Annotated in this window: 202 protein-coding genes and 1 pseudogene (1 of these 203 running past the window's edge); 124 read left to right on the top strand and 79 right to left on the bottom strand. The window is 41.6% G+C overall.

Annotation, left to right across the window (positions count from 1 at the left end):
• Nucleotides 1-1,722, top strand: partial view of a bifunctional 2',3'-cyclic-nucleotide 2'-phosphodiesterase/3'-nucleotidase gene (locus GDK41_RS19605; RefSeq protein ID WP_152088159.1) — the 3' portion only. 321 nt of this gene lie to the left of the window's left edge; only the last 1,722 of its 2,043 coding nucleotides appear in the window; the start codon falls outside the window, past its left edge; its stop codon occupies nucleotides 1,720-1,722.
• 118 nt (nucleotides 1,723-1,840) lie between these two features.
• Complete coding sequence (locus GDK41_RS19600) at nucleotides 1,841-4,030, top strand: DUF6359 domain-containing protein (RefSeq protein ID WP_152088158.1); 2,190 nt, start codon at nucleotides 1,841-1,843, stop codon at nucleotides 4,028-4,030.
• Nucleotides 4,031-4,070: 40 nt separating this feature from the next.
• On the opposite strand, the gene GDK41_RS19595 is transcribed toward GDK41_RS19600, so the two are convergent.
• Complete coding sequence (locus GDK41_RS19595) at nucleotides 4,071-4,817, bottom strand: alpha/beta hydrolase (RefSeq protein WP_232056592.1); 747 nt, start codon at nucleotides 4,815-4,817, stop codon at nucleotides 4,071-4,073.
• A gap of 240 nt (nucleotides 4,818-5,057) precedes the next feature.
• On the opposite strand from GDK41_RS19595, the gene GDK41_RS19590 reads away from it, so the two are divergent.
• The 7 genes from GDK41_RS19590 (at nucleotide 5,058) to GDK41_RS19560 (ending at nucleotide 11,996) form a co-directional block, all read left to right on the top strand.
• Nucleotides 5,058-5,684, top strand: a complete 627-nt coding sequence (locus GDK41_RS19590) for a LysE family translocator (RefSeq protein WP_152088157.1) — start codon at nucleotides 5,058-5,060, stop codon at nucleotides 5,682-5,684.
• A 153-nt stretch (nucleotides 5,685-5,837) separates the two neighbouring features.
• Nucleotides 5,838-6,884 carry a glutathione synthase gene (gene gshB / locus GDK41_RS19585; RefSeq protein ID WP_152088156.1) on the top strand — a complete coding sequence of 349 codons (1,047 nt, stop codon included), beginning with the start codon at nucleotides 5,838-5,840 and terminating at the stop codon, nucleotides 6,882-6,884.
• Nucleotides 6,868-8,856 (top strand): flavohemoglobin expression-modulating QEGLA motif protein, encoded by a 1,989-nt coding sequence (locus GDK41_RS19580; protein ID WP_152088155.1) that lies wholly within the window; start codon nucleotides 6,868-6,870, stop codon nucleotides 8,854-8,856. The genes gshB and GDK41_RS19580 overlap by 17 nt, the downstream gene beginning before the upstream one ends.
• 105 nt (nucleotides 8,857-8,961) lie before the next feature.
• Nucleotides 8,962-9,444: a cupin domain-containing protein gene (locus GDK41_RS19575; protein WP_152088154.1), complete on the top strand. Its 483-nt coding sequence runs from the start codon at nucleotides 8,962-8,964 to the stop codon at nucleotides 9,442-9,444.
• 47 nt (nucleotides 9,445-9,491) lie between these two features.
• Nucleotides 9,492-10,073 carry a nucleoside deaminase gene (locus GDK41_RS19570; protein WP_152088153.1) on the top strand — a complete coding sequence of 194 codons (582 nt, stop codon included), beginning with the start codon at nucleotides 9,492-9,494 and terminating at the stop codon, nucleotides 10,071-10,073.
• Nucleotides 10,074-10,166: 93 nt separating this feature from the next.
• Nucleotides 10,167-10,595 carry a hypothetical protein gene (locus GDK41_RS19565; protein WP_152088152.1) on the top strand — a complete coding sequence of 143 codons (429 nt, stop codon included), beginning with the start codon at nucleotides 10,167-10,169 and terminating at the stop codon, nucleotides 10,593-10,595.
• Nucleotides 10,596-10,922: 327 nt separating this feature from the next.
• Nucleotides 10,923-11,996, top strand: coding sequence for a hypothetical protein (locus GDK41_RS19560; RefSeq protein ID WP_152088151.1), 1,074 nt, complete (start codon nucleotides 10,923-10,925; stop codon nucleotides 11,994-11,996).
• A 210-nt stretch (nucleotides 11,997-12,206) separates the two neighbouring features.
• On the opposite strand, the gene GDK41_RS19555 is transcribed toward GDK41_RS19560, so the two are convergent.
• A complete protein-coding gene (locus GDK41_RS19555) occupies nucleotides 12,207-13,235 on the bottom strand; it encodes a glycoside hydrolase family 18 protein (RefSeq protein ID WP_152088150.1) in 1,029 nt (342 codons plus the stop codon).
• Nucleotides 13,236-13,627: 392 nt separating this feature from the next.
• Here GDK41_RS19555 and GDK41_RS20300 point away from each other — a divergent pair, with 392 nt between their 5' ends.
• Complete coding sequence (locus tag GDK41_RS20300; protein WP_172971689.1) at nucleotides 13,628-13,780, top strand: hypothetical protein; 153 nt, start codon at nucleotides 13,628-13,630, stop codon at nucleotides 13,778-13,780.
• A gap of 798 nt (nucleotides 13,781-14,578) precedes the next feature.
• Here GDK41_RS20300 and GDK41_RS19545 read toward each other — a convergent pair.
• The 3 genes from GDK41_RS19545 to GDK41_RS19535 form a co-directional block, all read right to left on the bottom strand.
• Nucleotides 14,579-17,431: a TonB-dependent receptor plug domain-containing protein gene (locus GDK41_RS19545; RefSeq protein ID WP_152088148.1), complete on the bottom strand. Its 2,853-nt coding sequence runs from the start codon at nucleotides 17,429-17,431 to the stop codon at nucleotides 14,579-14,581.
• Between the two features lie 924 nt (nucleotides 17,432-18,355).
• The gene (locus GDK41_RS19540; protein ID WP_232056591.1) at nucleotides 18,356-19,591 is read right to left on the bottom strand and encodes an FG-GAP repeat protein; all 1,236 of its coding nucleotides are present in this window, start codon (nucleotides 19,589-19,591) and stop codon (nucleotides 18,356-18,358) included.
• Nucleotides 19,592-19,666: 75 nt separating this feature from the next.
• A complete protein-coding gene (locus GDK41_RS19535; protein ID WP_152088147.1) occupies nucleotides 19,667-20,578 on the bottom strand; it encodes an MBL fold metallo-hydrolase in 912 nt (303 codons plus the stop codon).
• A 255-nt stretch (nucleotides 20,579-20,833) separates the two neighbouring features.
• On the opposite strand from GDK41_RS19535, the gene GDK41_RS19530 reads away from it, so the two are divergent.
• The 3 genes from GDK41_RS19530 to GDK41_RS19520 all read left to right on the top strand — a co-directional run bounded on the left by GDK41_RS19530 (nucleotide 20,834) and on the right by GDK41_RS19520 (nucleotide 23,117).
• Entirely contained in the window at nucleotides 20,834-21,772 is a 939-nt protein-coding gene (locus GDK41_RS19530; RefSeq protein WP_152088146.1) for a LysR family transcriptional regulator, read from the top strand.
• A 130-nt stretch (nucleotides 21,773-21,902) separates the two neighbouring features.
• Entirely contained in the window at nucleotides 21,903-22,346 is a 444-nt protein-coding gene (locus tag GDK41_RS19525; RefSeq protein ID WP_152088145.1) for a GNAT family N-acetyltransferase, read from the top strand.
• A 297-nt stretch (nucleotides 22,347-22,643) separates the two neighbouring features.
• Complete coding sequence (locus tag GDK41_RS19520) at nucleotides 22,644-23,117, top strand: VOC family protein (RefSeq protein WP_152088144.1); 474 nt, start codon at nucleotides 22,644-22,646, stop codon at nucleotides 23,115-23,117.
• Between the two features lie 329 nt (nucleotides 23,118-23,446).
• Here the strand turns inward: GDK41_RS19520 and GDK41_RS19515 are convergent, their stop codons facing one another.
• A complete protein-coding gene (locus GDK41_RS19515) occupies nucleotides 23,447-25,327 on the bottom strand; it encodes a S8 family peptidase (RefSeq protein ID WP_152088143.1) in 1,881 nt (626 codons plus the stop codon).
• 306 nt (nucleotides 25,328-25,633) lie between these two features.
• Between GDK41_RS19515 and GDK41_RS19510 the strand changes: the two genes are divergently transcribed.
• A complete protein-coding gene (locus GDK41_RS19510; RefSeq protein WP_152088142.1) occupies nucleotides 25,634-27,913 on the top strand; it encodes an aminotransferase class V-fold PLP-dependent enzyme in 2,280 nt (759 codons plus the stop codon).
• 50 nt (nucleotides 27,914-27,963) lie between these two features.
• Here GDK41_RS19510 and GDK41_RS19505 read toward each other — a convergent pair whose 3' ends face one another.
• Nucleotides 27,964-30,462 carry an ABC transporter permease gene (locus GDK41_RS19505; RefSeq protein WP_172971688.1) on the bottom strand — a complete coding sequence of 833 codons (2,499 nt, stop codon included), beginning with the start codon at nucleotides 30,460-30,462 and terminating at the stop codon, nucleotides 27,964-27,966.
• On the bottom strand, nucleotides 30,452-31,126 hold the full coding sequence (locus GDK41_RS19500) for an ABC transporter ATP-binding protein (protein WP_152088140.1): 675 nt from the start codon (nucleotides 31,124-31,126) through the stop codon (nucleotides 30,452-30,454). Before GDK41_RS19500 ends, GDK41_RS19505 begins: the two co-directional genes overlap by 11 nt.
• Before the next feature lie 137 nt (nucleotides 31,127-31,263).
• Here GDK41_RS19500 and GDK41_RS19495 point away from each other — a divergent pair, with 137 nt between their 5' ends.
• The 3 genes from GDK41_RS19495 to GDK41_RS19485 all read left to right on the top strand — a co-directional run bounded on the left by GDK41_RS19495 (nucleotide 31,264) and on the right by GDK41_RS19485 (nucleotide 35,310).
• Nucleotides 31,264-31,968, top strand: coding sequence for a response regulator transcription factor (locus GDK41_RS19495; RefSeq protein WP_152088139.1), 705 nt, complete (start codon nucleotides 31,264-31,266; stop codon nucleotides 31,966-31,968).
• A 6-nt stretch (nucleotides 31,969-31,974) separates the two neighbouring features.
• On the top strand, nucleotides 31,975-33,225 hold the full coding sequence (locus GDK41_RS19490) for a sensor histidine kinase (RefSeq protein WP_152088138.1): 1,251 nt from the start codon (nucleotides 31,975-31,977) through the stop codon (nucleotides 33,223-33,225).
• A gap of 276 nt (nucleotides 33,226-33,501) precedes the next feature.
• Nucleotides 33,502-35,310 (top strand): ABC transporter transmembrane domain-containing protein, encoded by a 1,809-nt coding sequence (locus tag GDK41_RS19485; protein ID WP_152088137.1) that lies wholly within the window; start codon nucleotides 33,502-33,504, stop codon nucleotides 35,308-35,310.
• A gap of 103 nt (nucleotides 35,311-35,413) precedes the next feature.
• Here the strand turns inward: GDK41_RS19485 and GDK41_RS19480 are convergent, their stop codons facing one another.
• From GDK41_RS19480 to GDK41_RS19465, 4 genes are all read right to left on the bottom strand, one after another.
• Nucleotides 35,414-38,482: a PAS domain-containing hybrid sensor histidine kinase/response regulator gene (locus tag GDK41_RS19480; protein WP_152088136.1), complete on the bottom strand. Its 3,069-nt coding sequence runs from the start codon at nucleotides 38,480-38,482 to the stop codon at nucleotides 35,414-35,416.
• 35 nt (nucleotides 38,483-38,517) lie between these two features.
• Entirely contained in the window at nucleotides 38,518-41,196 is a 2,679-nt protein-coding gene (locus GDK41_RS19475; RefSeq protein ID WP_152088135.1) for an ATP-binding protein, read from the bottom strand.
• A gap of 64 nt (nucleotides 41,197-41,260) precedes the next feature.
• Nucleotides 41,261-42,316: an HD domain-containing phosphohydrolase gene (locus GDK41_RS19470; protein ID WP_232056590.1), complete on the bottom strand. Its 1,056-nt coding sequence runs from the start codon at nucleotides 42,314-42,316 to the stop codon at nucleotides 41,261-41,263.
• Nucleotides 42,317-42,404: 88 nt separating this feature from the next.
• Complete coding sequence (locus tag GDK41_RS19465) at nucleotides 42,405-43,517, bottom strand: response regulator (RefSeq protein WP_232056589.1); 1,113 nt, start codon at nucleotides 43,515-43,517, stop codon at nucleotides 42,405-42,407.
• A 202-nt stretch (nucleotides 43,518-43,719) separates the two neighbouring features.
• On the opposite strand from GDK41_RS19465, the gene GDK41_RS19460 reads away from it, so the two are divergent.
• Nucleotides 43,720-43,878: an ATP-binding protein gene (locus GDK41_RS19460; RefSeq protein WP_197739505.1), complete on the top strand. Its 159-nt coding sequence runs from the start codon at nucleotides 43,720-43,722 to the stop codon at nucleotides 43,876-43,878.
• Nucleotides 43,879-43,902: 24 nt separating this feature from the next.
• Here GDK41_RS19460 and GDK41_RS19455 read toward each other — a convergent pair whose 3' ends face one another.
• On the bottom strand, nucleotides 43,903-45,009 hold the full coding sequence (locus GDK41_RS19455) for a porin (protein ID WP_152088132.1): 1,107 nt from the start codon (nucleotides 45,007-45,009) through the stop codon (nucleotides 43,903-43,905).
• Between the two features lie 123 nt (nucleotides 45,010-45,132).
• Nucleotides 45,133-46,212 (bottom strand): porin, encoded by a 1,080-nt coding sequence (locus GDK41_RS19450; protein WP_232056588.1) that lies wholly within the window; start codon nucleotides 46,210-46,212, stop codon nucleotides 45,133-45,135.
• A 176-nt stretch (nucleotides 46,213-46,388) separates the two neighbouring features.
• Between GDK41_RS19450 and GDK41_RS19445 the strand changes: the two genes are divergently transcribed.
• Together GDK41_RS19445 and GDK41_RS19440 are read left to right on the top strand one after the other, a co-directional pair.
• Nucleotides 46,389-48,272 carry a methyl-accepting chemotaxis protein gene (locus GDK41_RS19445; RefSeq protein WP_152088130.1) on the top strand — a complete coding sequence of 628 codons (1,884 nt, stop codon included), beginning with the start codon at nucleotides 46,389-46,391 and terminating at the stop codon, nucleotides 48,270-48,272.
• Between the two features lie 98 nt (nucleotides 48,273-48,370).
• Nucleotides 48,371-49,174 (top strand): substrate-binding periplasmic protein, encoded by an 804-nt coding sequence (locus tag GDK41_RS19440; protein ID WP_232056587.1) that lies wholly within the window; start codon nucleotides 48,371-48,373, stop codon nucleotides 49,172-49,174.
• Nucleotides 49,175-49,214: 40 nt separating this feature from the next.
• Here the strand turns inward: GDK41_RS19440 and GDK41_RS19435 are convergent, their stop codons facing one another.
• The 3 genes from GDK41_RS19435 to GDK41_RS19425 form a co-directional block, all read right to left on the bottom strand.
• Entirely contained in the window at nucleotides 49,215-49,754 is a 540-nt protein-coding gene (locus tag GDK41_RS19435) for an isochorismatase family protein (protein ID WP_152088129.1), read from the bottom strand.
• A 220-nt stretch (nucleotides 49,755-49,974) separates the two neighbouring features.
• Nucleotides 49,975-50,466 (bottom strand): winged helix-turn-helix domain-containing protein, encoded by a 492-nt coding sequence (locus tag GDK41_RS19430; RefSeq protein WP_152088128.1) that lies wholly within the window; start codon nucleotides 50,464-50,466, stop codon nucleotides 49,975-49,977.
• 172 nt (nucleotides 50,467-50,638) lie between these two features.
• Nucleotides 50,639-50,914, bottom strand: a complete 276-nt coding sequence (locus tag GDK41_RS19425; protein ID WP_152088127.1) for a SelT/SelW/SelH family protein — start codon at nucleotides 50,912-50,914, stop codon at nucleotides 50,639-50,641.
• A gap of 145 nt (nucleotides 50,915-51,059) precedes the next feature.
• Here GDK41_RS19425 and GDK41_RS19420 point away from each other — a divergent pair, with 145 nt between their 5' ends.
• Together GDK41_RS19420 and GDK41_RS20295 are read left to right on the top strand one after the other, a co-directional pair.
• Entirely contained in the window at nucleotides 51,060-51,572 is a 513-nt protein-coding gene (locus GDK41_RS19420) for a DUF2141 domain-containing protein (RefSeq protein WP_152088126.1), read from the top strand.
• Between the two features lie 327 nt (nucleotides 51,573-51,899).
• Entirely contained in the window at nucleotides 51,900-52,073 is a 174-nt protein-coding gene (locus GDK41_RS20295) for a hypothetical protein (protein WP_172971687.1), read from the top strand.
• Nucleotides 52,074-52,163: 90 nt separating this feature from the next.
• On the opposite strand, the gene GDK41_RS19415 is transcribed toward GDK41_RS20295, so the two are convergent.
• Nucleotides 52,164-52,796: an arylesterase gene (locus GDK41_RS19415; RefSeq protein ID WP_152088125.1), complete on the bottom strand. Its 633-nt coding sequence runs from the start codon at nucleotides 52,794-52,796 to the stop codon at nucleotides 52,164-52,166.
• Here GDK41_RS19415 and GDK41_RS19410 point away from each other — a divergent pair.
• From GDK41_RS19410 to GDK41_RS19395, 4 genes are all read left to right on the top strand, one after another.
• The gene (locus GDK41_RS19410) at nucleotides 52,795-53,508 is read left to right on the top strand and encodes an ABC transporter ATP-binding protein (RefSeq protein ID WP_152088124.1); all 714 of its coding nucleotides are present in this window, start codon (nucleotides 52,795-52,797) and stop codon (nucleotides 53,506-53,508) included. The genes GDK41_RS19415 and GDK41_RS19410 overlap by 2 nt on opposite strands.
• The gene (locus tag GDK41_RS19405; protein ID WP_152088123.1) at nucleotides 53,498-56,008 is read left to right on the top strand and encodes an ABC transporter permease; all 2,511 of its coding nucleotides are present in this window, start codon (nucleotides 53,498-53,500) and stop codon (nucleotides 56,006-56,008) included. The genes GDK41_RS19410 and GDK41_RS19405 overlap by 11 nt, the downstream gene beginning before the upstream one ends.
• A 217-nt stretch (nucleotides 56,009-56,225) precedes the next feature.
• Nucleotides 56,226-57,419: a porin gene (locus tag GDK41_RS19400; RefSeq protein WP_152088122.1), complete on the top strand. Its 1,194-nt coding sequence runs from the start codon at nucleotides 56,226-56,228 to the stop codon at nucleotides 57,417-57,419.
• A gap of 9 nt (nucleotides 57,420-57,428) precedes the next feature.
• The gene (locus GDK41_RS19395) at nucleotides 57,429-57,836 is read left to right on the top strand and encodes a phosphate ABC transporter substrate-binding protein (RefSeq protein ID WP_152088121.1); all 408 of its coding nucleotides are present in this window, start codon (nucleotides 57,429-57,431) and stop codon (nucleotides 57,834-57,836) included.
• Between the two features lie 79 nt (nucleotides 57,837-57,915).
• Here the strand turns inward: GDK41_RS19395 and GDK41_RS19390 are convergent, their stop codons facing one another.
• On the bottom strand, nucleotides 57,916-59,109 hold the full coding sequence (locus tag GDK41_RS19390; protein ID WP_232056586.1) for a cellulase family glycosylhydrolase: 1,194 nt from the start codon (nucleotides 59,107-59,109) through the stop codon (nucleotides 57,916-57,918).
• Nucleotides 59,110-59,227: 118 nt separating this feature from the next.
• On the opposite strand from GDK41_RS19390, the gene GDK41_RS19385 reads away from it, so the two are divergent.
• Nucleotides 59,228-59,575 (top strand): VOC family protein, encoded by a 348-nt coding sequence (locus tag GDK41_RS19385; RefSeq protein ID WP_152088119.1) that lies wholly within the window; start codon nucleotides 59,228-59,230, stop codon nucleotides 59,573-59,575.
• Nucleotides 59,576-59,748: 173 nt separating this feature from the next.
• On the opposite strand, the gene GDK41_RS19380 is transcribed toward GDK41_RS19385, so the two are convergent.
• On the bottom strand, nucleotides 59,749-60,483 hold the full coding sequence (locus tag GDK41_RS19380) for an MBL fold metallo-hydrolase (RefSeq protein WP_152088118.1): 735 nt from the start codon (nucleotides 60,481-60,483) through the stop codon (nucleotides 59,749-59,751).
• A complete protein-coding gene (locus tag GDK41_RS19375; RefSeq protein WP_152088117.1) occupies nucleotides 60,480-61,097 on the bottom strand; it encodes a chemotaxis protein in 618 nt (205 codons plus the stop codon). The genes GDK41_RS19380 and GDK41_RS19375 overlap by 4 nt, the downstream gene beginning before the upstream one ends.
• 385 nt (nucleotides 61,098-61,482) lie before the next feature.
• On the opposite strand from GDK41_RS19375, the gene GDK41_RS19370 reads away from it, so the two are divergent.
• The 10 genes and pseudogenes from GDK41_RS19370 to GDK41_RS19330 all read left to right on the top strand — a co-directional run bounded on the left by GDK41_RS19370 (nucleotide 61,483) and on the right by GDK41_RS19330 (nucleotide 69,502).
• Entirely contained in the window at nucleotides 61,483-62,124 is a 642-nt protein-coding gene (locus tag GDK41_RS19370) for a thermostable hemolysin (protein ID WP_152088116.1), read from the top strand.
• A pseudogene (locus tag GDK41_RS20425) lies at nucleotides 62,121-63,560 on the top strand (AMP-binding protein); the annotation flags it as partial. The gene GDK41_RS19370 and the pseudogene GDK41_RS20425, both read left to right, overlap by 4 nt.
• Nucleotides 63,561-63,590: 30 nt before the next feature.
• A complete protein-coding gene (locus tag GDK41_RS20420) occupies nucleotides 63,591-64,274 on the top strand; it encodes a TenA family transcriptional regulator (protein ID WP_232056613.1) in 684 nt (227 codons plus the stop codon).
• A complete protein-coding gene (locus tag GDK41_RS19360; RefSeq protein ID WP_152088114.1) occupies nucleotides 64,274-65,077 on the top strand; it encodes an SDR family oxidoreductase in 804 nt (267 codons plus the stop codon). Before GDK41_RS20420 ends, GDK41_RS19360 begins: the two co-directional genes overlap by 1 nt.
• Nucleotides 65,074-65,727, top strand: a complete 654-nt coding sequence (locus tag GDK41_RS19355; RefSeq protein ID WP_152088113.1) for a tetratricopeptide repeat protein — start codon at nucleotides 65,074-65,076, stop codon at nucleotides 65,725-65,727. The genes GDK41_RS19360 and GDK41_RS19355 overlap by 4 nt, the downstream gene beginning before the upstream one ends.
• Nucleotides 65,724-66,380: a response regulator gene (locus GDK41_RS19350; protein ID WP_152088112.1), complete on the top strand. Its 657-nt coding sequence runs from the start codon at nucleotides 65,724-65,726 to the stop codon at nucleotides 66,378-66,380. Before GDK41_RS19355 ends, GDK41_RS19350 begins: the two co-directional genes overlap by 4 nt.
• Nucleotides 66,370-67,698: an ATP-binding protein gene (locus GDK41_RS19345; RefSeq protein ID WP_232056585.1), complete on the top strand. Its 1,329-nt coding sequence runs from the start codon at nucleotides 66,370-66,372 to the stop codon at nucleotides 67,696-67,698. The genes GDK41_RS19350 and GDK41_RS19345 overlap by 11 nt, the downstream gene beginning before the upstream one ends.
• An 11-nt stretch (nucleotides 67,699-67,709) precedes the next feature.
• Complete coding sequence (locus GDK41_RS19340; RefSeq protein WP_442960219.1) at nucleotides 67,710-68,045, top strand: cupredoxin domain-containing protein; 336 nt, start codon at nucleotides 67,710-67,712, stop codon at nucleotides 68,043-68,045.
• Nucleotides 68,032-68,799: a hypothetical protein gene (locus GDK41_RS19335; RefSeq protein WP_152088110.1), complete on the top strand. Its 768-nt coding sequence runs from the start codon at nucleotides 68,032-68,034 to the stop codon at nucleotides 68,797-68,799. Before GDK41_RS19340 ends, GDK41_RS19335 begins: the two co-directional genes overlap by 14 nt.
• The gene (locus GDK41_RS19330; protein WP_232056584.1) at nucleotides 68,789-69,502 is read left to right on the top strand and encodes a hypothetical protein; all 714 of its coding nucleotides are present in this window, start codon (nucleotides 68,789-68,791) and stop codon (nucleotides 69,500-69,502) included. Before GDK41_RS19335 ends, GDK41_RS19330 begins: the two co-directional genes overlap by 11 nt.
• Nucleotides 69,503-69,555: 53 nt before the next feature.
• Here GDK41_RS19330 and GDK41_RS19325 read toward each other — a convergent pair whose 3' ends face one another.
• On the bottom strand, nucleotides 69,556-69,972 hold the full coding sequence (locus GDK41_RS19325) for a hypothetical protein (RefSeq protein WP_152088109.1): 417 nt from the start codon (nucleotides 69,970-69,972) through the stop codon (nucleotides 69,556-69,558).
• 388 nt (nucleotides 69,973-70,360) lie between these two features.
• On the opposite strand from GDK41_RS19325, the gene GDK41_RS19320 reads away from it, so the two are divergent.
• The 3 genes from GDK41_RS19320 to GDK41_RS19310 all read left to right on the top strand — a co-directional run bounded on the left by GDK41_RS19320 (nucleotide 70,361) and on the right by GDK41_RS19310 (nucleotide 72,146).
• Nucleotides 70,361-70,519, top strand: a complete 159-nt coding sequence (locus GDK41_RS19320) for a YqaE/Pmp3 family membrane protein (RefSeq protein ID WP_152088108.1) — start codon at nucleotides 70,361-70,363, stop codon at nucleotides 70,517-70,519.
• 98 nt (nucleotides 70,520-70,617) lie between these two features.
• Entirely contained in the window at nucleotides 70,618-71,187 is a 570-nt protein-coding gene (gene efpL, locus GDK41_RS19315) for an elongation factor P-like protein EfpL (protein WP_152088107.1), read from the top strand.
• A 131-nt stretch (nucleotides 71,188-71,318) separates the two neighbouring features.
• Nucleotides 71,319-72,146 carry an ATP-grasp domain-containing protein gene (locus tag GDK41_RS19310; protein WP_152088106.1) on the top strand — a complete coding sequence of 276 codons (828 nt, stop codon included), beginning with the start codon at nucleotides 71,319-71,321 and terminating at the stop codon, nucleotides 72,144-72,146.
• Nucleotides 72,147-72,376: 230 nt separating this feature from the next.
• Here the strand turns inward: GDK41_RS19310 and GDK41_RS19305 are convergent, their stop codons facing one another.
• On the bottom strand, nucleotides 72,377-73,456 hold the full coding sequence (locus tag GDK41_RS19305) for a PAS domain-containing protein (RefSeq protein ID WP_152088105.1): 1,080 nt from the start codon (nucleotides 73,454-73,456) through the stop codon (nucleotides 72,377-72,379).
• Between the two features lie 498 nt (nucleotides 73,457-73,954).
• Between GDK41_RS19305 and GDK41_RS19300 the strand changes: the two genes are divergently transcribed.
• Nucleotides 73,955-74,164: a cold-shock protein gene (locus GDK41_RS19300; RefSeq protein ID WP_070986022.1), complete on the top strand. Its 210-nt coding sequence runs from the start codon at nucleotides 73,955-73,957 to the stop codon at nucleotides 74,162-74,164.
• 51 nt (nucleotides 74,165-74,215) lie between these two features.
• Here the strand turns inward: GDK41_RS19300 and GDK41_RS19295 are convergent, their stop codons facing one another.
• Nucleotides 74,216-74,977, bottom strand: coding sequence for a substrate-binding periplasmic protein (locus tag GDK41_RS19295; RefSeq protein ID WP_232056583.1), 762 nt, complete (start codon nucleotides 74,975-74,977; stop codon nucleotides 74,216-74,218).
• A 312-nt stretch (nucleotides 74,978-75,289) separates the two neighbouring features.
• On the opposite strand from GDK41_RS19295, the gene GDK41_RS19290 reads away from it, so the two are divergent.
• A complete protein-coding gene (locus tag GDK41_RS19290) occupies nucleotides 75,290-75,796 on the top strand; it encodes a hypothetical protein (protein ID WP_152088104.1) in 507 nt (168 codons plus the stop codon).
• Nucleotide 75,797: 1 nt separating this feature from the next.
• On the opposite strand, the gene GDK41_RS19285 is transcribed toward GDK41_RS19290, so the two are convergent.
• On the bottom strand, nucleotides 75,798-76,658 hold the full coding sequence (locus tag GDK41_RS19285) for a LysR family transcriptional regulator (RefSeq protein ID WP_152088103.1): 861 nt from the start codon (nucleotides 76,656-76,658) through the stop codon (nucleotides 75,798-75,800).
• Nucleotides 76,659-76,989: 331 nt separating this feature from the next.
• Here GDK41_RS19285 and GDK41_RS19280 point away from each other — a divergent pair, with 331 nt between their 5' ends.
• From GDK41_RS19280 to GDK41_RS19240, 10 genes are all read left to right on the top strand, one after another.
• Nucleotides 76,990-77,655: a GntR family transcriptional regulator gene (locus GDK41_RS19280; RefSeq protein WP_152088102.1), complete on the top strand. Its 666-nt coding sequence runs from the start codon at nucleotides 76,990-76,992 to the stop codon at nucleotides 77,653-77,655.
• An 11-nt stretch (nucleotides 77,656-77,666) separates the two neighbouring features.
• Nucleotides 77,667-78,557, top strand: a complete 891-nt coding sequence (gene prpB / locus GDK41_RS19275; protein WP_152088101.1) for a methylisocitrate lyase — start codon at nucleotides 77,667-77,669, stop codon at nucleotides 78,555-78,557.
• 87 nt (nucleotides 78,558-78,644) lie between these two features.
• Nucleotides 78,645-79,766 (top strand): bifunctional 2-methylcitrate synthase/citrate synthase, encoded by a 1,122-nt coding sequence (prpC, locus tag GDK41_RS19270; RefSeq protein ID WP_152088100.1) that lies wholly within the window; start codon nucleotides 78,645-78,647, stop codon nucleotides 79,764-79,766.
• 76 nt (nucleotides 79,767-79,842) lie between these two features.
• Nucleotides 79,843-82,434: a Fe/S-dependent 2-methylisocitrate dehydratase AcnD gene (gene acnD, locus GDK41_RS19265; protein ID WP_152088099.1), complete on the top strand. Its 2,592-nt coding sequence runs from the start codon at nucleotides 79,843-79,845 to the stop codon at nucleotides 82,432-82,434.
• Nucleotides 82,435-82,497: 63 nt separating this feature from the next.
• The gene (gene prpF, locus GDK41_RS19260) at nucleotides 82,498-83,670 is read left to right on the top strand and encodes a 2-methylaconitate cis-trans isomerase PrpF (RefSeq protein ID WP_152088098.1); all 1,173 of its coding nucleotides are present in this window, start codon (nucleotides 82,498-82,500) and stop codon (nucleotides 83,668-83,670) included.
• Nucleotides 83,671-83,755: 85 nt separating this feature from the next.
• Nucleotides 83,756-84,346 carry a LysE family translocator gene (locus tag GDK41_RS19255; protein ID WP_152088097.1) on the top strand — a complete coding sequence of 197 codons (591 nt, stop codon included), beginning with the start codon at nucleotides 83,756-83,758 and terminating at the stop codon, nucleotides 84,344-84,346.
• Nucleotides 84,347-84,385: 39 nt separating this feature from the next.
• Complete coding sequence (locus GDK41_RS19250; protein ID WP_152088096.1) at nucleotides 84,386-84,847, top strand: GNAT family N-acetyltransferase; 462 nt, start codon at nucleotides 84,386-84,388, stop codon at nucleotides 84,845-84,847.
• 40 nt (nucleotides 84,848-84,887) lie between these two features.
• The gene (locus GDK41_RS19245) at nucleotides 84,888-85,403 is read left to right on the top strand and encodes a GNAT family N-acetyltransferase (protein WP_152088095.1); all 516 of its coding nucleotides are present in this window, start codon (nucleotides 84,888-84,890) and stop codon (nucleotides 85,401-85,403) included.
• Between the two features lie 588 nt (nucleotides 85,404-85,991).
• Complete coding sequence (locus tag GDK41_RS20290; RefSeq protein WP_172971686.1) at nucleotides 85,992-86,153, top strand: hypothetical protein; 162 nt, start codon at nucleotides 85,992-85,994, stop codon at nucleotides 86,151-86,153.
• Between the two features lie 305 nt (nucleotides 86,154-86,458).
• Nucleotides 86,459-86,707, top strand: a complete 249-nt coding sequence (locus GDK41_RS19240; protein WP_152088094.1) for a TIGR03643 family protein — start codon at nucleotides 86,459-86,461, stop codon at nucleotides 86,705-86,707.
• Between the two features lie 7 nt (nucleotides 86,708-86,714).
• Here GDK41_RS19240 and GDK41_RS19235 read toward each other — a convergent pair whose 3' ends face one another.
• Entirely contained in the window at nucleotides 86,715-87,608 is an 894-nt protein-coding gene (locus tag GDK41_RS19235) for a LysR family transcriptional regulator (RefSeq protein ID WP_152088093.1), read from the bottom strand.
• A gap of 165 nt (nucleotides 87,609-87,773) precedes the next feature.
• Between GDK41_RS19235 and GDK41_RS19230 the strand changes: the two genes are divergently transcribed.
• The 4 genes from GDK41_RS19230 (at nucleotide 87,774) to GDK41_RS19215 (ending at nucleotide 89,335) form a co-directional block, all read left to right on the top strand.
• Nucleotides 87,774-88,388: a glutathione S-transferase family protein gene (locus GDK41_RS19230; RefSeq protein WP_152088092.1), complete on the top strand. Its 615-nt coding sequence runs from the start codon at nucleotides 87,774-87,776 to the stop codon at nucleotides 88,386-88,388.
• A 31-nt stretch (nucleotides 88,389-88,419) separates the two neighbouring features.
• Complete coding sequence (locus GDK41_RS19225) at nucleotides 88,420-88,794, top strand: nuclear transport factor 2 family protein (RefSeq protein ID WP_152088091.1); 375 nt, start codon at nucleotides 88,420-88,422, stop codon at nucleotides 88,792-88,794.
• A 38-nt stretch (nucleotides 88,795-88,832) separates the two neighbouring features.
• Nucleotides 88,833-89,036 carry a 2-hydroxymuconate tautomerase family protein gene (locus tag GDK41_RS19220; protein ID WP_152088090.1) on the top strand — a complete coding sequence of 68 codons (204 nt, stop codon included), beginning with the start codon at nucleotides 88,833-88,835 and terminating at the stop codon, nucleotides 89,034-89,036.
• A gap of 83 nt (nucleotides 89,037-89,119) precedes the next feature.
• Nucleotides 89,120-89,335: a DUF7661 family protein gene (locus GDK41_RS19215; RefSeq protein ID WP_152088089.1), complete on the top strand. Its 216-nt coding sequence runs from the start codon at nucleotides 89,120-89,122 to the stop codon at nucleotides 89,333-89,335.
• Between the two features lie 110 nt (nucleotides 89,336-89,445).
• On the opposite strand, the gene GDK41_RS19210 is transcribed toward GDK41_RS19215, so the two are convergent.
• The 4 genes from GDK41_RS19210 to GDK41_RS19195 all read right to left on the bottom strand — a co-directional run bounded on the left by GDK41_RS19210 (nucleotide 89,446) and on the right by GDK41_RS19195 (nucleotide 93,452).
• Entirely contained in the window at nucleotides 89,446-90,075 is a 630-nt protein-coding gene (locus GDK41_RS19210; protein ID WP_172971685.1) for an NAD(P)H-dependent oxidoreductase, read from the bottom strand.
• Between the two features lie 41 nt (nucleotides 90,076-90,116).
• Entirely contained in the window at nucleotides 90,117-90,965 is an 849-nt protein-coding gene (locus GDK41_RS19205; protein WP_152088087.1) for a helix-turn-helix domain-containing protein, read from the bottom strand.
• A gap of 16 nt (nucleotides 90,966-90,981) precedes the next feature.
• Nucleotides 90,982-91,425, bottom strand: coding sequence for a carboxymuconolactone decarboxylase family protein (locus GDK41_RS19200; protein WP_152088086.1), 444 nt, complete (start codon nucleotides 91,423-91,425; stop codon nucleotides 90,982-90,984).
• 326 nt (nucleotides 91,426-91,751) lie between these two features.
• Complete coding sequence (locus GDK41_RS19195) at nucleotides 91,752-93,452, bottom strand: alkaline phosphatase D family protein (protein ID WP_152088085.1); 1,701 nt, start codon at nucleotides 93,450-93,452, stop codon at nucleotides 91,752-91,754.
• A gap of 212 nt (nucleotides 93,453-93,664) precedes the next feature.
• Between GDK41_RS19195 and GDK41_RS19190 the strand changes: the two genes are divergently transcribed.
• Nucleotides 93,665-94,552: a hypothetical protein gene (locus tag GDK41_RS19190; RefSeq protein ID WP_152088084.1), complete on the top strand. Its 888-nt coding sequence runs from the start codon at nucleotides 93,665-93,667 to the stop codon at nucleotides 94,550-94,552.
• Nucleotides 94,553-94,554: 2 nt separating this feature from the next.
• On the opposite strand, the gene GDK41_RS19185 is transcribed toward GDK41_RS19190, so the two are convergent.
• Nucleotides 94,555-94,728: a DUF2986 domain-containing protein gene (locus GDK41_RS19185; RefSeq protein WP_152088083.1), complete on the bottom strand. Its 174-nt coding sequence runs from the start codon at nucleotides 94,726-94,728 to the stop codon at nucleotides 94,555-94,557.
• Nucleotides 94,729-94,988: 260 nt separating this feature from the next.
• Between GDK41_RS19185 and GDK41_RS19180 the strand changes: the two genes are divergently transcribed.
• The 7 genes from GDK41_RS19180 (at nucleotide 94,989) to GDK41_RS20285 (ending at nucleotide 103,022) form a co-directional block, all read left to right on the top strand.
• Nucleotides 94,989-96,794 carry a S8 family peptidase gene (locus tag GDK41_RS19180; protein ID WP_152088082.1) on the top strand — a complete coding sequence of 602 codons (1,806 nt, stop codon included), beginning with the start codon at nucleotides 94,989-94,991 and terminating at the stop codon, nucleotides 96,792-96,794.
• 11 nt (nucleotides 96,795-96,805) lie between these two features.
• Nucleotides 96,806-97,234: a hypothetical protein gene (locus GDK41_RS19175; RefSeq protein WP_152088081.1), complete on the top strand. Its 429-nt coding sequence runs from the start codon at nucleotides 96,806-96,808 to the stop codon at nucleotides 97,232-97,234.
• A 229-nt stretch (nucleotides 97,235-97,463) separates the two neighbouring features.
• Nucleotides 97,464-97,694, top strand: coding sequence for a hypothetical protein (locus GDK41_RS19170; RefSeq protein ID WP_152088080.1), 231 nt, complete (start codon nucleotides 97,464-97,466; stop codon nucleotides 97,692-97,694).
• A 256-nt stretch (nucleotides 97,695-97,950) separates the two neighbouring features.
• Nucleotides 97,951-99,066, top strand: a complete 1,116-nt coding sequence (locus GDK41_RS19165; protein WP_152088079.1) for a lactonase family protein — start codon at nucleotides 97,951-97,953, stop codon at nucleotides 99,064-99,066.
• Between the two features lie 348 nt (nucleotides 99,067-99,414).
• On the top strand, nucleotides 99,415-101,289 hold the full coding sequence (locus GDK41_RS19160) for a DUF885 domain-containing protein (RefSeq protein ID WP_152088078.1): 1,875 nt from the start codon (nucleotides 99,415-99,417) through the stop codon (nucleotides 101,287-101,289).
• Between the two features lie 75 nt (nucleotides 101,290-101,364).
• On the top strand, nucleotides 101,365-102,852 hold the full coding sequence (locus GDK41_RS19155) for a dipeptidase (RefSeq protein ID WP_152088077.1): 1,488 nt from the start codon (nucleotides 101,365-101,367) through the stop codon (nucleotides 102,850-102,852).
• Entirely contained in the window at nucleotides 102,849-103,022 is a 174-nt protein-coding gene (locus tag GDK41_RS20285; protein WP_172971684.1) for a hypothetical protein, read from the top strand. The genes GDK41_RS19155 and GDK41_RS20285 overlap by 4 nt, the downstream gene beginning before the upstream one ends.
• 53 nt (nucleotides 103,023-103,075) lie before the next feature.
• Here the strand turns inward: GDK41_RS20285 and GDK41_RS19150 are convergent, their stop codons facing one another.
• The 3 genes from GDK41_RS19150 to GDK41_RS19140 form a co-directional block, all read right to left on the bottom strand.
• Nucleotides 103,076-104,263, bottom strand: coding sequence for an aminotransferase class V-fold PLP-dependent enzyme (locus GDK41_RS19150; RefSeq protein ID WP_152088076.1), 1,188 nt, complete (start codon nucleotides 104,261-104,263; stop codon nucleotides 103,076-103,078).
• A 17-nt stretch (nucleotides 104,264-104,280) separates the two neighbouring features.
• On the bottom strand, nucleotides 104,281-105,144 hold the full coding sequence (gene kynA / locus GDK41_RS19145) for a tryptophan 2,3-dioxygenase (protein ID WP_152088075.1): 864 nt from the start codon (nucleotides 105,142-105,144) through the stop codon (nucleotides 104,281-104,283).
• 273 nt (nucleotides 105,145-105,417) lie between these two features.
• Nucleotides 105,418-105,891 carry a malate synthase gene (locus GDK41_RS19140; protein WP_152088074.1) on the bottom strand — a complete coding sequence of 158 codons (474 nt, stop codon included), beginning with the start codon at nucleotides 105,889-105,891 and terminating at the stop codon, nucleotides 105,418-105,420.
• A gap of 166 nt (nucleotides 105,892-106,057) precedes the next feature.
• Between GDK41_RS19140 and GDK41_RS19135 the strand changes: the two genes are divergently transcribed.
• The 3 genes from GDK41_RS19135 to GDK41_RS19125 all read left to right on the top strand — a co-directional run bounded on the left by GDK41_RS19135 (nucleotide 106,058) and on the right by GDK41_RS19125 (nucleotide 109,569).
• On the top strand, nucleotides 106,058-107,551 hold the full coding sequence (locus GDK41_RS19135) for a DUF3612 domain-containing protein (RefSeq protein WP_152088073.1): 1,494 nt from the start codon (nucleotides 106,058-106,060) through the stop codon (nucleotides 107,549-107,551).
• A gap of 744 nt (nucleotides 107,552-108,295) precedes the next feature.
• Nucleotides 108,296-109,120: a hypothetical protein gene (locus GDK41_RS19130; protein WP_152088072.1), complete on the top strand. Its 825-nt coding sequence runs from the start codon at nucleotides 108,296-108,298 to the stop codon at nucleotides 109,118-109,120.
• Nucleotides 109,121-109,164: 44 nt separating this feature from the next.
• Nucleotides 109,165-109,569 carry a hypothetical protein gene (locus GDK41_RS19125; protein ID WP_152088071.1) on the top strand — a complete coding sequence of 135 codons (405 nt, stop codon included), beginning with the start codon at nucleotides 109,165-109,167 and terminating at the stop codon, nucleotides 109,567-109,569.
• Between the two features lie 45 nt (nucleotides 109,570-109,614).
• Here the strand turns inward: GDK41_RS19125 and GDK41_RS19120 are convergent, their stop codons facing one another.
• The 3 genes from GDK41_RS19120 to GDK41_RS19110 form a co-directional block, all read right to left on the bottom strand.
• Nucleotides 109,615-110,808 carry a right-handed parallel beta-helix repeat-containing protein gene (locus GDK41_RS19120; protein WP_152088070.1) on the bottom strand — a complete coding sequence of 398 codons (1,194 nt, stop codon included), beginning with the start codon at nucleotides 110,806-110,808 and terminating at the stop codon, nucleotides 109,615-109,617.
• A 232-nt stretch (nucleotides 110,809-111,040) separates the two neighbouring features.
• Nucleotides 111,041-112,381 (bottom strand): NAD(P)/FAD-dependent oxidoreductase, encoded by a 1,341-nt coding sequence (locus GDK41_RS19115; RefSeq protein ID WP_152088069.1) that lies wholly within the window; start codon nucleotides 112,379-112,381, stop codon nucleotides 111,041-111,043.
• A gap of 19 nt (nucleotides 112,382-112,400) precedes the next feature.
• The gene (locus GDK41_RS19110) at nucleotides 112,401-112,958 is read right to left on the bottom strand and encodes a GNAT family N-acetyltransferase (protein ID WP_152088068.1); all 558 of its coding nucleotides are present in this window, start codon (nucleotides 112,956-112,958) and stop codon (nucleotides 112,401-112,403) included.
• A gap of 280 nt (nucleotides 112,959-113,238) precedes the next feature.
• Between GDK41_RS19110 and GDK41_RS19105 the strand changes: the two genes are divergently transcribed.
• Both GDK41_RS19105 and GDK41_RS19100 read left to right on the top strand, forming a co-directional pair.
• Nucleotides 113,239-114,681, top strand: coding sequence for a chitinase (locus GDK41_RS19105; RefSeq protein ID WP_152088067.1), 1,443 nt, complete (start codon nucleotides 113,239-113,241; stop codon nucleotides 114,679-114,681).
• 554 nt (nucleotides 114,682-115,235) lie between these two features.
• A complete protein-coding gene (locus GDK41_RS19100; protein ID WP_232056582.1) occupies nucleotides 115,236-116,435 on the top strand; it encodes an RsmB/NOP family class I SAM-dependent RNA methyltransferase in 1,200 nt (399 codons plus the stop codon).
• Here GDK41_RS19100 and GDK41_RS19095 read toward each other — a convergent pair.
• Entirely contained in the window at nucleotides 116,425-117,015 is a 591-nt protein-coding gene (locus tag GDK41_RS19095) for a LysE family translocator (RefSeq protein ID WP_152088066.1), read from the bottom strand. The genes GDK41_RS19100 and GDK41_RS19095 overlap by 11 nt on opposite strands.
• Nucleotides 117,016-117,273: 258 nt before the next feature.
• Entirely contained in the window at nucleotides 117,274-117,756 is a 483-nt protein-coding gene (locus tag GDK41_RS19090) for a GNAT family N-acetyltransferase (protein WP_152088065.1), read from the bottom strand.
• Nucleotides 117,757-117,970: 214 nt separating this feature from the next.
• On the opposite strand from GDK41_RS19090, the gene GDK41_RS19085 reads away from it, so the two are divergent.
• Complete coding sequence (locus GDK41_RS19085) at nucleotides 117,971-120,583, top strand: hypothetical protein (RefSeq protein WP_152088064.1); 2,613 nt, start codon at nucleotides 117,971-117,973, stop codon at nucleotides 120,581-120,583.
• A 118-nt stretch (nucleotides 120,584-120,701) separates the two neighbouring features.
• Here the strand turns inward: GDK41_RS19085 and GDK41_RS19080 are convergent, their stop codons facing one another.
• Nucleotides 120,702-121,925 carry a NupC/NupG family nucleoside CNT transporter gene (locus tag GDK41_RS19080; protein ID WP_152088063.1) on the bottom strand — a complete coding sequence of 408 codons (1,224 nt, stop codon included), beginning with the start codon at nucleotides 121,923-121,925 and terminating at the stop codon, nucleotides 120,702-120,704.
• Between the two features lie 17 nt (nucleotides 121,926-121,942).
• Nucleotides 121,943-122,572, bottom strand: a complete 630-nt coding sequence (udk, locus tag GDK41_RS19075; RefSeq protein ID WP_152088062.1) for a uridine kinase — start codon at nucleotides 122,570-122,572, stop codon at nucleotides 121,943-121,945.
• Between the two features lie 303 nt (nucleotides 122,573-122,875).
• On the opposite strand from udk, the gene GDK41_RS19070 reads away from it, so the two are divergent.
• From GDK41_RS19070 to GDK41_RS19050, 5 genes are all read left to right on the top strand, one after another.
• On the top strand, nucleotides 122,876-124,090 hold the full coding sequence (locus GDK41_RS19070) for a phosphopentomutase (protein ID WP_152088061.1): 1,215 nt from the start codon (nucleotides 122,876-122,878) through the stop codon (nucleotides 124,088-124,090).
• A 16-nt stretch (nucleotides 124,091-124,106) separates the two neighbouring features.
• Nucleotides 124,107-124,808: a purine-nucleoside phosphorylase gene (deoD, locus tag GDK41_RS19065; protein ID WP_152088060.1), complete on the top strand. Its 702-nt coding sequence runs from the start codon at nucleotides 124,107-124,109 to the stop codon at nucleotides 124,806-124,808.
• Between the two features lie 206 nt (nucleotides 124,809-125,014).
• Nucleotides 125,015-126,004 (top strand): hypothetical protein, encoded by a 990-nt coding sequence (locus GDK41_RS19060; protein ID WP_152088059.1) that lies wholly within the window; start codon nucleotides 125,015-125,017, stop codon nucleotides 126,002-126,004.
• Between the two features lie 149 nt (nucleotides 126,005-126,153).
• A complete protein-coding gene (locus tag GDK41_RS19055) occupies nucleotides 126,154-126,894 on the top strand; it encodes a ferredoxin--NADP reductase (RefSeq protein WP_152088058.1) in 741 nt (246 codons plus the stop codon).
• Between the two features lie 70 nt (nucleotides 126,895-126,964).
• Entirely contained in the window at nucleotides 126,965-127,282 is a 318-nt protein-coding gene (locus GDK41_RS19050; RefSeq protein WP_152088057.1) for a hypothetical protein, read from the top strand.
• Nucleotides 127,283-127,435: 153 nt separating this feature from the next.
• Here GDK41_RS19050 and GDK41_RS19045 read toward each other — a convergent pair whose 3' ends face one another.
• Nucleotides 127,436-128,308 (bottom strand): tetratricopeptide repeat protein, encoded by an 873-nt coding sequence (locus GDK41_RS19045; RefSeq protein WP_152088056.1) that lies wholly within the window; start codon nucleotides 128,306-128,308, stop codon nucleotides 127,436-127,438.
• A gap of 148 nt (nucleotides 128,309-128,456) precedes the next feature.
• Here GDK41_RS19045 and GDK41_RS19040 point away from each other — a divergent pair, with 148 nt between their 5' ends.
• Nucleotides 128,457-129,176: a substrate-binding periplasmic protein gene (locus GDK41_RS19040; protein ID WP_152088055.1), complete on the top strand. Its 720-nt coding sequence runs from the start codon at nucleotides 128,457-128,459 to the stop codon at nucleotides 129,174-129,176.
• Nucleotides 129,177-129,297: 121 nt separating this feature from the next.
• On the opposite strand, the gene GDK41_RS19035 is transcribed toward GDK41_RS19040, so the two are convergent.
• A complete protein-coding gene (locus tag GDK41_RS19035; RefSeq protein ID WP_152088289.1) occupies nucleotides 129,298-130,206 on the bottom strand; it encodes a histone deacetylase family protein in 909 nt (302 codons plus the stop codon).
• 110 nt (nucleotides 130,207-130,316) lie between these two features.
• On the opposite strand from GDK41_RS19035, the gene GDK41_RS19030 reads away from it, so the two are divergent.
• A complete protein-coding gene (locus GDK41_RS19030; protein WP_152088054.1) occupies nucleotides 130,317-131,321 on the top strand; it encodes an L-threonylcarbamoyladenylate synthase in 1,005 nt (334 codons plus the stop codon).
• 139 nt (nucleotides 131,322-131,460) lie between these two features.
• On the opposite strand, the gene GDK41_RS19025 is transcribed toward GDK41_RS19030, so the two are convergent.
• Entirely contained in the window at nucleotides 131,461-132,225 is a 765-nt protein-coding gene (locus GDK41_RS19025) for an SDR family NAD(P)-dependent oxidoreductase (RefSeq protein ID WP_152088053.1), read from the bottom strand.
• Between the two features lie 119 nt (nucleotides 132,226-132,344).
• Between GDK41_RS19025 and GDK41_RS19020 the strand changes: the two genes are divergently transcribed.
• Nucleotides 132,345-132,686 carry a winged helix-turn-helix transcriptional regulator gene (locus GDK41_RS19020; protein WP_152088052.1) on the top strand — a complete coding sequence of 114 codons (342 nt, stop codon included), beginning with the start codon at nucleotides 132,345-132,347 and terminating at the stop codon, nucleotides 132,684-132,686.
• Nucleotides 132,687-132,777: 91 nt separating this feature from the next.
• Entirely contained in the window at nucleotides 132,778-134,781 is a 2,004-nt protein-coding gene (locus GDK41_RS19015; protein WP_152088051.1) for an alpha-amylase, read from the top strand.
• A 14-nt stretch (nucleotides 134,782-134,795) separates the two neighbouring features.
• On the opposite strand, the gene GDK41_RS19010 is transcribed toward GDK41_RS19015, so the two are convergent.
• Nucleotides 134,796-135,830 (bottom strand): tetratricopeptide repeat protein, encoded by a 1,035-nt coding sequence (locus tag GDK41_RS19010; protein ID WP_152088050.1) that lies wholly within the window; start codon nucleotides 135,828-135,830, stop codon nucleotides 134,796-134,798.
• A 125-nt stretch (nucleotides 135,831-135,955) separates the two neighbouring features.
• Here GDK41_RS19010 and GDK41_RS19005 point away from each other — a divergent pair, with 125 nt between their 5' ends.
• From GDK41_RS19005 to feoB, 5 genes are all read left to right on the top strand, one after another.
• On the top strand, nucleotides 135,956-136,531 hold the full coding sequence (locus GDK41_RS19005) for a GNAT family N-acetyltransferase (RefSeq protein WP_152088049.1): 576 nt from the start codon (nucleotides 135,956-135,958) through the stop codon (nucleotides 136,529-136,531).
• A gap of 104 nt (nucleotides 136,532-136,635) precedes the next feature.
• Nucleotides 136,636-137,265 (top strand): LysE family translocator, encoded by a 630-nt coding sequence (locus GDK41_RS19000; RefSeq protein ID WP_152088048.1) that lies wholly within the window; start codon nucleotides 136,636-136,638, stop codon nucleotides 137,263-137,265.
• A 102-nt stretch (nucleotides 137,266-137,367) separates the two neighbouring features.
• Nucleotides 137,368-137,625, top strand: coding sequence for a DUF2999 family protein (locus GDK41_RS18995; RefSeq protein WP_152088047.1), 258 nt, complete (start codon nucleotides 137,368-137,370; stop codon nucleotides 137,623-137,625).
• Nucleotides 137,626-137,832: 207 nt separating this feature from the next.
• On the top strand, nucleotides 137,833-138,063 hold the full coding sequence (locus GDK41_RS18990; RefSeq protein WP_152088046.1) for a FeoA family protein: 231 nt from the start codon (nucleotides 137,833-137,835) through the stop codon (nucleotides 138,061-138,063).
• Between the two features lie 9 nt (nucleotides 138,064-138,072).
• Complete coding sequence (gene feoB, locus GDK41_RS18985) at nucleotides 138,073-140,166, top strand: ferrous iron transport protein B (protein ID WP_152088045.1); 2,094 nt, start codon at nucleotides 138,073-138,075, stop codon at nucleotides 140,164-140,166.
• A 55-nt stretch (nucleotides 140,167-140,221) separates the two neighbouring features.
• Here feoB and GDK41_RS18980 read toward each other — a convergent pair whose 3' ends face one another.
• Nucleotides 140,222-141,061 (bottom strand): trypsin-like serine protease, encoded by an 840-nt coding sequence (locus GDK41_RS18980; RefSeq protein WP_152088044.1) that lies wholly within the window; start codon nucleotides 141,059-141,061, stop codon nucleotides 140,222-140,224.
• A 188-nt stretch (nucleotides 141,062-141,249) separates the two neighbouring features.
• On the opposite strand from GDK41_RS18980, the gene GDK41_RS18975 reads away from it, so the two are divergent.
• Nucleotides 141,250-142,089, top strand: coding sequence for a DUF417 family protein (locus tag GDK41_RS18975; RefSeq protein WP_152088043.1), 840 nt, complete (start codon nucleotides 141,250-141,252; stop codon nucleotides 142,087-142,089).
• Between the two features lie 85 nt (nucleotides 142,090-142,174).
• Nucleotides 142,175-142,903 carry a substrate-binding periplasmic protein gene (locus GDK41_RS18970; protein ID WP_152088042.1) on the top strand — a complete coding sequence of 243 codons (729 nt, stop codon included), beginning with the start codon at nucleotides 142,175-142,177 and terminating at the stop codon, nucleotides 142,901-142,903.
• On the opposite strand, the gene GDK41_RS18965 is transcribed toward GDK41_RS18970, so the two are convergent.
• Entirely contained in the window at nucleotides 142,900-143,331 is a 432-nt protein-coding gene (locus tag GDK41_RS18965; RefSeq protein ID WP_152088041.1) for an Lrp/AsnC family transcriptional regulator, read from the bottom strand. The two genes, GDK41_RS18970 and GDK41_RS18965, sit on opposite strands and share 4 nt — an antisense overlap.
• A 262-nt stretch (nucleotides 143,332-143,593) precedes the next feature.
• On the opposite strand from GDK41_RS18965, the gene ctlX reads away from it, so the two are divergent.
• From ctlX to GDK41_RS18950, 3 genes are all read left to right on the top strand, one after another.
• Nucleotides 143,594-144,502, top strand: coding sequence for a citrulline utilization hydrolase CtlX (gene ctlX, locus GDK41_RS18960; RefSeq protein ID WP_152088040.1), 909 nt, complete (start codon nucleotides 143,594-143,596; stop codon nucleotides 144,500-144,502).
• 32 nt (nucleotides 144,503-144,534) lie between these two features.
• Entirely contained in the window at nucleotides 144,535-145,950 is a 1,416-nt protein-coding gene (locus tag GDK41_RS18955; protein WP_152088039.1) for an alanine/glycine:cation symporter family protein, read from the top strand.
• A gap of 173 nt (nucleotides 145,951-146,123) precedes the next feature.
• Complete coding sequence (locus tag GDK41_RS18950; RefSeq protein WP_152088038.1) at nucleotides 146,124-147,170, top strand: acyltransferase family protein; 1,047 nt, start codon at nucleotides 146,124-146,126, stop codon at nucleotides 147,168-147,170.
• Between the two features lie 74 nt (nucleotides 147,171-147,244).
• On the opposite strand, the gene GDK41_RS18945 is transcribed toward GDK41_RS18950, so the two are convergent.
• Nucleotides 147,245-147,661: a VOC family protein gene (locus tag GDK41_RS18945; RefSeq protein ID WP_152088037.1), complete on the bottom strand. Its 417-nt coding sequence runs from the start codon at nucleotides 147,659-147,661 to the stop codon at nucleotides 147,245-147,247.
• A gap of 271 nt (nucleotides 147,662-147,932) precedes the next feature.
• On the opposite strand from GDK41_RS18945, the gene GDK41_RS18940 reads away from it, so the two are divergent.
• Nucleotides 147,933-148,358, top strand: coding sequence for a cupin domain-containing protein (locus GDK41_RS18940; protein WP_152088036.1), 426 nt, complete (start codon nucleotides 147,933-147,935; stop codon nucleotides 148,356-148,358).
• Here GDK41_RS18940 and GDK41_RS18935 read toward each other — a convergent pair.
• Nucleotides 148,355-148,942: a DUF6151 family protein gene (locus tag GDK41_RS18935; protein WP_152088035.1), complete on the bottom strand. Its 588-nt coding sequence runs from the start codon at nucleotides 148,940-148,942 to the stop codon at nucleotides 148,355-148,357. The two genes, GDK41_RS18940 and GDK41_RS18935, sit on opposite strands and share 4 nt — an antisense overlap.
• A gap of 146 nt (nucleotides 148,943-149,088) precedes the next feature.
• Here GDK41_RS18935 and GDK41_RS18930 point away from each other — a divergent pair, with 146 nt between their 5' ends.
• Nucleotides 149,089-149,730: a DUF6058 family natural product biosynthesis protein gene (locus tag GDK41_RS18930; RefSeq protein WP_152088034.1), complete on the top strand. Its 642-nt coding sequence runs from the start codon at nucleotides 149,089-149,091 to the stop codon at nucleotides 149,728-149,730.
• A 188-nt stretch (nucleotides 149,731-149,918) separates the two neighbouring features.
• Here GDK41_RS18930 and GDK41_RS18925 read toward each other — a convergent pair whose 3' ends face one another.
• Nucleotides 149,919-150,443 carry a flavodoxin family protein gene (locus GDK41_RS18925; RefSeq protein WP_152088033.1) on the bottom strand — a complete coding sequence of 175 codons (525 nt, stop codon included), beginning with the start codon at nucleotides 150,441-150,443 and terminating at the stop codon, nucleotides 149,919-149,921.
• Between the two features lie 191 nt (nucleotides 150,444-150,634).
• Between GDK41_RS18925 and GDK41_RS18920 the strand changes: the two genes are divergently transcribed.
• The 4 genes from GDK41_RS18920 (at nucleotide 150,635) to GDK41_RS18905 (ending at nucleotide 155,323) form a co-directional block, all read left to right on the top strand.
• Complete coding sequence (locus GDK41_RS18920; protein WP_152088032.1) at nucleotides 150,635-151,528, top strand: LysR family transcriptional regulator; 894 nt, start codon at nucleotides 150,635-150,637, stop codon at nucleotides 151,526-151,528.
• Between the two features lie 77 nt (nucleotides 151,529-151,605).
• Nucleotides 151,606-152,916 carry a metal-dependent hydrolase family protein gene (locus GDK41_RS18915; RefSeq protein WP_152088031.1) on the top strand — a complete coding sequence of 437 codons (1,311 nt, stop codon included), beginning with the start codon at nucleotides 151,606-151,608 and terminating at the stop codon, nucleotides 152,914-152,916.
• Nucleotides 152,917-152,926: 10 nt separating this feature from the next.
• On the top strand, nucleotides 152,927-153,940 hold the full coding sequence (ltaE, locus tag GDK41_RS18910) for a low-specificity L-threonine aldolase (RefSeq protein ID WP_152088030.1): 1,014 nt from the start codon (nucleotides 152,927-152,929) through the stop codon (nucleotides 153,938-153,940).
• 63 nt (nucleotides 153,941-154,003) lie between these two features.
• Nucleotides 154,004-155,323: a serine hydrolase domain-containing protein gene (locus GDK41_RS18905; protein WP_152088029.1), complete on the top strand. Its 1,320-nt coding sequence runs from the start codon at nucleotides 154,004-154,006 to the stop codon at nucleotides 155,321-155,323.
• A gap of 207 nt (nucleotides 155,324-155,530) precedes the next feature.
• Here the strand turns inward: GDK41_RS18905 and GDK41_RS18900 are convergent, their stop codons facing one another.
• Nucleotides 155,531-155,920, bottom strand: coding sequence for a hypothetical protein (locus GDK41_RS18900; RefSeq protein ID WP_152088028.1), 390 nt, complete (start codon nucleotides 155,918-155,920; stop codon nucleotides 155,531-155,533).
• 54 nt (nucleotides 155,921-155,974) lie between these two features.
• Here GDK41_RS18900 and GDK41_RS18895 point away from each other — a divergent pair, with 54 nt between their 5' ends.
• Complete coding sequence (locus GDK41_RS18895) at nucleotides 155,975-156,454, top strand: MarR family transcriptional regulator (protein WP_197739504.1); 480 nt, start codon at nucleotides 155,975-155,977, stop codon at nucleotides 156,452-156,454.
• Between the two features lie 32 nt (nucleotides 156,455-156,486).
• On the opposite strand, the gene GDK41_RS18890 is transcribed toward GDK41_RS18895, so the two are convergent.
• The 17 genes from GDK41_RS18890 to GDK41_RS18810 form a co-directional block, all read right to left on the bottom strand.
• On the bottom strand, nucleotides 156,487-157,599 hold the full coding sequence (locus tag GDK41_RS18890) for a linear amide C-N hydrolase (protein ID WP_152088027.1): 1,113 nt from the start codon (nucleotides 157,597-157,599) through the stop codon (nucleotides 156,487-156,489).
• A 218-nt stretch (nucleotides 157,600-157,817) separates the two neighbouring features.
• On the bottom strand, nucleotides 157,818-159,881 hold the full coding sequence (locus tag GDK41_RS18885) for a tetratricopeptide repeat protein (protein ID WP_152088026.1): 2,064 nt from the start codon (nucleotides 159,879-159,881) through the stop codon (nucleotides 157,818-157,820).
• A 113-nt stretch (nucleotides 159,882-159,994) separates the two neighbouring features.
• Nucleotides 159,995-162,514, bottom strand: a complete 2,520-nt coding sequence (rdrB, locus tag GDK41_RS18880; protein WP_152088025.1) for an antiviral RADAR system adenosine deaminase RdrB — start codon at nucleotides 162,512-162,514, stop codon at nucleotides 159,995-159,997.
• Complete coding sequence (gene rdrA, locus GDK41_RS18875) at nucleotides 162,511-165,252, bottom strand: antiviral RADAR system adenosine triphosphatase RdrA (RefSeq protein ID WP_152088024.1); 2,742 nt, start codon at nucleotides 165,250-165,252, stop codon at nucleotides 162,511-162,513. Before rdrA ends, rdrB begins: the two co-directional genes overlap by 4 nt.
• Nucleotides 165,253-165,255: 3 nt before the next feature.
• Complete coding sequence (locus GDK41_RS18870) at nucleotides 165,256-166,071, bottom strand: hypothetical protein (RefSeq protein ID WP_152088023.1); 816 nt, start codon at nucleotides 166,069-166,071, stop codon at nucleotides 165,256-165,258.
• 773 nt (nucleotides 166,072-166,844) lie between these two features.
• On the bottom strand, nucleotides 166,845-167,321 hold the full coding sequence (locus GDK41_RS18865) for a helix-turn-helix domain-containing protein (RefSeq protein ID WP_152088022.1): 477 nt from the start codon (nucleotides 167,319-167,321) through the stop codon (nucleotides 166,845-166,847).
• A 558-nt stretch (nucleotides 167,322-167,879) separates the two neighbouring features.
• Nucleotides 167,880-168,578: a TorF family putative porin gene (locus GDK41_RS18860; protein WP_152088021.1), complete on the bottom strand. Its 699-nt coding sequence runs from the start codon at nucleotides 168,576-168,578 to the stop codon at nucleotides 167,880-167,882.
• Nucleotides 168,579-168,591: 13 nt separating this feature from the next.
• Entirely contained in the window at nucleotides 168,592-169,809 is a 1,218-nt protein-coding gene (locus GDK41_RS18855; protein WP_152088020.1) for a BCCT family transporter, read from the bottom strand.
• Between the two features lie 174 nt (nucleotides 169,810-169,983).
• Complete coding sequence (gene betA, locus GDK41_RS18850; protein WP_152088019.1) at nucleotides 169,984-171,651, bottom strand: choline dehydrogenase; 1,668 nt, start codon at nucleotides 171,649-171,651, stop codon at nucleotides 169,984-169,986.
• Between the two features lie 11 nt (nucleotides 171,652-171,662).
• Nucleotides 171,663-173,153 carry a betaine-aldehyde dehydrogenase gene (gene betB / locus GDK41_RS18845; RefSeq protein WP_152088018.1) on the bottom strand — a complete coding sequence of 497 codons (1,491 nt, stop codon included), beginning with the start codon at nucleotides 173,151-173,153 and terminating at the stop codon, nucleotides 171,663-171,665.
• The gene (gene betI, locus GDK41_RS18840) at nucleotides 173,143-173,718 is read right to left on the bottom strand and encodes a transcriptional regulator BetI (protein ID WP_172971694.1); all 576 of its coding nucleotides are present in this window, start codon (nucleotides 173,716-173,718) and stop codon (nucleotides 173,143-173,145) included. The genes betB and betI overlap by 11 nt, the downstream gene beginning before the upstream one ends.
• Before the next feature lie 362 nt (nucleotides 173,719-174,080).
• Nucleotides 174,081-174,497, bottom strand: a complete 417-nt coding sequence (locus tag GDK41_RS18835) for a BLUF domain-containing protein (RefSeq protein ID WP_172971683.1) — start codon at nucleotides 174,495-174,497, stop codon at nucleotides 174,081-174,083.
• Between the two features lie 451 nt (nucleotides 174,498-174,948).
• On the bottom strand, nucleotides 174,949-176,331 hold the full coding sequence (locus tag GDK41_RS18830; protein ID WP_152088015.1) for an amidohydrolase family protein: 1,383 nt from the start codon (nucleotides 176,329-176,331) through the stop codon (nucleotides 174,949-174,951).
• 91 nt (nucleotides 176,332-176,422) lie between these two features.
• Nucleotides 176,423-177,460 (bottom strand): helix-turn-helix domain-containing protein, encoded by a 1,038-nt coding sequence (locus GDK41_RS18825; protein ID WP_152088014.1) that lies wholly within the window; start codon nucleotides 177,458-177,460, stop codon nucleotides 176,423-176,425.
• A 39-nt stretch (nucleotides 177,461-177,499) separates the two neighbouring features.
• Entirely contained in the window at nucleotides 177,500-179,071 is a 1,572-nt protein-coding gene (locus GDK41_RS18820; protein WP_152088013.1) for a tetratricopeptide repeat-containing sulfotransferase family protein, read from the bottom strand.
• A gap of 71 nt (nucleotides 179,072-179,142) precedes the next feature.
• Nucleotides 179,143-181,557 carry a TonB-dependent receptor gene (locus GDK41_RS18815; RefSeq protein ID WP_152088012.1) on the bottom strand — a complete coding sequence of 805 codons (2,415 nt, stop codon included), beginning with the start codon at nucleotides 181,555-181,557 and terminating at the stop codon, nucleotides 179,143-179,145.
• A 614-nt stretch (nucleotides 181,558-182,171) separates the two neighbouring features.
• Nucleotides 182,172-182,771: a carboxymuconolactone decarboxylase family protein gene (locus GDK41_RS18810; protein ID WP_152088011.1), complete on the bottom strand. Its 600-nt coding sequence runs from the start codon at nucleotides 182,769-182,771 to the stop codon at nucleotides 182,172-182,174.
• A 109-nt stretch (nucleotides 182,772-182,880) separates the two neighbouring features.
• Here GDK41_RS18810 and GDK41_RS18805 point away from each other — a divergent pair, with 109 nt between their 5' ends.
• Complete coding sequence (locus GDK41_RS18805; protein ID WP_152088010.1) at nucleotides 182,881-183,459, top strand: MarR family winged helix-turn-helix transcriptional regulator; 579 nt, start codon at nucleotides 182,881-182,883, stop codon at nucleotides 183,457-183,459.
• Nucleotides 183,460-183,461: 2 nt separating this feature from the next.
• On the opposite strand, the gene GDK41_RS18800 is transcribed toward GDK41_RS18805, so the two are convergent.
• Nucleotides 183,462-183,950 (bottom strand): nuclear transport factor 2 family protein, encoded by a 489-nt coding sequence (locus GDK41_RS18800; RefSeq protein WP_152088009.1) that lies wholly within the window; start codon nucleotides 183,948-183,950, stop codon nucleotides 183,462-183,464.
• Nucleotides 183,951-184,093: 143 nt separating this feature from the next.
• Between GDK41_RS18800 and GDK41_RS18795 the strand changes: the two genes are divergently transcribed.
• Nucleotides 184,094-186,262 (top strand): S9 family peptidase, encoded by a 2,169-nt coding sequence (locus GDK41_RS18795; protein WP_152088008.1) that lies wholly within the window; start codon nucleotides 184,094-184,096, stop codon nucleotides 186,260-186,262.
• A gap of 39 nt (nucleotides 186,263-186,301) precedes the next feature.
• On the opposite strand, the gene GDK41_RS18790 is transcribed toward GDK41_RS18795, so the two are convergent.
• Both GDK41_RS18790 and GDK41_RS18785 read right to left on the bottom strand, forming a co-directional pair.
• Nucleotides 186,302-186,487, bottom strand: a complete 186-nt coding sequence (locus tag GDK41_RS18790) for a hypothetical protein (protein ID WP_152088007.1) — start codon at nucleotides 186,485-186,487, stop codon at nucleotides 186,302-186,304.
• 140 nt (nucleotides 186,488-186,627) lie between these two features.
• Nucleotides 186,628-187,308, bottom strand: a complete 681-nt coding sequence (locus tag GDK41_RS18785) for an ArsR/SmtB family transcription factor (RefSeq protein ID WP_152088006.1) — start codon at nucleotides 187,306-187,308, stop codon at nucleotides 186,628-186,630.
• Between the two features lie 86 nt (nucleotides 187,309-187,394).
• Here GDK41_RS18785 and GDK41_RS18780 point away from each other — a divergent pair, with 86 nt between their 5' ends.
• From GDK41_RS18780 to GDK41_RS18770, 3 genes are read left to right on the top strand one after another with little or no spacing between them, the layout of a single operon-like run.
• A complete protein-coding gene (locus GDK41_RS18780) occupies nucleotides 187,395-187,736 on the top strand; it encodes an NIPSNAP family protein (protein WP_232056581.1) in 342 nt (113 codons plus the stop codon).
• The gene (locus GDK41_RS18775; RefSeq protein WP_152088004.1) at nucleotides 187,733-188,068 is read left to right on the top strand and encodes an antibiotic biosynthesis monooxygenase family protein; all 336 of its coding nucleotides are present in this window, start codon (nucleotides 187,733-187,735) and stop codon (nucleotides 188,066-188,068) included. The genes GDK41_RS18780 and GDK41_RS18775 overlap by 4 nt, the downstream gene beginning before the upstream one ends.
• On the top strand, nucleotides 188,058-188,690 hold the full coding sequence (locus tag GDK41_RS18770; RefSeq protein ID WP_152088003.1) for a LysE family translocator: 633 nt from the start codon (nucleotides 188,058-188,060) through the stop codon (nucleotides 188,688-188,690). Before GDK41_RS18775 ends, GDK41_RS18770 begins: the two co-directional genes overlap by 11 nt.
• A gap of 68 nt (nucleotides 188,691-188,758) precedes the next feature.
• Here GDK41_RS18770 and GDK41_RS18765 read toward each other — a convergent pair whose 3' ends face one another.
• Entirely contained in the window at nucleotides 188,759-189,166 is a 408-nt protein-coding gene (locus GDK41_RS18765; RefSeq protein WP_152088002.1) for a hypothetical protein, read from the bottom strand.
• A 266-nt stretch (nucleotides 189,167-189,432) separates the two neighbouring features.
• Here GDK41_RS18765 and GDK41_RS18760 point away from each other — a divergent pair, with 266 nt between their 5' ends.
• From GDK41_RS18760 to GDK41_RS18740, 5 genes are all read left to right on the top strand, one after another.
• Nucleotides 189,433-191,970, top strand: coding sequence for a putative bifunctional diguanylate cyclase/phosphodiesterase (locus GDK41_RS18760; protein ID WP_152088001.1), 2,538 nt, complete (start codon nucleotides 189,433-189,435; stop codon nucleotides 191,968-191,970).
• A gap of 256 nt (nucleotides 191,971-192,226) precedes the next feature.
• Nucleotides 192,227-194,350, top strand: coding sequence for a winged helix-turn-helix domain-containing protein (locus GDK41_RS18755; RefSeq protein WP_152088000.1), 2,124 nt, complete (start codon nucleotides 192,227-192,229; stop codon nucleotides 194,348-194,350).
• Between the two features lie 45 nt (nucleotides 194,351-194,395).
• Nucleotides 194,396-194,812 (top strand): MAPEG family protein, encoded by a 417-nt coding sequence (locus GDK41_RS18750; protein ID WP_152087999.1) that lies wholly within the window; start codon nucleotides 194,396-194,398, stop codon nucleotides 194,810-194,812.
• A gap of 74 nt (nucleotides 194,813-194,886) precedes the next feature.
• Nucleotides 194,887-195,357 carry a GNAT family N-acetyltransferase gene (locus GDK41_RS18745; protein WP_232056580.1) on the top strand — a complete coding sequence of 157 codons (471 nt, stop codon included), beginning with the start codon at nucleotides 194,887-194,889 and terminating at the stop codon, nucleotides 195,355-195,357.
• A 254-nt stretch (nucleotides 195,358-195,611) separates the two neighbouring features.
• Nucleotides 195,612-196,235, top strand: coding sequence for a LysE family translocator (locus tag GDK41_RS18740; RefSeq protein ID WP_152087997.1), 624 nt, complete (start codon nucleotides 195,612-195,614; stop codon nucleotides 196,233-196,235).
• A 210-nt stretch (nucleotides 196,236-196,445) separates the two neighbouring features.
• Here the strand turns inward: GDK41_RS18740 and GDK41_RS18735 are convergent, their stop codons facing one another.
• Nucleotides 196,446-197,090, bottom strand: coding sequence for a response regulator (locus GDK41_RS18735; protein WP_152087996.1), 645 nt, complete (start codon nucleotides 197,088-197,090; stop codon nucleotides 196,446-196,448).
• Nucleotides 197,083-198,189 carry a sensor histidine kinase gene (locus tag GDK41_RS18730; protein ID WP_152087995.1) on the bottom strand — a complete coding sequence of 369 codons (1,107 nt, stop codon included), beginning with the start codon at nucleotides 198,187-198,189 and terminating at the stop codon, nucleotides 197,083-197,085. The genes GDK41_RS18735 and GDK41_RS18730 overlap by 8 nt, the downstream gene beginning before the upstream one ends.
• 167 nt (nucleotides 198,190-198,356) lie before the next feature.
• Between GDK41_RS18730 and GDK41_RS18725 the strand changes: the two genes are divergently transcribed.
• Entirely contained in the window at nucleotides 198,357-199,097 is a 741-nt protein-coding gene (locus tag GDK41_RS18725; RefSeq protein ID WP_152087994.1) for a hypothetical protein, read from the top strand.
• Between the two features lie 45 nt (nucleotides 199,098-199,142).
• Here GDK41_RS18725 and hemH read toward each other — a convergent pair whose 3' ends face one another.
• On the bottom strand, nucleotides 199,143-200,162 hold the full coding sequence (hemH, locus tag GDK41_RS18720; protein WP_152087993.1) for a ferrochelatase: 1,020 nt from the start codon (nucleotides 200,160-200,162) through the stop codon (nucleotides 199,143-199,145).
• Between the two features lie 351 nt (nucleotides 200,163-200,513).
• Between hemH and GDK41_RS18715 the strand changes: the two genes are divergently transcribed.
• The 4 genes from GDK41_RS18715 (at nucleotide 200,514) to GDK41_RS18700 (ending at nucleotide 207,337) form a co-directional block, all read left to right on the top strand.
• Entirely contained in the window at nucleotides 200,514-202,064 is a 1,551-nt protein-coding gene (locus tag GDK41_RS18715) for a methyl-accepting chemotaxis protein (protein ID WP_152087992.1), read from the top strand.
• Nucleotides 202,065-202,174: 110 nt separating this feature from the next.
• Nucleotides 202,175-202,825 (top strand): TetR/AcrR family transcriptional regulator, encoded by a 651-nt coding sequence (locus GDK41_RS18710; protein ID WP_152087991.1) that lies wholly within the window; start codon nucleotides 202,175-202,177, stop codon nucleotides 202,823-202,825.
• 1 nt (nucleotide 202,826) lies between these two features.
• The gene (locus GDK41_RS18705; protein ID WP_152087990.1) at nucleotides 202,827-204,164 is read left to right on the top strand and encodes an efflux RND transporter periplasmic adaptor subunit; all 1,338 of its coding nucleotides are present in this window, start codon (nucleotides 202,827-202,829) and stop codon (nucleotides 204,162-204,164) included.
• Nucleotides 204,161-207,337 carry an efflux RND transporter permease subunit gene (locus tag GDK41_RS18700; protein WP_152087989.1) on the top strand — a complete coding sequence of 1,059 codons (3,177 nt, stop codon included), beginning with the start codon at nucleotides 204,161-204,163 and terminating at the stop codon, nucleotides 207,335-207,337. Before GDK41_RS18705 ends, GDK41_RS18700 begins: the two co-directional genes overlap by 4 nt.
• Here GDK41_RS18700 and GDK41_RS18695 read toward each other — a convergent pair.
• Complete coding sequence (locus GDK41_RS18695) at nucleotides 207,300-208,640, bottom strand: HD domain-containing phosphohydrolase (protein WP_152087988.1); 1,341 nt, start codon at nucleotides 208,638-208,640, stop codon at nucleotides 207,300-207,302. The genes GDK41_RS18700 and GDK41_RS18695 overlap by 38 nt on opposite strands.
• A gap of 87 nt (nucleotides 208,641-208,727) precedes the next feature.
• On the opposite strand from GDK41_RS18695, the gene GDK41_RS18690 reads away from it, so the two are divergent.
• The 8 genes from GDK41_RS18690 (at nucleotide 208,728) to GDK41_RS18655 (ending at nucleotide 220,649) form a co-directional block, all read left to right on the top strand.
• Nucleotides 208,728-209,840 carry an HDOD domain-containing protein gene (locus GDK41_RS18690; protein WP_152087987.1) on the top strand — a complete coding sequence of 371 codons (1,113 nt, stop codon included), beginning with the start codon at nucleotides 208,728-208,730 and terminating at the stop codon, nucleotides 209,838-209,840.
• Between the two features lie 15 nt (nucleotides 209,841-209,855).
• Entirely contained in the window at nucleotides 209,856-210,401 is a 546-nt protein-coding gene (locus GDK41_RS18685; protein ID WP_152087986.1) for a heme NO-binding domain-containing protein, read from the top strand.
• A complete protein-coding gene (locus GDK41_RS18680) occupies nucleotides 210,402-211,361 on the top strand; it encodes a sensor histidine kinase (protein WP_152087985.1) in 960 nt (319 codons plus the stop codon).
• 577 nt (nucleotides 211,362-211,938) lie between these two features.
• Nucleotides 211,939-215,064, top strand: coding sequence for a glycosyl hydrolase family 18 protein (locus tag GDK41_RS18675; protein ID WP_152087984.1), 3,126 nt, complete (start codon nucleotides 211,939-211,941; stop codon nucleotides 215,062-215,064).
• Nucleotides 215,065-215,108: 44 nt separating this feature from the next.
• Entirely contained in the window at nucleotides 215,109-216,545 is a 1,437-nt protein-coding gene (locus tag GDK41_RS18670) for a lytic polysaccharide monooxygenase (protein ID WP_152087983.1), read from the top strand.
• A gap of 117 nt (nucleotides 216,546-216,662) precedes the next feature.
• On the top strand, nucleotides 216,663-219,122 hold the full coding sequence (locus GDK41_RS18665) for a glycosyl hydrolase family 18 protein (protein WP_152087982.1): 2,460 nt from the start codon (nucleotides 216,663-216,665) through the stop codon (nucleotides 219,120-219,122).
• A gap of 192 nt (nucleotides 219,123-219,314) precedes the next feature.
• Entirely contained in the window at nucleotides 219,315-219,533 is a 219-nt protein-coding gene (locus GDK41_RS18660; RefSeq protein WP_152087981.1) for a DUF2798 domain-containing protein, read from the top strand.
• A gap of 336 nt (nucleotides 219,534-219,869) precedes the next feature.
• Nucleotides 219,870-220,649 (top strand): substrate-binding periplasmic protein, encoded by a 780-nt coding sequence (locus tag GDK41_RS18655; RefSeq protein WP_232056579.1) that lies wholly within the window; start codon nucleotides 219,870-219,872, stop codon nucleotides 220,647-220,649.
• On the opposite strand, the gene GDK41_RS18650 is transcribed toward GDK41_RS18655, so the two are convergent.
• Nucleotides 220,626-222,143 carry a phospholipase effector Tle1 domain-containing protein gene (locus GDK41_RS18650; RefSeq protein WP_152087980.1) on the bottom strand — a complete coding sequence of 506 codons (1,518 nt, stop codon included), beginning with the start codon at nucleotides 222,141-222,143 and terminating at the stop codon, nucleotides 220,626-220,628. The genes GDK41_RS18655 and GDK41_RS18650 overlap by 24 nt on opposite strands.
• A gap of 126 nt (nucleotides 222,144-222,269) precedes the next feature.
• On the opposite strand from GDK41_RS18650, the gene GDK41_RS18645 reads away from it, so the two are divergent.
• From GDK41_RS18645 to GDK41_RS18635, 3 genes are all read left to right on the top strand, one after another.
• Complete coding sequence (locus GDK41_RS18645) at nucleotides 222,270-224,225, top strand: RecQ family ATP-dependent DNA helicase (RefSeq protein ID WP_232056578.1); 1,956 nt, start codon at nucleotides 222,270-222,272, stop codon at nucleotides 224,223-224,225.
• 62 nt (nucleotides 224,226-224,287) lie between these two features.
• Complete coding sequence (locus GDK41_RS18640; RefSeq protein WP_152087978.1) at nucleotides 224,288-224,695, top strand: hypothetical protein; 408 nt, start codon at nucleotides 224,288-224,290, stop codon at nucleotides 224,693-224,695.
• Between the two features lie 23 nt (nucleotides 224,696-224,718).
• Nucleotides 224,719-225,909 (top strand): anhydro-N-acetylmuramic acid kinase, encoded by a 1,191-nt coding sequence (locus tag GDK41_RS18635; protein ID WP_152087977.1) that lies wholly within the window; start codon nucleotides 224,719-224,721, stop codon nucleotides 225,907-225,909.
• Between the two features lie 124 nt (nucleotides 225,910-226,033).
• Here GDK41_RS18635 and GDK41_RS18630 read toward each other — a convergent pair whose 3' ends face one another.
• On the bottom strand, nucleotides 226,034-226,528 hold the full coding sequence (locus tag GDK41_RS18630; RefSeq protein WP_152087976.1) for a hypothetical protein: 495 nt from the start codon (nucleotides 226,526-226,528) through the stop codon (nucleotides 226,034-226,036).
• A 262-nt stretch (nucleotides 226,529-226,790) separates the two neighbouring features.
• On the opposite strand from GDK41_RS18630, the gene GDK41_RS18625 reads away from it, so the two are divergent.
• Both GDK41_RS18625 and GDK41_RS18620 read left to right on the top strand, forming a co-directional pair.
• Complete coding sequence (locus GDK41_RS18625) at nucleotides 226,791-227,639, top strand: alpha/beta fold hydrolase (RefSeq protein WP_152087975.1); 849 nt, start codon at nucleotides 226,791-226,793, stop codon at nucleotides 227,637-227,639.
• Nucleotides 227,640-228,032: 393 nt separating this feature from the next.
• Nucleotides 228,033-229,145: a hypothetical protein gene (locus GDK41_RS18620; protein ID WP_152087974.1), complete on the top strand. Its 1,113-nt coding sequence runs from the start codon at nucleotides 228,033-228,035 to the stop codon at nucleotides 229,143-229,145.
• A 21-nt stretch (nucleotides 229,146-229,166) separates the two neighbouring features.
• Here the strand turns inward: GDK41_RS18620 and GDK41_RS18615 are convergent, their stop codons facing one another.
• Nucleotides 229,167-230,489: a dicarboxylate/amino acid:cation symporter gene (locus GDK41_RS18615; RefSeq protein ID WP_232056577.1), complete on the bottom strand. Its 1,323-nt coding sequence runs from the start codon at nucleotides 230,487-230,489 to the stop codon at nucleotides 229,167-229,169.
• Nucleotides 230,490-230,686: the final 197 nt, after the last annotated feature.

The following is a 230,686-nucleotide window of genomic DNA, read 5'->3' as shown; positions in this document are numbered from 1 at the left end:
TTGGGTGATTACATGGCCAAAATTAAAAATTTGGCACAAGGGGATGTACACCCTGTTTACGCGGCTATGAATACGCTTAATTATGATGTGGCGAACATTGGTAATCATGAGTTCAACTTTGGTTTAGAGTTTTTAAACGAAGCGATTAATGATGCCAATTTCCCATATATCTCTGCCAACGTATTTAAAGACGATGGTGATAATGATGCCAGCAATGATGAACCACTTTTCTCACCTTTTGTGATCCAAGAAAAAATGTTTAAAGACACGCAAGGAAAAGAGCACACGATTAAAGTAGGGTTCATTGGTTTTGTACCACCGCAAATCATGCAATGGGATAAAGCTAACCTAGAAGGTAAAGTGATCGCAAAAGACATAGTTGAAATGGCGAATCAATATGTACCTAAAATGAAGGAAGAAGGTGCCGATTTAATCGTTGCTATTCCACACTCGGGCTTAGAAGTGAGTGCTAAAAAGCCATTAGCTGAAAATGCCAGTTACTACTTATCTAAGGTTGAGGGTATTGATGCCATTATGTTTGGCCATGCGCATGCTAACTTTCCAGGCTCACGATATGAAGGTCTAGCTGAGCATGGTATCGACACTGAAAAAGGCACGATAAACGGTGTTGCGGCGGTAATGCCTGGCTTTTGGGGTAACAACCTAGGTGTGATCGATTTAACGCTGGAATATAAAGCTGGAGAGTGGCAGGTAAGTGAGTCTCAGTCTTCGCTTCAGCCTATTTATAAAACAGATGAAAACAGAGTAACCACGGCATTGGTTGAAAATGACGCGCAGGTAGAGTCCGCGGTAACGCAAGCGCATCAAGAAACACGAGAGTGGGTCAATGCGCCTTTTGCAAAAATTACTGCACCAGTTAATAGCTATTTTGCACTTGTGAATGACGACCCATCTATTCAAATCGTCACCGATGCGCAAACTTGGTACACCAAGAAGATAGTGCAAGGCACAGAGTTGGATGGTTTACCTATTTTATCTGCAGGTGCCCCTTTTAGAGCTGGTCGTGGTGGTGCTGATGATTACACCTCAATTGCGACGGGAGATATCGCTTATCGCAACGTGGCTGACTTATACATTTACCCAAATGTCTTAAAAGTATTAAAGCTAACTGGTGCGCAAGTAAAAGAGTGGCTCGAAATGTCGGCAGGGCAATTTCAGCAAATTGATGCCAATAACACAGATGTGCAGATGCTAGTTAATCCAAAGTTCCCGTCATATAACTTTGATGTAATAGATGGCGTGACTTATCAAATAGATGTGACTCAGCCAGCGCGTTATAGTGCCAAAGGCGAAAAGGTATCTGAAGGCCAGCGTATCATCGAGCTTAAATACCAAGGTAAGCCTGTTAGCGCAACGCAAGAGTTTTTGGTTGCAACAAATAACTATCGCGCATCGGGCGGCGGTAACTTCCCCGCTATTACCGCGGATAAAATTGTGGTTGACTCTCCAGATGAAAACCGTCAAGTGGTAGCTGACTTTATTGCTTATCAAAGTGGTAAAAACAATGGTCAAGGCCTAAACCCATCAGCAGACATGAACTGGTCATTTGCGCCAGTTGCCAATGTACACATTCAATTTACCAGCTCAAATAGTGATAATGCAAAGGCTTACGCTGAGCAATTTAGCCACATTATCCCAACCACTGAAGTTAACGAAGATGGTTTTGCAGTTTACCAACTTGATTTAACTCAACCTCAGTAACTTGTACTGATTGACACAAAATGAGCAGCCTAATCGTTAGGCTGTTCACCTTTATCCCTAGCTGTAGTCTTTGCCATGCAAAGTGATAGGAATCTTAAACACTAACGGGAACTTAAGAATGAAAGCTATGTATAGAAAGAGTGCATTAGCGTTGCTATTGGGCGCTAGCATTATCAGCGGAACGGTTGCAGCAGCCGATGCATATAGTTGGAACAATGTTGCGCCAGTAAAAACGCCATCTGCGAGTAATAACAACGGTAAAACCGTTTACTTTGATGTGTCGCATGGCGGGGTTGAAGGCAACGCAGATTGGGTAATTGACGGTGCCTTTTCAGACTTTGCCGATGCGCTAGTGCAAGAGGGTTACACCGTAAAAGAATATCGCGGAGTAGACTTAAACAACGACGGTCGCATTCGCTTTTTTGACGACCGTGTAAATGGTACAGCTCAAAACGAAGCAATTATTACCTATGATGCGATAAAAAACGCTGATGTGTTGGTATTAGCTGAAACTAATCGCCCTTTTACACTCAATGAACAGGCTGCCCTTGAGCAATTTGTTGCTGCTGGAAAGGGGATCTTTTTTGTTGCTGATCACTATGATGCAGACCGCAACTTAAACACTTGGGATGCAACAGAGGTGTTTAATGGTTACAACCGTTCAGATTTGAGCAAATATAACATGGGTGGCGCGTACGGCGACTGGCGTAATCCCAAAAATGCCAATGCGGGGTGGTTGGTTGAGCACTTTGGCATTCGTTTTCGTTTTAATGCAGTTGACTATAAACAAGGTGTGAGCGGCGTTGTATCAAGTAATAAAACGGAAGGGATCACCCAAGGTGTGCAGCCAATCTTAATGGCAGCAGGGGCAACGCTTGCGATTGTTGACCCGCAAAAAGCCAAGGGATTAGTATATTTTTCTGAATCAGACAGTCCTGTTAAATGGCGACATGCAAAAGACCAAGGATTGTATTTTGGCGGTGCCGCAGAAGGCCCTTATGCTGCCATTGCTAAATCAGGTGCAGGAAAAGCGGCATTTATTGGCGACTCTTCGCCAATTGAAGATGCAACACCTAAATATCGCCGCCAAGATAACGGTAATACCAAAAAAACTTATCCAGGTTGGACTGACTCTGGTAATGCAGCGGTACTTGCGGTAAATATTATCAACTGGCTAGCAACTCCTGAAAGCTATCCGTATTTTGACGGTACAAATGGCCGCGTAAGCGGTGTTGCAACACCAACACCCATGGCAGTGCAAGAGTTTAGTGATCCTAATAACGGCCAGCCTTGGGGTACACCAGCAAACGGTTTTAATGCTTGGAACACTGATACTTACAAAAACAATTCATTTAACGCCCCTTATGGTGATGGACAAACTAACCCAGATCCCGACCCGGATCCAACCCCAACGCCTGGTAATACAATCTCTGTAGAGCAGGCGCTTGCTACAGAGCAGGGGACTGAGTTGGTCGTTATTGGTAAAGTAACGGCGGCTGTTAACGGTATTTATGGTTTGAACCTGAGCGATTTAAATAATCCTGCAAGCAGTATTTATGTGAAGCTTGAAAGTGGCCAACGTAACGACTTTAACCCGCAGCTAAACCCAAACATTTTAAATCAAAATATCATTGTAAGTGGTAAGCGTAATAGCTATATGGGCAAGCCGGGGATCCGTTATGTTAGCGACATTCAACTTGCTCCTACGGCATTGTCTGTTGAACAAGCATTAGCCACTGCGCAAGGTGAAAGCATTGAGTTAACGGGCCGCGTAAAGTCAGCACTAAACGATATCTATGCATTGGTTTTAGAAGATGTTAACAATCCTAGTTTTACTATCAATATTAAACTTGAAAAATCGCAACGCAGTCAATTTAGCCCACAGCTAAACCCATCGATTTTAGATGCGCAACTATTGATAAAAGGTGTGCGTGATAGTTATATGAGCCAACCTGGCGTGCGTCAGGTAAGCACAATTGAAGTGTTTGATGGCAGTGGCACAACACAGCCAGACCCAAGTGGCGATTTGTCGGTGTCGGATGTATTGGCGATGAATAATGGCCAAGCTGTGGTTGTCGCTGGGGTTATTACCGCTGCGGTTAATGGTAAGTATGCGTTGGAGTTAAGCGATGAGAGTAGCAGTGCTAACAAGCTTTATATCAAGCTTGAATCTGCTCAGCGCAGTACATTCAGCCCGCAACTAAACCCTAGCTTAATAGGTAAGCGCTTGCGTGTTGAAGGTATTAAAAATGACTATATGAGCCATGCGGGTGTGCGTAGTGTAAGCAAATTAACATTGCTTGATTAATGATTTGACCTAATCTTCAAAGGGCCTTTAAGGCCCTTTTTTATAGCTTTTGCAACGTATCACAATTGCTATAGGGTAAGTATTTTACGATGATTTTGTTAATGCGCTCTTTAAGCCAAAACGGCCCATAATCGCTCATATCATTATGTCGAGACTTATCTATCTTAACGATACAGCTGCCATAGTTTTGTTGCTCAGTGTCGCTAGGTAGTACATCTGGATCTGCAGGGAAATCACTCGCACGAATAGATAAGATATTAATTTTGTCGGTTCTAGGCAGAGGAACTCGGCGATGATCTAGCGTAATGATAGTATTAACGTACTTTTCACCTGACTGACCTAACAAAGCTGAAATATCTCCGCCGTTGGAGTGCCCAACTAGCAATAGGTGGTCAAAGTCGTAATTTGAAAGTTCAGGCGCAAGATGCGATCTAACTAGGTCAACGGTTGTGGCGCCGCGTTGCCAGTTTTCCATACGTGTTTTGTAAAAAGGCTGCTCTAAAGACAATGGTGGATCACTGGGTAACTCATGACCAATCGCCACAGTCAAATAGCCTAGTTGATTTAGTTGTGAAGAAATAAACTGATATTTTGTATGCTCAACTCCGTAACCTGCACTAATAAATGCCACTTTACAAGGTTGAGTTTGAGTGCAATTTTGTACGCTTTTTGGCGTGCTGACTTCAACTGGGATATGGCGATCACGTTGGGTGTCATGGATTGATGTAAGCTCGGTTTGTGTACTTATTGCGCTTAGTAAAGCGAATGCACTTAAAAAATGATGCATTTTAATCCTTTGTTTTTATTGGTGTTTTAGTTGGATTTTCCATAACGCTTTGTACCAGAAAAAACGTGTTTTTGCTATGCTATTGGTGATATGTTACTTAATGAGATACAAAAACTGCTTCTGAGCTGTGTAAAAGTTTTTGCTAAAAAACGCAAATTTACAGATACATAGTGTTGTTTTGTCATTATTGCTTAGGCTGCACTAGTTAAAGCCACTATATCGTTTTATAAAGGGAATGACATGAGTCTTACAACCTTACTTTTATTTATACCCGCGTGCTTTGCTTTGAATATGGCACCAGGCCCTAACAATTTGTTAGCACTTAATAACGCGCAGCGCTATGGCTTAGCGAACGCCATTTTTGGTGGGGTGGGCAGACTTGTGGCGTTTGTGGTCATGATTGCCCTAGCAGCCAGTGGTTTAGCCGTGGTATTGCTAACGTCGCAGTGGTTATTTTTTGCGATTAAGATACTCGGTGCGGGTTATTTATTTTGGCTTGCTATCAAACTATGGCGTGCACCAGTGAGCAATACACGCAGCGAAAGCAAAGAATCGAACGTGTCGGCTTTTAAGCTTGCCAAGCAAGAGTGTTTATTGGCGTTGGGTAATCCCAAGGCGATATTGATTTTTACGGCGTTCTTACCGCAATTCATTGACCCAAAAGCTGCTATAGGTGGACAGTTTATGCAATTAGGTGGCTTGTTTTTATTACTCGAGTTAATGGCTATTAGTATTTATGCTGCGATGGGGACTTGGTTGCGAACTTGGTTCAGTCGCTCATCTATTCAGCGTGTATTTAATCGAGGCTGTGCCGCACTCATAGCTACTCTTGGAGTGGCAATGCTACTAGATACAAAAGCGCGTTAATGGTTGATGAATAAAACGAATTTTATCAGCTAAGTTTTTTATCGTAACGATAAAAATATTTCTCTGCACCTTTGGGCACTATTTTGTACTCTACGCTTCTTTAATGTACCGCCAATATTGGCATTACTAATTAGCTACTAGAGACTAAAGCCTGTGAAAATTTGTTTTATTATGTACCCTTGGAATAAAGTTGAGCCAGAAAACGACTCAACGCTACGATTAATCCATGAGTGCGTAAAGCGCGGCCATACTGTGGCACTCGCAACGGTTAACAACTTAACGATTCGTGACAGTGTTGCCAGTGCATTTTGCGATGTATTCACAAAGGCTAACAAGTGCCCAGATAATATCCCTAGTTTTTACAAAAATGCTCAATTTAAGCGTGTACAACTGCCTATGGCGGGTTTTGACGCTATCATCATGCGTGCCAACCCACCACTTGATACCTTGGCACTGAACTTTTTAGACTCTGTACGTGGTGATACTTTCATCATGAACGACTTAGATGGTTTACGTATTGCCAACAACAAGATATACACTGCGTCATTCCAAGATACCGCTAGTGAATTTATCCCAGCAACGCATGTGTCGAAAAACCGTGAATATCTTGAGCGAATTTTTGAAGAATCGCCAAGTAACCGTATGATCTTAAAGCCGCTTGATGGCTACGGTGGTCGCGGTGTGATTGTACTTGAGAAAAACGCGCGTCAAAGTTTTCGCTCATTGCTCGATTTTTACATCGGCGGAGATGAGCATGGCAAGGGCAGTAACTATGTGATTTTACAAGATTACGTAGAAGGCGCTGAAGAAGGTGACGTGCGCATTTTGATGTTAAACGGCGAGCCGATCGGTGCTATGAAGCGTATTCCTGATGCAAACGATGTGCGTGCTAACGTGCATGCTGGCGGTCGTGTGGTAAAACACAAGCTCACAGCGCAAGAGAAAAAGCTGTGTAAGTACATTGGCCCTAAGCTGGTGCGTGATGGCTTGTACTTTACTGGGATTGACGTAATTGGCGGTAAACTGATCGAAGTTAACGTATTAAGCCCTGGTGGTATTGTGCGTATCAACAAGCTAAACCGTGTACGCTTACAATCTCAAGTGATTGACTTTGTAGAAAGCGTTGTACATGCCAAAGAGCTAGTACGTAGTCGTAAATCTGAGTTTAGACAGGTGATCGAAGATGCTAACGCTGTCTGAGCAAGAGTGTATAGCGCTCATTAAAAAAGGCGAATGTTTTCACGCTGAAGTGGAGTCAGGCGCGTTTATTATTAAAATCGACGAGTACTCACCAGTGATCTGTGCGGCCATTCATAATGGCCATAACTTGCGCAGCGAGCTCGAAAAGTCGTTCTTGTTAAGTAAAGAAGAGCGTTTTTTTGAGGAAGACCCTTATACCGATGAGCTTATATCGTCATTTCCAATTCAATTAATTGGCAACGACTCGCGGTTTGAATATGACTTAAACCGCGCTAAAACGTTATCTACGTATTTTAAAACCGCGTGGGATAAACAGGTTTGGAAAAAGCCGCTGAGCAGTGCCCAGCGTGCTAAAAGCCACAAGAAGCATCAAGCGTTTTATAATGTGCTAGAAGCCATTGTAGGCGAAGTTGAACACCGTTTTAAAAACGCCATCATTTTTGATATTCACTCATACAATTACAAGCGCATTGAAAAAGACACACCCACCTTTAACATTGGCTCTGGGCAAATTGATGTGGAGCGTTGGGGTAAGGTCGTTGATCAGTTTGAGAAGCAACTGAATAAAATTGCGTTGCCTAACATTGATGTGCGTGCCGCAACCGATGAAGTGTTTCAAGGACGAGGCTATTTGATCTCGCACGTTAATGCGCATTTTGATAACACGCTGGTGCTGCCAACAGAAGTCAAAAAAGTATTTATGGATGAAACGTCAGGTGAAGCGTATCCGTTGGTGCTTGAGGAGCTTAAAGCGGGCTTTAAGAATGCAGTCAGTGAGACTGCCGCTTATTTTGCGCGCCGCTACGGTAAGCGAACCTCTACGCAAAAGGCCGATGTATTGTCTTCGTCAATTAGCTCTGACGTATTAAAAATAGACAAAGCTTTATTTGCACTGTGTAAAAATGTAGAAACTTTAAACTACATTAACCCAGTCAATATCGCGTCTGAGCGCAGTCGCTTTTTGAAAAACCCCAATGTGAATCCTAACTTCACGTATAAACAGTTAAATATCAACCCGTACAAGTTTAGAGAGCATTTATATCAGTTGCCTGTAGACGAAATTATGGATGCGGATATTCAGCAACTTTATCGCCATGTTATTGATAATTTGGCGAATAAGATTGATTTGCTGAGCACCATAGGTGGCGAAAACTTTTTATATAACTCATTAAAGTACTACGGTGCACCACAAGCGTCTGATGTAGAGAACGCGAAGTTTATTTTGCATTTGAACAACAGTGAGCTTGAGCAGCACAAAGCGGTGCACAGCGCAGATGATGCGGTTGAATATTTTAAACAAATGGCGCAGCAGTGGGGCTTGGTTTGTCGTATTGAAAAATCCAACAAGGTGGTTGCCAAAGCTATGGTGAACAGCGAAAAGTCGCTGTTGATGGTAAATAAAGACGCTAAGTTTAGCCAGCCTGAGCTGCACGCCTATGCGTACCATGAGTTGGGTATTCATATGTTAACCACGCTCATTGCTAAAAAGCTGCCGTTGAAGATATTTGCTCTTGGATTAGCAGGAAATACGCATTCGCAAGAAGGATTAGCAATTTATAGTGAATATTGCTCAGGTAGTTTGACTATAGGCCGCTTGAAAACTTTAGCTTTACGCGTATTAGCGGTACAACACATGCTTGATCACAATAACTTCAAAAAAACCTACCATATGTTGGTTGAAGAATATGGGTCGAGCCGTGAATCGGCATTTACGCTCACAACTCGCGTCTACCGAGGAGGCGGTTTTACAAAGGATCACCTGTATTTGAAAGGCTTTAGGGATGTATTACATTTTGCCAAGCAAAACTCATTAGATAACTTGTTAATGGGTAAGGCTGGCTTGCTGGACTTAAATGTGATCTCAGAAATCGTTGAGCGTGGGATGTTACCCAAACCACAGTCGCTATTTGATCTAACCTACCGTTCGTCAGGTAACCCTGTACTTGATTTTGTGATTGCTTCGATTAAGTGATCTTCTGCAAACCAAGTGAGTTAGTACTCGCTTGGTTTTTCAAATATTACGCAAAATTAAATCTATGATACTCTGTACCTACAGGACTAGACCTCAGGGAAAATTATGGATAAGTATCTAATAACGCGAGAAGAAATCGACACATTAACTGGCATATCTAAAACCCATTTCTTAAACGATAACGCCAAGCGCAGCAATAAATCGCTGGGTGATTTAACAGGCCTTACCGGTTTTGGCTTTCATATTATTGAAGTGGAACCCGGCCGCGAATCGAGTGAATTTCATAAACATTACCATGAAGACGAATGTGTATATGTGCTTGAAGGTGAAGCAACTGCTAAAATTGGTGCACATAGCTACTCAATCAAAGCTGGTGATTTTATTGGTTATCGCGCTGGTGGACAGGCGCACTCAATCGAAAATACCGGCGATACCACGCTGAAATGCATTGTGGTTGGCCAGCGCTTAGATCACGATGTAGGAGACTATCCTAATCTGCAAAAACGTATATATCGCCAGCAAGGTTTGCCATGGAACTTGGTAGATATAGCCGCAATAAGTGAGCCAAAGGCGGGCAAAAAAGTATGAGAGCGCTATGCTTTTAATACTCAATATTACGTAACAAGGAGTTAAAGATGGCAATACTCACCAAACAAACACAAATCGATGATGCAGCGCTTGAAGTTATTGCACATATGCCCACACGCAGTCTGGGGGTGTTAATGAATGGAGAGTTTAGTAGTGGGTTAGGTGATGCTGATTTTATGCGAATAGCGGTACTGCTTGCACAAAAAAGCTATCACGAAGGAGGCTGTCCGATTGGCGCGGTGATAGTAGACAATTTAACGAAGAGAATTGTGGGTAAAGGTCACAATACCTTAGTACAAGAAGACCACCCCTATAATCATGGTGAAACCTCAGCCATTAGAGACGCAGGGCGTATCGATTTTAGTAAAACTACTTTATACACGAGTTTGAGCCCGTGTGATGTGTGTGCGACTTTGCTCTATATGCGTGGTTTTAACAAAGTGGTGGTGGGAGATGTTACAAATGCTTCGGGTAATGAGCAGCTATTGCAAGACAAAGGCATTGATGTGCAGATACTTGAAGATCCTGTGGGCGTTGCTTTATACGCCAAATTTAAAGAAGAAAAACCAGAGCAAGATTTAGAAGACTGGCAAGGGGTAAGCGCGCTCAACAACCCCAGAGTGTTATGATTTTAAATTTAAAGCTAGCGTTTTTATTATGGTTAAGCTGTTGAGATAAGTTTTTAAAAGGGTATATAAGGGATGAGGATCTCAGGAAGACTTTTGGGCAACTTTAAAAAGTTAATGGCGGTTATGGCGTTGATAGGCGGTATATTCCTACTTGACATGACATCTTCGCTGGTTGGTAGTAAAGACAGTGTTGGCTTTTCAATTTTTGTACTGATTTTAGCTGGTATACCCGGCGGTATCATGTTGTATACCAGTGTTAAGCTATACCGCTCAGCGCGCCGTAGTGAGGATATATGGCTTTCTGAGAATGAAAATGATGTCTCGGATGAGTTGGCGCGCGAAGCTGTGATCCAAGAAAAAATTCGCGAAGCGGTGTTTGCTGCAGAGGCGAAGAAGCAAGCTGAACTGACGAAGAAAGAATCGGATCAGGCTAATTTAGATGCTTTGCAGCTAATGACTGACTTATCGCGCGAGGAAATTGAACAAATAGCCAAAAAAGTACGAGAGTCTCAAGTCGATTAGACTACGCGGCATAGGATAAAAGTTATATAACGAACTTAAGGTGTAGTAGCCTTATCTGTAGCAGCTTAAATCCTTAAACGAACAGGTTTAGACTTCGCCTGACAGGCGGCTTTGAGCATTCTAGAGACGGTCGTCATTATATGGCTATGTTGCTTCATTTACCAAAGCGGTTGTTCATCAAACTCACTTCTGCCCCTAAGTGAGTTACAATTCAAATTTTACTAATTAAGAGTTCACTGTAAGTTTTGCATTCAAAACAAATGTGTTGTTTGTATTAACTAAAATAAAGCGGTAGCTCACTCATGATTCAGCAAGGAGCATAATTTCATGAACGGTTTGAAAGATTTATCTCAAATTGAGCAGTTAAAGATCCTCAAATCAATAAGGCTTGGTTGTTCGAGTGAGGCCGAGTTTAAATTGTATGTAAAAACACATTTAGTCGAGCAGAATATTGAAGAAGTTATCCGAAGGGTTGACGGTCTTCTCTTGGAGGACGAGTTTCTGCTTCTTTGTAAATTGATGAAAGCCTGCCTTGCAATAAATGGGTTAGAACAGGGGTTTGTGATAAATAATGATTTAAAAGTGCCAGACTACTTAGCAGTATTTGACCTTAGCCATAGCGTTTATGATACAAATTGTAATTCAACCAAAACGTCTGCTCTTGTTGAGGTTAAAACAACTCAAAATGATAAAATTAAACTAGGAAAAAACTTTTTAGATAAATATGCAAAATATACCGACTTATACGATTTACCATTGATTATAGCTTCTAGGTTTAAGATTAGTGAGCAACAACAATGGTGGATTTTGCAAACTGAAGAGCAATTAACAAAATCCAAGCGGATCTCAAACCCTCAACAGATTATCAATGGGGGCATTGGGCATATTCTTCTAAACGACTATTTTTTAATGCCGACCACTAATATAATTATCGATACAGAATTTTCAAAAATACCAAAAACATCGACTGCGTACTCAAAAGAATATGGTTACTTAAAGTCCGTCTCGATAACAATTGATGAAAAGCAACTAACGTTGCCAAGCGAATATCCGATGTTAAATTTATTTCTGGACTGCTTTTTTCAAGAGCATATAGCAGATGAGCAAAACAATGAGGGGGTTACTGTTAGAAGAGTGCTCCCCGTACAGGCTCAATTGTTAAGTGATATGCTTCTAAGAGCTAATTTTTCTATGTTAGACGGTAATGGGAATGAATATTCTAATGCAAGTAGGCTATTAGCTTTATTGGAGAATAATAAAGCCACTGTTATTTACAGAGAGTTTTTTGATGAAGCACTGAGCTTTTTTAATTCAGAATTTCCATTATTTATTAGGTTAGAAATAGGGGATGAAGCTAATAATAAGAAACTTCTACACCATTTCCACAACAAAAATACCTGAACCAGATGCAAAGACTCTATGATTGCGACATCACAGGTAACTTGCAGTAAGAGATGGCAATAAACCTAGCTCATTTTTGTCCAAAAACGAGTTAGGTGAACGTCCGTTATTGCAACGAGATTTAAGATATTAAGTTGCTGTTGAACGGCGGAGTTTGGCTTTTGCTACTGTCAGATTTGATTAAGCCCTAACAATCAAACCTGTGTTCACTTAAGGGCACTTACTTGTGATTAAGTTGTCTTTTATCTTTGTTAATAAGCTAAATTGTGCTTCTGGCGAATCAGATAGCAGTTCGAAAAGCATGATGCCTGCCACCTCTTTTTGGTTGATATAGTTTATTTTTTTAGCCACGAGGTTTGGGGTTTCAAAGTAAATGTTTTTATATTTCCCACTGATAAGCTGCGTTTTATTCGTGTCTAACTGCTTCAAAATGTCTGCATAAGCAATGTGCTTAATTTGTTTGTTGTCTCCATCTATGAACTGAATACCGTATGAGGGCAGGCCAACAATTAGCTTATTTTTGTCAAAGCCTTGAGCTATTACAAAGTCTATCGCTTTTTGGAAAGTGAGATAATTTGAGTGGTGTGCAATGGGTGAGCTTGGCCATGCACCTGTGAAATCATACGCCATTAAATTTATATAATCGACGTACTTTTGTATTTCTGGTAAATATTGTTTTCCGACCCAATTTCCAGCAAATATATCAGCCGAAAGTAATATATTATCGGGAAGCGCAGATCTTAAGCGTTCGAGTAACTTAACTAACTTGGCGCTTTCTATTGGGTCATTTCCCCCTTTGCCAAGTTCATTTTGATATGTCCAATATTCCCAATCAATATCCACACCATCTAAGTTGTATTTTTTTATAAAGGAGGTGATATTTTCAATAAATAACTTTAACTTTTGATCATCTTTAGTGATATCTAAAAATGCCTTGCTGCCTTGGTTACTCCCTCCGATAGAAATAATCACTTTTTTGTTTTGGGTGTGTGCTTTTTCAGCTAATGATTGAATAAAGGCGTCAACACTCACTGTATGCAGCTGTCCATTTGGGAGAGGGTAGATTGAAGCGATGGCAAGGTAGTCAAATAATTCCCATCGAATAGATGCTTGATTCGACTCTGAATCGATCCAAGACGGATAAACTGCGATGATAGGTTTGCAGCTTTGTGCTCCAGTCGAAAAGCTATGTGATAAAGCTGAAAATAATAAAAAGACGATAAAATGTAGATTTTTCATTTTTAATATCTTGTGTTTTTTATCTAATTTATGTTTTTTATATCAGTTTTTTTATAAGAGAAATGTTTTTATTGTAAGATTTAATTATTCTAAGCGGTGGTTTTATTTTTTAGTGTTTTTTTTTGCATCTATTATGGCGCTGTTGTTGGTGTAATAAACTTCATATTTTAGCTTTTTGTACTTTTTCGATTGTAAATATGTGTTTTTTGCAATGTTACCACTTAACTCACCCTTTCTATTGTTCAGTATTTTGCATGAATTTGTTCGTTGTTTTTCTTTAATCAACTGTAGTCGTAGCAAGTCACTGAAACTTATTTTAAAAGGTGGCTTGTTATTTAATTACTGTTGGTTATGATTGAACACAATATTTGTCAATATAAAAAGGAAATAAAATGAAACCAGTTCTAAACAAGAAAAAAATAAAAAACCTTTCTAAAGAACAAGTTCGACTCCCAAATGAAATGACTCCGCAAGTTGGTGGTGGTCGCCCTCCTATTTTTTACTCTGTGTTTGTTAAGTGTGTTCCTTGGACGGCTGAGTGTTAATACGTTGCATCTCATGGCTGTTTATTGCAACGTGCTAAAAGTTGCTGAATACATGCTGGCACCCTGGCTATAAATTTTTGGGTGCCTTTAAGTTTGTTGAACTCTAAAAAGATAAGATATAAAGTCAACTAAAACGCCAGTAAAGTTAGGCATGCAAAAGGCTTAGCGTCCATATATGTCTCATGAGTGTTTGATGTCCCATGAGTATTTCAACCTGTAAAAAGCTTGCTGGATAAAACAGTTTTAAGCTGTATAAACCCAGAGCGCAAAGAAAGTTACGTCATTCAAAAAAATAAAGTTATCTCAGGTTCGTGAAGCTTAACAAACTAAATATTTGTTGATTTATAACCCCCAACATTGTGTACTAACATGTAAACTCGTACTGCATACTTGGTTGTTACACAAAATCATTTTGTCTTCTTTATTTGCGCAGATTAAGTGACTGTTGCTTTGAAGGAGTAAAGAATGAGCATTATTATGGATATATTTGTTTGGCTTTTAATTGATACTGTATTTGGCTTTTGGTTTTACTCTACAGGTTGGTTCCTTTTAAAGGTATTCTCTTTTGGTCGTTCTAATATGGAGCTCAAAGATTTTGCGAACTTTAAAGATTCAAAATCAAAGAGCGTCATTTCTACCATGGTTCTAGGTATAAGTTTCTATGTGTTCATAATTACACTTATTGTGTATGCAAATAGTTAAAATAAAGAGAGCATTTAAAGTAAAAATATCTGTTGACTGGCAACCAAGTCGTGGCCAATACGAGTGACCACAACTTAAATTGACTAGGGGTGCAAATTAAAACTCTTTAAACCAAGACAAAGTGTAGTAACGACCTCTTGGATTAGGCCCACGGTCATATCCTCGTGCTACGTCCAAAAATGGCGGAGTTTCGCCAAATGGGTTTTGCACGGTGAGGTTAAAACGACCATATTCATTGGCATCATAACCTAGGGTAAAGGTTTTTAAATCATAAGAAGGCGACCAATTTCTGGCGTATTCTCTGGCTTCTCGGTATTTGTCTTTTTCTGCCACATCGGTTAAATCAAGAACATCATCTTCGTCGGAGTTAAACGCTTTACTACCATAGGCAACAGTAAATGACGAACTCCAGTTTTCTTTATTCCAAAATAGGCCAAACGACTGTTTAGTCTCTAAATTATTATAACGCCCGATGGATGGTGTCCACTCGTCATCCCCTAAATATTGATTTTCACCACGTGTGATCTCAGCCAGTGAGTAACTCGCTCTAAACTGGCCTATTGCCGTTTCAGGAAAGGTGTAATTTAAGTCAAAATCATAGCCTTGAGAGCGCGTTTTTCCGATGTTGATAATAATGCTCTTATAGTGTTCAAGCACATGAGTTGTAGGGTTTCGCTGGATTAAATCAGCAAATAACTCGCCATTGGTGCGTGCATTTTCGCGCAGCATAACCCGTGTTAAACGCTCTGGGGCATTTTCGATATCTACTTTCCAAAAATCTAACGTTGCACTTAAGCCTTTGAGGTACTCTGGTGTCCACACAAAGCCAATATTGCGCGATGTGGAGGTTTCGGGGTTTAAGTTTTCGTTGCCACCCATTTCAAACGACCATTGATAAGGTTCTGCTTCTGCAACTCTGGCACCAAAGCTTTTGCACAGCGCCAGCTGCTCCCAGCCGGTTTTGCTACAAGGATCTGAAGAGTTTGAGTACCATCTATCTGTCAATATCTCTCGACCACGATATAAATCAAATAGGGTAGGGGCTCTAAAACCCTCTGAGTAGTTTGCTCGAACCATCAGTTCATCAACAGGCTTCCAGTAAATATTGGCTGACGGCGTGCTTGATGAGCCTGAGTCACTGTAGTTTGAGTAGCGCATAGCCAATTCAATGCTTAAATGTTTTGCAAGGTAAGCGTCTTCAAGTATCGGAATACTGGTTTCAATGTAGGCTTCCTTAATTTTGCGCTTTGGTGGTATGTTGCTTTCTTCTTGCGCTAAGTTACCCACTAATTTGTATTTTCCGCGCACGTCGTCAAATTTGTTGCTGGCCTCTTCTGTGCGATACTCGATACCCAGTGCCACTTGGATATTGCCAGCGGGTAGCTCGAATACATCCCCTACAGCGCTTAAGTTAAAGGTATTAGTGATGGCTTTGTGCTCTGTCCAAATACCTTCGATCATAATGGCATCTAGCAATTCGCCATTGAGCTGCTCTAAATCTAAAAAAGGGTTAAGCGCGGAGCAATTGTTCTCTGGCAAACATACCTCAGGGCCACTTAAGCTATCTTGCAGTAGGGTTCTATTTAATGCCGCAGGGTAGGTTGTTTTAGCCTCGTAACTACTGTGTACTAGATCAGTTGACCAAGTCCAGCTTTCAGATAGCTCGCCATTTAAGCCAAAGCGCACATGCAAAGGGGTGGTTACCGTTGTGGTATTGCGCTTATTAAGGTTAGTTAAACGACGGTTCATTCGTACATCACGACCAAATGGGTTGAACTCATTGTCTTTGCTTACAAATAGGCCCGATACTAACGCTGCTGCTTCTTGTGCGTAGTTTTCTTTATCGGCATAAAGCAGTTGAAAAGAGCCCTCTAGGGTGTCAGTAAAGTTATAATAGGAATTAAGTAAAATGCTGTACTCGGTTCTTTTTGAGGCATCGAGTGTTTCACCTTGGAAATTATAGCCATGGGCCTCTTTGTATTTTTTTTCTGCCTCTTCTTGGGCTATTTCTTCTAACTCCCAACATGCCTGCCCCACTTGCCCTTTATAGGTTGCAGAGTATGGGGCAAAGTCAGATAAATCGCTGCCATCGGTGCCATTGTTTCGGTGCATCATGTAGTAAGTGGCCGTGGCTGTATCGGGGTCGCAATCTGCATAGGTAAAATTACCGTCGGGGCCATAAATACTCAAAAAGTTAGTGCCTTCAAAAATACCATGGATTTTATGAGCACTGCGATCTGGATAGTAAAAGCTGCGAGAACCACGGTTATAAGTACCTACTTTTTTTGCCTCAACACCTAAAGTAAATCCACCATTGTTAAAGCTGGTTCCACCCACAAAGCTGAATGTATGAGTTGGCGCATCATTGTATTCGCTGATTGCCGTTGAGGCGCTGAGTTTTACGCCCTCAAAGTCTTTAAGTAATTGGTAGTTAACCACCCCAGCGATGGCATCAGAGCCATAGATTGCTGACGCGGAGCCTTTTTTAATATCTACTCGTTTAAGCATGGTGGTTGGAATAATGGATATATCGACCGAGCCATCAGTATCAGCGGCCATGCGCACACCATCGAGCAAGTTTAAAGTACGCGCGTAGCCGAGACCCCTAAGTTGAATTTTTTGTCTGCCGTCATTATTTCTGGCATCAGCCCCAAAGTTTTCATCAATAGAAACTTGGTGGCCATTCATTGCGGGTAATCGCGTAAACACATCGGTGATCGAGGTAAGCCCGCTTAGGGCAATATCTTCACTGGTGACTGTGGTGATCGGTAAAGACGAGGTTAGTTCAGGTCTCAACAGGCGTGAGCCGGTAACGGCAACGCGTTCAATCTCTTCAGCTTCTTTTTTATTTGCCGTTTTATTTACATCGTCAACAGCAATACTTGCGCCTGACATCATAATTAGTGCCGTCGTTATCGCACTTCGAACAGGTGATATCTTGTAGGTCATGGGGATCCCTTGATGATTTATTTTTTATTATTAATAGCGGGGTGAATGAGTGGTTGCAGATACGTAAAGACAGCCAGCCATCTAATTCAAAACGAAGTGTACCGAACATAATTACGCCATCAATTGAGAAAAACTAATAGTGTCAAATACTGTTTTGTTATTTTGTATATTAAAAGGTAATAACAAGGTGTGTTTTAAGAAAGGCAAGTATTTCTTTAAATGAAATAAAGTTTGCTATGTGTGTTTTATTGTTTTTAAAAACAGTGTGTTAAAAAATATGGATTTTAGTTGTTAATGGTTGTGGGTTTTTTATTGTTGCTTGCGAGGTTTTGGTGGTTAATTTGTTTTTTGGGATAATAAATTTACTTGCTTGATTTGGAAATTGAGTGATATCACCATGAATTGGGTCAAAATACCTCAAGGTGAGCTAATTTTGTTAACTGATTAATAATGTGTACAGCTCAAAAGAGTGATTAATACAACATTGCGAATAACCAAAAAGTTAAGAAAAAAGTATGTTAAAACTGGCGCTCAATGACCTTTAATTATGCTGGATGGCGCCTTTGGCTTTTTCAATCTACATGTTGATATGGGGCGGGTAGGTGGCGAAGCCAAAGAACCCGACTTGGGTTAACATTCACAACCAAGAGCAGTGGCGCTCTGATAGCTCGATAAAGGTCTTAAATGTCTCTAACTCAGACAATAAATACAAAGGACACTTGAGCAAATTTATAGATGCCCATGTTTTGATAAGCGGCAAAAATCGTGGGCTCATATAAGCGAAGAAGGAATGCCTGCCCGCAGTTTCGTGTCTATTATTTTATTAATTTGCAGGGATAATTATCTACACCTGTTCCTATGCTAACAGTGGCCGCGATAAAGAGACGTTCGAGCAAATACTACGAACGTCCAGATGGGCGAGTGTTACTTAGCTGCGCTGTTTAAATCTTGTATAAATACGGCGCCTGAGTCTTTACCTATACCGTCATGGTTTGGCGTAGCTATCACCGCTGTCCCATCAGATAAGCTAACGTTCCATCCAAACCTATCATTGGGCAAACTAATTTTTGCTGTAATTTTTGATGTGTAATGCCAGCCGTTCGCTCCTTTTTTGTAAACATAGACAGCCCCCGTATCAGTTCCGTTCGAGTCATGGTTCATTGCGCTGATGAGTGCAGTGCCTTTGCTTAACGCTACGCCGCGTCCAAACCTGTCGTCTGCGCGTCCATCTGGTGAAGTTAATTTAATTGTTTGTGTCCAAGTACGGCCGTTTCGTTCAAAAATATAAGCAGAGCCAGCATCTACGCCTAATCCTTCAACGTCATCACGTCTTGCTGAAATTAACGCTGTATTATCTGATATAGCAACCCTGACGCCAAAAATGTCGGTTTTACTCCCATCAGACGCCATAAGTTTGGCTTCTTGTTGCCACTGGTCATTGTGCAGAACAAACACATAAACGGCTCCTGCGTTTTCTGCTTGTTCATCATTTAAATCGGCGCCAACAAGCAGCGTGTTGCCGTCAATCGCAACGCTTATGCCAAATAAGTCTTCTGCTGCCCCATCGCTTGCTGTGATTTTTGTTTGAAAACGCCATGTATCATTCTCTCGTGTGTATATATAAGCGGCCCCAGAATCTACACCCACCGCATCATTGCGCGGTGCACCAATGACAAGATGTTTTTCAGTAAGGGAAATCGTTTGACCAAAAGCATCACCAGGTTTGGCGTCTGGCGCGGTGATAATTTGCTGTTGTGTCCAATTATTTGATTGACGCACGAAGGAGATAACAGCACCAGAGTCTTTCCCTTTGTCATCTCTTCTCATTGCACCTAACATCGCAATATCACCTTTTATTGCTACGTTACCGCCAAGCGTATCTTCGGTAAAGGCGGGCTTTGCCACTAGTTTGGCCTGTTGAGACCAGCCGTTACCATCTAACGCATAGACATAAGCAGCCCCTGCATTCTCGCGCCCATCAGTGTCTGCTTTGGGCGCACCAACGAGTATGGTATTGCCGTCAATAGCTGCACTATAACCAAAGTGATCCTCGGTTTTGCTATCGTTTGCCAAAATAACATCTTGTGTCGCAAAGCTATTTGTAGCCACCAATGTGAGCACAGCACATACGTAAAGTTTGGTGTTGTGTATTAAATTCACAAATTATCTCCTAGTCGGCCCTGTTTACTTCAACTAAAAAATGAATATTACTGGATCCATCGCATCCAAAGCTTTTTACTCAAGCTTTCCCGTTATATCGTAGTAATGCGTTATCAGCATTCTCTCAGTACTGATGAATGCCCAATTCCATTTTTTGGTATAACTTTTTAAAGGCGCTAAAGCCTTAATTGCTTCTAAAGACAAACCTTTTTTAACTAGCTCTTTAATGATCGCGTGCGTCTCGCTTAACATCGTGATACTGGCTGTTAAGTCTGCTATCGATGCGATTGGACCATGTCCTGCGATAATTTTTGTATCTGCGTTAGCAACATCAATTATTTTTTTAATACCAGCAATATAGCCTGCCACCGAGCCACCATTATCAATATCAATAAATGGAAAACGCCGATTAAAAACGAGGTCTCCAGCATGTATTACATTGGCTTGTTCAAATACCACAAATAGATCACTATTGGTGTGGGCGTTTGGCGTGTGATACAGCTTAATAGTTTGACCATTCATTTTTATTGATGTGCCAGTTGTAACATCTATCGTTGGGTAATACTCAGGTGTAAACAGCGGAGCTGTGCGGTTTAACATTTTGATTGCTTTTGGCTTTTCTAGGTATCGACGCACATTGGGGTGGGCCATGACCAAGGCACCTCGTTTTTTAAAATACGCATTCCCTCTGACGTGATCTCGGTGAAAGTGGGTATTTAGAATTAGCTTCACCTCTTGGTTGTTCGACAGCTTTTTTTGCTCACTATCAATAAGCTCAACTAAATGTTCCATTTGTGTGTCCACCATAAAAACGCCATCTTGGCCAATTAAAACAGCTACATTGCCTGAGCGATCTGTTCTTAGTTCAAAAATATTTTCGCCAAGACTAGTCACTTTGATGCCAAAACCAGTGTCCTTGTCGTGGTTGTGTGCACCTACAATGCTACACCAGCAAGAAAAAATCATAAGTAGAATTATCTTTTGCATTTTTAACAACCTTAAGCGTTAACTTTATGTACTGAAGCGCCTAAGCAATGCAAGTAACTTACTAAAATAAAAGTCATTTTCACTTGAATGTATGCTCTGTTCGCTTACTCATTTAGATCATATTATGAAGGTTTAGGCACTAAATATAATTTTATAATGGCATCAAACGCATTTCTAAAAATGATGAGTTGCTTTAAATGACAAGTAATGCATTAAAATATATGATGTATTTATGTGGTACGTAAGGACGTTGACATGCGCCCCCAAGAACTCAAATTATTGGTTATCTTTGATGTTATAATGACCGAAAAATCAATAACACAGGCAGCTGAGCGGTTATCGATGACTCAACCCGCAGTATCTAACGCGGTGTCAAGAATGCGTGTCTTGTGGAAAGATAAGTTGTTTGTTCCAGATGGTCGAAGAATACAGCCTACAACGTATGCAAATAACCTTTGGGGAAAAATACGAGATCCGTTGCACAATATCAATCAAGCTATTGAGCCTGAACAATTCGATGCTAAAAGTGCTAAGCGTACATTTCGCGTTGCTTTACCTGATATCGCCCTTGATGCACTTTGGTTAGACTTGCGCAAATTATTCGAATGCGAAGCGCCTGGACTTAACTTACATGCGGTTCCTTATACTATCGCTTGTACCAAACCAATTTTAGATGCCGCTGATGTTGACCTTGTTATAGGACAAAGTAACCGCTCATTAGAAAATATTTGTTTAGAACACTTATTTGATACAAGTTATGTTTGTGTCATGCGCAAAAATCATCCATTGACTAAACAAACCTTAACAGTTGAAGCGTTTGCAGTGGCAGAGCATTTGTTAGTTTCGCTATCTGGTGATATTACCAGCCCGGTAGATCAAGCGTTACAGCAACTCGGTTTGACTCGACGGGTCGCGTTTACGGTGAATAGTTTTTCCTCTGCAGTACCTATCATTAAAGAGAGCAACCTGATCGCTATTTTACCTACCGATCTCATTTATAACCATTTAGCTTGTGGTGAGCTGGCAATAGCCCACCCACCAATAGATATCCCTCATTCTTCGATTTCAATGCTATGGCATAAGCGACAAAGTGCCGATAAAGGGTTAATTTGGTTGCGAAAGCACATAAAGCAAATATTTATTAAACGGCGAACACATCAGGTTGACACGGTTATGAATTTTATTAACTCATAGTGAGCGCCATACGATTTTAGTCGCGATATGGTGTGGTTGCTAAAAGGCCAGATGGCGAGCGCTTTTTAAACGCCAAGTAGCGCCATTTTTACGCTGTATTTGCTGATATTAAAAATAACTAAGGATAAAAATGATAGCCAAATTAGAGCATACAAGCGGTGATGAAGCGCAGAGAATTTATAATGTTTTTCAGCAGTCGTATAAAGTAGAAGCGCAGCTGATTGACACCGATAATTTCCCGCCTTTGTCTCGCTCAGCAAAAGATATTAGCAACTCGCACAGTGATTTTTATGGTTTTTTCGAGCAAGAGCTACTTGCTGCGGTGATAGAAGTTACGGTTTGTGAGCAGGTGTTAGATATTCACAGCTTGACCGTTGACCCACAGTTTTTTAGAAAAGGCATTGCCGATAAGTTGATGCGATATGTGCTGCACGAGCTGGATATTACTCAAGCTACTGTAGAAACCGCAGCGGTTAATGAGCCTGCTATACGCTTATACGAAAAGCATGGGTTTACAATCGTTGAGCGTTTTACGCCATCGCATGGCATTGAAAAAGTCGCCATGAGTACTTAGCAAAGTAGTTAACCTCAGCTGCGGATAAGAGTTTTGATAGCTCAGAAGAGAGACATTGCAACCCCTTCAATATCCAATGACGATATTTCGCTCACTATCAAGGCATTTTCGTGAAGTAATAGCGAGCTATTACAAATGAAAATAACGAAGAAAGTGAGTGAAATAGCTTTATTGGGCAAATTCTCTTATGTGCAGCTGAGGTTAGTTAACTCATAGAAGCTGAAGCACGAGGTAACGAGATGCAAATATGACTGTTTTAAACTAGTCTCAAAGGGTGAGTTTTGACAGGAGCAAATAATGACTGTTTCGGCGATTCCAAAAGGTTACCACAGTATTACGCCCTATTTGATCATTGATGGTGCACTTAAGGCGATAGTGTTTTATCAACAAGCGTTTAATGCACAGTTGGTAATCCAATTACCATTACCAGATGGCGGTATTGCACATGCTGAATTAAAAATCGGTGATTCGCATATCATGCTCAGTGATAAGTGTGCTGAAGAGCACTTTATTGATCCTAAATCTCTGGGTGACACGCCTGTTAGCTTAATGCTTTATGTTGATGATGTAGATAGTATGTTTGCACATGCCGTGTCGCTCGGTAGTAAAGAAATACGCCCTGTACATGATCAGTTTTATGGCGATAGAGCTGGCACCTTAGAGGACCCTTTCGGTCATGTTTGGACCATTGCCACTCATAAAGAATCGTTAACTCAAGAGCAAATTATGCAACGTATGGAAGAGGTAATGAGCAAGCAACAAGATGTGTAGCCTTTAGCTTAAAATAAATAACAGACTTTATAGAGCTTAAAAGCGTGTTAATACGGCTATAGATAATTTGGTTGATTGCCATAACTATTTAATTTTATTTTTTTGTTAAACGTAAATTGCGTAGTTGATATATCAAAGAAATAATACGTTGTTACGAAATGGTATGGTAGCCAGTTGCTTAAACTTGCAGTGCACGATGAGGTTGCTAAGCTCGGTGACAAACTGTATTTGATGGCTGATATAAGCCTGCTGAAAATGGTAACCCTGACAACAAGTAAAAAAGCCTCAGCAAATATGCTGAGGCTTTTTTATGATGACTTTAACTTGGCTTAGTATTGGCCGACTAAGCTCACGCCAGAGAAGCTGCTATAACCATTTAGCATAATGTGGTATGTACCACCTGTGCCTGAGCTTAATGAGCAACTTTCACTGTTGCCATTTTTCCAAGGGCGGCAGTCGTAGCTAGATAGTGTTGGGGCTGAGCCTTTTTTAACGTAAAGGTCGGCATCGCCGCTACCACCAGAGATAGATACATTTAAAGTAACGTTAGCCGGTACTTCAATAGTATAAGTCAATTGCTGGCCTGAAGTACCCGATAAGTTTGAAACTGGTACACCATTTTGTAGACAGTTGCTACCACAACCACCTGTGTCGCCGCCTACGGTTGCAGTTAATGTTGCACCGCTGTATGAAGCGTAACCGTGCAACATGGCAAACCACTCTCCGCCTGCTGGGTTAGTAAAGTCACATTGCTCTGCATTACCATTTTTGTATGGACGACATTGATAATCGTTGATCCCCGGTAAGCCACCTTGTTTAACGTATAGATCAGCATCACCAGAACCACCGCCTAATACAAACGATAGTGCTTCGCTGCCAGCGGGTACGTCAATTTTGAAGTAACTTTGCGAACCCGTCGCGCCAGATACTGCTTGGCCTTGACCACTGGTGAGTACGGTTACCTCAGGTTCAATAATTGGACCTGATGCCGCTTGAAGTAACTCATTTGGCGAACCTGATTTCGCATCTGAAATCTTGTTCTTGGCACTCTTACTACTAAGCATTTGATCAATTTGAGAAGGTGTTAGGCTTGGGTTTTCATCAAGATAAAGTGCTACAGTACCTGCAACGTGCGGTGACGCCATTGATGTGCCGCTAATGGTGTTGGTGGCCGTGTTTGAGTTATACCAAGCTGATTTGATGCTTGAACCCGGCGCGTAAATGTCTAGACAATTACCATAGTTAGAGAAGCTTGAGCGGCCATCGCCACTGGTGGTTGAGCCAACAGTGATAGCATTAGCAGCACGTGCTGGAGAGTAGTTACATGCGCTGCTGTTATCGTTACCTGCTGCTACAACAAAGCTAATACCTGATGCCACGGCATTATTGACTGCGTCATCCGTTGCTTGAGACGCGCCCCCACCTAGGCTCATGTTGGCAACTGATGGGCCAGAGGCATTGTTTTTCACCCAATTAATACCGGCGATTACACCAGAGTTTGAACCAGAACCGCTACAACTCAATACGCGTACACCAACCACGTTTACGTTTTTCGCAACACCATAAGTTGAACCACCGATAGTTCCTGCTACGTGAGTACCGTGGCCGTTACAGTCGGTTGCGTCAGAGTCGTTGTCGATAAAGTCATAACCGTGGCTTGCGCGGTTACCAAATTCATTGTGGCTGATTAATACACCCGTATCGATTACATAGGCAGTAACACCAGAGCCATCGTAGTCGTAGTGGTATACACCGTTAAGCGGTAGGTCTTGCTGATCGATGCGGTCTAAACCCCAAACTGCATTGTTTTGATCGGCTTGGATCTCAACCATGTTCTGCTCAACTTTCACATCAACCATAGGTTCTACAGAAACAATTTGGTCTTGTTCGATATATTTGATGTTGCCATCTTTTAGCATTGCATGGATCTGGCTTTTATTTGCTTTTACAAGTACGCCACTAAGAGCCGTGCCAAAGTTACGCTCAACACGTACATTATACTTGGTCTCCAAGTCGTTACCTTGTGCATTAAGATAAGCGTTCATGCGTTTTGCGTCTTTTCTATCGACAACGCTTGGGGTATCAAATACCACAATATACTTATCTTCAATCGCTTTATCAGCTTGTACTGGTAACATTTTTGCCGCGTAGCTATGTGTTGCAGCAAGACCTAAAGTAACCGCTAAAGTGAGAGTGCTTAGCTTTGTCATATTATTTCCTTTACATGTTGTTTTGAGTGGATTCGTTTTTACAATGACGGAAATTGAACAAAAAATAAACTCAATTGTTATAATTTTTTAACTTAAATTTAACTTAATATGCACAATAACGGTTATAAGTTTTTTGGGTCCAATACTGTATAGCGTTGCTCAAAAGTCCCAGTACTAGAGCCTTTACACAATATTATTGCAAAATTAATGGTTGAATAAGCACCATAACTTGCTAATATAGCAATAAGTAATTAGTTATATCTTTTAGTTATAACTGTTGGATTCGATATAAAGAAAGGTCCTGTCATGTCTGAGCAACAAGCACTTAGCCAAATCTATTTAGATGCAAATGCGACTACGCCCGTACTGCCAAAGGCTGCTAAAGCAGCGTTGTCTACTATGGAAACGATGTTTGGTAACCCCAGTAGTAGCCATATTACTGGCTTGCAAGCAAAACAAATTATGGATGAAACCCGTCGTAAAGCAGTGCAAGTCTTAGGTGCAGGTTCAGGACAGGTGATTTTTACTAGTGGTGCGACTGAAGGTATTCAGACGGGGATTTTATCTGCTTTATGCGCTGCAAAAAGTAAGATGCAAGCCAACAAGCAATATTGCATTTTATATGGTGCGACAGAGCACAAAGCCGTACCAGAGTCTCTTAAGCATTGGAATAAAGTATTGGAGATTAATGCTGCTATCAAGGCGATCCCTGTAGATGAAAAGGGCACGCTTGATTATGATTTTATAGCCAAAGAAGTACCAAATGCGTTGATGATTTGTACTATGGCGGTGAACAATGAAACCGGTGTTTATCAAGATTTATCGGCACTTGAAATGGTGATCAGAGGTCATAACCCAGATGTGTTTTGGATGGTAGATTGTGTACAAGCACTCGGAAAGCGCTGCTTAGAGTTAGCCAACACTAGTATTGACTATGCACCATTTAGTGGGCATAAGTTGTACGCGCCTAAAGGCATTGGTTTTGTTTATATTCGCGAAGGAGCCCCGTTTACGGCGTTTATTGCAGGTGGGGGGCAAGAAGGCGGGCTACGCTCTGGTACTGAAAACTTGCCGGGTTTAGCTGCATTGAATGTGATCTTTGATGAACTACTAGATCAGGGGGATGGGGTGTTTGCCAATGCCGGTCAATTGCAATTGTTTCGCTCTCAGTTAGCACTTGCATTAAAAAATGCCTTTCCAACTGTGGTATTTAATCATGACTTTTCAAACAGCGTGCCAACGACAATTAACTTTGCGATTCCTGGGTTCAGTTCTAAAGAGATCATGGACCTATTCGATGCGGCAAATCTTAGAGTTAGCTCCGGCTCGGCATGTAGCTCTAAGGTAACCCGAAGTTTTGTGCTTGACGCGATGGGAGTGCCCGCGTGGCAAAGTGAGTCGGCAATTCGCATGTCATTTGGTCCAGCGGTAACCCAGCAGCAAATTGATCATGCTTGCGACCGAATCCATCATTGTGCACAAGCTTTAGGTCATAGTTGCTTATTGAATGCAACAGGCAATATAGATGGCAAGACACAGTTACACGGTTTGGTACAATTTAAAGTAGGTGGCAGCTGTAGCTGGTTGTATGCCGATCCAATTACTAAAACGGCAGTGATTATTGATCCGTTACCTGAACTGAGCGACCGTTTATTAACGATTTTACAATGTCAGCAGTTGCAGTTAATTGCGGCTATCGATACCCATGGTCATGCTGACCACCAGTCTGGCAGAGTGGCTTTAGCTGAAGCGCACCTGAAGCAGCAGCATAGTGATTACTTAGGTTGGCCTTATGAAGCGGCAGATATTGCGCTTTCACAGTGCCAATTACGGGCCATCACGATCGGCGACAAATACTTAGTACGTGTTGCCACGCCAGGACATACAGAAGATAGTATCTCTATGATATTGTGTGATAAAGGTAAACTCCACAATGGCGAACTTGACGTGAGTTATGTTTTTTGTGGTGATTTAGTATTGATGGGTAGCCTTGGTCGCACAAACTTTTCAAGCAGTGATGCAAAGCATATGTACCAAAGCTTGCAGTCGTTATCAAATATGGTGGGGGAGCATAGCTTGCTTTGTCCAAGCCATGACTATCACAACGAGTTTGTGACTAACTTTAAGGCTGAAGCAGCGCGGAATAGTCTCTTAAATGATGTTTTAAACAACACTATCACAGTGGAGCAATTTGTAGAGCGTAAGACTGAGCTAGACAAAAACATCAATGATCAAGCGGGTGAAGAGATCATGTGTGGCGCATTTACAGGGTCATGCTCGACTAAGCACATGCAAGAATACAATGGGGAGCAGCTTAAGGCGAAGTTAAAAACTAATTCTCAAATCAAGCTGATCGATATTCGCGAGCCGCATGAGTATGCGCTTAATCACAGCCAAGACTTTGATATGAATGTACCGCTGACTAGGCTTACCGATTTCATTTGCCAGCAACAACATGATAAGTCACAAGAGCTTATTTTAGTGTGCCGAAGTGGTAGTCGCTCGCAAGTAGCCGCTAATGCACTGTCGCGCTTAGGGTTTGAACATGTAGGACACCTAAAAGGTGGCTACGCATTGTGCCAATAATTGTTGCTCAATAAGTGTAAAGGGCCTTTACAAGGCCCTTTGTATGGTTATCACTCTACCAGTAAACCGCGAATATTATTTGTAAATTGCTTTTTAGTCGACAGCAAGCCAAGTGCGGTAATGATGAATACGATGAGCAACGCTTGCATTAACAGTGTGATATGGTCCGGTTTGTAAGTTAACGCTAATTCATATTTATAGAACGCACCCATCGTCAGGTATACACAAGCAAATGCGCTGATAGTTGGCAATAGCGTCACAACAAGCCACTCATAGCTGGCAATCTTATATTGTTCTATTTTGCTCAGTCCAAAACTTACCAGTAAGCCGTTGCGTTTTTTATCTTGTTGCAAGTGTCTTTGTATGGTGGCACTTAGTAATAGAATAGTTAACACGCTAATTAAGCCGCTATACATAAAAACAGCACCAGTTAGCACGTTTAAGTAGTTACGAGTTTGCGATAAAATGCTATCGATAGACTGTAATCGCATTGTTGGGTGTGTTTGCCAAAGTTTAGCAAGTTGCTGCCAAGCTGGTTTAGATAATTCGGCACTACCCATACTATAAACTGGCACCTCTGGTACAGGGGTTGAAGTTTGAGCAACAAACCAAAAAGTAATATTACTGCCTCCAGAAGCAAAACTGTGTACCGATGCAACGGTGTAACTGTGAGTTTTTTCAGCCATTTGCATTATAAGCTGGTCGCCCAGTTTTAGGTTTAATTCGTTGAATACTTCATCTTCTACAGAGATATTGTTGGACTTTGTTACATGCAAACTATTCAACCAATCTCCAAGTTCTAGCTTATTGTTAACTGGTAACTGTTCGCTCCAATGCAAACGAATGGGCTTTTGTACCGAGCTTAAAGTATCGCTAACAGGAATATCTACCATATTTAATGGTACGTTGTTGATGTGTGTCAGTTGAGCATATTGGTACTTATAAAGCTCTTTTAACTCACTATTGTTTGTTACCAAGAACTGCTCTAACGCTTCTTTTTGTTTTTGATCTACCTGTGTGATCAGTAAATTACCTTGTTGCTCATATTTAAAATGCTCTAGCATGGACGTGATATCTTGGTGAATTCGCGCACACATCAATAACAAGGTAATACTAAGGCCTAACGACATCATTTGCGCAGCTCTCACATAAATTCGTTGACGCATTAAGTACAAAGTAAAGCCGAGTAACTTGCCATGTTTACCAAGCCCCCATCTCCCAAGGTTTAGCACCAAAGTACTGACGAGCAATAAGCCCAGAATACATACTGCTAAGCTACCTAGTAATAAAGCTGTGAGTGTCCAGTTATCGGAATACCAATAGACAATACCTGCCATCATTGTGCAAAGGAAAAACGCATGAAGCGATAAGTGGCTACTTTTAGCGCTGTGCGCTGATAGTAGTTCGATGGGTTGTGTGCGATACACTTTAAACCACATTGGCAAAGATAAACCGACAAACAATAGGCTGCACAGAAAAAGTACTTTAAGCAAATCAAACGGCTGCCAAATAAGCATAAAGCCAGGCATGAGTTTTTGAGCCGATTGCTCAAACAGCACCGCACTGATTAAGGCGAATATGAGTGCAGGAATAAAACTCAAAAGTAACGTAAACAGACTATTAGATAATAAAATATGAAATTTGTATTTTGCATTCATACCATTAGATAAACAGACGGCAATAAAGCGACTTAATGCGTTACTGGTTTTATGGCTTGATAGTAATAACGTGATCCCCGCGAGAATAATGAGTAACACACTTAACAGCCCTAAAAATTTTTCTACTCTTTGATAAGCCGCAGAAATTGGGTGATTGCCAAGGGCTTTGCTAAACAATTGGCTATCAGCCATCGTTTTTTGGATATTTTCAATCGCGTGTATGTTGCTTTCATTATGGTTGAACAAGTAGCGGTATTGTTTAACCGCTAGGTCTTCTGCTTGGATACTGCTGCTGTGCACCAGAGCGCGCATATCGCTTGAGTGCCCTTCATGCAGGCGATCTGGCTCATGTAACAAATATGCGCTGAATATTAGTTGAGTGTGACCGAGTGTTAGCGTATCCCCGATATTTACGTTCAATGCCGAGGCGAGGCGAGGCTCTAGCCAAATTTGTGTTACATCCGGTGGTGAAGAGGTTTGTTTGCCTTTGAAGCTTTTATCTTGGCTATATTCCAATTTTCCCTGAAGCGGATAGTTGTCGTCAACGGCTTTCAGCTGTACTTGTTGATGATAGGTCTGATGCGTGAGGGTAATTTTATAAAGCTGACTTTGACTGCTTTTATCGACTAAGTCGTTTAGGGCGGTTAATTGCTCACGGGGGATAGTGCGGTTGATTTGAATAACACTATCTGCGCCCAAAAGCTGTTTGAGGTTTTCCTTGAGATAGTTATCAACACCTTGCGCTATAAGCGTGACAAAGCTGAGGTAAAAAAACAACACGCCTAGGCAGGCTAGTGTCAACCAGTTTTGTTTTTGCTTAGTGAGCAATACGGCTTGTTGTAGCGATAGGGCCCACACGTTTAAGGTTTGATTTGAACGATTATTTAACATGTGACAGAGCTCCATGTGCCAAACAATATTGACTATCTAGTTGCTGAGCAAATGCTAGGTTATGTGTTACCAGTACCAAGGTTGTTTGGTTATGCCGCGCGAAGCGACACATCAAAGATGCGACTTCTGAAGCCGTTTGTTCATCTAAATTGCCTGTTGGCTCATCGGCAAAAATAATACTTGGCTTATTCACAAAGGCTCTGGCGATTGCAACTCGTTGTTGCTCCCCCCCGCTTAGCTTACTAATTGGTTGGTTTTTTCTGTGAGACAGCCCAACATTATCTAGCCACTGTGAGGCCTTTTCATCAGCATGTTTTATGGCTCTTAGCTTTAAAGGCAGGGCAACATTATTGAGTGCATCGAGCTCTGGTAAAAGGTGAAATTGCTGAAAAACAAAGCCGCTGTTTTGGCGCAGATAAGACTGGTCAACCGACTGACCATTTTGTGTGAATGTGAGTTGACCTTGCTGTACCGACTCTAGCCCAGCAAGCAGGCTCAGCAAAGTGGATTTTCCACTACCAGATGCCCCGGTAATAGCGATTTGCTCTGCGCTGGCAACATTCAAAGATAGTTTATTGATTAAACTTAACGTTTCGCCAGAGTTGATGGTAATTTGATGATTTAGTTCGGTGACATTTAAGGCGATGCCTGAGCTATTTTGCATGACGTATACTCCCAGATAATTATCATGCTAAGGTGACAAATAAAGCGTGAAGGTAATGTGAAGTTGGTTTTCACACTCTCTTCACACTGGGTTGTATAAATTTCTTAATACATAGCATGCTTAAGGTTGGAGTAACGATGCCGACAAGCCCTATTAAAGTTCTACTAGTAGAAGATCAGCAAAATATCAGCCGCAACGTGGCAGAATACTTTGAGTCAAAAGGTGCGGTCGTTGATTTCGCATTCAATGGAGAGCAAGGACTCTCGCTGGCCTTGAGCAATTACTATGATTGTATTGTGCTTGATTTAATGCTGCCTAAAATGGATGGTTTGCAGGTGTGTATGCAGGTTAGGAAGCATGCCGATAGGCATATTCCGGTCATTATGCTTACTGCTCGCGATACCTTGGATGACAAGTTACAAGGCTTTGAACAAGGGGCCGATGATTATTTAACAAAACCCTTTGCTTTAGAAGAGCTGTGGGTACGTTGTATGGCTTTGTCGCAGCGTCATACCCTTAACACTTCTCATACACTGACTGTTGGTGATATTGCTTTAAACAAACAAACGCATCATGTTGTGCGAGCAGATAAAGAAGTGGTGTTACAACCCATCCCTTTCAAAATTTTACGTGTCTTGATGGAATCACACCCCAGAGCGATTAGTCGCAGTGAATTATGTGAAAAAATTTGGGGAGATGAGCCCACCGATTCTGATGCTTTGCGTTCTCATATTTATCAACTTCGTAAAGCGATAGACAAACCTTTCTCAGCACCTGTAATTAAGACATTGCATGGGGTTGGCTTCGCATTGGATGCTACTGTGTCTGAAAGTAAAGGGTAATAAAAGATGAAAATAACGCAGTTGCGCAATCGTATTGTTACCTATTTTGTGGGAAGTACTTTACTAACCAGTATTTTATTTGGATTAAGTAGTTTTTTCATTGCATATAATGTTGAAGATGAGTTTTTCTACGATTTGCTTAAAGATGAAGTGAAAGTCGTGCAAGCTCAAATATCACAGGGGCAGTCACCTAAACCCAGATTGAATTTTGTTCGTTATATACACAAGCAAGAGCAGTTACCTGCATCCGTATTAACACTATTACGTGAAGAGCCAAATCGACGAGAGTTTTCGGGAGAAAATGGTCAGCACTTTCATCTTTTATCGTTGCATGGCCAGCAAGGCTATTTGCTTGCAGAAGTCAGCGAGCACTTGGTAGTTCGTAAATTCACCGAAGGCATGGTGTATTTTTTACTTATTATTTTTGCGTTTGCATGCTTAATCGCCATCGTGATGGGGTTTGCGTCATATAAAATTTCTAAACGATTATTAAAGCCCCTTGATGACATTATGGAGATTTTAACGAATGCGCCGGTTGATAAGCTACCTCAAGGATTTGCGAGTAACTTTAATAATGACGAGATAGGCGCATTTGCGAAAACATTAGAATCAGCGTTGGCACGTATTCGAGCCTTTATTAATCGCGAACAATTGTTTACTCGAGATGTATCTCATGAACTCAGAACCCCTGTGACCATTAGCCAAGGTGCGCTCACGTTACTCAAACAAACAGAGCTAAACAAACAACAGACTTCTTTGGTGCAACGCATTGACTTGGCACAGCAGCAAATTGAGCAGAGTTTAAGCATTTTGTTAGCATTAGCGCGTGAAGATACGCTGGTACGTGGACAAAGCCGCCTTTTGTTAGCAATTGAACAAAGTGTTATTCAGCAGTACGAGCATTTAGCTGATAAGGACATTAAGTTAGCTATCAATGTTGATGCTCAGGTAGAAGTCCCCATAGCGCAAGCAAGCTTACTGATTTTGTTAAATAACCTACTCGGTAATGCCTTTAAATATACCACAAAAGGAAAAATCTCTATCTCTTATAGGGATAACACTTTATGTATTGAAGATACAGGTCAGGGGATCGGCAATGATCAGCAAATGCAGGTGTTTGAGGCGGGTGTTAAAGGCGAAAACAGCCAAGGGTTGGGTTTAGGTCTCAACATTGTAAAGCGCCTATGCGAAAAATTAGAATTACATTATCAACTAAGTAGCAGTGGCTCAGGCACTCGAGTTGAGATCACATTTTAACTTAATGGTCTTTATTGCCTGATAATAGAATTTGTACTCTATTTTGAACGGCTTAACTTGCGATTGCGCATTATCGAAATTGCGTCGTCATGATGTTGCACTGCGTAGCGAGATTTAGCGCTGAATGATATCCGTCTTAAAAACACTCTCTATGTTAAAGTAACCAATATAAACAATGCGTTACATTTTTGGCTTAGTTCAACCTTTCGCTGCACTATATTTGTTAAGCATAAACAGGCATGCTAGTGAGATGCTTGTTTAAGAGAAAACAATAATATGAGTGAACCTGAGTCTTTGTACACAACTAATGAGCGCGACACTAATCTTGTTGATGTTTCAAATAGTGAGGGGATCAAAAGTTTGCGTCCTATCGCTGCGTTTGTGAAGCCTTATAAAGTGATGGTGATATTGGCGCTTATTGCGCTGATAGTGACCGCAGCGGTCACTTTATCACTTGGACAAGGCGTTAAACTTGTGATTGATAGTGGTTTTGTTGCAAGCTCTAAGCCGCAATTGAATACCGCCGCAATGACTATGCTTGCGCTCATAATGTTATTGGCTATTGGTACTTTCTTCCGTTTTTACTTAATGAGCTGGTTGGGGGAACGTGTTGTTGCCGATTTGCGCAGAGCTGTATTAGAAAAAATTGTGTTTTTACACCCTAATTATTTTGAAGAAAACCGCAGTGGCGAGATCACATCAAGATTGACCACTGACACCAGTTTGTTGCAATCCATCATAGGCTCTTCTTTTTCTATGGCACTACGTAGTTCTTTAACACTACTTGGTGGCTTAATCATGTTATTTGTTACTAACTTAAAACTGTCGCTCATTGTGATTGCATTTGTCCCTTTGGTGCTTTTTCCGATGTTTGCATTTGGTAAAAAAGTCAGAAAGCTTGCCAGTAGCAGCCAAGATGCGATTGCTGATATTGGCACCTATGCCGGAGAAATTATTCAAAACATCAAGGTGGTACAGAGCTATACGCAGGAGCAAGCTGAATGTAAGGCGTTTAATAAGGAAGTTGAGTCTGCTTTTGTGGTTGCTAAAGCAAGGATCAAGCATCGCGCATTGCTGATAGCTATCGCTATTTTTGTTATTTTCAGCGCAATTACAGTGATGTTGTGGGTTGGAGGGAGTGATGTTATTGCTGGGCAAATAACGGCGGGGGAGCTTGCTGCGTTTGTATTTTATGCCGTAATGGTTGCTATGTCGGTGGCAACCATTGCTGAAGTCTATTCTGAGTTACAAAGAGCCGCAGGGGCAGCACAAAGGCTATTACAATTATTAGACATAAAGAGCGACCTGCACAGTGCGGTGAGTTGTCAAAAGCTTGATATTGCTAAAGGCATCAGCATTGATATTAAGCAGCTTTCATTTAGTTACCCATCAAGACCTTCTCAATTGGCGCTGAATAAGGTGAACTTGACCATAAACCAAGGAGAAGTTGTTGCAGTTGTTGGGCCCTCTGGAGCCGGTAAAAGCACGTTGTTTGAAATGCTGCAACGATTTTATGACCCTCAAAGCGGTGCTATTTTAATTAACGATATTGATATTCGAGCACTTTCTTTGAAACAGTTAAGGGGGCTGATGGGGTTAGTACCTCAAAACCCTGTGTTGTTCAGTGCCGATGTTATGCATAACATTCGCTATGGTAACCCATGTGCAAGCGATGAAGAGGTAAAAAACGCAGCTAAAAAAGCGCATGCGCATGAGTTTATTGAAGCATTGCCTGATGGCTATCAGAGCTTTTTAGGAGAACAAGGTGTTAGGCTTTCTGGAGGCCAAAAACAGCGCATTGCGATTGCCCGTGCTATTTTGAAAGACCCGAGTATTTTACTCTTGGATGAGGCGACGAGTGCCCTAGACTCTGAAAGTGAATATCATGTGCAAGCGGCACTGATAGAGCTTATGAAAAGCCGTACAACTTTGATTATTGCTCACAGGTTATCGACTGTAAAACATGCTGATAACATCATTGTGATGGACAATGGCAAGGTGGTTAATCAAGGTGATCATCAGTCACTTATCAAGTCGGATCCGCTCTACCAGCGTTTATGTCAGTTGCAGTTTGAGCTTGATTGAACAGCAGATACATATATATGTTAGATATCCAATGAGGAAGCGCAGACTGACCAAGCTCCAAGTTTGGTCAGCTGCTTTCAACTCGTCGCGATACTTTGGCACTTCAATGCTTTGGCTGCTTGTCAAATAGACTACTGAAAAGGGTGGTTAGTTCATTTAATTCAATGGGTTTGGTTATATAGTCACTAAAACCAAGGTCTTTTGCTTTTTCTTTATCGGTAGCCATCGCATTGGCAGAAATACCCACGATGGCAATATTCTTAGTGCACTCATCTTGTTTGAGTTTCTCAAATACCTCATAGCCAGAAATATCCGGTAAGTTAATATCTAGAAGAATTAAGCTAGGAGTGAGTTTTTTTGCGGCTGCAACCCCACTTAAGCCATCAATGGCTTCATGGTAGTTAATGTTCTCAAAGCGTTTAATTAATCGTGTCATCAGCTTTCTGTTAGTCGCGTTATCTTCAATGTATAACACTGTGTGAACATCGTTTTCATTAGGAACTTCTTCTCGGGCAAGGGGAATGGTGAAGGTTACAGTGGTTCCTTCGCCCTCGATACTATTTATACTGATCTCGCCATTCATGGCTTCTATGAACTCCTTGGCTATAGTCAACCCTATACCAATACCTTGCTCTGCTGAGTATTCATCGACACCTCGTTCAAATGGTTCGAATATATTTTTTAATCGGTCACTCGATATGCCTTTCCCTGTGTCTTTGATTCGGGTATGAATACAGTCATGCATTTTATCGAGCTTTATGGTGATTTGCGCGTTTTCGTCGCTATAGCGGATCGCATTGTCGATGATGTTAGTGATTACTTGCTTTAATTTTGAGTAATCGCCTTTGACGTAATATTGGTGCTTTTCATCAAATGAAATTGAAATATGCTTTCGGTTGGCTGCTGGTAATAATTGACTGATAGAATCTTGTAGGCTTTCATTGAGCAGCACTTCTTCGATACTCAGAGATACGTCCCCAGTTTCAATCGAGGCAATTTGTAAAATTTCATTGACCATCAGCGTTAAGTCTTTACCAGCAGTTGATATTTCTTTAAGGCTATCAGCTTGGTTATCGGTAAGATCTTCTTCTTCGAGTAGTTGGGTAAAGCCTATTATCGCGTTAAGCGGTGTACGAAGTTCATGGCTCATGCGAGATAAAAACTTTGATTTTGCTCTGTTTGCAGATTGTGCTTGAATGGTTGCTGCTTCGAGCTCGCTGGTTCTTTGTTGAACTTGTTCTTCTAAGTCGAGACGGTATTGAGTTAATGCGGTTTCATATTTTTTCTGTTCTGTAATGTCGCGTACGATACCAGTGAACATTTTTTTGTCACCAACAAGCATTTCGCTTACAGCCAGCGACATTGAAAACACCGAGCCATCTTTTCGTCGTCCAAGCACTTCGCGACCAGAGCCGATCACCTTTTTGATGCCTGTTGTCATATAATTCACTAGATATTGATCATGCTCTTGCTGATAGGGTGAAGGCATAAGCATTTTAATATTATGACCAATAACTTCACCCTCCTTGTAGCCAAATATTTTCTCAGCTGCGGGGTTAAAGCTATCAACAATTCCTTTTTCGTTGATTGTGATAATTCCATCTATAACGGTTTCAATAATTGCTTTGATCCTTGCAACTTGATCGTTCAGTAGTGATTTCTGTTCAACTATATCCGATATATCACGCACGATACCGGTAAACATACGCTGACCATTTACATTCATTTCGCTTACAGCCAAAGACATTGAAAAAACACTACCGTCTTTGCGCTTGCCAAGTACCTCTCGGCCTGATCCAATCACCTTTTTTTCGCCACTAGTTATGTAATTTACTAGATATTGGTCATGCTCTTGTTGATAAGGCGCAGGCATGAGCATTTTGATATTTTTGCCTATTACCTCGCTTTCTTTATAGCCAAAAATCTTCTCGGCAGCGGGATTAAAGCTATCGATTATGCCTTTTTCATTAATCGCAATGATGCCATCAATCACTGTTTCAATTATGGCCTTTATTCGTGATACTTGGTCGTTTAGCAGTGATTTTTGCTCTGCAATGTCTGAGATATCTCTAACTATGCCAGTAAACATGCGTTGGCCATCAACACTCATTTCACTAATCGACAACTCCATGGGAAACAATGCACCATCTGCTTTTTGTCCTAGCACTTCGCGCCCAGAGCCAATGACTTTTGCATCTCCAGTTGTAAGGTAATTATTTATATAGCTATCGTGCTCGCCTTGATAGGGATCGGGCATTAGCATTTTGACGTTTTGGCCAATCACTTGTTCAGCTTTGTAACCAAAAATTCTCTCTGCAGCTGGGTTAAATGTTTCAACGATACCTGAGCTATCAATCGTGATAATGCCATCTATTACAGTATTAATAACGGCTGACAGCCTTGAGAACTGTGACTGTAGCTGTGCAGAGAGATCATCCATCTGGGAAGATTCTTGAGTGGTCGTGTTAGTTTTATTGGTCGATTTTTTATTGTTAATAATTGACTCTGTTATATGAAAAATATCATCGCGAACACTGATAAGTGAAAAGCCAGGGGGTTTGTCAAAGTGTTTCGACACTGCTTTTTTTAAGTTGCGCATTCTAAATTTTAAGTAGGCAATAATTAGCAGAATAAGAGAGATGGTTATGAGTAGCCAATTACCTACATAGATAAGATGGCTACCAGAAGCCTGTGGTAGAGGAATACGTCTTACTTGTAGATAGTAATAGCACTGCGCCTGCAGATTACAAAAGTTTAGTGTGCCAACTAGGTGTTGTTTTGTTTGGTGTATGTGTGGTGTCAAATGCGTTAGTTCTGTTAGATAGTCAAGCTGAATAGGCTCATTGACAATAGGCTCTTTAGGGGGTTGCTCATATGCGTTTATTAACAATTCTTGAGGCAGTAAGTACTCTGTCACCTTACTTTGAGTTTGCTCGGTACGAGCCGTCTGCCATATAATAAAAGTATGCTTGGGGTCGCTATGTTGCGCAGCAACGAGTTGCTTAAAATGGTTTAATTCTTTTTGTATCAGTGATATTTGCGCTTCTTTAGTGCTAGGTTCTGAGGTCTGCGCTAGAGGAGAGTTTTGAACAACAATAAAAAGTGTGCATAGAAGAGTACTTGATATTACTGCAATTACGTAAGGGTAAGGAATAGATTCAAACCATTTCATATATATTCTCTGACTTTGCAAGGTATGTTAGCATGTTACTGTACCGCCCTTTTAGGAAGTTGAATTGTGAAGGTACTGCCTAAGCCATACTTACTCTCTACCAAAAGTTCACCATTCATTAATTTCATCAGTTTCTGGGTTAATGTAAGTCCAATACCAGTGCCTTCAGTTTCTGAGCGCTCAGCTCCAAGGCGGTTAAACGGTTCAAATAACTTTTCTATATCGCTTTGCCTGATACCTTGCCCTGTATCGCATACCGAAATAGTGCAATGAGTGGAAGTTTGTTCAGTGCTTATAGTAATGCTTCCATAATCACGGTTATACTTAACAGCGTTTGATAACACATTGATCAGAACTTGTTTTAGCCTCAATGGATCGCATATTGCACTGACACTTTCTATACCTGCAACGTTTAATGTAAGCCCTTTTTTAGCACAGTCAGACTCTATCAGCTTTATGCATTCATTCAGTGTTTTTGAAATGTCATGTTGTCGGTTATCCACTTTAAACTTACCGGCTTCTACTTTCGATAAATCTAATATTTCATTGATTAGGTTAAGTAAGTGTCGGCTGGCTTTAAGTATTTCGGTGACGTCCTCAGCATCATCTGTACAGAGGTTTTCGGAAGATTCAAGCAATTGCCCAAACCCCAGTATAGCGTTCAAAGGGGTTCTAAGTTCATGGCTCATATTGGATAAAAACTCAGATTTTGCTTGGTTAGCACGGTCAGCTTCATCTTTGGCTTGAATGAGTTTTTCTTCATTTTTTAATCGGACCATTTCTAATGAGACGCGATCGGCAAATACAGCGAGTAGCGATTTTATATATTCGCAATTGTATAGCTTATTACTGCTCATTAAGCCGATATAGCCTAGTATATCGCCTCCGATAGTGGCTAAAGGGACGGCAATGTAGGCTTCTATTTTTTGCTGAACTAGCCATTCATCTTCAGGAAACGACAAATAGGCTTTTTCTTTGTAAAAGCAAACACCTCCATTTTTTATTTTTTCACATGGTGTCGCTCTTAGTTCATATTCATAGTTGTCGATAACTTCTCCTTGATGTGCAAGAGAAATTGTTTTGAGCATGCCAGGCTTTTCACTGGGAACAGCAATAAAGCTCGTGGTTGCGCCAGTGGCTATAGTTAAACCCATGGTGGTTTCTTCAAAGAACTCAGTCCCTATGGTAGTTGAAGTACTGATCACCATAGCCTGTAGAGCCTGTTGGAGCATTTTATTAGTTGTAATGTCGGTTCTAATTGAGACATATTGATAGGGCCGCCCGTCTTTGCCTATCATAGGAGTTATAGTCGAATTAACCCAATAAAGGCCGCCACTTTTTTGTTTATTACAAATATCGCCTCGCCAGACTTGACCACTTTTTATTGTTCGCCAAATATCTTTATAAAATGAGTCATCATGTAAGTCTGATTTGATCAAACGATGGTTTTGACCCATGAGCTCTTCTCTTGTATAGCCACTGATCCTGCAAAAATAGTCATTTACATAGATAATATCGCCTCTGTGATCGGTAATACTGACGATGGCATGAGAGTTGATGGCTAAATGTTCTTTATCGCGCTCGTAGACTTCTTTTTGTAAGTTTTCTTTTAATGCTTTTTTTAAACGATGCCTTCTTGCTCTTACCAAAATAGAGCCACAAAAGTGTTCTTGCTCTACAGGCTTTAGTAGAAAGTCATCAGCACCGGTTTTTAAAGCATAGAGTTGGGCTGTGTAATCCGTGTCTGACGAAATAAATACGATTGGAACGTCTACAAATTGTGGTTGCTCTCTTAAAATAGTTGATAACTCTGGGCCAATAATATTTGGCATATGGTAATCAAGAATGATGACATCAGGTTCTAAACTATGTAACTGCTCCAATACTTTTAATGGGTTATCAAATGCATAGACCTCAAACTCATGTTCGGTTAGTAGATCAGTGTACAAGTGCAGAAATGATTTACTGTCATCTACAATAAGTACTTTGTACGGCGCCCCTTTTTTTGCATCTGACAATGAGTTGACGATTGACGTGATATAAACTTCATGGTTTGGAATGCGAATGTAACGGTCAACACCGGCCCTTAAGGCTTTAAGTCTAAACTGCATATCGATGGGCTTTGACATTAACAGCAACAGCGTATCGTGCGGGAGCATTCTTTTTATTTCGGAGATACTGTTAATAATTGCCTGTTCTTCTAGTGGCGAATTCCACTTAAAGATAACCATAATTGGCATTTCAGTATCTTGATTTGCATGTAAGTATCCAGAGAGCCTTTGGATATCCTTAAGGATATGGCAATCAAAGCCAGACGTCTCTAATATCCCCACCAATTTTGTGCCTTCATTATGCAGGCTATCAACAATCAAGATCTTTTCATTTAGTACTCGATTAGTTTGCTCCATGACTTCTACACGCATGCTATTTGAGAACATATGGTTTTGAGACAATATGTGGCATATATCCTCAATGCTTGTTTTTAGCTTTGCTGTATTGTGTTCATTGGGTTGTTGTGTATAGTCAGATAGATGGTTTACCAGTTCGTAACTTAAGTATGATTCGGGGTATATGCCACTACCTCTTTGGTCATCACATCGCTCATCGATGAGCTTATAAACTCGGTTTATAAGCTCAAGTGCAACGTTTTCTTGCTCAGCTAATTGCTCTTTTAGCAACGTTAACTTGTGGAGTAAATTTTGTTCAATATACATTTAATTTTACCCCTGTTGATAAAAAGAATCGAAAGCAAGTGAGTTGAAGCATTTATTGAACATACTATTGGTCTTGAAATTGATTTTTAATATTGATTATTTCTTCAATATTATTCACAAAAATTTCGACCAGCCTTGGCTCGAAGTGGCGGCCACTTTGCTCTTGAATATAGCCTATTGCTTTATCTGCCTGCCAGGCGTCTTTATATGGCCTTACGGAAGTTAATGCATCAAAAACATCAGCGATAGCAGCAATTCTTCCTTCAATCGGAATTTGTTCGTTTTTTAACCCGCTGGGGTACCCAGAACCGTCCCACTTTTCGTGATGACATAGAGCTATATTTTTAGCCATTATCATTAAGTCGGATGTATCACCAGAGAGTAATTCTCCCCCTATTTGCGCATGTTTTTTCATGACTTCCCATTGTTCTGGATCTAAGGGGCCTGGTTTTAACAATACAGAATCAGGAATACCAATTTTGCCAATATCATGCATTGGGCTGGCGTGTAACAAAAGTTCACATTGGTAGTCAGACCAACCAAGCTTTCTCGCCAATAACATGCACATGTGGCTCATTCGCAAAATATGATTACCTGTTTCTTCATCTTTATATTCAGCTGCCATACCCAGTCTTTGCACCACACTTAAGCGGGTGTCATGAAGCTCTTTGGTCCTTAAATCGACCATTTTTTCAAGTACTTGCGCTTGGTCGTTGAGCATTTTATGGGCAAGGTGTGCGTCTAACAAATTTTGCACGCGCATTAAAAGCTCATTTTTTTCAAATGGTTTTGTCACATAGTCTCTTGCGCCTTTTTGCAGAGCTTTGAGTGTGCTTTCTAAACACTGCTGGGCTGAAATCACAACTATCGGTGGCACTAGTGTTTGCTCAAGAGCAAACAGTGCGTCCATCACTTCAAAGCCGTCTAAATGAGGCATGTTGATATCAAGTAATATCAAGTCGGGTTGTAAGTCTAAGTAGGTCGAAACAGCGTCTCTTGAGTCACTCAAAAGGTGGATGTGCTTGTACCCTTTGGCGCTAAGCAGCCTATCTAAAAGTTTTAGGTTTGTTGGGTTGTCATCTATTGCAAGGATAACTGAGTTGTTGCGTATCTCTTTCACTATGATATCGACCTGTGTCTTGGTTAAATGGTAACCGCATTGTCCTTAGCCTGGTACAAGGACAGTTCTAATTTACTTTTACTGCTCATTACTCGACGGCTTTCAGTCGCTCTGTGATGCTTTTTAACTTGTCCTCGAGTACAAAAGACAGCCCCAGTGTTTCTGCTACGACTTCTTTCGTTTCATCTACGAGTCCCATTAATTCAGACTCTTGTTCTTCATCAAGCCCCAAGGTGATTATTTTTAATTGAACGGCCTGTGATAAATCGTTAACCAGCTTGCTGATTTGTTCATCTTGACTTAGGCATAGACTTTTAATGGTACTAAAGTCATCAGTAAGTTGATTTTTTAAGCTGTTAATTGCTTTTTGTCGGATGCTTCTTTTTTCAATTTGTTCTTCAATAAAGTCTATTCGGCTGTCAACAATAGTAAGTAAGATAGCGAAGTTATCCCTGAGTCGACCGATTACTTCATCATCATTGAAGTGAATACCTTTGACTAGCATGGAGCAAGCATGAGAATTGAAAAGTAAATTTGAGCCAAACGGCACGATGCGCTTGGCGCTGCGACCAAGTTCTAATATTTCTCGTTCTAAATCGGAAATTGTTTCTTTGGGGTATTGATAGTATTCATTTGCAACTCTGAATTCGACACAACATTTTACTCCTGCATTGGCGTAATACTGTTTAATGTTGCCAAAAAGAATCTCTAAATCAGTAACCTCCAAGTTGTCAGTAAAAAAGGTAACTAGCTCACCTAGTTCACTAGCTTGCTGCATTGAAGTGAACGCGGTATTCGAGGCCATTTCATACATATCTTTAAGGCCATCACGCTCTGACTGACGCAGTTCAACGCGGCGTAATTTTTCTCGTAGTTCTTGAAAATCAACAGGTTTGGCAATGTAATCGTCACCGCCACTGCCATAAGCGTTGAGTTTATCCTCGCTAGAGGTAAGAGCAGAGATAAATATAATTTCACAATTATTGTATGCGCTGTTCGCTCGAATTTCTTTAACCAGATCATAGCCGGTATAATCAGTTCCAAGCATGATGTCCATAAGAACAACTTGTGGCTGGTGCGTTTCCATTAGTGCAAGTATCGGTTCGCTGCCATCAGACGAAGTAATTTCGTACTGTTTGCTAAGTGCTTTCTCAAGAACAGCCCTGTTTTGAGGGTTATCGTCAACAGACAATATTTTCACACGCTTTCCTAGATTAGATTTTTACGCCTGTATCTAAAAGTAGCTAAGGAAACGGAGCCAAGCAAATAACCCAAACAGCTTTTGTTTTACAAAGGGCTCTCCAGGTTTTTGAATTACACAACTTGTTAATGATACCTGTACATAGTTTTTTGTAACTGAAAGGGCTGAGCAATACATCAGGTTATTTAACCTCAGCTGTTGTGTGCGCTTTTGGCGCAAACAGCAATCTTCTCTCACTGGTAGTGGCCTAGGTTTGGCCATTGTTAAAGAGGTTGTTGAGCAGCACCAAGCTCATTTAGAAGTGATAGGAAGAAATGAGTATGGTGGTGCTACGTTCAAAGTGCATTTTGCAGCTCAGTGAACTTAGTAAAAGCAGTGATGCATATTATTTAACCTCTAAGCGGTGTCTAAAATCATAGCGCAGTCCAACAGCAAGCGCATTGATATCTGGTTGATTGTCGAAGTCTTTGTTCAAGTACTCTATATGCACTCGCAGTGGTGGGCTAGGTTGCCATTCTAGCGTGAGTGCATATCCAGTATATGCTTGATTCCGAATGTCGGAATATGGAAAATCATTGTCAAAAGCAATCGCTCTTGTTTTTAGTTTGTATTGCTTGGCAAGTTGATACGACAAAGATAGGTCGAGTGTAAAGCCGTTTCTATCAGTCGTCTCAAGGTAACGCTGATAATGTTTAGCTTGATAAAATAACGCACCATACAGGCGAGGATTAAATTTATAAACAAAAGTGCCCACCCATACATTGTCTTGACCAAGCCACTGGGCTTTACTGTAATGTTCTTTACTTAAAAAACTAATGCCTGTGTGTAAGTCATTGTTATCGTAGCTCACACCAATATTGACTAGATCACTTTGGTTATCATTGCCTGCACCATTAAATTTAGCGCCTGCTATCAAAGTAAATGGTTCTTGCTGGTAGCGATAAGTGAGCAAGTTATCTATAAAAAAGTCGGTATCTGGTGGGTAGGTCAAAGGGTTGCTCGAGTAGTTAAACATCTCTATATAGTCGGCGATAAACTGATAAGCTATAGAACGCTGCTTTCCAATTGCTACACGGCCAAAAGGAGAGGTAATGGCTGTATAGGCGCGTCTCGCACTGACGATACTATTATTATTTGCCGTATCAAATCGCCACTCCCCATGTAATTGCGCACTCCACTTTTTAGCAAACGGGTGTATCGCTTTAAAACCGACATAAGATAAAGAATCTCGCACATACCAGTGACTGCCCGCGTGTTTGTTCTGCACGCCAAAAGTAGGCCTGATGGTGGCGTAACTGAACAAGATTGTATGGTCTTGTGTGGGTTGCTGCGAACGCTGCTTTTCAAGTATTGCCGTTTGCACTGTGGTAGGCGATTTATGTTGCATATTTAGATGTTGCTTCAGTTGTGTGATCTTGTTTTGAAGCGCTTGAATTTCAGCCCATGAAACGCTCTGTTCATTAGCGATGGCTTTAAAGTTGCTCAATGTCAATAACAGAAGCACTTTAACGTGTATACATGAGCCCAATTGCACACCCCTTTTATCTTATAATCGCCTTTGCGTGCATACTGTCAAAAACGCCGCGCTCTGGCATTACGCCACAACGGTTGTAACTTAATATTGCCATTGCTGTTTGTAGTCGTACCGAAAGCCTACTGAGATAGATTGCATGTCATCTTGATGTTCAAACGACTTATTTAAATACTCTAGGTGGACCCGCAGCGGACGAGTTGGTAGCCACTCTAAAGTGATATTATATCCATCAAAGCTATGGTTATTGGGATCTGTGCTGGCGTAACCGTCATCAAACTCGAAAATGCCAGTTTTTAATTTGTAATGTTTGGCCAGTTGGTAAGCGAATGATAAGTCGAAGGTATGCCCATTGCGGGATAACGTATTTTGGTTACGTTCGTAGTCTTTGCCCTGATAAGAAAGTGCACCATATAACCGTTTGGTAAACTGGTATGCCAAGGATCCTGCCCAAATACGGTTCTGTCCAAGCTGCTCGGTGCTGTCATAGATGTCGTTTTGTTGATATGTCAACGCCGCATGCAGCCCATCGGCATCATAGCTTAGGCCGGCATTGAACAAGTCGGTTTGTTTATCGCCTTTTGAGCCATCAAACTGACCCACAGCGACAAAGGTAAGCGGGCCTGAGTCAAAGCGGTAGCTTAGTAGATTATCTACGAAGAAAATGCTCTCTGGGTCATATGCAAACGGGCTACTAGAGTGATTAAAAATATCAACATACTCTGCGATAAATAAATACTGAGCTGGCCTTTGTTTACCAATGCCAAATCGACCATAGGGGGTGGAGATGGCTGTGTATGCTCGTCGAGATTTACCAAAATTTCCTTCATTGGCAAGGTCAATTCCCCACTCGCCATGCAGTTGTGCCGACCAACCTGGTTTAAACTCATGACTTACCTTAAAGCCAGCGTGTGACAAGGCATCACGAACATCCCAATTGCTTTGTGCTTGGTTATCAATGAGCCCAAATGTCGGTCGAATGGTTGCATAAGCATCTACTTGGGTCGTTTCATCGGAGACTGGAGGCTTTTTAGTTTGCTGTGGTTTGAGCGAAGCAGGCTCGCTGCGTGATGTGCTTGTCGCTGAGGTTGTATTACTACTTTGTGCTAAAAATCTTGCTTTTAATTCGGCAAGCTGGGCTTCTAAAGCTTCAATGTCAGCCATTGTGACTGTTCGTTCTGTAGCGTTTACTGCTGGGCTGGCAAACGTGCATACAACTGTAATTAAGACAATAAAATAGCTATGAGTAAGTCGCATAGTCTTGATTTTTGATAGTTGCTAATCATCGAATTATAGTCAACACTTTTTAAATTCGGTTGATTTTTGCTCAGGCGGCTAAAATGCAGATCCGTACAAAATTCTCAGTGACCTCTGCGATAGTGATTTTATTGATCATCTCCGTGACTACCATATCTACTTATTGGTTTGTTAGCGATTCGGTTCGTGCAAAAACACAAGCATATGTCAGTGACAGTGCGCAACTGTTGGCTATCAGTATCGATAACTGGCTGACTATTAAAGCAAATCAGGTCAACGTTATAAGAAGCCAATTAGAGCAAGAGTTTAGCGTTGATAAGTTTAATGAGAAAATAAACACGCCGTTTTTGAAGCGAGAGTTTCTGCTTACTTTTGGCACTTTAGCGAACGAATCACAGCTACGCTCTAATGATCCAAATAGGCAAAATCCTCCCAACGTAGACTTTCGACAAAGAGGGTGGTACCAACTCGGAAAAAATGAACAAAAAACCGTTTTTACGAGTCCTTATGCGGATGCTGCCACGGGGGAATTATTGCTTTCCGTTGTTTCACCAATTAATGCAAATGGAAAATTGCAGGGGGTGATTGGTGGTGATTTGAGCCTGGATGTGATTGCTAAAAGTGTCAATGCGGTTAACTTTGACAATACAGGCTATGCGTTTTTAGTGGGGGGCGATGGCAAAATCATTACCCACCAAAACCCTCAATTTAATGGTGAAGACATTGATAGTATTGACGCAAATCTATCTATTTCGCAAGTGGGACAGTTAAATGAAGTGAACACCAAAGAGGGGACTAAGCTTTTTTATCTACATAAACTGGCCAATCAGTATGGTACGGATTGGTATTTGGCTATATTAATTGATAAATCTCTAGCCTATGAAACCTTGTTCGATATTACGCTTAACTCGTTCATTATTGCCGTAATAGCTGTTGCGCTTGGCGTTGTGTGTGTTAGAGCATTAGCCCTACACCTACTTAAACCGTTAAAAGATTTAGAGCAAGCTATTACTGAAATTGCCAGCGGCGGTGGGGATTTAACTCAGTGTTTAAACATTGTAAATGAGGATGAGTGTGGCGTTGTTGCCCAACAATTTAATTTATTTTTAGCCTCTTTGCGTCGCTTGGTGGCCAGTGTTAAAGAGCGTGCAGATGAAGTTGTAAGCAGTAGTGACTCCGCTAAACAGTTATCTAGCGATTCTATGAAAAAACTAGACGAGCAGGTTATGCTGATAGACAGCTTAGCTACTGCGATGCACCAAATGAGCACCACATCCACAGAAATAGCTGGCAATGCACAACAGGCTGCAAGCTCTATAACGCAAGTTAATGATAAAACCTTAGAGGGACAACATGTTTTCTTGCAGGCTAAGGAGCACATAACCGCATTAGCACAAGATATCGATCAATCTCATGTGCTAAGTACGCAATTAGCTGAATATAGCCAGAGCATTGAGAACATTCTTTCGGTTATTAATGGTATTGCTGAGCAGACTAATTTATTGGCGCTGAACGCCGCAATTGAAGCCGCTCGTGCTGGTGAGCAAGGACGAGGGTTTGCAGTGGTCGCTGATGAAGTGCGCTCCTTGGCGTCAAAAACACAAGAGTCGACGACAGAAATAAAGTCTATGATCGATCAAATTCAAGCTTCTTCGAGTCAAGTGCAGCAATCAATGGGCAGTAGCCGAGATAAAACGCAATTATGTGTAGAGCAAACCGAGCATGCAACTGACATGCTTAATGAGATCACAGAATCTGTTAAAGAGTTAATGGACCGCAATATTCAAATTGCAACTGCGATTGAACAGCAAAGTGTTGTGATTGAAGAAATTAATAAGAACACAAACCATATAAATGATATTAGTGTTGAGGTGGGGAGTTTTGCTGATAAACAATATTGTGCCAGTGATAAACTGGCCGAGCATGCACATGAGCAAGAAGCGCTGTTATCTAAATTTACTGTATAGGTAAATAAGAGAAGGCCAATAATGAGCTACACTGCGGGTTAGGTATTGGTGTTTGGTAGTATCGAAAGACTGATGAGAGGCAATATGTGAATATCAGCGTGACGAAAGCAGTAATTTTTTGCTCCCTTAAGCTTGTAATTTGGGTGTTGTATACAAGTGCTTTTTCGAATGTATATGCACAACCACAACACCGTGTGACAATTCTCGTTGATGAGAGTTACCCGCCGTACACATACGTGAATAATGGCGAGCCTGCTGGCATCTATGTTGACTTGGTTAAGCAAGCAGCGAGGTTGATGGATGATAAATATATAATTGAACTTCATCCTGTTCCTTGGAAAAGAGGGGTAGCTGCGCTTGAACATGGTGATGCCTTTGCGCTCATGCCGCCCTACAAACATATAAAACGCAGACCTTTTATTTGGCCCTATTCGGTTCCTCTGCTTGAGGAAGTTGTGGTTGCCTTTTGCAATACGGGTATATCGTTGGCAAACATCGAAACAAAAGATACCACTGTCAACCCAATCAATGTTGGATTAAATGCTGGGTACATGATCTTAGACGATGTGCTCGACCAAGCCAGCAAGCAGGGCAAAATCAAGCTTTGGGAAAATAAAGACACTTATTCTAATGTCATAAAGTTGGCTAAAAAGCGTATTGATTGCTACGTCAACGATAGATTATCTACGTTACTTGGTTTGAGAAATGTTAAACGTTTGCATCCGGAATTGGAGCTCAGCACCATCGTTGAAGACCGAGTTGTGCTGCGCCGAACCGCACATATTGGTTATGTAAAAGATTCACTGAATAAATACCCTTTTAAACATGATTTTATACAAAAAATGGATGAAGCCTTGCAAGCGGTACTTGATAGCCAAGCGGTTGAGCTTGCAAACGAATGAGAAGTTCACTCCTAATTTAGCCAGCTTGGCATTGGTCGTGCTATTTGATTAAATTTAATATTGTTTTGAATTTTGGGTGCTGGGAGTCTCTAAGTAGTTCGTATAGGCACATTTCTACGTTACTAATTTGCGCGCCAAGTTGCTGTAACTTCGTCAATGCCAGTGTTTTATGTGCTAAGTTTCGAGATGAAATTGCGTCTTCGATCAGTACGATACCTAAGTTTTGGCTGAGCAGATCACAAGCGGTTTGGTAAACGCAAATATGTGCTTCAATACCACAAAGTATCCAGTGTTGCTTGTTCTCATTGGTCAGTCGTTGTACAAACGCTGAATTTGCATAACCACTAAATGTTGTTTTGGTAATAGCTTTGCCAGGTTGCAGTAGCTGTGCTATTTCAGGTGTCGTTGCGCCCAGTTTGTCTGGTGTTTGTTCTAGCCAAATAACTGGTATCTCAAGCGCCTTGCAGCCGAGGATAAGTGCTTGAGTTTGAGCGATAAGGTCTTTACTGTGAGCAACCGTTTTGGCGAGCTTTCCTTGTATATCGATGACCAACAATCCACAATTTTCTGCTCTCAGCATAGCTTTCCTTACAATTCCTTGAGCTTCACTTACACAGTGAGAGTTAAACTAATACCAATTTTATTATACATTGATCATTCTAGCGAGCTAAATAACTCACTAACTGCGTTAAATATTTCTCATGTAGAATAACTACATAGAAAAATATTTGCCTTGTTACTAAGCCATTTATCTGTCGCAATATCTGATCACCAATTTAATGCAATTGGTATAAAAGTTATCAAACTAAAAAATAAACTGCTGCTATTAATACCAAAGCCGCAGCAACGGTTATAGGTAAAATAGCCTTATTTTTAGCTACACTTTTGCTGATTTCGGCTACCGGCTCTTCTGTAGAGGGAGGAGTGAGTGTATCTACCTGCTCTGAGACCTCATCCAGTTGAGTTGTGGGTGCTTCTGTGGGTGTGCTGTTTTCAGTGACAAGGGTGAGAGGCAATTGCCATTGATAGCCTTTGCGAGAAAATGTTTTAATGGCATCGTCTCCAAAAAGCGCTCGTAAGTGACCAATGCTTTGAAAGACCACTTGATTTGTTACTGTTCGACCTGGCCAAACGGCTTCTAAAATTTCGTCTTTACTGTGAATACGCTCTGACTCCATTAGAAGTAGGGCAAGCAATTTGGCTGGTTTTTCGTTGAGCGAGAACACTTTACCATTGTTGGTAAGTACGAGACTTTCACAATCGAATTCAAAATGGCTAAAACTGAATTTCATTTTTATTATTTAATCCAATAGATGGATGTACCTTTTTTATCTTGTTATATCAGCAAATCACTTCTATTGCAAAATAGCGGTGAATGTATATTTAATTTAGGCTGTTTAATTGAGCAGGTTAAGTTTAATTAAATTAACTAAATGTTATTTAATAATCAATCACTATCGGGACTTAGCTATCAATATGACCTAGGTTACGGCTGGGGTCGAGCTTATCCCTAACCCTGCGTTTTAATATTTTTGCCTCAGGAAAGCCACCATCGCTTTCTCTGCACCAAATTAACTCGTCATCGTAAAATATTTTAAATACACCTTTTGAGGCTGGCACGAGCGAGACTTGCTGTAGTTCACTAGAAAATGTGCTTAAGAGTTCTTGCGCTAACCAGCCGCTGCGCAAGAGCCATTGACATAAAACGCAATAATGTATCGAGATACAAGGTTTACTCATTATTAAAACTCGGATAAGTAAGGAATCAGTTGAGTATGTGTCATCAGTCTACACATTTTTACAAAAAGAGCGTATCTAAATAGTATTTATTGCCGCATTTGGCTGCTAAATTGGACAGACAATAAACATTTATAAGGAAGTAGAGATGCATAAAAAGGCAGTGGCGTTGGTGGCTACAGTGCTTTTAAGTGCTTGTCAGTCAACAAGTTCGCAAAGTGTTAACACCTTGATTGGTGAGCCAACTAGACTGGTAGTAAAAATCAGTAATGTTGACAGTGAACAAGGGCAATTACTCGTCATGGTTTATGATAATAGTGCTGATTATCACGCAGACTTAAATATTAACGATCCGCAAGCGAACTTCTTTGCTAAAAAAATAGTACCTCCGCAAAACCCCTTTACTCCTGTGGTTTTTGACAACTTGCCCGCGGGTAGATACGCCATTAATGTTATTCATGATAAAGATAGCGATGGGGAGCTTGATCGAATGGTTTTCCCTTTTTTAGGCATGCCAAGTGAGCCTTATGCGTTATCAAACAATATTTATAATCATTTTAGTAAAGGAGATTTTGATGATGCGCTGGTTGAAATACGCTCTCCTAGTCATCAAATAGAGTTAAGCTTGAGTACTCACCTGTCTAAAGTAACGGGATTGTAGTAACAAGCAAAAGCTGGCGCGCAAAGGATGTTTTACTAGAAGTGTGATTTACTGCTTGTAATGAAGTTGAAATTAGAGGTATACTTCATCGCTTAGCCATGCTCTTTGTTGTAGGAGCCGCTAGTAATGTCCTTTCTTACCCTGATCCAGTAAGCCAGCATTAAAAAATGAAAGCTGAATTATTGTACGGCGACCGAATAGCCAGCAACCCTTGTTGGAACTTGTCTTAAAAAAGACCTTTATCATTGGGAATATCGTCAAAACTGTAGTGAAGCTTGTATATTAAAAAAGCCAGATAATTACTGGCATTAAAATTGTGAGTTTTCTATGTCATATGAATATAACGGATCTCTGATCCAAATTGCGCAGCCTGTGCTGTCAATATCAGTCAATAAAAGCAATGTTATTTTTGCAGATAAAACCGGTTCAAAAAATACCCGTTTCTCAACTGCAAGTGAAGCAAGAAGCTTTATTAGATGGCTGACACAAATAACGGCATAATATGCCATTGTAACCAGCTCCGTCATTGATAAAATGATAGAGCTGGATAATCCTTTTCAATACTACTTCCCTATCTCTTTTTAACTCTCTCTAATTGCCTTGGGTTTTTTGCAGCCAAACGTCAATTTCCTTTTCCATAAAGTCTCTAATTAAAGGTTGTGCATCAGTGTTTGGATGCAAGTTATCTTCTTGCATTAGCTCAGGCTTCACTGCTATCGGTATCATAAAATAAGGCATCAGGTACGCGCCGGTTTTATTACTGACTTGCTCATAGCTTTTAGTAAACATTGTGGTGTAACGAGGCCCCAAGTTAGGAGGAATATGGATCTCCATTAGAGCTACATGAGCACCCGCTTGCTGACTTTTAGTGACGAGTTCTGTAAGGTGTTTTTTTAGTAATTTTACCGGAAACCCTCGAATGCCATCATTGCCACCTAACTCAATAAGCACATGACTCGGTTTATGCGCGTTCAGCCATGCGTCGACTTTTAATAAAGCATTATCTGTCGTTTGCCCGCTTATCGCAGTATTAATTAATTCGATCGGTTTTTGGTTTGCATCGTATTTATTTTGTAACAAATTAACCCACGCTTGTGCTTGTTCAACACCATAGCCTGCGCTTAAGCTATCTCCAATAATCATGATTTTGTCTTTAGCAAGACTGCAAATAGGCTGAAGCACAAGCGTCAAACAAACTAAAAATTTTAGGAAGAAACGTGTCATGTCAGTACTTTCTCAGTTAAATATCATTAATGTCACTGGGCTTACAAAATCTGTAAATACCCTAGAAGGCGAGCTCACTATCCTCAGTGATATCAATTTTTCTGTCAAGTCGGGGGAGTCTGTTGCGATTGTTGGTGCGTCTGGTTCTGGCAAATCAACCCTACTTAGTTTGCTGGCGGGGCTAGATGTTGCAAGCGATGGTGACGTAAGTATCGATGGTGAAAAATTAAGTGAATTAGGCGAAGAAGCTCGTGCGCAATTGCGAGCTAAAAAAGTGGGGTTTGTGTTTCAATCTTTTATGTTGGTGCAAAGCTTAACCGCTTTGGAAAATGTGATGCTACCAGCAGAGCTTGCTGGTGACAGCAATGCGAAGCAGCAAGCGCTTGAGTTACTTGAAAAGGTTGGTTTATCGCATCGTTTAGACCACTATCCCTCGCAATTATCGGGGGGCGAGCAGCAACGTGTTGCAATTGCACGAGCATTCATTGGCTCACCAAAGTTGCTGTTTGCAGATGAGCCTTCGGCAAATTTGGACAGTAAAAACGGCCATCTTGTTGAGAAACTTTTATTTGATTTAAATAAGCAAAACGGTACCACCCTGATTTTAGTGACTCATGATGAACAGCTAGCCAAGCAATGCGATAGGATCATTCATATCGAAGCAGGAAGACTAGAAACGATCCGTGATGGAGCTGCTGCGTATGTGGGTTAAATTAGCATTTAAATTGTTTAGTAGGGAGTTTCGCAGAGGCGAGCTTACTATCATTTTTGCAGCAATCGCATTGGCTGTACTTACTGTTTTTAGCTTATCGTCTGTTACGCAACGAATTGGATTGAATATTGAGCAAAAAACCAGTGACTTTATTGCCGCTGATAGACGCTTGTCTAGTAACCATGCATTTGAGCCGCATATTCTAGCCAAAGGAAGCGAGTATGGCCTTGAAACGGCAAAAATGCTGTACTTTGATTCTATGTTGTTTGCCAATGATGAACTTGTTTTGGGGTCGGTAAAAGCGGTATCCCCTGAGTATCCTTTGCGTGGTCAAGTTACGCTAAAAGATAGCTTGAATAGCGCTCCTTACGAGGTAAGAGGAGCACCTGAAAAGGGAAACATTTGGTTAAGCGAAGGGCTGTTTTATAGTCTTGGCTTGAAAGTAGGGGATAAAGTGGAGCTTGGTGCTGGCCTTTTTCATGTCGAGAAAGTACTGGTAAATGAGCCTGATGCGCCGTTTTTCTCCCTTGCAGGTAATCGTAGGGTCTTGCTGAGTTATGATGATATTGAAGCAACCAAGGCGGTTCAGCCCGGTAGCCGAGTCTTTCACAGGCTTTTATTTGCGGGAGAAGAGCAGCAACTTACTGATTTTTATACGTGGCTCAAGCCTAATCTCAAAGCCAATCAGTCTTGGCAAGGGATCAAAGATAGACAGTCACCTCTAGGGGATAACCTGGCGCGCGCCGAGCGCTTTTTATTACTTGCAGGATTATTTGGGATTATGCTTGCGGCAGTAGCAATGGCCGTATCAGCAAAACGGTATTGTGAGCGACAATATGATCCGGTTGCAATGATGAAAACGCTCGGTGGCAGTCGTCGTGTTATTCGCAATATTTATTTATTACATCTGAGTCTGGTTACGGGCTTTTCAATTGCGGTTGGATTGTTAATAGGTTTTGCTCTGCAGCATGTTGGGGCAGAGTACTTAGCTAAATTTATGGGCGCAGAATTACCGGCTGCGGGCGCTAGGCCTTGGTTACTGTCAGTGTTTATCGGAGTAGTCTGTGCATTGATGTTTTCATTAAAGCCGTTGTTAGACTTGTTCGATATTCCACCGCTGCGAGTACTTCGTCGCAATCTGGGTGATAAGCTGGCATTAAGCCGCATTCATATGAGTTTATCACTTGTCACCATATTTTTATTGATGTGGATGTTTAGCCAACAGCTGCTTACAACAGTGATTTTGTTTGGCTCTACATTATTGGTAATTGCGGTATTATTTGCCCTTTCAAGGCTTATTTTTAGTGCGGGTCGAAAGCTAGGCTTAAGCCCAGGGTCAAGTTGGTCATTAGCTATTGCTACTTTGCAAAAACGTGCGAATGCTAATGCGATTCAGCTCATTAGTTTTGCGCTAGCAATTAAGCTAATGCTGTTTTTAGTGGTACTGAAAAACGATTTGATATCTGATTGGCAAACACAAGTTCCTGAAGATGCGCCAAATATGTTTTTGATCAATATCGGTCAAAATGAAGTTCAACCGCTAGGGGAGTTTTTTGCACAGAACAATATTCTCCATGAAGATTTCTTTCCTGTTTTTAATGCGCGTGTAGATGCAATCAATGGTGAAGAGTTGGCGCGTCGGGTGTCTCGACAAGAAGGAGAAGAGCAAGGGGAAGGGGAGCGTGAAGGCGTTAATCGTGAACCGAACTTAACTTGGCTAACAGACTTACCAGACGGTAATGAAATTACGTCAGGCGAATGGTTTGATAGCAATAGTGGCAACGAGCAAATAGAAGTGTCTGTGTTTGAAGGTTGGCAAGAGCGCTTAGGTTTGAAACTTGGTGATACAATTAGCTTTTTAGTTAATGAGCAACGCTTTGATGCCGTTGTTACCAGCTTTAGAAGCGTCGACTGGGGCACACTAAAGCCTAACTTTGTGATGATCTTAAGTCCTAACATGGCGGGTAAGATCCCTGTTACATATTTTAGTGCCGCTAAATTAGATGAAACCCACACTCAGGCTATAAGTCGTATGCTACAGCGTTACCCAACGATCAGCATGATTGATATTAAAAGCCGTTTAGAGCAAGCACAGTCAATCATTGCCCAAGTATCCTTGGCAATCGGTTTTGTGCTTGGGATCGTGCTTGTGAGTGGGGCTTTGGTTTTAGTCTCTCAAGTACAAGCCAGCCTTGCCGAGCGGATGCAAGAAGTTGTTATTTTGCGTACATTAGGTGCAAAAGGCCGGTTGATTAAATTAGCAACGTTGTATGAGTTTTTGTTGTTAGGTGCAACTGCAGGTTTAGTCGCTGCACTGGTTAGCGATGTCACTTTATTGGTCATTCAGCAGCAATTGTTTGACGTTGATGGAAAGATGCACCCATACGTTTGGATACTAGGCCCAGCTACTGGCGCTGGGTTTGTCGCGATGATTGGCTACTTAATGGTCGCAAATACGATGCGACAAAATACCCAAGGCTTGTTGCGCAAACTGAGTTAACGTTGTTATAAAAAGTCTCTATTCAAAGCCCTTTTTACTAAGGGCTTTGTTTTTCTCAAGCAAAAATCTTCGCTAAGTTTACCCAAGTCCTACATTATCTTCGCAAAGCGTATTGAAAGCACAGAATATTTTAAGGCTTTATTACGTACCAAGCGAAAATCACTCCTATACTCAAAATGATATTGATGGTTAGTTAATTATCACTTGGGATGACACTATGAAAAAACGATTAATCGCTATGGCGCTGATATGTGCATTCAGTGGCGTGTCGTACGCTTCTGATTTACGTATAAATGGGTTTGCTTCAATTGTTGCAGGCAAAGCTTCTGACAATAATATGGCAATGTTTGGCTATGAAGATGAAGTATCATTTAGTCCAGAAAGTATGTTTGCTGTTCAAGTTTCTTCAGATTTAGGTGATGGGATCAGTGCAACTGCCCAAATCATCGCGCGAGGCTCTGAAGACTACGATGCTAAGTTTGAATGGGCGTATGTCTCCTATGACATAAACGACAACTTGAGGCTAAGTGCAGGAAAAATGCGCTTGCCATTGTTCCGATACTCAGACTTTTTGGAAGTAGGTTTTGCATATCGTTGGATCCGTCCACCTCAATCTGTCTACAATTTTGCTTTTTCAACTCCAACTGGAATTAGTTTACTTTATACATCGCAACTGGGCGACTGGGACTCTACAACGCAGGCAGTTTATGGTCGTTTTGAAGGAGATTTCCGTGCAATTACAGGAAAAGATGAAGGTAAACTCAATGATATTGGTGCCATCAACTGGACCTTATCTAAAGATTGGTTAACTTTACGTGCTTCTTATGTGGTAGCCGAAACCACGATTAGCTTGGCAAACTCACCTTCATTGTCTGGATTATCTAATGCTTTGAAGACTTATAACTTGCAAAATGATTACAATAACTTATTGATCAATGAAGATAGCGGGACATTCATTGGGCTGGGTTTTGCAATTGACTATAACAACTTCCTGTTTGATGGAGAGTATACAGAAATAGAAGTAGACAATAGTTTGTTGCCTGAGCAAACGCAGTATTATGTTTCTTTTGGCTATAGGATGAATGACTGGCTCGTTCACCTTACGTATGAGCGAAATGATGACGCTCACCCAGATAGTCGTTTCAATCAAGTGCCAGAGTTTATTACTTTGGCAAATGGTAATCAGGTTCGAGTATCGATTGACCCAAGTAATCCAAACTCTCGGCTAATTAAAGATGCGGTGAATGGGGCGCTCAAAGCTACACACAATGATACAAGTACCGTGACGATAGGCGCTCGTTATGATTTTCACCCTTCTGCAGCTTTCAAAGTTGATTGGAGCCGTTTGGATAATGACTTATCAAATCAAGATAACGATGTGATAACTGTTGCGGTTGATTTGGTATTTTAGGAGGCTAACATGAGTAAATATTTTGTAGCAAGCACATTATTGGCGTTGAGTTTTAGTATTCAAGCTGAAGTTGCGGTGATCGTTAACCCCAGTAATGGGGCTACGCTTGATAAAGACGCTATTGCGAAAATATACTTGGGTAAAGCAAAATCATTTAGTGATGGCACAAAAGTTAATGCCGTTGGGCTAAACAGCGGTGGGGCTGTTGATGCCTTTACTTCTAATGTACTTGGTAAATCGAGCAGTCAATATAAAGCATATTGGTCAAAGTTGATCTTCACAGGTAAAGGTACACCACCAGAAACGCTAGATAGTGAGCAAGCGGTGATTGAGTTTGTAGCGGCCAACGCTGATGCGATAGGTTACGTTGAAAGCGCTAAGGTTACCGGCGCTGTTAAAGTAGTAGGTAAATTTTAGTAAAGTTTAAGTTGAGCTAGGTGGTTCGTGTATGTGCTGAAGCAGCCTAGCTCAACGTATTATAGTACAGAGATAATAATCAGCGATGTAGCTTAATTTGTTGCTTTACCCAGTGCCCAGCTTCTTTGAGCTGCGAGTCATCAAATTTACCTTGTTGACAAGCGCCTGTTTTGAATACCGCACCGGAGCGCCAATCATCAGAAAAGTTCCAGTTAGTCCAGCTTATGTTCTTTCGATGCATCAAGTCGATATATTCTTGAGCACTATTAAAGTCATTTGGACCTTCTCCTTCGTAGTTTTGAGTGCCCCACTCGGTAACAAAAACGGGCAGTACATCTGACGCTTTATCTAGCATATTACGATGAAAGTCGCGGTGAGATGCAGCGTAAAAGTGAAAGGTATACATGATGTTGTTAAATTGAAGTGGGTTATTGACGACATCTAAATAACTTCCTCCATCTGATGCCCCAAAGGTCGACCACCCATGAGTGCCAACTAACACGACAGCATCAGGGTCTAATTGCCTGATCACGGGGATCACTTCCAGTGCGTAGTCATAAATGCGTTGCCAATTTACTCCGTTAGGCTCATTGGCAATGTCGTAAATAATATTTTCTCTGTGGCTATTCTCTTGAACAATATCATTGAAAAAGCGTTTGGCGAGTTGCAAGTTCTCATTAGGGTCTCCTGGGTTGAGTTGGTGCCAATCTACCAACACATACAGGTCTAACTCGCTGGCCAAGCTAATTAACTGGTTTACTTGATCTGTGAATTTTTGAGGGGTTGTTTCAAAACCACCTTCTTGTACGTACAGGCTTAAGCGAATAATGTCTGCTTGCCAACCTTGAGCCAGAACTTTTAGCGATTCACGCGTTAGGCATTTGTCTAGGCCAAACCACTGTAATCCATGAGAGCTCATACCCCTTAGTTGCACTGGTTGATTGTTTTGGTCGCACAATGTTGTGCCGCATACATTTAGCTTTCCGTAGCGGCTATATGCGCCTTTTTTGGGAGGTGGTGATTGCTCACATACGCCAAGCGTTTGCCAAGCACCCGTTGTACCAGGTGTTGAATTGGTCCACCAGTTAGCCTGATATAAAACTCCTTCATGGTGCATTTTATCGCCGGCTGTAGCGTGGTCGTAAACACCAGCCCAATTGGCTCGCGTCCAATTGGGGTATTCGTTTATCTCAGAACAACTACTTGCATAGCTATATGAATAGAAGCAAAGTAAGATTAAAATACTTACTGCTCTCAGTACATTTTTGATCATGTTGATCTCCTTTGGGTTCATGTTGTATCAGGTTCAATGTACGGTGTGTGTGCTTTTTGACCAATAGACATTAGTCGTAACTGAGAAGTTAATTGTTTCGTTTTACAAGGAAAATGTGATGCAAGACCATATTAATTATGTCGAGTTTGCTGCCAATGATTTGGCAGCCACTGAACGTTTTTTTAGTGATGTTTTTTCGTGGCAGTTTGAACATTACGGGCCCGACTATATTGCGTTTAATAATTCAGGCATAGACGGTGGGTTTTATCGTAGCGAACAGGTTTCAGTGAGCGCGAATGGCGGCGCTTTGGTTGTTTTGTATAGCAATATGCTTGAGCAAACCTTGGAAAAAGTGCAGCAAGCTGGCGGGACAATTAGCAAAGATATTTTCAGCTTTCCTGGGGGGCGCAGATTTCACTTTATAGAACCCAGTGGTAATGAGTTAGCTGTTTGGACTGCCTGCTAACTGCTAATGAGCTCCTATTCAAAACAGTAAAAGATAAGCCAAGTACTGACACTGACAAAAGTAACAATGAGCTGGGGCTCATATGTAGTTGGGTGCTGTCCAACCTACCAAAATACAGTGCTATAGCTGAAATACTTGGCCTAACTAAATGTATATGTGTTGTAGAGTGTGAGTTACTCGCTCGCACTACCAACATCTAGTTTGGCAAACCAGTCTAAAAATTCTTGAACCATTTCTCCTTTAAATATACGACCATGCTGCGGTGCCATCATCTCAACGTCAAGTTCTCTGATACGGGATACCCAATTATTTTTTGCACGGTTTGAGGGCATCCAACGGCGATGGAAGTACTCCATGTGTTTTACATGGCTTGCAAAGTCTTCAACGAACATAGGAGGCTCATTTTTTTCAAGTGCAGCGCCAATATCCCCGCTCATTAAAATTTTTGCTTTGGGGTCATAAACATTAAAATTGCCTGAAGAGTGCAAGTAATGTGCAGGAATGAATTTTAGGGTTGCTTTGCCAATTTTTATTTCTCCTCCTTCATCTTTAATTGGTTGGTAAGCGATGTTATCCATGCCAAAGTGCCTAATAAAGCCTTCCCAAAGCCATGGCGCATGCAATGTTGCTTTTGGAAGGGCCTTATCCCAAAGGCCTAGAGAAGAAATGATGTCAGGGTCTTGGTGAGAGGCAAATAAAGTTGTTATTTGTTCGAGTTTTACATGTTTTAATAAGCAGGCCAGCATAGGAGAAAATAACTCTATTCCACCTGGGTCAAGAATAATGGCTTCTTCAGCACTTTTTATCAGGTACTGGTTTGTGTCGATTATTTTTTCACTTTTGTGTGGATCTCTTCCCATCACAACCCATGAATGCGTGGTTGAGCTATAAATTTCAGTGGATTTCAACGCAGTGTTCCTCTTAATAAGTTAATTTCTTTTAAATTTTGATTTATAGCGTATTTGATGTTTTTAGCTGCTCCCGCAATAAAGTTAGACACTGACTGCAGGCTTTCACTAAACTCTCCAGCGTTTGAAGCTTCAACGCGGCTAGTTACTGCAATATACTCAGCACTGCGCATTTGTTTTAAAATGTCTTCAAAGTATCCTTCCAAATGAATAATGGCAGATTCGAGCTGTTTAACCGTGCGCATAAACTCTAGATGGCTTTGTTGCTGCAGTTGTTGAATGTCAGAGTCTTGGCATACGTGTGCAGCAACACTTAATCGTTGTTGAAAATCACTATGCCTAACGACAGACAATGCGATAGAAAACAAATTGCTTGAAAGCAGTGAAATGTTTTTTGTTGTTTTAATAGTAAGCTCGGAGAACTCGTCGATAAAGTTAGTAATTGGCTTGAAGCCAAATGCAGAATCACCCGCTCGCAAAGCTACAACCCTTGCGTTTTTAGCCGTTAAGGAAAGGTTTTTAGCTTCTTGTAATATGGTGTCTAGATTAGCAACAATGTTAGCAACACGCACAAAGTTCCTAACAGCTAACGCAGCATCATTTTGATTAAACATCAAACATACTCACAAATTGCATTTCCTAGAGCATAGATAATATTTACTTTTTTCGCCTAAAAAACCTGATAAAAATCTCTATTATTCAGTGCTTAACTTTCATGGACAATAAACCTCATTAATATTTCAATCTTACAGATAACTTACATACAAAAATAACATCGGCTGGTAGAGCAACTTAAAGCTATTTTGGTTTGCGAGTCTTCAAACTTTATGTTCCCTTAAATGATACGAATTCTACCGCGAATCGCTGTCTCTAGAGGGGTAAGCCAACCTGCAGCTTGGTAGAAAGGCGCAGTTTAAAATAATAAAAATTAACAAGCCTTAAGGTTTACTTAATTTTGCTCCCCTAGATTAAACACATCACTACTAGGGGAGTTGCCAAATGGGTGCAATGACAATTCATGATTTAAAGATGCCTTCGAGCGCTTTGCATTGGGCTAAATACAGCCAAAGTGGCCGTTTAGAACTGGAGATGCAGGTTAAAACTGGTTTTGCAAAAGCGTATGCTGCCAACTTACACGAGTTTTATCCACTGTTGAGCCGTTTAAATACCCCTCAAGGTTATTGTGTTTTAGGACTGCGTATTGCTGCTGAGTCGCTATTTGTGGAGCAGTATTTAGAGCAACCGATAGAAACTTTCTTACCACAATGCACCTATCGCAGCGAAATTGCAGAGTTAGGCAATTTGTATTCAACGCATCGCAGTGCAACCCTTGGACACTTTATTGTGGCTGCTCAAGCACTTTTATCACAGCACATTCGGTTTTTAACATTTACAGGTACGGTGCAAGTAAGAAAGCTGATGGCTTTGTGTCAGGTGCCAATTTGTGAACTAACGCCTGCACAGCCTAACAAAGTTGCGAGCGCCAAAGACTATGGTAGTTACTATGAGGCTGACCCAAAAGTATGTGTGGTCGACTTAGAAAATGTGCAGCAAGTGATCAATACGACCAAGTTGTATAGCAAACTAGAAGAGCAATACCGTAATGAGGTCAATGAGTTGGTTTTAGGATTGCAATCATGAATGCACTTATTCAAAAGCTTAAAGATACGCCCCCAGAGCAGATTGTATTCGTAGATGAACAACACCATATTTGCGCCAAGCAGCTTATCTTACAGGTTGAGCTACTTGCCGAGTTTATTAACGCTCAACAAGTGAGTTGTGTTGCACACAATATTGCCAACGGCCTTGCGTGGGTAGCATTCGATCTTGCTTTAACTTTAACCCGCAGTGCTGCTTTACCTTTGCCAACTTTTTTTAGCCAAACTCAGTGTGACTTTGCGATACAAAAAGCGGGAGCGCAATTATTCATTTCACAGAGCGAGTTAGAAGCCCATATAGCGCTTGATACCTTAACCGTGTTTGAGCAAAAACTGTGGGTATACTACTTGCCAAAGCAAGATGATGTTGCGCTATTTGCTGGCACGCAAAAGATCACATTTACCTCAGGTTCGACTGGTCAGCCTAAAGGTGTGTGTTTGTCTTTAGATAGCCAATTGGCTGTGGCAAAAAGCTTGTGTGAGCGTATTAACTTAAGTGCGCCAAAGCACTTATGTATATTACCACTGGGAGTATTACTGGAAAACATCGCTGGTGTTTATGCGCCAATGTTAAGCGGTGGGCAGGTAAAAGTATTGCCTATCGAAAAGCTTGGCTTTTGCGGTAGCCAGTTAAAAGATGGCGAAGCACTACTTAGTGCTATTTCGCATTATCAACCTAACAGCTTAATTTTAGTGCCAGAGCTTTTGAAATTTCTGTTATTAGCATGTGAGCAAGGCTGGCAACCACCTAGCAGTTTGGCCTTTATTGCGGTGGGAGGGGCACATGTCTCTATGAGTATGCTGGAAAAAGCAAAAATCTTCGGCTTGCCTGTTTTTCAAGGATATGGCCTGTCGGAGGCAAGTTCGGTGGTGTGCTTAAACACTAAAGCGCAGCAAGATGGCTCGGTCGGTGCGCCGTTAGACCATATACAAATTAAAACGATTGAAAGCCAGCTATACATCAAAGGGCCGATCTTTTTAGGTTATTTAGGCGAAGCTGCGCACCCTAAGGAGCAGTGGTATGCAACCGGGGATCTAGTCAATGTAGAGGAACAAACGGGAACTACCACGGTAACCATTATTGGTAGGAAAAAGAACCAAATAATCAATAGCTTTGGCCGAAATATAGCCCCTGAATGGCCGGAGTCTTTATTGCAAAATGCCAGCTTTCCCATACAAGTGGTGGTATGTGGTGAAGCTAAACCTTATCTATGCGCGCTTATATGGGCGCCGGAAAATATTTCTAACGACCTTCTTTCACAGCATGTTGAAGACATAAATCGCTTATTGCCCGATTACGCGCAAGTTGCGCGCTGGCATCGTCTAGATGTGCCTTTGAGCACGCAAGCTGGACTACTCAGTGCAAACGGACGACCTAAACGAGAGGCAATAGCACACTTTTATGCTCCACAAATTAACGCTTTATACAGTTTCGAGCAGGAGAAACCGATGACTACTTTTTATGATGAATTACAAGCACAAACACAGACTGAACGTGAGTACCTTCTATCTGCTCCAATTATTAAAGATGTTTTTGAAGGGCAAATCACACTCGGTCAATATGGCTCATTTTTACAACAAGCTTATCATCATGTGAAACACACTGTGCCTTTATTGATGGCCTGTGGTAGCAAGTTAGATGAATCGAAAGAGTGGCTACGTGAAGCCATTGGTCACTATATTGAAGAAGAAATGGGGCATCAAGAGTGGATTTTGAATGACTTAGCACAGTGTGGCTTTGATAAAGAGGCTGTTCGTCACTCAACACCAAGCTTCGCTACTGAACTGATGGTCAGTTATGCATACGACAGTATTAATCGTGTTAATCCATTGTGCTTTTTTGGCATGGTTAATGTGCTAGAAGGCACATCTATCGCTTTAGCCGATCAAGCAGCGCAAAGTATTGGTAAGCAGCTCAACTTACCACAAAAAGCATTCAGTTATTTGACCTCTCACGGCGCTTTGGATATTGAGCATATCGACTTTTTCAAAGGCTTAATGAATAAAATTGATTGTCAACAAGAGCGGCAACTGATCATTCACAGTGCGCAATGCTTTTATCGACTTTATGGTGATGTATTTAGAAGCATTGAGGCGCAACCTAGCATTGATTTAACGCAGGAGGCCAGCTGATGGATAAACAAAAACTTGCGGTTATAACGGGGGCTTCTGGCGGGATCGGTGCAGCAATAGCAACGCAATTGAGCCAAGCTGGGTGGCGTTGTTTATTACTCGGTCGAGACGAAAATAAACTGCAGCTACTGCAGCGGGCTTTAGGCGAGGAACATCAATACTTGGCATTAGATTTAACCCAACCAGTAAGCGGTCAACGCGTCACGATGCATGCCATGACTCTGGGTGGGGCCGCATTGCTTGTCAATTGTGCAGGGTGTAATGAGATGCGTTCGTTTCAAAATGAACAACTAGAACAAATTCAGCAGCAAATAAACGTTAATTTGCTGGTACCGATGTCGTTGATGCATCATCTGCTACCACAATTAAGCAGCGTTAAAGGCACAGTTGTTAATGTAGGTTCTGCATTTGGTTACATCGGCTATCCGTATCAAAGTGTTTATTGTGCGAGTAAATTTGGACTACGTGGATTTAGTGAAGCGTTATCCAGAGAGCTGGATGGACAAGTTGCAGTTAAGTATCTTGCGCCGCGCGCAACCGACACCCGTATTAACCCAGAAAACGTAAGAGCATTAAACCGTGCTTTAGGAAACAAAATGGATACCCCAGAGGAGGTGGCTCACAACTTTATGCGTTTACTAAATAGTAAAAAGCGCCGTTGGGTGGTCGGGTTTCCTGAAAAGCTCTTTGCAAGAGTGAATGGTTTGCTGCCTGAGTTAGTCGATAGCGCCATCATCAAGCAGTTAAAAATTATTAAAAGTTATATTAGTTGCCAGCTTAATACTAAGGAGTCATCCTCATGAAAAAATTTAAAACAGTGATAGTTGCAGCACTGCTGGTCAGTACTAGTGGCTTTGCAAATGCGGACTTTAACCAAGAGCTCAGCGCCATCCAAAAAGTGTGGGCAAGTGTTAATTACGAGCTGCAAGATGAGGCGCAAGAAAAAGCGTTTGAAGCATTAGTCAAAGACAGCCAATCATTGGTCGCTAACTATCCCGATAAGGCTGAGAGCCATATCTGGCATGGTATTGTGCAATCAAGTTATGCAGGAGCCAAAGGCGGGCTTGGTGCGCTAGGTCTAGCTAAAGCGGCTAAAGCAGAGTTGGAAGCGGCCATTGAAATCGATGAGTCTGCCTTAAGCGGCTCCGCACTGACTAGCCTTGGTACGCTTTACAGCCAAGTTCCAGGTTGGCCAATTGGCTTTGGTAGTGATAAAAAAGCGCAACAGTTGTTTGATAAAGCCTTAAAAATTAATCCAACTGGACTAGATGTTAATTACTTTTACGGACAATTTCTTTATGATGAAAAGCATTATAAAGAAGCGTTAGAGCACTTAAAAAAGGCAAAAAATGCACCAGCCAGGTTGGGCAGAGAAAAAGCAGATCTGTATCGCCAACATGAGGTTGATAATTTAATCGCAAAAGTAGAGAGAAAGCTAAAACATAAACGATGAAACTATTACTTGTTGAAGATGATGCATTGCTTGCTCAAGGGTTAATACACTCATTGCAAAAAGAGGGATATTCGGTGGAGCATGTTCAAACGGTCAGTATGGCCAAGAGCATGCTGGATAATGACGAAATTGAGCTTGTGGTTTTAGATTTAGGCCTACCCGATGGGGATGGCCTAGAGGTGTTAAAGGCGATAAAAAAGCGCCGTGTAGCACTGGCCGTGTTGATCTTAACTGCCAGAGACTCTATTGAAGACAAAATTACGGGTTTAGATCTTGGTGCTGATGACTACTTACCCAAACCTTTTGAAGCCAAAGAGTTATTTGCACGTTTGCGCGTTATAAGTCGACGTTTGGGTAGCCAAACAAGTAGTATTTTGCAATGTCAGAACGTACAACTTGATTTGGCAAGCCACCAAACTCTGGTTGCAGGAGAGCCTCTGATTTTGCCACGCAAAGAGTTTATGCTGCTAAAAGCCTTGATGGAAAACGCGGGTCGCGTGTTATCGAAAACGCAATTAGAAAGTAAACTGTATCAATGGGGTGAGGAGCTGGGCTCAAATGCCATTGAAGTCCATATACATCATTTACGAAAAAAGCTGCCTAAAGATTTCATTAAAACTTTGCGCGGTATAGGATATATCGTTGCTAAATAATGTAAATGCACAAAAACAAAAAGCTCGCCTATCAATAAGCCGAAGGCTGACGATGATATTGCTTTCGGGTGTTATTCTGACGGCATTTATGGCGCTGATGAATGGTTATCAGCGCAGTATGGACGAAGCGCAAAAACAGTTAGATATACAACTGATGAATATGGCAAATGTATTGATAGTGACACCGGTACGTCACTGGCCGGAACAAAGTGATTTATTTGCCCAATTGTGGCAGCAGCAAAGCCAAATTTACTCTGCTAAGTTACTAAAAAATTTATCAATATCGGCCTTAGAGCAGCCAGGGTTAGCTACCCAAAATATATCTGGAACTAGGTTAAGAACGTTTGTTTTACACAAGGATGATAAGCGTTTAATGGTGGCTGAACCTATTCACAAGCGCTTTATGCTTTCCGAAAGTTTGATTTTATCTGCCATGACTCCGCTGGTTTTGGCCATGCCGTTACTGGCCATTTTTATTGCTTGGTATATTCGTAAAGCGCTGCGTCCATTGAGAACTTTGTCAAATGAACTTAAAGAGCGCCAAGCAAATGATTTTACGAAACTAGAAATTGTGAGCGAAGATGCCGAAGTAGCCCCCGTGATTGAGCGACTCAACAGTCTTTTTGCAAAAGTTGAGAAAGCCTATTTACGAGAGCGCTATTTTGCCTCAGATGCGGCGCATGAGCTAAAAACCCCTATCAGTAGTTTAAAGATCAATTTACATAATTTATCTGATGATATTCAGCACTCAAGCTTAAAAGCGATGCAACAAGGTATCGAGCAGTTAAATCATATTGTTGAACAAATGCTTACTTTAGCGAGAACAGAACCCGATCGTTGGCGCACAAACTTTCACCCCGTTGATATCACGGAGCTCAGTCAAAATGTGGTTGCTCAGTTGTACGAGCGGATAGATCAAAAGCATATTCAAATAAGCTTAGACGCGCAGCAATATTGGCTTAGAGGCTGTGAGTTTACTCTCAACACGCTGTTTATTAACTTGCTAAGTAACGCGGTAAAATATACCCCAAATGATGGCTATGTGAAGTTGTCGATCACCTGCTTGGACTGCAAAATTTTATGGGCGGTAGAAGACTCTGGCCCCGGGATGGACGATACTCAGATAGCACGTATTTTTGATAGATTTTACCGAGTGGGAGGAGATAAGCACCCTTCGGGAGAAAAGGGGGCGGGTTTAGGTATGGCGATAGTGCAACAAATAGCTGAAATCTATGGTGCATCCGTCGGTTTTGAACGTTCACAACTTGGTGGTTTAAAGGTGAAAATTGAGTTTCCTAAGGAGCATACATGCGAATAACAAGGAGTTATATGTATTTTTGTATGTTGTTTGGGATGTTTACATCAGTTAAAGCTGCAGCCACAGACTCTGTCACTATTGTTCTTAAAAACCACCTGTTTATTCCAGCGCAGGTGGAAGTTCCTGCAGGGAAAAAGATACGACTAATCATTGATAATCAAGATGATACAGCAGAAGAGTTCGACAGCTTTGACTTGAATCGCGAGAAGGTGTTATTTCCAAAAAGGAAAAGCATCATTTATATCGGCCCGCTTAGTGTAGGAGAATATCGGTTTTTCGGAGAGTTTTCGCCCAACACTGCGCAAGGCGTCGTGATTGTAAAGGAGATCACTGATGCTGCTCAATAGTGTGATTATTAGTATCAACCAGTTTTTGCCTTTAGCCTTGCTATGGGTACTGCTGCACCATAGTGATTTTGGTCAAACTAGAGATAAGCTACCCTTTTTGCCAACGCTCTTACTCTGTGTGTTAGCATGCGCTGTGTTTTTGGGCTTTGCCGATACCATCAGTCAGTGGTTTGACTACAAGGGCCTTGAGGTTTTCAAGATCTTGTTATTGTTGGGGATGTATGGATGCGTTTTGGCTGTGTTGTACTGTGGAGCGCGCGTGTATAAACAAATAGCTATTGTGCTGGCCAGTGTCATGTATTTGAGTCACTTTGTTATGTATGTAAGTAGTTATTGGCAGCTAGACACCGAGCAAGGCATCGTAATTGGAACAATACTTGGATTGGGGATTTGCTTAAGCTTTTGTACATTATTATTTTTTACTTTGGCTTGGTTTAAAGCCCACAGAGCCTGGACGGTTGTTTTGGCGTTGTTGTCTGCACATAGTGCCAGTAAAGTAGCCAATGCTGTTGATTTAGCGGCACAAATAGACTTGCTACCGAGTAGTGAAGCGGTGTTTGACCTGCGATTTTTGTTAGATGAGTACGGTATTACAGGTCGGTTGCTCAAAGCGTTATTAGGATATGAAGCTACGCCCAGTTACGCAAATTTAGTTGCATTTACATCTGCTTTGGCTCTATGTACGGTCATGGTTATTTGGCGCATGCGCCTCATTGAACAAAATACTGTTAAGGGGGGGGATCATGGCCAATAAGCTGCAAATTCCACTATTGCTTCTAATAACTTTATTGGGTGCAATCTCAGGGGCCAGCCGTGCAGATGGGATGGTGGTCGATAAAGTATATCACCCGTATGTGCTGCCTTTTGAAAGAGAAGTTGAGTGGCGTTTGTTATCACGCCAAACGGATGAGGGGAACATATTAGCACAACGAGCAGGGCTTGGTTGGGCTATTGCAGAGACTGTCACAGTGGAAGGATACATGATTGGTGAGCGCGACCAATTAGATAACTTTGATTTAGCGGCGTATGAGCTTGAAGCACGTTGGCAAATGGTAGAGCAAGGGCGTTACTGGGCTGATTGGGGGATGTTGTTTGAACTTGAAAAGCAGCACAAAACGTCAGCTTATGAAGCAACTATAGGTGTTCTCTTCGAAAAAGAATTCGGAAGAATGAGTCTCACGTTGAATGCATTTGCAGTTAGAGAATGGGGCTCTGAGATTAAGAATGAATGGGAAAGTGAATTTAGAGCACAGCTGCGTTATCGGTTTACACCAGCTTTTCAACCTGCAATTGAGATCTACTGTGGAGAGGACTTTGTTGGTATTGGCCCTGCAGTAATTGGTTTGTATCGATTTAAAGGTCAGAGACAATTAAAGTGGGAGGCGGGCTTTGTGAGTGAAATATCGCACTTCGGCAAAGATCATAGCTTTAGATTGGCATTAGAGTTTGAGTTTTAATATTAAAGTAATGACAACGTTTTTCAGTGGATGGTTCAGTTTTTATCCATCCACTAGTCAATAAAAGTAACGCTCGGAATATGGCTGCTTAAGTAGTTTTTAAATGGTTCATAATCGCCAATAGGGAAGTTAAAATCGATTAGCTTCCCTTCATTGCCATAGTTGTAGGGTAAAGCGAAGGTTGCACATTGTGGTGTTTTGCTTAGTGCAACTCTATTAATTCTATTTACATTTATTTTGTGCTGCTCAATGAGTAAATACCCTTCTTTAAACACAACATGTTTAAGTGGCTCTTTTACTAACTTTGTATTTTGACGTTGGACTAGGTGCGGAATGAAAATAACCAATACTGAAGCAAGCAGTGACTCAATACTAAAACTCAGTTCTGAATAAAAAGTGGTTAAAGCGACGTAGCATATGAACATGCACAGCCAATAAAGTGATAGTGTTTTTACAGATACATTTATCATTCTTTACTTCGCTGAATATGAGGGTTTGAACTTGCAATGGTCTGTATTTTTACAGTGCAGCATTATCGCGTTCTTTATTTGGGTACTAATGATAAGATTTTAGTATGCTCACATATGAAATAGTTAATAATAACCTCTGCCATGTGTGGGAGCTTGGTGGGGGTTACTTCGTTTCATAAGTTATTTGGGGCTTTTACTGTGGTTGATAAGGCTACTATGCTTATCAACCACAGCATGGTCATTGATAGCACTCTTGTCACTTTGCTTTGTAATTTGTTAGCGATTGACGTTGCAAAGGCGTTTTTTTGGATTAGCCTTAAATTGGGCAAGTTAATAGGAAGTAATGCATAACTGTGAGCCTGATTAACTTTTGATTATGGAGAATGTGATGAATAAATTGGTGTTAATTATTTTGGCAATTATATTTCCGCCAATCGCTGTAGCATTGAACAATGGGGTGGGTAAAGATCTGGCGATCAATATTTTGTTGAGTATCTTATTTATTGTTCCTGGGATTATCCATGCTTTTTGGCTGATCCTGCGTTAGTTGGTGAAACATGTTGACGCGATTTATCTGGCCTTAGAGTATGATTATATGGCAATATCTCGATAGTTTTTGCCAACATAATATTAAGAGAAATAGTTATGCCTAAGGCCAGTGAAATAAAAAAACATGCCGCCATTGAGTACAATAACCGTGTAATGATTGTAAGAGATATTGAGCGCTCTGTACCTCAAGGAAGAGCGGGTGGTAGTTTGTATCGAATGCGTATGTACGATGTCGTTAATGGTGCTAAAGTAGACGAAACCTTCAAAGCAGATGAAATGCTAAATCTAGCAGATTTGGTTCGTCGTCCTGTTATGTTTTCTTACATTGATGGCGACGAGTATGTGTTCATGGATGAAGAAGACTATACACCATATTCGTTAAACAAAAGTAGCATTGAAGAGCAGGTGTTGTTTGTAAATGAAGATACAAAAGGGCTGTTAGCGGTGATTGTTGAAGGCTCTCCAGTGTCTATCGACTTACCATCAAGCGTAGAACTTGTTATTGAAGAGACCTCTCCATCTATTAAAGGTGCATCTGCAAGTGCGCGCACGAAACCGGCAACTTTGACTACAGGGTTAGTTGTGCAAGTGCCAGAGCACATCTCAACTGGTGATAAGATTCGCATTAATACCGATGAGAAAAAGTTTATGGGACGTGCGGACTAAGAGCATGTTTAGAGGTTACAGTATTTAGTGTAAGTACTTGTAACCTCGAATTAAGTCAGTTCTGCAAAGTATATTTCTGCAATAGAATATAGCCAAACTGCCATAGCCATTGAGTGAGACTGAACAACAATATGGAAAACAATATTAAGAGCCTTATAAAAGCGTGTGATGAATTAGGTTTTGAGTACCAGTTTATTGATGTGGACCACAATTTTGTGCGCGTAAAAATGAACAAGGGCTGGCAATATTTTGAACTCAACAAAACGCCGTTTAATACTGAAGCTGCATTTTGTATCTGCAAAGATAAAAGTCATACATATCAACTACTGAAAGATATCGTTCGTATTCCTAAAACATTAGATTTTTTAGATTTCAATGTGTCATCGAAATATAGCCAATATAAGCATTGTAACAGTATAGCCGCAGCCCTTGCTGCCATTGACGATAACCTAGATTACCCCATTGTGATGAAACAAAATAAAGGGGCTTTAGGTACTCATGTATTTTTATGTAACGACGCACTAGAAACAGAAAGCGCATTTCAAGAAATATTTAATCATCAGTCAAAAGACTATGATTATGTGGCTTTAGCTCAAGAGTTTATTAGAACTAAAGCTGAGTATCGCTTACTGTGTGCTTTTGGCAAGCCAGTATTTGCTTATCGAAGAGGCAGCGCTGCTGCGACTTTTAATGTCAAATATTGGGAAAGTGGTGAGCAAGCTCAGTTGCTAACTGATGTCGATTTGTTTACTCAGCTTGCCGACTTTGTCGAGCCTATTCACAACGAGTTCCCCATGGGATGGGTAGGTTATGACATTATTGTCGACGAACAAGATGAGCTCTATTTAATCGAGTTAAATGCGTCTCCGCAGTTTAATAACTTTATAGAGCACAACAGCTCAACCCCTGTAATTGAGCTCTACAAACATGCACTTTCAGAGTTAAGTAAACGAGTATAACCTCCGATATATGGTTTAAAGTAATTGATGAATTAGATACCACCTGTCATCAATTATCTTTGAGTGGGATAGAAAAAGTCTTGTTATACAGCCCGAAATTCAATGAACTTTAGGGGGCGAAGGATTACTTCAGCCCTCAAAAAAAGCAGCTTTATTAGTCTATTAAGTTTTAGTTACTGCTAGTACAGAGCGCTTTCGCTCAAACATAAGGTTCCATGTCATTAAATGCATTAGCGAATAAACGAAAGAAGCTGGTTTCCCGCCGCAACGGTGTTGTTTTCTCCTGAGAAGATATTTTCTGCGTTTCTGTGAATAAACACACTGTCGATCCATTCCGCAACGTCTTTATTGAACATTGATAGCATTTCTATTGGTATTTGTTCCTCTTTGTCTTGTAACTTGTGCAGTGTATTAGCTACTTCGTCAATCATCAACGCACCATCATTAAACTCGACGCAAAAATACAAATTATTTGCTATTTCTTTCATGTAGTTAGCTATATTTAGGTAATTGACCCCGTTGTTGAGTGCTTCGGCCATGCCTATTTCAGTATCTAACTCTTTAATAGACTCAGTTAATGAAATGACATCGTCGTCATCGATAGGACTTTCTTGCCAAAACTCGATTGCGCTGATGGGAGATTTTTCAATTTTGTTACCAAGCGCCCCCATCTCATCGGGTGAAAAGTCAAAAAAGGCATCTTCAAATAATGTTTCGTTTTCCTGCGAGCGTAGGTTGGCGTTGTAAATTTTTTCATTATTCTTTATGGTCTCGACGACTTGCCTATCGAGCTCTTCTTTGTCTTCATTTTTTTTCGCTTGAATGGCGTAAAAGCGCTTAAATAACTCGTTTGTATCCTTAATTTGCTCAGCAATGCGTTTAAGATTGGTTAAGTCTTTTTGCATCGATATGTAGTGCGTTACTTCACCTTCTTCATTCTTAATTTCAGAAATATTCCATTCAACTGGATAGACAGATCCATCTTTTCGGTAGTTAATCGATGAACCGTAAAAGTATCCATTTTTTTTTAGTGCCGGTGTGATTTTAGCAATCACTTTATGATTGCTCTCGGGTCCTTGCAGAATGCGAGGTGAGTGACCAACAAGCTCTGCTAACTCGTAGCCTGTATGATGACAAAACACCTTATTTGCATAGACAATAGGGTAGCCTTGGGTGTGATCTGCATTAGTGATGACAATAGCGTGATGAGAATGCATGAGCACTTGTTTTAATAACTGAAGTACAGAGCAGTTACTCATTAATTGACTAAAAAAAGCGGTCTCTTCAAGGCCTGATTTTTTTTTATCCATGAGCTTTTAACTCCAAAAATTTAGGATTGGACTAAGTTAAAGTTAGTGCAAACGTTATGAAAAACCAACTGCACGATAACTATACGTTTCATTGGGTAATTTTGATTAGATTTATATACAGGAATTGCAAAAGTATGCACCGAGCTTATGTTACAAACTAGAAAAGTACTTATATTCTTAAGTGTTAGGTTTTTAATTCTTTTTTCTTTGTCTGTTTTAATGGCGTCATTGTTTCTTCTTATTTGAAGTGACGGCTACTGTTTTGTTCAATTCGATGTCATATAAATTTCATTTCATTGGTCGTAAAAATTATTGACTTGGAGTCTCATCTAGATAGACTGAACTCAGACAAAAAATATGTCAGTGTTTATAAATCTCCATTACGTTGTTGTATAAGTCATACTTGTAGTACCGTCCTGAAGTTTTTAAGTACCGTCTAATTTTTGCTCTATGCGCCCAGATGGGCATAGTTAAATTTTTAAATCAGGATATCTAGATATGTCTAATACAGTAACTGGCACAGTTAAGTGGTTCAACGAGTCAAAAGGTTTTGGTTTCATCGCTCAAGAAAATGGCCCAGATGTTTTTGCTCATTTCAGCGCTATCAAAGGTGACGGTTTCCGTACTTTGGCTGAAGGCCAACGTGTTGAGTTCACTCTTGCTACAGGCCAAAAAGGTCCTCAAGCTGAGAACATCACTGTAATCTAAGTTTTATTACTTAGAAAAAGCAAGCCTAGGCTTGCTTTTTTTGTGTCAAAATTAAGGCGTGTGACTTCCCAATATTACATTTTTATATGTCTGTGTTCTTTCTACATTAGTAAAAGCAACTCGTAGCCTTTTAATAATATCAGTAGATGTATCAATGTTAGCTGCGAGGTAACCGTTAACAGATAAGGCACTCACGCTGTATAAAAAACGAAAATGATCTATCGGCACGTTGAGCGTATTAGCCATAGATTGTAGGTAGCGGGGATCATCTAGGACTAAGTCGACTTTATTGGTTATGAGTAGTTTATAAGAGCGTTCAATGTCCGCGGTAAGCACATAGTCAAAACCAAGCTTTTTTAATTCAACAGCGGCTATATCTCCTCTTTGAACGGCAAGTCGATACTTCTTGGCATCCTCTAATGAATTTATAACCACGTCATAGCGGTATTTGTTTGTTACAAATCCTAACTCAAACCTTGCAACAGGACCAATCCAATGAAAATTACGCTCTCGCTGGGGCGTTTTGGCCATACTATATATAAGAGTATTAGGTTTTTTACTCGCAACTTTGAAGGCTCTTGCCCAAGGGTAGATGTAATACTCCGCTTGTAAATGTGCACGTTGTAGGATTAGTTTGACAAGCTCAGTGCTAGTGCCTTCTACTTTGCCATTATTAAATGTTTGGTTGGGTGGTGATAGCTCAGTAACAATTGTTAGGGTAGGAAGTGAGCTTGCGCTAACGCTTTCTATACTCGAGCAAAAAAAGAGCAAGTATAATAATCTAAAAATGGCGTGTTGAGTAAATCGTACCACAGGGTAGCCCAAAGCGAACTGATATTTCCAAGTGTAGCAAAGTTAAAAATGGTTATATGAAGTTTAGCTGTAATCTTTGTGTGTCTGGACTATGCAACAAGAAATAAAGGAAAAAATACGCTATTTACTCTGGAGTGAAGTCTGCCCTCATTGTGCCTACTATATCTATAGAGTTGTCCATTAATTTTAGAGAGCTTCTTAGTGTTTGCCATAGGTTAACACTATGTTACTCATTGCGTACTCCTATTTTACCTTGTCTTTGACACTTTTTATGATGGTGTCAGACCACAACATGTAAAGGAGTAATATATTATGCAGATAAACGCAGTTAGTCACACCCTCAAAAAAATGGCATTACCGATAATTGCAGGTTTAATGGCATCACCGGCATTGGCAAGCCCCAGTGACTGGTTTGATGCCAGCAGTAATTTTGCCACCCTAGACACTAGCGCGTCGCAAGTGCAGTTTGGTTTACAGTATCCTCAGATGCACGGTGGTAATTGTGGTATTGGCATTGCGCTTAATGGTTTTAACAGCCAAGAGCGGTACTACAAAGAGCTATTAGAGTATATTGACGTTAAGTCAATTTATCTTACAGACCAAGGAACATATGAACTTACACCAGCCTCAGTCAGTCGTAGTGGGATATTATATGCGTTTAATTATTATGCTCAGTACTACAGAACCTATGTCACTATCAGCACAAAAGATGGTAGTTCTTTTGGCGATGTGTTTAAGCGTCTGTCTGCTTATAATGATATATACGCTATAACAAGTGCTGTCACTTGCCAGCAGTTAGATGAAATCAAACGAAACTAACTCAAGGCTCTGCCAACACATGCTTAATTTCATGTTTTAAGTTTTGACTCACTGTACTATTTTGAATGTCAAAACGATGAATTAGGCATAATTCATCAATTACCATTGCGTTGTTTTGCTCAATGCGACGCAATGGTTCAGCGCACTTCTTAGCGACTCGCTCAGGTAACACGCCCGCACCAATACCTTTGGCTACTAAACTCGCTATCACTTCTAGATTGTTAGAATACTCGACTTGATAATGAGTTAGGTCGAGTATTTTCAGTAGTGCTTGGCTTTGTTTTAGGTTTGGATCGCAGTACAAAATAGTATGTTCGTTGGGTGCACTGTGTGTTGTAAGTGCATCACTTTGCCAAAGCGTGACTTCATCTAAAAACAGTTTGTGGATCACCAAGTCAGGATGATGAACAGGGTTGATGACGAGCCCAAAGTCTATCTCGCCGTTGACTACTTGTTCAGTGATCTTACGTGATAGGTCATGAACCAAATTTAATTTTAATGCGGGATATTTGTTTTTTAAAGCTGGTAGCAGATCTGGCAATGTGTATAAAGCAACCGATGGGTGGCAACCAATGCTAAAGGTGCCGATCATATCAGTGCTTGCACGGATCACATTTGAGTGTAACTGCTCCCATTCAGTCATAAATTTACGGCTATGTTGCGCTAAGGCTTTGCCCGCATGGGTGAATTTTACGCCGTTTCGGCTTCTTATTAGCAGTTGCGTATCAAATACTTGCTCAAGACGTTTTATCGCGGCGCTCATGCTGGGTTGTGAGATCCCAAGCCGCTGTGCGGCACGTGATAAGTTGAGAGTGTTTGCCACTTCACTAAAATAGGCCAAGTCATCAAAAGACGGTCGCATTATGATCCTTTATATAATTGTAACTTTTTTGTGAATTTACTCATTATGATACCATTGTGTACCCTTTGGGTACGAAAAATGTAAAATATTTTCATATGTTTAGTATTTATTGTTTACTTGGCGAATGATTAGGTTGCGCGAGACAAAGGCTTTGGTGCAAAAGAGATAAGCTATGCTGTAGGCTTTGGTATTTATCAAATGGAACATTCACCAAATTTATAGATGCTATAACAGAAATTGTCGACAATCTTGCCTCTATAAGGTTGACGTTAACGTAAACCACCTCTAATATTGTCTACAACTTTTAATCATTCAGAATGTACTCGTCAAGATGGACTTTTTTCAAGAACAAGCTGTAACTTCTTCAGATAAAGCGTTTTTTCGTCTTCGAAAAGAGATTGTAGAAGGGGTTATTCCATCAGGTACCAAACTGAGTGAAACAGAATTGTCGACAAAATATCAGGTGAGCCGAGCCGTTGTTCGAGAAGCAATTAATCGCTTAGAGGCGTGTAACATTGTTGAGCGTAAGGCTAACATTGGTGCCCGTGTGGTGTCATTAAGCCCCGAAGGCTTGATTGAGCTTTATCAAGTTCGAGAGTCTTTAGAGGGTATGGCCGCGCGGCTTGCCGCGCAGCATATGACAGCTCAAGAGATCACTGAGCTTAACGCTTTGCTGAACAGCCAATCAGATGAAGTAAAAAACGCCGAACTGTATTATCAAGAAGCGGGCGACTTAGACTTTCACTATCGTATTATCTTAGGCAGCAAAAATAGCCATCTTATTTCTATGCTTGTTAATGGCCTATACCATCTAGTGCGCATGTACCGTGTGCAGCTGGGTATGGCAGGACCCCGAGTAACAAGTGCATTTGATGAGCACAGGCACATTGTGCAAGCCATTAGTAATCGTGACCCAGAACTTGCCGAAATGTTGATGCGTCGACATATCACATATTCAAAAAATAATATCGAAGCCAAACTTCAAAACAGCTTATAAGAGAGAACATCATGACAGGATTTACAAGCGCAGGTAAAAAATTCCGTGAGGCACTCAAAGCCAATCACCCTTTGCAAATAGTCGGTACTATTAATGCCTACTCGGCGATTATGGCTAAAAAAATTGGTCACCAAGCGATTTACCTCTCTGGTGGCGGTGTAGCAAATGCCTCTTATGGTCTGCCTGATTTAGGTATGACATCTTTGAACGATGTGATTGCAGATGTGCAGCGTATTACGGCAGCCTGTGACCTACCTTTAATGGTCGACATTGATACGGGCTGGGGTGGTGCGTTTAATATCGCTAAAACCATTCGTGACATGGAAAAGGCAGGGGCTGCTGCGGTACATATGGAAGACCAAGTAGCGCAAAAGCGTTGTGGTCACCGTCCAAATAAAGAAATCGTGTCTATTGAAGAAATGGTAGATCGTATCAAAGCAGCGGTTGACGCACGTACCGATCCTGACTTTTTCATTATGGCTCGTACAGATGCATTTGCTCAAGAGGGTCTAGAGGCTGCAATTGAGCGTGCAAAAGCTTATGTGGCAGCCGGTGCTGACGGTATTTTTGCCGAGGCCATTCAAACCCAAGAGCATTACAGAGCATTCAGTGAAGCGTTGGATGTGCCTATTTTAGCTAATATTACTGAGTTTGGTAAAACTGAACTTTGGAACAAAGAAGAGCTTGGACAGTGGGGCGTAGATATGGTGCTTTACCCATTAAGTGCATTCCGTGCCATGAATAAAGCTGCGGAGCTAGTGTATCAAACCATTTTAACGGACGGCGATCAAAAAGCGGTCATAGATAACATGCAAACTCGTATGGATCTTTACGATTATCTTGGTTATCACGAATACGAGCAAAAGCTTGATTCGCTTTTTGCGCAAGGCAAAAACAAGTAATTAAAGTATTTAAATATAAATGGGTGGGCAACTAAGCCCGCCAATTAAAATAGTATCCAGCAGGTAAAAAATTCAGGAGACAAAAAAATGGCAAAAGTACTAAGCGGTGCTGGCCTTCGCGGTCAAGTAGCAGGGAAAACGGCACTTTCAACAGTTGGTAAATCAGGCTCTGGTTTAACGTATCGTGGTTATGATGTAAAAGAGTTGGCTGAGCACTGTCAGTTTGAAGAAGTCGCCTATCTTATTTTAAAAGGCCACTTACCGACGCAAGCTGAGCTAGATAGCTATAAGAGTGAACTTCGTGCAATGCGTGGTTTACCACTAGCGCTTAAAGAAGTGTTAGAGCGCATTCCAGCAGATGCACATCCAATGGATGTGTTACGTACTGGTTGTTCAATGCTAGGTAACTTAGAAGGTGAAACTAGCTTTGATTTACAAGGCAAAGTGACCGACCGCATGTTGGCCTGTTTCCCGAGTATTATTTGTTATTGGTATCGCTTTAGCCATGACGGTGTGCGCATTGATGTTGAAACAGATGATGACTCTATCGGTGCGCATTTCTTACATATGTTGCATGGCAAAAAACCAAATGAATTACACGAGCGTGTGATGCATGTATCACTTATTTTGTATGCTGAACATGAATTTAACGCGTCAACATTCACTGCACGTGTGTGTGCATCAACCTTGTCTGATATGCATTCATGTGTAACTGGTGCAATTGGCTCATTGCGTGGTCCACTGCACGGTGGAGCTAATGAAGCCGCCATGGATATGATTGAAAGCTTCACTTCGGCAGATGACGCAGAAGAGAAGATGATGGGCATGCTTGAGCGTAAAGAGAAAATCATGGGCTTTGGTCACGCGATTTACTCTGAGTGTGACCCTCGTAATGAGATCATTAAGCTATGGTCTGAAAAGCTAGCAAAAGATGTCGGTGATACGGTGCTTTACCCAGTATCAGTGCGTTGTGAAGAAGTGATGTGGCGCGAGAAAAAGCTATTCTGTAATGCTGATTTCTTCCACGCATCTGCTTATAACTTTATGGGCATTCCAACCAAGTTGTTTACGCCTATTTTTGTTATGTCACGCTTAACCGGTTGGGCTGCACACGTCATGGAGCAGCGCGCAGATAACCGTATTATTCGCCCTTCAGCGGAATATACAGGTGAAGAGTTACGCCCAGTAACACCAATCTCACAGCGTTAATTTGCCTCTATAGCGGCTAATTTTAATTAGCCGCTTGCTTTGTTAGTTCCGTCACCAATTTCCAATGGATGTAGTTATGAATACCAAATACCGTAAGCTCTTGCCTAATTCGCAATTGAGCTATTATGACACCCGCGAAGCCGTCGATGCGATTAAACCAGGTGCCTACGACACCTTGCCTTATACCTCTCGCGTGCTTGCTGAAAACCTTGTGCGCCGTTGTGAAAGCGAACAGCTAGATGATTGCCTTACACAAATTATCGAACGTCGTCGCGACTTAGATTTTCCATGGTTTCCTGCACGTGTTGTTTGTCATGACATTTTGGGTCAAACCGCCTTGGTTGATTTGGCGGGCTTGCGTGATGCAATTGCCGCAAAAGGTGGCGATCCTTCTAAAGTTAATCCTGTGGTGCCAACTCAGCTGATTGTTGACCACTCACTGGCAGTTGAGCACGCAGGTTTTGAAAGCGATGCATTTGAAAAAAACCGTGCTATTGAAGATAGGCGTAACGAAGATCGCTTCCACTTTATCAATTGGACTAAAACGGCCTTTAAAAATGTTGACGTTATTCAACCCGGTAACGGCATCATGCACCAAATTAACCTAGAGAAGATGTCGCCGGTTATTCATGCCCGCGACGGTGTGGCCTTCCCTGATACCTTAGTGGGTACTGACAGTCATACTCCGCATGTTGATGCCTTGGGCGTCATTGCAGTGGGTGTCGGTGGTCTTGAAGCGGAAAGTGTGATGCTAGGTCGTGCGTCGTACATGCGTTTACCCGATATTGTAGGGGTTGAACTTACAGGTAAAGCGCAGCCTGGTATTACCGCAACAGATATCGTGTTAGCCATTACCGAATTTTTACGTGCAGAAAAGGTGGTGGGTGCATACCTTGAGTTTTATGGCGAAGGGGCTGCAAGCTTAACGCTTGGCGATCGCGCCACTATCTCGAACATGACACCAGAGTATGGTGCAACGGCTGCCATGTTTTATATTGACCAACAAACCATTGAATACTTAAAGCTTACTGGGCGTGATGATGAGCAAGTTCGCTTAGTTGAAGACTATGCTAAGCATACGGGTCTGTGGGCTGACAGCCTTGAAACGGCACAGTATGAGCGCGTGTTGAAGTTTGATTTATCGTCAGTTGGCCGCAACATCGCCGGCCCATCAAATCCACATAAACGCGTTGCAACGGCCGATCTTGCTAAAGCGGGGATCTCTGGCGTTGTTGAAAACGAAGAAGGCAAAATGCCAGATGGCGCGGTGATCATCGCAGCTATCACCAGTTGTACTAACACCAGTAACCCACGAAATGTGATTGCAGCAGGCCTATTAGCGCGTAATGCTAATGCTAAGGGCTTGTTGCGCAAGCCTTGGGTTAAAACGTCACTGGCACCGGGTTCTAAAGCGGTGAAAATGTACCTTGAAGAAGCCAATTTGTTGCCTGAGCTTGAACAACTGGGTTTTGGTGTGGTTGGGTTTGCTTGCACTACCTGTAACGGTATGAGTGGCGCACTTGACCCAAAAATTCAGCAAGAGTTGATTGACCGAGATTTATACGCAACCGCAGTATTATCGGGCAACCGTAACTTTGACGGTCGTATTCACCCGTATGCCAAACAAGCGTTCTTAGCGTCGCCGCCGCTGGTGGTTGCTTATGCCATTGCGGGTACGATTCGTTTTGATATTGAAAAAGATGTATTAGGGCATGACCAAGATGGTCACCCGATTACATTAAAAGACTTATGGCCAAGCGATGAAGAAATTGATGCGGTGATCGCGCAAAGTGTTAAGCCTGAGCAGTTCCGCCAAGTGTATGAACCTATGTTTGACCTAACAGTCGATTACGGTGAGCATAATAATCCGTTGTATGACTGGCGTGAAATGAGTACTTACATCCGTCGCCCACCTTATTGGGAAGGCGCGTTGGCAGCAGAGCGCACCATGAAAGGCATGCGACCTCTTGCGGTACTCGGTGACAATATCACCACGGATCATTTGTCTCCTTCTAATGCGATTTTGGCCAGCAGTGCAGCCGGCGAATACTTAGCTAAAATGGGCTTGCCAGAAGAAGACTTTAACTCTTACGCAACGCACCGAGGCGACCACCTGACGGCGCAACGTGCCACCTTCGCAAACCCTAAGTTGTTCAACGAAATGGTGCGCGATGAAAATGGTGAAGTGAAGCAAGGTTCTCTTGCTCGACTTGAGCCAGAAGGCCAAGAAACCCGTATGTGGGAAGCGATTGAAACCTACATGGAGCGCAAGCAGCCATTGATCATTGTGGCCGGTGCGGATTACGGTCAAGGCTCCTCTCGTGACTGGGCGGCTAAAGGCGTTCGCTTAGCTGGGGTTGAAGTGATCGCCGCAGAAGGATTTGAGCGCATTCACCGTACTAATCTAATTGGTATGGGGGTATTACCGCTTGAGTTTAAAGCGGGCACAACGCGTAATACTTTGAACATTGATGGTACTGAAACCTTTGATGTTGAGGGGGAGCCAAGCCCTGGTGCGACTTTAACGCTGGTTATCAATCGCAAAAATGGCGAGCGAGTAGAGGTGCCAATGACATGCCGTTTAGATACGGCAGAAGAAGTGTCAATTTACTCTGCGGGTGGTGTTTTACAGCGCTTTGCGAAAGACTTTCTAGAAGCACACGCATAATATCAACCATCAGAAAGGCGCAAGTTATAGGGCCTTTCTCAACGCTTTTTAAAGGGATAAAGCATGTCTTTTAAACCGCAAATTAAAGTGCCCGCAACATATATACGTGGCGGTACCAGTAAAGGGGTGTTCTTTAACCTCACGGATTTACCGCCAGAAGCGCAAGTGGCAGGCCCAAAGCGCGATGCTCTATTGCTGCGTGTGATTGGTAGCCCCGATCCATACGCTAAGCATACCGATGGCATGGGCGGCGCGACATCAAGCACCAGTAAAACGGTAATTTTATCAAAAAGCACACAAGTTGATCATGATGTTGATTACTTGTTTGGACAAGTGGCCATCGATAGACCATTTATTGATTGGAGTGGTAACTGTGGCAATCTAACCGCGGCAGTCGGGTCGTTTGCAATTAGTAATGGTTTGGTGGACCCGAGTCGCATTCCACAAAATGGCATTGCGGTGGTGCGTATTTGGCAAGCAAACATCAAAAAAACCATTATTGCGCACGTGCCAATGACCAATGGTGAAGTGCAAGAAACTGGCGACTTTGAGCTAGATGGGGTGACATTTCCTGCCGCAGAAGTCGTGGTGGAGTTTATGAACCCTGCCGACGGTGAAGGGGCGATGTTCCCATCAGGTAATTTAGTCGATAAACTTGAAGTGCCAAATATCGGTCAGTTCGATGTCACGATGATTACTGCGGGTATCCCTACTTTATTCTTCAATGCTGCAGACTTAGGTTACACAGGCACTGAGCTACAAGAAGCCATAAATGGTGACGACAAAGCGCTGCAGCGCTTTGAAACCATTCGTGCTTACGGCGCACTGAAAATGGGTTTGATCAGCTCACTTGAAGAAGCAGCCAGTCGCCAGCACACACCTAAAATTGCGTTTGTAAGCGGTCCACAAAGTTATGTGGCCTCAAGTGGTAAACACATTAGCAATGACGATATTGATGTGTGCGTACGTGCACTTTCAATGGGTAAATTACACCATGCGATGATGGGTACCGCGGCGGTGGCGATTGCCACAGCAGCAGCAATACCGGGCACCTTAGTTAATTTAGCGGCAGGTGGCGGGGAACGTGAGAGCGTGACCTTTGGTCATCCATCAGGCACATTGCGCGTGGGAGCTGCAGCTAAGCTGGTAGAGGGTCAATGGCAGGCTGAAAAAGCGGTCATGAGTCGAAGCGCGCGTGTTTTGATGGAAGGGCATGTGCGAGTGCCACAAGACTAGCCTCCGCATATGCTTAATAAAGCTTTATCAAGGCCCCCATGGGCCTTTTTTATTGCGGCAAAATTGTTAAAAGGAACGAGTTATAGTGGAACTTATCATTTCGTTGGTGTTGACCACAGCATTACTTTTAGGCTCCCCAGGTCCTGCCCCATTAGCTTTAGCGGGTGTTGGCGCCAGCTTTGGTTTTCGTCGAGGTGTGGGGTTTTTGGCAGGAATTTTAACTGGGTTACTGGTGGTGATCATCCTAGTTGCCGCTGGCCTAGGCACGTTATTTACCGCTTATCCCTCGCTAAAGCTGCTATGTCAACTAACTGCAGGTGGGTATTTACTGTTTGTGGCTTATAAAATTGCCACAGCACAAGGGGGAGTGACTAGCCAAGCAGATCAGGCTCCCGTATTTAGAGAAGGATTTGTTCTAAATCTGATTAACCCCAAAGCGTATGCAGCGTTTTTAGCTATTTTTGCTAACAATATGCTACAAACTCAAAGCCCTTTGCTGAGTGCTGCTCTGACTGGCGCAGTATGTTTTTTGGTGGCAGTCGTTGTAGATACCCTATGGATGGCTGCGGGTGCAAAGCTCAGACCGCTATTTGCCAAGCCACAGCAAGCCAAATGGTTGCGCATATTGTTTGCTTGTGCGCTTGCTGGCAGTGTTGTGATTGCATTAGTTGATTAATTTGTTAGTTTATTGAAAGCAGATTTAAATGGCATGAATATGGCATTAGTTTTAGCGAAAGATGCACATATTGCCCAGTTAATGGCTTGGTTTAAGAATGAGCCGCAGCTTACCGAATGGGCTGGGCCAAACTTTAGATACCCTTTTGAGCCAAAATCGTTTAAAGCTGACTTACAAACAGACAGGATAACGAGTTGTGCGCTGCAATCACAACAAGGCCTGCTGCTAGCTTTTGGTCAGTTCTATATGCGTTTTGGCCGTTGTCATTTAGCGCGGCTTGTTGTTAACCCTGAGCAAAGAGGTCAAGGGGTAGCGAATTTACTGCTTAATGCACTTTGTAAACGGGGTTTACAGTCACTCAACGCAAAACAGTGTGGGCTGTTTGTTTATAACGACAATCATTCTGCGATACATGCTTACGAAAAGTTTGGCTTTGTTATACACCAAAGCCCTGAGCACGAACTAGTCGAGCACTGCGTGTATATGGTTATGTCTAGCTAGTAGATAGCAATTACTCACTATCAACTATGGAAAAGGTGTTATGCAAGCCATTATTAGCACTGAGCGCTTGGTACTCAGACCGTTTAAACAAAGCGATGCAACGCGTGTGGCAAAACTTGCAGGCGATAAATGTATTAGCGAGATGACCAAAAATATTCCTTATCCCTACTCAGAGGTTATGGCTGTGCAGTGGATTGCCACGCATAAAGCACAATTTGAAAGTGGCAATAGCGTGGTGTATGCAATTACCAGAACACAGAGCGATGATGTTATTGGTTCACTTGGATTTGTTGAGATTAACGAGGGCGTTGGCACCTTAGGCTATTGGTTAGGTGTTGATTTTTGGGGTCAAGGTTTTGCGCTAGAAGCGGTAAAAGGGCTTGTTCACTATTATCGAAATGAGAAAGGATTAAGAGGCCTTGAGGCAACTCACTTTGCTGAAAACACACGCTCACGGACCGTGATTGAAAAATTTGGCTTGCAGTATGTGCAAGACTCCAAAATAGAAGTACGCGGTGAACAAAGAGCGATTTGCATGCATAGAGTGCAGTTCTAATTTGGATAAGGTAAAGAATAACTCCGCTCAGACTCAGTAAACGCAGTGGAAGTATTAAGATGTACTTTGAGGCATACCAGCCAGCGCTTTAAAATTGTTAATCATGAGTACGGGCTACTCATTGTGGCATTGTGCTCTAAATTTTACCTCCCAGCTTGTATTTGTTTTTTAGTATTAAGTATTAGCAGGTGGAGAAGTTTGCTAGTTCGCACAGAACCTCCAATTCGTTTGTATTCGATACTTATTCTTGATTTGCTGCGCAAGAAATCCATGGACTGACCAGTTTGGGCTAACTTTTATTTTCTAAGTCCGGTTTAGATTTACTCTTACAAATGACCAATAACAATTTACTACTTTGCAGATATTTTGGGTAAAAATGGTTAAATTTATTGATTGTTGTTCCTTTTTTATTCTGTAAGATGAACTTGCTTGGATAAAAACTACACAGGCCAAGTGTCGGGTGTCTTAAGAGCTTGATTTCTTAGCGACAACAGGGAGTTTAGTTTAATTGCGTTTTTGAGGATCATACTCTGACGATAACTATTTGTAAAAAAACAATAAAATATAGTAATTTTGTCGAGGATAAAAATGAAAGTCGAATTAAGAGTAAAATCAAAAAGATTAAAAGAGCTCTCTCAACTAGATGTGATGAATGTTTATGGGGGGCTACAAATTACTGATAATGCAAGAGGAAGAGGTCGTGGTAAGCCAACCGTAAAAGTGACCAGTCACAACTCTTTAAGGTGTTGATTTTTAATCAAAAATAAAATAGCCTAGGTTGATGGTGGTCGGCGGTGAGAGTAGTCTATGCAGTTATGTCTTGCCGCCATAGTTTTTCTTACATTCAAGACATATAAAAAAGCCAGGATAAACACCCACCAAACTTTAACACTTTTGCTAAGTCGTACGCTGTTCACTGCGTATCTTTTTAAGTAGTTTTCACTGCTCCCCAAGCCAAAATGCGTACTATGGTAGATGTAGTTTCGATGAGTATTGTGAACGGTTCTAGCTTGCCTCACGTATACATGAAAAAATTACATGATAGCAAGTAAAGTATGGACTGTAGTGAAAGCAAACAAAGTCGCATTATAGAAATGGCGTGGGAAGATAGGACGCCTTTTGAAGCCATTGAGCAATTATACGGGCTAAATGAGTCTCAAGTCATTGTGCTAATGCGGCGCAATTTGAAGCCAAGTAGCTTTAAGCTTTGGAGGCGTCGTATGAACGGTAGAGTCACTAAGCACAAAAAATTGCGTCATCCAGATATTGATAGAGGCTATTGCCCAACGCAGTACAAAAGATGACACGTGGCTACATTGTGTTTGTGCCAGATTTGTTGCTGAACCACTGCTGTAAATAATCAATGCACTGAATAATTTTGGGAGGCACAAAATGTCTCGCTGGGTAGAGTGCATATAAAGTGAGCTTTGGCCTGGTTGCTAATGGTAGTAGCTCTATGATTTCGCCTTGCTCAATGTCAGTTTGACATACAAAGTCAGGAATAAAACCAATACCTAGACCGCGTTTAATGGATTCCATCATAAATACCGTGCTGTTTACTTTTAGACTTCCGCCTATCGCAACCCCGCCCTCTAGAGGCCACACATTCTTGCCTTGAAAATAACTATATACAAAGCAGTTATGCGTTTTTAAATCCGTTGCGGTATTGATACAAGGATGCCGGTTTAAATACTCAGCAGAGGCACACACCTTGTAGCTAAATTGAGTTAATGGCCGACCAACATAGTTAGAGTCAATCGGTGTGCTAGAGGCTCTAAAGCCCAAGTCAAAGCCCTGCTCAACTAAATCAATAGACTCATCGCCCAAATGAATATCTAACTCAATATCTGGGTTACTTTGCATAAAATCGGCAAATAGTGTTGCCAAGTCGGTGATACCCAACGCCATAGGTGCGTTGATCTTGAGTTTACCTTTTATGTTTTGTTGTAAGTCTTGGGCAAATATGTCGGCTTCATCTACTTTATGTAAAATTTCTCTCACTCGTTGCAAATAACCGTGGCCAATATCAGTGAGCTTTACATTGCGTGTTGAACGATGCAATAAGCGCACACCCAACTCACTTTCAAGCCTGCTTATCTCTTTGCTAATCATGGATTTAGATGAGTTAATTTGTTCTGCAACTTGGGTAAAGCTACCTAAATCAGCAAGTCGTACAAACAGTCGCATTGCTCTTAGTTTATCCATCGAGTGCTCCCAAGCTAAGTCAGTTTTGTGAGATTTAATTGTTCTCAATTAGAGAACTGTATTTGCACATTATAGGTATATATGAAAACAAACAAGCGGCTTATTATTTTATTGTGTCTTGCTTAGACGCATTTTAAATTATTTATTAGCCATCGGGAGAAAGCCATGTACACCTTATATTACTCACCCAGAGCCTGCTCATTAGCCATTCAAGTTGTATTGCGGGAACTTGGTCAGAACTTTGAACTTGTTGATAAAAAAGACGTTGCTGATTTTAGTGCCATAAACCCTGTTGGTAACATTCCAGTATTGGTTGATGAAACTAAAATAATGACTGAAGGCGTTGCTATTTTGTTGTATCTATTACATAAACATAGCAGCCCCATGTTGCCAGTTGACCCACAAGGTTACCAAAGTGCAGTACAAGATATGCTGTTTGCGAATGCCACGATGCACCCTGCGTATTCAAAGCTATTTTTTATCGCTCAAAATGTAAATGATGAACAGGTAAAACAAGATATGTTACATGCTGCATCTGCTCGTATTAATCAACTGTGGCAGGTCGTTGAGTCACGTTTAGCGCAGAATGCCTTTTTAGGTGGCGAGCAGCCATCTGTTGCCGATATTTTGCTTTGTGTTTACTCTCACTGGGGAAGCTTCTTTGCCGTGGATATCGTGATTGGTAAACACACACGCGCCATGCTCTCTCGCATTGAGGCAATGGATAGCTTTCAACGTGCTATTGCAGCAGAGCAACCTCACTCTAGTGCCGCCCTTTAGTATTTAAAAATGTATTCACGGAGTTTGCCGTATGACACATCGTCAATCAGAGCAAAGCGACTTAGCAGTGGTTATATCACTTGTTGAAAAATACTTTTACGGCCTACATCATGGAGATACAAAGTTATTGTCAAACCTGTTTCACGCCGATGTTTGTTTAAAAGCACCGAACAGTCGCAGGAATCTACAACAATGGTTAGCGGATGTGTCTAACAGAGATACTCCCGCCCAGTTGGGGCACGCTTTTGATTATGCAATTTTAGCTATTGAGATTGTAAAAGATCAAGCCATGGTTAAAGTGCAGTGTCCGTTGTTTAATTTTCACTATGTGGATTTTTTGGGATTGCTTAAAGAGCAAGGCAACTGGCTAATAGTCAACAAAATGTACACCGATATTAGCGCATAGTACTCGCTAACAATGAAGCAAAGCTTAAGGAGAAAATAATGCCTTACATTAATGTAAAAATCACTGAAGAAGGTGTGACGAATGAACAAAAGCAAGCCATTATCAAAGGCTGTACTCAGTTAATGGTTGATGTGCTGGATAAAAACCCGCAGACAACTTTTGTGATAATAGAAGAAGTTGATACTGATAACTGGGGGATCGGTTTTGAACAAGTGACAGCGCTAAGGCAGCGCACGTTGTGAGCCTATCTTAGCTAATCGCATCTAAACAGGCTAAGTAAAGGCTTAGCTTGTTTCTACTTTTTAAGTGCCGTTGAGGTGAATAAATGTATAAATTTAATGTATTTGGTAGCGAAATGTCGGTTTTCCGCAAAGAAAACGAATGGCAACTATTTAAAGAGTCTACAACGGGCATACGAGCAAGGGTATACGATGTTGTTATTCCACAATCCCTTGAGCCAGGCGAGATAGCACAGTATTTAGATGATATTTTTCATGAAATGGCGTCTAAAAAGCACCCAACTGTTGAACGGTTGAGTTAACATGAATAATAGCTTGCAATCGGTGGGTAGCAATGTGTAATAAAACCGTAAGCGTGGTTATGCTATTTGCTAACTCAATATTTTTAGGGGTTAATTAATTTGGAGGATTTTTAAGTATCGCTCACTTGTTTTAATACACAATTGAGGTGTTGCTTATAATTATCGAGTAGCTCTATTCGTGCATCATCATTTATTTTTTGTACGCCATGGGCAATATACGGCGGCAGTACTTGCCAACCCATAAAGCCAAACACATCTTGGTATAAGCCATCAATTTTGGCCTGATAATATGCCCGCTCTTGCTCGTTACTTGCTCCGCCAGTCGTTAGTGAATACATTACTTTTTTAGGAGCAAGTGTGGCACCTTGACCATAAGCAAAGCCAGCGGTAAGTACTCTGTCTATCCAGCCTTTTAAAATAGCAGGGAATGACCACCACCAAAGCGGAAATTGCAGTATCAGTAAGTCACACGCCATCAGCTTGGCTTGTTCACGTTCAATTGATGCCTCAAATCCTTGATGCTCCTGAGCCCAGCGTTGTGCTTTGGCAACACTATAATACTCAAGCGCTGGAAAATTAGGCGTATCTTTGTCACTGGTAACGGGGTCAAAGTTATCTTTATATAAGTCTGATTCACTGACCAATAAATTACAGTTTTTTAATGTGGCTAACGCGGTTTTATGTAGCGCATAGTTAAATGAATCAGGGTTAGGGTGGGCAACAATAAGATGTACGTTCACTGAAACTTCTCGCAGTAAATAGTTTTAAAAGTAACTTAGGATTAATTAGCAATTTCTGGGTCAGTTGAATAGCCAATTGAGGTAAAGCGTTGATTATTCGAGTCAGTGTGACTATTGAGCTGAGCTTGGTTTGGTAACTTGGCATAATCGCAAATGATTGAGCGGTATTGTTTTGGTGTGATCAGCGCGATTTGCTTGAGTTCTTTGGTCATATGCGACTGATCTGCAAAGCCATTCATGGTTGCTACCTGTGCTAGGGATAAAAAGGGCTTTTTTTTCAATGTGTTTAGGGTTTTTTGTACGCGAATTATTCGTTGAAAATGTTTTGGCGTGATCCCAAGCCATTGTTTAAATTGCCGTTCAAGTTGGCGTTGACTAATTAATGCTGTTTTGTGGTTGATGGATTGAATCGTATATGCAAGCGCATTAGGAGGGGGACAGATTATTGCTAAGCTATCAGATAACCAACGGTAGATTGCAACTAGGTGTACTTGAGGCTTGGAAAGAGCCAAGAGAGTGTGAAATATGTTTTTGTATAATTCATTTTGTTTTGCCGATAGATTGAGTTGTGTGGGTTGGCGCTTTGTAATATCGACACTTGGATGACTAACTGCAGGGTTGAACCTTACACCAACTAGGCGGCAGCGTGCAGGTAGCATGATATGAGTTGTTTTTGTACTTAAAGGGAGTGTAGATACTCCCATCGTAAGCACCGTGTTATCTAGACAAATCGCCTCCCCCAAGTTAAAAATGAGGCCTGTACAGCCATCACTATTGAGGTGCCAATGCACAGGGTCTTGGTCATTTATGCTGGCAAACCAAATAGCTTGTATATAGCGTGACAACCTACCTTTTGGTTTAAATATCTTAAAGCTTAACCCTGTGCCCATCGATGATTGTCCTTAATTAAATACTGGGATTAAATGCCTTGGCAAATTTGTTCCAACTATTGATCGCATTAACCGCCACTGTCAAATTGACTAAATCTTGTTCATTAAATGTTTCAAGTGCGGTTTCAACGTCTTGCAAAGTTATTGGCACTTGTTGTATTTGTTGTTCAGCCCATGCAAGGGCGCATCGTTCCACAGTGTTATAAATCGGCATATCTCGCCAAGCGTTTAAGCTAATAATTCTCTGTGGTTTTTCACCTTGTGCTATGGCTTCTTTAGTATGCATATTAATACAAAATGCGCACTGGTTGATTTGTGAAATACGTAACTTGATTAATTCTAAAATGGTTAGCGAAAGGGTTTTGCTGGCTGCAAACTGCTCCTTTAAATAGCGCTCTTGGGTGAGCAAAATATCCATCGCGCCAGGTGCTGCTTCAATGTAGTTTAAACGCATCGTCATGACTTTCTCCTTATTTGATTGGCACCAGTTTAGTGGGTAAAACACTTTGGTTTCTTGTAAAAAAACGACATCTAGCAAACTTTATTAAATAAAGTTTGGGCGTAATAAAAAGTAGTTTTGTTAGTATCAAACCTGAGCTTAGAAAAAGTATTTGAATGCTTTACGTTGATTTAACCTTGTTAGCTACATTAGTAGGTGCGCTGGTGGCCATCAGTATTAGCGAGTGTCATTCACAGCAAGGCGAATTGACTTACTACTTCAATCATTAGGCGAGTGGCTCAATGCGAGCAAAGGAGCAGTCGATGCTGCTCCATAACTGAGTGAGCTTAAAAGGTGATCACCGTGGATACCGCTTCTTCATCTGCCGTTTGAATAGACATTTTAATTGTGCGGTTTTGCCAATCAATATCTAACATACCGTAGTTGCTGCCTGATTTATTGATTAAATGGCGGTTGCTGGTCGTTAGGTTGTTAATATTGGCGCTGATGTTACCCACATATCCAGTTGGGATCTTAGCTCCGCTTGGCGCGCAATTTCCCCACTTTGAGGCAATACCTTTGCCATTCTCATCAAGCTCCGTGTAACACCAAGGTTTATCATGGTCACGTGTGATACAACCTTGGTAGGTTGTGCCTGCATAGTTAAATGGTAGTTTACATTGCTTGGTATAATTACCATCGCCTTTGTTGTCTGCATATATTGGCAAGCGCAAAGCGTTTTCAATGTGATAAGGCCAATTTTGGCCAAAACCAGAGGCTGTGATCTCATAGACTGTGGTTTGCTTGCCATACTCGTTATGCGCAGGAATATCTTTTTGTAAAATTTCACCCCAGTGCTGATCGCCAGATAAGAAGATCACCGCTTTGGTTTTTCCATCATTTATCGATTTTTGTACCATACGTAACAGGCGTGCTCGTTCACTGGGCATTTCAGCCCATGATTCATAGCTAGTGCCAGACATATCTTGCTCACCTAGTGCATCAATTGCAGCTTTAAACTGCTCCCCCTGACCATATGCACAGTAATTTGACATACTTCTGCCTTGATATAGGGGAGGTAGCACTTGAATACCACTGGCAATGAGCTTAAGTTCTGATGGTTTGGCCAGCTCTGTCTCTAGCCATTGCCATTGCTGATCTCCAAGCATGGTGCTTTGTTCACCTTCACATTTGCCATAATTACTGAAAGTTGGTGAGCGGAAATAGCGAGCGTCAAGGGTGATCACGTGCGTTTGCTCACCGGCATTACCTAGCATCTTTGCTTCATAGATCCCTGCTCTACCATTTAAGCGAGGGTCGCTTTGTGGCACATCGAAGTGACGCAGATATTCTTTCTGTGCATTTTCTCGTTCAGGGTAGTGTTTACCGTCGTTGTTTCGACCAAAATCATGATCATCCCAAGTTGCCATAACTGGGATCTTGGCTTCTAGAAATGCATGATATTCTTGATTTTGTTTTTTCTCATTGTATTTTCTTCGCATTAGGCTCATGTCAGTGGTATCAGCATAAATGTTATCTCCGAGCCATAAAAAGAGATCTGGTTGCTGAGTGATCAAACGAGCGAGCGCTTCAGGCATATCACCTTTGGTTTTAAAGCATGAACCCAGCGCTACTCTATCAAGACGTTTACTCGCTTTTGGATGCGTGTGGCTGAGCATTTCAGCCGGTTCGACAACATCACATTCTTCCCAGTCACTCTCGCTGGTGTAGCACCAAGGAGTGGTATGATTGCGAGAGCTGCATCCGTAAAACTGTTCACCTTGGTAGCTTGAGGGAGCGCGGCAAGTTTTGCCACTTTTGGTTTTAAATTGAGGAATAGTTTCTACTTTTACATGGCCCCAGTAGGCTCCTTCTTGGGCATTTTTAAGATAACACCATTGGCTACCATCGTTGTTTTTATTGGTTGTGCCTTGGTAGTCGGCGCCTAGGTAGTTAAAGCTACTTTTGCATTGTTCGTAATGGACCTCTGGTTGAGCCAACGCCAGAGTAGGCAAAAGCACAACCAGTATACTGCTGATCTTTTTCATGTTTATTCCTAAGTAAAATGTCATCCTAGTAACGTGGGTCACCCATGTTTTGGAGGCAATATATTAGGGGGGCGGTGTGATAGATTGCTTGCAAAATCATTGCAACAACATTACTTAGGTCTTAAAAGTGCAAAGTATAATTACTGTTTGTTGCTGATTTTTACCAAACTTTTGTATACAGTGGCGCAATACCAGTATTGGGAGTTGAAAAGTTGAAACTTACTCGTACCGCTATTGCTTTGTCAGTGTTTGCTTTGGGATTATCTATTTACAATATTCTGGGCGAGCCAAACCGCAGCCAAGCTGCCTATCAACCTATACAGCAACAATCCAATCGAGTTGCAGAAAATGTGACGTATGAGCAAGTAATAAGCCAATTAAGTGCACAAGTTTTAGATCTAGAGGCACGGTTACGGGCGTTGGAAAGTAAAGATCCTACTACAATGAATAGCTCATTTGCACAGGCTGACTTTGAACAAGCTGTATTAGAGGTGATAGCGCAAAAACAAGCGCGTGATAAAGCAGAAATGCTGAGTAAAGATCCCGCTTATGCATTTTACGAGAATTTACCCCAAGATTATGAACTAAAACTTAAAACAGATCCTGACTATGCAATGCAGGTTAATAAAGAGTTGCATGCAAAGATACTGGATAGCAGTTTAAGCGCTCAAGTTAGGCTCTCAGCGATGGGGCAATTGCAAATGAACATGTACGTGCTTAATAAAACACAAATGCATCACTATAACCATGAAGTGGTCGATGCCATCATGCGCATTGCGCAGCAAAACCCAGACGAAGCATTAAAGGTGCAAGCATTAGAAGTGATTGTTAATACCCCATTAACTGACGCTAGGGTGGCTGATAGTTTTGCGAGTATCATTGAAAAGGAACAAAATGAGTACTTAAGGAGCATGGCTGCTGATGGCTTAATGTTGCAGTACTATCAAGCCAAAAACAAGCAACCGGAACTACAGCGTAGGTTGGCACAACAAATCTTATCCCTTTATCAACAAGGTGATAGCAAATTACAAACGCTGTTTAAAAACAATTTATTCAGTGATGATATGTTGGCAGAATTGAGCGCGCAGGCGGGTAACTAGCACTACTCACTGGTATCTTGCAGTAGAGTAACACTTTCTTCAGTTTGTTGCTGAGCAAGCATTGCTGCGCGTTCAGCCTTTGAGATATAACGAGGTTTATTGCTTTTGTGTAATTTGGCGTTTGCTCGTTTGTCTTTTTTCTTCAGTGTTTCATATATCTTCTTTTTGCGATTCATACCCATCCCCATTTATTTTAGCCCTGCATTCTACCTCTTTAATGATGAATGACAAAGGTACATTTCAGAGTAAATAACGTGCTCTTTATAGGGATAAATGTATTTAAAATGTATTTTATGTAATATTTTTTTGAATATAACTGCTTGTTTTGTATCAAAATCGTTCTATTTATGATGACAGCGATGTCTTTTTGTGTTGCTGATACGTGATCAGAGTGTTATGTTTAGTCCCCCTTTTGGGGTAACACGTTGAGGAAGCTATGAATTATAAAAAGAAAATTTTGGCAGTTTCAGTACTGGCTGCAACTTGTGCAGCTAACGCAAACACAACGCCAGAGCAAGACTTAATCAAGCGCGACCCACTGACATTTCAGCAGTGGCATTTACAAAATACAGGACAAACAGGCTTTTCATTATCAGCGGGTAATGAAGGTGAGGATCTTAATTTAGATTTTGCAGATCGTATGGGCATCAAAGGCCGAGGTATTACGGTTTCTGTTATCGATACTGGTGTTGAGATCTCACATCCAGATTTAAAAAACAATGTTGTTCCGGGTTCAAAAAACCTAATCGATGGTAGTGATTACCCAGTAGATACACATGGTCACGGTACAGCTGTTGCAGGTCTGATTGCTGCAGAAGAAGGTAACAACTTAGGTGGACGAGGTGTTGCACCTTACGCCAACCTAATTGGTTTTAACTATCTAGATGAACAATCAATTGAATCTTGGATGTTATCCCATGGTTTAAACGAGGACTTCAGGGCGCTTGACCGATTCACTGATCCGCGTGTATTTAACCAAAGCTATGGTATAACACCGTCGGCGCCAATGAATGGTGATACAAGCTTAGACCCTGTATATGCTTTACAGCAAACAGTATTGCAAGACATCACACTCAATAGCCATTGGGGCAGAGGGTCAGTATATGTGAAGTCAGCAGGTAATTCTTTCGCGCTTTACACCACTTATATCAATGGCGAGCGATTTTATGTTTTACCTTTTGAAAACAATCAAATCTTAAACAACCAAGGTTTGCCATTTCATAACGCGAATATCTCTAATCTAAATACCACCTTTTGGAATCTAGTGGTGTCGTCGTTAAATGCAGAAGGTAAGCTGGCATCTTATTCATCAGCTGGTGCAAACGTATTTTTATCTGCGCCTGGCGGTGAGTATGGTCAAGACAAACCTGCAATGGTAACGGTTGATTTAACCGGGTGTGACAAAGGTATGAACGTCTCTGGCACACATAAAAATAGCCTGCATGGTGGTTCTGAACTTGATCCTAACTGTAACTTTACAGGGGTCATGAATGGAACGTCATCTGCTGCGCCAAATACGGCTGGTGCGGTTGCGACAGTAATGTCTGCAAACCCTGCACTTAGTGCAAGAACAGTGCGCCATTTGTTAGCGACAACAGCACGTAAAGTTGACCCTCAGCATGAGGGGGTTACGTTAAACTTTGAATCAGCGTCTGGTGAAACACTAAGCTATGATGCGATCCCAGCTTGGCAAACTAACGCTGCTGGTTATAACTATCATAACTTTTATGGGCTAGGTGCGGTTAATATCGATGAAGCGGTTTACAAAGCGCTGTTTACGAGTGTTTCTTTGCCTGAGTTACAAATCACAGACTGGCAAGAGAAAAGCGCGAATGTAACCATCCCAGATGCGGATTTGTCTGGTGCGCAAAGCACAATGGCGGTTGATGAGAACCTAACCATTGAAGCGGTACAATTAAAAGTTAACATTGATCATACGCGGCTACGTGATTTGGCGATTGAACTTACTTCTCCTTCAGGCACGCGCAGTGTTGTAATGAGTGCGAGAACGGGTTTCTTAAATGGCACTGATGGTGGGTATACTGATACTGTTATGTTAAGTCATCACTTCTATGGTGAGCAATCGCAAGGTAACTGGACGATTAAAGTACTTGATACGGATAAAGGTACCAGCCGTACCTTGATTTACCATCCAAGTAGAGGCTTCTTTGGCACCAACGGTAACAACAATGCTGACCTAGGTGTTTTAAAAGATTGGTCACTTCGCATTTACGGCCACTAAGGAGTATGACAATGAAAAAATTACTAGTTTTATGTGCATTGACAGCATCAAGCGCGGTGTGTGCAAATACACCAATTTCATTCGATGAAATGAAAGACATTGATGTTCAAGATATTAGCCAATTACAGATCGATGGTAAAACAAAGGTCGGCGATGTACTTAGTGGTGAAGCCGTCTCTAAAGGTCAAATCATTATTGGTGATAATGGTTTAAGTGCCTATGAAGCAACAGGCGAAGTGCTTATTCAGCTAGCGAGTTTTGCTGATGCTGACGAAGTTGCAAAGGCTCATGGCTTAACATTAAAACAGGCTTATAAGTCGTTTTATGTTGTGACAGCGTCGGAGCAAAACCTAACCGCTGTAATCGATAATTTGAAAAAAGATGGCACGGTTGTGTCAGCTAATTTAGGCCTTAAAAACCTCAATACCAAAATAAACTAATCCCTCAGTTTAACAAGCGGCCGGTATACGGAAGTGCGGCCGCTTATATCTAAATATATTATAAAAAAAGTAAATATAAAACTTGCGATTAAGTAAACTATAAGTTAAAAATAAAGCGCTATTTATTGAGCTAAACGGCTTGGTTTACAGTGGATAGGTTGGCAAGCTTTAAGAACCCTATCTATTCACTGATATTGAAGAAGAAATATAATAAGTAAAAGGAATGAAAATGAAACTTTCTGTTCAAAAAAAGAACTTAAAAAAACTGTCTCTAGATAAGCATACAATCAGTGCCGGTGTTACGCCTAAAATCGCTGGTGGTGTCTTAGAGCCTGATACAGATAGATGTCACACAGATCCATATTTTTGTGGTGACTACACAAAACGTTGCAGTGGTAATACTGATTATACTACGGGTCCATCGGTGCCATCATCTAAGCCAATGACTTGCTACTGCTAGTTTAATGATAAAAGGTTAGCTTTTGCTAACCTTTATTTTTTGTATTCGTAATCATGTCTAATATTTCCCCTTCCGTCTTTATGAAAGCTAAAAATCGATTTCCTGAGAGTAATTTAAAGAGTTTTGATTTAACACCTCGTACTGAAACTAAACTATACTAGCTCAGTCATTAATTTATGTTGTGAGTTTAGTGAAAAAGTATGCATCGCTCTTATGGAGTTATGTTTATCTATCTTTTGTTTTAAGTAGCTTTTTGTTGTCTGCGAATACACTTGAAAAAATGTTGGTGATTCAAAAGTTCAAAGACGGGGTTGCTGGCATCGATGGATTAGATAACCCAAGATCTGTAAAGCGCTCAAAAGATGGCAAATTTGTATTTGTTGTCAGTGGTGATGATAATGCTTTAGCCAGTTTTAAAGTAACCAGCGACGGGCTACTGCAGCCATTGGGCTTTTTAAAAAGTACACCGAGTAAAGGTATATACCTAGAGGGGGCATCGAGTGTGGTGTCTTTTTCGCAAGGAACTCGTATTGCTGTAGCCAGCTTTTATGATGGCGCATTATCTATTTTTGAATTGCATAATAACGCCACGCTCAAACCATCAAAAAGCTTCAGTGATCACCTGCCGCCAAACGTAGTATTCAAAAGTAAAGACTCACTTAGCAAAATAGATAGAATGGGTTTGCTTGGTGCATGGGAGGTGATAAAAAGTCATGACGAAAAGCAGTTATTAGTGGCAAGTTACAAAAGTGACTCTGTAATTATCTGTAATGTGGGTACTAATAGCATAGAACTGTCAAGTCAGGTAAAACGTTTAGCAGCACAACCCAAAAGTTTAGGTAACCCTGTTAGTATGGCATTGTCATCGTCTGGAGATAGATTGTTTGTAGCAGGCTTTGAGGGTAATACAATGACCATTTTCAATCGGCACGAAGACGGAACGCTGACGTTTTTTCAGCAGCTTGAAAACAACCCTGACCTAGAAAAAGTACTGAGCAATCCACAAAAAGTGATCACATCCACAGACGCTAAACATTTTTATGTTGCTAATGCTGGCAGTAAGAGTATCGCGGTATTTAGCTATGAAAACGACGCATATAAACATAAGCACAGCGTATATGCAGAAGAACTAAACGGAGTAGGCGCTTTATTACTGTCGAAAAATGGCCAATATGTATTTGCAGCTGCAGAGCACGGTCATGGCATTTTACAATTTAAAGTTCAAAAAAATGGGGCTTTATCTAGCCCTAAATATTTAAACACAGCAGACAACTCAATAACTGGGGTTTCGTCAATTGAGCAGTTAGATGAACAGCGTTTGTTACTCACTGGGGCTAAAGCAGATACGCTGTATTTGGTGCAGCTGCCTTAAATAACCAGCGCTTGAGTTAAGTGAGATGTAACAGTTTGACAGTGTTGTGCGCTATTAAAGCAATTCCTACAGCCAAACTCTTGTTTAAAGCAAAGATTAAATAGATTACCGCTATGTTGCTGTGATGAACAGACGCGCAGTAAGCCCTTTTGAGTCGTAGCTCACCTCATTAAGCTGTATATTAAACGCTAAAAATGGTATTGCTGTGTTTTAAACACAATAATGAAAAATTAATACCACACGTATCCCTATTTTATTAAGTCATGGGTCACAAGCCACTGCTAACAATGACTCTTTGGTTAATACAATAGGTGTAAATTGCGCAACAGTTACCAACGGAGTTTTGTCATGAGAAAAGCAAGCTTAGTCAGCTTAGCCGTTATTTTTGCCCTTGCGGGGTGTTCGTCTGAGAGTAATTCAACCAGCTCAGCTGCTGGTAGTGCAGTTGAAGTCTCAAATTCAGTCAGTGCCGCTTCTGTTGATGATGTTGTAGAGCAATACACACAAACCTTTATTACTCATCAGCCAGCGTTAGCAACGTCGCTGAAACTATCAGCAGAGCAATATGGTGATTATGCCAACCGGTTACCAAATTATTCTTTAGCAGGTATGCAGGCTTTACAAATTGATATGAATAAAGCTGCCGAGCAGCTAAAAAGCCTGCAAAGTGCTCAGTTAAGCGACGACGCGCTTTTGCATGTTAAGGTAAATGAAGTGCTTGCCCGATACTATGCGGGTCATAGTCAGTTTTCAGCGGGTTATATAGATACATGGGGGGGCCATTTACCTTATATTGTTAATCAGCTATCGGGGCCGCTAGTTGACATTCCGAATGTATTAAAAGATCAACATGGCGTTGAGTCAAAGCAAGATGCACAAGATTACCTAGCCCGTCTTGATGCATTTGCAAATATGACTGAACAAGTTCGCTCAAAAGTGATGGCGGATGCTAAAAAAGGTGTCATTTTACCTAAGCCACTATTTGCCAACACGTTAGGCTATCTAGATAACTTTACATCGCCAGCCGCAACTGAACACCCGTTAGTGAGCTCTTTTGCGCAAAAACTTGGTGACGTTGCTGATTTATCAGATAAAGCTAAGCAAGATTATGTAAGTCAAGCTACTGCGATTGTAGAGCAGAAGATCTATCCTGCGTTTGCAAAAGTGACCGCAGATATGAAAACGCTCGAGGGACAAGCACCGACCAAAGTGGGAATTTGGGCACAGCCAAACGGCGAAGCATTTTATCAACATGCAATTACGTATCTGGCTGATTCTGATATGAGTGCTGAAGAAATTCACAACATAGGTGTGCAGGAAGTTGAGCGGATCACTCAACGTATGGACGAAATTCTAAAGGCGAACGGCTACAGCGAAGGTAGTGTTGGCGACAGAATGAAGCAGCTTAATGAAGAAGAGCGCTTTTTATATGAAGACAGCGATGAAGGCCGTGAAAAGCTGCTGACATTCTTGCGTGGTGAAATTGAAACGATCAATAAGAAAGCTCCCACCTTGTTTTCTACCTTACCTCCTCAAAAGGTTGAGGTAAAACGTATTCCTAAGGCGGTTGAAGCAGGTGCGCCGGGAGGCTATTACAATGGCCCATCACTCGATGGTAGCCGTCCAGGTATTTTTGCTATCAACTTAAAAGACATGAAAGCAGTACCGAGCTTTGCGATGAAAACGCTGACATATCATGAAGCGGTTCCGGGGCATCACTTTCAAATAGCGCTGAATATGCTTCAGACAGACATCGGTTTAATGCGTCAAAATGCATCATTTAACGCATACATTGAAGGTTGGGCGCTGTATTCTGAGTTGGTTGCTTACGAAATGGGGATGTATGAAAACGACCCGTTTGGTGATTTAGGTCGCTTGCAGGCAGAAGTGTATCGTGCTGCACGTTTGGTTGTTGATACAGGCCTGCATCACAAACGTTGGACTCGTCAGCAAGCCATCGAGTACTTTGCGCAAGCAACAGGTACGGCAATGAGCGATGTAACCGCTGCAATTGACCGCTATATAGCATGGCCAGGCCAAGCTTTGGGCTACAAGTTGGGCATGTTAAAGCTAGTAGAGTTGCGTGATAAGGCGAAAGATGCCTTAGGTGATAAGTTTGATATTAAAGCATTTCATGACCTTATATTGTTAAAAGGCGCACGTCCTTTAGCCATTGTTGAAGACGACGTCAATCGTTGGATTGAGCAGCAAAAACAAGCTTAACGTTTAGGGCACTAGCAAATTAATCTTTATGGGGCGCAAGCCCCTTTGTTGTTTGTATGTTTAAAAGGAATAATAATGATCCGTTTTGTTACCTTGGCCGCAGCCATGTTTGCACATGTGGTGTATGCAAAAATTGCTGATGTAAGTCAGGCAACGGCCGAGTATGCTGTCAATAGCTACCAGCAAGCGCAAATTCATACCTTAGCCAATATGGTGTCTTTCCCAACGGTGAACGAAGAAGGTGTAGCAACACCAGATAATCCGGTATTTATTGGGTTTAAGCAGCTGTTAAAAATGAAAGCCGCACAGCTTGGCTTGGATTATCAGGATAAAGGTCATACGGTACTGATTGGGCTGGGTAAACAGTCGCAAAAAGTGACGGTTGTAACTCACGGTGATGTGCAACCCGCTGATGCAAGCAAGTGGCAAAAAAGCCCATTTGAATTAGATACAACGTCAGAGCCTGGCAAGCTAATAGCCCGCGGCACAGAAGATGATAAGGGCCCAATTGCAACAGCGCTCTACGCAATGAAAGCCATTAAAGACAAGGGGGTTGAGCTTAACAACCGCATTGAACTGATGATTTATTTGGCCGAGGAGTCTGACTGGGAGCCTCTGAAGGCTTTTATGAAAACTTATGAGCAGCCGAAGTATGCCATTACAATAGATGCCAGCTACCCAGTTGTAGTTGCTGAAAAAGGCTGGAGTTTGATTGAACCAACATTTAGTGGTTCAGCTGAGCAAACAGGCGTCTATGTCAGCGAATTAAAGGGTGGGGCATTTAAAAGTCAGATCCCCGAAGATGCAAGCTTGATATTGCATCACGCCTCTACTGAATTGTTAGATAAGTTAAAAGCGCGAGCCAGTAATTTCAGTGCAAAAGTACAATTCATTGAACAACCTGAAGGCGTAAAAGTTTTGGTTAAAGGTATTTCTGCGCATTCTTCAGAGCCAGAAGCCGGAGTAAATGCAATTGCTCATTTGGCCGCATTATTTAGCGGGGTTACGCTTGCGCCAAATAGTGATGGGCAAGCTGTGATGTTTATGAGTGAATTGATTGGGACAGATCTACATGGTAAGCACTTTGGCAACATTGCTTATAGTCATGATTTCATGGGACCTATGACAGTGTCACCCACACTTTTGTCGCGCCAAGGAGATGATCTTACCTTGTCGATTAACTTGCGCAGACCTGTTGGCAAAACGGCAACGCAGTTAGAGTCTCAAATAGCGCAAGCAATCACCTTATGGCAACAAGCGCATAATGTCACTCTTGCTGAGCTTGAAGTTGAATTGGGTGAGCCGATGTTGCTCGATAGCGCACCTCACGCACAAAAGTTGTTAGATATTTTTAAGCACTATACGCAAGATCAAGATGCGGGGTTCGTGTCGATTGGTGGTGGCACCAATGCTAAATTGTTTGATAACGCTGTAAGCTTTGGCCCATCAATGCCAGGCAAGCCTTACACGGGCCATTCAGAGCATGAATTCATTACCGTTGAACAACTTAAGTTAAACTTGAGAATGTATACGGCGATGATGATTGAACTAGGTAATATGTGATCCCGATAAGTGGCATTATAGACGCAAATGTTTTGCTATTTGAGCAATTAAGTTACGTTGAACTAATTGGTGCGCTTTTAATTTTAACTGGGCTGTTTATTGGCGTTTGGGGGCCTAAAGTTAGGGCATGGCGAGCAGCTCAGAAGCTTAATTCACTTATTGAACGTTGAAAATAGCTCAGTATGCTTAATAAAGTTGGCACACTGAGCTGTACTTTTTAGCGTTATACAATATCAGACACTATGTCTTCCATTATACTTAAAGCTTGCTCAAGTTGTTTTGCGCTTACATAAGGAGCAGGCCCTAAACGTAATTGTTCACCACGGCTATCAGACTGAATACCTTGCTCATGTAATTTCGACACCCATTGGCTTGCATAAGGTGTTGTTAGTGCTAAAAATCCGCCATTGTCTTCGTGCTTATGACTGGCAAGAGCAAAAGCGTGGCTAAGCTTAGGAGCAGATTCAATACCACTGCGCAAAATAGCAATTTGCTGTTGGTTGATGGTTCTTAGTGTGTTGATCTCTAGGTTTTGTTGCTCAAAAAAGTCAAAGACGGCAGCGGCGCGGTAGTGACTACTTGGATCATACGTTGAGCCTTCAAAGGCATGGGCTCCTGCGCCATAGCTTACTTGACCTGGAGCTTGATCTAACACGCTAAATTCAGCATACCAGCCGGTTATAATAGGGCTACCATTATAGCCTTGTGGAATACGCATCATACAATTGCCTTCGCCAGCTTGGCAGTATTTATACCCACCGGAGACGATAAAAGCATGTTCAAGTTGCCAAGTTTTGATATCAAATGGCACCACATTGAGAGCATGATAAGTGTCGACTAAGCAAGGCACGTTAAGCTGGTGTGCGTGCTGCGCGACTAAACCCACATCGCGGAAAATTTCACTGCTGCCATAAAATACCGCTGAAAGCATCACAGCATCTGTTTGACTATCTATTTTATCTACAAGACGTTGAGCCAATGTATGACTCGGTGACACACTCACGACCTCGATTTGCATATTTAGCTGCTTAAAGCGGTTAAGCTGCCTGCGCATCGAGTGAAACTCGCCATCAGTCGTGACGATTTTTATTGCTCTGCCTGGCGGCTTTTTAAAACACTCAAGATCGGATAAAAAGCGTAATAATAACTCATGGGTAGAGGCGCCAAGCGTTATTTGGGCATTTTGCTCACCAAGCAACTTGGCGTAAAAGTTTTTAACACGCTGTGCTTTTTCAAATGCTTTACCCCATTTATCATCCACATGAGTAGCAGCATCTTGATAACACTCAATTAAGCCATTTTTTGCGGCATTGGGCCACGCTTGGTGTGAGTGGCCCGATAGCAAAATGCGCTCGCTCACCTTAAAGTCGCTATAGTGGGGCTGAAGCTGTAGTGCTAAATCTAAGGTCATTATTTGTACTCCAAGGGTTATAGGTGAGTACGAAGCTCAAAAAGTTCTGGGAAAAAGCTAATATCGAGTGCTTTTTTCAAAAATTCTACGCCTGAAGATCCGCCAGTGCCTACTTTATTGCCTATGATTCGCTGGACGGTATACATGTGCTTGAAGCGCCATTGTTGGAAGCTATCTTCTATATCGACCAGTTTTTCAGCCAGCTCGTATAGGTGGAAGTATTTGTCGGCATCTCTATAAACCGTGATCCAAGCATCTAAAACACTTTGGTTTGCTTCATAGGGTTGACTAAAGTCTCTATTGAGCACCTCGTCATCAATAGGCAGGCCTTGTTGTTTGAGCGCTTTTAATGCCTCTTCATAAAGGCTTGGTTTATGAAGGATATCGCTCAGCTCCTGATGTACAGCAGGGTTACTCTCATGTACTTTCAAAAGCTCTGTGTTTTTATTCCCAAGCAAGAACTCAATTTTGCGATAACCATAAGATTGAAAACCTGATGAGTGGCCTAATGCATCTCTGAATTTAAGGTAATCAACAGGCGTTAAAGTTGACAAAATTCCCCATGATTGGGTGAGCTGACTTAAAATCTGTTTAACGCGAGAAATCACTTTAAAGGCATGGCCGAAGTTGCCTGTTTTTATATTTTCAATGGCTTCATATAATTCATGACCAGCCAGTTTTAACCACAATTCACTGGCTTGATGAATGATGATAAACAGCATTTCATCATGTTGATCTGATAAAGGGTTTTGAGCATTGAGAATTTGTTCCAAGTTAAGGTAATCACCATAAGACATATCATCTTTAAAATCGGTATGAATGTCTTTTTCCATTGCTCGGTAGTTACTTGGCTTGTTGTCTGAGTGATATGGACAGCTCATGATTATTCCTGTTATAGAGGTTTTTGAAACCGTTTGAATAAGGGGTTCAATAACGGAAGTTTGCCCAAGAATAACAATCAAGCAACAGAACAACAAAGCGTGTATACAATGTTTATACGTCAGTAACTGTTTAGATTAGTTTACACGAATTCATAATTTGAAACGAATGAAGCATAGATGTCGGTTGTTGAGGCTTTGTGGCTGGAATCATGGAGCAACAGTGGCCTTAGCTGTGAGAGAAAGTTGCTTATGCCACTGTTTAAACTCTAGGTATTAAAGAGAGTAATCGTTACCGTCTTTAGCAGTATATTGTTTGTGGTGAGTGGTATCTTGCACACCACTTAAAAAGCTCATCCAAAACTTTTTGTGCTCAGCCCCCGTAGATACTGTGCTTAGTGGCGTTTCTACTTGAATGTCATCGACGTTTGCGCGGTCTAAACGTCCTGAATCTCCGCAGCGGTTGAAGCTTAGCTCAATATGTAGCTGGTCGTCTTTTTTTAACAAAATGGCTGTGGGATCATCTCGGTGGCCACATAATGCTACAAACTGTTTGGGGAATTTAAGCCCACAATGGCTACCATCAGCGAAAAATGCCATTAAGTGATTGTAGTAAACCACATAATGAGTGGCATGCAGATGTGAGCCCTGATCAAGTGGGCAATGTTGATCTAAGTATTCCTTTGCGATATCAAGCTTTTCGCAAGTGATAGGTTGAGTTTTTAAACTTGAACGGGTTAGGGCTGTCATTGGTATTTCCTCATTCTTGTCACGATATGTATTGGAGTTGTGAGCGTGTTCAAGTTCAGTGTATGCGACTTAGTCTAAAAATTTCACAAAAAGAATTTTACAGTGTAAATTTTACAAATTGTGTTATTTTTATACACAAGACAGGCATTGTGTGAGAACAAAAATAATGAAAAAAGAAAGCAGTTTAATGCGAAAGTCTCACTTTTTAGGCACCAAAATTCGCAATTTACGAAAGCGAAATCATCTTACATTGGAAGATTTATCTGCGCGTTGTATTCGAGTTGATGCTCACTCAGCACCTTCAGTGTCTTACTTATCGATGATTGAGCGCGGTAAACGAACGCCCAGCCAAGAAATGCTAGAAAACTTGTCAGAGGTATTTCAAAAGCCCGTTGAGTGGTTTTTAGACAGTGAACCGGAAGCGGAGAGTATTACACCTGATAAAGGCAATCATGGCGGGGTGCTTGGTATGGCATTAGAGCCAAACTTTTTGTTTTCTAACGATATATTGCAAATCGCAATACCTGAAATGCTATCGCAAACGGGGATCAGTGGTCGTCAATTTGCTCATTTGCTAATAAGAGCGCATCAAGAACACCATCAAAATCACTTTCCAGATTTAGAGCGGGCGGCTGAAGAGGTTGGGCATAAAAATTTATATCTCAGCAGTGATGATTTGATAACGATTGCTCAACAATATGATTTGCAACTACGTTGGTTTGAACAAGCAGATGAATTAATATTTGGCGGATCAGGAGAAGCAAGTAAGCATTTGCTTACATCTTATTTTGAAGCACCTAACTTGGTATATTTAAACACCCTTTTGAAAAACCGTGAGAGTAGATTGAAGTATGATTTAGCGGTTCATATTGGGCATGCTGTTTTACATAATCGAGAAGGACTACATTGCCGACTCACAATTGGTGGTAGTGAACACAACGAAGAAGCACATCACAATACCCCCAATGCACAAGATATTCTTAACGCGTGGCGTGATTTTGAAGCAAGCTTTTTTGCAGGCGCCCTATTATGCCCTAAGGTGCCTTTTCGTCAGCTGCTGGACAGTCATGGTTATGAGATAAGCGTGCATAAGTTGCTTAATATATCTCCTTCGGTTGTGATGCGCAGAATGACTGTTGTATCACCTTACCCACATTGGCATTATTTTGATGCATATCAGCCGGGCAAATTGAAAGCGGTATATCGTGGCAATGGTATACCATTACCTTGGGGAAATATGCGCACGGTCCAAGACCCTTGCCAGCATTGGGCGGTATTTAGAAAGTTTGCCGAGGTGTCAAATCAAAGCAGTACGCAGCTCTCTATTTTGCTTGTTGAAGGTAAGCCAAGGTTATACTGTTGTGAGTCGATACAAGTTGAGGATTTAGCTGGAAACCCGCATGTATTGTGTGCAGGGATAGATTTGAACCCTGCCATTGCAGCCCAGGGTATGAATGTTGATGAGGTGGTGATGCAATTGCAAGCGTTGTGTATCAAACATGGTGGCGCAAGTGTTATTCCGCATCAGCTAAAGCAGCAATTAATGGGCGTTGCCAAGATTTTGAATATCGCGTGGGTGGAGCGCAGCCTCAGTGCTGATGTTCGAGTGATCTGTGTGCGTGGCAACGCGTGTCCCCGCCAGCCTCAATGTTACAGTTAAGCGCTTGGAAATATAAAATAAAAGGGAGTATTTGATATGATATTTGAGTGCAAACGAAGTGCGCAGTTGAGCCCTTATGTAGAGAGCTTTATATTACAATGGATATCAAGTCGTGTTAGTTACTTACCCCAAGACGAGTTTGACTTGTTGATAAATGAAAGTCACTTGAACTACCCTGCGTACACGCAGATATTATCCCGTCTGTTTGGTTGATTGGACAGCATACACTTTTTGCGAAAAGAACTAGCCCAGCTCGACTTAAAATCAACTTTGTAGCTGTAATTTAGTGATGTGACTGACGTAGCATCACTACTACTTTAATCAATGAGGTTTATGCTCTCCACTTCAATGCACTACCAATGGTACTCACCACTTTCAACAATATAATTTTTGTTATTCAGTACTTGGCGTTCAACTTGAACATAAAAAATGAGAAAGTCATCATGCGGCTTGTGGCATCTAATCTGCTGTCATTTTCAATGGTGTTCGCTTATCAAGTGCGTTGAAGCTTTATTGGTTGTATACAGTGCCAGGACATAAGTTGTTGGCTGAATGGTCAGATTGTCTTTATAAGCATGTACTGATCCATTTTGTATTTTGAAAAATTTTTAAATTTTTTGAGATTTTTTGTTTTAATGAAGTTATTAATTTGATCTTTTACTACGCTTTATACTGCCGTTAAGGCGTAGTAAGGACTCTTCAACCGTGAAGGGATAATTAAATAATCGATAAATGGATTTACTAATGAAACTACCGCTCATACTGCTGATGACTTCGGTTATATCTACAGCATCTTATGCTAATAACTTAACCTCATATATGGACTCTTTAGAGCCTAAAGTAGTCACAATGACTCCTTTGGATGATAGTGGGCACCTGAATATTGTATGCCGATATAGTTGTGACATTGATCGAGAACTAAGATACATATTTAGCTTTTACGATACATATTTTGGACAGCAGCAAGTATTTAATTTTTTCGAGGGTGATGAACTTATCAACAGTATTTCTTTGGAAGATTATTTACATACTTTTTATCCAAATAGTCAGCGCACTATTGATGAAGGAGTCCAACCTTTAGATATGCCTTTGGATTGCAGATATGACCCTGACTATAGCTGTGAACAATGGGTACAAAGTGATTTTTTGGATTACGTTATAAACAAGAAAGTTGAATTTACTGTTACGCAAGAATTTATAGATGGGAATAATGACGCGAGGCGTATTGCGATTTCTTTGGTTACTGCTAACGTTGTTGGAAAAGTGGCGGCGAGAGTAGCCGCGGCTCTTAGGGTACTGATTAGCTCTCGTTTGGTCGAATCTACAACGGCAACAATGTTAAATGAAGTACTCACAGGTACTAACTGGTATAGAACAGATCTTCAAGTTGGGGATACTTTGGTAATCAAAGCTGGTCGCTTGTTAGAGATTCGTTCAGGGAGCTCATCTGGTGGAGGTTCTGACGGCGGTGGTGGTGGCTGGGATGGCGGTCGTGAAAGACAGTTTATTTGTGTCACCGTTTGGACTAACTCAGGTGGTGGAGATGTAGCACAAAAAGTGTGCTATTAAGTAAGTTACGGGGCCAAGATTGGCCCCATTAAAGGATTGCAACTATGGATTTTAAGGCTTTGTTTATAATGCTGATGCCGCTGATAGCACCATATTTAAGTATCAAAATTTTTGAGGTATCTAGCAAAAAAACACTCTATAGATTTGTGGGTTACTACAATCTGTGGTTGTACTTTTTCGTAGTCGATAACTATCAATATTACAGTGTTAGTTTGGTATTTATTGTAGCTTGCACATCATTATTAGTAATACTGAGTTTATATGCTAAAGAAAGCCTCGTTCCTAATGTTCGAGAGATTGCATTATATTTGGGCGTATTTAGCTTTCTTTTTTTTGTTGCCCTTTTGAAAGGGTACCAAGGATTACAGTGGTTTAGTGCCAATATTATCTTAATGCAATTTGTCTTTATGGCCTTTGGGAAGCTTTTTAATAAACGGAGCGAGTCTTAGTTGATAGAAGCGACAATAAGTCGCTTCTATGTAAGTTAGTGTTTTTTAGTTGTTGGTGCTTTCAATGTAATGGTGGTTATTTAGCAGAACTCGTTCGACTTGATCATTTAAAAACGAAAAAGTCATCGGGCGGTTTGCAGCGTCTAATCGACCATCATTTTCAATGGTGTTATCGCTTATTAAGTGTGCCGAGGCGGTATTGGTAGCATACAGTTTAAGGCCATAAGTAGCGGGCTGAACGATTAGGTTGTCTTTATAACTGTGTGGCAACCCACCGCTTATTTGTGCGTTTTGCTGTGCTGAGTTGCGTGCAAAGATACCATTTTCACCGGCATAAATAATTTTATTATTAATGACCTGCAGGTTATCTCCATCTAGCATCATACCATTACCGCCACTGCGATAGATTAAGTTATCTCTCACTTGTACGTCATCACCCCCTACTTGAATTCCGGTGTTTTGCCAAACTGGAGCAAATGGGCTGACGCCTGTACGGTAAATTTTATTACTGTAAATTTGCGCGTTGCCTGTTACAGAGTTTAACTGAATGCCATCAGCGGCAGTGTGCTCAAGCTTATTATTATGTATGCGAATGTTCTCAAGCTTATGTGGGTACACAGTTGTAGCTACTCCGTTACACTCAAGTTTACGGCTTTTTCCGGTATAGCCAACATACATGCCTTCACCTTCTTCCGTGTGATGAACGTAGTTATGGTGAATGTTTATGCCTGTCATTGTGAAGTTTTCAGCCCATGTGGCTGGGTCACAATTTGGGTCTGTTTTGATAAGCATGCCAGCAAAGCGGGCACGATAAACTTCAATGTTATCCACTTCTACTTGTTCGCTGAGTTGGCCAATGCTCAGCGTTCCGCCTAATCGAATGCCGTAAGGTTGTGCAGGCTCAGGAGATACAGAGGTTAATCTTAGCCATTTTGATTGCTCAACTGCAATACTGTATTCGTATGGCTTGGTTGTGACTACACCATCGGCATTGCGGACAATGATTGGATTATCAGCGCTACCCAAAATGTTTTTTAATTTTAATGGCCCGCGCTCGCCAGCGGCTAAACAAATGGTATTACCTGGCTGAATATTCATTGCAGCACCATCAACCAAGTAATGTGATGAGGGGATCGTAAAGTCACATGTTGCTAGGTGGCTATCATTTGCAAGTACGCTGTTTGAGTTAAGTAGGGGTAGGGCAAGTAAAACGCCTAAGGTGAGAGCTGAGTGCTTCATGAAATGTCCCTGTTCTAGAGTATGTTTGTACTGATTAATTAAACAAGATTGGGCGAATGATGCAAGTAATGATTCGTTTTATAATGAAATATACGAATAATGTATTGTAAAATTTGAACAGCGGGTTATTCATTCATGCCAAGCGTAAAAAGCCACGACACTTAGTTATTGTGAGCAGGTAACATGGTATCTGTTACCTGCATGGCATAAAACTTAAGTTAATGTAAGAGTATCAACCTATCTTGTCTTTAACTTGCGCGTATTGATAGTAGGCAAGCTGTCCAAAGCGTCTGAACTTTGCAAACGGCAAATAGGGTAAAGGTGTTTGATACAAGGGCAAATCAGGCACTGTTTGCTTAGCGAGCATTTGGGCCATACGAAATGCCGCTTGTGCGCTAAACGACACCCCTGCACCGCAGTAGCCAAGAATGTAACCCACGTTATCTTGTAAACAAATATGCGGCATATCATCTAAAGCGGCGGCAATAAAGCCATTCCAATAGTAATCGTGGTCGATATTTTTAAGTGTTGGAAAGCTCTCTGCTAGTCCATTTTTCAAGTTATTTAGGTAGACGGGGGAGTCTTGATGTTTTGCAAACACCGCACCGCGACCGCCAAATAAAATACGCTTGTCAGGCAATAGACGGTAGTAGTACTTCAAAGTACGGGTATCCATGGTGACTTGATGTGTTTTTATGCCTGTCTGGCTTAACTCTTCTTCGGTGAGGGGCCGGGTGACTAAAATGCTACTCAGGATAGGCAGGTAGCGATTGTTTATGAGTGAGTGTGACTGCTTGTTGTTATAAGCATTACCCGCGTAAACCACATTATTGGCGCTGATAGAGATATCGTTAACAAATAAAGTGTGTTGATGTGGGGTTGAATCAACTTTGCTGACCAATGCATTCTCGTATAAGGTCACGCCTGCTTTTAGTGCGATTTCTCGATATCCAAGTAATAACTTTAAGGGGTTTACGCCAAAGCCATCAGCCATTCGCATTGCGCCAAATGCCTGATGATTATACATATAGTTTTGTTCAAGTTCAGATGTTGTTAAAAACTGTGTGTCGTGGGTACCGAGTTGTTTTAAAAAGCTTGCTTGTGCTTTTAGGGCTTGCATCGCTTTATGATTATGCGCGATTTTTAGGTAACCTTTTGCTTGTGGCTGGCAGTCTATATTGTGATCAGTTATTAAAGATTCAACACGCGTCACTGCTTCACTAAACTCATCATAAATGCCCTTACAAACATCCATGCCCCATTTTTTGGCCATTTGTGGGTAGCTCAAACGACCTGAGCCTTTTAATACAAAGCCTGCGTTGCGGGCGCTGGCACCAAAGCCCACTTGATTGGCTTCAAGAACACAACAGCTAATGTTGAAGTGGCGAGCCAAGTAATAGGCCGTTAGTAAACCACTGAAGCCGCCACCAATAATTGCTACATCGTAGTGCGCGTTGGTTTTTGGGGCGGAACATGGTAGCGGTAAGTCAATGGTACTAGCCCAATAACTGGGGGCATAGCCACTTGCTTGGCAGTTTTTATGGGTAAGCGGATCGTAATAGTTTGGGCTCATAATATTCTTTTTCTTAAAGTTAAAACATCAAAACCATTTCGGCAGCTTGGCAGTGGCACTCGGTGGCGCAAATAGTACAAACATAGCCATCATTAATGCAGTTTTCTAACCAACGGTCGTTATGAACTTTGATGAGCTCCCCCCCTGCTTTTGTAAAATATTTAACGGCGCCATTTCCTGGGCTTTGCTTCCAAAGGTGCGCAATGCCCGCCAACGCACCTTGTTGTCGTAATGCAACCACCGAGGCGTGCAGTAACTTTGGCCCAATGCCTTGCCCCTGCGCTTCTGGTGCTATGGCTATACACTTAAAATATGCCATTTGCGAGGGAAGAACTGGCCAAGCCTTTGGTGTGCACCATTTATCTATGGGCCACTGCTGTGCAGCATAGCTGGTTCTAAAGCCAACTAAATTGCCCTTTTCATCCAAAGCAACAAAGCAGGCATTAATATCAAACTTGGTACCTTGTTCAACCATCTTTTTTATGCCGGGCATATCGAGATAATTGTCTCCATGTACTTGATTTGCGAGTTTAACGACGGCTTTATAATGCTCTGGAAGCAGTTGTGTAATTACCATACTCTTTGCCTGTTTGATGTTTTATATTCTTACCATACTGTGAATTTAATTATAAATCTTCATGAAAGTGCAGGTACATAGTCATTTTACTTACTTTTTTGTATTTAAATTAGACGATTATGCGCTGTAACAACTACGGGTGGGTGATAATTGGTCAGGTTTATTATTACATTCCTTCACACAAAATCGTTGACAGCGATGTCATTTGGTTAATACTGTTGATCAGTGTGTAAAGTTTTTGTTTACCACTCGATACAACATATAAAGAAGGAAGAACAACATGTTTAAGTTAACTCCTATGGTGGTAGCGCTTAATTTAGCTGCTATTTCATCAGTTAGTGCAATGACAATTGAGCCAGATCCACAAAATCCGGGTGGCTACCTTATATCAAAAGAAGAATTACAAGACACGGTAGCAGCAAAAACGAGTGATCCAATGTACGCTACATGGGCAAAAGCGCTAGAGACAAGAAGTAACACCGTTGTTGAAGCAATTTTGCCAGGTCGCAGCGATAACCCAAGTAATGTAAAGCGTGTAGAGCGTGTTTTTCCGCAAGCGCAGTGGGACTTTTTGACCAAGATGGCTGCGCCTGAATATACCTATACTCGTTTTTTAAGAGCAATAGGTAAGTTTCCTGCATTTTGTGGGGATTATACAGATGGTCGCAATGCGGATGCGATTTGTAAAAAATCAATTGTTACCGCTTTTGCCCATTTTGCCCAAGAAACAGGCGGACACATTGCCAAAGATAATGTCTCTGATAACCCACAAAGGCTAGAGGAGTGGCAGCAAGCGCTGGTTCATGTACGTGAAATGGGGTGGTCTGAGGGACAGCCTGGATACACAACAGGGTGTGGCCAGAACGACTGGCAAAACCGACGTTGGCCTTGCGCTGATGGGCAGGGGTACTTTGGTCGTGGCGCTAAACAGTTATCGTATCATTTTAACTATGGTGCATTTTCAGAAGTGATGTTTGATGGTGATGCCACTGTGCTGCTTAATAACCCAGGGCTAGTTGCAGATTCTTGGTTGAATCTTGCTTCGGCAATTTGGTTCTTTTTAACCCCTCAAGCGCCAAAACCAGCCATGCTACATGTGATTGACCGCACTTGGCAGCCTTCTCAACGCGAGCAAGATGCAGGTATTGGCTACGGCTTTGGCACCACTATCAATGTTATCAATGGTGGAATAGAGTGTGGCGAACAAAACAAAACTAAAGGTCAGCCAGTTAATCGTATTCGCTATTGGGAAGGCTTAGCACACTATTACAATATTCCAATTGAAACCGATGAAGAAAACACTTGCTGGCAACAAACACCGTACGGAAGTTTAAACCTTAATGGTGCAACTGATGTACTTTATACCAATTGGGAAGGTGATTGGGCCTATCACGCAGATAGACCAGGGGGGTTTTCGTTTGAATGTAAGTTGGTGGGTTATCAAACGGCTTATTCAGCATTGGTACCAGGGGACTATGAAAAATGTGTAACGAACTTTTATCAGTCTCATGCAAGTTGGCCGCAAGTAAGAGTGGTTGATGAGTTAACGCCACCAGATGACGAGCCTCCAGTAGGTGGTGTTGCAGCGTGGGATGCGAATAAAGTGTATTTAAAAGGCGATCAAGTTAGCTATAAAAATAAGATATATGAAGCGAAATGGTGGACTAAAGGTAATACACCAGATTCTTCACAGCCTTGGAAGTTTATTCGCGATGCTAAATAACCGCTGTGCTGGTTAAATGAGTTTGCGCAATCTCATGCCGCTTTCGCATGTAATAATTTGCACTAATAAGTGAGAGCGCTTTGATGTTGAACAATACAATATTATGAATAGTCAATATTTGATAGTTTAAAGTATTGGCTACTTTAAAACCCTCGCTTTAACCGAAGCTTATTGCTTAACGGTGAAGAGTAAAAAGCCGATAGCGGGCACTATCGGCTTTGCAGTTAAAGCTAGAGTAGGCTAGTTCAACATCAATCACCCATGTCTTACATGCTCTATAGTGCACCGAATTAATATCACTCGTGGCAAAGCGAGCAACCCCTTTGGACTTAAGCACGTAAGTATTGGTCTTGCGTTTATGATATCTGATATTGTATCTGAGACAATATCAGATATGTAAACAATTGTGATAATCATCATAAAAGAGGCGTTGTTTTTAGGTGACTGTATGCTTCAAACCTCACCAAATTAAGAATATGTGATGAGTTTTATTCGCCGTTAACGAGAAAAAAAGTTACAATTTGCGCTGGTCTATTGAATAAACGAGGTTGTCTTTGTACGCAGAACGTCAATGTGTTGAAACGCAAATTCTTGCCCTAGAGCAAATAATATTCACTGAGCAATATGCAGATAAGGTGATCGAACGTGTACTGAGTGAGCAACCATACTGGGACCAAACTAAAAGACAAATATTTGTAACAGACACCTACAACATTATACGCTGGTGGCGCAAACTGGTTGTTGCGCTAGGCTGCGACGAAGACACTCGCCCATCAATGTGGCTTATCTGGGGCGCATACCAATTACTCAACGCGCAAACGCTGCCAGAATGGAGCGAGTTTGCAGGGGTAGATATTGACCAGCTAAATAGCAATTTGAATAGCGCGACACCTGCACAGCTCAATAGCTACCCTGACTGGCTTTGGCAGCGTGCGCTTAATGAGCTCGGTGAGCAGTGGGACTGCATTGCTCAGGGGTTGAATGTACCAGCTAAAACATATTTGAGAACAAACACGCTTAAAACCAATGCCCCAACTCTAGTTGCCGAATTATTGCAAGAACGTATTGCGTGTGAGCCCTTAGCAAATAGCGATACGCTCGAAGTGACTCAATATGGTCCTTTGTTTAAATCTAAGGCGTTTACTCAAGGTTGGTTTGAAATGCAAGATGCTGGTTCTCAGCAGATTGCGCCATTACTAAATGTAAAGCCAGGTTTGAGAGTGGTTGATGCGTGTGCGGGGGCAGGTGGTAAAAGTTTGCATATAGCTTCGCTGATGCAAAATAAAGGCTATGTGCTTGCCATGGATATCCATCAACATAAATTAGAAGTATTAAAAAAGCGTGCAAAGCGGGCTGGCATTCATATGCTTGAAACTCGACTTATCAAAAACAGCAAAACGGTGAAACGCTTAAAAGACAAATTTGACCGCGTTTTGTTAGATGTGCCGTGCTCTGGCACTGGGGTGTTACGTCGTAATCCAGACGCCAAATGGCAGTTGGCAAACGACAACATAGAAAACTTAATAACGCTGCAAGGGGAAATACTGCAGCGCTATAGTCAAATGTGTAAACCTGGCGGCCGTTTGGTTTATGCCACTTGCTCTATTTTGCCAAGTGAAAACCAGCTGCAAGTTCAGGCGTTTTTAGCAAACAACCCAGAGTTTAAGCTTGCTGAAGAGTTAACATTATTACCCGGTATAAACACTGATTTTGATGGCTTTTATGGCGCTGCGTTGGAGCGAGTTAATAACTGATCAATACCGAAGCTACCAACAATATAGCCAAAGAGCATATGCTATTGAGCCGTTTGATATGACGACGGCTCTTAACTACTCTTCCTAATTTTGCACCAATCAATAACCATACAGCATCGATAACAGCCACAAAGCAAATACAAACCAACCCCGTCAGCATTAGCGCCTCAATTTGTTGCACGTTGCCGATACTAAATTGTGAGAACAAGGTGATGAGGGAAGCATAGGCTTTTGGATTAATAATGTTTAAAATTATGCCTTGCTTAAACCCTGGAAGCTGCTCATTACTCTGTTTGCGTGGATCTTGAATATACAGTTTATAAGCTAAGTACACCAAGTAACCTACACATAAAAGAGACAGTCCTGAGGCAAATTTTGGCGAAGTCTCAAGTAGCGTAGATAAACCTAAATTCACTAACACCATTGCTAACCCTAAGCCTACCAATATGCCAGTTAAAAAGGGCAAATTACGCCTGTAGCCAAAGTTTGCCCCAGAGGCGAGTAACGAAATTGGAGCCGGACCCGGGCTGCCAAATAATAGTAAGGTCATAAAAAGCAAAGAGAATAGGGCGTCTTGCATAACAGCTCCTAGCTATATTATGCCGCTGAGCTATTTGTGAGGCTCAGTCGCATAGGAGTCTGTATACGGTAACCGTGAGTTTAAAAGCAAGCCGTAGAACGGGCATATTGTTGTTAGAATACTAAACCGAACACAAGACTCTTAGGCGCGGTTCTACGAACTTTTCGATTGATTATTTATATTTCAACAATACTTTAAGCTTTGTATACCAATACCTAGCTGTCAAATCTGATTTTTATCGGGGTGTTCATATCCAGCTTACTCTGACACGATATTGTATATTTCAAAACCTCGACTTTGATAATTTTGTAAAGCACTCGGATGGTCAAGATCACACGTATGAACCCAAAGACGCTTTGTTGAGTCTATTGCCCATGCTGATTCAATCGCGTGGCTTAGCAATGCTTTACCATAGCCATGACCGATAAATTGCGCAGTTAAGCCAAAATACGCAATTTCAACGTTGCCCTCAGATTGCTGACTTAACTCATAGTATCCTGCAATCGCACCTTTTACATACGCCACCCAAGTACGAATATGGTTATCAGTTAAGTGAGATTGCCATTGCTCAACAGGCCAAGTTAGTTTGTCGGTCCAATCCCAAGGCTTGCCCACAAATGAATACAAAAACTGATTAAACTCAGGTTGTAACGCTTCAACTTCAATAATTGATAAATTGTTTGAAAGTGCAGAGGGTATAAAGTTGTTCTTGCTCTGCATCTCTAAATAGTATGTTTTCATTGTCTTGAATTCAGGTTCTATCGTAATGCGCTGATGTTAATATCTTTTATCACATCTATCTAAATTTATTTTGTTTTTATATCCTAAGTACTCCAAGGTGAATAACCGCTTAGAATAATTGGCTGTCCCAGTCATATAGCATTGATATTCAAAGAGTAAACGAGTAGTTTTTAAAATACTCTCTAAATTCAATGCTTAACAGCAAGGACTATTTATGAATTGGCTTTTAGTTGTAAGTGACACTGTTGATGTGATCGCATTCTTTGTGGTTGAGAATTGGTCTGCGGTACTAGGATTCATAATGGCTGTTTTAGGCATATTGTTCGCCTTCCAGTTACCCAGAAAGTATGTACTTAGCAAGCTGAGCTTTGGAAGTAAGCAGTCGCTGCCAATAGGCTTTGATGACCCTGAATGGTTAGCGGGTAAAGAAGGGTTAAGGGCGCGATTGTGCGCAGATATTCAAGCTTATGTCGCTGCGCCAAAAGAGTTGGGTATATTCAAATTATTGTCTTATCTTGAAGATCACACTCGACCTTTGGTTATTACTGGGGATGGTGGCCTAGGTAAAACACGCCTTGCGCTTGAGTTGTATCGCGCATCCGGATTTCGAGGTGTGTTGGTACAAAAACATGCGAGTTTAGAAGATGTAAAATCTATTATTGAAGATGCAAGGCTGAACAGGTGTAGAACCTTGCTTATTATTGATTATATAGAGCAAATGGGCGCTCTATATGATGGTGTTCATCAAGCTATCATCAGCCAAAGTGAAGGCTATGCCGTTTTAGTCACAACCACAAGAACGCTAAGCAATGGCTCAGCAGCTATGCAAGGGCCTGAATATTTAAACTCAAGAACCTGTCAAGAAGTATCACTTAATGAGCAACTTTTATTGCCTTGGCGAAAGCATGTATGTGAAGAGATACTATCCAATGCTAAGGTACCGGAGCCGCTGCGCTCTCAAGCCATTAACTCAGCGGTGCCATTGATCGCCACTTTGGTGAGCTACGATTTTAGTAATCATGGCATGACAGATAGTAAAAGCGACAATGATGATGGATATTGGCTGGTAAAAAGACTACGCCGTCATATTGATAGCAACCTAACGGAAGAAGACTTCACCTTTTTACTGTGCCTATATCCAATGGATAAGGCGGTGCGAGAGGGGCTTTCGAAACCATTACGAAAAGCCTCTGATATGTTGCAGCGTCAAGGGTGGGTGTCAACAACGGGCAGTGGTAAAGCGATGCAATGGCACTTAGGTCATGATTTATTGTGTGATATCCCACTAGTATATTTTCTGGTTACTGAGCCCGATATTGCATTGCGATTAGAAGCAATTGAAAGATTGGGTGAATATGCTAAGCCACTGAATGCTAGCGGCAACTTAGCCACAGCCATAAGCAGGGCGCTCAAAAAAATCATTATGGACACACAAGCGCAGCATATTGTGCCCACGTTAGCGGCCTGCGCACAGCAAATTGCATTTACATACAAAGAGCGTGACACGGCTTTGGAAATGGTCGATAAGTGTATTTACTCGCTGTCACTGGGTTTGGGTGAGAAGCTACGCATCATTACTGAACTCAGGAGTTTAAGTCGTTTCCAAGTTGATGAGCTGCTGTCAACGTTTAATGAAGAGCTACAAGCATTTATTAAGCTAACTGATGAGCATCCAGCAGACATGTATTCCTTAGTTGGCAGAATGAGCATGGGTAATGAACAAGCCTACAACAGGCTTTGCAGTTTTTATGCACTTACACAGCATCAACAACCTTGTGCCCCGTTAGGGTTGAGGGGGAAGCATTTCCCAGAGTTGTATAGCATAAACAATGACTGCACTAAATTACTTGATGAGTTTCCTGCAGATGACAGTCTCAGTGATAATTTAAGAGTGAGAGTTGCAGAAAACCTATTTCAATATGCAAACAGAATTAAGCGAGATGAGTTACTCCAGTTTGTAGTAGTTCGCTATATAGATAGTAGCAATATTGAACTTAAGCTTGTTGCAGTCAAAGCAATGTTTGTGAAAGCACAAATAATGGCGGAGCGAGACAGATGTCCAGAAGCATATAATGAGGTTATCGACAGGTTCTGTGCAGACGCTTGTGACGAGATAAGATTACGTGCAGCTATGGCGGCTTTTAATCAAGCCAATGGTTTTTCGAAACGAGATAGTGACCCTGATGCATATAATAAAGTTATCGAGATGTTTGGTAATGATGTGTGCGATAAAGTGCGACACCAAGCTGCAATGGCGGCTTTTAATCAAGCCAATGGCTTTGCGAAACGAGATAGTGACCCCCTAGCCTATAATAAGGTCATCGAGACGTTTGGTAATGACGTGTGCGATGAAGTGCGACACCAAACTGCAATGGCGGCTTTAGGTCAAGCCAATGCTATTGCGAAACGAGATAGAGACCCGCGCGCATATAATAAAGTTATCGAGATGTTTTGTGATGACGTTTGCCCAAAAATTCAAGCGAATATGCGAGATGCGCGAGCCGTGCGAATTGGCTGGTCAGTGGTTGCTCAGCAATATTCACAGGCCATTAAGTTTGCTGATGAATACTTAGTCGATTATGCGTCAGATTGTGTTGATGGCAGCGTGGTTGCCTTTTTAGCTTGGCTTGCGAATAGAACTCAAGATAACCAACTACGCTACGAAAAGATAGTTCAGGGGCTTGGCAAGCAACCAACCCATTGGACGTTTGATGAGTTTGCTGAGCTAATAGATTCATTGCCTGAAGAAGATAAGCAATATGCACTGCAAGCAATTGAGCGCTTGGAAAGAACATATGAGAATGAGGCTGAATTAGAGTCGGCTTAAAACGATAAAAGGGCCTTGCGGCCCTTTGGTGAAGTATCGTTCAAGTTAGTATGAAAGCCTTAACCCCTTAAGGCATTCAACCAATTGTTTTGCAAATGCGGCATATCTCGTTAAGTTTCTAAGCTAGCGAGAGGAAAAACCCTGCAATTGCTGCGCTCATGAGGTTAGCCATTGACCCTGCTAAAACCGCTCTGAGCCCTAAGCGTGCGATATCCTTTCTACGACTTGGTGCCATACCACCTAGTCCGCCTAGTAAAATTGCTATCGATGACAGGTTAGCAAAGCCACATAACGCGAATGTGACAATCGCTTGTGTATGCTCACTTAACCCATCGCGATAATTCATAAAGTCTAAGTAGGCAACAAACTCGTTAACTACTAGCTTTTGTCCGATAAAGCTACCGGCTGTTACGGCTTCATCCCAAGGTACACCAATTAACCATGCTACTGGGGCAAATACGTAACCTAAAATTTCTTGTAATGTTAGAGTTGGGTAGTCAAACCAGCCACCTATGCCACCTAACATGCCATTCAACAAAGCAATTAATGCTACAAATGCCAGTAGCATTGCACCGACGTTAAGGGCTAAATGCATACCGCTTGATGCGCCTGCAGCGGCTGCGTCAATAACATTAACTGGTTTGTCTTCCTCAGCATTAACATCCGCTAAGTTTTGTTTTGGTTGTTCTGTTTCTGGCACAATCATTTTTGCCATCAAGAAACCACCCGGTGCTGCCATAAAGCTCGCTGCAATAAGGTATTTAAGCTCAACCCCAATCGCAACATATCCAGCCATAACAGAGCCGGCAACCGTAGCTAAACCACCCACCATAACGGCGAATAATTCAGATTTAGTCATTGTTGGTATAAACGGTTTTACAATCAACGGGGCTTCAGTTTGTCCCACGAAAATATTTGCAGTCGCAGACAAAGACTCCGGCTTTGAAGTTTTTAGCAACTTTTGTAAACCGCCACCCAAAATTTTAATGATCCATTCCATGATGCCTAAGTAGTACAAAACAGCTACTAAAGCAGAGAAAAACACGATCACGGGTAACACTTGAACGGCAAAGATAAAGCCTAATGAACTTTTATCTGCCAGTGGCCCAAATAAAAACCCTATTCCGTCATTGGCATAACCAATCACAGCTGAAACTGCACTCGACATACTTGCTAAAGCGTTTTTTCCTGCCTCAACAAACAGTACAAAGCCACCAATTGATACCTGCATTGCTAATGCAACACCAACCGTACGTTTGTTTATAGCGCTTCGGTTTGTTGAAAACCCATACGCAACGCTCAGCAGCATTAACATGCCCACTAAGCTCATTATTGTTGTCATGCCCTAAAGTTCCCGTTTTATTCTTGCAGTAAGTATTTTATTTTACTTTTAATTATATCAATCGCAACGCGATTCATACCGCCACGGGTGACGACCAAGTCGGCATTGTGCTTTGAAGGCTCAATAAACTGATAAAACATTGGTCTTACCGTTGCTTGGTATTGTTCCACCACCGACGGTAAGCTTCTACCTCGCTGCTCAATATCTCGTTGCATACGACGCAGTAAACAAATATCTAACGGTGTATCTATAAACACCTTGATATCAAATTCTTCACTTAATGCGGGATCGCTTAGCAACAAGATACCCTCTATGATTAATATCTTAGCGGGTGTTACCGTGCGAGTCACGTTACTACGAGTATGCTGGGCATAATCATAAGTAGGTACTTCAACTGCATTACCTTGTCTTAGCTGCTCTAAATGTGTGCGCAGCAAGTCGTGTTCAAACGCATCCGGATGGTCATAGTTAGTTTGAGTTCTATGCTCGAACGGCAAATGCGATTGATCTTTGTAATAAGCGTCTTCTTCAATAATGGCAATCGCGCCTGATTCAAGCTCGTTTACCAATTCGTTGTATATTGTTTGTGTAAAAAGAGATTTGCCAGAAGCAGAAGCTCCAGCAATAGCTATAATTGTTCGTGTCACTAAAGTTCACACCCAGCAGTCGTTAACGTTGGAAGATCACAATAGCAAAAAAGACACGATTAATCTCTTTTGCTTCGCTTAGGATGCAAATTTAGCGATTTTGCGTTTAACAAAACAGGACTTTTGTCCTGTGAGACAAAATCGACAAGTTCAACGCAGTTCGTGAATTTTATTATGCTTTTATGACAGCGGACTTATGTCCTGTACGATTATTCGGAGCAACAATAAAGTAGCAATCAATGGGAGCGCAAGTTGATTACTTTTTCACATGTAAACCCAGGTCTTGTAAATATGAGGTAAAAAATGGCAAGAGCAATTATTTTAATGGCAGATAGCCTAGGCATTGGCGCCGCACCAGATGCAGATAAATTTGGTGATGTTGGTGCAAATACGCTTGCACACCTCTTACAAGCTTACAAAAAAGAAACTGGCAAAGCACTGTCTTTACCAAACCTAAGTCGCTTGGGGCTGTTAGATGCTTGCGAAGCGGCAGGTGGCGAATCATGCGAAGTCAGTGAGCGCCAGACCCCTCAAGCAGCTTGGGGTTATGCAAAAGAGCTATCGAGTGGCAAAGATACGCCATCAGGTCATTGGGAAATGGCCGGCGTGCCGGTGTTGTTTGATTGGGGTTATTTCCCAAATACAACACCTTGTTTTCCTCAGGCGTTTGTAGATGAGTTATGCAAGCGCGCTGACATTCCGGGTATTTTAGGCAACTGTTACGCCTCTGGAACAACAATTTTAGAACAACTGGGTGAAGAGCATGTTAACACTGGCATGCCTATTTGTTACACCTCGGTTGATAGCGTTTTTCAAATAGCCGCTCATGAGCAATCATTCGGCCTTGACAAGCTTTATCAGGTATGTGAAATCGCACGGGCACTGCTTGATGAAATGAATATAGGACGAGTGATAGCGCGGCCGTTTATAGGCACCTCGAGTGCCGACTTTATTCGTACGGGTAATCGCAGAGATTATTCGGTGTTACCACCTGCACCGACGGTTTTAGACAAACTAGCAGCGGACGGTGGTGAAGTGATCAGTGTAGGCAAAATTTCTGACATATATGCTCACCAAGGCATAACTCAGAAGCACAAAGCACCGGGGCTGATGAACTTGCTTAAGAAAACCTCAGAGCTAGTGGACAGCGCACCTGATCACAGTTTGATTTTCACTAATTTAGTGGATTTTGATGAAAAATTTGGCCATCGCCGCAACGCAGTTGGGTACGCACAGGCACTTGAGCAATTTGACGCTTTTTTACCGACTATACTCAATAAACTGCAAAGCGATGACTTGTTGTTGATAACTGCCGACCATGGTTGTGATCCAACAGCACCAGGTACCGATCATACTCGTGAGTATGTGCCAGTATTGGCTTACACGCCGGGTATGGTAAATGCTCCGCTAGGAGAAAGACAAAGTTTTGCAGATATAGGTCAAACCCTTGCCCAGTGGTTTAAGTTGTCTGCGCTTGAGTATGGTGAAGGGTTTGTTACTTCACTAAACAGAGCATAAAGAAGGAAAACAATCGATGAGCACACCTCATATTAGTGCAAACAGTGGTGATTTTGCTGAAACAGTATTAATGCCAGGCGATCCGCTTCGAGCACAATATATTGCGGAGCACTTTTTAGAAGATGCACGTCAAGTGACTGGTGTTCGTAACATGTATGGTTTTACTGGTACGTATAACGGGAAACCTGTGAGCATCATGGGTTCGGGCATGGGTATTCCTTCAATGTCTATTTACGCTAGAGAGCTAATTGTAAGTTATGGCGTAAAAAATCTGATCCGAATTGGTACCTGCGGCGGTATAAGTAAAGATATCAAAATTCGCGATGTGATTTTCGCTCAAGGTGCGAGCACAGATTCAAATGTAAACCGTGCTCGTGTTCGTGGCTATGATTTTGCAGCGATAGCAGACTTCGGTTTGCTAGAAAATGGCGTAAATGCAGCTCGCAAGCTTGGTATCGCCGCTAAAGTGGGTAACGTATTTACAACCGACACTTTTTATCAAGCAGATGGCACTTTTTATGAGCAGTTAGACAAGCTAGGCGTTATGGCTGTTGATATGGAAACCGCCGGCATGTATGGCGTTGCTGCTGAGTACGGTGCAAAAGCCATGGCTTTATTTACCGTGAGTGATCATGTTATTACCGGTGAAGCAACACCAGCTGAAGAGCGTCAGAGCACCTTCAACGAGATGGTTAAAATCGCATTAGAGTCGATTTAAAAATTTATATTTGCAGGTTTAACAAGGCCTGCAAATGATTAGTTCCTTGGTAACGTAATCGCAGAGTTTTGGAGACACGCCTAAAACAAAGCGAATCACACCCAAAAAGCCGCACTTAGTGCGGCTTTTTTTTGCCTAAAACTTCGATGAAAATTTCGCTAATAGTTACTATGCTTTTGATTAGTTGACTTTTTAAGAGAGCGTTAATGTTTATAAATGCAATGCTATTATCTTCTTTGCTGATGTTGCCCGTAAGCAGTGTACAGATAGACGAGTTAAAAAAGCTGTCGTCAAGTGAGCCTGATAAGGCGGTCCAGCGTTACTCTGAGTTGCTAAAACAAGCACAAATTGACAATACAGATAAGCAAGTTTTGACTGATTTGCATTTTGAGGGGCTGCTGGCAGCTTTAAATGCTTCGCAGTGGTCGACCTTTGTGAGTATTGTAAAGCGCCTTTCCAGCCCTGAACTCTCTATTTATGTTGAACCTATTAAGTTTAATTTAGTGACGAGGATAGGGGTAGCCTATCGTTTTAATTATCAACTGGAACAAGCTCGCAAACATTATACGTGTGCGTTGGACTTATCTGCTAGTGACATAGAGCTGGCTACACTTAAAGTTAATTTGGCAATTGTTTATAGATTATCAGAACAACCCGCGATGGCTTATCAATTAATTAATAGTATTGATCAAAAGCAATTATCAATGAGGGTTAAAGCAGGTTACTTTGTGGTTAGGGGAAACATACTGACATCTCTTGGAAAATTTGAAGAGGCAGTGTCAAGTTTTGAACAAGCTCGAGGTTTTTATGGCAAGCTGGGTAATGCAATTTCTGCAGCCGGGGTGACATTGAATATTTTAGGTGCATCTTTATCTGGTAACTTGTTAAGTACTTTTTCGCATTATCGCCAAGGATACGAAACCTTAGTTGATGAGCAAGATATGGAGTCTTTACAATACCTGCAATGGTTAGACTTGATAGCGCAAGCAATAAAGACGAAAGAAGTGACGTTGGCACAAGAGCGATGGCTAGCTGAACATGTCAAACCACTGATAAAGCGTGGCTTCGGTGCTGATGTTAAAGCGCATTTAAAAGTGGTTGATAAAGCGTATTTATATCCTAAACAAAAACCTATTAGACTAGGCAAAACGTTGCTACCTGAATCTATGGCACAACCATGGTGCCCAACACTTTGACTTTATTCTTATATCTGCCATGGTTTAATTATAAGGTTATGAAGCTTTTAAAGTGCAGAGGTAGCAACTTTTTTGCAAAGCTATCACGCTAGGGCTGTTAATTAACTAACAAAAGAGTAAATGCTTAAATAACGCAGCGAGGTTAACAAATGTCACAATGGGTAACCGGTAAAATACTCGATGTAAATTGGTGGACACCCAGCTTGTTCAGTCTAAAGATCTCTGCCGATATTGAGCCTTTCAAAGCGGGCCAGTTCACTAAACTCGCACTAAAAATAGGCGACAAGCGTGTTGCGCGTGCATATTCTTTTGTTAATTCTCCGCAAGAGCCAGTATTAGAGTTTTATTTAATTGAAGTTGAAGACGGTAGTTTGTCACAAAAGCTGTCAGAGCTAAAAGTGGGCGACGAAATAGATGTGAGCGTTCAAGCGAATGGCTTTTTAACCATTGAAGAAGTACCTGATTGCGATGTGTTATGGATGCTAAGTACAGGAACTGCAATAGGTCCATTTTTGTCAATAATTGCCCAAGGTAAACTGTGGGATAGGTTTAAGCGTGTTATTTTGGTGCATGGTGTTCGTTATAATGATGATCTTACCTATCAGCATCAGATCATAACGACAGAAAAGTTATTTAAACAATTTACCTACGTACCTGTAGTATCTCGAGAAGAGCCTGAATTAGGCTTGTCAGGACGGATCACCGATTTACTTGAAACTGGCAAGTTGGGTCAATATTGTGGTTTAAGTGAGCTACCAAAATCTAGCCACTTTATGATTTGCGGAAACCCGCAAATGGTAAAAGATACAACAAAATTATTGATGAACGACGGGTTTAAAAGGCATCGGCGTGCGGAGCCTGGCCATATAACAGTAGAGCAATATTGGTGATTTATTGTTTATATTATATGATTTGTGTATTTATGAGTTTATAAATTAAACAAGGTGCCTTGGTGTAACAATGAGTGAAGATAAAAGGATAAGACTGCTGTATCGCGTAGAGCCAGGATGCTTGGGGCCAACAGGTGTTGAGTTTGTTGAAGGCTTTTGCCAGTATGCGAATACTAAAATTAAACCGCCTGTTTATGCTGTTTTTAGCTTTGTTCCGCGTTACGATAAATCGTTACCGGAGCGAGAATATAAAGTCGGCAATAAGAACTTATCAGAAAGCCAAGTTATGGCTTATCTAGCTAGGTTAGATAAAGAAAAAGATCAATTTGAAGAACAAATTGATGAGCTGCTATCTCATGCTATTGATGCTTATTTGAAGCGACTATAAAGCAAAGTCGGATTATTGTGGTCTCTTGCGCTTTGTTGTGCGTGACCGCCTATGTGCTAAAGCGACCTTTTATAAACGATAAAAGGTAAGCAGAGCTGGGCGATGTTGCCCAGCATGCTCATCTGTTACATAAAGTGGCGCTAGAAAGCACGTTTATGCGTGCTCAATCAACTCATTAAAGCTGGCATTGTCATGTAAGCTGGCGAAAGCTGCTTCATGCAATAGCTCGTTTTTCAAATTAGGCGCATATTCTAGCGCCATGCGTATATCGGCCATGGCATCAGCATGCTGGTGTAACATGGCGAACGCACAAGCTCTTTGCCAATAGGCATAGCCATAGTCATTGTCCATTTCTAACGCTTGGTTGCATAGCTGAATTGCAACGCCCGTTTCGCCAAGCTCTAATAAAGCATCGGCTTTGTATGCGATTGCTTCGACATCTTCAGGCTTGCGCTTTAGAATTTCGTCATAAATCTCAATTTTAGAATTCATATCGCTTTCTAAGTTAGCGCGCATCCACAGAGAGTGAACTTCATTCGTTATGGTTATCTTTTTGTGGTTATTTAAAATTTCTTCTGAGCGCTCTTTTAACTTCGATTCAAGTACTTGCAGCCTCTGTTCGTACTCTTGTGTAATGTTACCAACGCGCTCTTTGACTAAGTCTTCCACTTTACTCTTAATGTCTCTTAACGATGTCCAACCAACTACAACTAAAATAGACGCGGTTGCGGTGATAATGAACAACACATTGTTAATTGTATCGGTGGTATAAGTGATAGCTCTATCGGCGGCATCAAGTTGAGAGTGGGTGACTTGTTTGGTAAGGTCTTCACGCAGCTTTTGCTGGTCGTAACGAACAGCTTTTAGTTCGTCTAGTATGTAGCGTTCCAATAAAGGTTTATACATTGGCGCTTGCAGTTCTTCAAGGGCTTTATCTTGTTGGGTCTCGGTAAGTTTAGCTGCTTGCTGAGCGTTCACTCCAAAGCTAAGTAAGCAAATGCAGAGTAAAAAAAAGAATGATTTCATAACGGACTATACTTTCTATTGATTAAGAGCGCATGGTGCATGAAGTTGCGATAAAATGCAAAGCAGCACACCAAACTATTTAGTTGTTTTTGCTATGTAAAGTAAGAGGACACATAATAGTGTACTCGTCGTTATAGTGAGTCTATGAATGAAGAAGTTTTGGCTGGTATTGATACTGTTTTCTTTCGCTATCAATGCAGAACCTAAGTTGAATGTTGTTACCGAAGAATGGGTTCCATACAATTTCACCAATGAAGAGGGGGAAGTTGTTGGCCGTGCGACTAAAAAAGTACGTGAAGTGCTTGATGCTGCAAAAATACCTTATGAGATCAGAAGCTACCCTTGGGTACGCTCTATGAAAATGGCACAGCGTAATGCCAATACCATGATTTATTCAATTTATCGCACAGAAGAGCGGGAAGCTCTCTTTTTGTGGGCATGTCCATTACTTAATCCAGTGAAAGAGTATCTATTTAAGCTACGTAGCCGTGATGACATTAAGCTCACTACTTTGGACGATGCCAAAAATTATATTATTTCTCTAGTGAGAGGCAGCATCTCTCATGAATATTTATTGGCTCAGGGTTTTAAAAATGGGGTGAACCTCGATTTAACCGCTGATCCCAGTGCAAGCCCTCGCAAGCTCTTAGCAAGACGTGTTGACTTTATTATTACCACCGAGTACACCGCGTATGAAAGAATGCGTGAATTAGGCAGACCCTTTGAGCTTTTGGAAATTGCGCATGAAGTAAAAAATGCTAACGAGCGGCGCGCGTGTATGGCATTTAGTAAAAACACCGATCCACAGATAGTAAAGCGTGTGCAAGAAGCGCTCGCCAAGCACAACCAACAGTTTGATAGCCCATAAATGACTGATGTGACCTGAGTTATTGCCACGAAAGGCCTACCTCAAAGAGGTGTGAATAGCGGGAGTGATATCAGCTGCCTGCTTTTGGTACATACTAGAGAGGTTTTATGAAGTATCAGGCTTACAGTAAGGCTGCTTGTTCGACAACAATACTATGCCTTTGTGCAAGACGATGGTGATCTTTGTCATAACCCCCACCAATCACGGTAGCGACGGGAATACCGCGTGCTTGACAGGTTGATAAAACGAGCGCATCTCTTTTTTGTAACCCTTGCCAGCTAATGTTTAGCTTTCCTAGGCTATCGTGTTGCCAAATATCTACACCCGCATCGTAAATCACCAGCGATGGGTTTAAGTCATCAATTAACCCAGTCAGAGTTTCTTTGACAATGTGTAAATAGGGTTGATCTTCTAAATAGTTATCTAGGCCAATATCTAGATCGCTCGCATGTTTTCTAAACGGAAAGTTCTTTTCACAGTGAATGGAGCAGGTAAATACATAAGGGTTATGGGCAAGCATAGCGGCAGTGCCATCGCCTTGATGCACGTCTAAATCAAAAATCAGTACGTTATGAACCTGTCTAGTTGCCACCAACTCGTGGGCAGTAAAAACCAGGTCGTTAACCATGCAAAAACCAGAGCCAAAATCGTAATGAGCATGGTGTGTGCCTCCAGCCAAATGACAAGCAATACCATGCTGTAGCGCCAATTGTGCTGCTTTTAAAGTGCCTAGTGGAGCGGTAAATGTCCGTGCCATCAGTTGCTCTGACCAAGGCAAGCCAATGCGGCGCATGCATTTCTCGCTCAAGCGATTATGCCAAAGATCCCAAATGTAGTTCTCGCAATGGATGTTCTCTAGGCGCTGGGGCGTGCCAATGCTGGGCTGGTGAAGATTGTTTTGTATCAGACCACGTTGTTTGCATTGTTCAAATAGGCGCGCAAATTTGCTCATTACAAAGCGGTGTTTTGGATCAAATGAGAAAGAGTAATTTGGATGGTACACCAAAGGTAAATTGGGGTTGAAGCTCATAGGTGCTGCATGCTCTTTTATGATTGATTTATTGTAGCTGTGCACAGCTATTAGGGTATAATAGCGGGTTTGCAGAATATGTACGAGCATGGCTTCTGATTGGATTTGGTATGAGCGCAGATTTAGAAACAAAAATTTTATCTACAAATGACCCGCAAAGTTTAGAAACAGCTTATGAATACTTAAAAAGTGGGCAACTTGTGGCAATTCCAACCGAAACGGTTTACGGCCTTGCTGCAGATGCAAGTCAACCTGAGGCCGTTAGTCAGATTTTTGCTGCTAAGGGACGACCTGCCGATCATCCTTTAATTGTGCATGTAGATAGCGTTGAAAAACTAAAGGACTGGGCTTGTGAAGTGCCAAACAGCGCCAAGGTACTGGCTGAGGCGTTTTGGCCCGGCCCTCTAACTGTTATTTTGCAAAAAGCTGAGCATGTATCTTATGTGGTTACAGGTGGACAAGATACCGTAGGCTTGAGAGTACCCAATCAAGCTGCAGTACGAACGTTGTTAGCTCGTTTAAATACTGGCCTAGCTGCACCGTCTGCTAACCCATACAAACGCATTAGCCCAACAACCGCAGAGCAGGTTATGTTTGGACTGAATAAAAAGATAGCGGCCGTGTTAGACGGGGGCCCATGCGATGTGGGGCTAGAAAGTACCATTTTAGACTTAACAAGTGATACACCGATTATTTTGCGCTCAGGGCCGATTACTAAATCACAGATTGAGGCCGTGCTGGGGTGTGAAGTTAAGCTCCCTACAAGCCACAATGTTGCCGTACCTGGCAATGTCAAAGCACATTATCAACCCACTAAACCTGTTAAGTTAATGACGAGCAATAGTTTGCTTGAGCAGCTTAGTTCACACTCTACCTTGTCACAAAATGATATTGCCGTTTTGTATTATTCCGATACGCTAACAAACTCACTTGATGAGACATCAGCGCTGCAAATGAAGCTATCGTCAGACAAAGCAGCGTATGCGCAAAACCTATATTATGCGCTTTATCAGTTAGATAACGCAGATATTAAACATATCTGGATTGAACTTCCTCCTGATAAAGAGCAGTGGTTAGATGTGCTTGACCGTTTAAGTCGTGCGGCTGCGAGCTAAGCGACTGACAAGGCCCACAGCTAAAAGGCTATATTGTGGGCCAAAAACCATTATTTATTTCACCTGCGCTGGTTTTTAGGTTTGCCTTTGCACTTTTTAGCCGCTTTTACATTAACCCACTTTTTTGGCTGCGAAAGTATTAATTTCTACCTGCCATTACGCCACCATCAATATTCAGCACCGTACCGGTGATCCAGCTACTTTGCTCACTCAATAAATGACATATGCTGTTTGCAATATCTTCTGGCGTACCAATACGACCAAGAGGATGAAATTGGTTAAAGCTAGCGAGTGCGTCATCCACTTCTTTGGCATCAATAAAGTGCTCGTAAATCGGTGTTTTAACCACCGCGGGCGCAACTGCGTTAACGCGTATATTATGCTCTGCAAGTTCCATCGCTAAATGTTGTGTTAGTGAGTGCAGCCCAGCCTTTGCCATAGAGTAGGCTGACGATGGCGTTGCTTTAATTGCCTGATTTGCCCACATAGAGCCGACATTTACAATTGCACCTTGTTGGCGAGTTTGCATCACTTTAACGGCTGCTTGCGTGATAAAAAACAGGCTTTTATTGAGTGCGAAATAGCGTTCATAATCCACCTCGGTATGTTCAATAAATGGTTTTGGATTAAAGTAGCCTGCAGCATTTATTAGATATTGAATTGGGGCTGTGTGCTGTGCAATATACGTTGCTACCACGTTTGTACCTTCAGACGTAGATAAATCGGCGAGTAATGCACTGGCGTTGGCACTGTCTAAAGCTGTTAAAGCTGATTGTAACTTTGTGGCGTTCTTACCCACAATACAAACTGGAATTTGGTGTTTGAGTAATAATTGTGCTGTAGCAAAGCCGATACCACTGCTGCCGCCAACGATCATGGCATAACCCGAGTTTGAAAATAACATACTTAATCCTCATCTAAATATCACACACCATGTGTAATTGGTGTATAACAATGACTGACTGTGACGCATAAAAATAGTAGGTACAAATTGGTTTATAGGGTACTTTTTGGTACATGATTATGATTAATAAAGATAAAAAAGTTGAAAGAAAAGTGGGCCCGCAAGAGTCTGCACGTATGGTAGAGGTGTTGGTTGGCTGTAAGTGGTCGTTAACAGTGTATCAATTATTGGCGGCAGGCATTAATAGGCCAGGCGAAATGGTCCGAAAAACACATGGGTTAACAACTAAGGTACTTAATCAGTGTCTTAAGAAAAATGTTGAGTTTGGTGTATTAAAAAAACAAAGCTTTGCTGAGATCCCTCCGCGAGTTGAGTATGAAGTAACAGAGCTTGGGGAGCAGTTTTTGTCTATTTTGAACGCTTTAGAGCAACTACAACAGCAGATTAACCAAGCTCAGTAATTCTGGCTGCATACGTATTCAGCGGGATAAATTAGGTCAGGTGCTCTACATTGTTATCGGTTTGTAAATAAATCAACAACAAGAGCACATTATGACAACATTAAATAAAATATCTAAACTATCAGCATTGAGCGGGGCAACATTGCTGTGTTTATCACAGAGCGTGCATGCTCAACCTACCACTTTTGTTCATTTGTTTGAATGGTCTTGGCCTGATGTAGCCCAAGAGTGTGAAACCTTTTTAGGACCAAAAGGCTATGCGGCGGTGCAAGTGTCACCACCAAATGAGCACATCACAGGCGATCCGTGGTGGACTCGATATCAACCAGTGAGCTATCAGTTGCACAGCCGAGGTGGCAGTGAAGCGCAGTTTAAAGATATGGTGCAACGCTGTAAGCAAGCAGGCGTTGATATATACGTAGATGCGGTGATTAACCATATGGCGGCTGGCAGTGGGCAGGGCGTTGCGGGCAACACCTATGGTATTAAGCAGTTCCCGATGTACAGCCCACATGATTTTCATGAAAGTTGTGCTATCAACGGTGAAGATTATGGCAATAATGCGTGGCGAGTACAAAACTGCGAGTTGGTTGGTTTGGCAGATTTAGACACCGACTCTGCTTATGTACAGTCGCAATTAAGTGGTTATTTAAACTCATTGGTGAATGCTGGCGTTGCTGGCTTTAGACTTGATGCCTCTAAGCATATGCCAGCATCAGATATCGCCACGATTTTGTCGCAAGTCAATGGTACGCCTTTGGTGTTTCAAGAAGTGATTGACCAAGGAAGCGAAGCGGTAAGCGCGAGTGAATACTTTGGCAATGGCCTTGTTACCGAGTTTAAATACACCACTAAGCTAGGAGAAACCTTTAAAGGCGGCAAGCTCGCTTGGCTAAACAATTTTGGTGAAGCCTGGGGAATGATGCCAAGCTATAAAGCCGTAGTGTTTGTTGATAACCACGATAACCAACGCGGTCATGGTGGTGCTGGTAATGTGGTGACATTTGCTGATGGCAAGCTTTACGACTTAGCCAATGTATTTATGTTGGCGTATCCATATGGTTACCCAAAGGTGATGTCGAGTTACGAGTTTAACCATGATAGCGATGCTGGTGCGCCGAGTGTGCCTGTTCACGACAACGGCCAACTAAACTGCTCTGCTCAGCAATGGCAGTGTGAGCATCGCCACAGTATGATCTCGGGCGCGGTTGATTTTCGCAATAACACCACAGGTCATTGGCAAGTGAGTAATTGGTGGGATAACGGCAATAACCAAATAGCATTTTCACGAGGTAACGAAGGCTTTGTGGTTATTAACCGAGAGTCAGGGGCGCTTTCTCAATCTTTACAAACAGGGTTAGCACCAGGAGTATATTGTGATGTGTTATCAGGTAACTTAAGCGCTGATAAATCTAGTTGCTCGGGGCGTCAGGTTAACGTTAACGCTCAAGGGGTTGCCTCTATCTTACTGTCGCAAATGGATGCGCTTGCGATTCATCACAATGCCAAGCTAGCACAAGGCACAACTACCGATTTGCAGCGCACAGTGGTATTTATCAAAGCGCAGACCTCGTCAGGTCAAGATATGTTTATTCGCGGTGGCATTGATCACAATTATGCACTGAGTATTGGCAAAGATTGCACCCAGGATCCCGCGCTGTGTATGTTAAAAATTAGCCATAACAACCTAAAAAACAGTACAACCTCAGGCTGGAAAGCGGGTGATCACTACCTTGACTGGGCAGCGAACGAATCTGGACAAAGCCCAACCGCACAGGGTAGCCCATTAGATTGGACAACAAACGCATGGCCCACTGACTGGGGTATAAAACGCACTGTAGAAAATGATGGTTACGGTGAAACGCCTTTAAACCAGTATGGTCAGCATTATTGGATGTTGGATGTACAAATGGATTGCAGCAATACTATTAACGGCTGGTTTGAACTAAAAGCGTATGTTAAGAACGGTCAGGGTTGGGAGGGAGATATACGCCAGCCCAACGCCCCATATGAAAGTAACAACCACTTTGCGCAATGCGGAAAAATCAATGTATTTGAATTTGGTAAGCACGCTGCAACATATGCACATTTTTAGATAAAAACGGGTACTTATTGAAGTAGCTTAGTGCGACTATGAGCTACTTCTTGTGTACTACAATGCTGTTCTAGCAAATCCATCTGGACGACTTTTTTTGGTCTTATTCTTTTATATTCAAAAACTTGCTCTGAAAACTGTGACGAGATCCAAGGTACATCTAGTATATTGACGTATTGCTCAATGGATTCTTGCTGGCCATATTCAAACAAAAAGCTTCCATGTTCTATGGCGTATGCAAAGCGTTTGTACTGAGTATTATTGGGTGCCTGCATAGCGTTGACAAATGCACGCATCAACACAAAGTGGTAGTAGTAATGGTGATTACTACCCGCAATAGAAAAAATGGTTTGTCTAACAGAGTTTTGGTAGCGCCAAAATTGCGAGTAATCTGCTAATAATATCTCTGTATTGAGTAAGTTTAAACCTATACGTGCTGCTGTTTCTGTTTCACCTGCCAAACTTAGATCTCGATAAAGCGCTTTAAATAAGGCCTTTGCTTCTTTTAGGTTATTGGTATCAAGATAATGATTCGCTAAATTGATTTTGACTCTTAAATGTTGTTGCTCATTTACGGCTAATTTGGCTGCCTTATCTAAAATTGCCTTTGCTTTGTTGTATTGTTTAGCATGAACCATGGCAGATTGTAGGTTGAGTAAAGTATGAAAGCTAAAGCTTTTGTCGCCATTATTTAGCGCGAGTGCACATTGGTATGCTCTCATTGCATCTTCATAGTGGCCATTTATTCTCAGTAGCACGCCCAGATTGCTCACCAATTTGGCATGATGATTTTCAATGTGAGATTGCCAAAGTGGTTGAGCAAGCTTAAGGGCAATATCATTGGCCAGTTTGGGTTGGTTGCTGACGATAGCAGCCCTTAACGTTAATTGATAAAACTGTGCTGAGCCCGTATTGGCCGGCAGAGAGGTATGTGCATAGTAACGCTGAGCGAGCTCATGAGGCTCTAGCATAAACTGTGATTTTAGTTCCGCGAGATCGGGCGGCACGCCTTGCAAAAGGGCAATTAAAATAGCAATATTTGGCAGCACACTCTCTCCTGCGGTTAATGACGTACCCACCTAGGCAAAAACCAACAGGCAAAGCAGCCTGTTCACGGTAACGAATTTTAATGCAGTGTATCACCGAATAAAAGATCATAAAGGAAATAACAATAATGTGGATAAAAAATGAACCGCTTAATGGCCGCCATGTCACATTGGAACCGTTGAACCTAAGTCATGTTGAAGGTTTACAAAGTGCAGTGGCAGATGGCGAACTATGGACACTTTGGTATGCCAATGTGCCCACACCTGAGCAAATGAAAGAATATGTAGAGCGCGCGATGATGAAGGCCGAAAAAGGGGGTGTTGCTTTTGCTGTGATCAATAATGCGTCTGGTCGGGTAGTCGGCACAACTCGTTACTATCAGGTAGATAGTAGTAATAAGAGGGCAGCCATTGGTTACACGTGGTATGCCAATAGAGCACGTCGAACAGCAATTAATACAGAAGCAAAATTATTGTTGCTGCAAAATATTTTTGAAACCTATGGTGCTATTGCAGTTGAGTTTAAAACACATTTTTTTAATCTCCCCTCTCGCAATGCAATTGAACGACTGGGTGCTAAATTGGATGGAGTACTGCGGGCTCACCAAATTATGCCAGATGGATCGTTGCGAGATACTGCGGTTTATTCAATCATTGCTAGTGAATGGCCTGCAGTACGCAATAATTTGTTTCACAGGCTTTAAGCTGACTCATCATCATGATCAGTTAGTTAATATGTATTCGTTTTGAACTTGTTTGTTCCTGTATTGGTCTATGTGAAATTAACGATAAATATAAAGGAAGAGTAATGATCGCGTTCGACACAGTGCTTGCCTATACGTTGGCATGCATCTTATTGGTGATTTCTCCTGGACCAGATAACTTATTGGCTATTGGTAGAGGCCTGAGTCAGGGTCGGTTAGCCGCAATAGTTTCTGGGCTCTCATCTGGGGCTGGGATTTTGTTTCATGTTATTACGGCAACATTGGGTTTAACGGTTTTACTGCAAACCTCTGAAGTGGCATTTTATGTTGTTAAATTTGTTGGTGCGGGCTATTTAATATGGCTGGGTATCAAGGTGCTAAGAAGTAAAAGTTTATTCAGCTTAGCGCATACTGTACCTAAGCAGTCATTGCGTACTATTTTTGTGACTGGTTTTTTATCAGCGGCACTTAATCCAAAACCTGGGTTGTTCGTATTGGCGTTTATTCCACAGTTTGTTAACCCCGCTTTGAGCTCTGTGAGTGCGCAAATGGTTGGTTTTGGCATATGGTTTGCTGTGCTGACGGCACTAGGTTTTGCGTTAATGGGCGTTTTTGCTTCTACCTTAACTACATGGTTGTCAACAAAACCTAAGGTTGTAGCGGCGTTAAATACCGGTGCAGGGTTAACTTTTGTGTCGTCTGGGCTGGCGGTCGCTTTTATGCGTCAAAGATAATACGCTTGAAAATGTGCGCTGTCGCCACCACATACTAACCATATTATCCCTTGCTCTTAGCATAAAGTAAGGGCGTATTATCAAAGTATAAAAGGTATAACAATGAACCCTATTTTAGCGATTTTAAAAGAGCATAATATAAGTGATGTGCAGATAAAGGAGTTGTTTCAAACTTTAACTGACAACCCGATGATGGCGATGGGCGTGATAACACAACTCGGGATCCCGCAAGACAAGCTACAGCAGCTTATGGGGCTCGTAATGCAAAACCCTGCGCTTATCAAAGAAGCGGTTGACGAACTAGGCTTAGACTTTTCAAAAGTAGAGCAAGCAAAAGAAAAGCTTAACCAACAGCAGTGATTTCATTTCACCTATTGTTTTGCGGTGAGCGCTTGCTCCCGCAACCCTTCCAAATTGTGCCCTAAACTCTTTTTCACATTACAGAATGCTATAACACACTGATTTACTGTTATTCGTATAGCGGTACTTTTCTTAACTTTGGCTCTGAGTTATCATGCATAAAAATGGTAATAGGAATTATTGTTAATTGCAGTAAGCGTATAAGCTATGACATTAAACGATTTAAAACTAAGACAAAAAGCCTTAATTACTGCGCTTGAGCATCAAGATGTTGCACTTGCTAGTCGTATCATGGCCCTAGGATTGGTGCCTGGAGAGTTGATTGAACTGATGAACGTTGCACCTATGGGGTGCCCATTGCAGGTGAAAGTGGGTGACACACTGGTAAGTGTTCGTAAAGCGGATGCAAGTTTAATTTCGATAACAGCAAACAGTTAGGGGGTGCAGATGAAAGTAGCATTAGTGGGTAACCCTAATTGTGGTAAAACAACATTATTTAATCGCTTAACAGGCTCTAAACAAAAAGTTGGTAATTGGCCCGGGGTTACGGTTGAACAAAAAGTAGGTCAATGTAGTTTGCCCTCAGGGTTAGATATTGAGCTTATTGATTTGCCCGGCCTTTACAGTGTTGAGCAAATAGAGCCCGGGCAAGATGAACAAATCGCCATTGATTTTTTACGCCAAGGTAAGGCCGATTTAATCATTAACATTGTTGATGCATCTAACTTAGAGCGAAATTTGGTGCTGACAACTCAGCTACAAGAGCTCGGTACGCCTATAATAGTGGTGGCCAACATGGTGGATGTGGCAACCCAGCGCGGCAAATCGTTAGATGTCCAGCTGTTAGGTGAGCGTTTGAACTTGCCTGTTATCGAGGTGGTTGGTTCAACGGGCAAAGGGGTTGATTCACTCAAACAAGCACTTTGTGATGATGCCTCTAAGAGCAAGCCAAAGGTTGATGTAACAACAAAGCAGCAAGGTGAATCGCACGACCCAGTCTCAGAAACTGTTGCGCGTTATAAAAGGGTACGTAGCCTGACCCAAGGGGTGAATATAATTTCTCCCAAACGCTCAGACATCACCGATTCCATCGATAAGATTGTACTTAATCGGTTTTTAGGCGTGCCCATCTTCTTAGCGATGATGTATTTGATGTTTACCATTGCGGTTAATTTTGGCGCGGTATTTATCGATTTTTTTGATATTTTTGTCGGTGCCTTGTTGATTGACGGGGTTAAAGAAGTACTTGGCGGCATTGGTGCTCCTCAGTGGTTAAGTGTGTTGTTAGCCGATGGCTTTGGTGCTGGTGTGCAATTAGTAGCAACATTTATTCCTGTTATTGGGGTGTTGTATTTGTGTTTGTCGCTACTTGAAGACAGTGGCTATTTGTCTCGTGCAGCATTTGTGATTGACCGTTTAATGTCATCTATTGGCTTGCCCGGTAATGCATTTGTGCCCTTAATTGTTGGTTTTGGTTGTAACGTACCCGCGGTGATGTCGGCCCGTACCATGAACCGTGAGTCTGATAGGTTACTAACAATAATCATGGCGCCTTTTATGTCGTGTGGTGCTCGGCTCACTGTATACGCTTTATTTGCAGCTGCGTTTTTTCCAACTAATGGCGCAAATATCGTCTTTGCTTTGTACTTACTGGGTATTGTTGTTGCGGTTGGCAGTGGTTTTATATTCCGCAAGCTGGTTTTCACGGGTGAGAAAACCCCTTCATATACAGAAATGCCTGCATATCACCTACCTGTATGGCGTAATATTTGGCTAACAACTTGGCACCGTTTAAAAGGTTTTATCGCGCGCGCTGGTAAAACCATCGTAATGGTAGTGATGTTGTTGAGTATGCTTAATTCGATTGGCACAGATGGTAGTTTTGGGAATGAAAATACCGACCGTTCATTGCTTGCAAAAGCGGCACAGGTTGTCACACCTGCTTTTAAACCTTTGGGCATTGAAGAAGATAATTGGCCTGCAACAGTGGGTATTGTCACAGGCCTGTTCGCCAAAGAAGCGATTGTGGGCACACTCGACGCGCTATATATTGGTGAAGAGCAACAAACAACCGAATATTCACTGACTAATGCAACTGTTGAAGCGCTTGGCACAATCCCTAGTAACTTTATAGATTTATTAGGTAACTTGGGCGATCCATTAGGTTTAGGTGCACTAGATGAGCAAGATGCAAACAGCAATGCACTGTTAACGCAAATGGCAAGTCAATTTAATGGTCAGCTTGGCGCATTTAGCTACCTTGTCTTAATTTTGTTGTATACCCCCTGCGTGGCTGTATTAGGGGCTGTTAAAAGGGAGTCTGGCGCACGCTGGATGTGGCTGGTAATTGGTTGGACAACCTCATTAGCATATATTTTATCAACCAGTATTTATCAGCTCGCAAACTTTGCTCAGCAGCCACTGTTTGCCAGTACCTGGCTTGCGGTAATGGGGGTAATTGCTTTTGCTTGGTGGTTTGGCTTAAGAGGGCTTGGCAAACAATTAAACAAACCGCCCACATATCAAATTAATTTGAGTTGATAACGATTAGCCAGCAGTTTGTCTGCTGGCTAACTTACCGAACTTAGGCAATTATTCACGGCTTTAAATTAATGTCCTTACATACGGTGGGTAACAGCGCCGTCGTGAGTCCTGCAGGAAGATGACTCAGTATGGTTGTTGATATTTGATTACGTTCTTTTGTGTCACCGTTGATGATGTAATTAATCCATTGATGAAAATAAGATACCCGAGTGTAGATTTCAGTGATGCCATACTTACCTATTGCAGAACCTTTGAATCTAGAGCTGATTCCTAAAATGTGAAGCTCGCCATGTTCATCAATCAAATAGGCCGGTCCTCCGCTGTCGCCACCTCCAGATACACCTTCAAGAGGAAGCGCTGTATCTCCTTTATCGAACTTGAACTTTAGCAATGGGCCGATAGCTTGCTCTACTTTATTTTGAGCTTTTCTTAATATGCCTTTGTTTTCAAAATTGTCTATAGTTTGGCCTGTCAGGCCATTACCTGTGCCTCCAATTCCTATAAACCAAATTGACTGATTGTTTTCATTTGTCTGCTTGTACGGGGTTGCAGGTCGAATGTCATTTACAGGGGTTGTTAACTTTACCAATGCAATGTCATGGCTTTGTCCAGGAGCGTATTTATTGTGTATAAATACTTGTTCGACTTGGTGTAATTTCTTGTTTATCGATATATTTTTGCCAGCGCCAAGACAAAAAGTCGCATGCGCGGCGGTTATTACCCACTGTGGTTTTATTAAAGTGCCGTGGGCACCATCAATGTAAAATGTCGCTAAGGGTTTAAAATCTGAAGGCTCTGCAAGGTATCGCTCACTGGCAATGTCATGGCGCGTAACAATCGCATGACAGGGAATACTTAATACCATTAAGGTCAGTATAAGCGTTTTGATCATAAAAATAGCCCTCATGTTGTCTCATTCTTATCTTAATTACAGTAACGATTAAAGCCGTAAAAGTCATAGTGTGCATTTGGCACGATTTGCCAGTAACACCTAATCTTAATCATTTGTGATGGATAAAGTGAATATAAAAGTACATTCACTCGGTCTACAACAGTCAAGTATGTGAAATGAGATGATCAATGAATCTAAACTATATAAATCTAACAACCAGAGTGTGTGTATGCTTAAGCTTTGTGTTACTTGGGTTGTCATTACTTTTCAATGGTAGCGAAAGAGAAATGACGACCATGGTAGGTTTTTTCAAATTGGGAAGTTGGATATCTGCGCACTATTTTGGCGTGTTGTTTGGTAGCTTAATGCTGCTAGCCTCAGTATTAGTGATAGTTGCAAATAAGCAAAAGTTATCCATGTTGAGTTTTGGCCTCGTACTGGTCGTCGCTGTACTTCCTTTACTCACCTTGTTTGATGCTAGCCGTTATATCGAAAGCTTAGGTGGATTTCCAATCTTAGGCTCGGGCCAAGGGGTGATCAAATATGCAGCGCTTATTCCTTTGGCATTGGCGCTTTTTTCATCGCGATTGTCGCTTACGCAACTGGCATGGTTTAACTATTTACCTGTCGCTATGGTTTTAATATGGATAGGAGGCCTAAAGTTCTATGAGTTTGAGGCAAAAGGTATCGTATCTTTGGTAAGTACCTCACCATTTATGTTTTGGTTGTATGAGCTATTTTCTGTGCAGTGGGCGTCAAACTTGATTGGCAGTTACGACATTTTGTTTGCTGTATTACTTGGAGTTGCTCTAAAAATAAGGCGCTCTGAGCTACTCATAATTGCAATGTTAGGGTGCAGCGCAGTATTTGTAATGACACAAACGTTTTTATTTACAGCGCAAGGTGCATTTAGTGCACAAACCCTGCTGAGCGGACTTGGGCAATTTGTTATTAAAGACCTATGGTTTATCGCTAATTTATTGGTGATATTAAACTACACCCTACAACTTAACAGTAAAAAAGCGTGATCTCTAATAGCTACTTTTGTACATAAATTGTCCGCAATGCTATAACTAAATGAGAAGCTGGTTATAGTATGAGGGTGAGGTTACGGTGAAAGTATGGCTTTTGTTACTGCTGTTGATAGCTTCTTCCGCTTTTGCTCAAAAATATACCGTGCTGGTTTATCATGGCGCTAATCCCCCATATAGCTTCAAGGAAAACGACAAAGTAGTGGGTATTTTTGCTGATATTTTTGCACGGCTGGCACAACTAACAGGGCATGAGTTTGAGTTTGTCGCAACTTCCGTGGCGCGAGGACAGCGCTTTTTTGATACTGGGCAAGTTGACATTGAACCGGGAGTCAGCTGGCAATGGCGCGCACATCAAAAGGTACCCGGTATTTATACTCTCTCATATGCTAAGTCTGTAGAAATTTTACTGGCTAACCATAGCAATACACTTGAGGTAGTTAGTCAAGCATATGGGAGCTTGGTTGGGCGTGTGAGAGGCTATCGATATGGCCCTTTTGAGCGTCATTTTGGTGAGGATAAATTGATTGTATATGACAATATTTCTGAAAAAGAGTTGTTGGGGCAACTGGCCTACGGCCGCTTAGACTATGTATTAATAGGTAAAGACACCGCACATTATTACATGGCCAATAACCCCAAATACAGACAGTTTAAAGACGCTTACACAATAGAAACAGCTCAAGTTTCGATGCGCCTTCAGCCACATTTAATTGAGTTAAAAGAGCAGCTTAATACGGCGTTAACAACAATGATAAACAACAACGAAATTGACACCATTTATAAGAAGTATACTGATTATCAGCACTAAGTTGATGATAGCATGATGCTGGTTTCGCTATTTAATATACCTTTTATTTCTCTTACCTCTCTCAATACGCCATCGAACGCTCCGAGGTTTGCCGCTTTTATTTCAGCAATTAGGTCCCAAGCGCCGTTGGTGGTGTGAATTCTTGTAAGTTCTGGAATACCTTTAAGTTTTTGAATAACCTGCGACGTTGAGTGGCCCACCACTTCAATCATCATCACTGCTCGCACCGCATCACTGTCTATTTCTTCATGCACTCTTACGGTGAAACCAAGAATTGCACCGCAGCTTACTAGTCTGTCTAAACGGTTTTGAACTGTACCGCGAGATACATTAAGTAGCTCGGCAAGGGTGGATATCGATGCTCGGCCATCTTTTCGAAGTGCAGCAATTAATGCTTTGTCTAATGTGTCATAAAGGTAGGGTTGCATACTAAGACTAAAATAAAGAAATCTACGCTAAAAATACCAGTGAATTATCAGATTGTACAATTTGACTGTTAATAATGATAAATAATTACGCTTATTGTATTGCTTTTTGCCATTTTAACTAAAGCTTTTGCTCGTTATAGTAACGCAGACATTATGACAACACTATTGGAGGGGTTATGCAGCCTTTCACATTTATTATTGAGCACAGCAACGATAAGTCGTGTTCACAGATCACTTTATCATTCGGCAGTAAGGTTACAGTATGAGCGCATTACAAACCCCCAATGCTGTAGTGATGATCCGCCCACATCATTTTGTATCCAATCCACAAACTATGCAGGACAACGCCTACCAAGTGGAGGCGCAAAGCGTTCATGCCAGTGAATTGGCTTATAAAGAAGTAACTTATGTTGCTGATACACTGAAAAATGCTGGTGTAGAAGTGCATTTATTTGAAGATGAAAGTCGCTTAACGCCAGATTCTGTGTTTCCAAATAATTGGTTTTCAACACACAGTGATGGGCAACTTGTTACTTATCCAATGTATGCACCCAATCGTCGCGCTGAACGCCGCTTGGATATCGTGGAGTTTTTAAAGCAGCACTATTATGTTGAGTCTATTACTGACTTGAGCAAGTTGGCGCAGAGTCATTTATTTTTAGAAGGCACCGGCTCAATGGTGATGGATCATATTCATAAAATTGCCTTTGCGGTTGAGTCAAAACGTACATGTGCTAAGTTGGTTGAAAAAGTTTGTCAGCAGCTCGGCTATCAAGCACATGTATTTAATGCATTTGATGAACAAAAGGTGGCGGTATATCACACCAACGTTTTAATGTGTGTTGCCACAGAATTTGTGATGATAGGTTTAGATATGGTACCTAAAGAACAACAGTCGGCATTACTTGCGCACTTTAAACAGCAAAATAAGGCTGTGATCCGACTTTCTAATGCCCAGGTAGCTCATTTTTGCGGTAATGCGTTAGAGTTGCAAGGTGAGCAAGGGCGAATTTTAGCTTTGTCTCAAACCGCTTTTGATGCATTGAGTGATGAGCAAAAACATACCATAGAGCGCTCTGCAAGCTTGTTACCAATGAGTATTCCAACGTTGGAATCGGCTGGTGGTTCGATACGCTGTATGCTAGGTGGCGTGCACTTACAAAAACGATAATAAAGCACGCAAGTGCGTAAGAGGAGTTCGGCATGGTCAATGAAGTCATTGCGAGTATTAACGGCCTATTATGGGGAGATGGCCAATTACTTATCTATATTTTGTTGTTTGCCGGTGTGTGGTTTTCTGCTCGTTTAGGGCTCATTCAATTACGCCAATTTACGCACATGTTCAAGCTTTTAAAGAGCAGTGGCAACGCCGATAAAGAAAAGGTGAGTTCCTTTCAAGCTTTATGTACCGGTTTATCTGCTCGTGTTGGCACGGGCAATTTAGCCGGGGTTGCTGTGGCTATTTCTCTTGGTGGTAGCGGCGCTATTTTTTGGATGTGGGTGATAGCGCTATTGGGTATGGCCACAGGGTTTGCTGAAAGTGTGCTTGGCCAAGTATACAAAGTGCGTGATAGTGAAGGTGAGTTTCGTGGTGGGCCCGCTTATTATATTCAACTCGGTCTAAATAAACGATGGTTGGCTATCGCGTTTGCCGTTTGTTTGTTCTTGGGATACGGCTTTAGCTTTAGTGCAATGCAAACGAATACGATAACCGATGCATTATCTTTTGCCTTTGATATTCCACCTTTATACTCCGGCATGGTGATCACGGTGCTGGCAGGCTCCATTATAATGGGCGGCTTTAAAGCAATCGCGCGGTTTGCTGAGCGGGTAATGCCTATCATGGGCATACTGTTTGTGTCGGCAGCGGTATTAATTACATTCATTAATTTTAAGCATGTGCCAGCCATGCTAGAAGATATTCTTCTTTCAGCGTTTGGCTTGCAAGAAGCCGGCGCTGGCGCCATGGGGGCGGCGATTAAAAATGGTATTCAGCGCGGCTTGTATTCCAATGAAGCGGGGGCGGGGAGCGTGCCTCATGCATCCGGCGCTGCCAGTCCAATACCCAATCACCCCGTTACGCAAGGTTATATTCAAATGCTCGGGGTATTCTTTGATACCATCGTACTTTGCAGCTGCACCGCAGTGATCATTTTACTTGCAGATGTTGATATTAGCGGCGAAATGGAGGGGATCCGCTTAACGCAAAATGCCATGACAGCCCACTTAGCACAGGGCGGTGTTTATTTTGTAGCTGGTGCCATTACGTTATTTGCGTTTACCTCGGTGGTTGCCAATTTTGCATATGCAGAGAGTAATTTACACTTGTTTAAGCTTGATAACAAAGTAGGTCGCAGTATATACACCGCAATGTATTTGGGCATGATGTTGTGGGGCGCTACGGCGACTTTAAAAGAAGTATGGAGCTTGGCAGACATGGCGTTGGGTTTAATGACGTTGGTCAATATTTTTGCCATTATTCAATTAACTCCGACCATAGTGGCTGTAAATAAAGATTACAACACACAAAGAAAACAAGGCAAAGAACCTGAATTTAACGCCAAGCAAGTGGCTATTCAAGGGCAGTGTGAACCAGGCATATGGGATAAGTCATCCTAGTGTTTTTTAAGGGAATCCGTAATTCGTTTATCACCGATACTGATTGTATTTTTTATGAAATAAGGTACTGTTGTTGCAGAAATATTAGGTTATTACAAGTGAATACACCGACGAGAGTCGTCTAAACGGTTGCATTAGCCTGAGGTTAGATAATTAGGAATTAGGTTTTTTGCATGCAGATAAGGAAATTAAATACACTTAGGGCACTCGCTGCACTTATCGTTTTTTTCACTCATTTTAGTGATATTACCAACTGGCTTGGCGGTGCTTTAGGCGGCGGTTCTGGCGCTTATGGCGTGATGTTGTTCTTTTTTCTGAGTGGCTTTTTAATGGCACACTTGTATTTAGATAAGCCGTGTAATAAACAAAACATAACAGACTATTTTTTGGCGAGAATAGGACGAGTTATACCCCTTTATTTAGTGATTGTGTTTGCATCTTATTTTTTAACACAAGCCGAAAAAAACACTCTTTATAACATTGCCGACTTTAATACGGTTATTGGGCACTTGTTGTTTGTTTATGGTGAGAGCGTACTTTGGTCTATTCCGCCTGAAATTCATTTTTATCTAATATTTACGTTGCTATGGTCGTTTTCGCAACACCGAAAAGGCTATATTTATGCCGCAGTCGTGGTGGTTATGTTAGTGCTGTTTTTCACAAACTTTCCGAAGATATTTGGCGATTTTTACGGTATTCCATACAATCTTTTTAGTATTTTGAGAACACTGCCGTTTTTCTTCATTGGGGTCATTTTTGGGCTGCATTATAAACAGCTAAAAATACCAGCCTATTTACGCAGTCATTGGTTTGTGTTGGCTTTGTGCTTAATTCCCTTGATGTATCCTGAGTTTTCACCCATCACTTCAGACGCTAAAAATAGAATGTGGCTAAGTTACGAGGTCTTGTTCGTAATGGCTACCGTGTTTTTCTGTATTGTATTTTTAGTGCCAGATAACAATATTTTGCTGGCAAATAAACTTGGCGACTTTTTAGGTAAAATATCTTACTCACTGTATTTGCTACATATGCCAATTATTGAAATGGTAAATACACTGTCGCTGTCTATCGAGCAAAAGCTAATAGTGTCACTACTGTTGAGTATTTTTGTCGCTTATTTATCTTTTAACTTTTTTGAAAAGCCAGTAGCAAAAATGATTAGAAATCGCGCTAGCACACGTCAGAGACATGCTATGTCTACTGGCATAAAACAAGCCTGATCAAACGAGCATTGAACATTAGTGAGCGCTGCAAACAACAAGGCGACAAACATACTACATGTCGCCTTTACAGTTTAATCATCGTTATTGCGTTCGAATGGTAGATCGCTGAGGTATTCTACAAACTCCACTTCAAACCCATCAGGGTCAATGAAGTAGACGTTTTTTCTGTGTGGGTTATTGCTGCCACTTTTATCGATAGGGTAGCCTGCATCAACAAGGCGGTGGATTAAAGCGCTTATATTTTTTACTTCAAATGCAAAGTGTGCAAGCCCGACTTGATGACCCTCAAGTGTACGATTGTTACCTTCACCGTGGTCGCTAAAGGCGATATAGTTATAGTCGTCTCCAAAGTGTACCCAATTTCGCGGCTTTGCGAACCATTGCCCTGATCCCTTGCTTCGAATGCGCCAGTGCGGAAAAGCCGCTTGATAAAAGTGCAGAGCTTTTTCTAAATTAGATACCACTAAGTTTACATGTTCTAAGCGCATTTTTGCCTCCTATTTATTTTTCATTGTGTCTGATAAAACTTCCATGATCTTTTTAATAAGATCGCGATTTGTAGTGTTTAGAATGGTTTTCATTTGGTCTCTCCTATTGATTTAAGTTAACTTTAAAACCTCAAGTTAGCTTTAGGTAAAGAGCTTTCTTACATTTTTTATGATGAGTAGGCTGCATGTTGTTATGTTTTGAAATGTAGGTTTTGGTTATAGTGTGATAAACCACGTATTCACTATTAAATTTCACATAGAAGGCACAAAAATGCGCTACAAACATCTTATTTTGGGCATCACCTCAGCGCTTTTAGCAAATTCGAATGCACAAGCTCAAGAGGCTTCGGTGTCGTTTGAAGTGATCGCAAAAAGTACCAAAAGCTGGGATGGTTCTTTGCTGCCTGCGTACCCTAGAGGTCAGCCACAGATAACAATGTTAAAAGTAACAATCCCTGCTGGCGCGACGGTTAAAAAGCACAAGCACCCTATGATTAATGCCGCAGTGATGCTATCAGGTGAGTTGACAGTACGTTCGCAGCGCGGCGAGGTACTAAAACTTCAAGCCGGAGATCCCATTGTTGAGTTAGTAGATAAATGGCACGAAGGTAAAAATGAAGGCAATATTCCTGTAGAGCTAATCGTTTTTTATGCCGCCATAGAGGGGCAGCCCTTGAGTATCAAGCACACCGATTAGTGTGCTTGGATTTGAGGTGTAACGATAGGTTGGCCATGGTTATCAAAAAACTCGCTAGGTTTGTGTTTGCCCTGTAGTTTCCAAAGTGCAAGCTTTTGTAAGGTGGCGAGCACTAGCTGAGTGTGCCCACAAGGACCGAGTCGCTGCACAGGTATTTCTCGAGAGGCTTCTTTTATATGAACTGACCCTTTTACCACTCCTGCTTTTTCAACGAGCTTATTGTCGTCAATAAAGCTGTGAATAATACCGATAAAGGGCCATCCACCATTGAGTGTATTGCCTATCGGCGTGTTACAACATTTTGCATACCAGCGATAAAGGCCCTTTTTTGTAAGTCTTAAACAGCCAAGATGCTCTTTGCCTTCGAGGAACTTAAAATGTGCGATAGGCACTTGGAGTATAGTCGTTCCTGCATATTCATTGAGTACGTCATCTGCGCGATTAAGCGCAACGGCAAATTTTTGGCAATCTCGACAGTAGCAGGTGAGATGATTTGCCAGTTTAGGTGCAATCGGTTCGACACAAGCTTGCATTTTTTTGCACTGGCAACTTAGTGATAACTTAGTGGATATAGCCTGATCCATACCTTAATCCTTTAATTTATATGCTAAAGTCAAGCTTGGTTAATACTATCAAATTAATCCTCCTATTTCACAAAGTAAAGCCTTTGCGTTAAGAGGCACAAAACGAAACAGACAACATTGAGTATTACTATTAAAAGGAACAAATAGTGCAGTTACTAGATTATTTAAACGATAACTTTATTTCTTTATCACAGTTGTTATCTGCATCAGGAGCCAGTGAGCAGGAACTGCGCCTATATCAACTAAATGGAATGATGCCAAAGGCATCCTATGTATTGAACTTACACCTAAGTTGTAACTCATTTTTTGGTCATCATCAGGAGCAAACTGAGTGTGAATACTATGCCAAAGGCTACTTATATTGGCTTGGTATAGTGCAAGCCAATGCTGATCCTGAATTTATTTATCAAGCCTTCAGTCAAAGATACCAGCAAACGTTGGATGCTTTAAAAGCTCAGGGTTATCAATGTAATGATGAAAAGCTAAGCACTAAACTTGCTGAACATATAGAGTCGGAGTGGCAACACTTTTTATCGGGCAGCTATGGTTTATGTACGCGCTCAGGTTTACCTGAAAATATTGCCGCTAAAGAGCTAGCTATTGCACAAATTAATGAATTAACTCGTAATGAGAATCTTGGCGCTAATGAACTTAGCGCTTTAACAAAGGCAGTTGATTTGCTTGACAAGGCCAGTGCTTGCTTTGCGCCACATGAGCGCCAACGCAGTTCCCGCCATCGTCTTGTTGATGAGGTTCGCAGGCAATACCAACTCGTATCACCAATGTAAGTTAATTCACCATTTTAAAAGGGTTACTTAATATTTAACGCTGCTAGCTTAAGAGTTTGGCCTTCGTTAGGTGACGACAGATGTTTTTTGGCCACTGTCGTCTACCTCATTGGTCTGGTCAGTGCTGCTCTACTCGTTATTTTGAATTAGTTTCAGAATTTAAGTGAGCGGTAACTTAATGTTAGCCCTTATGCTTTCTGACTATGAAGATGTTGTGTAAATTGATTAAGGGCGTTTGTGGTTAACGCAAAACCATTGTTACAAGGCACATGAAGTAACCCACTATTGTTAATGCCAAAGTAGCCAAATAGTTTGTCGAAAAAGCCTGAAAATATCTCACAAACCTGCTCGTGGGCAGAGGTTGTTAATACATATCCTTGCTTGCCTTTTAGGGCTTTTCCAATTGGTTTAATTGTTGGGTTTTCTGTTAGTTCAGTCATACGGTCAATCAGGCGTTTCATATTTGCACTCACGCTATGCCAATAAACTGGAGAAGCAAAAACAATATTATCGGCCCAAGCAAGTGACTCTGCGACTTGGTAAAAATCATCCTCAGGATACGCATTAGCGTAGTTATAATCAGCAAAGTTTAAGTTGTCTAAGGTTAGTAATTTGACCTGTTCCGGGCGGCATTGCGCCATGATTTGGCTGACGAGTTTATATGTATTGCCGTTTTCGTTGGCGCTGGAAAACAAAATTACAGTATTTCGCATTGTTCGTTCCTTAATATGTGAGGTTAACAACGGCAATAGCCTAAAAGCTCAACTTAGCTTTAGGTAAAGTGGTTTATTGATTTGAATTTCTTTTTGTTTAAAAAATATGTATAGAAAACCTTTCACCAAGCCACATCAATGTGTTTTACTAGCTTTGTATCTACATGAAATATAAAGGAAATTACTGCATCATGCTAAGAATTACTCTTGAGCAGTGGCGAATGTTTCGTATGGTGGCTGAGCATGGGGGGTTTAACCAAGCTGCAGAGCACATACATAAGAGTCAGTCTAGTATTCACAACGCCGTGAGTAAGATAGAGCAATCGCTTGGGGTGAAAGTATTTTATATTGAAGGGCGAAAAACGCGGTTAACACAAGCAGGAAAAATGTTACTTCGCAGAGCCAACTACCTGCTAGATGAGGCGCAAAAGGTAGAGTCTGTTGCACAAACATTGGCAAAAGGTGTCGAAACATCATTGCGTATTGCAGTGGACGAAGTCTTCGCAAAGCATTTGCTTTACCAAGCCCTTGATGCCACCTCCGAGAAGTTTCCTTTACTGAGAATTGAGCTGTTTGAGTCAATACTCAGCGGTGCGCATGAGTTGGTTGAAAATAATGAGGCCGATATTGCGATTTCTCCCATAAGTATGACTGGTGGATTCAGTGAGCAACTGTGTAGTGTTGAATTTGTTGCTGTATCCAGTCCTGCTCATGCGCTACAGCAGTATAATCGGGCTTTGACGTTTGAAGACCTAAAATCATTTCGACAGATAGTTATCCGAGATTCGGCACACAATAAACGCTCCGACTCAGGGTGGTTAGAGGCCAATCAGCGGTGGACAGTGAGCCACTTACGAACATCTATTGATATGATTTGTGAAGGGTTAGGTTTTGCATGGCTACCCGAAAGTGCGATAACTGAACATCTAAATAGTGGCCGCCTAAAGCGCTTACCATTGACCCACAATGCAACTCGCACCAGTGCCTTATATCTTGTGTTTCAAGATAGTGATCGACTTGGTTTAGCGGCTCAAGCTTTTATCGAAAAATTAAGAGAGCAGTGCAGAAACCTTAAAGCACAGTGATATGTTGTTGAACGCAAATTGGGCAATCAGCAACGGCGGGTATGGTATAACTCTGGTAATCGGAAGGAGTAAAAACAATGAAAAAAGTAAAGACGGTTTTATTGCTCGCAAGCACGGTGCTAGCTAGCTTTAGTGCGTTTGCCAAGGTTGATGGCGTAATTTATGCCGGAAAGGTGTTAGTAAAGCCTGAGGAAGATGCATTAACAAAGCAAACATTAGTACTAGAGGATGGCAAGGTTTCGGCTATACATGAAGGGTATATCTTACCTCACAAGCTGGGTCTTAAAGATGTAAAGCTCTATGACCTTAAAGATTACTATGTCATGCCTGGTATGATAGATATGCATGTGCATTTGACCTTTGAACGAGATAAACAAGTAAACCCACATGCGTGGTTAACCCAAGATGATGCAGACTATGCGTTAAATTCAATTCCTTATTTACAAAAAACGCTGGATGCGGGGTTTACTGCAGTAAGAGATTTAGGGGCTCGATATCAGGTTATTTTTCCACTTAAACGCGCTGTAGAAAAACAACTTATTACTGGCCCAAGAATATTTGCATCAGGCAATGCAATTTCTGCAACGGGTGGACACGGAGATATGCATGGTTATCGCCGCGATTTAACAGAAACAATGAACACAAGTCTTGGTATTTGTGACGGTGCGGCTGATTGTCAGCGTGCAGTGCGAGAGGTCATTAAGTATGGCGCTGACGTGATAAAAATTACCGCAACGGGTGGTGTTTTGAGCAATACGGCAGCGGGGGTTAATCAGCAACTAACTGATGATGAACTTAACGCCATTGTTAATACTGCGCACAATCTGGGGCGCAAGGTAACAGCGCATGCACATGGTACACAGGGCGTTAATGCCGCTATTCGCGCAGGTGTAGACTCGATAGAGCATGGTTCCTATTTAGATGATGAATCAATTGCATTGTTTAAGCGCCATGGCGCTTACTTAGTACCAACCCTGTTAGCGGGCCATACAGTATCAAAAGAGGTACTGAATAACCCTAATATGCCTAAGGCAATTGCTGATAAAGTTCGTCAAGTAGCACCGGTTGTTGAAAAGTCGTTTCGAAATGCTCTTAAAAACCAAGTAAACATCGCTTTTGGAACCGATTCTGGAGTGTCTCGTCATGGAGATAATGCAAAAGAAGCGCAGTTGATGGTTGAGTTTGGCATGACACCAAAACAAGTGCTAGTGAGTGCGACACGATCTGCCGCCAAACTCCTTGGGCAAGAAGACAATCTAGGATCGTTAGAGGTTGGTAAATATGCTGACATCATAGCCCTTAAAGCCAACCCAGAAGAAGATATTTCGGCGTTGAGTGAAGTAAGCTTTGTAATGAAAAATGGTGTTGTATATAAAAACCAACTTTAAGAGAAATAACATGATAGATTTTCGGTCCGATACAGTGACTCAGCCATGTCAGCAAATGCGATTAATGATGAGCAATGCACCTGTTGGCGATGATGTTTATGGAGATGACCCCAGTGTTAATGAGTTAGAGCAGTGGGCAGCTACGCGCCACGGCTTTGAAGCCAGTTTGTTTGTAAGCTCTGGCACACAAGCAAATTTATTGGCGATATTGAGCCATTGTGAGCGTGGTGATGAGTATTTGTGTGGGCAAAATGCTCATAACTATCGATATGAGGCGGGCGGGGCTGCTGTACTTGGTTCGGTGCAACCTCAACCTATTGAAAATGAGCCTGACGGCAGCTTATGCTTCAACAAACTTGAAAAAGCCATTAAACCTGATGACAGTCATTTTGCCAGAACACGCTTACTGAGTTTAGAAAATACCATCGGTGGCAAAGTATTAAGTTTGCAGTATCTGGCGCAAGCAAGGACGTTTGCTAACAAGCACCAATTGGCATTGCATTTGGATGGAGCGCGTGTATACAACGCGGCTGTTGCATTAAACGTTGATATAAAAGACATTAGCCAGCATTTTGATTCAATGACAATTTGCTTGTCAAAAGGGTTGGGCGCACCAGTGGGCTCGCTACTACTAGGCAATCATGAATTTATCAAAAAAGCGCGACGACTGAGAAAAATGCTCGGTGGTGGTATGCGTCAAGCTGGGATTTTGGCTGTTGCTGGATATTATGCATTAACTCACAATGTGAGTCGGTTAGCTGAAGACCATGACAACGCACAGTATTTGGCGTACCAGTTAAACTCCTTAAAAGGATTTAGCACAGAGTCATATCAAGTACACACAAATATCGTATTTGCGGATATTGATGAGCGCGTTGATATTCAGCGAATAAGCGAAAAACTAAAAGCGCAGAATATAGTGATCACACCTGGCTACCAAGGCATGCGCTTTGTAACGCACAAAGATATCTCCCGTGATGATATTGACATGTTGCTTGCTGCATTGCGAACTGAGTTGCCTTAGGACGTTTATTAAAAAAGCTTTTACTAATTAAGGCATGACTTGCTACCGTAAAAAGGACACTTTATGAAACTAATCTCTTTTGCTGTTTTATTTTCCTGTGCGCTTAGCTTAGTGGCACAGGAAAGTTGGGCGAACTCAAATACTAATTATTTAAGTGCACAACAGTCAGATCCCAAAAAGCTTGGATGGATGGTAGGCAGCCCACCGGCTCCTGACAAGTTAATAACTCAGCCCCAGTCAAACTATTTTAGTTTTCCAAAATTACGCTGGACTGTTTGCCATATACGGGAGTTTTTGCCAACCAAAAACGTAAGCCGTGGCTTAGGTGTACCTACATCATTAATGTATGCGCTAGATAACAACATCGATGCTGTGACGTTCAAGCCTCTAGGTCAACAGCAGAGCATGACTTGGTTAGAGTCATTAGATGCTAATTATACTGACGGCATTTTGGTACTGCATAAAGGCAAAGTTGTATATGAAAAGTATGCAGGGTGCCTTGATGAGCAGCGTAAACATGCGGCAATGTCGATGACTAAGTCGCTAACCGGGTTGCTCGCTGAGATTTTAATAGCCCAGGGCAAATTAAATGAACATGCGCAAGTTGACAGCATAGTACCAGAGCTAAAAGGAAGTGCATTTGGCAGTGCAACGGTTAGACAAGTGATGGATATGACGACGGCGCTCGATTATAGCGAAAATTATGCCGATCCAAATGCTGATATTTGGATTTACTCTAAGGCGGCAAATCCATTACCTAAACCTAAAGAATATCAAGGCCCTGAGGGGTATTTTGAATATTTGCAAAGTGTTGTTCAAAAAGGTGAGCATGGTGAGGCATTTGCGTACAAAACCGTTAATACTGATGCTTTAGGTTGGATAGTGTCACGTACAGCGGGAAAAGATGTCAGTACCTTAATGTCTGAGTTACTTTGGCAAAAAATCGGTGCTGAACAAGATGCATACATGACTATAGACAGTAAAGGAACCCCTTTTGCTGGCGGTGGCCTCAGTGCAAGCTTGCGTGATCTTGGCCGAATTGGACAATTGATGCTAAATGAAGGGGAATTTAATAATAGCCGGATCTTCCCTAAAAGCGTGGTGAAGAATATTAAGCAAGGTGGTGATAAGCAAGTTTTTAGTAAGGCTGGGTACAAGTCACTCAGTGGGGGGAGTTATCGCAGCATGTGGTGGATGTTACATAACGAGCATGAAGCTTTTGCAGCGAGAGGTGTACATGGGCAGACCATTTATATCGATCCGACGGCTAATATGGTGATAGTGCGGTTTGCATCTTACCCTACTGCAAAAAATGCGCAAATTGACCCAACTTCTTTACCCGCATATCAAGCTTTAGCTGAATACTTAATCAAGCAAAAGTAATCTTAATGGCAGGTTTAATACCAATGGGCAATAACACTTGAGCATTTTAAGGGATTAAACCTGACACTAGCTGCGTTAAAAATATCTTATTTTGAACAACGAAATCACAAACTTTTTGCCTTGCTACCACAAGGTTCTCTTGCCTCAAAATAGACTGTTTAGTTAAGTAAATGAACGGTATAAATCATGGTATGTGTTTGTTTGATTTTACCCATTGGTTGGTTTTTTTAATAAAGTGAGTTGTAAGGCTCCCAATATCCCAACCATGACACCGACCAGTAATGTGAGCAATTTTCCTTGTGTAGAGGTAACCCAGATATTTGCGCAAACTAAAGCAATTGATAACAGTACCCATATAAAGTCACCAAACGAGAAATAATAGATGAGCAATTTGGGTGGCGATTGTCTCGATGATGCCCAAATTAGGTGTAAACCATTGATCATTAACACGCCTGCTAAAATCCATATTACATACTCAGGAGCACGGTGCTCCGCACTTAGAAATAGCGAAACATGCTGGGGAATTAAGGCAAATATAGTGGCAAATAGCAAACAGCTAGCCGCGTTTGCCCGCAAAACAGCCTTTAATGTGATCATACGTGCATCCTTATGTATACTAGGTTGACATAAGAATAGCGAGTGGAGTTATCTATGTCAACAAGGTTGACAAGTAGGGGAGTGACTATGGTTGATAGTCAGGCCCTGCAATTGGTGTCAAAAGCGGCTAAAGTGCATAACAGTATTTCAAAATATCTTTCTGGTTATCTTCAAAATAAAGGGTTTATTGGTGCCACCCCCTCAGCCTTGAACTTTTTAAGTGCGTTGGAGTGTGGGGAAAATTATGGCTCTCAAATAGCAAGAAGTTTAGATGTATCACGTCAAATGGTTGCAAAATCAGTCAAAGAAATGTGTAGTTTAGGGTACTTAGAGCAAAAAACAGGGCATGGAAAACAGAAAGTTATCGTGTTTACTGAGCTTGGAGAGCAACTTATGGCTGAAGCAAGGCTGTGCTTATCTGGCCTAGATAAGTTGTTTTGTGAACAGATGGCGCCGCATGCAGTTGACTCGACCATTGCTAACTTAGAGCAGATCCAATTATCAATTGAGTTTTTAGCTGGCTCAAAGTGCTAAGCTTGAGGTGGGTTACCTCAAGCTGGTTTGTATTAATGATTCGGTATAAGCGATAACGCGTCTGCGTTTTGAGGTACATCAATAAACATAGGTTCAGTTAATTCAAGTTGGCTTATAGTTTCAAAGTCAATCTTATAGGGGATTGGCGAGTCGTATTTACGGATCTGGAATTCACCATGGCTTAAGTCTTTAACTACAATCCATTGTGTATAATCACTGCCGTCACTTGAGTGGGCATCACCATATCGGGTCACACCTTTTGGTAAGTCAACGGCGTTAATTAAATGATAAGCTAGGGTTTTGGCATCCGCTGCGTTTTTGATTTCATATCCAGCTTGGGCATCTGTTGCAAACTGCTTTAAAACCGCTGTTTTTACAAAGCGAGAAGCAGGAATAGGATCACCAGGTAATCCCGCCAGTCCATATCCCTCACCTTGTGGTGCTTTGATTGAACACGGCACTTGAGCTGGGTTGTATGGGCTAAACTTATGCTCTCGTAGCATAGCGTTTAAATTAGCTAGCTGCTCAGGATAGGTTGGGGCATTAGTCAAAATGCCAAGCTCATTATCGTAAACGCTCGGTTCTCCATCGCTTGAAGAAAACTCTATAACAATGCTTTTTCCTGATTTATCTGTAATAGGAAAGTGTAAAGGAAGAGGAAGGTTTTCGACTTCAAAAAAGCGATAGTCATTTGAGTTTACAGCCTGCTTTACTTCTTCTACAGATGAAAAATTGCCCAGCACCCAGTTGGTAAATAGATAGACGGGTATATCACTTTCTAGAAACTTGTGTGTTGTCATGTACTCAGAGCCTGGTAACCATAGTGAACCGCAAGTAAGCCCTGCTTCGTTCAAACCATCGGTTAAACAATTCGCAAGTAGCTGAACGGTAGGGGAGTTGTCTTCTTTATTAGGGTCATCATTTGTGACATGAATATTTACTCCCACGATACAATATTTGTGGTCTGCTTTTGTTGAGCCATATGAATATAGCTGCTCACCTTTAGGTAAGATGGTTACTTTCCCATCAGCAACATAGCGGTTGCCAAATTCCATTGTTCTCCCAACGATGACCGCTTTTGGTGAAGTTGAAAGGGATTGCTCATTTGTGCTTGTTTCGGTTGTGATTACAAAATTAGTACACATACTATTCTCCTTTTTTGAACATAGAAAGTATATGTATGCGATTAACTTGGTTCTATTACATGCAATTACAGCAAATATCGCAATAGCGCATGCAGACTAGGAAACCTTAAGAGTTTGATTGCAATTTGCAGTAATTGATGGTGATTTGCTGCCCTGTGTATTTGATATCAAATCACCACTTATCATAAAAAGTTATTAGAAAACAAAGTGTGCATTGCCTATCCGTGGGATTCAACAGGGCTTGCGTCAACAACTGTGTCATGCGCTATCTCTTTTGGAATGCGGATCACAAAATGTGCGCCTTCGCTATCTTCAATGCAGTCGATTTGTCCACACATAATATGCACTACGCAGTTGTAGATAATGTTAAGACCTAAACCTAAACTTCCTTCTCCTAACCGGGTAGTATAAAAGGGGTCAAAAATTTGTTTGCGTTTTTCTATTGCAACTCCAGAGCCATTATCTTTGTAATGAATGAGCACATGATCGGTTGTGTCGTGTTCAACAAAAATATCCACTTTGGGCTTGTCTGTATTTGTAAAGCCATGCTTTACGGAGTTTTCAATTAGTTGTGCGATCACTTTGAGTAACAGGGGGGCATAGTTAGTTATCTCAATATTTTCTCCATCTAAATGTAGGTCTATCGATTTAGTTTGAGTGGTAATTAAAGTTTTTGTGTGGCTCTGTAAAAAACTCAATATACAGAAGCTACCTAGCTCACTGATCTGTAATTTGGCTGACATCATTTTAAAGCGTTGCACCATATTTGCGGCTTTTTCACTATTCTTTTGGCTCAGTGCTAACAGTTCCGTTGCTTCATCGATGAATTGCGCTAACAATTTTTGTGTTAAGGATTGACTAGAAAACTGCTTAGCGAGTTTTTCTACCAGCGATTGTAAGCTTGAATCAGCGGTAATAACCAATCCAAGTGGCGTATTTAGTTGATGAGCCATACCAGATACAAGTGTGGTCATGGCACGCATTTTTTCAGACTCAACGAGCTTTTCTTGGGTGTTTGTAAGTTGTGTTAGCAATGCTTGAAGTTGTCTTCTTTTTTTATTCAGACGGTACACAAAGCCCCATGTTACTAGGATGATAGTGAGTGCGCTGAACATTATAATCCAACCTTGCCGGCGCTCTGACTCGGCCTTGGCAAGTGTTATTTGGTGTGTTTGCTCAAGTTGTTTTAAAGCCATTTCCTTGGTTTGCAGCTCTGTTTGCGAAACGATATATGCAAGCCCAATAGAAGCTTGTTTTTTGCTGAACGCTTCATAGACTGCGTGGTATTGTTCTAGGGCTTGCAAAGCTTGATCAAGTTCTCCTGATTGTCGTTTGAGTTCACTTTTAAGTTTTAATGCTTTTTGCAACGAGCTGGAATGCTTGTGTTGCTGTGCAAGTTCGATGACTTGCGTTATTTTTGCTTGTGCTTCATCTAGCCTTCCTTGTTTAAGGTAAAGGTCCACAAGCGCTAATAGTGGTTTATCGGTTTTTGAATGGGCACTTTTATTTTGCCAGTTTGTGATGGCTTCTTTTAAATATTGTTCAGCTTGGCGAAAATCTCCTTCACTGGCATAAACTCGGCCTAAATTATACAGTGACCAAGACAAATGGTAGTCGTAACCATTTGCTCTGCGGATCTCAAGTGCTTCTTGATGCAACTTTTTCGCCTTTTCAAGCTTTCCTTGTAAATAAGAAACTTCGCCTAAGTTGTTTAATCCAGTAGATTTTTGAGATGCCAAGTTTAATTCAACCGCCGAGTTATAAAAACGTTGAAAGTAATTTTCAGCCTCGTCAAGCAGACCTAATTTTAAGTATACGTGACCGATATTGTTTTCTGTTTGGGCAATAAATTGAGGGCGGTTTAATAGGGGCGCTTCTTGATATGCTTTTAAGTTACTTTTTAAAGCTAAATCATAAAGCTCGGCATTAGAAAAGGCACTGGCGGAGATACTATAATAACTATATAAAATGCCTGGCTCATCAATATCTCGTGCCATTAAGCGCGCCTGAGCAAGGGTATCCATGGCCGCGTCTAGTCGGTCTGCATTAATTTGATACCATGCTTTGAGATACAGCAATCGAATGGTTTGAAAGTTAGCAAGTTTTTGACTGTACTCGTTAATTATTGTTTCAGCTTGGTCAATGCCAGCTAAAGGCGATTGACCGCCCGCTTTACTTACTTGTGTGCGTAATTGACTGAACTCTTCATCGGGCAGTTGTGCATTTATTGAAGTACATAGAAAAATTGAGAGGGAAAGAAACAGCCAAATACACTCTTTCATCAATATTGCTTACTGCTAGTTACGACTTATTTTAGTCTAGCTGAGTTTGTATGGTTTGCGAGTAACAACAGAGCTTAGATCTGTTTACCAAGGGGTTATACTAACCCCTTAAACTAACTTAATTTATTGTTTACCCAGTCTAAATGGTTACTCTTATATACATCTATGCCTTTTTTACGTATCCGCTCTATCCAAATTTCAGCCTTGTTGACACCCACATCATAATATTCAATTGCCGATTGCTGTAATATACGATGTTCGTTTTGAATAGTGGTTGGCATCAGGGCAGAATCATCGGTGTTAACACACACGGCAACTGCGCCTTTTCGAAGACCAAACTGATTGAATTTTTCACCCACCTTGATCCATTCTTGTTCAGGAGGATCCCAGCGAAAAATAGGGTGCTCGCGATGATGTTTAAAACGACCAATATAAACGTTGGAGGTTGGGCATGCTTCAATAATTATCTCTTGAGCGGCATACTTTTCCATCTGTAAATCTTGAATGGCTTCGTACAGCTCAAGCTCTGCAGCAGAAATAGAATCAAAATACATTCCTTGCTCTGTGCCAAACGGCTCTTCACCTTGTTTAGGAATACAGTGGATCATGACAGATTTTTGATTATTGTCTGATAATAAACTATTATCCGTGTACTGTTTCCAAAGCTCAAATGCCTTATTAGACGTGTTTGATGGCTTATTTTCATCAAAATCAATCGCCCAACCGGGTCCCATAAGATTCTTATTGCTCACAGCTAAAGGGCAATTTTTACGCAGTTTCCATGCTTCATACAGTGTTCGGCAGGTATATTCTTGCCCATGCAGAAGTGACGACCAATATTGAATTTTTTCGTTCAGTAACTGTAGCACGCCGGTAAACTGTGGTACCTGCTGTACGACTTCTAGTGCTTTTTGATAACACCATACTAGATTATCTAGGTGCTCATCTAATGTCAGGTAAGCAACACGTTGACGCTTTGCCCATTTTTTGGGTAAGACGCCTAAGGCTAATGCATGGCCTAGCCTATCACCCGCTTGGTAGTCACAAAAGTAGACGGCTTCATCAATAGCACGTAATCCGCTGAGTAAGTGGCTGAAATCTTCACCCGCGTGAACAGTTAAGAAGGGTCGTTGCATACGGTTAGAAAACATACCTTTAGAGCTATACTTAGCTTCGCGTAGTACCCGAAGGGCAGGTGCAAAAACTTCAATGGGGAGCTGATTTTCATCGCCTGCGACATCAAAACCACGAATGGCTTTGCGCAAATCAAAGGTTAACTCACTCTGAGCTTTGGAAAGCCCGCTTTTGTTACTTTCTACTTCTGAAAACGTGGTTGAACAAGCAAATTCTTGTAGCATATTGACTTGTTGTTTGAGTCTTTTCCTGAAACCTTCTTGGTACTTGTCGCTACGCTCTCCAGAGCGGGTAAAGTGTAAAACAAAGTGTACCCGTTCGGCGAGACTGATTTTGTATAGTCCATTTAGCACTTTAGCTAATGTATCTGGGTTGCTTGGAAAGCACTCGCTGCCAAGTAACACCTTAGAAGTAGCCCTAAATTCGCGGTAATTCTGGTGCATATCGGCGTTTAGCGCATCAAGCGCACTGTTAGTTTGGTGTTTGAGTGCTCTCACGTCTCTGGCTTTGAAGCGTGAATGGTTCACAAATTGGCTTAGCCCTACACCAGAAACCACCATGTAGTTTCTTAAAATATTACTGGTGCGAATAAATTGGCTTTTTAGTAAGTTAAGATTGCTATGAGTGCTTAATATGCCTAAACAATACAGTAGCCACCTTTTTGCTGAAGGGGCCGAACGGTTATGTGCAGCAACAAAGTAGGGCTGCGATGGTAGCTGTGCTTCATCTTCATTGAGGTAAACTAGGATATTATGCTCAGCTTTCTTTGCTTCTTCTGAGCTAAAAGGAATAAATGGTTTGTCGCTGACATTGAACGTGCGTTCAATCAGCTTGCACCCTAAATAATGGCACCAAATAGGTAAACTTTGTTTTTTATACACTCCACTTTCAAACTGGGTATACTCACTGCGCCTTGGCCAAACGATGGCATCATCAAGTTGTTCTCCGTATAGGGCAAAGCTGAGCAGCGAAGGGCCTATGTAACCATGTCCTCCTAAATGTACATGGTTATCTGCATAGCCTCGACCGAACCTGTCATTAGGCAGGGCAAACGGGCATTGCTCGTTAACAATGGCATTGATGACATCTAGATAACTCACCCCGTGTTGCGATGTAATATCCTTATAGGCTTGGGCAACAACCCAACTAGGGTCAATTAAACTAAGTAACTCTAACCATTGATCGAGCTTTTTGGGTTTGACCTCAAAGCTATTGCCTTGCCACTGCAAATAATAGTCGGCCAGTTTGCTCAGTAACTGTTCAGGGTCCCCATCAATATCTGAAGTGCCGTGTAGTGTGAGCATATGGCGTATATCGTCAGTACGCAGCGTATGGCTCACATACTTTTGATAGTCTTCAACGGCGTTGATAAAACTGGCGTTATGCTCGGGCGCTTCAGAACGCGTTAGCACTTGCTCTAAATTGTCTGCGGTTTTGAGCAAGCGATCTGATGTAAGTAGCGCGGCTGCAACAACCGATTTGTCTGATGTACAGATCACTTAAAAAGCCCCGAAACGATGAGCGCAGAAAGTACCTTTCCTTCATCAGATTGTGCATTTAGCCCTCTATTTTCTTTAAATTGCTGCAAAATTTCTTTAGGGTATTGAAATAACCATTTGAAGGCTGAAGAGCGCTTAATTATATTATCCGTATTTTGAGTTAGCCAGTTGCGCAATCTTGCGGTACTGGCTCTTGTTTGTTCATCCATATGATACAGAGCAAGAAGCTCTACAAGAGTAGTATAAATTTTATCATCGATCTCTTCGCTTAAAACGACTGTTGGGGCACTTTGAGGCAGTTGTCCAAAAATAGCGTCATTTATAGCTACAGCAGTTTCTTTGTACTTACCCAGCATTAGGGTCTTACCCTTATCTAAATGATTCAACTTTATAATTGGGTGTTGTTCGAGGGCTTGGCAGAATGCAAGCGTTAGCGAAGGTGTATCACCTGCTGTTAAATCAGAACTTTTGGATTGTTCTTCCAAAAATGCTCTATTCCGCATTAATGTACGGTCGAAGCGTTCAAATTCTGAATTGTCCCGAATAGTGGTGTAGTTGTCCGTCATAGCGACATTGGCGGCTATTGCTTCACCTTGTACTCCTGCACTGTAAGCGGAGTTGAGTAACATATAGTTAAATCGCGTGACAAGATCCGATAGGTGTTCGTCTTTATAGCCTTGGTTTTTTTTAAATAGACTCCGACGCTCTTCTGTTTTTAATAGTCTTTGATACTTAAATAAGTTGAAGGCAGTGAATGTTTTATTAAACATATACGCTAAAAGCTCAGTGAGCTTGCGTGTATCTATTTGTTCAAACAACGTTTTATTATTAATGTGCCAATTAGCAATACGATTACTCAATTCGGCTGCCGTAGACGCTTGTGTAGAGTTATTATGCTCTAACTCTTCTGTTTCAGCATCATCGTCATCATTAAACACTGCTTTAGTCATATTCATATTAAAGATAGAATAAAACGGTGCTCGGCTCAGGATAGCCATTATATTGTCGGCCAACTGTTTATGGTCCGCAGTGGGCGACAAAAATGAGTAGGCAATAATCTCAAAGGCACGGCTCATAAACACAAACCGGTAGGTGTTAGACATGGTGGAATAGAAGTCTTTGTGGGTAAATATATCCAAGAGCAGTTGTTCAGTTGACACCCTATCTCTTACGCTACTTGAAAGCCCAGTTTGATCGTCTTGTAGAAAGGTTTTTGGTGTATTGTCGATAGTTTTGTTACTGATGAATAATTTGAAGTCAAAAAACTCCAAAGGTGGCATGCTGCGCAAAGTCAAAGATTGAGCGTTAAATACCGAATCGAGTATATCTCTATTATTAGTGCGATCCTTTTCGCTTTCAATTTTGGCCATTTCGGCAGTCTGTTGCTTGTAAAAAGCAACTCTTGCCCAAGGATATAGCTCTTTGTCCATTTGCATTTTGGGGTTAAAAGAAAGTAATTTTTGAATATCAAATGGCTGCTCTGTGTTTCTATTTACAAGTGTTAGATACGAGGCTGCGTTGGTGTAGGCAACGCCATTTTTCTTTTGTTCTGCCCAGCTAGCATAGCTTTCCCATAGTGTCTTACTATCGGGTTGAGGTACATTTTTTTCGCTTAGAGAGGTATCTATATGGCTGGGGGGAATAGCCCGTGCTAACTGAACCAGTTCACGTGATGATTCTGGCTCAGGCCAGTTTTGTAGCACTTCGTTGTTATGGCAAAGTGGGTAGAAGGCTTGAAACAATAACTTATCATACTCTTTGATAGGATACCCCAAAGATTTATTGCCCACTTTTTGGGTGATCTCAAGGCTATTAACCAAGCGGCTAATGGGTAGCAGTGATAGCCGCATTTGGTTTGGAAAAACTTTGGTAAGGTATGCGGTTGTGAGTTCTTTGGTGACTGCCTTACCCTCGTTGATGAGCGCAGGATTATGGCGATGTTTTTTATAGGCCTTGTCATCAAAGTGGACTTGAGTCATATGCTCATACAAGCGCATATCGCCACTGACAATTGGGATTATATAAGGGCAACCCAATAACCTTCTCACATCATCGACTACTTCAAAGGCACGATCTAACGCCATATCCACATCATCAATGGGCAGCACAAGCGCGTTGCAGCCTAAAATTTTTATCGATATTTCAACGAACTCGTGAAAATAAGACTCGATATGTATGCCCGACTTATAGTGTTGAACTTTATCGATACCCGTGTGGCCGTTAAACTCGCTGGACTTACCTAAAGAATCAGCAAGCTTTTTTAATGCTTGAGTAAATTTGTTTTTATCCGCTTGTTTAGAGCTTGAGCCACTTACATGGGCAAGATGTAACATATGCTTTTCTATTTCGCTGTATATTTGCGCTACGATGACATTGGCAAAAGAGTCGTCGTTGACGAGCATGGTGGGGTCAATTACATCTAAAAAATACAGTGCGCTTTTATTGTTGTCTGATTGCTGACTGGCATTTTTCCATATAGCTTCGCTGTTTCTTAAAAACACCGTTTTACCCGTACCGCGTTGCCCCGATACTAAAATGGCGTTGTGAGAGAGCCATGTTTTATGTGGATTGTCGGCTCTACTTTTCGCATAATGCTTGGCTTCAGCTAGACAGGTCTGTAAGCGGCTAATCAGCCCTTCGCGTGCTTCGTCTTGCCACAGCTCATTCAGATTATCTTTACCAATGAAGTCGTCTCTGAACTCATTTTTATCCAAGTTTAATATATGTGTTTGGCTCATTGATTACTTCCTCAGTCCTTTTAATGTGTTCAATGCTGAATTTCCATAGCTGATATAGTCATTAACGGTATCTTGATGGGTTTGTTCTTCGTACTGTTCTAACAGTTTGAGTAAGTCTTCATGCGCTTTATCTCTAAAAATTATCCCAGACTTATAGCGCGCATCAATAATGCGTATTTTTTCTGCATATAGTCTGTTTCTAGACCATGCGCGTGTGTAACCAAACTTGCGATTAATTGAATAAGATAGAATAAAAATAATTAAGCCTACAGCAAAAAACACAGGCATTAACTGTTGCCACTCAAAAAACAGCAATGCGCTGATGCCCGATGAGACAATCAAGAAATAGATACGATAGGTTTGTTCATAAAGTATGCTAAATATTTTGCACTTTATATTTTCACTTAGAGTTTTTTCTGAACCTTTGTTCTTATCATCTTCGTCTTTTTTACTTTGCTTACATGAACACAGTTTATTCGTTTTCATTCTTATGAAAGCGAATATTAGGTTTATCAAAAGATAGGCTAAAAACAGCTTGAAACTCCAGCATAAGGTTTCTAGCTGCGCACTATCACCAACATCAAAAATGACTATGTCACCTAGTGCTTTTATGTCTGCAATAGGGGTAGATTTAAATAAGGAGAGACCGGCTAAGAGATAGCATGCACTGATAAGAACGAAAATGCTCGCTGCAGCTGCTGACCTGCGTGACAGTTTATGTAGTGGTTTGTAATCTTGAGCGCGTTGAGTGAGCAAGCAATAGGCTTCTTTAACGAGATCGCCAAAGTCTGTTTGCAACGCTGTGTAATGCTTGTCCATAGTCTATACCGAATAGCCTTGTTAAATGTAAGAAGTGATCTGGTTATACAAGTGGTGTGCTAGGTAAAAGAGGGCGCTCTACAAAAAGGCGCGAGACATAACTCAAGTTTGCCAAGAGTATTAAAGCTTTATCCTGCCGACAGTTATATTACAACAAATCAGTAACATATTATTTAATAGAATAATTTATTGCAATAAAAAGAGTTTGCTTGAGTTCGATTGTACGAGCATACAGCAAGCAGGCTGTAGATATGAGCCTCACTATTTATACATTTAAGGGGGTTTTCAACTCGTTTTACATCCTCTTAATAAAACCCTTCACACTATGTAAGCTGACGTTATGTGACAAAATATCTTACTGCCACATATTTTGCACCACACTGAATAGCCCAAAAATAAACCCAATTAGAGGAATTAATAACACATAAGGTGATGCTAATAACAAGCCCGATAAAGGCCGGCTTGGCGGCAAAAAAATCATGTATAAAAAGGCTAAAGTAGATAATAAATAAGCAGACAGACATGCTAAAAAGCCATAAAAAAGCGTGTTGTATAAATGTTATGGGTTATCTTAGTGTCAGTGTTGATAATACAGGTACGATGATGGCAATAAATGACAGAACCGATAACTCTGTACATTTTCTAATATTGAAACTGACTATCCTGAGTGGTTATTACAGAAGCAATATGAATGGTTTTGCATTGGGAAAAGTACTTTTAAATTGGGGGAGCTTAGCTCCCCCTGCTAGGCATTTTAGGAAGTGTTTGCACTACTAGAGTTTTCGACCTAGGCGTTTTTCAATTTGCTTTTTCTCCCAGCGGGGGCCAAAAAAGTCAAAAACCTCAAAAATACTTAACCCGTGCGAGGCAAGACCTATTCCCCAGCCAAGTGCGGCCCACCAAGCCCAAATATAACCAGGGTTAGTTATGTAGTTAAGAATAAATAAGAAAACAATGATAATGGCATAGGTTAAAGCGTGTGAGTAAAAGTCTCTAATGGCTTTAACATGTTCAATCACTGTTTGCTCTTGTTCGGTTAAACTGATATCTGAGTTGTGTGGTTTCATTTTAAGCTCCTGTTGAAGGTCTGCGACTGTGGTTTCAAAAACAGCAGCTAAAGACTTGAGTGACTCTAAGCTTGGTGTATGACCGCGCTCAATGCGCTGGATTGTTCTAAGGCTCAAGCCACTTAACTGTGCCAGTTGGTCTTGAGACCAGCCTCTTTGCAACCTTAATTTTCTAGTAATCACTTTGTTAGTCCTTTGCTGTATTGATAAGGAGAGCTTAACGAAAAACTCGACTATTCTTTACGTCACTGGTACGTAACCGATATGACAAAGTATATATTTCAATAGGTTATAGAAATTTTGTGCTCATTAATATGTTAAAGTTTATAGCTTGCAGTTTATTAGTGTGGCCGATAGCCCAGCGATAGACAAGCGTATGCTTTTGTTTGTCTTTATTCATTGACTGTCTATTTAGGTAGTCTAAGCAAAACGCAGTAAGATTGTAGAGCGATATTATACCAATTTTATTAATCCATTGATCATTCTAGCGAGCTAAATAACTCATTAACTGCGTTAAATATTTCTCATGTAGAATAACTACATAGCGAAATATTTGCCTTGTTACTAAGCCATTTATCTGTCGCAATATCTGATCACCAATTTAATGCAATTGGTATTAATAGGCTGAGTATTTGTAATATTTTTAGTTATGATGAAATGCCTTCAAATCTGCAGATACTTACCCATAAAAAAGCCAAGCTTTCGCTTGGCCTTGTTTACAAGTAGTAGGAGACTTGTATCTTACAAATTAAATGTGCGAGAGACGCTAAGCACAACACGCTCGTCAGCCGTATCATAATCTAGGCTGGTGTTCTCTGCCGCTACTTCAACGTCAAAGCCTGCGTAGCTGGTTTGATAGGCTAGGCGGTAATGTGTGTACGACTTATCGCCCGCATCCCACATATATTTATTGCCATCAAGAGAGTTAGATACATCAAAGCTGGCACGCAATGTGTGCCCTGGCGCTACTTCAACACTGTGTGCAACCATAGCAACGGTATGATCCGCGCCTGTGCCAAAATAGTCCCAGCTGTACCAGAAGTTAAATTCAGTTTGACCAAGTGAATTAGCAAAGCCAAATTTTGAATAAACTTCTGGGTAGTTACCATTGCTTGAGTTGTCGCCACCATGATAGCTGTAATAGGCAATACCATAGTCAACGCTCCAGCTTTCATTAAGCGTTGTGTATTTACCAACGTAAAAGTCCCACTCTAGATCTGTGTTGTCAGCGAAATCGACGTTTGATGCCCAAGAGCCAACATATACACCATTGTTAAGAGCGTAATCGAGGCTGCCTTGCAATGCTGGGTCGTTTTTGGTCTGGCTTACACCATTAAATGTGTAGTCTGACGCAGCGGTAATAGTTGTAGATAGGTTCGCCAAAGCTTGGGTTGAAGCGAGTGCTAATGCGCCTAATAGTAGAGTTTTTGATGTTGTCATTATGTTGTAATCCTTAGCTAGCAGTTTCAATTTTGCTGTAATCAATTTTGTTGTCTTTAGGTGAGCTATCTATTTGGCTCACTGTTTTAAACTTGTTGTAACCTATGTAGGTAACGCAGGAGAAAAACAATCCGATGACCAGTGCGCCGACCCATTGAATTTGTAAAAACTCAAGTTTGAACAATAAGGTTAATAATGATAGCGCAACTATATTAAATAACATGTAGTTACGCTTACCTAAGCGTTTTACTGTTAAATTTAAGTTGTCTGTGTATAGGCGAATAAGCGAGTCAAGTGAGTTGATCACAAACACGACGCCCACAAATACCATGGCAAAGTTTTTAATTCCTGCGGTTGAAATCCCCGCTTCATGGTAGTGATAGAGCACGCTAAACCATACTGCGATTGGGATAGAAGGAAATACCAACATAGCAGCAAGTACTTGATAAGTCTTAAGTCCACCTACAAAACGAGAAGTAAATTGGCCAATCATGATACTCCATGCGAACCACCAAAATAGATAGAACTCGTGGTAATCATTTAGTGGCAATACAAATTGGTCAATGTTGACAAAATAATCGCCCAGTAACGCAAACTTATTGGCAAAGCTTTGCATGCCGCTATCGCCAAAGATAAAGGCAGAGCCCCACATAAAGGCAATTAAGCCGATAAACAACCAAGTGGTAGAGATACTTAAAAAGCGTACATACTTTAAACTTGTACTTGAGTACACCGCAAAGCAAATGGCCGCCAGCACTACCAAATAAAAGGTTGGAATAATAGAGCTACCATCGCCTACCTCGGGTAAATACCATGGTAAGTTGGATAGTAATAAATAGGCTGTAAAAGCACAGGTGCCAATAATGATCACATTATTGACTAATTTCACCCAAGGAATTTCAAAAAATTTCACTTTGGGTTCTATTACGCAGAAATAAAAGCAGGTAAGGAAATAAAATCCCCAGATCAAAAAGCCCCAAAAACCAAATTCAATGGCTAAAGGATTTGCAAACGCGTACTCTGGGCTTGCTTTTATGTCTGCGTAACCCGCAAACTCAGTAAGAGGAAACATGATCAGTCCGACATCTAAGCCTGACGTGAACAATATGGCGATAAACGTAAATGTCTTAACTGGTGTGACGCCCACACACTGTAAATTACCCCATTTAAATATAATTAAAGCAATTGCTAATAGGGTGAAAATGATACCAGCACTAAGCCATAAGGTCATTGTCACCCTCCCAAAATAAGTAAAAGTAACTCATTATTTCTCCGTTGTTTTTTATTTTATCTCGCATTAATGCTGAGAGAGCAGAGCAAAGCCCTAAACTCCTGGGATAACCAATTTATCCCGCACGCCACTGCGAGCCCCGCTCAGGTATAGCTGCCTGAGCGAGTGGCAAATTTAGATCTCCGAACGACGTTGCACTTGTTGCCACTGTGATTCCATGGCGACGGGTACATCTAGGTTGTTAAGTAGTTTTTTTCCCAAAATATGGTCTGCGGCTTTTTCAGCAACCATAATAGTTGGGGCGTTTAAGTTGCCATTAGGTATGGTTGGGAATATAGATGAGTCAACCACACGTAAGCTATTGATACCGTGGACCTTGGTTTGAGAGTCAACCACGGCCATTTCATCCTCACCCATTTTACATGAGCAAGAAGGGTGATAGGCACTTTCAACCGCTTGGCGCACAAACTCGTCAATTTGTTCATCGGTTTGTATATCTTTACCTGGTTGAATTTCATCGTCGCGATAATCGTCAAAGGCTCTTTGCTCGATGATTTCGCGAGTTAGACGTACACATGCTCTAAATCCTTCAATATCCTCAGGGTGCTGAAGGTAATTAAATTGAATTTTTGGCGCGTTGTCTGGGTTGTTAGATGCAATAGTGACTGCACCACGGCTCTTAGGCTTGTTATGCCCCACGTGTACTTGGAAACCATGACCATCAAAGGCACTCTTACCATCGTAACGAATGGCCGCTGGCAAGAAGTGGTATTGAATATCAGGCCACTCAACCCCAGGTTTTGAACGAATAAAGGCGCAAGATTCAAAATGGTTTGTTGCACCAAGCCCATCTTTATTTAAGATCCAACGTGCACCAATCAAACCTTTAGAAATAAGCCCCAGCTTACCGTTGAGGGTAATGGGTTGCTTGCACTTGTATTGAAAGTAAAACTCTAAGTGGTCTTGTAAGTTTTGCCCAACACCTGGTAAGTGGTGTTGTACATCAACGCCCGCTTTTTCCAGTATCGCTTTATCACCAATGCCTGAAAGCTGCAGTAAGTGCGGTGAGCCAATAGGGCCGGCACTTAAGATCACTTCGCGCTTTGCAAGAGCCGTTTGCACTTTGCCTTTAACTTTAAACTCGACTCCTTGCGCTTGCTTGTTTTTAAGCAGTACTTTTTGAGCTTGTGCGCCAGTAATAATGGTTAAATTGCTGCGACGTTTAATAGGGTCGAGATAGGCGCGGCTGGCTGAACAGCGGCGACCGTTTTTTACGGTCATATGCATCGGGCCAAAGCCTTCTTGCTGTGCTGCGTTATAGTCGTTGGTTTTGGCATAACCCGCCTGCTGGCCTGCTTCAATAAAGGCACGGTAAAGCGGATTTTCCATCTCATTGCCGTTATTGACCCCTAATGGGCCTTGTGAACCTCGATGGCTGTTTTCACCTAAGTACCAAGACTCAGCTTTTTTAAAATAGGGCAAGCATGACTGATAGTCCCAGCCTTGTGCACCGTGCTGTTGCCACTCATCAAAGTCTTTAGCATGACCACGTACGTATACCATACCGTTGATAGAAGACGAACCGCCGAGCACCTTGCCGCGCGGGCAGTGCATTTTTCTGTTATCCAAATACGGCTCAGGTTCAGTGTGGAACTGCCATGCGTATTTGTCCGTATTCATAGGGATAGACAAAGCGGTTGGCATTTGGATAAAAATGCTTTTATCACTACCGCCCGTTTCTAGTAGCAACACTTTGTGTTGGCCATTTTCGGTCAGTCGATTAGCGAGTACACATCCCGCGGAGCCAGCACCAACTATGATGTAATCATATTTCTGAGTCATGGTTTCTCCAATTAAAATGGGCTGTCGATTTTATTCATACCTACATAAACCGATTTGGTTTGAGTGTATTGATCTAGCGTTTCTATGCCGTTTTCTCTGCCGATACCAGAGTGTTTATAGCCACCAACGGGCATCTCAGCAGGTGAGTTACCATACGCATTGATCCAACAGATCCCCGCTTGAATTTGATGAATAACGCGGTGCGCACGTTGAATGTCTTTGGTGAATACGCCAGCGGCTAAACCAAGGTGCGTGTTGTTTGCGCGCTCAATTACTTCATGCTCATCGTCAAACACCAGAACACTCATTACCGGGCCAAATATCTCTTCTTTAACAATGGTCATCTCATCAGTACACTCAACAAAAACGGTTGGTGCAACAAAGTAGCCATTCGGTGCTGATTCTGGGTTTAGTGCTTTACCACCTGTGAGTAATTTCGCGCCCTCAGCGATACCTTTGTTGATATAGTCCATGACGAGTTGCTGATGCGGCTTTGAAATAAGTGCCCCTAGATTCACCTCTGGGTTCATCGGGTCGCCCGCAATGATATTTTGCTCGGTGCGTGTTTTAAGCTCGCTGATAAACTGCTCATAAACGCTACGATGTACATAAACGCGTGTACAGTTGGTACAAATTTCACCTTGCGTATAAAAGTTGCCAAGCATCGCTGCACTGATGGCTTGTGTGATATCAGCATCATCAAATACAATAAGAGGGGATTTGCCACCCAATTCCATCGTGACGTCTTTAAGTGTGCTAGCTGCACTACTCATGACTTTTTTGCCCGTGCCAACTTCGCCGGTAAATGACACTTTTTCAATCTCTGGGTGACCTGTTAGCCATTGACCCACTTCTGCGGCACCTTGCACTACATTAAATACGCCAGCTGGTACTCCTGCTTCAACAAAAATTTCCGCCAGTTTTAATGCGCCAAGCGGGGTTTCTTCAGACGGTTTAAACAACAATACGTTACCCGCGGCTAAAGCTGGGCCTGATTTCCAGCAAGCAATTTGTAATGGGTAGTTCCAAGCGCCAATACCAGCGCAAATGCCCAGTGGCTCTTTGCGAGTGTAGTAAAAATCGTTGCCAACCATTTGCTGTTGACCAACCTGAGCGGGTGCTAGGCCTGCAAAGTACTCAATAACATCGGCACCTGTTTGTACATCTACACACTCAGCCTCTTGCCATGGTTTGCCTGTGTCTAGCACTTCTACTTTCGCTAGTTCATCATTACGAGCGCGCAGCAGCTCAACCGCTTTTAATAAAATGCGGCTGCGTTCAATCGGTGTCATGGCAGACCAAATGGCAAAACCTTGTTTGGCACTTTCAATAGCTGCTGTTTGTATTGATTCGTCAGCCACTTCTATGCGATAGATCACTTCATCAGTCGCTGGGTTCTTTACCTCAAAACTCTCACCAGTTTGGTTGGCCATGTATTGGCCGTGAATAAAGTTTTGGTAGACGGGGACGTTGTACGTCATGGTTGTCATATTAGGCTCCATACTGACTGATCAATGAGTGAACATAGTCTTTTGCAAGTTGTTCACTGTGTTTAAATTGGTCTTTATCTGATTGACTTAGCACGGCACGAAGCCATAAGCCATCAATCATTGCTGCGCTGAGCTGTGCGGCGCGCTTCGAGTTTTCAGTACTCATTAATTGTCGAAACGAGCTCGCCAGATTGCTGTATAAGCGTTTACTGTTAACGTTCTGAAGTCGGTGTAATTCTGGGTCGTGCATTGATTGCGCCCAAAAGCTTAGCCATGTTCGCGTGGTATCTTTTCGCTGTTGCACTAAAGCAAAGTTGGCTTCAACGATGTACATCAGCCTTTGTTCTGGTGGTGTCTCGCTATTTACTTTTGCCATTAGCTCCACTTTAAGGCTCGACAATAAGTAACGCACTGTGGCTTCAATTAAACCTTGTTTACCACCAAAATAATGACTGATTATCCCAGAAGATAACCCTGCTTTTTTGCTAATACTGTTAATAGTTGTACCTTGTAAGCCCAGCTCAGCAACCGATTCTATGGTTGCTTTTATTAGCTGCTCGCGGCGAACAGGTTCCATTCCGACTTTTGGCATATTTTTATTAATTGAACGTTCAATAAAAATAAAGGTTAAAGGGTTACACAAAGGAATTCAATGTTGACATTTCCATTTCTGGCGTTCAAAAGGCAAGTTTCTTTTATTCAAACATATGATTTTATTTGTTTTATTTGCTCTACGCTATGGTTAGAATATTTTTTGTTCAGGTGGTGAGGCTGCTTGGCTTTTAAGCATGTTTTGTACAAATAAAGGGCATGGCGGAAATTGTTGGGTGGTAGATTTTAAACTTATCGAGCGTGCTTTATGTGGAGGGGAGTAAGATATCCATAACTATACTTGTTTTTAGGTATGGAAAAATACAACAAACCTACTGCAAGGTTAAGCTAGATATTGACTGCAAAACTTTTCATTAGCCTCTCTACCGACACATGGTTTCTTTTGGCTATTTCTTTATTTAACTTACCATTGAATATATCGACAAAACCTGGAATTGGATGAGATAAGCACGACTGTAAATTTTTGAAGCCCATGCTCCAATCCGGAAAGTCTCTTGTCTCAATGGTTTTTTCTACTAATTTGACAAGCCCCGTGTTGCGAGGATCTTGCGCTATTTTATGATATACCTCATGTACATCTTTTTCATCGCCTTCAAGCACTTGAATAAAGGTAGCGTTGTCATAAAGGAGCATTCCAGTAATATTTTTTTTATCGTTATTAACTCTTGCTTGACTAAGCAATTGTGTAAGCTCTTCATCGGTTAGCCAGCGAGTAGCTGAACTGATATAGATTAAATGGATCATCTTAATAACTCCTGAACCAAATGCTGAGGCAGATACTCTCATTTTCTTAGACCTTTAGATCGAGAAAATACACCTTTTGGTTAAAATATAAGTACCATTCATTTAACAATAGTACGAAGTCTCCATGATTGCGAGTACTGGCAAGGCGCAAGCTTCTTAATTATAGAGGTTGCGCGTAGTTTTTTGTTTTTAAAGGGAATCGTGCTGATGATGCACCCTAAAAAGTGGTGTATTGCACTGTGCGACATCAGTGCTTTCAATCTGTAACTAGTCACCATATAGCAGTATTTGCACATCATGCATTGCCACTGAAGGTCAAAGCCTATTTTGTAGCTCCCTAAAAATAAGCTTATGACTTTCAAAGAAGACGCAACGACTTCGTTACTAAACATAGGTTTGACAAAACTTACTGAAAATATGTCAAACCTCACCATTAAAATGGAAGCAGTAATTAAAATTGCTTTGTTAATAGTATCCATAGCTCTGACGCTAAACTGCGATTTTCAATAGCTTGTGCCTGTAAATCCGTAAGTTGAGCTTGTGTTAACCATATGCCACGTTTACTGATCGCATCGGGATGCTTAAGTACTGATAAATCGTCAATGGGGTTACGTTTTGTGTAGATGAAATCGGCCGATAACCCCTCCTTTATTTGGCCTGTTTGATGCTCCAATTTCATTGCTTTGGCCGGTGAGTAGGTTGCAGCTTTTAAAACCTCAAAGTTCGTTAGCCCTGCTTGCGCTAGTAACGCCATTTCTTGGTGCGTTGCCAAACCGTGTGGCGACCATAAAACTCCCGCGTCTGAGCCCACTAGTATCTCAATGCCATGGCTATGCATTTGTTTTGTTATATCGATAAGTTGATTTAGCGTTTTACGGTTATATCTCGCCATTTTTGCAGAAGCATTTACCCACCTTTTTATTTGGTCTTTCTCTTCGGCATAAGCCAGTATTGGCGAAATGTAATGCTTTGGTAAGGTGTTTAAAAAAGCTTCTTTGTCTTCACTAATTCGAGTTAGTTGCCAAAAAATGTTTAAAGTTGGGGTGATAGGTACATTGAGTTGTTTCAGTTGTAGCAGTACTGAAGTTAATTTTTCTTGGTTAAACTGGTGACCCAGTGCACTTTGCAGTATTTCCTCGGTGTGCTCCAATGACTGTAACCCAGCTAAATCTTGCCAAGACATGTTGCCAGAGAGATTTGGACCGTGTTTTGCCACAGGTATCCCAAGCTCCTTAGCCGTGTTGATAAGCGATGAAAGGGCTTCTTCATTCAGGCTGCCATATGCCTTAATTAAGTCATACCCTGCATTTTTCGCGTCGATAACAGATTGACGAGCATCTTTTGCATCATTTATATACTCGGCGAGCGGGCCGTTATTAGTGCCTGTTAAGATGGGGCTGCTTACTGTTACACTTGCACCTAGCAATAACCCAGAACGTTCTTGATTACGCCACTTTAAGTGCTCGGGAGCGCCATTAAGAATGCGAACATGTGTTACGCCATGGGCTAAGTTGCTCATTAATGCACTGGGGTCATAAAAGTGTGTGTGCATATCAATGAGCCCAGGTGTGATGTAGCCATTGTGACCATCAATGACTTTTAATGAACTGGCTTTATCTTTCAATTTATTGTTTATTAAGCTTATATTTCCGTTTTTTACTAAAATACTCTGTTGTTGATGAATGACCCCTTTAACAGGGTCTACGATATTTACATTCGTTATAATAAAGTCACTGCTTTTTGGTGGCGCAATGTGAGAATGGCAACCATTTAGTGAGGTAGTGAGTAATAGTGTGGCAATGAGCCAAAGTAGCTTATTTGGGGTTAGGTTCATAATAGAGTCACTCCAATTTGTTTAACTGGCAGTGAGTATGTAATCGCGGCCCAAGTTAAGCGTCTAAAGGCAAGCATTTAGACGTATAAAATCATGATTCTGACGCTATGTTGAGGCTGTTTTTGAACTCGCTTGGTGTCATACCTGTTTGTTTTTTAAATGAATAATTAAATGAAGACTTAGCATTGAACCCAGCATTAATCGCGAGTGTAAGTAATGACTCACTTGGGTTTTTTGACATTGCCTGTTTTACATGTGCAACGCGAAAGGCATTTATGTAGTCGTTAAAGCTCTGTTTAGTATTAAGGTTGATGGCGCGAGAAATATCACGCACTTGCAAGTCACAGAGCCGCGCAAGATCTGAGATAGTTAATCGGCTTTGTAAATACCATGTATTTTCATTCATTTGCTGATCTAAATGCTCAAAAATAGCTTTGTATGAATTAGCTGACTCTTTGTTATTTTTCACATCTAGCGATGACTTGGGCACTTCACTTAGTGTGCATATTACGGCGTGTTCTCGGTTAAGTTTTGTTGTGAGTAACATGAGTAGCAGTAAATTAACTGCAGTGCCGATACCTTGGCCAAGCACATTTATCTCGTGTGAGAGGTAAGGTTGTACATTGAGGCGGACTAAATCTAAGGCATTATTAAGCGACATTATGACGATAAGCCAGCCTAGCCAACGTAGCGTGACTTCTTGAGCATCTGAGCGGTAATCTTGTAGCCGTAAGTTAAATTGGTAGATGTGGTATAAGGCAAGCCCTGCATATACGAAGCGCCATACTGTGCCTACCAAAATCACTTGCTGGGTAAATTGTGTGAAAGGCAGTGCCAAAATCATCGGAGCAAGGTGTAAGTATTCTAATTTATTAAGTTTATTGGTAAGAGATTTAACAACGAGATACAGCATGGGACCAAGCCCGATCACAAAAACAGGGGTGATCAAATGAATTGTGCGCGTAATATTGAGCTCTTCAAGTAAATTGAAAATAGCCATTGCGCAGGTCAGTGCAAAAAATCCGCAAATAACTCGATACCGACGATAGGCACCCAAAATTAATATGCTTAGGGATGCAACACCAAAGCTGGCTGCTTGGAGCAAGTTAACAAGGCTTGCTTCAAACATATAACCTCCTGAGCAGATTGTAACGATGCGCAGCTAAACTTAGCATGGCACTTGGTTCTCATTTAAATAAGCTTTAACTTCAGCTAGTTGAGACTCAAAGTTGCGCCATCGGCCAATAGATTTATTATTGAGCGGCTGTCTTACTTGCACTTTGCTTGCGGTAGAGACTGGCGCAGCGTTTAAGTGAAAGTTCAAACAACTTTCTTGCCATTGCAAGTTACAATAAGCCAGTAAATCGCGAATGTGAAACTGTGGCTGCGCGACCAGTGACTCGTAATGAAGTATTTTAAACTGACTGCTATGCACTGTTTGCCAATGTTGTATCAGGTGATAAAAACGCGCATAAAACCTAGCGGTATCCATGAGATCGAGTGAATAACGGTAATATGGGTTATTGATAGTAAATAACTGACGATAGTTACCAATACATGTATCTAAGGGATTGCGAAGTAAGCAAATGATCTTGGCATTGGGCAAGGCTTTGCGGATTAGATCAACATAAAAGAAATTAAACGGGAGCTTATCAATAAAGTGCGGCTTTGACCCTGTTACCACTCGAGTTGCATTTAGGTATTGCTTGCCAAGCTGCTCAAAATCTAGCGTATAGGCGTTTGTTATGGTCTGTTCATCAAGCACATGAGGTGTATTTGTTTGTGTTAGCCGCTTGGTAGTAATACCGAAGTCTTGTAGTTCTCCCGCTGACATTACCTCACTATGGCTAGACAAAATACGCTCTACAAGCGTGGTGCCTGAACGTGGCATACCGAGTATAAAAATGGGCTCATCGCTTTGAAAACCAGTGCTATTGTTGCTAGAGGCAGCAGTGCTAAGTGATTTTAACGTGCTAAACAATTTGTCTGAGGCGTGCTCATCGAAGCGTGCGTGCTTTAACTTTTCGGCTTTGGCATTTTGTAATGCATTAAAGGCGTTATCGTATAGTGCTAGGTCTTGATATTCCTTAGCTAAAGCATGTCCTATATGAAGTTTGGCATCGGGAGAGTGCACTTTTTTAAACACCTTAGTTAAGCGTTCAATGTGATTATCTTGCTCGGTTACTTTGGTTAAATCTGACAGCGCAAAATGTGCTTGATGATGATGTTCTTGTATCTGAATCGCACTTTCAAATGCACTCTTTGCGTGCTCAAATTCACCTAAAAATTTGCAGCAGACACCATAATTGTAAAAAAATTGCGGATTTGCATCGTTCAACTCTAGCGCTTTTTTATAATAGCTAACCGCCTGTTCATGTAAGCCTACATGACTCAAGGCAACAGCTATCGTGTCTGCACTCAGTGCTGATTTTATTGTTGAGACATTGACATTAAGCGCGGTGTTTTTAGCTTTACCTAGCTGACCATCTAACGCATAACACTTTGCAAGTTGCGCAAAATACTCGATTGACTGAGAAAACTCTAAGGCCTTTTCTATGAGCTTTATGGCTTTTTTAATTTGTCCGACTTGGGTATTTACCATGGCGAGTAAAAAGTAACCGTCGGCATGTTGAGGATCGGTTTGCACCAGTTCTACAAGATACTGATGCGCTTGTTGTAGTTGGCCTTGATTTAAAGCCTTAATGGCTTGCTGATGCAGGTGTTTAACATTGAGCGTCATAGGTTAATGATTCTTATATAAATAAAAAGGCTCAAACACTGTTTGAGCCTATTAGATTAACCGCTAGTGGTTTACAGTTCAAATTGGTAATCGAATTTGATACCCACAGTTAAAGGACGGTTCAAGTAGTGGCCGTAATTACGTTGAATTTCTCGACCGTTGGCTGATGTAATATCTGCGTTGCTGCGTCTAACCGATGTGAAGGCGTACTTATTAAATAAGTTATTAACATACAGCGTGGTAGACCATTGATCGCCCGTTAACTTGGCAGAGATATTACTCAGCGCATAACCGGGCAAGGTTTCGCCATTATCATGCAAGCCTACTTTAGATATAAAGTCGCTTTGCGCTGTTAGGCCATAGTTGATGTCTAACAGCTTGTCTTCCAACACTTCGGTTTGATAGTTGATACCTAAAGAAAACTGATGTTCTGGTGAACCTGGTAATCTATCTCCTTTAACGCCGCCGTCACTGCCATCGGTGTTAAATAAGAAGGGTGCATCTTCGGTTAATTCAACCTTGGTGTAAGCGTAGGTTGCATAGGCCGTGAAAGAGTCACTCAGCATGGCTCTAGTCGCAATTTCAACCCCTTTAGCATTCGCAGAGCCTGCATTTGAAGTATATGGAAGTTGCCCTACTTCTGTTGCTCCACCCACCTGTGCATCTTTCCAATCAACGTTAAATAGTGCAGCATTAAAGTGAAATCTATTTTTTAACCAAGTACTTTTTAAGCCGAGCTCATAGTTAATAGTGGTGTCGTCTTTGTAAAGCATTTCGTTAGGCTTACCGCAGCCCGCTTGGTTTGCCGGCAGTGGATCTGGGCAAGGCGCTAGACCATTTGAGCCACCAATTCTAAAACCTTCACTCACTGTTGCATAGGTCATGACTGTATCTGAAAATTGATAACTGGCGTTAAACTTAAACAAACTACCATCATCTTCGGCGTAACTGTTTTTAAAGTCTAAGTTAACATCGTTGGGTCCAGCATCACCAAAAACAGTGCTTAATAGTGGAAAATCCACGGCCGAATCTGCGTTAACTTTATATTCGTAAAAGCGTGCTCCTAAGGTAATAGTCAGTTTGTCGTTTATTTGATATCCAACTTCACCAAAAATGGCTTGCTCGGTAATTTCACTGCGATCGGCTGAATAATACTCTAAGCTATCCGGGCGCACTTGTGCGCCGCCAAAATTTGCTACGGCAAATTGGCTAAAGCCTGGCGTGTATTCTTTACTCGAACCATCACTTTTGTATTTATTATAAAAGCCACCGACTATCCAGTTCCAATCAGAATCGCCTTGTGATACTAAACGCAGTTCTTGCGTAAAGGTTTCTTCTTGTTCAACTTCTCGTGTGAAGGATGAAAAAGAAGGAAATTCTTCATAGCCATAATCTAGGCGGATAAGTAAATCGGTTTGATCTCGTTGACCGTCGGCTTCAAACTCTGAAAAACCAGTAGCAGAAACAAGCTCAGCAAAACCAAGGTCTGCTTTGACTTCTAAACTAAGCAAAGAGTCTTCTTTGTCTCTGGGTTCTTCGTAGCGGTAGGCTGATTCGTATTTACCGATTTTAGCATTGAGCCCGTTATTGGGGTTTAGTGAGCCATGATGCACAATAGAACGGCCTTCACTTTCTTGTTTTTGATAGAAATAATTAATTGTACTATCAAGCCAATCGTTAGGTGCCCAGCGTAATGAGATACGACCTGTAGTGGTTGTTTCGCCATTGTTATCTTTAACTTTACGTAGATTTTGATCTACGTCGCTTTGGTTGCTCCAATCAGGATCAGGCTTCGAAACGCCTGCCTCTTTGACTACATAGTTGTAGTCGATAAAACCAGGGTCTTTATATACATTGACACTGGCACGCACGGCTAATTGGTCATTAATAAGTGGAGTGTTGAAAATAAAGCCCGATTCGCCACCTAGCGAGTCGCTTTCGCTGTTTTGAAATAAATCACCGTACACTTTACCCGTGGTCAAATCTAGTTCCGGCGCTTTAAGCATGTAGCGTATTGCACCACCTAGTGTGCCAGCACCATATAATGTCCCTTGTGGGCCAATTAGTACTTCTACGCGTTCAATGTCAGTTAAGCGCATATCAATACCCACAGGTATCTCGCCAATGTAGGTTGCTACTGTACCACCATCTGAAGATGGTCCTGATGAATTAGTATTCAAACCTCGCACTATGATAGGTGAACCTGAACGACCACCCTGGTCGGTAACTGTAAGCCCTGGTACCCAGCGTGCAACATCGGCAAGTTCGCCAATGTTTTGATCCCTCATCACGTCGCTATCAAGAGCGGTAATATTCAAAGGCGCTTCTTGTACTGAGCCTGAGCGCCTTGTTGCGGTAACTTGAATAACCTCAAGTGATTTGCCTTGTTGAACTTGCGCCTCTTGTGCTTGCGAAAGAGTAGGAATTAGCAAGGCACTTGTGAGCGCACTAGACACGGCTAATGAGAGTAAGCTTGGTTGAAACATTGTTTTTATATCCCCGTTGGTGTTTTGTTGCTTTTATGCTCACAAAGAAAAGCATAAATAATGTTAGGCGACAAGCCTGCCACAAAATGGCGATTGAATTTATATTCACCATAAGTGAAATTTGATGCATTCTAATCATGCTTTGATTAAAAATATAGGGAAAATATGAATTTTTATATTTTTTAATGTTTTTTCTTCGCAAAGTGAATAAAATTTTCACAAAATTAATTAATATTCATCAAATTTGCATAGTTTTTAATTTTTAGCGTCTATTTAATAGGAATAACTTAACAAAGCGTTTAGTGGGGAGGGTATTAGTGAGTTTATATTATGAAGTAACTTCAAATATGTTAACCCAGTATTATATAATTGCTTGAGCTAGATTTGCGTTATTACAGAAAAGTCTAACGCTTTTGTTGGAGGTGAGCTTACTGAGAGGCGCAAAACGTAATAACTGCGCTGTATTGAGCACTTATTATTATTGGTATGAGTTATCATACGCATATGCAGCACTCCCAGAAAGCTCTATTTTATATCTGATCGCGACTCTTTGTGAGCGTGTTATTTATCACTTGCTCCACAGATGATGTAGCGCGCAGACGAACAAGGAGTTATTAAGCATTGGTTGTATGCTTACCTACTTGCCATTGATTATGTGTTAGATACGTTTCGCCTGCATCAACTGCGCCAGGTTCTAGTGTTGTAGCCATAGAGTCATTCCAGCGATTTAAATAGCCAAATAATGAAATAACACCCAAAATTTCGACTATTTCTCCATCATCCCAATGTGCTTTTAGTTGCTCTTCAATTGTTGCATCAACAGCATTTGGCACACTTGATGCTGCCAGTGCAAATTCAAATGCCGCCTTTTCAGCGTCAGTAAATAGCTTGCTGTCACGGAATTGCCAAATGTTTTGTAAACGCTCATCTTCGCCACCGTAGCGTTTAGCAGCCAAAATGGTATGTGCTTCACAGTATCTACAGCCAGTATTAGCGCTGGTAATGTAACCAATTAGACGTTTTAATTCGCTGGTCACTTTGCCATGGTTTTCCATTACTGCTTTATTTAAATTAATGAAAGCCTTGGCAATATGAGGACGGATCTGCATCGTCAGTACACTGTTGGGACAAAAGCCTAGTGTTTCGTTAAAAAACTTTGCCAGCTCTGCTACTTCAGAGTTTGCATCTTGTGCCAGGGGGGTTACTAAAGCCATAATGTCTTCCTATTGGTTTTGTTATGTTGCATTTGCAACATAATTTAAGCGGTTTTTTAGCGCTTGTCTACAAAAAATGCACACCGCTTTAGGTTTATTGGATGAAATTATGAGTAATAAAGCGCGCCAATCGGCTTTTGAATTGTCGAAAAATATAGAGCAACCATATGATTTATATAACCATGTTCCTTATCGTATAGCAGTTGCGAGTAATCTTTTAGCTATTGATAGGGATGCGTATATAAAAAACTTAACAGGACTTGAAACCAGAGAGATAAGAGTACTTTTAAATATCGGCTCTTATGGCCCTATTAATGCGGCGGATATTGCCTACCAATCTCGTTTAGATCCATATTCAGTGAATCGTGCGATTAACACACTGATGAAACGAGAGCTTATTAGTGCTGATAATGACCATGAAAAGCAACGCAGCAAGTTTGTTAAGCTGAGTGAAAAAGGCGCTCCTTTGTATCTTAAAGTGATTGAACACATGCAAGCGCGAGAGGCGGACGTTTTGCAAGGCATTACAGATAAAGAAAAAGCTTTGCTGCTGTCTTTGCTGGAAAAAATTGAACTCAAAGCCGAAGCCGCTTTGGCACGAAGCGCCCAGCAGCTTGAATCTCAAGGGCATACGATCACTCGCGATCAGAAAGAGCTCATCAGATGGCATAAACGATCGTCAAAATAACTTTAATGCAAGGTGTCGACTCTATCGATAAGCACGTTTCTATTTGCAATAAGGCAACGACCTTTGTCAATGATGAGCGAGTCTATGTAGCGTCCGTTAAATATTTTGGTTGCTGCACTGAGGTCATTTTTATCACTCATGTATAAGATAAAGTGAGCTGTGCTAGAGAGAGCGCTTTGACCACTGGCTTGGATATCTGTGCTGGTGATCATATGAATGGTCTTTTTGTTTTTTATTGCCTGTGCTGCTCTTTGTGCGATTTGTGCACTAGAGGTGAGCGCAATGTTTAACTTAGGAATGTTGAAAGTCGCGTTTTGGGTAAACAGGGCTTGATAGTCTTCTATTGGGCCTTTGTCACGAAGTTGCACATAATCAATGATGGTCTTTTGACATAGCGATACATGCGATGAATGAAGGGAGTTTGCTGATTGGCAGCCACTCAGTATTAGAAGAAGGGGCAATATTAAGAACGCAAGTCGTTTTTTGCTCATTGTTTAACACCTGTTAACTTTTGTTTACCGAGATTACTGTTCCTACAGTAATAATTCAATTATATTTGTCCTTTATGGTCATATTGTTATGGGAAAAATACCAAATAGGACCAGCAATATATTGTAAACAAGGAACAATTAGGATGAAACAATCGGCTATTTGTCAGCTTGCGCTGACTTGTGTAATTTTGGCAACAGGATGCCAGTCAACCTCTATTGAAACGCAGACGCAAACGAGCAGTGCGAGCGCGCAATCTATAGCAGCTCCTCTGGCGGCTAAAATACCTCACAAAACTAATATTCACGGCTATGAATTAATTGATAACTATCATTGGTTGCGTGATGACACGCGTTCGAGTGAGCGAGTGATTTCACATTTAGAAAAAGAAAACAACTACACAAATGCCATGCTTGCATCTAGTGAAGATTTACAGTCACAACTTTTTTCTGAGATCAAAGCAAAAATTGTTAAAGACAATCGCTCTGTTCCGGTTCAAAAAGGGCGTTATTTTTATTTCAGAGAAACGCAAGGCGATCAAGAGTATGCATCAATTTACCGTAGTTTAAAGGTGGATGGTTCTAATCCTGAATTACTTTTAAATATCAATGAATTGGCAAAAGCTCACGAATTTTATGCGTTAGGTGATATTGAAGTTAGCCCCAATGCAAAGCTATTGGCATATACCGAAGATACCCTGAGTCGTCGGATCTATACGGTTAGAGTCAAAAATTTAGAGACAGGCGAAACATTAAAGGATGAGCTAACAGGTGTTCAAGACGGGGTCGTTTGGGCAAATGATAATCAAACCCTTTATTATATTAAAAAAGACCCAGTATCTTTGTTGGGCACACAGGTGTTTCGCCACACACTCGGGACCAGTCAAGCGCAAGATGAGTTGGTCTACGAAGAAGCTGATAACACCTACTATACATACCTCAGTCGCACTAAAGATGGTGAGCAAATCTTGATCCACCATTACAGCACTGAGTCAAAAGGGGTATCAGTGCTTGCTGCCAATGATGTTAAAGCGCAGCCTAAAAGACTAATTAATAGAGAAAAAGGTTTAGAATACTTTGTGTCTAAGCACGGTGATTGGTATTACATTTTAACCAATCTAAATGCGGTAAACTTTAAATTAATGAAAGTGAAAGTCGACGCGGCCGCAAACAAAGCGAATTGGCAAACGGTAATAGAGCATCAGCCAAATGTTAAATTGGAAGATATTAATTTGTTTGATAATCATCTGGTCTATCAAAGTCGTGAGCAAGGCCAATCAAAAATTACCATTCGTGAGTTAAGCAATAACAAAGAGCACCAAATTAAGTTTAATGACCCTGCATACAACGTATCAATGATTGGCAATAACACACTTAGCAGAGGTCGTGTACGCGTACAGTATGCAAGTATGACAACGCCAAAAACGATTTTTGAAGTCGATTTAAATGACCACGCTAAAGTGACATTAAAGCAAGACCAAGTGCTGGGCGAATTTGACTCTAACGACTATTTGTCGGAGCGAATTTTTGTGACTGCACGAGATGGCGCAAAAGTACCAGTGTCGATTGTTTACAAAAAGTCACTGTTCAAAAAAGATGGCACTAATCCATTATTGCAATATGGGTATGGCTCATATGGATATACCATCGATCCTGGCTTCTCTATCAGCCGTTTAAGTTTGCTAGACAGAGGCTTTGTGTATGCAATTGCACATATCCGTGGCTCGCAAATGCTGGGCCGCCCATGGTACGAAGACGGTAAAAAGTTGAATAAAATTAACACGTTTAATGATTTTGTTGACGTGACCAAAGCATTAGTTGCGCAAGGATATGGTGATAAAAATCGTGTTTATGCGCAAGGTGGTAGTGCTGGTGGGTTGTTAATGGGAGCGGTTATTAATCAAGCGCCTGAGCTATACCATGGTGTGCATGCGGCAGTGCCCTTTGTTGATGTTATCAATACGATGTTAGATGAGTCTTTGCCTCTGACAACCAATGAATACGATGAGTGGGGAAACCCTAATGAAAAAACATATTTTGATTACATGCGCTCGTACTCACCGTATGATCAAGTATCAAAGCAAGCTTATCCAAATATGTTAGTAACCACAGGGTTGCATGACTCTCAAGTGCAATATTTTGAACCCGCAAAGTGGGTTGCAAAATTAAGAGAACTTAAAACGGATAACAATAAATTGCTATTTAAAGTTGATATGGAAGCGGGACATGGCGGTGCGTCGGGTCGTTTTAAGAGCATTAAAGATACTGCGCTAAACTATTCATTTTTCATAGAGTTAGCGAACGGAAGACTATAAACATATAAACAGCCCAGCCAACCATGCTGGGCTTTTTACTTACTTTTTCTTGGGCTTTTGTTTTTTTAACATGCGAGAGGCAAGTGCCGTCACGATATATACAAGTATGAGTGAGTTACCAAGGATAAGCATTTCTTTATCGGTTACAAACATCCACAAGGCTGCAAGTAGCAAGAATGCTATTGTAAATTTAGATACCAGTGGGTTAACTTTTTTGTTTTTCATGTACGAAAGAGTGCTTACACCTTTACTAGCTTATGCGCAATTATATCGAGTCGGCGTAAAGAGTGCGAGGGAAGTTTGTATGGTCCGTTCAGTGCTCAAAAATACGTCTAATGGCTTATGTTACTTAACCCGAGTTCAGGTTACCAAATACCATACTTTTTTTTAAATGCCTGTAAGCCATGAGCGTTAAATTCGATTGCGCGCGAGTCTAAGTCTCGGCTTGCCCATTGGCGAGTTACTACATCGGATAATATCCACTTACCAAGGTAGCCTGCAAGATGACTGCGCCTTTCACTCCAGTCTAAACATGATTTACATAGTGGCCTGCGACTTTTATTAGCGACTGATGCATCAAAACCAATATTGGTAAAAAACTGTAAACCAGGGTCGGTTAATTTTAGTTGCTCTGTATCTTCAATAATCAGTAATTCATTATTTATTAGTGTATTAAAAAGCTCAACGGCTAACTCTCCTGCCAAGTGGTCATAACAAATGCGCGAGCGTTTTAGCCTATTGTCTTTGGGCCCAGTAGTAATGTTTGAACCGCTCATTGAGGCACTAATACTTAGCATTTGCTCAATAAATTCAGCAATTTGTAGATCTCTTAATTGAAAATACTTATGCCGCCCTTGTTTTCTAACAACAATCAGTTCGCCTTCCAGTAACTTCATCAAGTGGCTGCTTGCTGTTTGTGGTGTTATATCCGCTTCTAGCGCGAGTTCGGTCGCAGTTAGGGCTTTACCACTCATGAGGGCTGTCAGCATTTTAGCGCGAGTTGAGTCTCCAACTAGCGTTCCAAGGTAGGCAATATTTGGTTCCACGTTTTTCCTTCATAGTTCGATTGGCATCGAAGCGTGGCGATTTGTGTTTGCTAGACTGCCAAAAAACAAACATGGAGACAACTATTTTGAAAATAACCTGTTTTATTGAATATCAAATTGACCCGCACAAAGTGCATTTATTTGAGCAATACGCCCAGAATTGGGGCGAAATTATTCCGCAAAGTGGAGGTGAGTTAGTGGGTTATTTCTTACCACATGAAGGAACAAGCAATGTTGCATATGGCTTAATTAGTTTCGAGTCTCTTGCTGATTATGAAGCATATCGACATACATTGCGTCATTCACAGCTAGGTGGCCGTAACTTTGATTTCGCACAAAGTGAACAGTTTATAGTGAGTGAAAAGCGTACCTTCTTAAGGGCCGTTCCAGCCACTTATTTACTAACAAAAAAAGGAGGCTGTAATTGATAGTCGTTATTTTTGAAGTTATACCGAAAGCTGAAGGCCAACAAGCCTACATAGACATTGCGGCAAGGCTAAAAAGCAAATTACATGCAGTAGAAGGCTTTATCTCAGTTGAACGTTTTCAAAGCTTAGCTAACCCAAGTAAGCTCTTATCATTGTCATTTTGGGCGAATGAAGAGGCTGTTAAGAGGTGGAAACGTGACTTTGAACATCAAGCTGCACAACAAGAAGGAAAGCGCACGCTATTTACTAGCTACAGAATAAGCGTTGCTCATGTAATGCGTGACTATAGTAGCCACAGTAACAAGTTAGGCTTGGCACAAGATGAACATTGAATTTTACTTGGGCTATTGTGTAGTGATTATTGCGCTATTGTTGTCGCCTGGTCCCTCGGTACTACTTTGCATAAACAATGGGATCCATTATGGAAAAAAGAAAGCAACGTTTGGGGTATTGGGTAATGTGGCGGCGTTTCAGCTGTTGTTGATTCTTAGCGCTACAGGGGCGGGAGCGGTGTTACTAGCATCTAGTGCGCTTTTAACGGCTTTAAAAGTTGGTGGTGCAACTTACTTGTGTTATTTGGGTGTAAAAAGTATTCGTTCACCCGTTACCCGCATTGATATGAAAAAAGCGCACAGGCCTTTGAGCAAACAAGGTGCAATTATCTTTAAGCAGGCATTTTGGGTGACTTCGTTAAACCCAAAAGCATTGCTTTTTGTTTGCGCATTACTCCCACAATTTATTGACAGTAGTAAAGCCTTAGTACCTCAGGTGGTGATGCTGTGTTTGACCAGTGCGGTGATCCACTTTGTGATTTATTTTGGTTATGCGGCTTTAGCAAACAGCGTAAGAGATGCTTTGGATAATGAGTCTGGTCGCAGTTTATATAACAAACTAAGTGGGTTCATATTTATTGCTTTTGGTGTGTTTTTGTTTTTGTCTAATTATGCGGATTAGCGCTACTAAAGGATCCTGTGAGCTAAAGCGCCGCTATTTAAAATGTTTAAAAGTAGCGGCGCTGATTGTTATGCACATCGAAAATTTAGCGTGACTAAGTATGGTGCACCCATTGACTCTAAAGCGCCTACTCCTGCTAATGTTGCAACGGCCGCTACATCGTCAACATAGCCATCACCTAGCACCCAAAGCCAAGCGCTTGCTTCGGTGACAAACTCTGTTGTTGAGCGGCTATCTAGATAATCTTTCTCAGCCTGCTCTGAGCGATATTCTACTTTTTCGTTCAATACGACTAGTTTATTGCTACTTTTTTCACAAAAGTGTTCAGCTTGGCCCAATGCCTCTTTGATACCTTTATTCCTGTCTACTGATTTAACAACCACATAATGTTGACTGTCTCCTGGTCTAACATCTTCATGGTGTGCACATGCAGCCAACAAAAGGGTGGTCGTGAACGCAATAATTAAGTTTTTCATTTGTTTTGTTCCATAAGAGGTATGTTGATATATGCATTATTCGAGGAGTTTGCCGATGGAGCCAGTAAGAAACTGTAAAAATGTGCAGCGAATTACACTAATTTGTTTTCGAAATGGGTAAAAATATCGAGTTTACAACCATTTATCGTAATTTTTTTTGTAATTCTCTTATCTTTATTGATCCACATATATGTTGTATGTACTTTAATTAACTATTATTCGGCGTCGTCTTATGCCCCATTAATTATACGAAGGTATGGAAACTTATGGATTTGTCTGTTAGTCGTTTTTACAATTTGCAAAGTAGTGAACAAAGGTATCAATACACCTTAAGTACGCTTTATAAACGCTTGCATGCAAATCATTGCATAATGGGGAAATTTATAAATGAAGGCTCCCAAGTTAAAACGCTTCATTATTTACATGATGGACAAGTTGCAAAAAACTTTGTTTATGATTTGGCCGACACACCTTGCTGTGATGCAAAAGAGTTAGACTGCGTATGCGCTTTTGAACAGAACTTGCAAACCCTTTATCCTCAAGACGAATTACTGCAATTATTCAACATTAATGGTTATTTAGGTGTCACGCTAAGAGCACCAGATCATAAGCCTATAGGTATTTTGGTTTGCATGTTTGAAAATCCCGCTGTGTTGCATGAACAAGACAAACTATGGTTTGCAGAAATTGGTTGTATTGTCGCCACTGAGCTTAGTCATAATCTTGAAATGTCCGCTAAAGAGTTAATTTTAAAGCAACTGGCAAATGGCGAGCGAATCGCAAAGTTAAGTTCATGGACTTGGTATATCGGGCAAGATTTACATTGGTTTAGTCAAGAGATGTGCAGCTTGTTGAACAACGACAGCGATGAGGTCTCATTTGATGATTTTTTATCTCACCTGCGTATTGATGATAAGCAAAGAGTCACTTCTCAGTTGGAGCTTATCAAACAAGGCAAGATTGATCATTTCGATATCTTGGTTTGTCATAAACAAATGAGCACAACTCAGGGGTTGTTTCATATTGTAGGGGAGGTTGAGCTTAGCACCGAGCATTTAAATGAGCGAATATTACGGGCGACTGTGCAAGATGTCACTTATACCTCTTCACTGAGCCGGCAATTAGAGTTAACGAATGTGGTGTTCGAAAATGCTTCAGAAGCATTTATGATCACCGATCATCGCAATAAAATTATGATGGTGAATCGCGCATTTGAGGAGCAAACGGGATATAGCGCTGCCGAGCTATATGGGGAAGATCCAGGGATTTTGTCATCTGGTAAGCAGACTAAACAATTTTACCAACAAATGTGGCAACAATTTAGGCAAACCGGAGTGTGGAAAGGGGAAATTTATAACCGAAGAAAAGACGGACAGGTATTCCCTGAAGAGCTTACCTTAAGCACAGTAAAGGGGGTTGATGGTAAGGTTATCAATTATGTGGCGATATTTAGAGATATTTCGGATTGGAAGCGAAATGAAGCGCAACTGACTTTTTATGCCAACCATGAAGCATTAACTGGGCTGCTGAATCGGCGCAGCTTTATGCATAATTTAGAAAAGCAGCTAACTAAATATTTTCGGCTTCATGATATGTGTTTGATTTTCATTGGCTTAGATCGCTTTAAAGAAGTGAATGATATTTTTGGACCAGAAATAGGTGATAGAGTTTTAATAGCCGTTGCAGATAGATTACAAAACACACTGAGAAGAAAAGACATGGCGAGTCGCTATGGTGGTGACGAATTTGCATTACTAGTGCTACAAAAAACAATCTCAGAGGCTATTTCCCATGCACAAGAGTTAAAACGATTACTAAGCGAGCCTTACTACATTGAAGATCTGACCATTGAACTGACTGTGAGTATTGGCGTTGCATATCTTAATGCAGGGGAGTACTTGGCTGGCTCTACCTTGGTAAAAAATGCTGCACACGCGTTGAGCAATGCGAAAAAGCTGGGTCGCTCTCGGGTCGCTTTACATGACGAAGCCATTCAAAACGCCTATCTCAATAAAATTAAGCTCAGAGATAAACTCAAAAAAGCACTCAAAGTAGGCGCGTTACAAGTTTATTATCAGCCAGTCGTGAGTGTAAAAACCGGTAGAATTGCAAAATTTGAAGCCTTGATCCGGTGGTTTGACGAAGAGTTAGGTGCCATTTCGCCCGCGAGCTTTATTCCTATTGCGGAAGAGTTTGGCCTAATTCACTTAATTGGACAGTATGTACTTGAAACGAGCTGTTGCGATCTAGCTATGCTGCATAAAGCGGGGTTTAAGCAAGTTAGCTTTTCTATTAATCGCTCAATAAATGAATTTAAAGCAAGTAACAATCAAACTGAGCTTATTCCAGCAGCGATAGAGCGTGCAGGTTTACCATATAGTGCAATTACCATTGAAGTGACAGAATCGATGGCAGCAAACAAGTACACGTGGCAGGTATTAGAGTCGCTTAGTGAATTAGGCGTAACAATAGCGTTAGATGATTTTTGTACGGGCTACTCTTCGTTAAGCAACCTAATTGAGAACCAAGTTGATTATGTGAAAATTGATAAATCATTTGTAGATAGCATGGGGGTAGATCATAACAAGCAAGTGATGGTCAAATGCTTGATAGATTTGAGCTCTCAATTAGGTATTAAAGTGATTGCAGAAGGCGTTGAGCACCAAGAGCAGCAGCAAATGTTAGCTGATTTTGGTTGTCATTTAATACAAGGGTATATTCATAGCCCAGCAAAACCGATCCAAGCATGCTTACAAATGCTTAAGGAAGAAGAGCAAGCAGCAGTAGCTGATTTTGTTGACTAAAATCATTTATAAATCTGCATATTCAGTGTGCACGCGTGTCTTACTTGTTAAACCTGGATTAGGTACTTGATGACAGCGAGTGACATGCCTGCAAAAAGTGAGTAGCTATTACACTGCCAACTTACTTAACAAACTAACTCGTAATAATATGCAATTTAATCAATATTTTAGGAATCATGAAATAGTATGCCCAGGCAAATTGATGTATGCTGATGACGAGGCGAGTAGTCATTTATCGGTTTGAAGTAGAGGAAATATGGCGCAACAATATTGGGTTGGCGATTTTTTTGTTGACGTATCAAGAAATCAGATAACTAAAAAAGAGCAAGCGCAAACAATTGCGCCAAAGGCGCTAAGCGTACTGACCTACTTGGCTAAAAATCAAGGTAAGGTGGTAAGCCAAGATGAATTATTAGACGCTGTTTGGCAAGGTACCATTGTCTCTCCTAATACTTTGCAGCGTAGTATTGCCCAGCTTAGAAAAGTGTTGGGTGATGATGGTAAAGAGCAAGTTTACATAAAAACTCATGCCAAAAAGGGTTATAGCTTGGAGTGCAATGTGCAATGGCAAGCGGGTAAACTGCAAGTCAGCTCAGCTAATCATAGTCAATCAGAAAAGGGCCTACCTAACGCTCAAAACGATAATAAGAAAGCGACTAAACCACGCGCTGTTGCTACCATTTTTATACTGTTTTTAATCACGATAACTGCTGTTGGTTATCATTTTTGGACCAACAGTCAAACTCCTACACTCACAATTTCACAAATTCGAGCGTTGACAGCAACCGACAATAAAGAAAGTTCAGGAATTTACTCTCATGACGGGCAGTTTATTATTTTTCATCGTTTTTCGGAGCAAGCCTGTATTAATAATATTTGGGCGAAAAATATTAAAACCCAGCAAGAGTTTCAGCTAACCAAAGATTTGGGCGTATATAGTAGCCATAGCTTGTCTCCCGATGGTAAAAAGTTAACGTTCATTTCTATGGGTGATTGCGAGGAGCCTGTACTTCAGAAAAAGTGCTACAAACTGGTAAGCTTAGATTTTAACGAGGCGTTAAAGGGTCCACTTTCTCCAACCGTGCTGATGGAATGCAAATCATCTGAAATTCGCAACCCAATTTGGCTCTCAAACGATAATATCGCATTGATGCACAAAAGTGCTGATAGTTGGAAGCTTGTTAACTATTCAGTCTCAAATAATAGTAGTGAAGTTATTTACGAGGTTGAAAATGGCAGTGTGACTGACTATGACTTTTCAGTTAAAAAGGGGCTGATTGCGCTCATGAGTGTTCATCAAGATGGCCAATACTATATAGAAATGCTAAAGCCGAATGGCGACGTGATCTCGAGCAACCGCGTTCAATATCCAGAGCAGATCGGCAAATTTAGATATATTTATCCAAACTTTTCATCTTTAGAGCGGCAGCTTATCTTCAGCACGGGTAAACGGCTTTTTACAATATCAACAGACGGAAAAGTCCAAAGCATTAGTTTGCCACTGGATCAACCTATCGGCTCACCAAAAGTACATCCTAGTGGGGGCAAGATGCTGGCAATTAAGGGCTATTACGATAGCGATGTTATATCTGTACCAATAGCTGATTACGCGACATTAAATTTGGACAGAGATTCATTAAAAGAAAGGGTGATGCATCGTTCAAATGTCTCTGAAGATAACGCTAAATTTCAGCCTGGTGGAGAGCATATTGCTTTTACTTCTGTGCGTTCAGGGGAGCGACAGGTATGGCTCTCTGATGGCAACAGTGCTTGGCAGCTCAGCCAGTTTCCACTCGACACCTATATATTCTCAATTGAGTGGGCGCAAGATGGGCAAAGTATTTTAGTCAATGCAGATAAAGAACTGGTGCAGCTGTTTTTAGATGGCACAGAACGCAAATTTGCCCTGCCGCACTCTGTTGATAAGCTCTTTCAATGGGATAGCGAAAATCAAACAGCTTTGTCTTTGATATGGTTGAATGGAGCGTATCGATTGGCTGAGATAGATTTACCCAAGCCCAGTAACAGCGTTGTTTATGATAAGTCAGCAGTTTGGGCGCAAAAATCGGCGAGTGGCTCACTGATTTACACCGACTTGCTCGGACGGTTTTGGCAACCAGGGCCTGTTGAAGATACACTGATCAGTGAGCTTAACGGCCAAGGTAGCGAGAAACGTTTTGTAATAACTGGTGAAACAATTATTGGTATAAATGATGATTTGCAGCTGTGGTCTTACTCTTTAGATAATGCGTATTTTGAAGTGGTGGGCAATGCACCAAGCAATATAGATTTTTTAACCGATACTGATGGCGACCAGCTGCTGATGAGCATTCAAATTGCTTCAAAAAAAGAAGTGGTTGAATTAACATTTACTCACTAATAAAGCGCTCGTGTCGCGCTAAACAAACATATAGGAATAAACTAAATGGACTTTATTGTGCCTTACAATATAACGGTGCTTGTAATGGGGCTGTCGGGTTTGTTGATTTGGCTTCAACTGGCCGTGGTTGACGTTGCTGCAATTATGGCCAAACATACTCCTGGGTATGCAATTGCAGAAGATCATCGTAGTTTTTTATTTCGTGCCCACCGAGCGTTTGCAAATACTAATGAAAGCATAGGAGTGTTCATTTTATTTGCGCTGTTTTCTATTTTATCTTTGGCTTCCCCCGAATGGTTAAATGGCTTTGCGTTGTTATATTTGTCTGGTCGCGTTGCGCATATGCTGTTTTATTATTTTGGTCAAAAGTTACTGCGAAGTACCGGATTTGCAATTAGCTATATTGCGTTACTTGGCATGTTTGGTACGGGTTTATTCGCTTGGCTGAATGTATCAAGTTAATATGTTAATACACATTCATTGTTTTAATGCTGTGGGCGCAAGAAGACGGTTTTATAAGTAAAGGAAGCAAAATAGTGCAAGTACGACAATATAGGGTGTCAGATTTAGAAGCGGTTCTTGATTCATGGGAAGTAGCCACTCGTTTAGCTCATGATTTTATGACAGATGAGTTCATAGCACAGGAGCGCAAGAACATTGCTGAGATATATCTACCGAATACTGATACATGGGTTGCGCAAATAGGTGGAGATGTAAAAGGATTTATTGCACTTATGGGCAACGAGGTGGGGGCAATATTTCTCCAACCTGATTATCACGGCAGAGGGATCGGCAAAGCATTAATGGATAAAGCGCAGGAACTACATGGCAACCTGGAGGTCGAGGTTTTCAAGGCAAACAGTATTGGTCGTAACTTTTATTCAAAGTATGGTTTTGAGTACCAAGAAGAAAAGTTTCATGAACCAACAGGGCAGCAAGTATTACGTCTAAAGTTTACTGCTAACAAATTTAAGCACTCGGATGGTGCAAAAGCCGTTAATGGGTGAGATGTTGGCTGGCTTTTGGTAACTACTGGCGCTTAGTTTATGGATTAGCTGCTTAACGTAGTTACGACGATTTTCTGATGATTTGAACTTGATTTACAACTCTATTTCTCAAACTCCTAACACTCATTTTTAGTGTGACTCGCCGCATTTAGCATTCAGGGTTTCAATTGACTTGGGTATTTATGAGACATTGGCTTAGGTTCAGTGGTAGCATTGCTTAGTACTTAATTAGTAACAGCCTGATAGGAGTGGGAGTGGAATTAGAAAGTTGGTTGTCGTTTTGTGCTATAGCACTTCTTGCTACGGCAACACCTGGCCCAGCCGCATTACTTGTGTCTATTCACAGTGTTTCATTTGGTTTTAAATACTCTCTTGCCACTATTGTTGGAAATATCTCAGCGCTGTTTGTGATGTCAGCTGTATCTATTCTTGGTCTTAGTGCACTGGTATCTTATTCCGCTATTGGCTTTACTGTACTAAGAGCGATTGGTGCGGTTTATCTGATCTATCTTGGCATAAGGTTATGGAAATCTGGAGTCAAAATTAACTCACCGATAAAAAACCTCAACGAACAAACCTCTGTAACTTCTTTGTATGTTCAAGGTTTGTTGGTGGCATTAACAAACCCTAAGGCTATCATTTTCACCACTGCACTATTTCCTCAGTTTATTACACTGAAAGCGCCTCTGTTAATTCAATTTTCAATATTAGTTTCTACATTCATGGGGTTATCTTTAATTTGCCTTTCTGTTTACTCATTCTTTGCAAGCCAGGCAAAAACAAAGATCAGCAAAAGTATTTCGGGTAGCTTTTTAGGCAAACTATTCGGTGGTACTTTTATCGGTGCTGGGTGCTATTTAGCATCAAATAGCAGGTAGTAAAAAGCGCGGGTTCAATTACAAGGTATTGGATTAGAGAAATTACAAAGACAAAACGGACAAGAGTTGGGCCACCTCGTTACCCGTTTTTCTGCACCGTTGCTACCTCACAGCCATGAGCATACGAGCTTTGTTGGCCAGTATAAAATAGCGAGGCGTTTTAAGATTGCCCGATATACGCTTATGCTTTTGTGCCCAATCTATGAATTATTATTCGTTTAAGAGCCCTAATTCCAGTGTTTTTAATATGGCTTGGGTTCTATCACGTACTTGCAGCTTCGCTAAAATATTCGATACATGGTTGCGTACAGTGCCTTCTGCTTTAAATATGTGTGTGGCTATTTCTTTGTTTGATAAGCCCGATACCATCAGTGCCAAAATTTGTTGCTCTTTTTCTGTGAGTGGCTCGTCTAGTGTGTGTTGTGGCTGGCGCTTGGCCTTTAAAAGTTGTTGTGTGAGCTCGTTTTGCAACACAATTTCACCAGCATGAACGCGTTTAATAGCATCCACTAGCTCTTCGAGCGACACATCTTTGAGCAAATAACCGCTTGCGCCTGCCTCCATGCCGCCTAGCAAAAAGTCGTTTTCGTTAAAGGTCGTTAATATTAAAAATTTAAGCACGCTTTGTTGTGCTATTGGTGCGTTGAGCACCTCTAAGCCGCTGCCGTCGTTCATACGCATGTCTAGCAAAACAACGTCTGCGTCAATTTTGTTATCTGACAGCTGGGCTAAAAACGTGTTACCGCTGCTTGATTCACCCGTTACGTCAAGGGTGTCGGTGAGTTGTAACAGCGAGCGCATACCTTGTCTGATCAGAGGTTGGTCATCCACTAAGTGTATTTTTATTTTATTCATAAGGTACTCGTATGGTTAAGGTTAAACCTTGCTTAGAGGTGTCGATATCTAGCTGGCCCTTTAGTTGTGTTACTCGCTCTTGCATGCCTTTGAGCCCATTGCCAAGCACAACTGTCTCTTTTAAGATGCCATTGTCCTTAATACATAGCGCTAGGTGAGCGCTTTTTCTGTATAGCGTAATGTTCATATCCGTTGCAGTAGGGGCGTGTTTTAGCGTATTAGTAATGGCTTCTTGAACACATTTTAATAGGCATTGTGCTGTGTCGAGTTGTACCTGCGCAACTTCTGAGTCCACCTCTAGGTGCACTGCAACTCTGGGGGTTCGCTCGCACAGTTGGGTTAAACTTTGGACTAAGTCAAAGTCACTATCATTTCGCTTGTCGCTAACAATAGTGCGTGTTGTTGCCAGTGCTTGTTTAGCTTGTTTGTAGCAGGCTTGCAATTGTGTCTGTTGCTCGGGCGTGCATGTTCTTCTGGCAATATCTAAGTTGATGATGAGCGATGTTAAAGCGTGTCCGACTTCATCGTGTAAATCTCGTGCTAAACGCAGCCGTTCACTTTGCGCTGCGGCATTGCGCAGCAGATTTTGTGTGGCTTCTAATTTTGCGTTGCTCAGGGCAAGCTCTTCTTTTGCGCTGCGTTCACTGATCATGCGTTGTGTCATGACCAAAGCAAAAAAATGAAACGCCATGAACATGCCAACACTGGCCCATTGCCAACCAGTTTGCCAATAAAGTGCATGTGCTAGCAAAAAAAGACCATTACTGACAAAGATATAAGCGTAACAAAGTCGAGTAGGTGCATAAAACGCGAGTATTGAGCAGTACATCACGCTATAAATTAAAATGATGCTAAACGGCACGAGAAACATCAAATAAGCAATTGATAAAAATAAAAAAGTGAGTAAGCAGTAACGAAATGTGTAGCCATAGCGGGTAGATTCGTTGATCACTAATAAGGTGAACACGATGACTAAAGAGTGAAGCACGTATTCAATTAGACTCACGTCGAGCCTAGAGGCATCAAATACACTTGGAATAGCCACTGCGGCCCAAGTTAATAGGACGGTAACCAACGAACTAAGTGGATACTTAAACACTGAATGTACACCTTTTTTGGTTTTATATTAATGCGCTTAGGTCGAGCTTGCCAGTACTAAATATCGGTTCATGACAATTGTCATGGTGATGATGTGACATTCGTGACTGTGTTGCTTAAGGTCATCTGGCTATCTTAGCTACATGAACTTTAGTTGAGAGCACAGCAATGGAATACATACATAAATTAGCCGTTTACTTACACATCGTATTAGGTAGTTTCGCGTTGGTACTTTTTTGGATACCTATTTTTGCAACCAAAGGGAGCAAAACACATAATCGTTTCGGGCAATATTATAATTGGTCGATGTATGGCACATCAGTTTTAGGAGTTATCGCCTGTATTTTGGTTTTATTTGACCCAATGGGCGTTAAGCCTAAAACGTTTGTGGATATGGCCGAGCAAGCGACGTACATTAATAATACGCGTGTGTTTTCATTGTTTTTGTTGATGTTATCACTTTTGGTGTTGGTGTCGATTTATCATGGAGATCGCGTTCTCAAAGCGAAAGCTAATAATGCGTTGTTGCGCACACCACTGCACTTGGGATTATTCTGTGCATTGGTGATAACCGCTTTGATCTCCATGGTATTGGGGTTCATGCACTCGCAAACGTTACTAATTGTATTTTCAGTGGTGTCTTTGCTCGTGGTGAGCCGTTATATTCGTTATGTGTTTACAGCAAAAGTGCAACCTCGCGCTTGGGTTATCGAGCATTTAGTTGCCATGTTGGGTTCGGGCATTGGAGTATACACCGCGTTTTCAGCCTTTGGAGGACGTCATATCTTTAGCTATTTATTGGGTGATCACGCTGCATTTTTAAGTTGGATTGTCCCTTCTGTGATTGGCACTGTTTCGATAAGTTGGTCAAGACGGTATTTTGAGAAAAAATTTAGAATTGCAAAGTAATTAAAAAGTGGGCACGGTGCAATACCGTGCCATTTTTAAACCTGATTACAGCAGCGGTTTTATCACGTCATATAGCGCTTCGATATGATCATCTCTGTCGTTCAGCGCGGCAATATAACGATATTTTTCACCACCAGCGTGTTCAAAAATCTCGCGGTTTTCTTCTTCAAGCTCTTCAAGTGTTTCTAAACAGTCGGCGCTAAAAGCAGGGCTTACAATTGCAACATCTTTTATCCCTTGTTGCGGATAACTCTCTAGCGTTGCATCGGTATATGGCTTTAACCATTCAGCTTTGCCAAAACGGCTTTGGAAAGTTGTTTCAACCAAAGATTTATCAAGGCCGAGCTTTTCAACCACTAAGCGAGTGGTTTGCTGGCACAAGCAATGGTATGGGTCGCCATTGTCTAAAAACTGTTTTGGCATACCATGGTAAGAAAAAACCAGCTTTTGAGGCGTGCCGTTGGCTTTCAAATCTTCGGCTATTGAGTTGGCGAGTGACTCTATATACAGCGAATTTTTGTGGTAGCCATTAATAAAGTGCAGCTCAGGTACCCAACGCCATTTTTTTAAAACATTAGCCACTGCATCAAAGGTAGAGCCTGTTGTTGGACTTGAGTATTGTGGATATAGCGGTAATACAATGATACGTGTTAGGCCTTTGTCGCGCAGTGCTTCAAGCCCAGCTTCAATTGACGGGTTACCATAGCGCATCGCCATGACGACTTCGGTATTGCTAAAACCGTGTTGTTTAATTAAAGCAGCCAATTTATCTGTTTGCTGCTGTGAAATATGGATCAGCGGAGAGCCGTGCTCTGTCCAAATGCTTTGGTAAGCTTTGGCTGATTTTTTGGGCCTTACGCGCAAGATAATGCCATGTAGGATCATTAACCAAACCAATCTTGGGATCTCAACAATCCTTGGATCTGATAAAAATTCAGCTAAATAGGTTCTTAAAGCCTTTGGTGTAGGGGCATCAGGGCTACCTAGGTTAGTAACTAAAATACCTGTTTTTTGATTAAAACGCCCATCATGAGGGTTATCAGTTATTGCTGAAAAACGTGACACACACGGCTCCTTTGAACAAAAAATTGTACTAAAACGAGCATCCCATTCACGGGTTGTTACTCGCGCTGCACCAATTAACTTAATTTTACAAGATTATCAGTACGTTCGTAACTACTAACTCGATCTATATTTTTTTGCTCACTATACTGTTAGTTAATGAATAAATTTATAAATTAGCGGTTAAATTGTGTGTTGGCTGGCTTTGTTTTGGGTAAATTTAAGCGTGTTTTGCGATTTTATGTGATTTTTAAACGATTCTATTTGCATGCTAACCAGTGACGCAGTACCTTTGGCCCCATTTTCAAACATCGTGCGAAAACCGCATAAATTTAAAGTACTTAAAGAGGGTGTATGCGACTCAATCAACCCGTAACACAACGTGAAAAGCAGTTTGCACCTCACGTTAAATTGGTATCAATAACTGATCTGCAAGGAAGAATTGTTGATTGTAACGACCACTTTGTTGCCATAAGTGGCTTCACAAGAGAAGAGCTGATAGGCCAACCACATAATATCGTTCGCCACCCTGATATGCCACCTGAAGCATTCGCAACCATGTGGGCTCAGCTAAAAGCAGGTAAGCCTTGGATGGGTATTGTTAAAAATCGCTGCAAAAATGGCGATTTTTATTGGGTAGATGCGTATGTTACCCCTGTGACTGAAAACGGTAAGATTGTGGGTTATGAATCGGTTCGTCGTTGTCCAGATAAAGAGACCGTGGCTAGAGCGCAAGCCCTATATGCTAGCTTAATGAATAACAAAAATAGTCAGTTTAAATGGCCCAAACTCAGAGTGCTTTGGCCATTACTTATGGTTATTGTTGGAGTTGCACTGTGGTTTAGTGGCGCTGAAAATGCAGCATTCTTTTGGGTAGTACTCAATAGTATGAGTATTTGTGGTTATAACCTTTGGCGAGATAGTGAACAGCTCAAGCGCTTAGAGCATAGTTTAGAGCATAGTTTTTGTGATGATGTGGCCAAGCAAGTGTACTCAACTTGGGATGGCAAAATGGCAAGCATTCAGGTACGCATGTTAAGTGAACAAGCACACTTAGATACCGTGATCACGCGCATAGAACATTCAGCTAAAGAAGTAACATCAGGTGCTCGTCAAGCGCTAGAAAGAGCGGGTGACAGCTATAAGCATTTACAAAAGCAACAGCTAGAAACCGAGCAAGTGGCCACTGCGATGAACGAAATGAGCACCACAATTAATGATGTGTCGGGCAACGTTCAAGTCAGTGCTGAGCATGCTCAGAGTGCGCTGTTAATGGCAGATGAAAATGCGCGTATTGCGGATTTAACCAAGCATGCAATTGAATCTTTGGGTGAAACCGTATTGCAAATTCGCGATTCTGTTTTGGGCGTTTCAAAGCAAACCACACGAATTGCAGATGCTGCGCAAATGATTGAGCAGATAGCAGAGCAAACCAATTTACTTGCTTTAAATGCCGCAATTGAGGCTGCAAGAGCCGGCGAACAAGGCAGAGGCTTTGCGGTTGTGGCTGATGAAGTGCGTCATTTGGCACAACGAACTCAGCAGTCAACCAAAGAAATACATACCATTATTAGTGAACTCAGTGATAGCACACAACATGCGGTGAGTATTGCCCAGCAAGGTGAGCAAGAGTCGGTATCAGGGATAGATCAGTTAGCGCAAAGTACTGATATGCTGATGCAAATTCAGCAAGCTGTGCGTCAAATTCACGATATGTCGATGCAAATTGCTACCTCGGTAGAAGAGCAAGCGGCCGTGTCTGACGATATTAATCAGCAAATTGTTAATATTGCTGGCCTTGCACATGACAGCTTGGATAGTGCCGATACCGTTAAACAGGTGAGTGCACAATTGAGCGATGTTGCCAGTGATATGTACGAGCTGGTTGTTCGCTTTAGACGTTAACAATTTTAATGGTTAATCAAAACATGCTTTTTGATTAATTATTTACCTCGCTTATTAGTGCAGGGTCGCTATTATTTAACCAATCGATTAAATAATAGCGACCCCGTAGTATGTCCCCTTCCTCTAGTAAAAAGCTTGGCAGACCTGTCAAAGATAATGAACAAGCAAGAGCTGCGCTTATCCAAGCCGCTCGACATAAATTCACCAAAAAGCCTTATGACAAAGTCAGTATTCGTGAATTGAGTGATGCTGCGGGGGTAAACTCTGCGCTGATCAAGTATTACTTTGGTAACAAGCTGGGTTTATACAAAGCCATGATATTAGAGGTAACAGGGCAGGTGATGAGCAACATCAAAACGCACCTTGCTGGTAACGAATTTGCCTCAATCAGTGATGTATTTCGCAGCTTTACTAAGGTGATGGCGTTATCTCCAGAGTTTCCCTTGCTGATGTTAAAAGAAGTGATTTTAAATCAAGGCGTGTGCCGGGAGTTTTTTTTAGAGCAAATAGGCAGTTCCCACTTAAAAGTGATTGACGGTGTGTATTTGTATTTTGCAAGTAAAGGTTTAATCAAAGAAAACGTTGATCCGGTGTTGTTTCGACTCTCCTTAATGGGATTACTGATTTACCCATGGTACATGAGAGAGCTGATGTTCAAGATGGAAGGGGTTGAATATGACGAGTCCTTTTTAGAGTCGTTAATACAACATAACACCCTGTTGATGACATCTGGGTTATTTAACACTAATGAAAGGCTTTAACATGAGTCGATTCAAATTAAACCAAAAATACTGGCTGCTTGTATTACCCTTAGTGGGCGTAATGGTTTTAATTGCTTTTGTAAAACTAAAGCCTGCACCAAAACAACACGACAATGCATTGCATATACCTAATGTTGCCGTCGCTAAAGCTACTGAGCGAGCGCTACAATACAGTATCGTGGGCTATGGACGAGCTCAGGCAAAACAGGTTTGGCATGCCGTATCTGAAGTATCAGGCAGGGTTATATATAAACACCCAGATTTAGAAGTCGGAGCGATTTTGAAGGCTGATACTATACTGCTTAAAATTGACCCCGTTGATTATGAATTGAAATTGGCACAGGCCAAATATGATTTAAGTGCTGCGCAAGAGCGGGTTGATATGATCGCGTTTAATAAGCAAAAACTTAAGCAATCTTTGGCTTTGGAATCTGAGCGTTTGGCACTATTACAACAGGAGCTAACAAGGTTAACAGGGCTGCTAAAGCGCGGTTCGGTTTCTCAATCAGCGGTTGAGCAACAACAAAGCCAGTTATTTTCTCAGCAGCAAAAGGTGTTAGAGCTGCAAACTAGTTTGAATTTAATTCCCTCTGACTTGGCACTTGCTAAAGCCAGCGTATCAGCTCAAAAAGCTCGTATGCAAGAGGCGCAAAACTTGCTCGATAAAACAGTACTTAGATTGCCAAGAGATAGTCGGATCACACAAGTTAATGTTGAACTTCAACAAGCGGTGAATACCCGAGAAGCGTTATTAGAAGCAAGTCATTTGGGGGTGATGAAGGTCAATGCACAATTTAATATGTCGCAGGCAAGACAACTGTTAAGTCAAGTTTGGTTTGCACAAAATAAAGATAATCAAACGCAAGACTTTCCCAATGTGGCTGCATTAGATTTGCACGCATCTTTGCATTATTACTCGATTAACAGTGGCGCAAATAGCGCTTTGCAGTGGCCTGCAAAAGTGACACGTTTAATGCAAAGTGCGCAGCATAGTAATAGCTTGCAAGTAACCTTGGAAACAAAAAACCAATGGCTTAACTTTGACCCCATTAATCATCCGCCGCTCCTTGAGAATATGTTTCTTGAAGTGCAGATGTCGAGTTCGGCGCAGCCTTATTTAAGTGTGCCTCTGTCGGCTATTCATGAAAACACCGTATTTATTGTCAAAGAACAAAAGTTGCTAAAAAAGCCAGTAAAAGTGCTTTTTAGCACCGCACAGTTTGCAGCACTGGATAGTCAGCTTGTGGGTACTGTTAGTATCGGCGATAAGGTTTTAGTGACACAGCTTCTGCCAACAATTGAGGGGATGCATGTCAATGTGGTGGAGGAAGTGCCATGATTGCATTTTTTGCTCGCCACCCTACCGCTGCAAATTTGTTAATGCTTATTATCTGTATTGCAGGATTAAGTGCATTACCACAGTTAAAGCGAGAAACGTTTCCTGAATTTAGCAGTGATAAAGTATTGGTCAGCGTTATTTATCCTGGAGCGAGTTCCACACAAGTGGAGCAAGCGTTATGTATTGTGATGGAGGAAGCGGTAGATGGTTTAGATGGCATAAAAGCTCTTAGTTGCGAATCTAGGGAAGGAGTAGCGAACTTGACCATCGAAGCTCAGCACGGCTTTAGTATTGAAATGCTGCTGAGTGATGTAAAAACTCAAATTGATGCAATTGATAATTTCCCAAAGCAAATTGAGTCTCCGATTGTTCGCGAGCTTGGCCGCGACCAGCATCTTATATCATTGGCAATTGCTGCAGATCTGCCTATTCATGAGCTTAAACTGTATGCACAAAGTATAAAGAACAAACTCAAGCGCCAGCCCGGCGTTGATATTGTAGACATACAAGGGTTTTCTGATCAGCAAATCAAAATAGAACTGTCGTTGTTTAAACTGCGGGAATACGGTCTCTCTGCCGCTGATGTTGTGGCATTGCTGCAAAGGCAAAATGTAAAGCTGCCAGCTGGGGAGATAAGTAATGGTGGTCAAACTATGCTGGTAAGTTTTGATCAGCAAAAGGTGACAGCTAAAAGCTTACAGTTTTTGGTGATCAAAAGTTTGAGCAATGGTGAACAAATTTACCTCAAGGATATCGCTTATTTGTCAGAAGGCTTTGAGTTAGATGAAGAGCAAGTGTTGTTTGATGGCAAACGTGTGGCTTTACTCGATATCAAAAAGACCAAAAGCCAAGACGCGATAGCGCTGGTGGATGTGGTGACCCAATTTGTTGAGCAACAACGCGTGCAAGCGCCAAAGGGCGTGTCTCTTACCTTAACGCAAAATACGGCACAGATCATCGAAGATAGGCTAGCTATGTTGTTAAACAACGGTTGGCAAGGTTTTGTTCTTGTACTGTTAGTTATGTATCTGTTTTTCTCTTTTCGTTACTCTTTTTGGGTATCGATGGGCTTGCCAGTGTCTTTTTTAGGGGCATTTGCGTTGATGATGTTAATGGGGGTCAGTATCAACATGATCTCAATGGTTGCGTTGTTAATGTCGATAGGGATCTTGATGGATGATGCCATTGTCATTGCCGAAAGTATTGCAGCCAAAGTGGAGCAAGGGGAAGATATTGATGCAGATGCGATTAAAGGGGTGTTGCAAGTTGGACCTGGTGTATTTTCTTCATTTTTAACCACGATTGTGGTGTTTATTGGTTTGGCGTTTATCAGTGGTGATATAGGTAAGGTACTCAAAGATATTCCCCTTGTACTGATAGCCACCATTTTCGTCAGTGTAATAGAAGCATTTTTTATATTGCCAAATCATCTTATTCATTCATTACACACAAGTAATAGTGGCAATAATAATCAGCATGAAAAAGCGTTTGAAAGCTCAAAAAGCAACTCTGCACAGTATTTTTTAAGCCTAGTTTGGAAACTTAAAACGCAATTTACAACGTCATTTGAGCGCTTTAGAGAGACTACGTTGGTCAACGCTGTGCATTGGTGTGTGCAGTATCGCTATCAGTTTATTGGTGCCACACTTTTACTTTTTTTGGTGTCGGTTTCTTTGATGGCTGGAGGGGTTGTTAAATTTAAGGCCTTTCCGCAGCTAGAAGGAGACACAATAGAAATGCGGTTATTGATGCCGCCAAGCACGCCACTTATGCAAACTATGGGTATAGTAGAAAGGTATGTTGATGCGCTCGAGCGAGTAAATCAGAGGTTGTCTGAACAAGAAAGTAGCAAGTTAGTGCAACATGTTACGGTTGAGTACAATCAAAATTCAGACGCTTATGAGCAAGGTGAGCATTTGGCTACAGTCAGGGTGGACCTACTGACCGCTCAACAGCGCAATACCCGTTTAGCCCAATTGGTTAGTCATTGGCAAAAGCAAGCGGGAGACATAGCTGACATTCAAGCTATTTCTTTCAAAGAGCCTGTTTTGGGTCCTGCTGGAAGAGCAATTGAGATCCGCATACATGCCGAGCAACTCAAAACCTTAATGGGCGCAGCGGCCCAGATAAAACAAGAGCTTAATCAATATGCCGGGGTATCTAATATTATGGATGACTTACGCTATGGTAAACAGCGTTGGCAGGTAAGCCTGCAGCCCGGTAGTTTGGCGCAAGGGGTAGATGGTCAAGCGGTGGCTAATCAACTTCGCAGCGCGCTATTTGGGCAAGTAGCGGGTGAAGTGCAACGTAATGACAACAGTATAGAGTTGTACGTTCGCCTTTTAGATAACGACAAACGCTCGCTAGATAGTTTACACAACTTTCCAATTACGCTTAATTCTGGCTTGCAAGTACCGCTGGCGAGCATTGCCCAGTTAACGTTAGAGCAAGATGTTACGCGTATTAATCGAGTCGATGGCCAACGTACGGTGACCATTACTGCGGACGTAGATCCATTAGTAACAAATACAAATGAAGTAATGGCACAACTTAAAAAACACAGTATTTCACCGTTGCTCAAAGCCGACCAAACTTTACGTGTAAGTTATGAAGGAGAAATAAAAACGGGTTCACAAACCGGTAAGTCAATGGCAGGGATGTTTTTACTTGGGTTAATTGGTGTATTCATTATTTTGAGCTTTCAATTTCGCAGTTACTTTGAGCCCGTTATGGTGATGTTAGCGATACCACTTGCCCTAATTGGTGTTGTCTGGGGGCACTTTATTTTGGGTTATGACCTGTCGATGCCAAGCATGATAGGGTTTATTTCGTTGGCTGGTATTGTTGTTAACGACTCTATTTTGCTCGTAGCGTTTATAAAAGAGCATGAAAGTGACGGTGTTGAGCTTGAACAAGCGGCTGTTTTGGCGGCAAAAGCGAGGTTTAGAGCGATTTTTATCACCTCAGCAACAACTATAGCTGGAACATTACCGTTATTGCTTGAAACGAGCTTGCAGGCACAAGTAGTGCAGCCTTTAGTTGTCAGCCTAGTGTTTGGTATGGCGATATCTACTTTGTTGATAGTGTTTGTATTGCCAGCAATCTATGTTCTTTTAGAAGACTTTAACCTTACAGCTAAGCATCACTTGCAGGAGGGGTCACCATTAGCCTAAATGGCGTGGGTTTTTGTAGTTCAAGTTGTTTTAGCTTAGCAATCGATACCGCTGTGAAAATATGGCCTTTAGGCAGTAGCATAATACCTTGGTGGTTATGCACTGCCAAACCCAAGATCATACCCGGTATAAGCTGCTCGCTGGTAATGATTTGCATTGAGCCCGCGTGATCAGGTTTTTTTTGTAATTGGCTAGCACATTTTTCAAGTGCCCTGACCACTTTGGGATGATAAAGGTGCTCATTAAACGCTTTTATATGTGATAGGGCATCGGCGTGTTTATCAGCATCGGTTTTATGATTGTTATTAATGTATTGCCAATAATCTCTGGCTACTGCCAGTATCTGTGCACACATAGGGATCTGATCTTTTGCTAGGCCTTTAGGTATGCCCTCTCCATTGTATTTTTCAAACTGGTGGTAAATCGCCTCTGTTACATCGTTGAGGTGTTGCGCTGGCATAAGCATTAACTGTGCTGTGGCAGGGTGAGTGTAAAACAATTTCTTTTGTTGATCTGTAAGTTGATTGGTCGGTACCTTATAAAGAGCAGGGTCCATTGCAAGTAGACCAACCTGAGCTAAAAAGCCTGCCATACCAGCCGTTTGAACTTGTTTGTTTGCTAGCTGCATGTGTTTGGCTACTAAGCGACATGTTCTGGCTATTTTACTGGCTAGCTTCCCATCTAGATAGGGGTTGGCGTTGATAAAGTTATATAACAACTCTACCGTCGCCTTGTGCTCATTTTGTTCATGTTTATGGGATGTCTCGAGTTGTTTTAAAACTTGTCGTATTTGCTTTGTTCGTTTCTCTACCAGTTGTTCAAGCGAGTGATTGAGGTTGTTTAGTTGCTTATTTTGCTCAACGATATGTGCTTGTAGCTGTTCATTGTGTTTTTTGAGGCGATACTTCTCTGAAGCTTGAGTGATTACATGTACCAAATGCTCATTTTCCCATGGCTTATTCAAGAATGCATGAATTTTTGCCTGATTAATCGCGCTAATAGTGCTGTCTATATCCGCATAACCTGTAAGTAGAATACGTTGCGTATCAGGGGCGAGCTCTTTGACTTGGCTTAAAAACTCAATGCCATCCATTTTTGGCATACGCATATCGCTAATCACCACTTCAAACTCTTTAGTTTTTAATTCGCTAAGCGCTTCTTGTGCACATGTTAACGTAACCACATCTATTTTATTGTGCTTGAGTAGACGAGAGAGTGAGCGTAATACGCTCGCGTCATCGTCAACACAAAGTACTTTGGCGGGATGCTGAGATTGGTCCTTGAACGATTCGATATCTTGCATAAAAAACAGTGCATTACAAAAATGTGTATGTGATTAAATTTAGACTAAGCTGTCTATATATACAACTTTATTAAGGGGCTCAAGAACATGGAAGAGCTGGTTCTCAATATATTATTGGTAGATGATGATGAGCTTGTCCTTAGAGCATTGTCACGCTCATTGAGCCAGTTTTACGACAACACAGTGATTATTTCTGTGCAACATCCAGAAGATTTTGAAACGTGTGTTCTAGAGCAGGGTGAACCAGATATTATTTTCTGTGAGGAGCTTTTGCACGGTGCGTGCGGTCATGAGTTATTAAACTCAGCCAGAATGATATGCCCAAGGGCGGTTCGATGCTTGTTTAGTGATAATTTGCAACAAGAGTGCAAGTGGCAAATTGACAATACCATTCACTTTCATTTGGCTAAGCCGTTTACTCGTAGCCATTTATTGCAGGTGATAGACAGTGCATTAACGATTAAAAGCTTGCCATTAAATGAAGCGGCTAGGGTTAAGCTTGGACAGTTGTCAGGTTTGCCTTGTTTAAATTCGAATGTATCTGAGCTGCTAGAAAAGTTAAATAATGGCGCTGCAAATGCCACTGAGCTTGCCAAATTGGTTAATCATGATCCACTACTGGTTGGTAAGTTATTGCAAATCGCTAATTCAGCATTTATGGGGTATCAAAGTACAACACAGGATGTAAAAGAGGCCATCAATCGCATTGGCCTAATTGCTTTTACCGCCATAGTGACATGCTATGAAATATCAAACATGTTTATTAATCAAACCAAGCAATCCGAAATAGAAGCGATTATGGATGCAGCCTTTACCAAAGCACTTATGGGGCAATCATTGAGTGGTTGCTTGGGACTAGATTTGCTTGTGCAGCAGAAGGTATTTGCATGTTGCTTATTGAGTGCTATTGGCGTGCTAACTAAAGTGTGTGTTTTTAACGATGAGCGCTTGGCTGCTAGCGTCTCTTGTTACGATATCGCGGCATATTTACTCGCCTTATGGGGGTATGAGCAAGATATTGTCAGAGCTCAGTTAGTTCATCAGCTCCCTATTGAGCCTAGCATGTCTATAGTTGTTATACACGCGTTGGTGGAGCAGTTAACACTTAACAACGCATTTGATATGTCTACTCATCTCGTTTCAATAGTCAGTGCATGCGATGAATTACAAAAGGTAGAGCAGTGGTATATAAACTATTAGTTAGGAGAGGTTGTTATGAAGGGGGTTGTATTTAGAGGGTTAGAAGCATTAGTTATTGAGACCCAAGGCATGGCTGCATGGGAGGGGTTATTAGACAAGCATGCGCCAGAAGATAGAGTCTATATCAGTGCTCAAAGTTATCCTGATGAAGAGCTGTTTGCTATGGCCAAAGATGTGGCAGATATTTTAGAGAAGCCCTTTGTTGATGTTTTACGTATCTTTGGAGAGTATTTATTTGGTTATTTAACTGAGAAACATGCCGGTATGTTACAGCAGTTCAGCGGTTTTCAATCGCTTATATTGGGTATTGACTCTGTTATACATGCTGAAGTTGCAAAACTCTATCATGAGCCAAACTTACCCTTGATCAGTAGCGAGTTAATTAAACCTGGGTGTATTTTATTGAAATACAGCTCATGTAGGAAATTATGCTTTTGTGCAGAGGGATTAATATACGGCGCTGGTTCGCATTATGGTGTGAATACGCAGATAGAGCATCAACAATGTATGCATGATGGATATGATCATTGTCGTTTGCTATTAACTTTTGAGGAGGGCTAAATGGCTAAGTTATCGGAGGATTACTACAGGGCATATCTTCGAGAAAAGCAAGCAAGGGATGAATTAGAGTTATTGTTGGAAGAAAAAACAAGAGCACTTTATGAATCTAATCAAGAGCTTGAGGAGAAGGTCCAGCAATTGCAAACCCAGCAAGCTGTACTAATGCAAACGGAAAAAATGGCGACTCTGGGCACTTTATCTGCAGGAGTGGCACACGAAATTAATAACCCCTTGGCGTATGTCATGAGTAACTTAGAGAGCTTGAGCTATATCAAGCCTGTACTCAGTGAGCTGCTTTGTATTAGTCATGATTTTATTGGCGGAAAAATCACAAATACAGATGTTTTAACGGCCCTTAAACGTTTAAACAAACAACAGGCATTTGACTTTTTAATGACCGATATAGACGAGCTGTTAGATGATTCGCAAGAGGGGCTGCGTAGGATTGGTGCGATTGTAAAAAACCTCTTGAGTTTTGCTAGGCCAAAAAACAATTTGTTAGCAATGAGCGATATCACCCTCTCTTTAGAGAGTGCGCTTAAATTGCTGCATAACCAGTTAAAAAATACACATTTAATCTGTCATGTCCAACCGCTCCCTCAAAGCTATTGTAACTTGGCCACGCTCAACCAAGTAATAGTAAACTTGTTACTCAATGCCAAACAAGCATGTGATGGGCAAGTACAAGGGGCCGAAATAATAGTAGAGCTATATAGTAAGCATAAAACTATCTATTTAAGTGTTACAGACAATGGGTGTGGAATGAGTGATGAAACGATAAAGCACATCTTTGACCCTTTTTATACCACAAAACCTGTCGGGCAAGGGACAGGCATGGGCATGTCGATAGTCTATTCAATTATACAAGAGCATCAGGGGCAAATTGTGATAGAAAGTACACTTGGCATTGGGAGTAAAATAACGTGTGAACTGCCAATATTAAACATACCCGAGTTGTAAATTGTATTTGAAGTTTGCCTCTTTTAGATTACCTCTTTTAGATTGCCAGGGCTGTTAGATACACTGACAATATGCCACTTTTTACTACTGACTTATACCTTTTGTGTAAGTTTTTACTGTTTCTATAGCTAAAAAGCATATCAAGCTAGTCTTAATGTAACGTTTACGTTAACGTAAAAGGCTAAAAGCATATAATTATTTATAGCAAAAAAAGACAACTTATACTTTTTAGGAATATGTGTATTTGCACAGTTTTCCATTAGTTTTTTTGTAAATCGAGAATACATAAACTAATCAATATGAAAAAAAACTGTCACAACTTTATGTTTTTGTATGTTATTTTTTTAATTTGAGTTTTCTTTTACATGAATTCAGTTCATGTAATTACTGAAAAGAACGGGATGGAGTAGCATTAGTAATATAAATAAATTTATACGACATTATTATTATTTTTACCAGATCCCTCCCGTTGGCTAGGTTGAAAACTGAACAAATCGTGATTGACGACCTTCGTTTATGTGTTAGCTTTAATGTTAATTTGTTAAACAAAAGTTACATGTAAAGGTCGGAGATAATCATGAGTTCACAAAAAATACTCAAGTCGGCGCTCAAGTTGAGCGTCTTAACTTTGGGATTAATGGGCGCGCAATCGCATGCTTACGACTGTACCGATGTTCCTGAATGGAACGCTGGTATGACATCAACAGCGGGTGCTGTTGTTCAGCAGAACAATGTTGCCTATGAAGCTAAATGGTGGAACAGAACTGAACCAGAAACACATTCTGGACCATGGCAAGAATGGTTGAATTTGGGTGCTTGTGACAGCGTTGTCATAAATAAGGAGCCTAAAATCAACCAGTTGAATCCAGCTGATGGCTCTGAATTTAACGTAAATGACAGCGTTGCCATTGTTGCAAATGCAACTGACGAAGATGGTAGTGTGGCTAAAGTTGACTTTTACGTAAATGGTTCTTTGTTCCTAACTGATACGTCAGGAACAAATGATAATTTTGAAGCCTCTTGGCAGGCTGTTGAAGGCACACATACTATATCTGTGAAAGCCACTGATAACGAGGGGGCAGTGTCAAGTATGCTGAGCCATCAAGTTATTGTAAAAAGTGATACCCCGGTTAACAAAGCGCCTGTTGCTGTACTTGATATTGTGAACATGCCTCCTGAACTTGTTGTAGGTTCCAGCGTTAAGTTTGCTTTATCTGGCACTGATGAAGATGGAACTATTAGCAAATTGAGTTTTGCGGTTAACGGCACTGAAGTGGTGGCTACAAATGGTGGCGCAACAGAGCATACTTGGCAGGCTACAGCGCTTGGTCAGGTGACCTTTACTCTGACAGTTACTGACAATGAAGGAGCAACGGGCCAGATCAGCAAATCGGTCAATGTTATAGACCCAGGTGCGGATGCAGATGCTTGTAGACCAGAAGGTTTGTATCAAACACCGGGCGTAAACACTCCGTACTGTACTATTTACGATCAAAATGGCCGTGAACTCATGGGCCCAGATCATCCTCGTCGTGTTATTGGCTACTTCACTAGTTGGCGCAATGGTGCCAATGGACAACCGAGCTATTTGGTTAATGATATCCCTTGGGATAAAATCACTCACATCAACTACGCATTTGCGCATGTCGATGCAAATAACAAAGTATCGATTGGTGACCCCAACGCAGCTGGTAACCCTGCCACTAATATGGAATGGCCAGGTGTTGCAGGCGCTGAACTTGACCCGAGCTTACCTTACAAAGGGCATTTTAACTTACTTAACAAATACAAAAAACAATACCCAGATGTTAAAACCTTAATTTCTGTCGGTGGTTGGGCTGAAACGGGCGGTTATTTTGGCCCTGATGGCACACGTGTTCAAAGTGGTGGTTTTTATACCATGACCACCAACGCAGATGGCTCTGTCAATCACGCTGGTATCGATGCATTTGCTAAAAGTGCTGTAGAGTTTATTAAAAAATATGGTTTTGATGGGGTAGACATTGACTACGAATATCCATCTTCAATGGATGACTCAGGTCACCCAGATGACTTCCCAATTTCAAATGCACGCCGCGCTGGATTGAATGCGTCATATCAAGTGCTGATGAAGCGTTTACGTGAAGAATTAGATAAAGCAGGTGAGGCAGATGGTCAGCACTATATGCTAACTATTGCATCTCCATCTTCAGGTTATTTATTGCGCGGCATGGAAACGTTCCAATCAGTTAAATACCTCGATTATGTAAACATTATGTCGTACGACTTACACGGTGCATGGAACTCACATGTTGGTCACAACGCGTCGTTATTTGATACTGGTGAAGACTCAGAGCTCAAACAGTGGAATGTTTATGGCACAAAAGAGTTTGAAGGGATTGGCTATTTAAATACAGATTGGGCGGTACGCTATTTTAGAGGCTCGGTCTCAGCAGGTCGTATCAATATTGGTATTCCATACTACACTCGCGGCTTCCAAAATGTACAAGGTGGCACAAATGGTCTTTGGGGACAGGCTGCATTTGCCGACCAAGCAAATTGTCCGCCAGGTACGGGTAAGGGTGATAAAAACAAATGCGGTAACGGCGCTGTTGGTATTGATAACTTATGGCATGACAAAAATGACGTAGGGCTTGAAGTGCCTGCCGGCTCTAACCCGCTTTGGCATGCTAAAAACCTGCAAGATGGGGTAATGCCAAGTTATGCTGCTGATTATGGTCTTGATCCAGAAAACGACCCTACAGACAAGCTAACCGGTACTTACACACGTCATTATGACTCTGTTGCTGTTGCACCTTGGCTTTGGAATGACCAGAAAAAAGTATTCATCTCAATTGAAGATGAAGAGTCTATGGCGGCTAAAGTCGATTATGTCATCAACAATGGCCTTGGTGGGATCATGTTCTGGGAGCTTGCCGGAGACTTTGATTACGATGCTGCGAAGGGTGAGTATTTTATGGGCTCGAGTATGACATCGCTTGCTTATAGCAAGTTTAATCAAAATGGCTCTAAGTATAATGTGCACCAGGGTAACGTGAACTTCCAATTACCTGAAAAATCAGTGGATGTAAGCTTTACAGCTAAAGATTTTCCTGCTGGAGATGCTAACTATCCGATCAGCCCAACCTTCTCATTTAAGAATAACTCACAGATTGATTTAACTGGCGCGAAAATATCGTTTGATGTGCCGGTTTCGACCTCAGCTATTTTTAAATCAAACTGGAATGCAACTGAAAAGCTGAAAATGGCGGTTGATGAAAATGGCTCAAATGCTGCGGGTAATAATATCGGCGGATTTGAAAATGAGTTCCACCGTTTCTCAATCACGCTAGTGAATGAGTGGGGCAGCGTACCGAAGTCATTTGCACCAGGCGAAACAGTTAATGCTCAGGTAATGTATTACATGCCTATCTCAGGTCCAATCAACTTTGTTGTTGAAAAAGACGGACAGCAATATGCCTTTAAATCTGAGTATCCAAAGCTACCAGAGGCTCAACCAGGTGATGGTAATGGTGGCGACCCGGTGACAAAGTGTGAAGGAACTCCTATAGAAGACATCGTTGTTTATCCAACGCTACCAAGAGGCACACATGCGTCTGGTGGAGATTTAGTACGCCAAGGCCAAGCGGTTTATAAAGCCAAATGGTGGACTAATAAAGCACCTGAAGGCAGTAGTGATTACCAAAAGGTATGTAGCCTTTAAAAGATGGGGGCAGCTTTGGCTGCCCACTTAAGGAGAGAGCAACGATGAACAAGATGTTAGTTAACACCCCATTACTAGTGGCTACGGTTAGTACCGCATTATTGAGTAGCTTAAGTTTTAATGTGAATGCGCATGGCTATATGGACTTTCCTAAAGCGCGCCAATCAATTTGTGAGGCCCAAGGGGGTTATTGGTGGCCTGAAGATGGCTCGAACATTCCAAATCAAGGCTGTAGAGCCGCATTTTTGGAATCAGGATATGTGCAATTTATTCAAGAGCATGAGTTTTCGGTTAACACCGCCAATTATAACGATCAAGCTGCTGTTGAAGCGAATGTACCAGATGGCGCTTTGTGTGCTGGTGGCGACAATGCAAAGCGCGGCATGAATTTACCTTCTGAATATTGGCAAAGCACAGAAATTACACCCAATGCCAATGGTGAAGTGGCTGTTCGTTTTAGGGCTACAACGCCACACAACCCAAGCTTTTGGAAGTTTTACATTACAAAGCCAGAGTTTAACAGAGCGACAGATACGCTACGCTGGGAAGACCTAGAATTGGTTACCGAGCTTGGCAATGTTGAATTTGTGAAAGACCCTGATGGCAAACGATTTTATGAAATGAAAGTGTCGATTCCTCAAAATCGAGTGGGAGATGCCATTTTATATACGCGTTGGCAGCGCATTGACGTGGTAGGCGAAGGTTTTTACAACTGTAGTGACATTACCATAGTGCGTGATACAGGTCCTGTTAATTGGACCAGCGCTGGGTACTTTGTGGCGCAAGGTCAACAAGCGCAAGTGGGAGATACGGTTTGGGCTCGGGTATTTGATGGCACGGGTAAAGAGTTGGTAAGTAAGTCGCTGAAAGTCAGTGACTTCAACCAAGGTAACTGGGCAGAGCAGTTGGCGCAAATGCTTAACCTAGATCATGCCAGCATTATGCAAGTGGGCGTAAAACAAAGTGATGATCAGATTGTTTTTGACCCGCAAAATTTACTATCCAACGAAGTATATGTTAGCAATGAAAACTATACCTACAACCTCACCATTCAAGCCGCGCCGGATAATACGCCTCCTAAAATTCATTCACCAGAACCTCTGGTTATGGATGAATTATCAACGGCCACACTACATGTTCACGCCTTTGACGATGAACAGCAAGATTTAACCTATCAATGGCAGGTGCCCAGTGAGCTGACTTGGACAGGCTCCGGTGCAACAATCGAACTGACTGCACCTGAAGTGTCTGCTGATATGCAATACAGCATTACAGTGACAGTTTCTGATGGACAACTTAGTACTTCTGCTGACGTTTCTATCACCGTAAAAGATAGCGATCAATCTCAGTATCCCGCATGGAGTCAAAGCAAAACTTATGTCGGTGGCGATAAAGTCTCTCATAAAGGAAAGAACTATCAAGCGAAGTGGTGGACTCGAGGTGAGGAACCTGGCTCTGCATTGGTTTGGTTAAAGTTGTAAGTGTTATGCACCACTGCTGTAAAAGCGCAGTGGTGCCCAGGTGAAAGTTAATTATTGGTACAACAATCATCCGCCTGAATGGGTTGGATACAACATGTAAATAAGGTTGAGAAAGAAATGAAAATAAAACATTTAACGGCCGCTGTGGCCTTAGCGATGATGTCGGGTGCTGTTATAGCAGCGCCTTCAACACCCAGTTTAAGCTGGGAGGCTCAGCAGTATTCTTTTGTTGAGGTTAATCTGGATGGTCAGGGATCATACAAAGATTTAGTTAACGCCAAAGAGCAAGTAAACATCAGCATCAAGTGGAATGCATGGAGCGGCGACGGTGGTGATGGCTATAAAGTGTATTTTGACGATATGTTAGTTAATGAAGGCACTTTACCTGCGGGTACTAAAAGCGGTGTGATTGAATTTCCTTATGAAAGTTCTGGTCGTCACACACTTTATGTTGAACTGTGTGAAGGCGATACATGTGCACGAAGCGCAGGCAAGGCCATTGTTATTGCGGATACCGATGGTGGTCATTTAGAGCCGCTTCCTATGAATGTTAACCCAAATAACAAAAACTATGGCACTAACCCGAATTACGTGACGGGGGCATACTTTGTTGAGTGGGGGATTTATGGGCGTAACTTTGATGTTACCAAGATCCCAGCGCAAAACTTATCACATTTACTTTATGGCTTTATTCCAATCTGTGGTCCAAACGAGTCTCTTAAAGAAATAGAAAATGGTAACAGTTGGAGAGCTTTGCAAAAGGCGTGTGCTGGCTCTGCAGATTACGAAGTAGTAATTCATGACCCTTGGGCTGCCATTCAAAAAGCGCTACCAGGCGTTGATTCTAAAGATCCTATCCGTGGTACATACGCGCAGTTAATGGCACTTAAGCAGCGTTACCCAGATCTTAAAATTCTCCCATCGGTTGGTGGCTGGACGCTGTCTGATCCTTTCCATGGGTTTACTGAGAAAGCGAACCGTGACACGTTTGTTGCCTCTATGAAAAAGTTCTTAAAGACATGGAAATTCTATGATGGCGTAGATATTGACTGGGAATTCCCTGGTGGCGGCGGTCCAAATGGTAACTTAGGTGATCCAGTCAACGATGGTCCAGCTTATGTTGCATTGATGCAAGAATTGCGCGCTATGCTTGATGAACTTGAAGCAGAAACGGGACGTGAGTACGAGCTCAGTTCAGCAATTGGTACCGGTTACGATAAGATTGAAGATGTAGACTATCAAGCGGCTTCGCAGTACATGGATTATATCTTCGCGATGACTTACGACTTCTTTGGTGGTTGGAACAATGTGACAGGCCATCAAACAGCACTATATTGTGGTTCACACATCAGTGTTGATGAATGTAACGGCACGGGCGTAGATGACAATGGCGAACCACGCAAAGGTCCTGCATACAGTACCGACAACGCGATTAAATTATTGCTTGCCCAAGGGGTTGACTCTAAGAAACTAGTCGTTGGTGCGGCGATGTATGGTCGTGGCTGGGAAGGGGTAATGGAAGCTAACGCAACCATTCCTGGAAACCCAATGACGGCACCAGGTAACGGTAAGTTTAAAGGTTCTACAACAGAGGGCGTTTGGGAGCCTGGTATCATGGACTACAAAGGGATTGTAGCCAACTTGTTAGGGCCAAACGGTACTGGTATCAACGGTTTTGAAGCTGGATACGATGAACAAGCAGAAGCAGCTTATGTTTGGAACCGTAGTAACGGTAAACTACTAACATTCGATAACGCTCGTTCAGTAAAAGCGAAAGGTGGTTACGTAAAAGTAAACGACCTAGGCGGTTTGTTCGCATGGGAAATAGACGCTGACAACGGTGATATCTTAAATGCGATGCACGAAGGGTTGGCAGGTTCTGTACCACCAAATCGCGCGCCGGTTGTATCGGTAGATAGCCAAGTAACGATTGCTAATGGCGGTACCGCAACAGTGACTGCCAGTGCAACGGATGCAGATCGTGACACACTTACTTACTCTTGGAGTGCAGATGCATCGCTAAGCCTTGCAAATGCAAACTCAGCGAGTGTAGTTGTAACAGCACCTACACTGACTTCTGATGCAAATTATACACTTACCGTAACGGTATCAGATGGCACTGTGTCAGTGTCTAAAGATGTTACTGTAACCGTAAGTACATCGCCTAACAGTGCACCGGTGCTTGCGCCTATCGCTGATGTTACATTAGAAGAAAACACGTCGGTGAACGTAAGCGCAGTCGCAACAGATGCAGACAACGATGCGTTAACATACACGTGGAATGTGCCTGCAGGGCTAACTGTATCTGGCTCAGGTGCTAGTGTTAGTTTAAGTGCGGCTGAGGTATCACAAGATACAACATACACAGTGTCAGTATCAGTATCAGATGGCACTGAAAGTGTTTCACGCTCGTTCCAAGTAACAGTGACAGATAAAGCCGGTCCAGTAGATACATGGGAGCGCAACAAGGTGTATGTTGGTGGTGATACGGTGGTTTATGGTGGCAAAAACTATCGAGCTAAATGGTGGACGCGTGGTGAAGAACCAGGCAAAGCACTAGTATGGCAAGCACTATAATATCGATATAGCCGATTTACTTTGGTTGACTCAAGGATGAGCAATATCAATTAAAGCGAGTGTGACGCCAACCAACAAGGTTGGCGTTTTTTTTGGTTTAAGGTTAAGGTTTGCTTGTCAACCGAGTATGGGCTTATAATCTGTGGCGTTCTTTGCGTTACAAGTGATTATTAGCATTCAACAGAGCGTACTATGCCTTCATTAAAACACCGCGTTACTTTTACATTATTGTTGTCTTTTTTCTTATCAGTTTTAATGACACTTTGGGTTACTTACATCAATTTAGGTGTCAGCGCGCACTTTTTTGCTAATTGGGGAAAGGCATTTGTATTAGCGTGGCCGGCGGCTGCTGTTATTTCTTTTTTCAGCGCGCCTATCGCGCAAAAAATTACCAATAAACTGATATCTTAAAGTTACCTCTGTGCAGTTCCCTTTCTATTTTGGCAATGTATATAACCTCAGGAGCACATAAGTGAATTTGCCCAATAAGGCTATGTCGCTCACTCTCTGCGTTATTTTTACTTGTAATAGCGCGCTATTACTTCGCGAAAATGCCTTGATATTGAGCAATATCTCATTATTGGATGTGTAAGGGGTTACAACGTCTCTATTGTGAACTATCAAAACTCTTATCCATGCAAGTAAGCGGTTGGTTTTTAAAAACAGCTTTCTATTTCTCACCTTGGTAATATTTTGGTATTACTCCATACTAAATTGAGCGTCTTTGTTTACGGTTGATGTATCAAGTTGTATTCCAAAATTTTGTTATTTTTATTGTTTTTTATTTCTGTTCAAGCGCTTAGCTGCGACAGAACATACAAAGTCGGTGTCGGCACGCCGTGGCCCCCCTATGTAATGTATGACGGAGAGCGTTATTTTGGTATGGATATCGAGGCAACACAATATATCTTCAATAAAGCGGGGTTGTGCGTTAACTTTGTTAGGTTGCCTTCTTCTGCACGGGGGATCACGGAATTAGAAAGAGGGTTTATTGATATTCTTCCATCAGCAAGTTACAACGAGCAAAGAGCAAAAATAGCTTATTTTAGTGCGCAATACAGGCGAGAAAGAATGCGCCTTTTTACGCTTTCAACCATGGATGATGTAAAGAGTTTGTCGCAGCTATTTGAAAGGGGATATCTATTTACTGCCAACCCCGGAGCTTACTATGGACAGGAGTTGGCCAGCATACTGAAAGTTGATCAATTTAAGAATAACTATTTTGAGGTTGCGAGTTTGTCACAACGCATGGAATTGGTACGCCGAGGCCGAGTTGACTTTTTAATAGAGGATGAAGCAAGTGGTGTCTATTATAAGCATCAATTAGGTTATGATAAATTGCGTATCCATCCATATGTCGTTCACGATAATGGGATCCATTTTATGCTTAACAAAAGTGCTTTCAGTGTGGAGCAAATTGCCCAAATAAATAGGGCAATTAGTGCAACCGATAACCAATTAAAGAGAATTGAGGCAAAGTACCTGAGCAAATTACCAGATTCACTATCCCAAGCGAACCACTTCTAACTCAATTGCACCGCGGTTTAAGCCATAATCGCAATTTATGTCATTTGCAAAAGGCGTAAACTCGCCATGTTGATTCACCTTGATATCACCCCCACCATTAAGTGAAAAAGCAAAACTATCGTCTGCGTTTATGCAGCCAACCAGTGAAAACCATGGGCGTCCAGGTAAGCGTTTATAAGGTTCCATCATTTCGATGGGAAGCTGTTTAACCCCAACCGTGCGATTACCACGCTGCCAACCACTGGCTGTAACTTGTGTGTCTTTATCAAACCATACTTGTGATGTGATTGGGTTAATACGATATGTTGCCCCTTTTTCTAGCCAAAGCCCTGTATGGTTATACGCCTCACAGGCAAATACTTTGATTTGCACTTTTTCACCAACCTGCAAAATATTGAGCTGTTGAGTCGGCAACTCAATATGGGGGGTAATTCCAGTGCACTCTAGTTGTTCGCCACTTGCGTACTCCAAGCGATGTAAGGTGCCTTTGAGAGATTCTGGACGATAGCTGCTGCTGTTGTAAATTCGTTTGGCCACACTATGGTGAATGAGGGGAGGGATGTCACTGACTTGGTTGTTTTGCATCACAACACACAGCCGGTTGGTGGCCTTAAAGTTAACATTACCCCAAAAGTAATCGTGTTGGTGACTTGGTGCCAGGGGATCAGGGGTGATAGCTAAATCGTCAGCATCTATTAACAGTGCGCCGTCATGCGGTAACAGCCCAGAATAATTAATTTGCTCACGAGTAAGCAGATTGATATTTATCGGTTGAACTTGCAACCACTCCAATGTATAGCGCAAGCAAATATCCGACAAGCCACTGCGATAAAACCCTCCGCCAATGTCAGAGTGGCTCCCCGCAAACCATAATTCGTGAATATGTGGTGCATGGTTAAACAATGTGGCTTCAAAGGCTCTTCTTTTATCATCAAGGCTGACACAGTGAAGGGCGGCACTAACGTTGTTAGCGGCGTCATGATCGGCAAATATGACGTGTTCTGTGCCACAAGTGGCTTTGGTTATTTTACTAAAACCAATAGATGCAATGGTATCAAACACACATAAAAACACATTGTTATTGATGTGCTTTTCTAAGCATTTAGCAAACCGTCTGGCAAGTGCAGCCCCGCGACTAAAGCCAATAAGCAATACTTGGTCGCCAGTTTGATATTGCGCTTCGAAATCTCGCATGGCTTGAGACAAAATGCTGGCCACGTCACTACTTTGTGGCGCGAGTATTTGGTTAAGTATTTTTTTGACCGCACTGCCTTGATTACCAATGCCGCTATAATAGAAACATTTTTGACTAGCAAAGTGGCTGGTTGCTTCTGGGTGTATTCGCCCACCTAATAGCAAATGTAATTTAAGCACATTGCTAATTTCACAGTCTTCTTTAAATTGCTCTGCACTGTACTGCTGTGCATCCCGAGGTTCGCTACCTGTACCGTCAAAACTGAAAACTAATAGGGAAGGGGTGGAAGGGTTTGACACGGTTTTCTCCTCTTATACACAGGGATAGATTGCTAAAACGCACAATAACTCGCGTATTTTCGTTAATGCTAAACACAAAATATGATACTTTTAAGTCACGTAACTACACCACTTAAGGCCTCCCACATGCAGCATGGACAGCAGTTGTTAGAAAGCTTATCGCAACATTTTGGTTTTGCCAGTTTTCGACCAGGACAATCGCAAACTATTTCTCAGCTATTGGCTGGTCATTCCTCGCTTGCTATTTTTCCAACTGGCTCAGGAAAATCGTTGTGCTATCAATTAACAGCGCTCCATCTTCCACATTTAACATTGGTTGTCTCACCTTTGCTTGCTTTGATGCATGATCAGGTCATATTTTTAAAAGGCAAAAACATTCATGCTGCCACATTAGATTCCAGTCAATCTAATGAACAGAGCCAAGCAGTGATGCAGGGAGTGAGTAGCGGAGACATTAAAATATTGATGGTATCTGTTGAGCGGTTCAAAAATGAGCGTTTTCGTGAATTTATCAAGCAAGTTAATGTATCTATGATGGTGGTGGATGAAGCCCATTGTATTTCAGAGTGGGGGCATAACTTTAGGCCCGACTATTTAAAGCTGCCAGATTATCGGCGTGAATTAAACATTCCTTTGGTATTGCTGCTAACTGCAACAGCAACCAAAAAAGTGAAGTTTGATATGGCTAAGCGGTTTGATATTTTGCCTGAGCATATCGTGCAGACAGGGTTTTATCGACCTAATTTAGACTTATCGGTGCTAAGCGTTACTGAAAGCGACAAGCTACAGACCCTTTTGCAATTGATACGCGGTTATCACGGAGCGGGTATTGTGTATGTGACATTGCAGCAACAAGCTGAGCAGGTTGCAAAGCAATTGCAAGCGGCGGGTGTTAAAGCAGCACCCTATCATGCTGGCTTAAAAGATGAAGTGCGCGCCAATGTACAGCAGCAGTTTATGAGCAACGATATTCAAGTTGTGGTGGCAACGATAGCGTTTGGTATGGGAGTCGATAAATCGGATATTCGCTATGTAATACATCACGATTTACCCAAATCAATTGAAAACTATAGTCAAGAAATTGGTCGTGCTGGCAGAGATGGTGAACAAGCTTACTGCACGGTGTTAGCAAATTTAGATGGCGTGGCAACCGTTGAAAACTTTGTTTATGGCGATACGCCAGAACGCCGAGGTATTGAAACGGTGATATCGCAATGCCTGCAAGAGCAGGTGAATGGCAAGTGGGAGTTGCAAGAGCTGCCATTATCTAAAGCCAGTAATATACGTATATTGGCTTTAAAAACGTTATTGGTTCAGCTTGAAATACTCGCAGCGATCAGTGCTAAATACTCTTATTATGCCGACTTTAGATTTAAGTTTATTACCAGTGAGTCAAAACTACTGAGCCAGTTTGACCCTGCTAGAGCTTCGTTTTTAGAGCAAATTTTTGCTCATACGCAGTTTAAAAAGGTATGGGGAAGTGTGGATATGCAATCGCTGGTTCGCTCAGGTGCAGACCGGCAACGCGCTGTGGCTGCGCTAGACTATTTACATCAACAGGGACTCATTGAGCTGGAAAGCAAACGCATGGTTCAGGTTTATCAAGTAGATGTAGATAAACTAAGGCAAGCTGAGCTAGTTGACACGCTATATAATTATTTTAAAGAAAAAGAGCAAGCAGAGTTAAAGCGTATTGCAGCTATGCTGCGCTTTTTTGAGCTCGATAGATGTTTAAGTGCCAATTTAGCGTATTATTTTGATGATAAAAATGTGCCAGCTCAATGCGGGCATTGTAGTGTCTGCCGTGGACAAGTTGCCACCTTAACGCGAAGCCAAGAATTAAGCATGCCAGATGATGAAACACTACGTAACTATGTATTTGCACTACAAAAACATTTACGCCAAGGTGGAGTAGTTGCCAGTAAAGATACTGTGATTCGATTTTTAGCGGGGGTCACTACGCCATTTATTATTCAATATAAATTGAAGCAACTACCGGGCTTTGCATGCTGTGAAGGGCATCGCTTTTTAGATATTACTAATAAGGTAGCGCAATTGGCTTTGGTGCATGATACTGATTGACCATGCACTGGCTCATGAGCCATTCATATTGAGTTTGGCATTTTAGTGGCCAAGGAGGTGAGATGAAACCTAAGTGTTTATGTGTTGTGTTATTGTTCATGAGCGTTCACGTGCAAGCACAAGAGCGGGTTTATACATTTGATAATACGCTAACCAACATACCAAGTAATGCCTTTACAAATGACCAGCGTAAATACCCAAAAGAGAGTGACTTTAAAGTACAGGCTTACGCTTCAATGAGCAGTGCTGATGGTGAGCGGGCAGCCTTGGTTACCATCAAAAACACCAGTAGTGGTAATCGCTTTTTTGAGAGCCCGCATATTATGGCCTTGTTTGCCGATGGGCAACGTGTTGCGCCTAAGATGAGCGCTGATAAATATACTGTCGGTGGCCATGATACACTTACTCTCACACTAGAGTTTGGCCGATATAATTACCCAATAGTTAACGTATATACTTCTAATAATTAAAAAAGATAGGCAATGAATCAGTCATGCATCCACATATCGAAAAACTGTATTTAAGTGCAGCGAAACCCGAGCGGTTGATTATAGGACTAATGAGCGGAACCTCTTTAGATGGGTTGGATGTGGCATTATGTCGTATCAGTGGCCATGGGCGTTATACAGATGTAACTGTTGAGGCATTCACAACTTGTGATTACCCGCAAGAGGTAAAAGACAAGATAACACAGGTGTTTGCTAAGCAAGTTGTTAACCTTGAGTATCTAACTTTATTAAATGCATGGCTTGGGCAGTATCATGGACAACTGATTAATCAATGTTTGGCGCGTTGGCAGGTAAGCGCGGATGAGGTTGATGTTATAGCAAGCCATGGGCAAACCATATATCACAGTCCTAAACACCAACATGCTTACAATGAGTTTGGTAATGCCACACTGCAAATTGCGGATGCTGATCACATTGCTGTTACGACGGGTATCACTACAATTGCTGATTTTCGTCAAAAGCATATTGCCGGTGGCGGAGAAGGGGCACCGCTTGCGCAGTATGGTGATTATTATTATTTTGCCAGCGCTGACGAAAATCGTATTTTGCTTAATATGGGCGGAATAGCAAATTTAACATATTTGCCTAAGGGGGCTGAAATCAACGATGTGATATGTAGTGATCTTGGCCCAGGAAATACGCTGATGGATGCCTACATGCGACTACATTTTTCAAAGCCTTTTGATGAGGATGCAAAGGTCGCCAGACAAGGCGCGGTTAATCAGTTACTTTTAAATGAGCTTCTTAATGCCCCCTTTTTTGCTCTTAAGCTGCCAAAAACAACGGGGCCTGAGATTTTTAATTTGGCCTTGTTGGAGCAAGCGCAAGCAACTAGCCAAACACAACAGTTATCTCATCAGGATGTGATGGCCACACTCAGTGCGTTGTCAGCTAATATTATCGCTAAATATATCAATGAGTTGTCATCAACAGATACCGCTGTGTACTGTAGTGGTGGCGGAGTACATAACGTATGGTTGATGCAGCAGATAAAGCGGCAGTTGGCTCCTCATGTAAGCTTGAAAAACAGTGATGTATTGGGTATTCACCCTGATGCAAAAGAAGCCGTGCTATTTGCGATCCTTGCTAATGAGTGTTTAGCAGGTACACCCGCAAACAAGCAAGTGAGTGAGGTGCCTAACATCACTATGGGAAAAGTGAGCTTCGCCGACTAGGTAATTAATGGCGCGGTGAGTTTAATTGCGGCTCATCGCCAATTGATAACCGAGTAGTACGGCTATTGTGTTGAACTACGCATCACTGGCGTGTACAAAAAAGCTTATTCAAACCTGAGGGCACTCAAAAAATAGCAAGCACCGAAGCCATAAGGTTAGTTGTATGGCGTTTTAAGGCTGATGCAACAGAGTTAGACATCACAGATGATTTGTCTGTCGTCACATTTTCTTGTTCTACAGCGCTGTTTATATAGGCGTTATACTCAACTGAATTTTTAACCATACCATGACGCCCAATGAGGCTTAACTGCACAATATATTCTCCTGACTCACCTTGCCCTTTAAGTTGCAAACTTTGATGACCCGTTTCAAGTGCTTCTTTGGTTAATGGCGCTTCGGCACTGAAACTTGCGCATCGTGCCTGAACAGAAGTGGCGTACAAAGCAATCACATCGCCAAGTTGCGCATCAAAGGGCAGTTCGCATAAAAAAGGTAATCCTAAGCTTTGATATTCAAGCTTTAGCGTATCGTACTGCAATGCGTGCTGGCATGCTTGATCTTCAGCGTGTTCATCTAAAGCACGAGCAGAAAAACTGAGCAGTACCGGTGGTTGTGTCATGGTTAAATTTTTTGGTTGATTAAAAGTGGGGCGCATTATTGCGTAATTAAATGACAGTTTTATGACTTTATGTGCAATAACAAACAAAAATGTAGCAAATACTTACTTGGTTGTTAACTTTTTGGGTACTTTGTGGTGTTTTTACTCTAATTTGGTGTTTTAAAGTTTCAGAAAATACTGAAAATTGATTGCTTGTTTTTTCTACTGCGGATATGATTGGTTTGGTTATTCAGTCGTCGGCAATAATTAATCAAGGGAAAAAATGAATCTAATAACAAAAATAGTACTCACAGGGCTTACTTTTATCACAGTTACTGCATTTGCAAACAACGCAGAGCATCCTCATGACTATAAATATGTACAAGTCAACGAGAACAAACTGGCGTATTTATGTAAAGGGGAAGGAGAAACAACCGCGCTGCTTATCGCTGGAATGGGATTAGATGCTCATGGAACGTACCAAAATACGTTTCATAATGCGCAACCAAAAGGATACCGTTTATGCTTTTACGATAGAGCCGGCACGGGTAGAAGTACATTTGCAAAACCCAGAGTGAGAACGATGCTCGAATTAACAAAAGAGCTTGAGTTATTCACACAAAAAACCAATATGAAGCAGTTAGTGCTTGTTCCCCATTCTTTTGGGGGATTGATTGCGCGTGCTTTTGCTCATCGTAACCCCGACAAAGTAAAAGGACTTGTTCTTGTTGATACCGTGCATGAGTCTTGGTACGAGCAGATGAAAGGTAAGATGTCAGCAAAGGGTTGGGGCATCATGAAGTGGATTATTGATTGGGAGCGAGACGAACACTCTTTGGAAGACTTTGTGGAAGCTTCTCAGCACTCAGATATTTATACGGTGGATAAATCAACCCCGGTTACGGTACTTTCTAGAGGGATCCCACACGTAGAGGTGCTCACTACCGGCATGAGTTATGATGATGTTGATGTGTTTACCAACACATGGAACGAATCTCAGCAAAAGTTTCAATCAATGAGCAGTGATGTAAATGCGGTTACGATGAAATATGCCTCTCATCTGTTTGATAAAACAGACCCGTTTATTGTGCTCAAGCACATCGATGAAATGGTTGGAAAAACCAAAACTTGATCCTTCTTGCCACGCGAGCCCTTGGTCATAGGGCTTGCGACTTGCGTTTAAATAAAAGCCCTCTACTTTATCTCATAAAAGCAATACATTTCATGGTGTTGTAGTAATACCAATTTTATTAATACATTGATCATTCTAGCGCGCTAAATAACTCATTAACTGCGTTAAATATTTCTCATGTAGAATAACTACATAGCGAAATATTTGCCTTGTTACTAAGCCATTTATCTGTCGCAATATCTGATCACCAATTTAATGCAATTGGTATAATGCCTACTCACTAAACATACTTTTGAATAAATTTGTTCATCTGCGGTTATGTTCATTTATGCCTTGTTATGTATACTAGCCATAATTATGCATAAGTGGCCATAACCTGTTAGGTGATCAACGATGAAAAAAGTGAATTGGCATTTTCAACGCAAGGCTCTTGCCGAGTCTTATTTGCAAACGGTGTATCAAGGTGCAATGAGTCGGATTGCTTTACTGGATGTAAGGCGCACGGGTAAAACAACATTTTTGCTTAAAGACCTATACCCGATTGCATTAGAAAATGGCTTTATTCCGGTTTATATCAATCTGTGGGGAGAGCCAGATAGCCCAACGCTTGCTATCACTCAAGCGCTCAACAATACACTATCGGCGCTTAACCAAACAGTAAAAGGAAAACTCACAGAACTTGCTAATAGTGAGATCAAAAAGCTAGAAGTGGGTAATAACGTGTTTGGTAAAGCGACGATTGAATTTAGCGACCAAAATGCGCATAAACCCAGTGAATCAGAACTATTCAAAATTGGCCAACAAGTCGAAGCGTTGTTTAATAAATGTGGTGATAAGGCACTGATCATTATCGATGAAATTCAGCATCTAGCTTCATCGAATAAGTTTTTAAGCGTGCAGCACGCACTGCGCACAGCGCTAGATACTTATAGTGATATTTGTGTGGTGTTTGCCGGTTCTAGTCGCTCGGGCGTGAACGCTATGTTTGCTGATAAAGATAAGCCCTTTTATGATTCTGCATTTATGATTGACTTTCCTCGGTTAGGCGAAGAATTTGTACAACATTGTTGTGATACGCTCAGTACACACTTTGATTTAAATTATGATGCCCTTGCGGTTAAGGCGTTTTACGAAGAGATAGATAAGTCACCTTTTTGGATGATGAAACTAATGACCTATTTAATGGCGCATAAGGCATCGCTTAATGAGGGCACTGAGTATATCAAAGCGTTAATGATCCAAGATGGCGATTTTGAAGGACTTAAAAAACGTTTAAGGGAGCTGGACATAGAAGTACTTCAGTTAATTAGAAAAGAGAAAACGTCGCTCTATAGCGCTCAGACAGTGGCATATTTAAGCCAAAAGTTACACACTGAAGTAACGACCTCTGCGGTGCAAACAAGCGTAAAAAAACTCAAAGGAATGGCGGTAATTTCTCAATATGCAGATAAATACTATATTGAATCACCAGGGTTTATTAGATACTTAGAGGCTGATTGCCCCTAAGTATCACAAAACTTATCTTGCTCAACTAGACGTAGGAGTAACTGGGTGAGTGTGCATGTCAATGCTTTCGCCAATGAGTCTATTCATCACCAAACAGGCTGTTAAGTCTCCTGTTACATTTAGTACGGTTCGGCACATATCCAAAATGCGATCAACTCCTAGTATAAGTGCAATGCCAGCAGCAGGGATCCCAAAGTTAGCCAGCACAGACGCCAAAATAACAATACCAACGCCGGGTGTACTTGGTGAGCCAATTGAAGCCCCCACCGTGGTTAAAATGAGTAGAACTATTTGATTATCAGATAATTGAATACCAAAAACTTGAGTCAAAAAGATAGCAGCAACAACTTGATATAGCGCAGTACCGTCCATGTTGATGGTAGCACCAAGTGGGATGATAAATTGAGATATCGGCTTTTTAACACCGAGCTCTATTTCTGCAGTACGCATTGAAAGCGGCATAACAGCTGCAGAGCTTGATGTGGAAAATGCGAGCAGTTGTGCACTTCTTATGGCACTTAAAAATCGCATAGGAGAGACTTGCCCTACGGCTTTGGCTATCACAATATAAACAGTTAATAAAACCAATAAACCCAAGAGCACAGTACCTACGTAAGCTGACACGCCGATCAGCGCATCGATGCCAATTCTAATTGTGATATCACACAATAAACCAAACACGGCAAACGGTGCTAAGAGCATCGCCCAATTAACGATACGCAGGGAAAGAGACTGCGCCGCTTCGGTTAGATCTAATAGCAGTGTTTTTTGTTTTATCGATAAAGTAGTCAAAGCGATACCAATAAAACACGCGTACATCACAACGGCAAACATATCTTTATCGAGCGTAGAGCGGGTGATGTTTTCGGGGATAATTGCAACGACTCTATCGGGCAGGCTTTTTGGCTCCATCACACTGACTGGTACCTCAGTAGTTTGTGAATTGAGGTTAGTAAGTAGCTGGCTATCAACATAGTTACCAGGCTCGATAAGAGTGACAACCAACAAGCCAATCAAGACTGCAATAAATGTAGTTGTTATGAAGTAGGGAAATATTCGGATCCCTACTTTTTTCAGAAAGTTAGTATCTTTATTGCCAGCCACACCCAATATAATCGAAGAAAGAACCAGCGGGATCACCACCATCTGGATCAATGCTAAAAACACTTTGCCAGGAAGCGCTACCCATTGGGCGATTTGCTCTGCGATTTGTGGGCTGACAAAAGCTGCACCTTTTGGAGAGATAAGCAAACCAAAACTGATACCAAGTACCATTGCAATAATGATCTGTAACCACAGCCGCTTTCGGTTTAATAGAGGCTCTATTGAGAAGTGAGAAGTCATTTGCATTCCTTATTAAGACTGATACTTAACAGTAGCAATTTTTTTACAGGGCAGCTTGATGAGAGTCAAAATAAGTTGATTTAATCGCAATGCGCAGCATCGAATGATTAAATATTTATATTAAAAACATTTAAAAAGTAAATTTTAATTTGTTTTGCTGCGTTTGTTTTTTGTTTATTATTTCTGTGTTTTTATTT

Origin of the sequence: Pseudoalteromonas sp. A25, assembly GCF_009176705.1 — a bacterium.
GTDB lineage: Bacteria > Pseudomonadota > Gammaproteobacteria > Enterobacterales > Alteromonadaceae > Pseudoalteromonas.
The sequence above is the reverse complement of the archived record's forward strand: the minus strand, read 5'-3'. Positions and strand labels throughout refer to the sequence as shown.

Excerpts from the sequence above, each read along its gene's own strand:
- GDK41_RS19330 (WP_232056584.1), top strand. The coding sequence starts at position 68,789 with ATGGCCAATAAGCTGCAAATTCCACTATTGCTTCTAATAACTTTATTG.
- GDK41_RS18980 (WP_152088044.1), bottom strand. The coding sequence starts at position 141,061 with ATGATCAAAACGCTTATACTGACCTTAATGGTATTAAGTATTCCCTGT.
- GDK41_RS20420 (WP_232056613.1), top strand. The coding sequence starts at position 63,591 with ATGACTACTTTTTATGATGAATTACAAGCACAAACACAGACTGAACGT.
- acnD (WP_152088099.1), top strand. The coding sequence starts at position 79,843 with ATGAATACCAAATACCGTAAGCTCTTGCCTAATTCGCAATTGAGCTAT.
- GDK41_RS19420 (WP_152088126.1), top strand. The coding sequence starts at position 51,060 with ATGCATAAAAAGGCAGTGGCGTTGGTGGCTACAGTGCTTTTAAGTGCT.
- GDK41_RS18750 (WP_152087999.1), top strand. The coding sequence starts at position 194,396 with ATGGACTTTATTGTGCCTTACAATATAACGGTGCTTGTAATGGGGCTG.
- GDK41_RS18660 (WP_152087981.1), top strand. The coding sequence starts at position 219,315 with ATGCCTTCATTAAAACACCGCGTTACTTTTACATTATTGTTGTCTTTT.
- GDK41_RS19175 (WP_152088081.1), top strand. The coding sequence starts at position 96,806 with ATGAAAAAATTACTAGTTTTATGTGCATTGACAGCATCAAGCGCGGTG.
- GDK41_RS19280 (WP_152088102.1), top strand. The coding sequence starts at position 76,990 with ATGGACTTTTTTCAAGAACAAGCTGTAACTTCTTCAGATAAAGCGTTT.
- GDK41_RS20300 (WP_172971689.1), top strand. The coding sequence starts at position 13,628 with ATGAAACCAGTTCTAAACAAGAAAAAAATAAAAAACCTTTCTAAAGAA.
- GDK41_RS19430 (WP_152088128.1), bottom strand. The coding sequence starts at position 50,466 with ATGAAATTCAGTTTTAGCCATTTTGAATTCGATTGTGAAAGTCTCGTA.
- GDK41_RS19035 (WP_152088289.1), bottom strand. The coding sequence starts at position 130,206 with ATGAGCTTCAACCCCAATTTACCTTTGGTGTACCATCCAAATTACTCT.
- GDK41_RS19250 (WP_152088096.1), top strand. The coding sequence starts at position 84,386 with ATGGCATTAGTTTTAGCGAAAGATGCACATATTGCCCAGTTAATGGCT.
- GDK41_RS19050 (WP_152088057.1), top strand. The coding sequence starts at position 126,965 with ATGAGTGAAGATAAAAGGATAAGACTGCTGTATCGCGTAGAGCCAGGA.
- GDK41_RS19215 (WP_152088089.1), top strand. The coding sequence starts at position 89,120 with ATGTATAAATTTAATGTATTTGGTAGCGAAATGTCGGTTTTCCGCAAA.
- GDK41_RS19040 (WP_152088055.1), top strand. The coding sequence starts at position 128,457 with ATGAAGAAGTTTTGGCTGGTATTGATACTGTTTTCTTTCGCTATCAAT.
- GDK41_RS19000 (WP_152088048.1), top strand. The coding sequence starts at position 136,636 with ATGATCGCGTTCGACACAGTGCTTGCCTATACGTTGGCATGCATCTTA.
- GDK41_RS18680 (WP_152087985.1), top strand. The coding sequence starts at position 210,402 with ATGGCTAAGTTATCGGAGGATTACTACAGGGCATATCTTCGAGAAAAG.
- GDK41_RS18705 (WP_152087990.1), top strand. The coding sequence starts at position 202,827 with ATGAGTCGATTCAAATTAAACCAAAAATACTGGCTGCTTGTATTACCC.
- betA (WP_152088019.1), bottom strand. The coding sequence starts at position 171,651 with ATGACTCAGAAATATGATTACATCATAGTTGGTGCTGGCTCCGCGGGA.
- GDK41_RS19305 (WP_152088105.1), bottom strand. The coding sequence starts at position 73,456 with ATGGATAAAAAAAAATCAGGCCTTGAAGAGACCGCTTTTTTTAGTCAA.
- GDK41_RS19120 (WP_152088070.1), bottom strand. The coding sequence starts at position 110,808 with ATGAAGCACTCAGCTCTCACCTTAGGCGTTTTACTTGCCCTACCCCTA.
- GDK41_RS18805 (WP_152088010.1), top strand. The coding sequence starts at position 182,881 with ATGAGTAATAAAGCGCGCCAATCGGCTTTTGAATTGTCGAAAAATATA.
- GDK41_RS18810 (WP_152088011.1), bottom strand. The coding sequence starts at position 182,771 with ATGGCTTTAGTAACCCCCCTGGCACAAGATGCAAACTCTGAAGTAGCA.
- GDK41_RS19400 (WP_152088122.1), top strand. The coding sequence starts at position 56,226 with ATGAAAAAACGATTAATCGCTATGGCGCTGATATGTGCATTCAGTGGC.
- GDK41_RS19505 (WP_172971688.1), bottom strand. The coding sequence starts at position 30,462 with ATGTTAAATAATCGTTCAAATCAAACCTTAAACGTGTGGGCCCTATCG.
- GDK41_RS19090 (WP_152088065.1), bottom strand. The coding sequence starts at position 117,756 with ATGAAAACATACTATTTAGAGATGCAGAGCAAGAACAACTTTATACCC.
- GDK41_RS19055 (WP_152088058.1), top strand. The coding sequence starts at position 126,154 with ATGTCACAATGGGTAACCGGTAAAATACTCGATGTAAATTGGTGGACA.
- GDK41_RS19105 (WP_152088067.1), top strand. The coding sequence starts at position 113,239 with ATGTTTAAGTTAACTCCTATGGTGGTAGCGCTTAATTTAGCTGCTATT.
- GDK41_RS19500 (WP_152088140.1), bottom strand. The coding sequence starts at position 31,126 with ATGCAAAATAGCTCAGGCATCGCCTTAAATGTCACCGAACTAAATCAT.
- GDK41_RS18925 (WP_152088033.1), bottom strand. The coding sequence starts at position 150,443 with ATGCGAAATACTGTAATTTTGTTTTCCAGCGCCAACGAAAACGGCAAT.
- GDK41_RS19485 (WP_152088137.1), top strand. The coding sequence starts at position 33,502 with ATGAGTGAACCTGAGTCTTTGTACACAACTAATGAGCGCGACACTAAT.
- GDK41_RS19085 (WP_152088064.1), top strand. The coding sequence starts at position 117,971 with ATGAATTGGCTTTTAGTTGTAAGTGACACTGTTGATGTGATCGCATTC.
- GDK41_RS19130 (WP_152088072.1), top strand. The coding sequence starts at position 108,296 with ATGAAACTACCGCTCATACTGCTGATGACTTCGGTTATATCTACAGCA.
- GDK41_RS18870 (WP_152088023.1), bottom strand. The coding sequence starts at position 166,071 with ATGGACAAGCATTACACAGCGTTGCAAACAGACTTTGGCGATCTCGTT.
- GDK41_RS19155 (WP_152088077.1), top strand. The coding sequence starts at position 101,365 with ATGATCCGTTTTGTTACCTTGGCCGCAGCCATGTTTGCACATGTGGTG.
- GDK41_RS19140 (WP_152088074.1), bottom strand. The coding sequence starts at position 105,891 with ATGACAGCCCTAACCCGTTCAAGTTTAAAAACTCAACCTATCACTTGC.
- GDK41_RS19080 (WP_152088063.1), bottom strand. The coding sequence starts at position 121,925 with ATGACAACAATAATGAGCTTAGTGGGCATGTTAATGCTGCTGAGCGTT.
- GDK41_RS19245 (WP_152088095.1), top strand. The coding sequence starts at position 84,888 with ATGCAAGCCATTATTAGCACTGAGCGCTTGGTACTCAGACCGTTTAAA.
- GDK41_RS19240 (WP_152088094.1), top strand. The coding sequence starts at position 86,459 with ATGGACTGTAGTGAAAGCAAACAAAGTCGCATTATAGAAATGGCGTGG.
- GDK41_RS18635 (WP_152087977.1), top strand. The coding sequence starts at position 224,719 with ATGCATCCACATATCGAAAAACTGTATTTAAGTGCAGCGAAACCCGAG.
- GDK41_RS19290 (WP_152088104.1), top strand. The coding sequence starts at position 75,290 with ATGCAGATAAACGCAGTTAGTCACACCCTCAAAAAAATGGCATTACCG.
- GDK41_RS18825 (WP_152088014.1), bottom strand. The coding sequence starts at position 177,460 with ATGTTTGAAGCAAGCCTTGTTAACTTGCTCCAAGCAGCCAGCTTTGGT.
- GDK41_RS18940 (WP_152088036.1), top strand. The coding sequence starts at position 147,933 with ATGCGCTACAAACATCTTATTTTGGGCATCACCTCAGCGCTTTTAGCA.
- prpF (WP_152088098.1), top strand. The coding sequence starts at position 82,498 with ATGTCTTTTAAACCGCAAATTAAAGTGCCCGCAACATATATACGTGGC.
- GDK41_RS18995 (WP_152088047.1), top strand. The coding sequence starts at position 137,368 with ATGAACCCTATTTTAGCGATTTTAAAAGAGCATAATATAAGTGATGTG.
- rdrA (WP_152088024.1), bottom strand. The coding sequence starts at position 165,252 with ATGAGCCAAACACATATATTAAACTTGGATAAAAATGAGTTCAGAGAC.
- ctlX (WP_152088040.1), top strand. The coding sequence starts at position 143,594 with ATGAGCGCATTACAAACCCCCAATGCTGTAGTGATGATCCGCCCACAT.
- GDK41_RS19025 (WP_152088053.1), bottom strand. The coding sequence starts at position 132,225 with ATGTTATTTTCAAACTCGGGTTATGCCATGATCGTTGGCGGCAGCAGT.
- GDK41_RS20295 (WP_172971687.1), top strand. The coding sequence starts at position 51,900 with ATGTCATATGAATATAACGGATCTCTGATCCAAATTGCGCAGCCTGTG.
- GDK41_RS19070 (WP_152088061.1), top strand. The coding sequence starts at position 122,876 with ATGGCAAGAGCAATTATTTTAATGGCAGATAGCCTAGGCATTGGCGCC.
- GDK41_RS18920 (WP_152088032.1), top strand. The coding sequence starts at position 150,635 with ATGCTAAGAATTACTCTTGAGCAGTGGCGAATGTTTCGTATGGTGGCT.
- GDK41_RS18645 (WP_232056578.1), top strand. The coding sequence starts at position 222,270 with ATGCAGCATGGACAGCAGTTGTTAGAAAGCTTATCGCAACATTTTGGT.
- GDK41_RS18615 (WP_232056577.1), bottom strand. The coding sequence starts at position 230,489 with ATGACTTCTCACTTCTCAATAGAGCCTCTATTAAACCGAAAGCGGCTG.
- GDK41_RS19370 (WP_152088116.1), top strand. The coding sequence starts at position 61,483 with ATGGGTGCAATGACAATTCATGATTTAAAGATGCCTTCGAGCGCTTTG.
- GDK41_RS18760 (WP_152088001.1), top strand. The coding sequence starts at position 189,433 with ATGGATTTGTCTGTTAGTCGTTTTTACAATTTGCAAAGTAGTGAACAA.
- GDK41_RS18725 (WP_152087994.1), top strand. The coding sequence starts at position 198,357 with ATGGAATACATACATAAATTAGCCGTTTACTTACACATCGTATTAGGT.
- GDK41_RS18815 (WP_152088012.1), bottom strand. The coding sequence starts at position 181,557 with ATGTTTCAACCAAGCTTACTCTCATTAGCCGTGTCTAGTGCGCTCACA.
- feoB (WP_152088045.1), top strand. The coding sequence starts at position 138,073 with ATGAAAGTAGCATTAGTGGGTAACCCTAATTGTGGTAAAACAACATTA.
- GDK41_RS19300 (WP_070986022.1), top strand. The coding sequence starts at position 73,955 with ATGTCTAATACAGTAACTGGCACAGTTAAGTGGTTCAACGAGTCAAAA.
- GDK41_RS18675 (WP_152087984.1), top strand. The coding sequence starts at position 211,939 with ATGAGTTCACAAAAAATACTCAAGTCGGCGCTCAAGTTGAGCGTCTTA.
- GDK41_RS18890 (WP_152088027.1), bottom strand. The coding sequence starts at position 157,599 with ATGTGTACTAATTTTGTAATCACAACCGAAACAAGCACAAATGAGCAA.
- GDK41_RS19450 (WP_232056588.1), bottom strand. The coding sequence starts at position 46,212 with ATGGCTGACATTGAAGCTTTAGAAGCCCAGCTTGCCGAATTAAAAGCA.
- GDK41_RS19115 (WP_152088069.1), bottom strand. The coding sequence starts at position 112,381 with ATGAGCCCAAACTATTACGATCCGCTTACCCATAAAAACTGCCAAGCA.
- GDK41_RS18620 (WP_152087974.1), top strand. The coding sequence starts at position 228,033 with ATGAAAAAAGTGAATTGGCATTTTCAACGCAAGGCTCTTGCCGAGTCT.
- GDK41_RS18965 (WP_152088041.1), bottom strand. The coding sequence starts at position 143,331 with ATGCAACCCTACCTTTATGACACATTAGACAAAGCATTAATTGCTGCA.
- GDK41_RS18830 (WP_152088015.1), bottom strand. The coding sequence starts at position 176,331 with ATGAACCTAACCCCAAATAAGCTACTTTGGCTCATTGCCACACTATTA.
- betB (WP_152088018.1), bottom strand. The coding sequence starts at position 173,153 with ATGGAGCCTAATATGACAACCATGACGTACAACGTCCCCGTCTACCAA.
- GDK41_RS19020 (WP_152088052.1), top strand. The coding sequence starts at position 132,345 with ATGATTAATAAAGATAAAAAAGTTGAAAGAAAAGTGGGCCCGCAAGAG.
- GDK41_RS19405 (WP_152088123.1), top strand. The coding sequence starts at position 53,498 with ATGTGGGTTAAATTAGCATTTAAATTGTTTAGTAGGGAGTTTCGCAGA.
- GDK41_RS19535 (WP_152088147.1), bottom strand. The coding sequence starts at position 20,578 with ATGCAAAAGATAATTCTACTTATGATTTTTTCTTGCTGGTGTAGCATT.
- GDK41_RS18690 (WP_152087987.1), top strand. The coding sequence starts at position 208,728 with ATGGAAGAGCTGGTTCTCAATATATTATTGGTAGATGATGATGAGCTT.
- GDK41_RS19125 (WP_152088071.1), top strand. The coding sequence starts at position 109,165 with ATGGATTTTAAGGCTTTGTTTATAATGCTGATGCCGCTGATAGCACCA.
- GDK41_RS18755 (WP_152088000.1), top strand. The coding sequence starts at position 192,227 with ATGGCGCAACAATATTGGGTTGGCGATTTTTTTGTTGACGTATCAAGA.
- kynA (WP_152088075.1), bottom strand. The coding sequence starts at position 105,144 with ATGAGCTGTCCATATCACTCAGACAACAAGCCAAGTAACTACCGAGCA.
- GDK41_RS19285 (WP_152088103.1), bottom strand. The coding sequence starts at position 76,658 with ATGCGACCGTCTTTTGATGACTTGGCCTATTTTAGTGAAGTGGCAAAC.
- GDK41_RS18915 (WP_152088031.1), top strand. The coding sequence starts at position 151,606 with ATGAAAAAAGTAAAGACGGTTTTATTGCTCGCAAGCACGGTGCTAGCT.
- GDK41_RS18975 (WP_152088043.1), top strand. The coding sequence starts at position 141,250 with ATGAATCTAAACTATATAAATCTAACAACCAGAGTGTGTGTATGCTTA.
- GDK41_RS19015 (WP_152088051.1), top strand. The coding sequence starts at position 132,778 with ATGACAACATTAAATAAAATATCTAAACTATCAGCATTGAGCGGGGCA.
- GDK41_RS19325 (WP_152088109.1), bottom strand. The coding sequence starts at position 69,972 with ATGATAAATGTATCTGTAAAAACACTATCACTTTATTGGCTGTGCATG.
- GDK41_RS19195 (WP_152088085.1), bottom strand. The coding sequence starts at position 93,452 with ATGAAAAAGATCAGCAGTATACTGGTTGTGCTTTTGCCTACTCTGGCG.
- GDK41_RS18715 (WP_152087992.1), top strand. The coding sequence starts at position 200,514 with ATGCGACTCAATCAACCCGTAACACAACGTGAAAAGCAGTTTGCACCT.
- GDK41_RS18735 (WP_152087996.1), bottom strand. The coding sequence starts at position 197,090 with ATGAATAAAATAAAAATACACTTAGTGGATGACCAACCTCTGATCAGA.
- GDK41_RS19200 (WP_152088086.1), bottom strand. The coding sequence starts at position 91,425 with ATGACGATGCGTTTAAACTACATTGAAGCAGCACCTGGCGCGATGGAT.
- GDK41_RS19435 (WP_152088129.1), bottom strand. The coding sequence starts at position 49,754 with ATGCTGAGAGCAGAAAATTGTGGATTGTTGGTCATCGATATACAAGGA.
- GDK41_RS19095 (WP_152088066.1), bottom strand. The coding sequence starts at position 117,015 with ATGCAAGACGCCCTATTCTCTTTGCTTTTTATGACCTTACTATTATTT.
- GDK41_RS18710 (WP_152087991.1), top strand. The coding sequence starts at position 202,175 with ATGTCCCCTTCCTCTAGTAAAAAGCTTGGCAGACCTGTCAAAGATAAT.
- GDK41_RS19600 (WP_152088158.1), top strand. The coding sequence starts at position 1,841 with ATGAAAGCTATGTATAGAAAGAGTGCATTAGCGTTGCTATTGGGCGCT.
- GDK41_RS18905 (WP_152088029.1), top strand. The coding sequence starts at position 154,004 with ATGAAACTAATCTCTTTTGCTGTTTTATTTTCCTGTGCGCTTAGCTTA.
- GDK41_RS18695 (WP_152087988.1), bottom strand. The coding sequence starts at position 208,640 with ATGCAAGATATCGAATCGTTCAAGGACCAATCTCAGCATCCCGCCAAA.
- GDK41_RS18945 (WP_152088037.1), bottom strand. The coding sequence starts at position 147,661 with ATGCGCTTAGAACATGTAAACTTAGTGGTATCTAATTTAGAAAAAGCT.
- GDK41_RS19520 (WP_152088144.1), top strand. The coding sequence starts at position 22,644 with ATGACTGTTTCGGCGATTCCAAAAGGTTACCACAGTATTACGCCCTAT.
- GDK41_RS19475 (WP_152088135.1), bottom strand. The coding sequence starts at position 41,196 with ATGTATATTGAACAAAATTTACTCCACAAGTTAACGTTGCTAAAAGAG.
- GDK41_RS19480 (WP_152088136.1), bottom strand. The coding sequence starts at position 38,482 with ATGAAATGGTTTGAATCTATTCCTTACCCTTACGTAATTGCAGTAATA.
- betI (WP_172971694.1), bottom strand. The coding sequence starts at position 173,718 with ATGGAACCTGTTCGCCGCGAGCAGCTAATAAAAGCAACCATAGAATCG.
- GDK41_RS19525 (WP_152088145.1), top strand. The coding sequence starts at position 21,903 with ATGATAGCCAAATTAGAGCATACAAGCGGTGATGAAGCGCAGAGAATT.
- deoD (WP_152088060.1), top strand. The coding sequence starts at position 124,107 with ATGAGCACACCTCATATTAGTGCAAACAGTGGTGATTTTGCTGAAACA.
- GDK41_RS19135 (WP_152088073.1), top strand. The coding sequence starts at position 106,058 with ATGAAAAAAGAAAGCAGTTTAATGCGAAAGTCTCACTTTTTAGGCACC.
- GDK41_RS19350 (WP_152088112.1), top strand. The coding sequence starts at position 65,724 with ATGAAACTATTACTTGTTGAAGATGATGCATTGCTTGCTCAAGGGTTA.
- GDK41_RS18935 (WP_152088035.1), bottom strand. The coding sequence starts at position 148,942 with ATGGATCAGGCTATATCCACTAAGTTATCACTAAGTTGCCAGTGCAAA.
- GDK41_RS19590 (WP_152088157.1), top strand. The coding sequence starts at position 5,058 with ATGAGTCTTACAACCTTACTTTTATTTATACCCGCGTGCTTTGCTTTG.
- GDK41_RS19205 (WP_152088087.1), bottom strand. The coding sequence starts at position 90,965 with ATGGGCACAGGGTTAAGCTTTAAGATATTTAAACCAAAAGGTAGGTTG.
- GDK41_RS18860 (WP_152088021.1), bottom strand. The coding sequence starts at position 168,578 with ATGACAACATCAAAAACTCTACTATTAGGCGCATTAGCACTCGCTTCA.
- GDK41_RS19530 (WP_152088146.1), top strand. The coding sequence starts at position 20,834 with ATGCGCCCCCAAGAACTCAAATTATTGGTTATCTTTGATGTTATAATG.
- GDK41_RS19335 (WP_152088110.1), top strand. The coding sequence starts at position 68,032 with ATGCTGCTCAATAGTGTGATTATTAGTATCAACCAGTTTTTGCCTTTA.
- GDK41_RS18835 (WP_172971683.1), bottom strand. The coding sequence starts at position 174,497 with ATGATCCATTTAATCTATATCAGTTCAGCTACTCGCTGGCTAACCGAT.
- GDK41_RS19185 (WP_152088083.1), bottom strand. The coding sequence starts at position 94,728 with ATGAATCGCAAAAAGAAGATATATGAAACACTGAAGAAAAAAGACAAA.
- GDK41_RS19570 (WP_152088153.1), top strand. The coding sequence starts at position 9,492 with ATGGCAATACTCACCAAACAAACACAAATCGATGATGCAGCGCTTGAA.
- GDK41_RS19235 (WP_152088093.1), bottom strand. The coding sequence starts at position 87,608 with ATGGATAAACTAAGAGCAATGCGACTGTTTGTACGACTTGCTGATTTA.
- GDK41_RS19560 (WP_152088151.1), top strand. The coding sequence starts at position 10,923 with ATGAACGGTTTGAAAGATTTATCTCAAATTGAGCAGTTAAAGATCCTC.
- GDK41_RS19110 (WP_152088068.1), bottom strand. The coding sequence starts at position 112,958 with ATGGTAATTACACAACTGCTTCCAGAGCATTATAAAGCCGTCGTTAAA.
- GDK41_RS19410 (WP_152088124.1), top strand. The coding sequence starts at position 52,795 with ATGTCAGTACTTTCTCAGTTAAATATCATTAATGTCACTGGGCTTACA.
- prpB (WP_152088101.1), top strand. The coding sequence starts at position 77,667 with ATGACAGGATTTACAAGCGCAGGTAAAAAATTCCGTGAGGCACTCAAA.
- GDK41_RS19170 (WP_152088080.1), top strand. The coding sequence starts at position 97,464 with ATGAAACTTTCTGTTCAAAAAAAGAACTTAAAAAAACTGTCTCTAGAT.
- GDK41_RS19310 (WP_152088106.1), top strand. The coding sequence starts at position 71,319 with ATGGAAAACAATATTAAGAGCCTTATAAAAGCGTGTGATGAATTAGGT.
- efpL (WP_152088107.1), top strand. The coding sequence starts at position 70,618 with ATGCCTAAGGCCAGTGAAATAAAAAAACATGCCGCCATTGAGTACAAT.
- GDK41_RS19395 (WP_152088121.1), top strand. The coding sequence starts at position 57,429 with ATGAGTAAATATTTTGTAGCAAGCACATTATTGGCGTTGAGTTTTAGT.
- GDK41_RS18770 (WP_152088003.1), top strand. The coding sequence starts at position 188,058 with ATGAACATTGAATTTTACTTGGGCTATTGTGTAGTGATTATTGCGCTA.
- GDK41_RS19030 (WP_152088054.1), top strand. The coding sequence starts at position 130,317 with ATGAGCGCAGATTTAGAAACAAAAATTTTATCTACAAATGACCCGCAA.
- GDK41_RS18855 (WP_152088020.1), bottom strand. The coding sequence starts at position 169,809 with ATGACCTTATGGCTTAGTGCTGGTATCATTTTCACCCTATTAGCAATT.
- GDK41_RS18765 (WP_152088002.1), bottom strand. The coding sequence starts at position 189,166 with ATGAAAAACTTAATTATTGCGTTCACGACCACCCTTTTGTTGGCTGCA.
- GDK41_RS19360 (WP_152088114.1), top strand. The coding sequence starts at position 64,274 with ATGGATAAACAAAAACTTGCGGTTATAACGGGGGCTTCTGGCGGGATC.
- GDK41_RS19385 (WP_152088119.1), top strand. The coding sequence starts at position 59,228 with ATGCAAGACCATATTAATTATGTCGAGTTTGCTGCCAATGATTTGGCA.
- GDK41_RS18895 (WP_197739504.1), top strand. The coding sequence starts at position 155,975 with ATGTCAACAAGGTTGACAAGTAGGGGAGTGACTATGGTTGATAGTCAG.
- GDK41_RS18820 (WP_152088013.1), bottom strand. The coding sequence starts at position 179,071 with ATGACGCTCAATGTTAAACACCTGCATCAGCAAGCCATTAAGGCTTTA.
- GDK41_RS19060 (WP_152088059.1), top strand. The coding sequence starts at position 125,015 with ATGTTTATAAATGCAATGCTATTATCTTCTTTGCTGATGTTGCCCGTA.
- GDK41_RS19545 (WP_152088148.1), bottom strand. The coding sequence starts at position 17,431 with ATGACCTACAAGATATCACCTGTTCGAAGTGCGATAACGACGGCACTA.
- GDK41_RS18795 (WP_152088008.1), top strand. The coding sequence starts at position 184,094 with ATGAAACAATCGGCTATTTGTCAGCTTGCGCTGACTTGTGTAATTTTG.
- GDK41_RS19580 (WP_152088155.1), top strand. The coding sequence starts at position 6,868 with ATGCTAACGCTGTCTGAGCAAGAGTGTATAGCGCTCATTAAAAAAGGC.
- GDK41_RS19375 (WP_152088117.1), bottom strand. The coding sequence starts at position 61,097 with ATGTTTAATCAAAATGATGCTGCGTTAGCTGTTAGGAACTTTGTGCGT.
- GDK41_RS19510 (WP_152088142.1), top strand. The coding sequence starts at position 25,634 with ATGTCTGAGCAACAAGCACTTAGCCAAATCTATTTAGATGCAAATGCG.
- GDK41_RS19490 (WP_152088138.1), top strand. The coding sequence starts at position 31,975 with ATGAAAATAACGCAGTTGCGCAATCGTATTGTTACCTATTTTGTGGGA.
- GDK41_RS19555 (WP_152088150.1), bottom strand. The coding sequence starts at position 13,235 with ATGAAAAATCTACATTTTATCGTCTTTTTATTATTTTCAGCTTTATCA.
- GDK41_RS18790 (WP_152088007.1), bottom strand. The coding sequence starts at position 186,487 with ATGAAAAACAAAAAAGTTAACCCACTGGTATCTAAATTTACAATAGCA.
- GDK41_RS19415 (WP_152088125.1), bottom strand. The coding sequence starts at position 52,796 with ATGACACGTTTCTTCCTAAAATTTTTAGTTTGTTTGACGCTTGTGCTT.
- GDK41_RS18670 (WP_152087983.1), top strand. The coding sequence starts at position 215,109 with ATGAACAAGATGTTAGTTAACACCCCATTACTAGTGGCTACGGTTAGT.
- GDK41_RS19445 (WP_152088130.1), top strand. The coding sequence starts at position 46,389 with ATGCAGATCCGTACAAAATTCTCAGTGACCTCTGCGATAGTGATTTTA.
- GDK41_RS19045 (WP_152088056.1), bottom strand. The coding sequence starts at position 128,308 with ATGAAATCATTCTTTTTTTTACTCTGCATTTGCTTACTTAGCTTTGGA.
- GDK41_RS19355 (WP_152088113.1), top strand. The coding sequence starts at position 65,074 with ATGAAAAAATTTAAAACAGTGATAGTTGCAGCACTGCTGGTCAGTACT.
- GDK41_RS20290 (WP_172971686.1), top strand. The coding sequence starts at position 85,992 with ATGAAAGTCGAATTAAGAGTAAAATCAAAAAGATTAAAAGAGCTCTCT.
- GDK41_RS19225 (WP_152088091.1), top strand. The coding sequence starts at position 88,420 with ATGACACATCGTCAATCAGAGCAAAGCGACTTAGCAGTGGTTATATCA.
- GDK41_RS19320 (WP_152088108.1), top strand. The coding sequence starts at position 70,361 with ATGAATAAATTGGTGTTAATTATTTTGGCAATTATATTTCCGCCAATC.
- GDK41_RS18955 (WP_152088039.1), top strand. The coding sequence starts at position 144,535 with ATGGTCAATGAAGTCATTGCGAGTATTAACGGCCTATTATGGGGAGAT.
- GDK41_RS19340 (WP_442960219.1), top strand. The coding sequence starts at position 67,710 with ATGTATTTTTGTATGTTGTTTGGGATGTTTACATCAGTTAAAGCTGCA.
- GDK41_RS19425 (WP_152088127.1), bottom strand. The coding sequence starts at position 50,914 with ATGAGTAAACCTTGTATCTCGATACATTATTGCGTTTTATGTCAATGG.
- GDK41_RS19515 (WP_152088143.1), bottom strand. The coding sequence starts at position 25,327 with ATGACAAAGCTAAGCACTCTCACTTTAGCGGTTACTTTAGGTCTTGCT.
- GDK41_RS18685 (WP_152087986.1), top strand. The coding sequence starts at position 209,856 with ATGAAGGGGGTTGTATTTAGAGGGTTAGAAGCATTAGTTATTGAGACC.
- GDK41_RS18640 (WP_152087978.1), top strand. The coding sequence starts at position 224,288 with ATGAAACCTAAGTGTTTATGTGTTGTGTTATTGTTCATGAGCGTTCAC.
- GDK41_RS19390 (WP_232056586.1), bottom strand. The coding sequence starts at position 59,109 with ATGATCAAAAATGTACTGAGAGCAGTAAGTATTTTAATCTTACTTTGC.
- ltaE (WP_152088030.1), top strand. The coding sequence starts at position 152,927 with ATGATAGATTTTCGGTCCGATACAGTGACTCAGCCATGTCAGCAAATG.
- GDK41_RS19575 (WP_152088154.1), top strand. The coding sequence starts at position 8,962 with ATGGATAAGTATCTAATAACGCGAGAAGAAATCGACACATTAACTGGC.
- GDK41_RS19180 (WP_152088082.1), top strand. The coding sequence starts at position 94,989 with ATGAATTATAAAAAGAAAATTTTGGCAGTTTCAGTACTGGCTGCAACT.
- GDK41_RS19595 (WP_232056592.1), bottom strand. The coding sequence starts at position 4,817 with ATGCATCATTTTTTAAGTGCATTCGCTTTACTAAGCGCAATAAGTACA.
- GDK41_RS18625 (WP_152087975.1), top strand. The coding sequence starts at position 226,791 with ATGAATCTAATAACAAAAATAGTACTCACAGGGCTTACTTTTATCACA.
- GDK41_RS18885 (WP_152088026.1), bottom strand. The coding sequence starts at position 159,881 with ATGAAAGAGTGTATTTGGCTGTTTCTTTCCCTCTCAATTTTTCTATGT.
- GDK41_RS19160 (WP_152088078.1), top strand. The coding sequence starts at position 99,415 with ATGAGAAAAGCAAGCTTAGTCAGCTTAGCCGTTATTTTTGCCCTTGCG.
- GDK41_RS19230 (WP_152088092.1), top strand. The coding sequence starts at position 87,774 with ATGTACACCTTATATTACTCACCCAGAGCCTGCTCATTAGCCATTCAA.
- GDK41_RS19220 (WP_152088090.1), top strand. The coding sequence starts at position 88,833 with ATGCCTTACATTAATGTAAAAATCACTGAAGAAGGTGTGACGAATGAA.
- GDK41_RS18630 (WP_152087976.1), bottom strand. The coding sequence starts at position 226,528 with ATGACACAACCACCGGTACTGCTCAGTTTTTCTGCTCGTGCTTTAGAT.
- GDK41_RS19495 (WP_152088139.1), top strand. The coding sequence starts at position 31,264 with ATGCCGACAAGCCCTATTAAAGTTCTACTAGTAGAAGATCAGCAAAAT.
- GDK41_RS18700 (WP_152087989.1), top strand. The coding sequence starts at position 204,161 with ATGATTGCATTTTTTGCTCGCCACCCTACCGCTGCAAATTTGTTAATG.
- GDK41_RS18800 (WP_152088009.1), bottom strand. The coding sequence starts at position 183,950 with ATGAGCAAAAAACGACTTGCGTTCTTAATATTGCCCCTTCTTCTAATA.
- GDK41_RS19005 (WP_152088049.1), top strand. The coding sequence starts at position 135,956 with ATGTGGATAAAAAATGAACCGCTTAATGGCCGCCATGTCACATTGGAA.
- GDK41_RS18990 (WP_152088046.1), top strand. The coding sequence starts at position 137,833 with ATGACATTAAACGATTTAAAACTAAGACAAAAAGCCTTAATTACTGCG.
- GDK41_RS19150 (WP_152088076.1), bottom strand. The coding sequence starts at position 104,263 with ATGACCTTAGATTTAGCACTACAGCTTCAGCCCCACTATAGCGACTTT.
- GDK41_RS18665 (WP_152087982.1), top strand. The coding sequence starts at position 216,663 with ATGAAAATAAAACATTTAACGGCCGCTGTGGCCTTAGCGATGATGTCG.
- prpC (WP_152088100.1), top strand. The coding sequence starts at position 78,645 with ATGGCAAAAGTACTAAGCGGTGCTGGCCTTCGCGGTCAAGTAGCAGGG.
- GDK41_RS18900 (WP_152088028.1), bottom strand. The coding sequence starts at position 155,920 with ATGATCACATTAAAGGCTGTTTTGCGGGCAAACGCGGCTAGCTGTTTG.
- GDK41_RS18950 (WP_152088038.1), top strand. The coding sequence starts at position 146,124 with ATGCAGATAAGGAAATTAAATACACTTAGGGCACTCGCTGCACTTATC.